The sequence below is a fragment of the Streptomyces sp. NPDC006529 genome, assembly GCF_040611795.1.
Taxonomy (GTDB): Bacteria; Actinomycetota; Actinomycetes; order Streptomycetales; family Streptomycetaceae; genus Streptomyces.
Map to the genome: position 1 here is coordinate 1 of NZ_JBEXPB010000009.1, position 208,151 is coordinate 208,151.

General features: G+C 73.1%; 156 protein-coding genes, 1 tRNA gene and 6 pseudogenes. 82 read left to right on the forward strand and 81 right to left on the reverse strand.

From position 1 onward, the window contains the following. A partial coding sequence (locus ABZY31_RS09795; protein ID WP_356406850.1) for a response regulator occupies positions 1-1,755 on the forward strand: 1,755 nt, incomplete at its 5' end. Beyond that, positions 1,752-4,160 (forward strand): SpoIIE family protein phosphatase, encoded by a 2,409-nt coding sequence (locus ABZY31_RS09800; protein WP_356406853.1) that lies wholly within the window; start codon positions 1,752-1,754, stop codon positions 4,158-4,160. The genes ABZY31_RS09795 and ABZY31_RS09800, both read left to right, overlap by 4 nt. A gap of 67 nt (positions 4,161-4,227) precedes the next feature. Here the strand turns inward: ABZY31_RS09800 and ABZY31_RS09805 are convergent, their stop codons facing one another. Further along, entirely contained in the window at positions 4,228-5,040 is an 813-nt protein-coding gene (locus ABZY31_RS09805; protein WP_356406856.1) for a DUF1206 domain-containing protein, read from the reverse strand. A gap of 17 nt (positions 5,041-5,057) precedes the next feature. Next, on the reverse strand, positions 5,058-5,507 hold the full coding sequence (locus ABZY31_RS09810) for an SRPBCC family protein (RefSeq protein ID WP_356407279.1): 450 nt from the start codon (positions 5,505-5,507) through the stop codon (positions 5,058-5,060). Between the two features lie 126 nt (positions 5,508-5,633). On the opposite strand from ABZY31_RS09810, the gene ABZY31_RS09815 reads away from it, so the two are divergent. Then, entirely contained in the window at positions 5,634-5,867 is a 234-nt protein-coding gene (locus ABZY31_RS09815; RefSeq protein WP_356406859.1) for a DUF6296 family protein, read from the forward strand. 27 nt (positions 5,868-5,894) lie between these two features. Here the strand turns inward: ABZY31_RS09815 and ABZY31_RS09820 are convergent, their stop codons facing one another. Further along, entirely contained in the window at positions 5,895-6,344 is a 450-nt protein-coding gene (locus tag ABZY31_RS09820; RefSeq protein WP_356406862.1) for an ATP-binding protein, read from the reverse strand. Between the two features lie 246 nt (positions 6,345-6,590). Between ABZY31_RS09820 and ABZY31_RS09825 the strand changes: the two genes are divergently transcribed. Together ABZY31_RS09825 and ABZY31_RS09830 are read left to right on the forward strand one after the other, a co-directional pair. Then, positions 6,591-7,961: a GH1 family beta-glucosidase gene (locus ABZY31_RS09825; protein ID WP_356406865.1), complete on the forward strand. Its 1,371-nt coding sequence runs from the start codon at positions 6,591-6,593 to the stop codon at positions 7,959-7,961. Next, positions 7,958-9,211 carry an MFS transporter gene (locus tag ABZY31_RS09830; RefSeq protein ID WP_356406867.1) on the forward strand — a complete coding sequence of 418 codons (1,254 nt, stop codon included), beginning with the start codon at positions 7,958-7,960 and terminating at the stop codon, positions 9,209-9,211. The genes ABZY31_RS09825 and ABZY31_RS09830 overlap by 4 nt, the downstream gene beginning before the upstream one ends. Positions 9,212-9,242: 31 nt before the next feature. Here the strand turns inward: ABZY31_RS09830 and ABZY31_RS09835 are convergent, their stop codons facing one another. After that, complete coding sequence (locus tag ABZY31_RS09835) at positions 9,243-9,893, reverse strand: hypothetical protein (RefSeq protein WP_356406870.1); 651 nt, start codon at positions 9,891-9,893, stop codon at positions 9,243-9,245. A gap of 377 nt (positions 9,894-10,270) precedes the next feature. Here ABZY31_RS09835 and ABZY31_RS09840 point away from each other — a divergent pair. The 4 genes and pseudogenes from ABZY31_RS09840 to ABZY31_RS09855 form a co-directional block, all read left to right on the forward strand. After that, a pseudogene (locus ABZY31_RS09840) lies at positions 10,271-11,044 on the forward strand (VanW family protein); the annotation flags it as partial. A gap of 381 nt (positions 11,045-11,425) precedes the next feature. After that, positions 11,426-12,463 (forward strand): terpene synthase family protein, encoded by a 1,038-nt coding sequence (locus tag ABZY31_RS09845; protein WP_356406873.1) that lies wholly within the window; start codon positions 11,426-11,428, stop codon positions 12,461-12,463. A 14-nt stretch (positions 12,464-12,477) separates the two neighbouring features. Beyond that, positions 12,478-13,830 carry a cytochrome P450 gene (locus ABZY31_RS09850; protein ID WP_356406876.1) on the forward strand — a complete coding sequence of 451 codons (1,353 nt, stop codon included), beginning with the start codon at positions 12,478-12,480 and terminating at the stop codon, positions 13,828-13,830. Positions 13,831-13,981: 151 nt separating this feature from the next. Continuing rightward, positions 13,982-16,891 (forward strand): AAA family ATPase, encoded by a 2,910-nt coding sequence (locus ABZY31_RS09855; protein WP_356406879.1) that lies wholly within the window; start codon positions 13,982-13,984, stop codon positions 16,889-16,891. A gap of 39 nt (positions 16,892-16,930) precedes the next feature. Here ABZY31_RS09855 and ABZY31_RS09860 read toward each other — a convergent pair whose 3' ends face one another. Beyond that, a complete protein-coding gene (locus tag ABZY31_RS09860; protein ID WP_356406882.1) occupies positions 16,931-18,442 on the reverse strand; it encodes a glutamate synthase subunit beta in 1,512 nt (503 codons plus the stop codon). A 238-nt stretch (positions 18,443-18,680) separates the two neighbouring features. Between ABZY31_RS09860 and ABZY31_RS09865 the strand changes: the two genes are divergently transcribed. The 8 genes from ABZY31_RS09865 to ABZY31_RS09900 all read left to right on the forward strand — a co-directional run bounded on the left by ABZY31_RS09865 (position 18,681) and on the right by ABZY31_RS09900 (position 32,877). Beyond that, positions 18,681-20,165: an aldehyde dehydrogenase family protein gene (locus ABZY31_RS09865; protein WP_356406885.1), complete on the forward strand. Its 1,485-nt coding sequence runs from the start codon at positions 18,681-18,683 to the stop codon at positions 20,163-20,165. A gap of 14 nt (positions 20,166-20,179) precedes the next feature. Continuing rightward, complete coding sequence (locus ABZY31_RS09870) at positions 20,180-21,760, forward strand: GMC oxidoreductase (RefSeq protein ID WP_356406888.1); 1,581 nt, start codon at positions 20,180-20,182, stop codon at positions 21,758-21,760. Continuing rightward, on the forward strand, positions 21,757-22,842 hold the full coding sequence (locus ABZY31_RS09875) for a glycine betaine/L-proline ABC transporter ATP-binding protein (protein ID WP_356406891.1): 1,086 nt from the start codon (positions 21,757-21,759) through the stop codon (positions 22,840-22,842). Before ABZY31_RS09870 ends, ABZY31_RS09875 begins: the two co-directional genes overlap by 4 nt. Positions 22,843-22,957: 115 nt before the next feature. Further along, entirely contained in the window at positions 22,958-25,033 is a 2,076-nt protein-coding gene (locus ABZY31_RS09880; protein ID WP_356406894.1) for an ABC transporter permease subunit, read from the forward strand. Then, positions 25,026-26,000, forward strand: a complete 975-nt coding sequence (locus tag ABZY31_RS09885) for an ABC transporter substrate-binding protein (RefSeq protein ID WP_356406897.1) — start codon at positions 25,026-25,028, stop codon at positions 25,998-26,000. The genes ABZY31_RS09880 and ABZY31_RS09885 overlap by 8 nt, the downstream gene beginning before the upstream one ends. 188 nt (positions 26,001-26,188) lie before the next feature. Next, complete coding sequence (gene lanKC / locus ABZY31_RS09890; RefSeq protein ID WP_356406900.1) at positions 26,189-28,885, forward strand: class III lanthionine synthetase LanKC; 2,697 nt, start codon at positions 26,189-26,191, stop codon at positions 28,883-28,885. Further along, a complete protein-coding gene (locus tag ABZY31_RS09895; protein ID WP_356406903.1) occupies positions 28,882-29,022 on the forward strand; it encodes a SapB/AmfS family lanthipeptide in 141 nt (46 codons plus the stop codon). The genes lanKC and ABZY31_RS09895 overlap by 4 nt, the downstream gene beginning before the upstream one ends. Before the next feature lie 78 nt (positions 29,023-29,100). Next, positions 29,101-32,877, forward strand: coding sequence for an ABC transporter ATP-binding protein (locus tag ABZY31_RS09900; RefSeq protein WP_356406905.1), 3,777 nt, complete (start codon positions 29,101-29,103; stop codon positions 32,875-32,877). A gap of 20 nt (positions 32,878-32,897) precedes the next feature. On the opposite strand, the gene ABZY31_RS09905 is transcribed toward ABZY31_RS09900, so the two are convergent. The 6 genes from ABZY31_RS09905 to ABZY31_RS09930 form a co-directional block, all read right to left on the reverse strand. Next, positions 32,898-33,506: a response regulator transcription factor gene (locus ABZY31_RS09905; protein ID WP_356406908.1), complete on the reverse strand. Its 609-nt coding sequence runs from the start codon at positions 33,504-33,506 to the stop codon at positions 32,898-32,900. 248 nt (positions 33,507-33,754) lie between these two features. Then, a complete protein-coding gene (locus tag ABZY31_RS09910; protein ID WP_356406911.1) occupies positions 33,755-34,912 on the reverse strand; it encodes a hypothetical protein in 1,158 nt (385 codons plus the stop codon). A gap of 100 nt (positions 34,913-35,012) precedes the next feature. Continuing rightward, on the reverse strand, positions 35,013-36,644 hold the full coding sequence (locus tag ABZY31_RS09915) for a PQQ-binding-like beta-propeller repeat protein (RefSeq protein WP_356406914.1): 1,632 nt from the start codon (positions 36,642-36,644) through the stop codon (positions 35,013-35,015). Between the two features lie 111 nt (positions 36,645-36,755). Beyond that, on the reverse strand, positions 36,756-38,855 hold the full coding sequence (locus ABZY31_RS09920; RefSeq protein WP_356406917.1) for an ABC transporter ATP-binding protein: 2,100 nt from the start codon (positions 38,853-38,855) through the stop codon (positions 36,756-36,758). Continuing rightward, the gene (locus ABZY31_RS09925; RefSeq protein WP_356406919.1) at positions 38,852-39,817 is read right to left on the reverse strand and encodes an ABC transporter permease; all 966 of its coding nucleotides are present in this window, start codon (positions 39,815-39,817) and stop codon (positions 38,852-38,854) included. Before ABZY31_RS09925 ends, ABZY31_RS09920 begins: the two co-directional genes overlap by 4 nt. Positions 39,818-39,842: 25 nt before the next feature. Next, on the reverse strand, positions 39,843-40,826 hold the full coding sequence (locus tag ABZY31_RS09930) for an ABC transporter permease (RefSeq protein ID WP_356406922.1): 984 nt from the start codon (positions 40,824-40,826) through the stop codon (positions 39,843-39,845). 265 nt (positions 40,827-41,091) lie between these two features. Between ABZY31_RS09930 and ABZY31_RS09935 the strand changes: the two genes are divergently transcribed. Beyond that, positions 41,092-42,783, forward strand: coding sequence for an ABC transporter family substrate-binding protein (locus ABZY31_RS09935; protein WP_356406925.1), 1,692 nt, complete (start codon positions 41,092-41,094; stop codon positions 42,781-42,783). Between the two features lie 25 nt (positions 42,784-42,808). Here ABZY31_RS09935 and ABZY31_RS09940 read toward each other — a convergent pair whose 3' ends face one another. After that, complete coding sequence (locus tag ABZY31_RS09940) at positions 42,809-43,660, reverse strand: SDR family oxidoreductase (protein WP_356406928.1); 852 nt, start codon at positions 43,658-43,660, stop codon at positions 42,809-42,811. Positions 43,661-43,958: 298 nt separating this feature from the next. Here ABZY31_RS09940 and ABZY31_RS09945 point away from each other — a divergent pair, with 298 nt between their 5' ends. The 4 genes from ABZY31_RS09945 to ABZY31_RS09960 all read left to right on the forward strand — a co-directional run bounded on the left by ABZY31_RS09945 (position 43,959) and on the right by ABZY31_RS09960 (position 51,091). Beyond that, positions 43,959-47,969 carry a Pls/PosA family non-ribosomal peptide synthetase gene (locus ABZY31_RS09945; protein ID WP_356406930.1) on the forward strand — a complete coding sequence of 1,337 codons (4,011 nt, stop codon included), beginning with the start codon at positions 43,959-43,961 and terminating at the stop codon, positions 47,967-47,969. A 36-nt stretch (positions 47,970-48,005) separates the two neighbouring features. Beyond that, a complete protein-coding gene (locus ABZY31_RS09950; protein WP_356406932.1) occupies positions 48,006-49,397 on the forward strand; it encodes a M1 family metallopeptidase in 1,392 nt (463 codons plus the stop codon). A gap of 93 nt (positions 49,398-49,490) precedes the next feature. After that, entirely contained in the window at positions 49,491-50,450 is a 960-nt protein-coding gene (gene bla / locus ABZY31_RS09955; RefSeq protein ID WP_356406935.1) for a class A beta-lactamase, read from the forward strand. A gap of 95 nt (positions 50,451-50,545) precedes the next feature. Beyond that, positions 50,546-51,091: a DUF4396 domain-containing protein gene (locus ABZY31_RS09960; RefSeq protein WP_356406938.1), complete on the forward strand. Its 546-nt coding sequence runs from the start codon at positions 50,546-50,548 to the stop codon at positions 51,089-51,091. Between the two features lie 59 nt (positions 51,092-51,150). Here ABZY31_RS09960 and ABZY31_RS09965 read toward each other — a convergent pair. Next, positions 51,151-51,225 (reverse strand) — tRNA-Trp (locus ABZY31_RS09965). Positions 51,226-51,408: 183 nt separating this feature from the next. On the opposite strand from ABZY31_RS09965, the gene ABZY31_RS09970 reads away from it, so the two are divergent. Further along, a complete protein-coding gene (locus tag ABZY31_RS09970; protein WP_356406941.1) occupies positions 51,409-52,032 on the forward strand; it encodes a GPP34 family phosphoprotein in 624 nt (207 codons plus the stop codon). A gap of 9 nt (positions 52,033-52,041) precedes the next feature. Here ABZY31_RS09970 and ABZY31_RS09975 read toward each other — a convergent pair. Next, positions 52,042-52,866 (reverse strand): annotated as a pseudogene (locus ABZY31_RS09975) (methyltransferase domain-containing protein). A gap of 151 nt (positions 52,867-53,017) precedes the next feature. Between ABZY31_RS09975 and ABZY31_RS09980 the strand changes: the two are divergent. Together ABZY31_RS09980 and ABZY31_RS09985 are read left to right on the forward strand one after the other, a co-directional pair. Then, a complete protein-coding gene (locus ABZY31_RS09980) occupies positions 53,018-53,752 on the forward strand; it encodes an aspartate/glutamate racemase family protein (RefSeq protein WP_356407282.1) in 735 nt (244 codons plus the stop codon). A 4-nt stretch (positions 53,753-53,756) separates the two neighbouring features. Beyond that, on the forward strand, positions 53,757-54,377 hold the full coding sequence (locus ABZY31_RS09985) for a nucleoside/nucleotide kinase family protein (protein WP_356406944.1): 621 nt from the start codon (positions 53,757-53,759) through the stop codon (positions 54,375-54,377). Positions 54,378-54,410: 33 nt separating this feature from the next. Here the strand turns inward: ABZY31_RS09985 and ABZY31_RS09990 are convergent, their stop codons facing one another. The 4 genes from ABZY31_RS09990 to araD all read right to left on the reverse strand — a co-directional run bounded on the left by ABZY31_RS09990 (position 54,411) and on the right by araD (position 57,912). Beyond that, positions 54,411-54,929: a hypothetical protein gene (locus ABZY31_RS09990; protein WP_356406947.1), complete on the reverse strand. Its 519-nt coding sequence runs from the start codon at positions 54,927-54,929 to the stop codon at positions 54,411-54,413. A gap of 104 nt (positions 54,930-55,033) precedes the next feature. Then, positions 55,034-56,227, reverse strand: coding sequence for a serine hydrolase domain-containing protein (locus tag ABZY31_RS09995; protein ID WP_356406950.1), 1,194 nt, complete (start codon positions 56,225-56,227; stop codon positions 55,034-55,036). Between the two features lie 185 nt (positions 56,228-56,412). After that, positions 56,413-57,045 carry a pyridoxamine 5'-phosphate oxidase family protein gene (locus tag ABZY31_RS10000; protein ID WP_356406953.1) on the reverse strand — a complete coding sequence of 211 codons (633 nt, stop codon included), beginning with the start codon at positions 57,043-57,045 and terminating at the stop codon, positions 56,413-56,415. 129 nt (positions 57,046-57,174) lie between these two features. Then, positions 57,175-57,912, reverse strand: coding sequence for an L-ribulose-5-phosphate 4-epimerase AraD (gene araD, locus ABZY31_RS10005; protein WP_356406956.1), 738 nt, complete (start codon positions 57,910-57,912; stop codon positions 57,175-57,177). Between the two features lie 351 nt (positions 57,913-58,263). On the opposite strand from araD, the gene ABZY31_RS10010 reads away from it, so the two are divergent. Next, positions 58,264-59,322, forward strand: coding sequence for a LacI family DNA-binding transcriptional regulator (locus ABZY31_RS10010; RefSeq protein WP_356406959.1), 1,059 nt, complete (start codon positions 58,264-58,266; stop codon positions 59,320-59,322). A gap of 100 nt (positions 59,323-59,422) precedes the next feature. On the opposite strand, the gene ABZY31_RS10015 is transcribed toward ABZY31_RS10010, so the two are convergent. From ABZY31_RS10015 to ABZY31_RS10035, 5 genes are all read right to left on the reverse strand, one after another. Next, positions 59,423-60,595 carry an aldose epimerase family protein gene (locus tag ABZY31_RS10015; RefSeq protein WP_356406962.1) on the reverse strand — a complete coding sequence of 391 codons (1,173 nt, stop codon included), beginning with the start codon at positions 60,593-60,595 and terminating at the stop codon, positions 59,423-59,425. 111 nt (positions 60,596-60,706) lie between these two features. Continuing rightward, positions 60,707-61,729, reverse strand: a complete 1,023-nt coding sequence (yjfF, locus tag ABZY31_RS10020) for a galactofuranose ABC transporter, permease protein YjfF (protein ID WP_356406965.1) — start codon at positions 61,727-61,729, stop codon at positions 60,707-60,709. After that, the gene (locus tag ABZY31_RS10025) at positions 61,726-62,826 is read right to left on the reverse strand and encodes an ABC transporter permease (RefSeq protein ID WP_356406968.1); all 1,101 of its coding nucleotides are present in this window, start codon (positions 62,824-62,826) and stop codon (positions 61,726-61,728) included. Before ABZY31_RS10025 ends, yjfF begins: the two co-directional genes overlap by 4 nt. Beyond that, positions 62,823-64,382: a sugar ABC transporter ATP-binding protein gene (locus tag ABZY31_RS10030; RefSeq protein WP_356406970.1), complete on the reverse strand. Its 1,560-nt coding sequence runs from the start codon at positions 64,380-64,382 to the stop codon at positions 62,823-62,825. The genes ABZY31_RS10025 and ABZY31_RS10030 overlap by 4 nt, the downstream gene beginning before the upstream one ends. A 94-nt stretch (positions 64,383-64,476) precedes the next feature. Beyond that, positions 64,477-65,475: an ABC transporter substrate-binding protein gene (locus tag ABZY31_RS10035; protein ID WP_356406973.1), complete on the reverse strand. Its 999-nt coding sequence runs from the start codon at positions 65,473-65,475 to the stop codon at positions 64,477-64,479. Between the two features lie 652 nt (positions 65,476-66,127). Here ABZY31_RS10035 and araB point away from each other — a divergent pair. After that, positions 66,128-67,822 (forward strand): ribulokinase, encoded by a 1,695-nt coding sequence (araB, locus tag ABZY31_RS10040; RefSeq protein ID WP_356406976.1) that lies wholly within the window; start codon positions 66,128-66,130, stop codon positions 67,820-67,822. An 81-nt stretch (positions 67,823-67,903) separates the two neighbouring features. Beyond that, complete coding sequence (araA, locus tag ABZY31_RS10045; RefSeq protein ID WP_356406979.1) at positions 67,904-69,415, forward strand: L-arabinose isomerase; 1,512 nt, start codon at positions 67,904-67,906, stop codon at positions 69,413-69,415. Between the two features lie 48 nt (positions 69,416-69,463). On the opposite strand, the gene ABZY31_RS10050 is transcribed toward araA, so the two are convergent. The 3 genes from ABZY31_RS10050 to ABZY31_RS10060 all read right to left on the reverse strand — a co-directional run bounded on the left by ABZY31_RS10050 (position 69,464) and on the right by ABZY31_RS10060 (position 75,637). Then, complete coding sequence (locus ABZY31_RS10050; RefSeq protein WP_356406982.1) at positions 69,464-72,199, reverse strand: beta-L-arabinofuranosidase domain-containing protein; 2,736 nt, start codon at positions 72,197-72,199, stop codon at positions 69,464-69,466. A gap of 112 nt (positions 72,200-72,311) precedes the next feature. Further along, on the reverse strand, positions 72,312-74,147 hold the full coding sequence (locus ABZY31_RS10055) for a family 43 glycosylhydrolase (protein WP_356406985.1): 1,836 nt from the start codon (positions 74,145-74,147) through the stop codon (positions 72,312-72,314). A gap of 17 nt (positions 74,148-74,164) precedes the next feature. After that, the gene (locus tag ABZY31_RS10060) at positions 74,165-75,637 is read right to left on the reverse strand and encodes an arabinofuranosidase catalytic domain-containing protein (RefSeq protein ID WP_356407285.1); all 1,473 of its coding nucleotides are present in this window, start codon (positions 75,635-75,637) and stop codon (positions 74,165-74,167) included. A 537-nt stretch (positions 75,638-76,174) separates the two neighbouring features. Here ABZY31_RS10060 and ABZY31_RS10065 point away from each other — a divergent pair. From ABZY31_RS10065 to ABZY31_RS10090, 6 genes and pseudogenes are all read left to right on the forward strand, one after another. Then, a pseudogene (locus tag ABZY31_RS10065) lies at positions 76,175-76,838 on the forward strand (beta-galactosidase); the annotation flags it as partial. A gap of 123 nt (positions 76,839-76,961) precedes the next feature. Continuing rightward, positions 76,962-77,339: a beta-galactosidase trimerization domain-containing protein gene (locus ABZY31_RS10070; RefSeq protein WP_356407288.1), complete on the forward strand. Its 378-nt coding sequence runs from the start codon at positions 76,962-76,964 to the stop codon at positions 77,337-77,339. Positions 77,340-77,377: 38 nt separating this feature from the next. After that, positions 77,378-77,581 (forward strand): hypothetical protein, encoded by a 204-nt coding sequence (locus tag ABZY31_RS10075; RefSeq protein ID WP_356406987.1) that lies wholly within the window; start codon positions 77,378-77,380, stop codon positions 77,579-77,581. 64 nt (positions 77,582-77,645) lie between these two features. Continuing rightward, entirely contained in the window at positions 77,646-79,163 is a 1,518-nt protein-coding gene (locus tag ABZY31_RS10080; RefSeq protein ID WP_356406990.1) for a glycoside hydrolase family 43 protein, read from the forward strand. A gap of 49 nt (positions 79,164-79,212) precedes the next feature. Next, entirely contained in the window at positions 79,213-80,967 is a 1,755-nt protein-coding gene (locus ABZY31_RS10085; protein ID WP_356406993.1) for a cellulase family glycosylhydrolase, read from the forward strand. 151 nt (positions 80,968-81,118) lie between these two features. Beyond that, positions 81,119-82,147, forward strand: coding sequence for a LacI family DNA-binding transcriptional regulator (locus tag ABZY31_RS10090; RefSeq protein WP_356406996.1), 1,029 nt, complete (start codon positions 81,119-81,121; stop codon positions 82,145-82,147). 71 nt (positions 82,148-82,218) lie between these two features. On the opposite strand, the gene ABZY31_RS10095 is transcribed toward ABZY31_RS10090, so the two are convergent. From ABZY31_RS10095 to xylB, 8 genes are all read right to left on the reverse strand, one after another. Beyond that, entirely contained in the window at positions 82,219-82,935 is a 717-nt protein-coding gene (locus tag ABZY31_RS10095; protein ID WP_356406999.1) for a hypothetical protein, read from the reverse strand. Positions 82,936-83,007: 72 nt separating this feature from the next. Next, positions 83,008-84,975 (reverse strand): beta-galactosidase, encoded by a 1,968-nt coding sequence (locus tag ABZY31_RS10100; protein WP_356407002.1) that lies wholly within the window; start codon positions 84,973-84,975, stop codon positions 83,008-83,010. Positions 84,976-85,039: 64 nt separating this feature from the next. Then, positions 85,040-85,966, reverse strand: coding sequence for a carbohydrate ABC transporter permease (locus ABZY31_RS10105; RefSeq protein WP_356407005.1), 927 nt, complete (start codon positions 85,964-85,966; stop codon positions 85,040-85,042). Beyond that, on the reverse strand, positions 85,963-87,015 hold the full coding sequence (locus ABZY31_RS10110) for an ABC transporter permease subunit (protein WP_356407008.1): 1,053 nt from the start codon (positions 87,013-87,015) through the stop codon (positions 85,963-85,965). The genes ABZY31_RS10105 and ABZY31_RS10110 overlap by 4 nt, the downstream gene beginning before the upstream one ends. Continuing rightward, positions 87,015-88,676: an extracellular solute-binding protein gene (locus ABZY31_RS10115; protein WP_356407010.1), complete on the reverse strand. Its 1,662-nt coding sequence runs from the start codon at positions 88,674-88,676 to the stop codon at positions 87,015-87,017. The genes ABZY31_RS10110 and ABZY31_RS10115 overlap by 1 nt, the downstream gene beginning before the upstream one ends. 266 nt (positions 88,677-88,942) lie before the next feature. Then, a complete protein-coding gene (locus ABZY31_RS10120; protein ID WP_356407013.1) occupies positions 88,943-90,736 on the reverse strand; it encodes an alpha-L-fucosidase in 1,794 nt (597 codons plus the stop codon). Between the two features lie 513 nt (positions 90,737-91,249). Continuing rightward, positions 91,250-92,464, reverse strand: coding sequence for an ROK family transcriptional regulator (locus tag ABZY31_RS10125; RefSeq protein ID WP_356407016.1), 1,215 nt, complete (start codon positions 92,462-92,464; stop codon positions 91,250-91,252). 33 nt (positions 92,465-92,497) lie between these two features. Continuing rightward, positions 92,498-93,925, reverse strand: coding sequence for a xylulokinase (xylB, locus tag ABZY31_RS10130; RefSeq protein WP_356407019.1), 1,428 nt, complete (start codon positions 93,923-93,925; stop codon positions 92,498-92,500). A 96-nt stretch (positions 93,926-94,021) separates the two neighbouring features. On the opposite strand from xylB, the gene xylA reads away from it, so the two are divergent. Next, the gene (gene xylA, locus ABZY31_RS10135) at positions 94,022-95,194 is read left to right on the forward strand and encodes a xylose isomerase (protein ID WP_356407021.1); all 1,173 of its coding nucleotides are present in this window, start codon (positions 94,022-94,024) and stop codon (positions 95,192-95,194) included. Positions 95,195-95,258: 64 nt separating this feature from the next. Here the strand turns inward: xylA and yicI are convergent, their stop codons facing one another. The 4 genes from yicI to ABZY31_RS10155 all read right to left on the reverse strand — a co-directional run bounded on the left by yicI (position 95,259) and on the right by ABZY31_RS10155 (position 102,980). Continuing rightward, complete coding sequence (gene yicI / locus ABZY31_RS10140; RefSeq protein WP_356407023.1) at positions 95,259-97,541, reverse strand: alpha-xylosidase; 2,283 nt, start codon at positions 97,539-97,541, stop codon at positions 95,259-95,261. Then, on the reverse strand, positions 97,538-98,548 hold the full coding sequence (locus tag ABZY31_RS10145; protein ID WP_356407026.1) for an acetylxylan esterase: 1,011 nt from the start codon (positions 98,546-98,548) through the stop codon (positions 97,538-97,540). Before ABZY31_RS10145 ends, yicI begins: the two co-directional genes overlap by 4 nt. Positions 98,549-98,752: 204 nt before the next feature. Next, a complete protein-coding gene (locus tag ABZY31_RS10150; RefSeq protein WP_356407029.1) occupies positions 98,753-101,608 on the reverse strand; it encodes a glycoside hydrolase family 3 C-terminal domain-containing protein in 2,856 nt (951 codons plus the stop codon). 340 nt (positions 101,609-101,948) lie between these two features. Further along, on the reverse strand, positions 101,949-102,980 hold the full coding sequence (locus ABZY31_RS10155; protein ID WP_356407032.1) for a LacI family DNA-binding transcriptional regulator: 1,032 nt from the start codon (positions 102,978-102,980) through the stop codon (positions 101,949-101,951). A gap of 373 nt (positions 102,981-103,353) precedes the next feature. On the opposite strand from ABZY31_RS10155, the gene chvE reads away from it, so the two are divergent. From chvE to ABZY31_RS10185, 6 genes are all read left to right on the forward strand, one after another. Continuing rightward, positions 103,354-104,466, forward strand: a complete 1,113-nt coding sequence (gene chvE, locus ABZY31_RS10160) for a multiple monosaccharide ABC transporter substrate-binding protein (protein ID WP_356407035.1) — start codon at positions 103,354-103,356, stop codon at positions 104,464-104,466. 102 nt (positions 104,467-104,568) lie between these two features. After that, on the forward strand, positions 104,569-106,116 hold the full coding sequence (gene mmsA, locus ABZY31_RS10165) for a multiple monosaccharide ABC transporter ATP-binding protein (protein WP_356407038.1): 1,548 nt from the start codon (positions 104,569-104,571) through the stop codon (positions 106,114-106,116). A gap of 3 nt (positions 106,117-106,119) precedes the next feature. Then, positions 106,120-107,355: a multiple monosaccharide ABC transporter permease gene (gene mmsB / locus ABZY31_RS10170; RefSeq protein ID WP_356407041.1), complete on the forward strand. Its 1,236-nt coding sequence runs from the start codon at positions 106,120-106,122 to the stop codon at positions 107,353-107,355. A gap of 119 nt (positions 107,356-107,474) precedes the next feature. Continuing rightward, the gene (locus ABZY31_RS10175; RefSeq protein ID WP_356407044.1) at positions 107,475-108,434 is read left to right on the forward strand and encodes an expansin EXLX1 family cellulose-binding protein; all 960 of its coding nucleotides are present in this window, start codon (positions 107,475-107,477) and stop codon (positions 108,432-108,434) included. Positions 108,435-108,548: 114 nt separating this feature from the next. After that, positions 108,549-109,082, forward strand: a complete 534-nt coding sequence (locus ABZY31_RS10180; protein ID WP_356407047.1) for a SigE family RNA polymerase sigma factor — start codon at positions 108,549-108,551, stop codon at positions 109,080-109,082. After that, positions 109,079-109,909 (forward strand): hypothetical protein, encoded by an 831-nt coding sequence (locus tag ABZY31_RS10185; protein WP_356407050.1) that lies wholly within the window; start codon positions 109,079-109,081, stop codon positions 109,907-109,909. Before ABZY31_RS10180 ends, ABZY31_RS10185 begins: the two co-directional genes overlap by 4 nt. A 26-nt stretch (positions 109,910-109,935) precedes the next feature. Here ABZY31_RS10185 and ABZY31_RS10190 read toward each other — a convergent pair whose 3' ends face one another. Next, positions 109,936-113,334 carry a BTAD domain-containing putative transcriptional regulator gene (locus tag ABZY31_RS10190; RefSeq protein ID WP_356407053.1) on the reverse strand — a complete coding sequence of 1,133 codons (3,399 nt, stop codon included), beginning with the start codon at positions 113,332-113,334 and terminating at the stop codon, positions 109,936-109,938. Between the two features lie 255 nt (positions 113,335-113,589). Here ABZY31_RS10190 and wrbA point away from each other — a divergent pair, with 255 nt between their 5' ends. The 6 genes from wrbA (at position 113,590) to ABZY31_RS10220 (ending at position 119,487) form a co-directional block, all read left to right on the forward strand. Next, on the forward strand, positions 113,590-114,210 hold the full coding sequence (wrbA, locus tag ABZY31_RS10195; RefSeq protein ID WP_356407056.1) for an NAD(P)H:quinone oxidoreductase: 621 nt from the start codon (positions 113,590-113,592) through the stop codon (positions 114,208-114,210). A 24-nt stretch (positions 114,211-114,234) separates the two neighbouring features. Beyond that, positions 114,235-115,758 carry a GMC family oxidoreductase N-terminal domain-containing protein gene (locus ABZY31_RS10200; protein WP_356407059.1) on the forward strand — a complete coding sequence of 508 codons (1,524 nt, stop codon included), beginning with the start codon at positions 114,235-114,237 and terminating at the stop codon, positions 115,756-115,758. 23 nt (positions 115,759-115,781) lie between these two features. Then, the gene (locus ABZY31_RS10205; RefSeq protein ID WP_356407062.1) at positions 115,782-116,894 is read left to right on the forward strand and encodes an NAD(P)-dependent alcohol dehydrogenase; all 1,113 of its coding nucleotides are present in this window, start codon (positions 115,782-115,784) and stop codon (positions 116,892-116,894) included. Between the two features lie 130 nt (positions 116,895-117,024). Then, complete coding sequence (locus ABZY31_RS10210; RefSeq protein ID WP_356407065.1) at positions 117,025-117,867, forward strand: alpha/beta hydrolase; 843 nt, start codon at positions 117,025-117,027, stop codon at positions 117,865-117,867. Between the two features lie 136 nt (positions 117,868-118,003). After that, positions 118,004-118,618 carry a peptide deformylase gene (def, locus tag ABZY31_RS10215; protein WP_356407068.1) on the forward strand — a complete coding sequence of 205 codons (615 nt, stop codon included), beginning with the start codon at positions 118,004-118,006 and terminating at the stop codon, positions 118,616-118,618. Beyond that, positions 118,615-119,487 (forward strand): phosphatase PAP2 family protein, encoded by an 873-nt coding sequence (locus ABZY31_RS10220; RefSeq protein WP_356407071.1) that lies wholly within the window; start codon positions 118,615-118,617, stop codon positions 119,485-119,487. Before def ends, ABZY31_RS10220 begins: the two co-directional genes overlap by 4 nt. Before the next feature lie 88 nt (positions 119,488-119,575). Here ABZY31_RS10220 and ABZY31_RS10225 read toward each other — a convergent pair whose 3' ends face one another. Further along, positions 119,576-120,451 (reverse strand): catalase, encoded by an 876-nt coding sequence (locus ABZY31_RS10225; RefSeq protein ID WP_356407074.1) that lies wholly within the window; start codon positions 120,449-120,451, stop codon positions 119,576-119,578. Between the two features lie 171 nt (positions 120,452-120,622). Here ABZY31_RS10225 and ABZY31_RS10230 point away from each other — a divergent pair, with 171 nt between their 5' ends. The 7 genes from ABZY31_RS10230 to ABZY31_RS10260 all read left to right on the forward strand — a co-directional run bounded on the left by ABZY31_RS10230 (position 120,623) and on the right by ABZY31_RS10260 (position 130,068). Continuing rightward, positions 120,623-123,361 carry an AAA family ATPase gene (locus tag ABZY31_RS10230; protein ID WP_356407077.1) on the forward strand — a complete coding sequence of 913 codons (2,739 nt, stop codon included), beginning with the start codon at positions 120,623-120,625 and terminating at the stop codon, positions 123,359-123,361. 89 nt (positions 123,362-123,450) lie between these two features. Then, positions 123,451-124,974, forward strand: coding sequence for a GMC oxidoreductase (locus ABZY31_RS10235; protein ID WP_356407080.1), 1,524 nt, complete (start codon positions 123,451-123,453; stop codon positions 124,972-124,974). A gap of 41 nt (positions 124,975-125,015) precedes the next feature. Further along, on the forward strand, positions 125,016-126,437 hold the full coding sequence (locus ABZY31_RS10240; RefSeq protein ID WP_356407083.1) for an aldehyde dehydrogenase family protein: 1,422 nt from the start codon (positions 125,016-125,018) through the stop codon (positions 126,435-126,437). After that, on the forward strand, positions 126,430-127,053 hold the full coding sequence (locus ABZY31_RS10245) for an antibiotic biosynthesis monooxygenase (RefSeq protein WP_356407085.1): 624 nt from the start codon (positions 126,430-126,432) through the stop codon (positions 127,051-127,053). The genes ABZY31_RS10240 and ABZY31_RS10245 overlap by 8 nt, the downstream gene beginning before the upstream one ends. Further along, positions 127,050-128,210, forward strand: coding sequence for an NAD(P)-binding domain-containing protein (locus tag ABZY31_RS10250; protein ID WP_356407088.1), 1,161 nt, complete (start codon positions 127,050-127,052; stop codon positions 128,208-128,210). Before ABZY31_RS10245 ends, ABZY31_RS10250 begins: the two co-directional genes overlap by 4 nt. Before the next feature lie 84 nt (positions 128,211-128,294). Further along, a complete protein-coding gene (locus tag ABZY31_RS10255; protein WP_356407091.1) occupies positions 128,295-129,389 on the forward strand; it encodes an LLM class flavin-dependent oxidoreductase in 1,095 nt (364 codons plus the stop codon). Between the two features lie 58 nt (positions 129,390-129,447). Then, positions 129,448-130,068 carry an FMN reductase gene (locus ABZY31_RS10260; RefSeq protein WP_356407094.1) on the forward strand — a complete coding sequence of 207 codons (621 nt, stop codon included), beginning with the start codon at positions 129,448-129,450 and terminating at the stop codon, positions 130,066-130,068. Here the strand turns inward: ABZY31_RS10260 and ABZY31_RS10265 are convergent. Beyond that, positions 130,025-131,314, reverse strand: a complete 1,290-nt coding sequence (locus tag ABZY31_RS10265) for an MFS transporter (RefSeq protein ID WP_356407097.1) — start codon at positions 131,312-131,314, stop codon at positions 130,025-130,027. The genes ABZY31_RS10260 and ABZY31_RS10265 overlap by 44 nt on opposite strands. A gap of 165 nt (positions 131,315-131,479) precedes the next feature. Here ABZY31_RS10265 and ABZY31_RS10270 point away from each other — a divergent pair, with 165 nt between their 5' ends. Beyond that, on the forward strand, positions 131,480-131,839 hold the full coding sequence (locus tag ABZY31_RS10270) for a metalloregulator ArsR/SmtB family transcription factor (protein WP_356407100.1): 360 nt from the start codon (positions 131,480-131,482) through the stop codon (positions 131,837-131,839). A 26-nt stretch (positions 131,840-131,865) separates the two neighbouring features. Here ABZY31_RS10270 and ABZY31_RS10275 read toward each other — a convergent pair whose 3' ends face one another. From ABZY31_RS10275 to ABZY31_RS10285, 3 genes are all read right to left on the reverse strand, one after another. Then, the gene (locus ABZY31_RS10275; protein ID WP_356407103.1) at positions 131,866-132,222 is read right to left on the reverse strand and encodes a hypothetical protein; all 357 of its coding nucleotides are present in this window, start codon (positions 132,220-132,222) and stop codon (positions 131,866-131,868) included. Between the two features lie 158 nt (positions 132,223-132,380). After that, positions 132,381-133,193 carry a CbtA family protein gene (locus tag ABZY31_RS10280; protein WP_356407106.1) on the reverse strand — a complete coding sequence of 271 codons (813 nt, stop codon included), beginning with the start codon at positions 133,191-133,193 and terminating at the stop codon, positions 132,381-132,383. Positions 133,194-133,212: 19 nt separating this feature from the next. Further along, on the reverse strand, positions 133,213-133,437 hold the full coding sequence (locus tag ABZY31_RS10285) for a CbtB-domain containing protein (RefSeq protein ID WP_356407108.1): 225 nt from the start codon (positions 133,435-133,437) through the stop codon (positions 133,213-133,215). 326 nt (positions 133,438-133,763) lie between these two features. Between ABZY31_RS10285 and ABZY31_RS10290 the strand changes: the two genes are divergently transcribed. Beyond that, a complete protein-coding gene (locus tag ABZY31_RS10290) occupies positions 133,764-134,453 on the forward strand; it encodes an AAA family ATPase (RefSeq protein ID WP_356407111.1) in 690 nt (229 codons plus the stop codon). Positions 134,454-134,506: 53 nt separating this feature from the next. Here ABZY31_RS10290 and ABZY31_RS10295 read toward each other — a convergent pair whose 3' ends face one another. Both ABZY31_RS10295 and ABZY31_RS10300 read right to left on the reverse strand, forming a co-directional pair. After that, positions 134,507-136,384 (reverse strand): PAS domain S-box protein, encoded by a 1,878-nt coding sequence (locus ABZY31_RS10295; RefSeq protein ID WP_356407114.1) that lies wholly within the window; start codon positions 136,382-136,384, stop codon positions 134,507-134,509. Between the two features lie 151 nt (positions 136,385-136,535). Then, entirely contained in the window at positions 136,536-137,462 is a 927-nt protein-coding gene (locus ABZY31_RS10300) for a LysR family transcriptional regulator (RefSeq protein ID WP_356407117.1), read from the reverse strand. A 116-nt stretch (positions 137,463-137,578) separates the two neighbouring features. Here ABZY31_RS10300 and ABZY31_RS10305 point away from each other — a divergent pair, with 116 nt between their 5' ends. From ABZY31_RS10305 to ABZY31_RS10315, 3 genes and pseudogenes are all read left to right on the forward strand, one after another. Next, a complete protein-coding gene (locus ABZY31_RS10305) occupies positions 137,579-138,391 on the forward strand; it encodes an inositol monophosphatase family protein (RefSeq protein ID WP_356407120.1) in 813 nt (270 codons plus the stop codon). 52 nt (positions 138,392-138,443) lie between these two features. After that, positions 138,444-139,091 (forward strand): annotated as a pseudogene (locus ABZY31_RS10310) (NAD(P)-binding domain-containing protein); the annotation flags it as partial. Between the two features lie 142 nt (positions 139,092-139,233). Continuing rightward, on the forward strand, positions 139,234-140,145 hold the full coding sequence (locus ABZY31_RS10315; RefSeq protein ID WP_356407123.1) for an ion transporter: 912 nt from the start codon (positions 139,234-139,236) through the stop codon (positions 140,143-140,145). Between the two features lie 18 nt (positions 140,146-140,163). Here the strand turns inward: ABZY31_RS10315 and ABZY31_RS10320 are convergent, their stop codons facing one another. Both ABZY31_RS10320 and ABZY31_RS10325 read right to left on the reverse strand, forming a co-directional pair. Continuing rightward, on the reverse strand, positions 140,164-140,454 hold the full coding sequence (locus ABZY31_RS10320; RefSeq protein ID WP_356407126.1) for a hypothetical protein: 291 nt from the start codon (positions 140,452-140,454) through the stop codon (positions 140,164-140,166). A 194-nt stretch (positions 140,455-140,648) separates the two neighbouring features. Beyond that, positions 140,649-141,890, reverse strand: coding sequence for a PP2C family protein-serine/threonine phosphatase (locus tag ABZY31_RS10325; protein ID WP_356407129.1), 1,242 nt, complete (start codon positions 141,888-141,890; stop codon positions 140,649-140,651). 212 nt (positions 141,891-142,102) lie between these two features. On the opposite strand from ABZY31_RS10325, the gene ABZY31_RS10330 reads away from it, so the two are divergent. Then, a complete protein-coding gene (locus tag ABZY31_RS10330; protein ID WP_356407131.1) occupies positions 142,103-142,450 on the forward strand; it encodes a VOC family protein in 348 nt (115 codons plus the stop codon). 293 nt (positions 142,451-142,743) lie between these two features. Beyond that, positions 142,744-142,983, forward strand: coding sequence for a hypothetical protein (locus ABZY31_RS10335; RefSeq protein ID WP_356407134.1), 240 nt, complete (start codon positions 142,744-142,746; stop codon positions 142,981-142,983). A gap of 79 nt (positions 142,984-143,062) precedes the next feature. Here ABZY31_RS10335 and ABZY31_RS10340 read toward each other — a convergent pair whose 3' ends face one another. From ABZY31_RS10340 to dhaK (ABZY31_RS10350), 3 genes are all read right to left on the reverse strand, one after another. After that, positions 143,063-144,190, reverse strand: a complete 1,128-nt coding sequence (locus tag ABZY31_RS10340; RefSeq protein WP_356407137.1) for a glutamate--cysteine ligase — start codon at positions 144,188-144,190, stop codon at positions 143,063-143,065. A 512-nt stretch (positions 144,191-144,702) separates the two neighbouring features. Further along, the gene (locus ABZY31_RS10345; RefSeq protein WP_356407140.1) at positions 144,703-145,353 is read right to left on the reverse strand and encodes a hypothetical protein; all 651 of its coding nucleotides are present in this window, start codon (positions 145,351-145,353) and stop codon (positions 144,703-144,705) included. A gap of 97 nt (positions 145,354-145,450) precedes the next feature. After that, on the reverse strand, positions 145,451-146,455 hold the full coding sequence (dhaK, locus tag ABZY31_RS10350; protein WP_356407143.1) for a dihydroxyacetone kinase subunit DhaK: 1,005 nt from the start codon (positions 146,453-146,455) through the stop codon (positions 145,451-145,453). A gap of 389 nt (positions 146,456-146,844) precedes the next feature. Here dhaK (ABZY31_RS10350) and ABZY31_RS10355 point away from each other — a divergent pair, with 389 nt between their 5' ends. From ABZY31_RS10355 to ABZY31_RS10385, 7 genes are all read left to right on the forward strand, one after another. Then, positions 146,845-147,693, forward strand: coding sequence for an MIP/aquaporin family protein (locus tag ABZY31_RS10355; RefSeq protein WP_356407145.1), 849 nt, complete (start codon positions 146,845-146,847; stop codon positions 147,691-147,693). 41 nt (positions 147,694-147,734) lie between these two features. Beyond that, positions 147,735-149,252 (forward strand): glycerol kinase GlpK, encoded by a 1,518-nt coding sequence (gene glpK / locus ABZY31_RS10360; RefSeq protein WP_356407148.1) that lies wholly within the window; start codon positions 147,735-147,737, stop codon positions 149,250-149,252. Between the two features lie 108 nt (positions 149,253-149,360). Further along, positions 149,361-151,382, forward strand: a complete 2,022-nt coding sequence (locus ABZY31_RS10365; protein WP_356407151.1) for a serine/threonine-protein kinase — start codon at positions 149,361-149,363, stop codon at positions 151,380-151,382. A 37-nt stretch (positions 151,383-151,419) separates the two neighbouring features. Beyond that, positions 151,420-153,795, forward strand: a complete 2,376-nt coding sequence (locus tag ABZY31_RS10370) for a PQQ-binding-like beta-propeller repeat protein (protein ID WP_356407154.1) — start codon at positions 151,420-151,422, stop codon at positions 153,793-153,795. Between the two features lie 109 nt (positions 153,796-153,904). Further along, entirely contained in the window at positions 153,905-156,112 is a 2,208-nt protein-coding gene (locus tag ABZY31_RS10375; RefSeq protein ID WP_356407157.1) for a PQQ-binding-like beta-propeller repeat protein, read from the forward strand. 72 nt (positions 156,113-156,184) lie between these two features. After that, the gene (locus ABZY31_RS10380; protein ID WP_356407160.1) at positions 156,185-156,430 is read left to right on the forward strand and encodes a hypothetical protein; all 246 of its coding nucleotides are present in this window, start codon (positions 156,185-156,187) and stop codon (positions 156,428-156,430) included. Beyond that, positions 156,427-156,852 (forward strand): NUDIX hydrolase, encoded by a 426-nt coding sequence (locus ABZY31_RS10385; RefSeq protein WP_356407163.1) that lies wholly within the window; start codon positions 156,427-156,429, stop codon positions 156,850-156,852. The genes ABZY31_RS10380 and ABZY31_RS10385 overlap by 4 nt, the downstream gene beginning before the upstream one ends. A 166-nt stretch (positions 156,853-157,018) precedes the next feature. On the opposite strand, the gene ABZY31_RS10390 is transcribed toward ABZY31_RS10385, so the two are convergent. The 4 genes from ABZY31_RS10390 to ABZY31_RS10405 form a co-directional block, all read right to left on the reverse strand. Further along, a complete protein-coding gene (locus ABZY31_RS10390) occupies positions 157,019-158,275 on the reverse strand; it encodes a chloride channel protein (protein WP_356407166.1) in 1,257 nt (418 codons plus the stop codon). 139 nt (positions 158,276-158,414) lie between these two features. Further along, entirely contained in the window at positions 158,415-158,981 is a 567-nt protein-coding gene (locus ABZY31_RS10395; RefSeq protein ID WP_356407169.1) for an ion channel, read from the reverse strand. A gap of 196 nt (positions 158,982-159,177) precedes the next feature. Beyond that, positions 159,178-159,852 (reverse strand): GAP family protein, encoded by a 675-nt coding sequence (locus tag ABZY31_RS10400; protein WP_356407172.1) that lies wholly within the window; start codon positions 159,850-159,852, stop codon positions 159,178-159,180. A 189-nt stretch (positions 159,853-160,041) separates the two neighbouring features. Next, on the reverse strand, positions 160,042-161,295 hold the full coding sequence (locus tag ABZY31_RS10405; protein ID WP_356407175.1) for a DUF2254 family protein: 1,254 nt from the start codon (positions 161,293-161,295) through the stop codon (positions 160,042-160,044). 161 nt (positions 161,296-161,456) lie between these two features. On the opposite strand from ABZY31_RS10405, the gene ABZY31_RS10410 reads away from it, so the two are divergent. Beyond that, entirely contained in the window at positions 161,457-162,308 is an 852-nt protein-coding gene (locus tag ABZY31_RS10410) for a YhjD/YihY/BrkB family envelope integrity protein (protein WP_356407178.1), read from the forward strand. A 17-nt stretch (positions 162,309-162,325) separates the two neighbouring features. On the opposite strand, the gene ABZY31_RS10415 is transcribed toward ABZY31_RS10410, so the two are convergent. From ABZY31_RS10415 to ABZY31_RS10495, 17 genes and pseudogenes are all read right to left on the reverse strand, one after another. Next, entirely contained in the window at positions 162,326-162,739 is a 414-nt protein-coding gene (locus ABZY31_RS10415) for an SHOCT domain-containing protein (RefSeq protein ID WP_356407180.1), read from the reverse strand. Positions 162,740-162,829: 90 nt separating this feature from the next. After that, positions 162,830-163,663, reverse strand: a complete 834-nt coding sequence (locus ABZY31_RS10420; RefSeq protein WP_356407183.1) for a class II glutamine amidotransferase — start codon at positions 163,661-163,663, stop codon at positions 162,830-162,832. 293 nt (positions 163,664-163,956) lie between these two features. Next, positions 163,957-164,328: pseudogene (locus ABZY31_RS10425) on the reverse strand (transposase); the annotation flags it as partial. A gap of 91 nt (positions 164,329-164,419) precedes the next feature. Then, positions 164,420-164,599, reverse strand: a complete 180-nt coding sequence (locus ABZY31_RS10430; protein WP_356407186.1) for a hypothetical protein — start codon at positions 164,597-164,599, stop codon at positions 164,420-164,422. Positions 164,600-165,767: 1,168 nt separating this feature from the next. Then, entirely contained in the window at positions 165,768-165,980 is a 213-nt protein-coding gene (locus ABZY31_RS10435; protein ID WP_356407189.1) for a hypothetical protein, read from the reverse strand. A 58-nt stretch (positions 165,981-166,038) separates the two neighbouring features. Then, complete coding sequence (locus tag ABZY31_RS10440; RefSeq protein ID WP_356407192.1) at positions 166,039-166,923, reverse strand: thiopeptide-type bacteriocin biosynthesis protein; 885 nt, start codon at positions 166,921-166,923, stop codon at positions 166,039-166,041. Next, entirely contained in the window at positions 166,920-169,538 is a 2,619-nt protein-coding gene (locus tag ABZY31_RS10445) for a lantibiotic dehydratase (protein WP_356407195.1), read from the reverse strand. Before ABZY31_RS10445 ends, ABZY31_RS10440 begins: the two co-directional genes overlap by 4 nt. Continuing rightward, entirely contained in the window at positions 169,535-170,707 is a 1,173-nt protein-coding gene (locus tag ABZY31_RS10450; RefSeq protein WP_356407198.1) for a PqqD family peptide modification chaperone, read from the reverse strand. The genes ABZY31_RS10445 and ABZY31_RS10450 overlap by 4 nt, the downstream gene beginning before the upstream one ends. Before the next feature lie 102 nt (positions 170,708-170,809). Further along, positions 170,810-170,989, reverse strand: a complete 180-nt coding sequence (locus tag ABZY31_RS10455) for a thiocillin family RiPP (protein WP_356407201.1) — start codon at positions 170,987-170,989, stop codon at positions 170,810-170,812. 62 nt (positions 170,990-171,051) lie between these two features. Next, complete coding sequence (locus ABZY31_RS10460; protein WP_266503949.1) at positions 171,052-171,228, reverse strand: thiocillin family RiPP; 177 nt, start codon at positions 171,226-171,228, stop codon at positions 171,052-171,054. Between the two features lie 38 nt (positions 171,229-171,266). Next, positions 171,267-171,440 carry a thiocillin family RiPP gene (locus ABZY31_RS10465; protein ID WP_356407204.1) on the reverse strand — a complete coding sequence of 58 codons (174 nt, stop codon included), beginning with the start codon at positions 171,438-171,440 and terminating at the stop codon, positions 171,267-171,269. Between the two features lie 120 nt (positions 171,441-171,560). Then, positions 171,561-172,310, reverse strand: a complete 750-nt coding sequence (locus ABZY31_RS10470) for a nitroreductase family protein (RefSeq protein ID WP_356407207.1) — start codon at positions 172,308-172,310, stop codon at positions 171,561-171,563. A 2-nt stretch (positions 172,311-172,312) separates the two neighbouring features. Then, positions 172,313-173,761: a hypothetical protein gene (locus tag ABZY31_RS10475; protein ID WP_356407210.1), complete on the reverse strand. Its 1,449-nt coding sequence runs from the start codon at positions 173,759-173,761 to the stop codon at positions 172,313-172,315. Between the two features lie 234 nt (positions 173,762-173,995). Continuing rightward, positions 173,996-174,721, reverse strand: coding sequence for a TOMM precursor leader peptide-binding protein (locus tag ABZY31_RS10480; RefSeq protein WP_356407213.1), 726 nt, complete (start codon positions 174,719-174,721; stop codon positions 173,996-173,998). Between the two features lie 25 nt (positions 174,722-174,746). Further along, complete coding sequence (locus ABZY31_RS10485) at positions 174,747-176,081, reverse strand: YcaO-like family protein (RefSeq protein WP_356407216.1); 1,335 nt, start codon at positions 176,079-176,081, stop codon at positions 174,747-174,749. After that, positions 176,078-177,118 carry an ABC transporter permease gene (locus tag ABZY31_RS10490; protein WP_356407219.1) on the reverse strand — a complete coding sequence of 347 codons (1,041 nt, stop codon included), beginning with the start codon at positions 177,116-177,118 and terminating at the stop codon, positions 176,078-176,080. Before ABZY31_RS10490 ends, ABZY31_RS10485 begins: the two co-directional genes overlap by 4 nt. Next, positions 177,115-178,092, reverse strand: a complete 978-nt coding sequence (locus ABZY31_RS10495) for an ABC transporter ATP-binding protein (RefSeq protein ID WP_356407222.1) — start codon at positions 178,090-178,092, stop codon at positions 177,115-177,117. Before ABZY31_RS10495 ends, ABZY31_RS10490 begins: the two co-directional genes overlap by 4 nt. 1,308 nt (positions 178,093-179,400) lie before the next feature. Between ABZY31_RS10495 and ABZY31_RS10500 the strand changes: the two genes are divergently transcribed. From ABZY31_RS10500 to ABZY31_RS10520, 5 genes and pseudogenes are all read left to right on the forward strand, one after another. Continuing rightward, positions 179,401-179,982, forward strand: coding sequence for a DUF5133 domain-containing protein (locus tag ABZY31_RS10500; protein ID WP_356407225.1), 582 nt, complete (start codon positions 179,401-179,403; stop codon positions 179,980-179,982). Between the two features lie 288 nt (positions 179,983-180,270). Beyond that, positions 180,271-180,504: pseudogene (locus ABZY31_RS10505) on the forward strand (MerR family transcriptional regulator); the annotation flags it as partial. Positions 180,505-180,557: 53 nt separating this feature from the next. Next, positions 180,558-180,713, forward strand: a complete 156-nt coding sequence (locus ABZY31_RS10510; RefSeq protein ID WP_356407228.1) for a hypothetical protein — start codon at positions 180,558-180,560, stop codon at positions 180,711-180,713. 686 nt (positions 180,714-181,399) lie between these two features. Beyond that, positions 181,400-182,806 (forward strand): MFS transporter, encoded by a 1,407-nt coding sequence (locus tag ABZY31_RS10515; protein ID WP_356407291.1) that lies wholly within the window; start codon positions 181,400-181,402, stop codon positions 182,804-182,806. 51 nt (positions 182,807-182,857) lie between these two features. Further along, positions 182,858-184,978: a GAF domain-containing protein gene (locus tag ABZY31_RS10520; RefSeq protein ID WP_356407231.1), complete on the forward strand. Its 2,121-nt coding sequence runs from the start codon at positions 182,858-182,860 to the stop codon at positions 184,976-184,978. A gap of 20 nt (positions 184,979-184,998) precedes the next feature. Here the strand turns inward: ABZY31_RS10520 and ABZY31_RS10525 are convergent, their stop codons facing one another. From ABZY31_RS10525 to ABZY31_RS10540, 4 genes are all read right to left on the reverse strand, one after another. Next, on the reverse strand, positions 184,999-185,457 hold the full coding sequence (locus ABZY31_RS10525) for an SRPBCC family protein (protein ID WP_356407234.1): 459 nt from the start codon (positions 185,455-185,457) through the stop codon (positions 184,999-185,001). 56 nt (positions 185,458-185,513) lie between these two features. Then, a complete protein-coding gene (locus ABZY31_RS10530; RefSeq protein WP_356407237.1) occupies positions 185,514-186,869 on the reverse strand; it encodes a carotenoid oxygenase family protein in 1,356 nt (451 codons plus the stop codon). A gap of 108 nt (positions 186,870-186,977) precedes the next feature. Further along, on the reverse strand, positions 186,978-187,544 hold the full coding sequence (locus tag ABZY31_RS10535) for a TetR/AcrR family transcriptional regulator (protein WP_356407240.1): 567 nt from the start codon (positions 187,542-187,544) through the stop codon (positions 186,978-186,980). Positions 187,545-187,626: 82 nt separating this feature from the next. Next, positions 187,627-188,079 (reverse strand): MarR family winged helix-turn-helix transcriptional regulator, encoded by a 453-nt coding sequence (locus ABZY31_RS10540; RefSeq protein ID WP_356407243.1) that lies wholly within the window; start codon positions 188,077-188,079, stop codon positions 187,627-187,629. Between the two features lie 108 nt (positions 188,080-188,187). Between ABZY31_RS10540 and ABZY31_RS10545 the strand changes: the two genes are divergently transcribed. Beyond that, complete coding sequence (locus ABZY31_RS10545) at positions 188,188-188,748, forward strand: quercetin 2,3-dioxygenase (protein ID WP_356407246.1); 561 nt, start codon at positions 188,188-188,190, stop codon at positions 188,746-188,748. Between the two features lie 24 nt (positions 188,749-188,772). On the opposite strand, the gene ABZY31_RS10550 is transcribed toward ABZY31_RS10545, so the two are convergent. Continuing rightward, positions 188,773-189,726 (reverse strand): helix-turn-helix domain-containing protein, encoded by a 954-nt coding sequence (locus tag ABZY31_RS10550; RefSeq protein WP_356407249.1) that lies wholly within the window; start codon positions 189,724-189,726, stop codon positions 188,773-188,775. A gap of 91 nt (positions 189,727-189,817) precedes the next feature. On the opposite strand from ABZY31_RS10550, the gene ABZY31_RS10555 reads away from it, so the two are divergent. The 4 genes from ABZY31_RS10555 to ABZY31_RS10570 all read left to right on the forward strand — a co-directional run bounded on the left by ABZY31_RS10555 (position 189,818) and on the right by ABZY31_RS10570 (position 196,472). Further along, positions 189,818-194,044 carry a S8 family serine peptidase gene (locus tag ABZY31_RS10555; RefSeq protein WP_356407252.1) on the forward strand — a complete coding sequence of 1,409 codons (4,227 nt, stop codon included), beginning with the start codon at positions 189,818-189,820 and terminating at the stop codon, positions 194,042-194,044. Between the two features lie 212 nt (positions 194,045-194,256). Next, positions 194,257-195,261 (forward strand): dihydroxyacetone kinase subunit DhaK, encoded by a 1,005-nt coding sequence (gene dhaK / locus ABZY31_RS10560; protein ID WP_356407254.1) that lies wholly within the window; start codon positions 194,257-194,259, stop codon positions 195,259-195,261. Between the two features lie 144 nt (positions 195,262-195,405). Beyond that, complete coding sequence (dhaL, locus tag ABZY31_RS10565) at positions 195,406-196,038, forward strand: dihydroxyacetone kinase subunit DhaL (protein ID WP_356407294.1); 633 nt, start codon at positions 195,406-195,408, stop codon at positions 196,036-196,038. After that, positions 196,035-196,472, forward strand: coding sequence for a PTS fructose transporter subunit IIA (locus ABZY31_RS10570; RefSeq protein WP_356407257.1), 438 nt, complete (start codon positions 196,035-196,037; stop codon positions 196,470-196,472). Before dhaL ends, ABZY31_RS10570 begins: the two co-directional genes overlap by 4 nt. Positions 196,473-196,502: 30 nt before the next feature. Here ABZY31_RS10570 and ABZY31_RS10575 read toward each other — a convergent pair whose 3' ends face one another. Continuing rightward, complete coding sequence (locus ABZY31_RS10575) at positions 196,503-196,892, reverse strand: RNA-binding S4 domain-containing protein (RefSeq protein WP_356407260.1); 390 nt, start codon at positions 196,890-196,892, stop codon at positions 196,503-196,505. Positions 196,893-197,135: 243 nt separating this feature from the next. Between ABZY31_RS10575 and modA the strand changes: the two genes are divergently transcribed. After that, entirely contained in the window at positions 197,136-197,957 is an 822-nt protein-coding gene (gene modA / locus ABZY31_RS10580) for a molybdate ABC transporter substrate-binding protein (protein WP_356407262.1), read from the forward strand. Between the two features lie 70 nt (positions 197,958-198,027). Continuing rightward, the gene (locus ABZY31_RS10585; RefSeq protein WP_356407265.1) at positions 198,028-199,983 is read left to right on the forward strand and encodes an ABC transporter permease; all 1,956 of its coding nucleotides are present in this window, start codon (positions 198,028-198,030) and stop codon (positions 199,981-199,983) included. Here ABZY31_RS10585 and ABZY31_RS10590 read toward each other — a convergent pair. Continuing rightward, entirely contained in the window at positions 199,970-202,933 is a 2,964-nt protein-coding gene (locus ABZY31_RS10590; RefSeq protein WP_356407268.1) for a phosphodiester glycosidase family protein, read from the reverse strand. The two genes, ABZY31_RS10585 and ABZY31_RS10590, sit on opposite strands and share 14 nt — an antisense overlap. Positions 202,934-203,149: 216 nt before the next feature. On the opposite strand from ABZY31_RS10590, the gene ABZY31_RS10595 reads away from it, so the two are divergent. After that, the gene (locus ABZY31_RS10595; protein WP_356407271.1) at positions 203,150-203,839 is read left to right on the forward strand and encodes a DUF4328 domain-containing protein; all 690 of its coding nucleotides are present in this window, start codon (positions 203,150-203,152) and stop codon (positions 203,837-203,839) included. Between the two features lie 94 nt (positions 203,840-203,933). Here the strand turns inward: ABZY31_RS10595 and ABZY31_RS10600 are convergent, their stop codons facing one another. Together ABZY31_RS10600 and ABZY31_RS10605 are read right to left on the reverse strand one after the other, a co-directional pair. After that, complete coding sequence (locus ABZY31_RS10600) at positions 203,934-206,027, reverse strand: SpoIIE family protein phosphatase (protein WP_356407274.1); 2,094 nt, start codon at positions 206,025-206,027, stop codon at positions 203,934-203,936. 218 nt (positions 206,028-206,245) lie between these two features. Continuing rightward, positions 206,246-207,820: an alpha/beta hydrolase gene (locus tag ABZY31_RS10605; protein WP_356407276.1), complete on the reverse strand. Its 1,575-nt coding sequence runs from the start codon at positions 207,818-207,820 to the stop codon at positions 206,246-206,248. Between the last annotated feature and the right edge of the window lie 331 nt (positions 207,821-208,151).

The window sequence follows — 208,151 nt, forward strand, 5'->3', positions numbered from 1 at the left end:
GAGATCGAGCAGGCACGGCAGGAACTGGAGGACCGCGCGCAGCAGTTGTCGCTGGCCTCGAAGTACAAGTCCGAGTTCCTGGCCAACATGAGCCATGAGCTGCGCACCCCGCTGAACAGCCTGCTCATCCTGGCCCAGCTCCTCGCCCAGAACCCGACGCGCAACCTCACGCCGAAGCAGGTCGAGTACGCGGGCATCATCCACTCCGCCGGCTCCGACCTGCTCCAGCTGATCAACGACATCCTCGACCTGTCCAAGGTCGAGGCCGGAAAGATGGACATCAACCCCGAGCGGGTCCAGCTGCCGCAGCTGCTGGAGTACGTCGAGGCGACCTTCCGCCCCATGACCACGCAGAAGAGCCTCGACTTCACGATCACCACCGCCCCCGACGCGCCCGCCGACCTGCTGACGGACGACTCCCGGCTGCGTCAGATCCTGCGCAACCTGCTCTCCAACGCGGTCAAGTTCACCGAGCGCGGCAGCGTCACCCTGCACATCGAGCGCGCCCCGGCCGCCTCGCTCCCCTCCGGTCTGCCCCGCCAGGTCGCGATGGTCGCCTTCCAGGTCCGGGACACCGGCATCGGCATCCCGCAGCAGCAGCTGGGGTCGGTCTTCGGGGCCTTCCAGCAGGCCGACGGGACCACGAGCCGCAAGTACGGCGGTACCGGCCTCGGGCTGTCGATCAGCCTTGAGATCGCCCACCTGCTCGGCGGCGCCGTCACCGCGCAGAGCACGCCCGGGCAGGGCAGCACCTTCACCCTCTACCTGCCCGTCAGCCGGCCGGACTTCGAGGAGCAGCCGGACGCGGACGGCACGCCCCGTTCCTTGGACGGCCCCCCGGCCGCGCTGCCCGAACCGCGCCGTGCGGAGCCGTCCCTCCCCGCGGCGCCGCGCCAGGCCCGCCGCCTCCTGGTCATCGAGGAGCGGCCCAACGGCCTGCTCTCCCTCGTCGCGGAGAGCGCCGCCCGTGAGCTGGCCCCGTCCCGCGAGCTGGCCGGGGACCGGGGAGGCATCCAGGTGGTCCACGCCGCGAACTCGCGGGAGGCGGCCGCGGCCCTGGCGTCGGAGCCCTTCCACTGCGTCGTCCTGGAAGTGGACCTGCCCGCGGGCGAAGCCCTGCGCTTCCTCGACGCGCTCGACGGGGACGCGGCGCTGACCTCGCTGCCGGTCCTCGCCCACGACAACCGCCGGCTCGATCCCGCCCGGGAGCGGGAACTGCGCGGCCGGGCCGACTCCCTGCACATGGAGCTGCTGTCCAGCCTGGACGAGCTGCGCGAGCGCATCGCGCTGCACCTGTCGGCCGAGCAGCCGGGGGACGTCCTGCCCCTGGTCCGGGCGGACGACCCGCGACCGCAGTCCGCACCCTGGGCCGGGGAGGGGCTGAAGGGGCGCACGGTGCTCGTGGTGGACGACGACGCGCGCAACCTGTACGCGCTGAGCGGGATCCTCGAACTGCACGGCATCCGCGTGCTGCACGCCGAGGACGGCCGCAAGGGCATCGAGATGCTGACCGCCCATCCCGAGGTCGACCTCATCCTGATGGACGTGATGATGCCGGAGCTGGACGGTTACGCCGCCACCGCGGAGATCCGGCGCATGTCCGGGTACGCCGACCTCCCCATCATCGCGGTGACCGCCAAGGCGATGCCCGGCGACCGGGAGAAGAGCCTCGCCTCCGGGGCGAGCGACTACGTGACCAAACCGGTCGACGCCAACGACCTGATCGGCCGGGTCCGCCACTGGATCGCACCGTGACCGTGCCCGAAACCCCGCGACAGGCCCCGGACGGGGCTTCCGGCGCCGCGGAGCCGCCTGCCCTCCCCCAGCAGGGTCCCTCCGCCCTGGGGCGGCTCGTCGCGACCGTCGGGCGGCTGCGCGAGGAGGTGCGGGCGGCGCAGGCGGCGGCCGACGGCCGGGCGCTGATCGAGCTGGCCAAGGGCATCCTCATCGGCCGCCTGCACTGCACGCCCGCGGCGGCGGCCCGCCAGCTCGACGAGCTGTGCCGTCAGTCCGGTCTCTCGGCGCTCGAACTGGCCGCCGACATCGTGAACCAGGCGGCCCGCGACCACGTCGGCGACGTCGCGGCCGCGTTCGTCGAACGGATCGGCGCGCCGGGCTCGGCCCCGGAGGATCCCGGCGCGGAGGTGCGGCTGCGGATGGCCGAGAGCGGCGCGCTGGCCGCCGGGGACACGCAGGCGGTCGCCGAATCGCTGCTGACCAACGCGCTCGCCCCGCTCGGAGCCGTGGCCGTCGCGGTGTGGACGGCGGTGCCCGACGGTTCGCTCACCCTCGCGGGACACGCCGGGTTCCCGGTCGAGGAGGCGGTGCGCTGGCGACACGTACCGCCGGGCGTCTCCACGGTCGCGCGGCTCGCGCTGCGGGAGCGCGGGCCGGTGTCCCTGCCCGGTCCGGGCCGGGACGGGCCGCCGTCGGTCGGCCGCCTGCAGTGGCCGGACGGCGGGCGGATGGCAGTACCCGCCGGGACGGGCGGGCGCATCCACGGCGTCCTGGAAGTGTGCTGGCCGCAGCCGCTGCCCCCGCAGCCGCCGCAGGTCGAGCGGCAGTTGGAGAGCCTCGCCGAACTGTGCGCGCACACCATGGAGATGTGGCCCCCGCACGGCGACGCCGGCCCGGACGTGGTCCTGCCGGACGTCGCGGAGCTGATCGACCTCGCCGAGGGTCTGCACGACCCGGCGATGGTGCTCACCCCGGTGCTCGACCACTCGGGGCGGCTCGACGACTTCCGCATCCGCCACGTCAGCAGCAAGTTCGTCGACCCCGCGGGCCGCCCGCGCGGCGACGTCAACGGCGCGCTGCTTCTGGAGGCCTACCCGATGGCCGCGGGCGACAGCGGGCTGTTCGACACCGTGGAGCGGGTCCACGCCACCGGGGAGCCCTTCCGCGCGCAGCGGATGAACCTCACCGCCCTGGTCGACCAGGTGCCGCTCACCACGGTCGCCGACATCAGCATCAGCCGCCACGGCGTCGCAGTCCTGCTGATCTGGCGGATCGAGGACGAGACGGCCCGGCTGGCGAGCCTCCTGCAGCACGCGCAGCGCCTCGGCCGCATCGGCGGTTTCGAGGAGAACCTCACCTCCGGCGCGATCACCTGGAACGCCCAGCTGTACGCCCTGCACGGGCTGCCGCCGACGGCGGATCCCGTCCCGCTGCGGGAACTGCCGGTCTACGCCCACCCGGACGACTCGGAGACCCTCGGCCGTTTCCTGCGGACGGTGCTGCGCTACCGGCGGCCCTCGTCCGTCGACTTCCGGCTCCAGCGGTCGGACGGCATCACCCGGCACATCCGGGTCATCGCCGAACCCGTGCTGGACGCCGACCAGCGGCTGCACGCGGTCCGCGGCGCCTACCAGGACATCTCCTCCCAGCACTGGACCGAGGTCGCGCTGGCCGCGACGCGCGACCAGCTCGCGCACACCGAAGCCGAGTCGGCCGAGCACAGCCGGCTCGCCCTCCAGCTCCAGCACGCGATCATGCCGGCGACCCCGCCGGCCATCGAGGCCCCCGGCCTGCGGGTGGCCGTGCGCTACCGGCCGGCCGAGACCGAGTCCCTGGTCGGCGGCGACTGGTACGACACGGTGGTCCTGCCGTCGGGGCTGGTGCTGCTGTCCGTCGGCGACATCGCGGGCCACGGCATCGAGGCGGCCACCGGCATGGTGGTCCTGCGCAACGCGCTGCGCGGCCTCGCCGTCACCGGCGCGGGACCCGCGCAGCTGCTGTCCTGGCTCAACATCGTCACCCACCACCTGACGAACCAGGTCACGGCCACGGCCGTGTGCGGCCTCTTCGACCCGCGCACCCGGGTCCTGCGCTGGGCGCGGGCCGGGCACCTGCCCCCGGTCCTGCTGCGCGGGGGCGAGGCCCACGCGTTCCCGCTGATCGGGGGCCTGCTGCTCGGGGCGCTCCCGGACGCCGTGTACGCGGAGCGGGAGGTCCGGCTCGAAGCGCGGGACACCCTGCTGATGTTCACCGATGGTCTGGTGGAGCGGCGGGACTCCTCGGTGAGCGACTCGCTCGGACGCCTGATGCGCACCGCGTCCGGCCGCTCCCCGGACCTCGACGCGCTGCTCGACCGGCTGCTCAAGGACAGCCGCTCGGACACGGACGACGACACCTGCCTCATCGGCATCCACGTCACCTGAAACGCCGGGGCCCGGGCGGCGACGGCCGCCCGGGCCCCGGCGCGGGCCGCCCCGCGGGGGCGGCGGCTCACACTTCGCGCCACCGGGCCATCGCCCAGGAGAAGACTCCGAACAGCACGAGGCCCACGGCCACCGCCACGAGCAGCCAGGGTCCGGCGGGGGTCTCGGTGAAGGAGCGCAGGGTGTCGTCGACGCCCTTGGCCTGGCCGGGGTCGTAGCGCCAGGCGGCGTAGCAGACGAAGCCGCCCGCCACCGCGAAGACCGCGCCGCGCGCGACGCCGCCGGTGACCCCGAGGAAGTCGACCGCCTTGCGCCACCGGGCGGAGGCTCCGCCCATGCGCAGGTGCTTCCGGAAGCGCCGCTGGGCCGCCCGGACGGCGATGGTCACGCCCGCGATGGCGATGCCGGCGCCGACGGCGCCCACCAGCCATTGCCCGGCGGGCAGTTGCAGTGCGCGCGCCGTCACGTCGCGGGACTGGTCGTCGCCGGATCCGCCACCACCGGAGCCGGCCGCGAAGGACAGGACGGAGGACGCGGCGGCCGTGTAGAAGACCGCGCGGCCCGCGGAGGCCAGCCGCTTCCCCGCCTTGCCGCCCTTGGGCCCGGCCGCGCCGAAGGCCACCTCCGCCAGGCGCCACAGCACCATGCACACGAGCCCGACCCCGACGGCCCACACCATGACGCCGCCGAACGGCTGCCCGGCCAGCGTCTGCAGGGCGCCCTTCCGGTCCGCCTCGCCGACGGGCTCACCGAAGGCGACCTGGGCGGCCAGCACTCCGGTCAGTACGTACAGCACTCCGCGCGCCGCCAGTCCGCAGCGCGCGACCACCGCCCGCCCCGTCCCGCCCTGGGACGCGGTGCGTATGCCTTCTCTCGCCACTCCCGCGCTCACCGGGCTCAGACCTCGCCGCGCCAGGCGCCGGTTTCGACCCCGCGGGATTCGATGAACGTCTTGAAACGCTTGAGGTCACCGCTGACCTGGCGCTTGACGAAGCCCAGCTTGTCCGCGGCGCTCTCGGCGATGCCGTCGGGGGCCCAGTTCAGGTGCAGCTCGATGCGGGTGGTAGTGGCGTCCACCGGCTGGAAGGTGACCAGCCCGGCCTGGCGGGCCTCGCCGCTCACGCTCATCCACGCGACGCGGCGGTCCGGGAGCTGCTCGGTGATCCGCGCGTCGAACTCGCGCTCCACGCCGTTGACGTTCGTCACCCAGTGCGTGAGGGTGTCGCCGCGCTGTTCCACCCGTTCGACGCCCTCCATGAAGGCGGGGAACTCCTCGAACTGGGTCCATTGGTTGTACGCCGTCCGCAGCGGGACGTTCACCTCGACGTGCTCTTCGACGTGCGACATCATGCGGCCCTTCCCTCGCGGCTGAACCTTGCGAAGCCCGTGTGCCCCCGACCCGTCGCTCCATGTGCCGCTTCCCCCGCCGAAGCCCGCCTCGCGGCGGCCGCGCACGCATTCCACAATGGAATGGTGAACCGGTACGAGCTGGTGTTCAAGAGCGCCGCGGGGACGGGAACGGCCTGGAGCACGGACGCCGTCGTGGTCACGCGCACCGCGCAGACGGGGCCCGGAGGGCACCCGGTGTACGCGGACGAGACCGGGATCCTGCGTGCGGAGATCAGCGACCAGGGCGAGGTGCGGATCCTCGCGACGGGCGCGCACCAGGACACCACGTCGCCGGTGCGGGCCCGGCCGCTGGACTGATCCGGGCGGTCGGCGGGACGCGGACGGCTACGCCCGTCCGTGCAGCCGCAGCCATACCCGGATGCGCTTGCCCCCGGCGGGCAGCGGGGCCACCGACACCCGATCGGCCAGGAGCCGGATCAGGGGCCAGCCGAAGCCGCCCTCGACCGGGCCGGCCGGCGGGCCGCCCCCCAGGAGGGCGCGACCGGGCACGGTGTGCGGGAGTTCGCTGCTGCGGTCGGTGACGGTGAGTTCCAGGGCGTCGGCGTCCGGGTCGATCTCGGCCTCGAAACCGGCGAGGCCGCCGCCGTGCCGGAAGGCGTTGGTGACCAGCTCGGAGGTGACCAGCAGCGCGTCCGCCAGGGTGGCCCCGCTCACGGCCGGAACGGACGCGCCCGGCCCGGCGTCTAGGAGCGCTGCCACGAGGGCGCGGGCATCGGCCGCGTCGGCCGGGGCCTGTGGCCCGGTCTTGCGCACCGCCCGCTCTTTCACAGCCATCGCACCCGACTCTCGTCTCTCTCGCTCTCCCCTGCCGTCTGCCCGCCCCTCCCCGGATGCACACGCCCGTGCGGCCGCCGGTCCGGGGCCCCGCCCCGGGGGTGCCACCCCGGGCAAGGGGAACCTGAGGATTGTTCACTTTCCATTGACACGGCGGGCCCCGGGACCCGAGAGTTCCGTCAGCGATCTCCGCACCCCGTGCGCCCCCCGCGCGCGCCCTCCGCACCCCGACCGAAGCGAGTCCGCATGACTGCGTCCGTACCCGGGTTCCCGGCCGGTTTCCTCTGGGGCGTCTCCGCCTCCGCCTTCCAGATCGAGGGCTCGCCGGCGGCCGACGGCCGGGGCCCCTCCACCTGGGACGCCTTCACCCGGGAGGAGGGCCGCATCAAGGACGGATCGCACGCCGACGTGGCCACCGACCACTACCGCCGCTACCGCGAGGACGTGGCCCTGATGGCCGGTCTCGGCGTCGGGGCCTACCGGTTCTCCGTCTCCTGGTCGCGCGTCCTGCCGGAGGGCGGTGGCCGGGTCAACGCCGAGGGGCTGGACTTCTACGACCGGCTCGTCGACGAGCTGTGCGCCGCGGGGATCGCCCCGGTGGCGACCCTCTTCCACTGGGACACCCCGCTCGCCCTGGAGCGTGGGGGCGGCTGGCTGAACCGCGACACCGCCGAGCACTTCGCGCGGTACGCCTCGGTGGTCGCCGAGCGGCTCGCCGACCGCGTGCCTCAGTGGATCACCCTCAACGAACCCGCCGAGGTCACGCTGCTCGGGTACGGGCTCGGCGAGCACGCCCCCGGCAGGCGACTCGTCTTCGACGCGCTGCCCGCGGCCCACCACCAGCTCCTGGCCCACGGCCTCGGCGTACGGGCCCTGCGCGCTGCGGGCGCCCGCGGGATCGGCATCGCGGCCTCCCACAGCCCCGTCTGGGCCGCCGGGGACGGCGAGGCCGACTGCGCCGCCGCCGAGCTGTACGACACGCTCACGAACCGGCTCTTCGCCGACCCCCTGCTGACCGGCCGCTACCCGGACGGCATCGCCGAGCTGCTCCCCGGGCCGGTCGCGCAGGACCTGGAGACGATCGCGGCCCCGCTGGACTGGTACGGCATCAACTACTACAACCCCATGCTCGTCGGAGCCCCCCGACCGGCTTCCGGAACGGGCGAGTTCGGGGGCATCGAGATCCCGGCGGACCTGCCCTTCTCCATCCGGCCGATCGAGGGCCACGAGCGGACCGACTTCGGCTGGCCGGTGGTCCCGGACGGCCTGCGCGAACTACTCGGGCTCATGCGGGAGCGCTACGGCGACCGGTTGCCGCCGCTGTACATCACCGAGAACGGCTGCTCCTACGGCGACGGACCCGACCCCGTCACGGGCCGGATCGACGACGCGCGCCGGATCGCCTACCACGAGGGCCACCTGCGGGCGCTGCACCGGGCGATGGAGGAAGGGGCCGACGTGCGGGGCTACTTCATCTGGTCGATCCTCGACAACTTCGAATGGGCGGAGGGGTACCGGCAGCGGTTCGGCCTCGTCCACGTCGACTACGAGACGCTGCGGCGCACGCCCAAGGAGTCGTACGCCTGGTACCGCGACCTGATCAAGGACGGCCGGTGACCTTCGGGCCGCCCGCAGCGGCGACCGGCGCGGCGGCGGGCGGCACCGCGGCGGACGGGCGCTGGGTGGGGGCCCTCTCGCTCGCCAACCTCGGCGTCTGGGTCGGCTGGTTCGGACCGCTCCAGCTGCTGCTGGCCCGCCAGGCGGAGCAGCTCACTCCCGGCCACAAGGCCGCCACCCTCGCCCTGGTGACCGGCCTGGGCGCGGCGGTCTCCATGGTCGCCAATCCGGTCTTCGGGGCGCTGTCCGACCGTACGACGGCGCGCGTGGGGCGGCGCGTCCCCTGGGTGGTCGCGGGGACGGCGGGCGGCGCCGCCGGGCTCGTCGTCCTGTCGCTGGCCCGCGGCGTTCCGGCCGTCATCGCGGGCTGGTGCCTGGTGCAGCTCGCCCTCAACGCGTCGTTCGCGGCCCTGACCGCGGCCGTGCCCGACCAGGTGCCGGTCCGCCGGCGCGGCCTGGTCGGGGGCTGGCTGGGCGTCTCGCAGGTCGTCGGCATCCTGGTCGGCACGGCGCTGGCCACGGTCGCGGGCGGTACCGGCGCGGGATACCTGGCCTGCGCTCTCTTCTCGGTGGTCGCGGTCGTGCCGTACGTCCTGATGCGCCGGGACACCGCCCTGTCCCCCGCGGCGCGGCCCGCCTTCCGCTGGCGGGCCTTCCTCGGCGGATTCTGGATCGACCCGCGGCGCCATCCGGACTTCGGGTGGGCCTGGCTGACCCGGTTCCTGATGAACCTGTCGTACTCCATCAGCACGATGTACCTGCTCTACTACCTGACCGACGCCGTGCACTACGCCGACGACGCGGACACGGGCGTGCTGATCCTCACCGCGCTGAACGCGCTCACCCTGCTCTGCACCGTGGTGATCAGCGGCGTGCGGTCGGACCGCAGCGGCCGCCGCAAGCCGTACGTGATCCGCTCGGGGCTGCTCATCGCCGCGGCCACCCTGCTGCTCGCGGTGTGGCAGACCTGGACGGGCGCGGTCGTCGCCTCGCTCGTCCTGGGCATCGGTTTCGGCGTGTACACGTCGGTGGATTTCGCACTGCTCACGGACGTGCTGCCGACGGCCGAGGACCGGGGCCGCGACCTGGGCGTCATCAACATCGCCAATGCGCTGCCGCAGGTCCTGGCTCCGGTGATCGCGGCTCCGGTGGTGACCCATCTCGGCGGGTACACCGCTCTGTACGCGCTGGCGGGCGCACTGGCCGTCGTCGGCTCGGTGCTCGTCCGCCGGATCCGGTCGGTGTCCTGAGCCGGCTCGGCCCCGCGTCGTCCCGATGCCGTTACGCCGGCGCCGGGACGGCCGCCGGGGCGGGCTCCGGATCGAGCGGCCGGAGGGCGAACACGCGCAGGAAGAACTGCGAGAGCGGGCCGATGGCCAGCGCGTACGCCACGGTGCCGACGCCGACGGAGCCGCCGAGCAGGAAGCCCGCGGCCAGGACGGTGCCCTCGATGGAGGTCCGCACCAGCCGCAGCGACCTGCCGGTGCGCCGGTGCAGGCCGGTCATCAGGCCGTCCCGGGGCCCCGGGCCGAAGGCGGCGGCGATGTAGAGGCCGGTGGCGACTCCGTTCAGGATGACGCCCGCCGCCAGCAGGGCCCCCTGGGCGACGGCTCCGCGCACGTCCGGGACCAGGGCCAGCGTGGCGTCCATGATCAGACCGACGGCGAACACGTTGGACACCGTGCCCAGCCCCGGGCGCTGCCGCAGCGGCACCCACAGCAGCAGGACCAGGGCGCCCACGGCCACGGACACGGCGCCGATGCTCCACCCCGTGCGCTCCGCGACGCCCTGGTGGAAGACGTCCCACGGATCCAGCCCGAGGCCCGCCCGGACCAGGAAGGCGGAGCTGGCGCCGTAGAGGGCCAGCCCGGCGTAGAGCTGGACGAGCCGACGGGTGAGGCGGCGCGGGGGGCGGGGCGAGGGCGAGGGCACGGGGAACCTTTCGGGGGGCCACGGGGCGGATCACGCCATCATGTGGCCCCCGCTCAACCAGCGGACAGGGCCAAAACGGACCCACTGGCCTGGCTTTCCGTGGTGAAAATCGCCACATTTTGCCCTATTTACCGGAAATCAAAGCACTCTGGGACGGTACCGACATCGTCAGAACCACCGGGAGAGAGATGCGACGCGCACACGGCCGGACGGACACCAGGCGGATCACCCTCACCACGGCGGGGGCGGCGGCCGCGCTCGCCCTCACCGCCCTGCTCCCCGGCCCGGCCACGGCGGCCGAGCGCCCGCCGGTCCCCGCAGCGGAGCGCCCCGCGGTGACCGCGGCCGAGCGCCCGTCGGGCCGGGTCGACGCGCAGGGCATGCGCCGGCTGTCGTCCTTCACCGTCTCCTTCCCCGCCGCGCCCTACCGCACGCACAACATCGCGCGCGCGGTGGAGCTGATCGACGGCGCCGTCGTGCGGCCCGGCGAGACGTGGAGCTTCAACCGGGCGGTCGGCGAGCGGACCGAGCAGAACGGCTTCGTCGACGGCGTCATGATCAACGACGGACGGTACGTGAAGGCTCCCGGCGGCGGCGTCTCGGCCGTCGCGACCACGATGTACAACGCCATGTTCTTCGCCGGCCTGGCGCCGGTCGAGCACGGCGCCCACTCCTTCTACATCGAGCGCTATCCCGCGGGCCGCGAGGCCACCGTCGCCTGGGGCACCCTCGACCTGCGCTGGCGCAACGACTCGGGCCACCCGGTGCGGATCCGGGCCGCCTCCACCGGCACCTCGGTCACCATCTCCCTGCACGGCACGCCGACGTACGACGAGATACGCGCGACCGAGGGCCCGCGCACCCACGTCACCCCGCCCGGCAAGCGCACCGCCACCGGCCCGGACTGCGAGGCGCAGACCCCCCTGGAGGGGTTCGACGTGGCGGTCGACCGCGTCTTCGTCCAGGGCGGCCACGAGGTCAAGCGCGAGACGTACCGCACCCGTTACACCCCGCGCGACGAGGTCACCTGCGTCCCGGACCCCTCGGCGAGCCCCACGGCCACACCGGCACCGACGCCCACCGGCGCTCCCGGCGACTCCCCCGCCCCCACGCCCGCGGCGCCGTCGGCGACTGCGGCGCCCGCGTCCTGACGCGGGGTCGGTCTTCGGCCACGCGCGGGCCCTCCCCTGCCCGCCGGGGCCGCCACCGGCCGAGCGCACGACCGATCGGGGCATGCCGCACGCATATTCAGGGATGAATATGCTTTCGACAACGGCGAAATGAATTCGACATTACCCCCCTCGTCCTACATTGACAGTGCGCTCCGCCCTGAGAGTTAATTACTTCTCAGGTGGCCTGATGTGGTCGCACATGGCGGGATCGGGTCAGTCCGTGACCGGTCCCACCCCCGCTGTTTGCAGCGAGCCGCCGTCATGGTGGTGCAGGAGTAGGGGGGTGTGCCGCGTGGGGACCGCCCTGGTGATCGTACATTGAGCGGGTATTGGCGAATCCGACTTTCCGTGGGGGGATCAATGACCCAGCTCGACTCTTTCTCCGTGCCCGATTTCCACCTTCCGTTCGGCAACTCCAAGCATCCGCAGGCCGCCCTGGCGAATAGCGAGGCCACCGCCTGGGCCGTGCACCACGAGCTGGTCAGCGAGGCCGTGGAGCAGTTCGCGGGCATCGGCTTCGGCCACCTCGCGGGGCGGGTCAGCGGCGAGGTGCCCTACGAGCGGGTCGTCCTGCTCGCCGAGTGGATGGCGTGGTCGTTCGTCCTCGACGACCAGCACGACCACCTCATCAGGACGGGTGAACTCGGGGCGTGGCAACCCGTCATCGACGCGATCACCGAACATCTGGAGACCGGTCGCAGCGATCTGGCCTCGGCCCTGGGCAATCCTCTGGTGAACGGCTTCATCGATCTGTGCGACCGGATCCTCGCCGGGATGACCGAGGGCACCGCCGCCCGCTACCGCGCCCATGTCCCGCTCATGCTGCACTCGTTGGACCAGGAGGCCGGAAACCGCCGTACCAGTGGCGACCCGACCGTGCAGGACTACATCCTCATGCGGCGGCACAGTTCCCAGATCCTGCCGATGATGGACATGGTCGAGGCGGGACTCGGCCTCGACCTGCCCCAACACGTCCACGACAGGCCCGAATTCCTGGACCTCACCGCGAGCGTCCTGGACGTCATCTCCTGGGGCAACGACGTCTTCTCGCTGCCGAAGGAGCACGCCTGCGGGGACAACAACAACCTGGTCTCCCTCGTCGCCGCCCGGGAGGGCTGCTCGCTCATGGACGCCGTCGAGGTGGTGGAGGGCCACATCCAGGTCCGCATCGAGGAGTACCTGGTCGCGCGCCGGCGGCTCACCGAGGCCATGCAGGCGGACCACGCCGGTGACCCGGCCCTGCTCGACGCGGTCGACCGGTGCGTGCGCAGCTACGAGGACTGGATGATCGGCGCGGATCTGTGGCAGCGTTACGAGTGCACGCGGTACAGCGACGAACGGTTCGCGGCCGGGATGGAGTCTGCGTACACCCGCCCGGACCTGGTCTCCGCGGCATGACAGGGAGTGGGCCCATGCCAGACGTCGAGCAGCGCGGCTCCGGGGCCCGGGCACCGGTGGTTCCGGGGCGGTTACCGCTCCTGGGCCACGCGCTGCAGCTGTGGCGGGAGCCGATCGCGTTCCTGGAGTCCTTGCGCACGCACGGCGCCATCGTGCGGATAGACATCGGCACCTGGCCCGTCCACGTGCTCACCGAACCCGACCACGTGCACGCCGTACTGGTCCAGCGCGCCCAGCAGTTCGGGCGTGGGCGGATCTTCGACCGGCTGCGGCCGATGTTCGGCAACGGCATCGTCACCACCGACGGAGAATTCCACCGCAAGCAGCGGCGGATGATGCAGCCGGCCTTCCACCGCAACCACATCGCCGACTACTCCGAGGTGATGTGCCGTCAGGCCGAGGAGATGGTCACCTCCTGGACGGCGGGCCGGGAAGTCTCCATGGTGACGGAGGCCCGGCGCTACGCCCTCTCCTCGGTCGCCGAGATGATCTTCTCGGGGGAGATGAGCCGGCCCGCCGTCGCGGAGGTGCACCGCTCGCTGCCGATCGTCCTGGAGGGCATGCTCGTCCGCGCGGTCATGCCCAAGTTCCTTGACGGAGTGCCCATTGCGTACAACCGGCGCTTCGACGCCGCCGCCGCGCGTCTGCGCCGGATCATCGACCAGGTGATCGCGCAGTACGACGGCGGGCAGGGGGACCACAAGGACCTGCTGGGCCTCCTGCTGTCCAGCGTGGACACCGAGACGGGCGAAGGGATGAGCCCCGAGCAGGTGCGGGACGAGGTGATCGCGATCATGTTCGCCGGTACCGAGACCTCGGCGACCACCCTCTCCTGGATGTTCCACGAACTCGGCCGCCACCCCGAGGTGGAGAAGCGCCTGCACGCCGAGGTCGACGCCGTGGTGGGCAACCGCCCGGTGCGCCCCGACGACCTGCCGCGCCTCACCTACACGCACAGCGTCTTCCAGGAGACACTGCGTCTGCATTCGCCCCTGCTCTTCACCCGGCGCGCGCTGGAGCCGCTGACGCTCGGCGGCGTCGCCATCCCGAAGGGGGCCGAACTCGCCTACAGCCCCCACGCGTTGCACCGCGACCCGGCGCTGTTCCGCGAGCCGGCGCGCTTCGATCCGGACCGCTGGCACGAGGACGCCGGTGAACGGCCGCGCGCCCACCGCTACCTGCCGTTCGGCGCGGGCCAGCACAAGTGCATCGGCGATTCGTTCGCCGTGGCGGAGATCCTGACGGCGGTGGCGAGCGTGGCGTCCCGGTGGCGGCTGGTCCCCGCTCCGGGGATCACCGTCCGCGAGGTCCCGGCGGGCATCCCGCAGCCCAGTGAACTCCCCATGATCCCGGCGGCGCGGCGCTGACGGCCGGTGCCGTGCCGCACCGGGCGCGAGGGCGGCCGAGAATACCCGGTTCTTCTCGTACGGGTGGCGAGATACCGCAAGAATGTGCTTAAGCAGGATGAACTCACCCCGTGCGCCGTACACTCGGGCGCACGCGCTGGAGGGGGCACGAGTGTCACATGTCACGGAACCACGAGGAGGGGCGGCCCAGCCCCTGCTCGAACGTGAATCCGAAATCCTGGCGATCCACCGCGCGGTGGACGACCTGTGCGGTGCCCCGGGCCACGGCCCGGGCCCGGCCGCCCGTCGCGGAGGCGTGCTGACCTTCGCCGGATCGGCCGGCATAGGCAAGACCACCCTGCTGGCGGAGGCCCGTCACCTGGCCGCCGAGCGCAACTGCACCGTGCTGTTCGCGCGCGGCGGCGAGCAGGAACGGCAGGTGCCGTTCCACGTGATGCGCCAGCTCATCCAGCCCACGTTCGCCGCCATGAGCGAGGACGAACGGCGCGAGGCGCTGGGCAGTTGGTACGGCATCGTCGCCCCGGCCCTCGGGCTCACCGCGGCGCCGAAGGGCCCGGCCGCGCCGGACCCGCAGGGCGTGCGGGACGGCCTGGACTGGGTAGTCACGCACCTGGCGGTCCGCAGCGCTCCCGTCGTGCTGGTCGTCGACGACGCACACTGGGCGGACGCGGAGTCACTGGCGTGGCTGACCGCCTTCACCGCCCGGGCGGAGGAGCTGGCCATGCTGATCATGGTGGCCTGCCGACCGGACGAGATCCCCGCCGACGCCCCTGCCTTACGCGCCCTCATGGGCCGCCAGGGCTCCCGTCCGCACGAGCTGGCGCCGCTGACCACGAGCGCGGTGGCACGCATCGTGCGCAACTCCCTCGGCGAGGACGCCGACGACGTCTTCTGCCGCGAGTGCTGGGCGATCACCGGCGGAAACCCCTTCGAAGTCGTCGAGTTGGCGATGAAGGGCCGCGACCGCGGGCTCAAGCCGCACCAGGACAGCATCCCGCAACTGCGCGACCTGGCCTCCGCCGTCAAGGGCAGCGGCCTCATCGACCGCCTCGAACAGCTCGGTCCCTCCACCGTCCGGCTCGCGTGGGCCGCCGCCGTCCTCGGCACCGCGGTCCCCACCGACATCGTCGCCGGTGTCGCCGCGCTCGGCGAGGCCCAGGCCGCGGAGGCGATCGCCCAGCTGCGCGACGCACGCATCCTGACCGTGCTCACCAGCGTACGGCGCAAGCAGGTGGTGGAGTTCTTCCACCCGCTCATCGCGACCGCCGTCTACCGGTCGATCCCGCCCGGTGTGCGCGTCGCCATGCACGGCATGGCCGCGACGGCGCTGGTCAACGACGGGCACGGAGCCGCGGCCGCCGCCCGGCACCTGCTGGAGATGCACCCGGACGGCGATCCCTGGGTGGTGCAGCAGCTGCGCCAGGCCGCGCGCGACAGCTTCTCCGCGGGCGCCCCCGACGCCGCTCGCCGCTACCTGGCCCGCGCCCTGCGCGAACCTCCGGAGGTCGAGGACCGGGCCGAGGTGCTCTTCGAACTCGGCTCCGCGAACCTGCTGCACGACCCCGGGACCACGATCAACCAGCTGCGCGCCGCGCTGGAGGAGCCCAGGACCGAACAGGCCCTGCGCGAGGCGATCACCTACCGACTCGCGCAGGCGCTCGGCCACACCGGTCAGCTGGCCGAGGCCTCCGCGCTCCTCGCGGATGAGGCCCGGCAGGCCACCAGCTCGCGCACCCGGCTGCGGATGCAGGCCGAGCAGTTCAAGTGGAACTCGGTCCGGGTCGACGAGGAGAACTCGCCCGCCCGCTCCCGGCTCCTCGCCCAGTTCGCCAAGCGGCTCACCGGCCGCGGCCTGCCCGAACGGCACATCCTGGGCCTGCGCGCCTGGGACGCCGTGCTGCGCGGCGAACCCGCCGCGACGGCGCTGTCCTACGCCGAACAGGCCCTCGACGGCGGCCTGAGCTGGACCGACCAGGACTTCGGTTTCGAGGTGCCCGCCGTCGTGGCGCTCACCCTGATGTACTGCGACCAGCCCGGCCGCGCCGAGGAACTCTTCAACACCGGCATCGTGGAGTTCGAGGCGAAGGGCTGGCGCGGCGCGCACCTGTCGTTCGTCTACACCCTGCTCGGCTACGTCCGCTACCGGCGCGGGCGGCTCGCCGAGGCCGAGGACTTCGTACGCAACGGCCTGCAGATCGCCGACCGGGTCGGCCAGGGCATCCCGGCGCAGTGGTACGCGATCGGCACCCTCATCGAAACCCTGCTGGCCCGCGGGAACACCGAGGAAGCCCAGCGGGTCGCCGACTCCTACAAGCTCGGGGACGGTTTCCCGCAGGCGGTGGTCTACCCCGACCCGCAGGCCGTGTGGGGCAAGCTCCTGCTGGCCCGGGGCCGGATCGACGAAGGCGAGCAGCACCTCCTCTCGGCGGGCAGGCGGCTCGACCTGCGCGGCGCGCGCAACCCGTCGTGGAGTCCCTGGCAGCTCGACCTGGCCCTGGGACAGATGGGCCGCAAGCCGGAGCAGGCGCGGGCCACCGCCTCCGAAGCGCTGGCGCGCGCCCGGGCGTTCGGCACGTCCAGCGCCCTCGGCCACGCGCTGCGGGTCGCCGCGGCGGTCACGGTGGATCCCGCCCGCGCGGCCACCCTGCTCCAGGAAGCGGTGGACCACCTCGAACAGTCCCCCGCCGCCTACGAACTCGCGTACGCGCTGATCGAGCACGGCACGGCCCTGCACACGATCGGCAGCCGCCACCACGCGGCCCAGCAGCTCTACCGCGGCATGGAGACCGCCGCCGCGTGCGGGGCCGAGGGGCTCGCGGGCCGCGCCCGAACCCAGCTCGCTTCGGCCGGACTGCGGCCGCGCCGGCTGCACACCTTCGAGCGGGACAGCCTGACGGTGGCGGAGCACGAGGCCGCGCGGCACGCCGCGCTGGGCCTCGACAACACGGCGATCGCCGCGGAGCTCAAGACGGACGCGCAGTCGGTCTCGGAGCTGCTCTCCGCGGCCTTCACGAAACTGGGCACCGACCGGCTCGGCCTGAACCGGGCGCTGGGCGACTGACGGCGGCCGGTCCGGACGGGCCGCGTAGTGCGCGACGGGTCACCAGGTGCGGTCGTCCAGGGGCTGGAGCAGGGGGCGGTCGCGGGGGCCGATCGGGGCGTGCAGGGTGGTGCGGCCGGTGAGGTAGCGGTCGGCGGCGGCCGCCGCGGAGCGGCCCTCGGCGATCGCCCACACGACCAGGGACTGGCCGCGTCCGGCGTCGCCGGCCACGAACACCCCGTCCGGGGAGCGGCCCGGGGCGCCGAGCGCCGCGAAGTCCGCGGTCCGCGCGAAGCCGCCCCGCTCGTCGCGGACCAGGCCCAGTTGCGCGCCCAGCGGGCAGGCGCGGTCGGGACCCGAGAACCCGAGGGCCAGCAGCACCAGGTCCGCATCGATCACCCGCTCGGTGCCGGGGACCGGACGGCGCCCGGCGGGTTCCACCGCGGTCAGGCGCAGGGCCCGTACCCTTCCCGCCGGGTCGCCCTCGAAGTGCAGGGTCGCGCTGGAGAACGCCCGCGGGTCGGCGCCGTCGCGGCCGCGCGCCTCCTCGTGGGCGTGGGAGATCCGGTAGACCTTCGGGTACAGGGGCCAGGGGTGGGCGTGGGGCCGGGTGGGGCCCGGCTCCGGGTTGATGTCGAGCTGGACCACCGAGCGGGCCCCCTGGCGCAGCGCGGTGCCCAGGCAGTCGGAGCCGGTGTCCCCGCCGCCGACGATCACCACGTGGCGCCCCTCGGCGCTCACCTCGGGCGCCGCGAGGTCGCCCTCGGCGACGCGGTTGGCGCCGGTGAGGTAGTCCATGGCCTGGTGGACGCCCCGTAGTCCGCGGCCCGGAACGGGCAGTTCCCGGCGCTCCGTCGCGCCGACCGCGACGATCACCGCGTCGTGGGTCTCCCGGATGCGGGCCGCGTCGGTGCCGCCGCCGATGTCCGCGCCCGTACGGAAGACGGTCCCCTCATCGCGCATCTGCCGGACGCGGCGGTCCAGGTGCGCCTTCTCCATCTTGAACGCCGGTATGCCGTAGCGCAGCAGTCCGCCGATCCGGTCGGCCCGCTCGAAGACGACGACGGTGTGCCCGGCGCGGGTCAGCTGCTGGGCGGCGGCGAGCCCGGCGGGGCCCGAGCCGATGACGGCGACGGCCTTGCCGCTGAGCCTGTCCGGCGGGACGGGCGCGGTGTATCCGTGCGCCCAGGCCTGGTCGGCGATGGTCTCCTCGACGTTCTTGATGGTCACCGGGTCGGCGTTGATCGCGAGGACGCAGGCCTCCTCGCAGGGCGCCGGACAGAGGCGGCCGGTGAACTCGGGGAAGTTGTTCGTCGCGTGCAGCCGGTCGGAGGCGGCCCGCCAGTCGCCGTGGGCGGCGTACGCGTTCCAGTCCGGGATGAGGTTCCCCAGCGGGCAGCCCGCGTGGCAGAAGGGGATGCCGCAGTCCATGCAGCGGTTCGCCTGCTCGGAGACCAGGGGGAGGCAGGCCTGACCGGCGTGGACCTCGCGCCAGTCGCCGAGCCGCTCGTCGGCGGGGCGCGCGGGCACGGAGCGCCGGGGCGTCCTAAGGAAGCCGAACGGGTCGGTCATGCGCCGCCTCCATGGTTCCGCCTCCCTGACGGGCACGGGTACGGCGGTCCGACCAGGTTACGCCCGGTTCGTCCTGCGGTCCCGGCGGAGAAAGCGGTCCGCTGGACCCTCACACCCGACGTGACACCAGTCACTTCCTGTGACGTGTGGGACATGGCTTCCGGGACCGGGGGCAGGCGGGCCCCACCGCAATCACCGCGGGCAGGCCGCGGTGCGAACTCCGGAGGTACAGCGCGTCGTGTCCGAGCAGCAGAGCATCCATACCGCCGGAAGGTGGCGCCCGTCCTCGACGGGCGCCACGCGCGAGATCCTCGACCCGGCCGACGCCACCGTCCTGGCGGTGGTCGCGGAGGGCACGGCCGCCGACGCGGACGCGGCCGTCGGCGCCGCGCGCGCCGCCTTCGACGGCGGGGAGTGGCCGGGCACCCCGGTGGCCGAGCGCGCCGCGCTGCTCCGGCGCACGGCCGACCTGCTCCAGCGCGACCGCGAGCGGATCGCGCTCCTGGAGAGCCGGGACGCGGGCAAGACCCTCGAAGAGGGCCGGGTGGACGTGGACTGCGTCAGCGACGCCTTCCGGTACTTCGCGGACCTCGTCATCGGCGAGGGCGGCGGCCGGGTCGTGGACGCCGGGTCCCCCGAGATCCACAGCGTGGTCGTCCACGAGCCGGTGGGCGTGTGCGCCCTGATCACCCCCTGGAACTATCCGCTGCTCCAGGCGAGCTGGAAGGTGGCCCCGGCGCTGGCCGCGGGCAACACCTTCGTCATCAAGCCGAGCGAACTGACCCCGCTGAGCACCGTGGCCCTGATCGAGCTGCTGGTGGAAGCCGGGCTGCCGGCCGGCGTCGCCAATCTGGTGACCGGCGCCGGGGATCCTGTCGGTGCGCGGCTCGCCGCCCACCCGGATGTCGACCTCGTCTCCTTCACGGGCGGTCTCGGCAGCGGTACGAAGGTCGCGCACGCGGCGGCCGACACGGTGAAGAAGGTCGCCCTCGAACTCGGCGGAAAGAACCCCAACGTCGTCTTCGCCGACGCCTGCGCCACCGCGGCGGGCTTCGACACCGCCGTGGACCAGGCGCTCAACGCCGCCTTCATGCACAGCGGCCAGGTCTGTTCGGCCGGCTCGCGGCTGATCATCGAGGCTTCGGTGCGCGACCGGTTCGTCAGCGAACTGGCCCGCCGCGCCGAGAAGATCCGGCTCGGCCGCGGCACCGAACCGGGCGTCGAGTGCGGCCCGCTGGTCTCCGCCGCGCAGCGGGAGCGCACGGAGTCGTACGTCGCCTCCGCCCTCGCCGCGGGCGCCGTGCTGCGCGCGGGCGGCGAACGCCCCGGGGGGCCCGGTTACTTCTACCGCCCGACGGTCCTGGACCGCTGCGACCGCACGATGCGCGTGGTGCGCGAGGAGGTCTTCGGGCCGGTGCTGACGGTGGAGACGTTCCTCACCGAGGACGAGGCGGTGGCCCTGGCCAACGACACCGAGTACGGGCTCGCGGGCGCCGTGTGGACGGCCGACCAGGGGCGTGCCCGTCGCGTGGCGGGCCGGCTGCGCCACGGCACGGTCTGGATCAACGACTTCCACCCCTACCTGCCGCAGGCCGAGTGGGGCGGCTTCGGGAAGTCCGGGATCGGCCGTGAACTCGGCCCGTCGGGGCTGGCCGAATACCGCGAGACCAAGCACGTCTACCAGAACCTCGCGCCCCGTCCCGTCCGCTGGTTCGCCGGCTGAGAGGAACCCACTCCATGACGACCACCCCCCACGACCCGAGCAAGCAGCCCCTGGACCCCGAACTCCCCCGGGACGTACGGGAGTACGACTACGTGATCGTCGGCGGCGGCACCGCGGGCTCCGTGATCGCCTCCCGCCTGACCGAGGACCCGGACGTCACCGTCGCCGTCATCGAGGGCGGCCCGAGCGACGTCGACCGCCCCGAAGTGCTGACGCTGCGCCGCTGGATGGGCCTCCTCGGCGGCGAACTCGACTACGACTACCCCACCACCGAGCAGCCGCGCGGCAATTCGCACATCCGGCACAGCCGCGCCCGCGTGCTCGGCGGCTGCTCCTCGCACAACACGCTGATCGCCTTCAAGCCGCTGCCGTCGGACTGGGACGAATGGTCGGACGCCGGAGCCGACGGCTGGCACGCCGCCGCCATGGACCCGTACTTCGACCGGCTCCTGAACCACATCGTCCCGGTCGCCGAGGCCGACCGCAACGCCATCGCGCGCGACTTCGTGAGCGCCGCGGAGCAGGCGCTGGGCGTCCCCCGCGTCGAGGGCTTCAACGCCAAGCCGTTCCACGAGGGCGTCGGGTTCTTCGACCTGGCCTACCACCCGGAGACCAACCAGCGCTCCTCCGCCTCGGTCGCCTACCTCCACCCGGTCATGGACGACCGGCCCAACCTGACGCTGCTGCTGGAGACCTGGGCGCACCGGCTGGAGCTGGACGGCAAGCGTGCGCGCGGGGTGCACGTGCGCACGGCGGACGGCGCGGACGCGCTGGTCCGCGCCCGCCGCGAGGTGGTCGTGTGCGCGGGCGCGGTCGACACCCCGCGGCTGCTGCTGCATTCGGGGATCGGCCCGCGCGAGGACCTCGCGGCGCTCGGCATACCCGCCGTGCACGATCTGCCCGGTGTCGGCGAGAACCTGCTCGACCACCCGGAGTCGGTGATCGTGTGGGAGACGGACGGTCCGATCCCGGAGAACTCGGCGATGGACAGCGACGCCGGACTGTTCGTGCGCCGCGACCCCCGGTCCGCGGGGCCGGACCTGATGTTCCACTTCTACCAGATCCCCTTCACCGACAATCCGGAGCGGATCGGCTACGAACGGCCCGCCCACGGCGTGTCGTTGACCCCGAACATCCCCAAGCCGCGCAGCCGCGGCCGCCTCTACCTCACCAGCGCCGACCCCGGGGTGAAGCCCGCCCTCGACTTCCGGTACTTCACCGATGCCGAGGACTACGACGCGCGCACCCTGGTCGACGGGATCCGGCTCGCCCGCGAGATCGCCGCGGCGCAGCCGCTGGCCGGCTGGCTGAAGCGCGAGGTGTGTCCCGGTCCCGAGGTCACCGGTGACGAGGAGCTGAGCGCGTACGCCCGCTCCGTCGCGCACACGGTCTACCACCCGGCGGGCACCTGCCGGATGGGCGCGGCGGACGACGCCGGGGCCGTGGTGGGACCGGACCTGAAGGTGCGGGGCCTGGACGGCATCCGGATCGCGGACGCCTCGGTGTTCCCGACGATGCCCGCGGTCAACCCGATGATCGGAGTGCTCATGGTCGGGGAGAAAGCCGCCGATCTGCTGGGAGGCGACGCACGATGAACACCACCACCGCTACTGCGACCACCACCGCGCCGCCCGTCTTCGCCGTCCGGGACCTCTGGAAGGTGTTCGGTCCCCGGGCCCGGGCCGCCAAGGTGCCCGGCTCGGCGGACGCCGCGCTGTCCGCGGCCGATCTGCGCGAGCGCACCGGCTGCACCGCCGCCGTCCGGGGCGTGAGCTTCGACGTCCGCAAGGGCGAGTCCTTCGTGGTGATGGGCCTGTCGGGTTCGGGCAAGTCCACGCTCGTGCGCTGCCTCACCCGGCTGATCGAGCCCACCGCCGGTTCCCTCGCCATCGACGGCGAGGACGTCCTCGCGATGGACCGCGCCCGGCTGCGCGAACTGCGCCGCCACCGCGCCGCCATGGTCTTCCAGCACTTCGGCCTGCTGCCCCACCGGTCGGTGCTCGACAACATCGCCTACGGCCTGGAGATCCAGGGGATGGGCCGGACCGAACGGCGCGCCAGGGCGGCCGAGATGACCGCCAAGGTCGGTCTCGACGGCCTGGAGGAACGCCGGCCCGGCCAGCTCTCCGGCGGTCAGCAGCAGCGCGTCGGTCTCGCCCGCGCCCTCGCCGCCGATCCCGAAGTCCTCCTCTTCGACGAGCCGTTCAGCGCCCTCGATCCGCTGATCCGGCGGGAGATGCAGGAGGAGGTGGCCCGGCTGCACCACGAGGAGGGCCGCACCATGGTCTTCATCACGCACGACCTGAACGAGGCGCTGCGCCTCGGCGACCGGATCGCCCTGATGCGCGACGGCCGCATCGTGCAGCTCGGCACCCCGGAGGAGATCGTCGGCTCCCCCGCCGACGATTACGTACGGGACTTCGTCCGCGACGTGCCGCGCGAGCAGGTGCTCACCGTGCGCAGCGCCATGCGCCCGGCGACGTCGGCCGAGGCGGAACACGGCGTGTCCCTGGCCCCGGCGACCACCGTCGCCCGCGCCATCGAGGCGGTCGCGCGCAGCGGCGCCCCGGCCCGGGTCGTCGACGCGGGCCGCTGCCTGGGCGTGGTCGACGACGCCGCGCTGCTCGCGGTCGTCGCCGGGATACCCGGTGCGGCGACCGGGGAGGCGGCCGCGTGAGGGACCGCACCGCGCGCCCGCGCAGCAGTACCGTTTCGTCCACGGCCGCTCCCACGGCCTCTCCGACCCCTTCGCCGGCCGTGTCCTGGACGGCCGGGGCGCGGGGGTGGCGGCGATGACCTCCGCGACCACGCCCGTACGCGATCCCGCGCCGCCGGGGTCCGGCTCCGCCCGCGATCCGCGCCCGCCCGCCGCGCCCTCCTCGGCCGCCGCCGCTTCCGGTGCTCGCGCCGGAGCACACGGCCGCCGTTCCGCCTCGCCCGGACTCCTCCGCGTCGGCCGCAGGGTCCTGCCCCTCGCCGTGGCCGCGGCCGTACTCGGCACGCTGGGCGTGCTGTACCCGGGAGCGGGAGGCTGGCCCGGCGCCCTGGGCGTCGACCTGTCGGGACCGCTCGACCGGGCCGGTGCCTGGATCATCGACCACCGGGACAGCCACCCGCTGTTCCTCTACTTCTTCGGGCACGTCAGCAATGCCGTCGTGGTGTCCGTGCGCGCCGTGTACACGGTGCTGCTCGCCGCCGGATGGACAGGCGTCACCGCGCTCGCCGGGCTCGTCGCCTGGCGCCTGGCCGGGGTTCGGCTCTCGCTGACGTCGATGGCCGCCTTCGTCGTGTGCGGCCTGCTGGGCATGTGGGTGCCGACGATGCAGACCCTGGCCCTGATGGCCGTGGCCGTCGCCGCCTCCGTCGTCGTGGGCGGCCTGCTCGGCCTCGCCGCCGGGCTGTCACCGCGCACCGAGCGCGTCCTGCGGCCCGTGCTCGACACCATGCAGATCCTGCCCGCCTTCGCGTACCTGCTGCCGATGGTGCTGGTCTTCGGCATCGGGGTGCCCGCCGCCGTGCTGGCCACCGTGGTCTACGCCGCCCCGCCCATGGCCCGCCTCACCGCCCTCGGACTGCGCGAGGCCGACGCCGGGGTCCTGGAGGCGGCGGCCTCGCTCGGCGCGACGGGGCGTCAGCGGCTGCTGACCGCCCGGCTGCCGCTGGCCCGCACGCGGATCCTGCTCGGCGTCAACCAGGCCATCATGACGGGCCTGTCCATGGCCGTCATCGCCTCGGTGATCGGCGCGGGCGGCCTCGGCGACCGGGTCTACCAGGCCCTGGCCTCCGTCGACGTCGGCGCGGCCCTCGCCGCGGGCATCCCGATCGTGCTGCTCGCCGTCGTCCTGGACCGCACGGCCGACGCGGCGGGCACCCGGCTCGGCGCGGCGCCGTCGCCTACCGCCGAACGGCACTTCCTGCGCCGCGTGTTCGCGGGCTGGTACGGGCGGCTGCTCTGCCTCCTGGCCGCGGTCGCCGTGGCGGTCCTGGGCCGGATGCTGGGCACCGCGCAGTGGCCGGCTTCCTGGACGGTGTCCCTGGCGGATCCCGTCAACCGGGCCGTCGCCTGGATGACCGGCCACCTCTATTCGGGGGTCCCCTTCGTCGGCGGCACCGCCGACTGGGCCGCCGGCTTCACCGGGCTGCTCCTGGACCCGCTGCGCAGCGGCCTCCAGGCGGCTCCGTGGTGGCTGCTCCTGCTGGTCGTCGCCGCCGTCGGCGTGGTGGTCGGCACCTGGCGCAGCGCCCTGACCGCCGTCCTCGCCCTGGCCGCCATCGGCGTGCTCGGCGTGTGGGATCCCGCGCTGGACACCCTCTCGCAGGTGCTCGCCGCGGTCGCGGTGACGCTCGTCCTGGGCTTCGCGGTCTCCGTCGGCGCGGCCCGCAGCGCGCGCGCCGAGCGGCTGCTGCGCCCCGTGCTCGACATCTGCCAGACCATGCCGCAGTTCGTGTACCTCATCCCGGTCGTCGCCCTGTTCGGGGTGGGCCGCGCCCCGGCGGCCGCCGCCGCGGTCGTCTACGCGCTGCCCGCCGTCGTCCGCATCACCACGCAGGGGCTGCGCGGCGTCGAGCCCGCGGCCCTGGAGTCCGCGCGCTCGCTGGGGGCCACCGGGTCCCAGCAGCTGCGCCAGGTCCAACTGCCGCTCGCGCGGCCCGCTCTGCTGCTGGCCGTGAACCAGGCCGTCGTCCTGGTCCTCGCCGTCGTCATCATCGGCGGCCTGGTCGGCGGGGGCGCCCTCGGGTACGACGTGGTCCTCGGCCTCGCCCAGGGCGACCTGGCCACCGGCCTCGTGGCGGGCGCGGCGATCGTCTGCCTCGGCATCGTGCTCGACCGCCTCACCCAGCCCGCGAAGGAGGCCCGGGATGCCTGAGCCGCGCCCGTCCCGCCGTACGACCGTCGCCGCGCTCGCCGCCGCGACCGCCCTCGCCCTGGTCACCGGATGCGGCGCCGCGGACATGACCCGGCAGTCGTCCCCGTACGCCGCCGCCCGCGGCGCGAAGACCGTCACGCTCTCGGTCCAGTCCTGGGTCGGCGCACAGGCCGACACGGCCGTGGCCGGCTACCTGCTCGAACACGAACTGGGCTACCGGGTGGACACCGTCCAGGTGGACGAGGTGCCCGCCTGGGACGCCCTCAGCCAGGGCCGGGTCGACGCGATCCTGGAGGACTGGGGCCACCCCGAGCAGCAGAAGCGCTACGTCGAGGAGAAGAAGACCATCGTCGACGGCGGCGAACTCGGGGTCACCGGCCACATCGGCTGGTTCGTCCCGACGTACTTCGCCGAGGAGCACCCGGACGTCACCGACTGGAAGAACCTCGGCAGGTACACCGACCGGCTCCGCACCGCGGAGAGCCGCGGCAAGGGGCAGCTGCTGGACGGCTCCCCCTCGTACGTCACGAACGACAAGGCGCTGGTGAAGAACCTGAAGCTGGACCTGGAGGTGGTCTTCGCCGGCTCCGAGGCGGCGCAGATCACCCAGATCAAGCAGTTCGCGAAGGAGAAGAAGCCCTTCCTGACGTACTGGTACCAGCCGCAGTGGCTCTTCGAACGGGTGCCGATGACCGAGGTCAGGCTGCCCGAGTACACCGAGGGCTGCGACGCCGACCCGGAGAAGGTGGCCTGCGCCTACCCGCACACGCCGCTGCGCAAGTACCTGAACGCGCGCTTCGCCGACGAGGGCGGGCGGGCCGCCGCCTTCTTGAAGAAGTTCCACTGGACCGTCGAGGCGCAGAACGAGGTCGCCCTGATGATCGCCGAGGACAAGCTGACGCCGCGGCAGGCGGCGCAGAAGTGGGTGGAGCGCCACGAGGACCTCTGGCGGCCCTGGGTCGGCTGATCCGGGGCGCCCGGTCCCGCCCGTCTCCGGTCTCCCCTCACGGTCGGGAGGCGGGCGGTCCGGGGCGCCAAGTGACCCGTGCGTACTGCACACCGCATCGGTGACAGCCGTGACTGTCGCGGCACCCGGCTCGGATGACACGGTGTTCCAGCCGGGTCACCGACCGGGCACCGACCGAGGGAGTACGGGTGAACAAGGGGTACGCCGCCTTCTGCGACGCAGACCGCTGGTTCTACGACGCGCCGTACCGGCGCGCCGAGGAGAACTACGCGGCCGCGCTCGCTCCCGTACCCGAAGGATGGCGCTCCCACCGCAGCGGCGACTGGTACGCCCTGCGTCCCGTCGGCTGCGAACTGCCCTCCCAGGGCTGGAAGATCCACGTGTCGGCCTGCCTGGACAACGCGGAATCGGTCCTGGAGCGCGTGTACGCCTACTGCCTGGCCCGGCGCATCGCCTTCAAGTTCGTGCCGAGCCGCTACCTGCTGCACCTGCGCAACGCCAAGTACGCCGACCGCGCGGCCAGCGGCAAGTTCCTCACGGTGTACCCCGCCGACGAGGAGCAGTGCCGCCGGATCGCCGAGGACCTCGACGGCCTGTTGCCGGGCGAGCCCGGACCGTACATCCTGAGCGATCTACGCTGGGGCGCGGGCCCCGTCCACCTGCGCTACGGCAGCTTCACCCTGCGGCACTGCTACGACGAGCGCGGCGAGCTGGTCCCGGCCGTCGAGGACCCGTCCGGGCGCCTGGTGCCCGACGCCCGCGGGCCGGTGTTCCAGCCCCCGGAGTGGGTGGACCTGCCGCCGTTCCTGAAGCCGCACCTGGACGCGCGTTCCTCCGTCACGCTGGCCGACATCCCCTACGCCGTCGAGCGGGCCCTGCACTTCTCCAACGGCGGCGGGGTCTACGCGGCCCGGGACACCCGGACCGGCCGGCCCCTCGTGCTCAAGGAGGCCCGGCCGTACGCGGGACTCGCCGCCGACGGCGCGGACGCGGTGGCCCGGCTGCACCGGGAGCGGACGGCGCTGGAACGGCTCGCGGGGCTGGACTGCGTCCCCTCCGTCCTCGGCTCCTTCACCGTGGGCGACCACCACTTCCTGGCGCTGGAGTACCTGGAGGGCAAGCCCCTCAACACCTACTTCGCCCGCAGGCACCCGCTGATCGAGGCCGATCCCGAGCCGGCGGAACTCGCCGCCTACACGGAGTGGGCGCTGAAGATCCACGAGCGCGTGAGCGCGGCGGTGGACGCCGTGCACGCCCGCGGGGTGGTCTTCAACGACCTGCACCTCTTCAACATCATGGTCAGCGAGGACGCCTCGGGCGAACCGGCCGTCGCGCTGCTGGACTTCGAGGCCGCCGCCCACGTCGACGAGGGGCTGCGGCAGACGGTGGCCAACCCCGCGTTCGTCGCCCCGGCGGAGCGGCGCGGCTTCGCGGTGGACCGCTACGCGCTCGCCTGTCTCCGGCTGGCCCTGTTCCTCCCGCTGACGAGCCTGTTCTCCCTGGACCGGGCGAAGGCGGCGCACCTGGCCGACATCGCCGCGGAGCAGTTCCCCGTACCGCGCCGGTTCCTGGACGAGGCCGTCGAGGAGATCCTTTCCGGGCCGGACCCGGATCCGGGCTCCGGGCCGGACTCCGGGCCCGGCCGGGAATCCGCGGCCGCTTCCCGCCGGGCGCCGAGCGGCCGGATACCGGCGCCGACGGGGCCGTACCTGCCCGTCGCGCCCGGGGACTGGCCCGCCGCCCGGGACTCGATGACCGCGGTCCTGCGCGCCTGCGCCACACCGGAGCGCGAGGACCGGCTCTTCCCCGGCGACATCGCCCAGTTCAGCAGCGAGGGCGGCGGAGTCGGCTTCGGGTACGGCGCCGCAGGCGTCCTCTACGCGTTGGCCGAGACCGGCGCCGAGCCCTGGCCGCAGGCCGAGGAATGGCTGCTGGCCAGGACGGCGCAGCCGGGCTCCGGCACCCCGCTCGGCTTCTACGACGGCCTCGCCGGCACCGCCTGGACCCTCGACCGGCTCGGCCACCGGGACCGCGCCCTCGGCCTCGCCGAACTGCTGCTGGAGCAGCCGTGGCAGGAGATCGGCCCCGACCTGCACAGTGGTCTGGCGGGCGTGGGCCTGGCCCTGGACGCGCTGGGCACGGCGACCGGCGAGGGCGCGCTGCACGCGGCGGCCGAGCGGTGCGCCGAACTGGCCTGCCGGGACGGCGCCGCCCCGCGCCGCGCCGGGCTGCTGTACGGCGGCTCCGGACCGGCCCTGCTGCTCCTGCGCCTCTACGAGCGCACCGGCGAGCGCGAACACCTCCTGCGGGCGGGCGAGTTCCTGCACCGCGACCTCGACCGGTGCGTGACCAGCGCCTTCGGCACCCTCCAGGTGGACGAGGGGTGGCGCACGATGCCCTACCTCGGCGAGGGCAGCGTGGGCATCGGGATGGTGCTGGACGACTGGCTGCGGCACGCCAGCGAACCGCGGTTCGAGCAAGCCCGGCTGGAGATCGTACGGGCCGCCCAGGCCACCTTCTACGCGCAGCCCGGGCTCTTCCGCGGCGCCGCCGGGATGGTGCTGTACCTGGCCCGGACCACCACCCCCGGACCGGGCACCCGCGCGCAGGACATCGCGCGCCAGATCGACGCCCTGGCCCGGCACGCCGTCCCCTACCAGGGCCATCTGGCCTTCCCCGGCGAGCAGTTGATGCGGCTGTCCATGGACCTGTCCACGGGCACCGCCGGAGCACTGCTCGCCCTCGGCAGCGCCGCGCCCGGCGGGCGCGCGCAGCTGCCGTTCCTCCCACCGCTGCGGCACGCCGCGGCGGTCCCAGAACCGGTCCCGCACCGCGGGGCCGTGACCCATCGGAATGATCCAGCGAAGAAGAGGAATCAGACATGACGCTTCTCGACCTGCAGTCGATGGAAACCACCAAGGAAGAGTCCACGGAGGCCACCTTCGGCGGTGGCGGTGGCGGCAGCCGCGCCAGCCTGCTGCTCTGCGGGGACAGCAGCCTGAGCATCACGACCTGTAACTAAGGTCCCTTCCGGGCCCGGGCGGTTCCACCGCCCGGGCCCGCACCCCTTTTCTCCCCCAGTGCCCGTGGAGCCGCGCGGATGACCTCGCCCGACGTGTCCGACGAGGCGGCGCTCGCGCGCGCCGGCGACCGCGCCCTGCTCGCGGCGGCCCGGCACAGCACCGGCCGCACCGCCGCCGTCGGCGCGTGCTCGACCGGCGCCGCCCTGGCGGCCCTCGCCGAACCGGCCGTCCTCGGCCACACCCTCGACCTGCTGCTGCGCGGCGATCCTGCGGGCCCCCTCTGGACCGTGTGGTGCACCGCGGTCATCGCCGCGGAAGTCCTGCTGGACGCCGCCGTGAGCGCCCTGACGGGTCGGGTGAACGGCCGCTCCACCGCCTGGCTGCGCCGCCTCGGCCTGACCCGGCTGCTGTCGACGGCCCCGCACCACGCCTGTCGGCACGCCCCCGGTGACGTCGCCGCGCGGCTGACGGCCCACGCCACCGAGGCCGGGACCACACCGGCGGCTGCCGCGGGCGGCCTCGCCTCCCTGCTGCCACCGCTCGGCGGGCTGATCGCCCTCTTCGTCATCGATGTCTGGACCGCCCTCGCCTTCGTGACCGGACTGCCGCTGCTGGCCGTCCTGTTGCGGTCGTTCAGCCGCGATTCGGCCGACAGCGTGAGCCGTTACCAGCAGGTCCAGCTGACGATGGCCGGGCTCCTCGTCGAAGCGCTCGCCGGGGCCCGGACCATCGCCGCGGCCGGCACCCTGCTCCGCGAACGGGCCCGGATCCTGCGCGGATTGCCCGCGCTCGGCGCCGAGGGGCGGCGGATGTGGCGGGTCTACGGAGGGACCAGCGCCCGCACCTCGGCCCTGATGCCGCTGCTGCTGTACGTGGTCCTCGGTGTGGGCGGGCTGCGGCTCGCGGCCGGGGCGCTGGGCGTGGGCGCCCTCCTCGCCGCCGTCCGCTACGCCGGGCTGGCCGCCGGGGTGGGCGCCGTGACCGGCCGGCTGGCCGCGGTGGTCCGCGGCCGGGCCGCCGCCCGGCGCACCGCCGCCCTCCTCGTGCTGCCCGAGCTGCCGTACGGGACCCGGGAGTTGTCCCCCGGCGGGCCGGGGACCCTGGAACTGCGCGGCGTCCGCGTCGTGCGCGGGGGCCGGGCCGTGCTGGACCGCGTCGACCTGCTGGTGCCGGGCGGTACGACGGTCGCCGTGGTGGGCCGCTCCGGCTCGGGGAAGACCCTGCTCGCGGCGGTGGCGGGGCGCCTCACCGACCCCGACGCCGGGCGGATCCTGCTCGACGGGGTCCCGCTGGCGCAGCTGTCCCACGACGCCCTGCGGCGCGATGTCGGGCACGCCTTCGACCGGCCCGTGCCGGCCGGGCGGACGGTCGCCGACGCGATCGCCTTCGGCGCGGGACCGCCGCCCGGGCGGGAAGCGGTCCGGGAGGCGGCGCGGGCGGCGGGCGCCGATCTCTTCGTACGGCGGCTGCCCCAGGGGTACGACACCCCGCTCGCGGACGCGCCGATGTCCGGGGGCGAGATCCAACGCCTGGGCCTCGCCCGGGCGTTCCTGCACGCCGGACGGCTGCTGGTGCTCGACGACGCGACCTCCAGCCTGGACACGCTCACCGCGCGCGAGGTAGAGCGGTCGCTGGCCGAGCGGATCCGCCCGGGCACCCGTCTGGTCGTCGCCCACCGCATCTCCTCGGCGGCCCGGGCCGACCAGGTGGTCTGGCTGGAGCACGGCCGCGTCCGGGCCACGGGCCCCCACGGCGACCTCTGGCACGACCCGGACTACCGCGCCGTCTTCGCCGCCCCGGCCCTGCGGGCGACCGGTCCCGGGGCCGCGCGGGCTACCGCTCCCGGGACCTCCCCGGCGCCGGGAGCGGAGCCGCGTCCGGTCCTTCCGGCCGCCGCTTGCGATGCCGGGCCGGGGGCGGGTGCGGCGCCCGCGGACCCTCCCTCCGGCCCCGGCGGGCCGGGCGGGCGAAAGCCGGGCGCGGAGGTCCGTAACGCCTCGGTCGAGGCCATCGGGGCGCAGCAGCGGGGGGACGGCGCGTCCGGGGCGCGGGGCGCCGGAGGGCCGCGCGGGGCGTGGCGGCGCGTGGGCGGGGAGGGGCGGCGGTTCCTGCGCGGGCGGGGGCGGGCGCTGGGCGCGCTGGCACTGTGGTCCCTGCTGGAGTCCGCGCACACCTTCCTCGGCGGGTACGGCGTGGCCCGCGCCCTCGACGACGGCTTCCTCGCCGGCCGGGTTGCCGCCGGCGTCGGCTGGCTCGCGGCGGCCGGAGCCGGGGCCCTGCTCGGCGGCGTCGCGCTGCGGGGGGTGTTCGCCGCCCTCGCGGAACTCGTCGAACCGCTGCGGGACGGACTCGTCCGCCGGGCGGTGCGCCGCGCCCTCGGCGCGGCGGTCGCCGACCCCGCGCGCGCCGTCGACGCGAGCGCGGTGTCCCGGCTGACCCAGCAGACCGAGATGGCCCGCGACTCCTTCGCCGGACTGGTCCTGACCGCCCGCTCGTTCGTCTTCACCGCCGCCGGAGCACTGCTCGGCATGGCGGCCCTGGCGCCCGTACTGCTGCTCGTCGCCGTGCCCCCGCTGCTGCTGGGGCTGGCCGCCTTCCTGGCCACGCTGCGCCCGATGGCGGCCGTGCAGCGGGAGGCCCTGGACACGGACGAGGCGCTGGCGGCGCGGGTCGGCGAGGTGGCCGCCGGGCTGCGCGACATCGTGGCCTGCGGGGGCGGCGGGGCCGCGGCAGCCCGGGTGGAGCCCCTGATCGCGGCCCAGGAGCGGCTGACGGGCCGGCTCGCCCGGTGGGGGTCCGTACGGACGGTGGCCCTCGGCGTGGCGGGCCGCGCGCCCGTGGTCGCCCTGCTCGCCGCCACGCCCTGGCTGCTGGGGCGCGGGATCACGGCGGGCGCGCTGGCGGGTGCTCTGACGTACCTGACGCAGTCGCTGCTGCCCGCCCTCGACACCCTGATGGCCGCGCTCGGTTCGGCGGGGACGCGGCTGCTGGTGGTCCTGGACCGTTTCTGCGGACCCGAGCCCGGCGGGAGCCTCCCCGCCGCCGGACCGAGTGCGCCGCCCGCGGCGCGCGAGCACGCCGCCGCCGCCGAACTCCACGGGGTGCGCTTCGCCTACGGGCCCCACGCGCACCCCGTGCTCGACGGGCTCGACCTGACCGTCCGGCCGGGCGAGCACCTGGCCGTCGTCGGACCCAGCGGCATCGGCAAGTCCACGCTCACGGCCCTGCTGGCAGGCCTGCTGCCGCCCGACCGGGGCACGGTCCTGGTGGCCGGAGCGCCCGCCCGGCCGCCCGGCTCCAGCCCGGCGGGCAGCATCCCGGACCCGCGGCGGACGCTGCTGCCGCAGCAGGCGTACGTCTTCACGGGGACCGTGCGCGAGAACCTGACCCACCTGTGCACGGGAACGGAAACGGGCGCGGGCAAGGGAACGGGCGGTGTGTCCACGGCCCGGCTGGAGGCGACCGTCGCCGCCCTGGGCCTGGAACCCCTCCTCGGGCGCCTCGGCGGCCTCGACGCGATCCTCGATCCTTCCGAACTGTCACAAGGTGAGCGGCAGTTGCTGGCACTCGCCGCGGCCCACCTCTCCCCCGCTCCGCTGCTCCTGCTCGACGAGGCGACGTGCCATCTCGACGCGGAGACGGAGGAGCGGGCCGAACGGGCCCTCGCAGCCCGCCCCGGCACCCTCGTGGTGGTGGCCCACCGGATCTCCTCGGCCACCCGGGCCGACCGCGTGCTCGTCCTGGACGGGACCCGCGCGGTGTGCGGGACGCACGCGGAACTCCCGGCACGGTCGGCCCTGTACCGGGACCTGGTGGGGATGTGGAGCGCGGACGGCGCGGTCGGTTCACGCTGAAGCCGCCCGGCTGCGGGGGGTTACACCCAGCCCGCGCTGCGCGATATGCGTATCGCGTCGATGCGGTTGCGGGCTCCGGTCTTGCGGGTGACGGCGGCCATGTAGTTGCGGACGGTGCCGCTGGCCAGGTGCAGGGCGCGGGCGATCTCGGCTATCGAGTCGCCTTCGGCCGCGCGGGCCAGGACGCTCAGTTCGCGCGGGCTGAGCGGCACCGGGTCGGCCTCCATGAAGGCGGAGGCGAGGGAGGCGTCGATGAACCGTTCGCCCGCCGCGACCTTGCGGACGGCGCGGACCAGCTGTGCGGGCGAGCCGTCCTTGTCGACGTAGCCCAGGGCCTTCGCCTGGAACGCGCGGCCGAGCGTACCGGGCGTGCCCGCCGTCGCCAGGACGAGCAGGGGGGTCGGGGGGTTCAGGAGCCTGCGGTTGACGCACCCCTCCCCCGCCAGGACGGCCGTGGCACCCGGACAGTCGATGTCGACGACCGCCACGTCTGGTCGTAACAACTCGGCCCGGCGCGCGGCCGTCCTCCACCCCGCCGACGTGACGTCGAACTGCCCCTCGGATCTCAACAGGGCGGCCAGGGCGGACCCGACGAGGCTGACGCTGTGCAGTACGAGGACCTTCGTCATGCGGAACTCTCCAGGGGACGGGAGGGAGCGGCGCGGATCGAGCAGCACCTTCCGGCTGCCCCGTGACCGCCCTGCCGGAACGTCTCCGCAGGGGGCGTGCGGGGGCGCGTGGCCATAAACGGCCGCCTCCCGGATGCTCCCTCACGCCTCGGTGCAGCCCGCTCACCTCCGTCCGCCCCGCACCGCTTCCCGGATACGGCCGAATTCCACCCCTTCCGCGGGTCAGCGACGGGCGGGAGCCGCTCTGCCTAGTCGGCCGGGGCGATCTCCGTCAGGCGGACCGTGCTCATGATCCGCATGATCAGCTCGTCCCCGACCGCACCCGGCACGCCGGTCCGCCCGTAGAAGTCCCAGGCGACGAAGTCGCCCTTGCCGTTCTTGAAGCCGAACACGACCGAACGGCCGTCGCCCGTGCACTTGTTGGGCTTCTTGGCACCCTCGGAATGCGCGGTGACGTAAGTGCCCTTGACCCCGGAGGCGGTCGTGTAGTCCACCGGCTTGTCCCACTTGACGAGGGACTTGTCCGGCTGGGTGTACGCGGCGAAGACCCAGGTCGGGGCCTCCTTCTCGGCGACGTCCCGGGTGTCCTTGGCGCCGTCGGCCCCCTTGGTCCCCGTCGTGGCGAGCCGGAAGTGGTCGATCCGGCCGTCGCCGTCGGAGTCGAGGCTGCACCACTGCGACTTGTAGAAGGCCGGCGCGGTGTGCCCGATCAGGATCTTCTCGTGGTCCGTGTCGTCCTCGTAGCCGCTGAACACGGAGGGCGCCGCCACCTCCCATTCGGGCGGCACGTCGAAGGCCGTGCCGTGCTGCGGGTTCACGACCGTCTTCCAGCCCGGGATCGTCGGCGGCACGGTGGTCGACGGCGAGGCGGAGGCCGACCCGGAGGCGGAGCCCGACGGCGAAGCGGGGGCGGAAGCGGACGACGACGGGTCGGCGTCCGCCCGATCGGCGGTCCGGTCGTCGTTCCCGAGCAGGAGCACGCCGCCGACCGCGGCGGCCGCGACCACCACGGCGGCCGCCGCGACGACGGCGACGAGGACGGTCGTCCGCCCGCGCTTGGCGGGGGGCGGCGGCTGCTGCCCCGGAGGCATCCCGTAGGGGCCGCCCACCGGGTACGGGGCGATGGGGGTGGTGACCGGCTCGGGCGCGGCGTGCGCGGGCGGCATCCCCGGGGGAGGCGGCGGCTGCCGGTATGGGTTGGGGAACTCCTCGCGGGGTTCCTGGGCGTAGGGCCCCTGGGCGTAGGGCCCCTGCGCGTACGGGCCCCGCCCGTGGGGTCCCGGCGCCTGCGTGCCCTGCTCGTGCGGGTCCTGCGCGTGCGAGCCCTGCTCGTGCGGTCGCTGCTCGTGCGGTCCCTGTTCGTGCGGGTCCCGCTCGCCCCCGGGCGTCTGCTGTCCTGGCCACATGGCGAGTAACGATAGGCGTGCGGTGTGGCACCCGCCACGGCCGGGTCCGGCCGCCGCCCGGCCGGACCCCCCGATCCGGCCAAGACGCCTACGGAGGCAGCTACTTGCCGAACGAGAGGAGCGCGTGGTCGACCTTCTCCGGCTCCGGTCCCTGCACCCGGCCGTTGAGCAGGAAGAGCCGGCCGCCGAGCCACGCCGGGTGCACGCCGTGCGGGTAGAAGACCGATTGGGGTCCCCGCGCGGCGGCCGGGCTCTGCAGGAACACCTGCGGTGCGCCGCCCGTCGGGGCGAGCGTCGCCATCGCGCCCGAATGTCCCGCGCCGTCCCCGATGTACACGACGACCTTGTGGTCCTCGACCGCCAGCGGCCACATGGAGCGTCCCTTGTCGGGCGCCGCCGCGTGCCACTTCTCCTGCCCGTTGGCCAGGTCGACGGCGATGACCTCGTCGGTGTCGTCGATACCGAGCGAGGTACCGGCCTTGCCGCCCGCGAGGTAGAGCGTGTCGCCGTCGACCACGGCGCCCGGGCAGTCCTGAAGGCCGTCGGAGCGCCCGTAGCCGTTGCACCGGCCGTTCACCCCGAACCGCGCCTCGCTCTGCGAGCGGACCGCGCCGTCGGCGGTGAAGGCCGTGATGCCCCAGACCTTCTTGTCGGAGTTGAGCGCGGCGACGACCAGCGGGTCCACGGACAGGACGCGGCCGACCCGCCAGCCCTTCTCGAAGGTGTAGCTCCACTTGGGTTCGCCGGTCACCGGGTCCACCTCCTCCAGCACCTCGGCGGGCTTCGGGTCGAAGCAGTTGCGCAGGCCGATCAGCCGGGAGCCCCCGGCGAACCCCGACGGGGAGCAGCCGGTCTTCGGCGTGCCGAAGAGCTTCCTGCCGTCGGTGACCGAGAAGCCGCTCCACACGGCCGACCGGGAGACCGCGACGGTGTCACCGGTGATCGCCATCTCGAAGGTGTTGGTGGTGTCGAATCCGTTCTCCTTCGGCACCTGCACCTTCCAGCCGAGCTTTCCGGTGGTGAGGTCGATCTGCTGGAGCTGGGTGCAGTGGGGTTTCTCCGCGTTGCTCTCGAAGAGGCCGACGACCAGCTTGCCGTTGGCCGCGGGGCCCTGCGGAACCCCGCAGATCGGAGTCTCCAGGTCGGCCTTCCACTTGTCCGTGCCGTCGGCCGCCGAGTAGCCGGTGATCTCCTTGTGCATGGCCTTGACCACGACGTCACCGACCCGCCAGGGGCCGAACTGCTCGGCTCCGGAACCGGCCAGCTGGGTCTGGTTCTCGCGCAGCCAGACCCGCCCCTCGCCCGGCTGGATGCCGGCGTTGGGGTCGTACGGTTCCGGTCCGCCCCCCGGGCCCTTGCCGTCACCCTTGTCGACCGTGGGGGTGCCGGACGGGGACGCCGAGTGCGCGTCGTCGGCGCGGGGGCCGGGCGAGGCGTCGTGGCCGCCGCCCGCGACGGCGTACACCACGCCGCCCACCACCAGCAGGGCCACCGCCAGCGCCGTGACCAGCACGGCGCGCCTGCCGGCGAAGGGGCCCCGCCCTCCGCCGCCGGGAGCGGGGGACGGGGATCCGCCCAACCACCCCGCGTCCGGCTGCTGTTGCGCCTGCGGCGAGGGCTGCGTCGGGGGCTCGGGCTGCGCGTACGGGTTCTGGGGACCAGGTCCGTACGGGGATCCGTGCGGAGGTCCGTACGGCGGTGGGGTGGGGCCGCCGGGCTCGTGACTGCTCATGGGAAGAGTGTGGCCCGTGCGGTTCACCCGAACCAGAGCCACCCCCACCCCCGGGGCCCGGCTCGCCGGTTCGGCGGCTCGGCGCCGCCCCGGGCGCCGGCGGTCCGTTCCTCAGAGCACCGCCCGTACCGCGGGGAAGTGGCACGACGCCACGTGGTCGGCGGCGTGGGCGGTCGGCTCGGGCACCTGCGTCGCGCAGCGCTCGCGCCGCTCGGGGTCCAGGCCCGCGTACACCGGGCACCGTCCCCTGAACCGACAGCCCGCGTAGCGCCGGGTTGGGCTCGGTGGGTCGCCCGGCAGCAGGATCCGGTCCCGCTGCCGGGCGCGCTCGCGCGCCGGGTCCGGCAGCGGCACCGCCGACAGGAGGGCTTGGGTGTACGGGTGCCGCGGGTTCTCGAAGACCTCCCGGACCGTCCCGGCCTCGACGGTGCGCCCGAGGTAGACGACGCTGACGCGGTCGGCGATGTACCGCACGACGGACAGGTCGTGCGAGACGAAGAGGTAGGCCAGGCCCAGCTCCGCCTTGAGCCTGAGCAGCAGGTTGAGGATCCCGGCCTGGACGGACACGTCGAGCGCGGAGACGGGTTCGTCGAGCACCAGCAGTTTCGGCCGGACCGACAGGGCCCGGGCGATCCCGATGCGCTGGCGCTGGCCGCCGGAGAACTCGTGCGGGAAGCGTTCGGCGGCGGCCCGGTCGAGCCCGACCTGGTCGAGCAGCTCGGGGATCCGGCGGGCGGCGCTCGCCCGGTCGGCGCCCTGCGCGCGCAGCGGCTCGGCGATGATGTCGCCGACGGGCATGCGGGGGTCGAGGCTCGCCATCGGGTCCTGGAAGACGATCTGCACCTGGCCGCGCAGGGCCCGTCGGTCGGCCTTGCCGAGGTCGGCGGGGGCCTTGCCGAACAGTTCGACGGAGCCGCCCTCGGGACGGGCCAGGTGGAGCAGTTCGAAGAGCGTGGTGGACTTCCCGGACCCGGACTCCCCCACCAGCGCGAGCGTTTCCCCGCCGCGGATCGCGAGGTCGACCCCGTCGACGGCGTGCACCGTGCCGATCCGCCGCTTGAAGGCGGCGCCCTTGAGCACGGGGAAGGTCTTGACGAGCCCGGTGACCTTCAACACCGTTTCTCCGGTGACCTGTTCGGGAGCCTCCGGGATCGCGGGCACGGGGTAGACGTCGAGCACCCCGAGCCCCTTCTCGGCGATCTCACCGGAACGGACACAGGCCGCGAGGTGACCTCCCCCGGCGCCCGCCGCGCCCCGCTCCCCCGGGTCCCGCACGTCCGCCCCCGGCGCCACCGCCGACAGCGGCGGGACGTCCGCCGTGCAGCGCTCCTGCGCCATCGGGCAGCGCGGGGCGAAGGCGCACCCGGCGCCCACCCGCCCCGCCGCGGGCGGCGAGCCGGGGATGGGGACGAGGGGGCCCCCGCCCCCGTCCAGCCGGGGCACCGCGCCGATCAGGCCCATCGTGTAGGGCATCGAGGGGCGCCCGAAGACCTCGGCCGCCGTCCCCGTCTCGACGATGCGCCCCGCGTACATCACCGCGACCCGGTCCGCCATGCCCGCGATCACCCCGAGGTCATGGCTGACGAGGACCAGCGCCGCGCGCGTCTCCCGCCGGGCCGTGCGCAGCACGTCGAGGATCTGGGCCTGGATGGTGACGTCCAGGGCCGTGGTCGGCTCGTCGGCGAGCAGCACGTCCGGGTCGTTGGCCATGGCCATGGCGATCATGGCGCGCTGCCGCATGCCGCCCGAGTACTCGTGGGGGAACGCCTGGGCGCGCAGGGCCGGTTCGGGGATTCCGACCAGGTCGAGCAGCTCCACCGCCCGGGCGCGGGCGCGGGCGCGCGAGACGTCCTGGTGGGCGCGGACCGCTTCCGCGATCTGGTCGCCGATCCGGTAGACCGGGGTGAAGGCGGACAGCGGGTCCTGGAACACCATCCCGATGCGCTTCCCGCGCACGGCGCTGAGCTCGGCGTCCGGGGCACCGACCAGCTCGGTCGGGCCCAGGCGGACGGATCCCCGTACGGCGGCATGGGCCGGCAGCAGGCCGAGGACGGCGAGCGCGGTCGCTGACTTGCCCGACCCCGACTCCCCGACCAGGCCCAGGACTTCGCCGCGGGCCAGCGAGAAGCCGACCCCGCGCACGGCGGGCACCCCGTCGAAGTCGACCTCCAGGTCCGTGACGGTCAGGACGGGTGGTGCGGGGGCGCTCATCGGCCGACTCCCTTGGCGGTGGCGGGTGATGGCCGGCCGGCTCCGGCGCGGGTGGTCCGGCGCGCGGCGCGCCGGGAGGTCGGGTCGAGAGCGTCCCGCAGTCCGTCCCCCACCAGGTTGACCGCGAGGACGAAGACGATCAGCAGCCCGGCGGCGAAGAAGAACATCCAGGGGTAGGTGACGGCGGCTCCCGTGGTGCTCGCGATCAGCGTGCCGAGCGAGACGTCCGGAGCCTGCACGCCGAAGCCGAAGTAGGAGAGGGCGGTCTCGCTCATGACGGCGCCGCCGACGGCGATCGTCGCGTCGATGATGAGGAACGAGGCGATGTTGGGCAGGACGTGGCGCCAGATGATCCGGAGCGGTCCGACGCCCATATACACGGCCGCCTTGACGAATTCCCGCTCCTTCAACGAGAGCGTCATCGACCGGACCACCCGCGCGGTGATCATCCAGCCGAACACGGCGAGCAGCCCGACGAAGGCGACCCAGCCGCCGCTGCGCAGCCTCGGCGAGACGATCGCGATGATCAGGAACGACGGGAAGACGAGCAGCAGGTCCACGAGGAACATCAGCAGCCGGTCCGTCCAGCCGCCGAAGTACCCGGCGCAGGCGCCCACCAGGGAGGCGAACACGGTGGAGAACAGGGCCACCAGCAACCCGATGACCAGGGACTTCTGGAGTCCGCGCACGGTCTGGGCGAAGACGTCCTGGCCGATCCGGTTGGTGCCCCACCAGTGCCGGGCGCTCGGGGCGGACCGCAGGGCGGTGTAGTCGATGTGGCTGTAGTCCCACGGGCTGAGGAGCGGTCCGGCGAAGGCGAGCAGGAAGAGCAGCAGCAGGGCGGCGGCGCCGGCCAGCGCGCTGCGGTTGCGCAGGAACCGGCGCAGGACGACGGTGGCGCGTCCGGCCGGGCGGGTGGCGGGCTCCGCGCCCCGGACGCTGCTCTCGATGACGGCGGTCATGGTCGGCGTTCTCCTGGATCCGGGGTCAGGCGGCGCGGATGCGCGGGTCGAGCGCGGCGTGCAGCAGGTCCGCGAGGAAGCCGGACACGAGCACGGTCACGGCGGCGAACACGTTCACGGCGACGACCGAGTTGACGTCGTTCTTGCCGATGGAGGCGATGAACCACTCGCCCATGCCGTGCCATCCGAAGATCGTCTCGGTGAAGGTGGCGCCGGTGAAGAGGGCGAGGAAGCCGTAGCTGAAATAGGTCGACATGGGGATCAGGGCGGTCCGCAGGCCGTGTCGGAGCAGCACCGCCCGGCGGCCGAGGCCCTTGGCCGCGGCGGTGCGCAGGTAGTCCGAGCCGAGCACGTCCAGCATCGTGGAGCGCTGGTAGCGGCTGTATCCGGCGATCGCGCCGAGCCCGATCGAGATCGTGGGCAGCAGCAGGTGGACGCCGCGGTCCTTGAGCACCGCCCAGAAGCCGGAGTCGACGCCGGGGGTCTTCTCGCCGGTGAACCGGACGACGTCGGTGCCGGTCCTGGTGTTGAACCAGATCGCGCCGATCTTCAGCAGAACGGCCAGCAGGAACACGGGGGTCGAGAGCAGCACGAAGGACGCCAGGGTCATCGCCCGGTCGGAGAACCGGTACTGGCGCACGGCCGTCCAGGCCCCGGCCAGTACGCCCAGCACGGTGCCGGCGACCGTGCCGAAGAGCAGCAGGCGCAGGCTGACCCCGATCCGCCGCCCGAACTCGGCTCCCACCGGGGTCCCGTCGATGGTCTGCCCGAGGTCGCCGCGCAGCGCGTGTCCGGCCCAGGCGGTGAAGCGGGCGAGCAGGGGGGTGTGGTCGTTGACGCCGAGGGCGGTCAGGTGGTGGTCCACGGAGCCGGGCGACAAGGGGGGCTGGCGGCCTTCGTAGTACGCCCGCGGATCCAGGGCGTACGAGGCGAGCAGGTAGGAGAGGCAGACGGCGGCCAGCAGCAGCACGGCGTAGTAGCCGAGCCGCTTGGCCAGGTAGGCGGCCACGGGTGGGGACCTCCGCAAGTGCTCGTGATCCGCGGGGGATCGTGGGAAGTGCGCGACGCCCGGGTCGTCCGGGAATCACGGCCGCGGCAGGTCAACCTGGCTAATTCGTCGGCTCGTTGACACAGCTTGACCGCTGTTTGTTGCGGACATGCTAAGAAAACATAGCGGGATTCCAGCAGGCCTCCCTGCGGAGCGCAAGATCTCCTACGGTCGGCCGGGGCTGTGGTCCCGCCCCACCACCCCCACAACCGGAGGAAGTGTCCCGATGCGCAGAACCACGGTCGTCGCCCTAGCCGCAGCCCTGTCGGCCACCCTGGCGGTCTCGGCCTGCGACTCCTCCGGCACGGACGGGGACGCGTCGGCGAAGAAGGAGGCGGCGCCCGCCGTCGACGGGCAGAACATCAACGCCCAGCCCGTGAGCGCCCTCAAGCGGGGCGGATCGCTGAAGATCGCCATCGACCAGTGGATCACGCAGTACAACATGAACCAGGTGGACGGCCAGCAGGGCGACGCCGCGGAGATCGACCGGGTCGTGCTGCCGCACCTCTTCTACGCGGACGCGAAGGGGGTCGGCCAGCCGAACCCGGCGTTCCTGACCTCGGCGAAGGTCGTCTCGGCCGATCCGCAGGTGGTGGAGTACCAGCTGAACCCGAAGGCGACGTGGTCCGACGGGAAGCCGCTGGGGTGGAAGGACTTCGAGGCCCAGTGGAAGGCGCTGAACGGCGCCGACAAGGCGTACGAGGCGGCCGACACCACCGGCTACGACCAGATCTCGAAGGTCGAGCAGGGCGCCGACGAGCACGGCGTGAAGATCACCTTCTCGACCCCGTACGCCGACTGGCCACGGCTCTTCGACCCGCTGTACCCGGCCGCGTACCTCGACACCCCGGAGAAGTTCAACAAGGGCTGGACGGAGAAGGCGCCGGTCACCGCGGGTGCCTTCACCATCGGCACCTACGACAAGACGGCCCAGACCATCACGCTGGTGCCCGACCCCCGGTGGTGGGGTGACAAGCCCCTGCTGGACTCGGTCGTCTTCCGCGTCCTGGACCGCTCGGCGCGCACCGAGGCCTTCCTCAACAAGGAGCTGGACGAGACGACGGCGCTGCAGCCCGAGGACTACAAGCGCCTGGTCAAGGACCCCACCGCGGACATCCGGCGCGGCGCCCGCTGGGACGAGGTGCACATCACCCTCAACGCCGCGCGCGGCCCGCTCCAGGACGTCAAGGTGCGCAACGCCCTCCAGTCGGCCATCGACCGCAAGGGCATCAACGCCAGCTTCGCCAAGGACCTTTCCTTCGAACTGAAGCCGCTCAACAACCACTTCTTCATGCCGAACCAGGCGGGCTACCAGGACAACTCCAGCGAGTTCGACGCCTACGACCCCGCGCGGGCGGCCAAGCTCCTGGACGAAGCGGGCTGGAAGGACGCCGGCCAGGGCAAGCCGCGCACCAAGGACGGCAAGGAACTGACCCTGGAGTACACGCTCAGCGCGGGCGGCTCCTCCGCGCAGGAGGACCAGGCGCAGCTGGTGCAGCAGCAGTTGAGCGCGGTGGGCGTGAAGGTCGACATCAAGAAGGTCCCGGCGAACGACTACTTCGGCAAGTTCGTGAACACCGGGAACTTCGACCTCGTCAGCTTCCGCAACGTCGACGAGGCCTACACCTCCAAGCTGATCCCGGTCTTCCAGCAGCCGCAGGGCGGCAACCTCTTCCAGAACTTCGGTTCCGTCGGCAGCCCTCGGATCGACGAACTCCTGAAGAAGGCGGGCCGGACCACCGACCGCGGCGAGGCGCTGAGGCTCTACAACCAGGCCGATGCCGAGATCTTCAAGCTCGGGCACTCGATCGAGCTGTACCAGCGCCCGGCCATCCTGGCGGACCGCAAGGGCCTCGCCAATTTCGGCGCCACCGGGCTCGCCGACGTCGACTACACGAAGGTCGGCTGGCAGAAGTGACGCCGGACCGGGCAGGTCAGGCAAGTCAGGCGGTCGTCGGCAGCCGGACCGCCTGAGCCGGCATGACGAGGGCGCGGGCCGCGGCGAACTCCGCGCGGGCCGCCTCCTCGGCCGCTTCCAGGTAGGCGTAGGCGTCCTCCCCGACGGGCACGCGCAGGGGGGTCGGCACGTCGGAGGCGACGAGCGCCAGCAGCGTCTCGGCGAAGTCCTCCGGTCTGCCGTACTCCGCGTTGTCCTCCATCCCGCGGAACCCGTCGCGCATCTCGCCGGTGGCCTCCGCGTAGACCGGGAGGCGGTGCGCGGCCTCCGCGAGGGAGGACCCGTAGCGGGTGGCGAAGACCCCGGGCTCGGCGACCGTCACCCGTACGCCGAAGGGCGCGACCTCGGCCGCCAGCGCCTGGCTCATGCCCTCCAGCGCGTACTTCCCCGCGACGTAGGACGCGAGGCCGGGGAAGGCCATCCGGCCGCCGAGCGAGGACACATTGACGATGTGGCCGCGGCCCTGCGCCCGCATCAGCGGCAGGACCAGCCGCGCGAGCCTCCAGGGACCGACGAGCAGGGTCTCCAGCTGGTCGCGCAGCTCGGCGTCGGCGACCTCCTCGACCGTGCCGAAGAGACCGCTGCCCGCGTTGTTGACCAGGACGTCGATGCCGCCCATGCGATCGACGGCGCCGCGCACGGCCCGTTCGCACTGGTCCGCGTCGCGCAGCTCCAGCGCGAGGGGCGTGATCCGGCCGGGCCAGGCCCGGACCAGCTCCTCCAGGGCCGCGGTCGTGCGCGCGGTCGCGGCCACCTGATCACCGGCGCGCGCCGCGGCCGCTGCCACGGCCCGGCCGAGCCCCGAGGAACACCCCGTCACCAGCCAACGACGCTCCACCGCATCCCCCTTCGCCCTGCGCCCTGCGCCCTGCGCACCGGCCGTCATGGTCGCCGTACCGCGCCGCGGGCGAACACCCCCGGGAGGCGGCGTGCGGGAGCGCGAGAGGCGCGCTTTCCGGCGCTCTCGCGCCCCCTCGGCCGTAGCCTCGCTTTTCCGCCGCCCGCCGGGCCCCAGCGGGAAATCCGCCGATGGCGCACTAGAATGACGGGTCGATTGGTGCTGGACCGGAACAACCCTGGCAAACCTGGGCTCCACCGGCGACCCGGGTGTTTCCGGGACCGAGACGCGAGGGCCGATGGCAGCCACACCTGAGCACGGTGAACTGACCCTGCTCGCGGGCGGGAACGGGAACGGGGACGCGCCCGCGGATGCCGCCGGCAACGCGCCCGCCGAAGTCACCGGCGACGCCCCCACCCACGCACCAGCGGACGTCAACGCCGACGGCGACGGCGCGCGGGAGGAACCCGGTAAGTCCGCCCTGTTCCGCGCCGGACCCGCCGCCCCGCCCCGCACCCTCCTCGACATCTTCGAGGCCTCCGTCCGCGCCCACCCCGACGAGCCGGCCCTCGACGACGGCAGCGCCCGGCTGACCTACCGCGCCCTGGCCGTCGAGGTCGAACGCCGGCGGCGCGCCCTGGTGGCCGCCGGGGTCGGCCCGGGCGACCGGATTGGCGTCCGTGTGCCGTCGGGGACCAACGAGCTGTACGTGTCGATCCTCGCCGTGCTCGCGGTCGGCGCCGCCTACGTACCGGTCGACGCCGAGGATCCGGACGAGCGGGCCGAGCTGGTCTTCGGCGAGGCCGGGGTGCGGGCGGTCCTCGGCGCCGGCCGGCGCATCGACGTCACCGGCCCCGCCGGTACTCCGAAGGCCGCCGCGCGGCCCGGTCCCGACCAGGACGCCTGGATCATCTTCACCTCCGGCTCCACCGGCAAGCCGAAGGGCGTGGCCGTCAGCCACCGCAGCGCCGCCGCCTTCGTGGACGCCGAGGCCGCCCTCTTCCTCGCCGAGGACCCCATCGGCCCCGGCGACCGCGTCATGGCGGGGCTGTCCGTCGCCTTCGACGCCTCCTGCGAGGAGATGTGGCTGGCCTGGCGGCACGGCGCCTGCCTCGTGCCGGTTCCCCGCTCGCAGGTGCGCAGCGGCGCCGACCTCGGCCCCTGGCTGATGGAGCAGGAGATCAGCGTGGTCTCCACCGTGCCGACCCTGGCCGCGCTGTGGGAGCCCGAAGCCCTCGACGAGGTCCGGCTGCTGATCTTCGGCGGTGAGGCCTGCCCGCCCGAGCTGACCCAGCGGCTGGTCACCGAGGGCCGCGAGGTGTGGAACACCTACGGCCCCACCGAGGCCACCGTGGTCGCCTGCGCCTCCCTGCTGAGCGGAGCGGAGCCGATCAGGATCGGGCTCCCGCTGAACGGCTGGGAACTGGCCGTGGTCGACGAGTCCGGCGAGCCCGTGCCGATGGGTGGCAGCGGCCAACTCGTCATCGGCGGCGTCGGCCTGGCGCGCTACCTCGACCCGGTGAAGGACGCCGAGAAGTACGCGCCGCTGGCGTCCCTGGGCTGGGAGCGCGCCTACCGCAGCGGCGACCTCGTCCGCGCCGAACCGGAAGGGCTGGTCTTCCTCGGCCGCGGTGACGAGCAGATCAAGCTCGGCGGCCGCCGGATCGAACTGGGCGAGGTCGACGCCGCGCTCCAGGCCCTGCCGGGGGTGGCCGGCGCGGCCGCCGCCGTGCGCACCGCGCGCAGCGGCAACCAGCTGCTCGTCGGCTACCTCGTCCCCCAGGAGGGCTGGGACCGCGCCGCGGCCGTCGAGCGGCTGCGGGCCGAGCTGCCCGCCGCCCTCGTACCGCTGCTCGCGCCGGTCGAGGAGTTGCCGACCCGGACCTCCGGCAAGGTCGACCGCGACGCGCTGCCCTGGCCGCTCCCCAACCTGGAGACCACCGGGCCGGTGGAGCAGCTGTACGGCACCGAGGCCTGGCTCGCCGAGCAGTGGAGCGAGACCCTCGGGGTGAGCGTCACCGGCGGCGCCGACGACTTCTTCGCGATCGGCGGCAACAGTCTCGCCGCCGCCCAGCTCACCACCCGGCTGCGCGTCCGCTACCCGCGGGCGGCCGTCCTCGACATCTATCAGCAGCCCACGCTGCGCAAACTGGCCCGGCGGCTGGAGAAGTCCGTACGGGAGGACGGCGCGGCCCGCGTCGTCTCGCCCGTCCCGCTCCGCTCCCAGGTCGTGCAGTCGCTGCTGCTGCTCCCGCTGTTCACCCTGGTCGGGCTGCGCTGGACGGTGGCGCTGCTGGCCCTGGGCAACGTACTGCACTGGTTCGGGCCCTATCCGTGGGCGCCCACCGCATCGTGGTGGCTGGTCGGGGCGGGGGCGGCGCTGCTGTTCAGCCCGCCGGGGCGGCTCGCGATCGCGGCCGGCGGCGCGCGCCTGCTGCTGCGCGGCGTGAAGGCCGGGCGCTACCCGCGCGGCGGCCGCGTGCACCTGCGGCTGTGGACGGCCGAGCGGCTGGCCGAGTGCGCCGGCGCGACCTCGCTCAGCGGGTCGTGGCTGGAGCGCTACGCCCGGGCGCTGGGCGCCAAGGTCGGACCCGAGGTGGACCTGCACTCCCTGCCCCCGGTGACGGGCATGCTCAAGCTCGGCCGGGGCTGCGCCGTCGAGTCCGAGGTGGACCTCTGCGGGCACTGGCTGGACGGGGACCAGCTCGTGATCGGCGCGGTCAAGGTCGGGGCGGGGGCCGTGGTGGGCACCCGCAGCCTGCTCTTCCCCGGGGCGCGCGTCGGCAAGCGGGCCGAGGTGGCCCCCGGTTCCGCGGTCGTCGGGCAGGTGCCCACCGGGCAGCGGTGGGCAGGGGCGCCCGCCGTCAAACTCGGCAGGGCCAAGCGCAACTGGCCCGGGGAGCGGCCGCCGCGGCCGGTCCGCTGGCGCGCCGCGTACGGGGCGGCCGGGTTCGGCCTCACCGCTCTGCCCGTGCTCGCGGCGCTGCCCGCGCTGCTCGTGGCGAGCCGCTTCGTGCCCGCCGGCGCAGGGGCGGGCGCGGCGCTGCGCGGCGCCCTGCTCGCCGTGGTGCCGGGGGCGCTCGCCTTCGGGTGCGCGTACGCGCTGCTGCTGCTCGTCTCCGTACGGCTGCTCAGCCTGGGTCTGCGCAGCGGCGTCCATCCCACGCACAGCAGGACCGGCTGGCAGGCCTGGACGGTCACCCAGCTGATGGACCTGTCCCGCGAGACGCTCTTCCCGCTGTACGCCGGGCTGATCACGCCGGTGTGGCTGCGGTTGCTCGGCATGAAGATCGGCCGGGGCGCGGAGGTGTCCACCGTGCTCGCGCTGCCGAGCCTCACCACCGTCGGCGAGGGCGCGTTCCTCGCCGACGACACCCTGACCGCGCCCTACGAACTGGGCGGCGGCTGGATGCGGATCGGGCACTCGGCGATCGGCCGCCGGGCGTTCCTCGGCAACTCGGGCATGACCGCGCCCGGGCGCACCGTGCCGGACGGCGGGCTGGTGGGCGTGCTGTCGGCGACGCCGAAGAAGGCCAAGAAGGGCAGTTCGTACCTGGGGCTGCCGCCGGTGCGGCTGCCGCGGTCCACGGCGGACGCCGACCAGAGCCGGACGTACGACCCGCCCGCGCGGCTGCTGTGGGCACGCGGCCTGGTCGAGCTGTGCCGGCTGGTCCCGGTGTTCTGCTCGGCCGCGCTGGCCGTGCTCACCGCGGCGGCGTTCTGCGCGCTGAGCGCCCCGGGGGCGGTGGGCGCCGCGGGCACGGCGCTGCTGTCGGGGGCGGTCCTGCTGGCGGCGGGCGCCGCCGGGTGCGCGGTCACGGTGGCCGCGAAGTGGCTGCTGGTGGGCCGCCACCGGGCCGGGGAGCACCCGCTGTGGAGCGGCTTCGTGTGGCGCAACGAACTGGCCGACACCTTCGTCGAGGTGCTGGCCGTGCCCTGGCTGGCCGGATCCGTACCCGGTACCGCGCTGCTGTCCCTGTGGCTGCGCGGGCTCGGGGCGCGGATCGGCCGGGGCGTGTGGTGCGAGAGCTACTGGCTGCCCGAGACGGACCTGGTGGAGCTGGGTGACGCGGTCAGCGTGAACCGGGGCTGCGTGCTCCAGACGCACCTCTTCCACGACCGGATCTTGAGGACGGATACTGTGGTCCTCCACGAGGGCGCCACCCTGGGCCCGGGCGGAATCGTCCTGCCCGGGAGCACCGTCGGCGCCCACAGCACACTGGGTCCCGCCTCGCTCGTGATGGCCGGGGAATCCGTACCCGCCGGCACCCGTTGGCTGGGCAATCCGATCGAGGCGTGGCGGTCCTGAGAGGGGCCGGGCACAGCGCAGGGAACGGAAGCGTCAATGAACGGCCAGACGACCACGGCGTCGGACCCGTACTTTCCGGCCAACGGTGACCCCCGCTACCGCGTGCACCGGTACGAACTCGCCCTGGAATACCGGCCCCGTCCCAACCGGCTGGCCGGGACGGCCCGGATCAGCGCGATCGCCGGGCGGGCGCCGCTCGCCGAGTTCCACCTGAACCTGGCCGAGTTCAAGACGGGGCGGGTCCTGGTGAACGGCCGGGCCGCGCACTCCACGCACCGGGGCGGCAAGCTCCTCGTCCGGCCCGCCAAGCCGCTGCCCGCCGGTACGGCCTTCACGGTGGAGGTGCACTGGGTGGGCAACCCCAAGCCGGTCCGCAGCCCGTGGGGCGGCATCGGCTGGGAGGAGCTGACCGACGGCGCCATGGTGGCCAGCCAGCCGGTGGGCGCGCCGTCCTGGTACCCCTGCAACGACCGGCCCGCCGACAAGGCCTCCTACCAGATCTCGGTGAACGTCCCCTCCGCCTACACCGTGGTGACCGTCGGCAGGCTGCTCACCCGGACGACCAGGGCTTCGACGACCACCTGGGTGTACGAGCAGTCCGCGCCCACCTCCAGCTACCTGGTCGGGCTGTCCATCGGCATGTACCAGACGGTGCTGCTCGGTGATCCGGGACTCGACGGGGTGCCGCAGAGCGCGCACGTACCGGCGCACCTGCTGCCCCGGTTCTCCCGTGACTTCGCGCGGCAGCCCGAGATGATGCGCCTGTTCGAGGAATTGTTCGGGCCGTATCCCCTCGGCGCGTACGCGGTGGTCGTCGCCGACGAGGAACTGGACGTGCCGGTGGAGGCGCAGGGCCTCTCCCTGTTCGGCGCCAACCACGTGGACGGCGCGCGGGGTTCGGAGCGGCTCGTCGCCCACGAGCTGGCGCACCAGTGGTTCGGCAACAGCGTGACCATCGCCGACTGGCGGCACATCTGGCTCAACGAGGGCTTCGCGAAGTACGCCGAATGGCTGTGGTCGGAGCGTTCGGGCGGCCGGACCGCGCATGAACTGGCCTCCGACGCGCACCGGTTGCTGGCGTCCCGGCCGCAGGACCTCACGCTGGCCGACCCCGGCCGCAAGCTGATGTTCGACGACCGGCTCTACCAGCGCGGCGGTCTCGCCGTGCACGCGCTGCGCTGCACCCTGGGGGACGCCGCCTTCTTCCGCATGCTGCGCGACTGGACCACCGTCCACCGCCACGGCGTGGTCAACACCGCCGGTTTCACCACCCACGCGGCCCGTTACGCGGCGGAGCCGGTGGACGAGCTGCTCACCGCCTGGCTGTACGAGCCGGCCCTCCCGCCGCTGCCCGTACGGTCCACGGCGCCGGCGCGGCCCGCGTACCCGCCCACGAACGGCGAACCCGCGAGCCGCGGCCGCGCCTGAGGGACGCCTCCTCCTTCCGCGTCCCGGTTGGAACCGTTTCCTCCCTTTATGCACTCCTCCCGAATGACGCCGCATTCATGAGGAGTGGACACATTGAGCCCTTCGATCCCCTTCAACCCTTCGAACGCCCCGAAACTCCGCGAGGCCAGGCCCCCGTCCCGGCGTACGGCCCTCGCGTGGGGAGCCGGAGCCGCGCTGGCCGTGGGCCTGCCCGCGAGCGGCAGCGCGTACGCTTCCACGCTCGACGGCGCCGGTGCGCTCTCCCACCGGCTGGAGGCGCTGGAGCGGCGGTACTCCGCCCGCCTCGGGGTCTACGCGTGCGACACCGCGACCGGCCGGAGCCTGCGGTACCGCGCGACCGAGCGCTTCCCCCTCTGCTCGGTCTTCAAGACCCTCGCGGTCGCCGCCGTCCTGCGCGACCTCGATCGCGACGGCGCCTTCCTGGCCCGGCGCATCCGGTACACGGAGCAGGACGTCACGAGCGCGGGCTACGCGCCGGTCACCGGCAAGCCGGAGAACCTCGCCGGTGGCATGACCGTGGAGGAACTGTGCTCCGTCGCCGTGCGTTACAGCGACAACGCGGCTGCGAACCTCCTCCTGCGCGAGCTGGGAGGACCGGGCGCGGTCACGCGTTTCTGCCGGTCGATCGGCGACGGGGTCACACGCCTCGACCGGTGGGAACCCGAACTGAATTCGGCCGAACCGTGGCGCACGACCGACACGACCACGCCGTACGCCATCGGCCAGAGTTACGCGCGCCTCACCCTGGGCACCGCGCTCGTGCACGGGGACCGCGAGCGGCTCACCGGCTGGCTGCTGGCCAACACCACGGGCAGCGCGAAACTGCGGGCCGGCCTGCCCGCCGACTGGGCCGTCGCCGAGAAGACCGGCGGCGGGAAGTACGGCACCAGCAACGACGTGGGCATCGCCTGGCCCCCGGACCGCGCACCCCTCGTCATCTCCGTCCTGACGACGCGCCAGGCGCCCGACGGCCCGGCCGACGACCGCCTGATCGCCGAAACCGCCACCCTGCTCGCGTCGCTCCTGGGCTGATCCGGCCTCTCGGAATACCCCCTGGGGGTATATCGTTATGGGGCAGGAGACCGCGGGAACGCGGCCACGGGACGGCACGTAACGAGAGGACGGGGATGACGATGACGGACCACAGCACACACCACACGGGTCACGGCGGGCCGGTTCACGAGGGGGTGGCCCGGGTGACCTGGGCGTCCGCCGCGCAGGCGACGCTGCACTGCCTCACCGGATGCGCCATCGGCGAGATCCTCGGCATGGCCGTCGGCACCGCGCTCGGGTGGGGCAACGCGTCCACCATGATCCTGGCGATCGTCCTGGCCTTCGTCTTCGGCTACTCCCTCACCCTGTTCGGGATCCGCAAGGCCGGGCTGGACTTCACGTCCGCGCTCAAGGTCGCGCTGGCCGCCGACACCGTCTCCATCATCGTGATGGAACTCGTCGACAACGGGATCATCGCCCTGGTGCCCGGCGCGATGGACGCGCATCTGGACGAGGTCCTGTTCTGGACCTCGCTGCTGGGCGGCTTCGTCGTCGCGTTCCTGCTCACGACCCCGGTCAACAAGTGGATGATCGCCCGCGGCAAGGGCCACGCCGTCGTCCACGCCCACCACACCGCCGGGCACGGCCACGGCCACGGCCACCCCGGCCCCGCCCACTGATCCAGCGACCGCGCCCCATTCGCCCCCCTCCCCAAGCCCGGCGAGGGGGGCGAGAGGGGCGGAACCGACCGGATTCGAACCGGCGTCCTCGCGGTTTTGGAGACCGCGCGCGACGACCTCTGCGCTACGGTCCCGCCCGGCGCATCCTACGCCGCACCGCGAAAGCCCCGCCGCGCCCGCGGGGCCCGGCGCCCCGTTCGCCCTCGGTCGGCCAATCATGACGAAATGCGAACGGTCGGCGGCGGGCGCTCGCTTCGTGGGTGTGCCGATCCATAATCGACCATGGAAACCGCCTGCGTGGCCGGAAGGGGCCCTTCGTGAGCACACCGCGGGACTTGCTGATCATCACCCTCGACAGCGAGACGAGCCGCCCGGTCGAACAGGGCGATCTGTCGCTCGCGCTCGCCGGGGCCGAGCTGATCGACCTGCTCGCCGCCGAGGCCGTACGGCTAGACGGCGACCAGCTCGTGCCGGGGCTCGCGCCCCCGGTGGCCGACCGGCTGCTGGGCGAGGCGGCCGGGGCGCTGGTGCGCGAGGCCCCCTACGAGTCGGTCGCCGACTGGCTGTGGCGCAGGGGCCGTGGCCTGGCCGCGGCCTACCGGGCCGAGCTGGAGGGCGAGGGCCAGCTCGTACGGCCGCCCCGGCGCGGCATCTCCTTCCGGGCCGGCCCGCCGGAGCTGGTGGACTCGTCGGTCCGCCGACAGGCCGCGGACCGCTGGGCGGCGGACGAGCCCGTCCTGGCCGGCCTGGCGCAGGCCCTGGGCGTCCGGCCCCGCCGCGCGGGGTCGGCGGACTCCGCCTCCCCGGAGGCGGCCGACGACACGGTGGCGACCGTGCTGGCCACCGTCAACGACGCTCTGGTGGAACTGGCTGCCGTCCGGCAGCGCCGGTCCATCGAGGACGCCGCCTTCGACAACATCTGGCGGGGCAGCGGCGGTTGACGCCCGGCATCACGGGCGGCGGCCCCATGCGGAGGTCATGGGGGCGGTGGCCAGGTCGAGGCGCCCGGCGGCGACGTTCGCCAGGTGCCGGTCGATCTCCTCGTCCGTGGCCAGCCCTCCGCCACCAGACGGCCGCGGATCTGCCGTACGGTCGCGGCCTCCAGGACGGCGCAGGCGGGCGAGGTGATCGGGAAGTACGCGTCGGCCCCCACCTCCGCCAGGCCCGCCTCCCGGGCAGCAGCCTCGGCAGCGTGCGCCCGTACGCGAGATCCGCGCCGCGCGCCGCCATCAGGGCCCGGAAGCCAGCGCGCAACCGGTTGGCGAGGCGCTGTTCGGGGCCTGACTCGTCCGGGCACAACAGCGGCCGTAGCCCCGGGTCGGATCGGCGTCCTCCAGGAGCAGCCGGCCGCCGGGGCGCAGGGCCGCCACCATCCTGCGCAGCGCCTCGGCACGGTCGGCCACGTGCACCAGGACCAGCCGGGCGTGCACGAGGTCGAAGCCGCCGGGCGGCGGCGGATCGGCTCCGACGTCGTGGCGCAGCACCTCGACCACGCCCCCGGCGATGTCCCGTTCCCCGGACGGCCCCGTCCAGGACACGTCGATGCCGGTGGCCACCACCGACCCGGTGGGACCGACCCGCTCGGCCAGCCCGAGGGGGACGGACGCCCCACCGGCCCCGACCTCCCAGCACCGCATGCCGCGGGTGATCCCGAGCCGGTCGACGTGCCGGAAGGTCACCGGATCGAACAGCTCACCGAGTGCGCCGAACCGGATCCCCGCCTCCGACTGCCGGTTGTCGAGGAGACAGCCGTGATCCGCGCCGCGCTCACCCATCCGGCCAGTCTGGCAGAGCTCCGCGCCCCGGCCGAGGAGCACATGACTCCCCAAAGGAAACCTTATAGTTTTCGCCCATACCCTCAGCCGGGCTTATGATCGGCGGTCACATCGCACGCGGGAGGAGCCGGACATGGAAACGCGCACGGGCATGAAGACGATCGGGCTGATCGGCGGGATGAGCTGGGAGTCCACCGCCGAGTACTACCGGATCCTGAACGAGCGGACGCGCGAGCGGCTCGGCGGGCTGCACTCCGCCCCGTGCCTGATCCACTCCATGGACTTCGTCGAGATCGAACGGTTGCAGACCCAGGGCCGCTGGGCCGAGGCCGGTGACCTACTGGCCGACGCGGCCCGGTCGTTGCGGGCGGCCGGCGCCGATCTGCTCCTCATCTGCACCAACACCATGCACAAGGTCGCGGACTCCGTCGAGGCCGCGACCCCGCTCCCCCTGCTCCACATCGCGGACGCGACCGCGGACGCCGTCCGCGCCGCCGGGCTCGGCCGGGTGGGGCTGCTCGGCACCGCCTTCACCATGGAGGAGGACTTCTACCGGGGCCGCCTCGCCGCCCGCGAACTCGACGTCCTCGTCCCCGACGCCGAGGGGCGCGCCCTCGTGCACCGGGTGATCTACGAGGAACTGTGCCGGGGCGTCGTGCGCGAAGCCTCGCGGGCCGCCTACCGCCGGGTCGTCGAAGACCTCGTCGCCCGCGGCGCCGAGGGCGTCGTCCTCGGATGCACCGAGATCGAACTCCTCATCGGCTCCGGCGACAGCTCCGTGCCGCTCTTCCCCACCGCCCGCCTGCACGCCGAGGCGGCCGTCGACGCGGCCCTCGCGGGAGTCCTGGCGGGGCCCGCCGCGCGGCCCGGAGGTGGGGCAGGATGACGGGATGTACACGATGACGGGCCTGGTGACGAGGGCGCGCCCGCTGGTCGCCGCGGGCCGGCGGCGGATCCTCGGGATCGCCGGGCCGCCGGGGGCCGGGAAGTCGACCCTGGCCGCCCGGCTCGCCGAGGCGCTCGGGCCGGACGCGGCCGTGGTCGTCCCGATGGACGGCTTCCACCTCGCCCAGGGCGAACTGGAGCGGCTCGGGCTCGCCGACCGCAAGGGCGCTCCGGACACCTTCGACGTCGCCGGGTACGTCGCCCTGCTGCGCCGACTGCGCGCACCCGGCGAAGCCACCGTGTACGCGCCCGCCTTCGACCGCGGCCTGGAGCAGCCGATCGCGGGCAGCGTGCCCGTCGCGGCGTCCGTACCGCTGGTGATCACCGAGGGAAACTACCTGCTGCACGACGCGGGCGGCTGGGGGTCCGTACGGCCCCTGCTGGACGAGGCCTGGTACCTGGCGCCCGACGAGGCGCTGCGCGTGGGGCGCCTGGTCGACCGGCACGTGCGACACGGCAGGGATCCGGCGCAGGCGCGTGCCTGGGTGCTCCGCTCGGACGAGGCGAACGCGCGGCTCGTCGCCCTTGGCCGCGACCGCGCGGATCTCGTACTGGACCCGGGCTGACGCTGCCCGGCCGACCGCACCGCGGCCACGGGCTCAGTACACGAGCTTGTAGCTCACGTCCTTCGGGACGGGGCCCGGTGAGGTGTCGGTGTAGAGGAGCCGGATCGTGGTGAAGCGCCGGATGTCGGGGTGGTCCGGCCAGGCCTGCGGATCGCTCAGGGTCACGGTGACGGGGTAGGCGCGGAAACGGCCGGCGGCGCAGTACGGGCGGCAGTCGTTCACCATGTCGGTGCCGGTGGCCGTCGCCGTCTTGGACCCCCAGCTGTCCCAGCGGAGCGAGACGAGGCGGTTGTTGCCGTCCCCGCAGGCCAGGAGGTACTCCTGGGGGCGCATCCGGGCCTGTGAGAAGCAGTCGACGACCACGACGGGGTCCGGGGGATCCAGGCGCGGGGCCGACAGCGTGCCGCCGGGGCGGGCCGACGGCGCTGCGCCGGGGTGGGCGGAGGCCGGGATCACCGCGGCCGTCACGGCCGCCGCCGTGCACAGCAGGGTGGCCGTCCACATCCCGTGCCGGGAGGCCCGTGCCGCGCGACCGACTGCGGAAACGTTCACGCCCACGCCCTCCTCGCCGCTCTGCTCAGCGCTCTGCTCAGCGCCCTGCTCACCGCTCACCTCAGCTTCCCCCATGGGCGCGGGCCGCGCACCCGCTGGCGGGGTCACGGGCGCAGCAGGGCGCAGACGAAGTCCTCCTGGACCTCCCGGACGCGGGCCAGCAGGCCGGGGCTGACGGTGAGGGAGGTCTGGGTGGTGATCGAGAAGGTGAGCGAGCGCCGGCCGTCCGCGGTGGCCGCGACCAGTTGCGTGTACCCGGCCGTGTTGCCGGTGTGCCCGTACACCGCTCCGCAGCGCGTGGTGTACCGGTAGATCGCCAGGCCCGCGTCGTTTCGGCCGGGGCCGGGGGGCTGGGACGCCGCGCCGGGGAGGAACGTGAACTGCCGGCGCCGGGTGGGCTCCGGGACGAGCGCGCCGCCCGCGTAGCCCCGGATGAACGCGGTCAGGTCCTTCGGCGTCGAGACGATGCCCCCGGCCGCCCAGGCGCCCGAGGCGCTCACGGCCTCGCTGACGTCGACGGGGCCTTCCTGCGGGTCGATCTGGTAACCGTGGAGGAAGGGCTCGGGCAGCCGGTAGCCCTGGGGCAGGCTCGTGGACTCCATGCCCAGCGGCGCGTAGACGAGTTCGCGCAGCAGCTCCTCGTACCGGCGGCCGGTGGCGGCCTCGGCCATGAGGGCGACGGCGATGTTGTCGGAGTTGGAGTACTGGTAGCGGCTGCCCGGCCGGAACGCGAGGTCCTGGTCGGAGACGAAGTCCAGCAGGTGCCGCGACTCGAAGTGGTGGCGCGGGTCCGCGGAGATGGTGCCGATGAACTCCGGGGACGCGGAGTAGTCGGGCAACCCGCTGGTGTGGTTCAGCAGTTGACGCAGGGTCACCTCGCGCCACGCGGCGGGCTGTCCGGGCAGTACCTCACCGATCGTGGTCTCCAGGCGCAGCCGTCCGCGGTCGACGAGCCGCAGGGCCACCGCTCCGGTGAACGCCTTGGCGACGCTCGCGATGCGCATGTGGTCCGTCGCCCTCGGCGGACGGCCGCTGTCGATGTCGGCCACGCCCGCCCGGTAGACCCGCGTACGGTCGCCGTCGCGCAGGACCGCGATGACCCCGGGGGGCCCGTCGGTCCTGTTCACCAGCTCCCGCAGCTCCTGGTGGAGGGAGGTGCCCGGCGGCGGGTTGCGGTCCGCTCCGGCCTGTGCGGACTGCACCGAGGTGGCGAGCACGGCGCCGCACACGGCGACGGCCGCGGCGAGGCGCAGCGACGAGCGGATCCGGCGTGCGGGGCCGTACGGGCGTCGGGACACGGAGGTACCTCCCGGGGAAGACGAGCGCGGTGGCCCACCATGGCAGCAGGCCCGCCGTCGCCGGCGGCGACACGTCCGCGCACCGCCCGGCCGTGGCCCGTCCGGCCCCCGGCGGCCGGCCCTGGCGGCCGTCCGTGGCGCACCGAGCCGCCGCGCTCCCCCGCACTCCCCCGCACTCCCCGCGATCAGATGTACATGTTCTTCTCGTCGTAGGAGGGCCCGTAGTAGCGCTCCAGCTCTTCCAGCGGCTCTTCCGCCCGCTCCAGGCTCTTCGAGATGCGGGCCCGGGAGGGGGCGGCGTCGGGGTTCCAGGTCTCCGGCTTCCACAGGGCGGAGCGCACGAAGGCCCGGGAGCAGTGGAAGTAGGCCTGCTCGACCTCGACGAGGAGGGCGAGCGAGGGGCGGTGGCCCTTGACGGTCAGGTCGTCGAAGAACGGCGCGTCGCGCAGCAGCCGCGCCCGGCCGTTGATCCGGAGGGTGTCGCCGCGGCCCGGGATCAGGAAGAGCAGACCGACGTGCGGGTTGGTGAGGACGTTGAGATAGCTGTCCGCGCGGCGGTTGCCGGGGCGGTCGGGGATCACGAGGGTGGTGTCGTCGAGGACCTTGGCGAAGCCGGCCGGGTCACCCTTGGGCGAGACGTCGCAGGTTCCGTCGGCGGCGGAGGTGGAGATCAGGCAGAGCGGGGACCGCGCGAGCCACTGCCTGTGGTGGTCGTGGAGGGTCTGGCGGTCCTTGGCGAGGGCGGTGGGGGTGGGTTCGCCGAGCAGTTCGCGCAGCTCCTCCTCGGTGCCGATCTCCTCGTACGCCTCTGTGTTCACTGCCCGCCCCCGTCTGGTCGCGCGGCCGGACCGCCGCCTCGCCGCGACTATGCCACGGACCTCCGGAGGGTGGCCCCGGATGGTGACGGCGATCACCCGGCGCGACGGCCGCCGGGGGCGGGCGGGGGCTCAGGCGCCCGCGGTACGGGGGGTGTTGCCGTAGTAGGCGTCCGGTCCGTGCTTGCGGGTGAAGTGGCGGTCCAGCAGGTGCTGCGGCGGTTCGGAGGCTTCCCCGAGGCGGGACCCGAGCGCCAGGGTGTGCAGCGCCATCTCCGCCACGGCCTCGCAGACGATGGCGTTCTCCAGCGCCGCCTTCGCGGTGGCGCCCCAGGTGAAGGGGCCGTGCCGGGAGACCAGCGCGCCGGGGACCTCGTCGGCCCGCCGGGGGTCGCCGTCGAGCCGGGCGACGATCACCTGACCGGTGTTGTACTCGTAGTCCCGCGCGCACTGTTCGGCGGTGAGGTCCGCCGTGACGGGGACGGGTCCGTTGAAGGTGTCGGCGTGCGTCGTGCCGAGCACCGGGATGGGCCGGCGCGCCTGGGCGAAGGCGACGGCGTGCGTCGAGTGCGTGTGGGTGACGCCGCCGATGGCGGGGAAGGCCCGGTAGAGGCACCGGTGGGTCTCGGTGTCGGTGGAGGGCCGCAGGTGCCCGTCGACCACCCGCCCGTCCTCCAGCGCCACGACCACCAGGTCCTCCTCGGTGAGGTCGGCGTAGGAGACCCCCGAGGGCTTGATGACGAAGACGCCCGCGTCCCGGTCGACTCCGCTGACGTTTCCCCAGGTGAGGGTGGCCAGGCCGGCCTCCGGGATGCGCAGGTTGGCCGCGAGGACCTCGCGCCGGAGGTCCTTGAGGTTGTACTCGCTCACTGCGCTCTCACCGTCTCTACGACGTGCGCGGCGGCTTCACGGGCCCTGCGTGCCGCAGGGCCCGCACTCGCGCACGAGTGGGCTGGACCGATCGGGTGGGGCCGTGCGGGCCCGGGGTGGGACGACCGCAGGCTGACCCCCAAGGAATTGTGAGCGTTAACAAGGACAGATCTCAAGAGCCAGACGAAATTTTTCGCCCACGAAAGCCGTGAGCCGCTGCATAATGTGAGCGCCCACATCATCCGTCCCGTCTCCGCCCGCAGCTGTTCCCCGGGCCGGTCCCGGGCGTGTCCGGGCGGCGGCCGGTTCGGTACCGTGAGGGAAGGCCGCCCGACGAGGAAAGGCAGAGAGTTGACCCAGCTCCCGGACGTCACGCGCGCGCCCACGATGACGGATGTCGCGCGCGTCGCCGGCGTGTCCCACCAGACCGTTTCACGGGTGCTCAGCGACCACCCGAACGTCAGCGCCAAGACCCGGGCCGCCGTGACGCAGGTCATCGAGCAACTGGGCTACCGGCGCAACTCGGCGGCCCGGGCCCTGGCCACGCGGCGTACCCACACGCTCGGCGTCATCGCGGTGAACACCACCCTCCACGGGCCCGCCAGCACCCTGACCGGGGTACAGGAGGCGGCCCGGAACCGCGGCTACCTGACCTCCGCCGTCACCCTGCGGACCGCCACCCGGACGGCCCTCGCCGAAGCCATGCAGCACCTCGCCGCGTGGGGCGTGGAGGGCATCGTCGCCGTCACCCCCCAGCGCGAGGCGGTACGGGCCCTGGCGGCGCTCGAAGCGCCGTGCCCGGTGGTCACCGTGGAGGGCGGCCACACCCTGGACCTGCCGGGGGTGTCACTGGACCAGGAGCTCGGCGCCCGCATGATCACGGACCACCTCCTCGCCTCGGGCCACGCCACCGTGTGGCACGTCGCGGGCCCTGCCGACTGGTTGGAGAGCGAGGGCCGCACCCGCGGGTGGGAGAACGCCCTGCGGGAGGCCGGCGCCGAGGTGCCGCCGCTGCTGCGCGGCGACTGGAGTCCGCTGTCGGGCTACCAGGCAGGTCAGCAGCTCGCGGGGCGGTTCCTGGCGTCGCGCGGGGCGGCCGCGGGCCTCACGGCGGTGTTCGTCGCCAACGACCAGATGGCCCTCGGTGTCCTGCGGGCCCTGCGGGAAGCGGGCCTGCGCACTCCGGAGGACGTGGCGGTCGCCGGTTTCGACGACATTCCCGAGGCGGAGTTCTTCCCGCCCCCGCTGACGACCATCCGTCAGGACTTCGCCTCGCTCGGCCGCGACAGCATCGGGCTGCTCCTGGACCACATCGAGGGCCGCACCGACGAAGCGACGCACCTGGTGGTGGCGCCCGAGCTGATCGTGCGCGCCAGCACGGCCCGCAGGAGCCTCCCCCGGGGCGAATGACCCTGCCCCGTCCGGCAAGCGCCGGCCCCGCCCGGCAAACGGGCGGGGCGCCGACCGCGCGTGCGGTCGGCGCCCCTGCGTCCCGGCCCTGGTGGATGCCCTACGCGGCCACCGTGCTGAAGCCGTGGATCGTGGTGGAGCGGTACACCTCGCCCGGGCGCAGGAGGACCGCCGGGTAGTCGGGGCGGTTCGGGGAGTCGGGGAAGTGCTGGGTCTCCAGCGCGACTCCCGCGTAGGCGCGGTACGCCCCGCCCCCCTTACCCGTGATGTCACCGGTCAGGCCCTGGGCGGTGTAGACCTGGAGGCCCGGCTCCGTGGTGTGCACCTCCATGCGGCGGCCGGAGGCGGGGGCGTACAGTACGGCGGCCTTGCGGGGGCGGATCCGCCGGGCTGCGTCGAGGACCCAGTTGTGGTCGAACCCGCCTCCGGCCAGCGCCAGTTGCGCGTCCGTCTCGGTCAGGACGTCGCTGAGCCGCCGGGGCCGGCGGAGGTCGAACGGGGTCCCGCTGACCGGGCGGTGGGCTCCGTCGGGGATCAACTCCGCGTCCACGGGGGTGTAGAGGGGCGCCTCCACCTGGAGCTGGTGGGACAGGACGTTGCCGCGCCCCTCCCCTTCGAGGTTCCAGTAGCTGTGGTGGGTGAGGTTGACGATCGTCGGCGCGTCGGCGACCGCCTGGTACGACAGCGTCAGGTTGTCCTGCCGGTCCAGCGTGTAGGTGACGCGGACGTTCAGGGCGCCGGGGAACCCCTGGTCGCCGTCGGGGCTGTGAAGGAACAGGCGGACACCGGTGCGGTGCGCGGAGTGGAAGGGCTCGCACCGCCAGAGGCGCTGGTCGAAGCCGTCGGGGCCGCCGTGCAGCGTGTGCCCGCTGCGCTGGGTGGCGAGCCGGTGGGTGACGCCGTCGATGACGAGCCGGCCGTGCGCGATGCGGTTGGCGTACCGGCCCACCGTCGCGCCGAAGTAGCGGGCGGGGCCCTCGAAGGCGGCAGGATCGCGGGGTGCGAGCACCACGTCGGCGGTGTGCCCCCAGCGGTCCGGCACGGTCAGGGAGAGGAGCCGGGCGCCGCGCGTGTGCACCTGCGCGCAGGCCCGGCCGGGGAAGCCGAACCGCCAGGTGTCCCCCGTCCCGTCCGCGACCGCGCGCGGGGCGCGGCCCGGCCGCGGACGGGTGGCGGTCTCCGCGGGCTCGGCGGGCTCCGCGGGCTCCGGTTCGGCGGGCTCCGCGGGCTCCGGCTCGGCGGCCCGGGCGGCGGGTTCGTGTACGTGGTCCATGGCGGTTTTTCCTGGAGGTAGGTCCACCGGAGGGCGTGCCCGGGGCGGGCTGGGGCGCGGCGGCACACGGACGCGGTGGTACGGGCTGACGGGCGCGGGAGGCCCCGGAGTTCAGTCGGCGGCGGGGCGGCGTCCGCTCATCAAGCGCTGGAGGACGATGAACACGAGCAGCAGGGCGCCGATGACGATCCGGGTCCACCAGGAGCTGAGCGTGCCCTGGAAGTTGACGACGGTCTGGATCGTGCCGAGGACGAGCACGCCGAGCGCCGTGCCCAGGACGAAGCCGGATCCGCCGGTCAGCAGGGTGCCGCCGATCACGGTGGCGGCGATCGCGTCGAGTTCCATGCCCATCGCGTGGAGGGCGTAGCCGGAGAGCATGTAGAAGGTCAGCAGCAGGCCGCCGAGTGCGGAGCACAGACCGCTGACGGCGTACACCGCGATCTTGGTGGAGCCCGCCGGGAGGCCCATCAGGCGCGCCGAGGATTCGTTGCCGCCCAGCGCGTACACGGTGCGGCCGAAGCGCGTGTGGTGCAGGACGACGAAGGCGGCCAGCAGCACGGCCAGGGCGATGACCACCGGGATGGAGACGAACAGTCCCCCGGGGCCGTACAACCGGGTCTGCGCGATGGCGGTCGTGGTGGGGTCGTTGATGGTGATGGATTCGGTGCTGATGGTGTAGCAGAGCCCGCGGGCCAGGAACATGCCGGCCAGGGTGACGATGAACGGCTGGATCTCGAAGGTGTGGATGATCCAGCCCATGAGCGCCCCGCTGGTGGCGCCGACCAGCAGGACCAGGGGGACGACCGTGACCAGGGGCCAGCCGTGCGACTCGACCAGCCAGGCCGTGATCATGGTCGACAGGGCCACCATGGAACCGACGGACAGGTCGATGCCGCCGGTGAGGATGACGAAGGTCGCGCCGACCGCGACGACCAGCAGGAAGCCGTTGTCGATCAGCAGGTTGAGGACGACCTGCGTGGAGAGGAAGCCCTCGTAGCGCACCGATCCGACGCCGAACATGACGACCAGCAGGACGGCGGTGACGATCAGGGGGATCCGGGTGCGGGTGCGCGGGGACACGGCCGCGAAGGGGCGCGTGAGATGCGCGGCGGCGCTCGCGATGCCGGTGCTCATGCGCGTACCTCCTGCTGCTGCGGGGCGGCGCCCGCCGTGGTGTGGGAACGGTCGGTGGTCGTCCGGCGGCGGCGCAGGGCCTTGGCCCGGAAGACCGGGGACTGTACGAGGCAGACGACGATGACGACGAAGGCCTTGAAGACGAGGGTGGTCTCGGGCGGGACGCCGAGGGTGTAGACCGTCGTGGACAGGGTCTGGATGATCAGGGCCCCGAGGACGGTGCCCCCGAGGGAGAAGCGGCCGCCGGTCAGGGCGGTGCCGCCGACGACGACGGCGAGGATGGCGTCGAGTTCGATCCACAGTCCCGCGTTGTTGCCGTCGGCGCTGGAGACGTTGGAGCTGATCATCAGCCCGGCGACGGCTGCGCACAGCGCGCTGAAGACGTAGACCAGGGCGAGCAGGCCGCCGGCGCGGATGCCGACGAGGCGGCTGGCGGCCGGGTTGCCGCCCACGGACTCGATCAGCATGCCGAGTGCGCTGCGGCGGGTGACGAAGGCGGTGAGCGCGACGAGGACGGCGGCCAGCAGGACGGCGAAGGGGAAGGTCAGCCAGTAGCCGCCGCCGATCATCTTGTAGGGGGCGCTGGTCACCGTGACGATCTGGCCGTCGGTGATCAGCTGGGCCACGCCGCGGCCCGCCACCATGAGGATCAGGGTGGCCACGATGGGCTGCACGCCGAGCCCCGACACCAGGAAGCCGTTGGCGAGCCCCAGGACGAGGGCGACGCCGAGCGCGAGGGCGACGGCCGTCATGACGGTGGTGACGCTGCCGGGGTGCGCGGCGGTGGAGAGGTGGCCGCAGGCGAGGGCGCCGGCGATGGCGACGGTGGAGCCCACCGAGAGGTCGATGCCCCGGGTGGCGATGACGAGGGTCATGCCGAGCGCCACCAGGGTCAGGGGCGCGCCGAACTGGAGGATGTCGACGAGGCTGCCGTAGAGGTGGCCGTCGCGTACGCGGACGGCGAAGAAGTCGTGGTGGAACGCGAGGTTGCCGAGGAGCAGGGCGAGCAGGATGAGCGCGGGCCACAGCAGGCGGTGGCCGGCCAGTCGCCTCCCGATTCCGCCGCGCGCCGTGGTCCTGGCGGGCTGGGTGGTCATGAGTCCGCTCCCGTGGCGATGGTCGTGAGGAGGCGTTCGGGGGTGACGCTGTCGTCATTGGTGAGGGTGGCCACCATGCGGTGGTCGCGGAGCACGGCGATGCGGTGGCTCAGCCGCAGGACCTCTTCGAGTTCCGCCGAGATGAACAGCACGGCGGTGCCCTCGGCGGCCAGCCGGGCCACGAGCTTCTGGATCTCCGCCTTGGCCCCGATGTCGATGCCGCGGGTGGGTTCGTCGAGGATCAGGAGCCGGGGCTCGGTCAGCAGCCACCGTGCGAGGAGCACCTTCTGCTGGTTGCCGCCGCTGAGGTGGCGCACCTGCGCCTCCGGGTCGGTGGGGCGGATGTCCAGCGCCTCGATCCAGTGCCGCGCCAGTTCGTCCTGGGTGGCGCGGGCCAGCGGCCGGGTCCAGCCGCGGGCGGCCTGGAGGGCGAGGACGATGTTCTCGCGGACCGTGAGCTCGCCCACCAGCCCCTCGGACTTGCGGTTCTCGGAGCAGAAGGCGATGCCCCGGGCGATGGCGTGCCGGGGGGTGCGCAGGAGGACTTTCCTGCCCTCGATGCTGATGTCTCCGGCGTCGGCGCTGTCCGCGCCGAACAGGAGGCGCGCGACTTCGGTGCGCCCCGATCCCAGCAGGCCGGCCAGTCCGATGACCTCGCCGGCGTGGATGTCGAGGTCGTACGGTTCGATCGAGCCGGTACGGGTCAGTTGGCGGGCCCGCAGGAACGGCTCGCCGTCCGCCCGTTCGACCGCGGTGGCGCGGGCGCGGTCCGACAGCTGGTCGAGGGTGGCCAGTTCACCGCCGATCATGCGCTGTACGAGCGTCACCGGCGTGAGTTCGCCGATGGGGTACTCGCCTTCCAGGCGGCCGTTGCGCAGGACGGTGACCCGGTCGCAAAGGTCGAACACCTGGTCCAGGAAGTGCGTGACGAAGAGGATGGCCACCCCGCGGTCGCGCAGGCGCCTCACCAGGGTGAAGAGCTGGGCGACCTCCTCGCGGTCCAGGCTGGAGGTGGGTTCGTCCAGTACGAGCACCTTCGCCGAGACGTCCACCGCCCGGACGATGGCGACCAGTTGCTGCACCGCGAGGGAGTGCGAGCCGAGCAGGCTGGTGACGTCCAGGTCGAGGTCGAGTTCCGTCAGCAGCTCCGCCGCCCGCCGCCGCGCGGCGGACCAGTGGACGAGGCCGAACCGGCGCGGTTCGCGTCCGATGAGGATGTTCTCCGCGACCGAGATGTTCGCGCAGAGGTTGACCTCCTGGTAGACGGTGCTGATGCCGGCCTGCTGCGCCTGGAGCGGGTCGGCGAAGGCCTGGGGCCGGCCGTCGACGAGGAGGGTGCCGCCGTCGGCGGGGTGGACGCCGGTGAGCACCTTGATCAAGGTGGACTTCCCGGCGCCGTTCTCGCCCATCAGGGCGTGCACCTCGCCGGGGAAGAGCCGCAGCGCGACTCCGTCGAGGGCGAGCACGCCCGGGAACTGCTTGCGGATGCCCTGGGCTTCCAGGACCGGCCGCGGGCCGTCGGCGTCCGCGGGCCGCGGGGTGGACGGGGATGCCATCCGCCCTCCTCTCGTGGGTGGGGTGGTGGAGCGGGCTCCGGAGGGCGGAGGGAGGCACCTGAGCGGGCCTCATCCGGCGCCGGAACCTGCCGTGTCAGTAGTTCCGGGTCGGCAGCGCGGCGGCGGCCTTGTCCTGGGTGAAGACGCCTTCCTGCGTCTCGACGCGGGCCGGCACGCTCTCCCCCGCCGCGACCTTCTTGGCCAGCTCCATGAGCTGGTCGCCGAGCAGCGGGTTGCACTCCACCACGACGTTGATCTTGCCCTCGGTCATCGCGACGAAGGCGTCCTTGACCCCGTCCACCGAGATCACCTTGATGTCCGTCCCGGGCTTCTTGCCGGACTCCTCGATGGCCTGGATGGCGCCGAGGGCCATGTCGTCGTTGTGGGCGTAGAGGACGTCGATGTCCTTCTGGGACTTCAGGAAGGCCTGCATGACCTCCTTGCCCTTGGCGCGGGTGAAGTCGCCCGTCTGCGAAGCGACGATCTTGAACTTGCCGTCGGCGCGGATGGCGTCGGCGAAGCCGGCCTTGCGGTCGTTCGCGGGGGCGGAGCCCGTGGTGCCCTGGAGCTCGACGATGTTGACCGGGCCCTGCTGGTTGGCGTAGGCGCCGGTCAGCCATTCGCCCGCGGACTTGCCCTCCTTGACGAAGTCGGAGCCCAGGAAGGACTTGTAGAGGGAGGTGTCCTTGGTGTCGACGGCGCGGTCGGTGAGGATGACCGGGATGCCCGCGTCCTTCGCCTCCTTCAGCACGGTGTCCCAGCCGGACTCCACGACCGGCGAGAAGGCGATGACGTCCACCTTCTGCTGGATGAAGGTGCGGATCGCCTTGATCTGGTTCTCCTGCTTCTGCTGCGCGTCGGAGAACTTGAGGGTGATCCCGGCCTTCTTCGCCGCGTCCTGGACGGACTTGGTGTTGGCGGTGCGCCAGCCGCTCTCCGCGCCGACCTGGGCGAAGCCCAGCGTGATCGGGCCGTGGCCGCCCGCCTTGGCCGACGGGGAGGAGCCGGAGGCGGGGCCCTCGGTCGAGCACGCGGTCAGCGCGGAGGAGGCGAGGAGGGTGGCGGTGAGGACGAGAACTGCTCTGCGAGCCATGTCGGGTGTCCTTTCGGGGTGTGTGGAAGGGGTGGTGGCGCGGGGCCCGGGTGCCGGGCGGTGTCACGCCCCGGCGTGGCGCGCCGGGGGGGGGTGCGGGGCGGCGCGGCGTGGCGTTCCACGGCGTGACGGGACGTGTCGCATCCCGTCGTGTCGCCGTGGTGTGCCGTGCCGCGCTGAGCCATGTCGTGCCGTGTCGTGCCGTGCCGTGCCGTGTCGCGTCGCCGCGGAGCCGCCGGAGTTCGGATGGGGATCCACGGGAGGTGGGTTTCGGTCCCCTGTGGAGGGGGCGCCGTCGCATTGTGAGCGCTAACAAGCCTGGTTCTCAACCCCCTTGCGCGCGTTACCTGTCTGTTACCGCGTCGAGCGTGGCCGGGGACGGGGCCCGGCCGCTCGCCGTTCGCCCACCCGCGCGCCCCGCCGGACCTCCCCCTGCGTCGCGCCGACCGGCACCCGACCCCGGTTGTGCGACGTATACGAAAGCCGCCGCGGGAGAGACGGCGGGAGGTGACCGGCCCGCACCCCTTGCCTCACGCCATTGTTAGCGCTCACAATACGGTGGACCCCCGGTCGGCCCCAGGATCACGGGGCGGCGACCGCCTCCGCCCGTCGGCCCGTCCGGCACCCCGCGGCTCCTTCGAAAGGCACTCCGTTGACGTCACCCCGCCCCCTCGCGCCCACCCCGCACTCCGAGCCCTCGGAGCAGTACACGGTCGGCGTCGACTTCGGCACGCTGTCGGGCCGCGCCGTGGTGGTGCGGGTGCGCGACGGTGAGGAACTGGCCGCGGCGGTCCACCCCTACCGGCACGGCGTCATCGACCGGCAGCTGCCCGGCAGCGGTGCGCAGCTGCCCCCGGACTGGGCCCTGCAGCACCCCGAGGACTGGCGGGACGTCCTGCGTCACGCCGTCCCGGACGCCGTGTCGGGGGCCGGGATCGATCCGGCCGACGTGATCGGCATCGCCACCGACTTCACCGCGTGCACCGTCCTGCCCGCGCTGGCCGACGGGACTCCCCTCGCCGAGACGGAGCTCGCCGGACGGCCGCACGCCTGGCCCAAGCTGTGGAAGCACCATGCGGCCCAGTCGCACGCCGACCGCATCAACGAACTCGCCCACGCGCGCGGCGAGAAGTGGATCGCCCGCTACGGCGGCCGGATCTCCGCCGAGTGGCAGTTCGCGAAGGCCCTCCAGGTACTGGAGGAGGACCCGCTCGTCTACGACACCTGCGCGCGGTGGATCGAGGCCGCCGACTGGATCGTGTGGCAGCTCACCGGCACCGAGTCCCGCAACGCCTGCACCGCCGGATACAAGGGCATCCACCAGGACGGCGCCTACCCGAGCGAGGAGTACCTGGCCGCGCTGAACCCGGCGTTCGCCGACTTCGCGCACACGCGCCTCGCGTTCCCGCTCTCCGCCCTGGGCTCGCGCGTGGGTTCGCTCACCGCCGAGGCGGCCGCCTGGACGGGGCTGCGCCCGGGCATCGCCGTGGCCGCGGGCAACGTCGACGCCCACGTCACCGCGGCGGCGGCCCAGGCCGTCGAGGACGGGCAGCTGCTCGCCATCATGGGCACCTCCACCTGCCACGTCGTGAACGCCCCGGTCCTCGCCGACGTTCCCGGCATCTGCGGCGTCGTGGCCGGCGGCATCGTCGAGGGAACCTACGGCTACGAGGCCGGCCAGAGCGCCGTCGGCGACATCTTCGCCTGGGTACTGGACCAGGGGGTTCCGGCGGACTACCTTGCCGAGGCCGCCGAGCACGGCGAGGACCTGCACGCCCTGTTGACCCGCAAGGCCGCCGGCCAGCCCGTCGGCGGACACGGGCTGGTCGCACTCGACTGGCTGAACGGCAACCGTTCGGTCCTCGTCGACCACCACCTCTCCGGGGTCGTCGTCGGCCTCACCCTCGCGACCCGCCCCGAGGACCTCTACCGCGCGCTGATCGAAGCCACCGCGTTCGGCACCCGCGTCATCGTGGAGACCCTGGAGAGCGGCGGGGTGCCGGTCCACGAGTTCATCGTGGCCGGCGGACTCGCCAAGAACGAGCTGCTGATGCAGATCTACGCCGACGTGCTGCGCCGCCCCGTCTTCCTCGCCGCGTCCGAACAGGGCCCCGCGCTCGGGTCGGCCATCCACGCCGCCGTAGCCGCCGGAGCCCACGCCGACGTCCGCACGGCCACCGCGTCCATGGGCCGCCGGGGCGCCGCCGTGTACCGGCCCGACGCCTCGCGGGCCGATGCGTACGACGCCCTCTTCGCCGAATACCGGCTCCTGCACGACCACTTCGCCGACGGCGGTCTGCTGCACCGCCTGCGCGCCGTGCGCGACGCGGCCCGCACCGCGGGCTGAACGCGCCCCGCCCTTCGTCCCCGCCGCCCCAACCGCCCGCCGCCTCACGGCCGTCGCGGGATCCGACCTTCAGGAGTCCATGTGTCCAGCCCCACCCTGCCCACCCGGGAGATCTGGTTCCTCACCGGCAGCCAAGGCCTCTACGGGGAGGAGACGCTGCAGCAGGTCGCCGACCAGTCGCGGCGGATCGCCGGCACGCTGGCCGAAGCCCCCGGGCTGCCCGCGCGCGTGGTGTGGAAGCCCGTACTGACCGAGGCCGACGCGATCCGCCGGATCTGCCTCGACGCGAACGCCGACGACCGGTGCGTCGGCGTCATCGCCTGGATGCACACCTTCTCCCCCGCCAAGATGTGGATCGCCGGACTCGACGCGCTGCGCAAGCCGTTGCTCCACCTCCACACCCAGTCGAACGTGGCCCTGCCCTGGGACACCATCGACATGGACTTCATGAACCTCAACCAAGCCGCCCACGGCGACCGGGAGTTCGGGCACATCCAGGCCCGGCTCGGCGTGCCCCGCAAGACCGTGGCGGGCCACGTCACCGATCCGGTGACGACCGCGCGCGTCGCGGTCTGGGCGCGGGCGGCCGCCGCACGGTCCGAACTGGCCGCCCTCAAGGTCGCCCGCTTCGGCGACAACATGCGCGACGTCGCCGTCACCGAGGGCGACAAGGTCGAGGCCCAGCTGCGGTTCGGCGTCTCCGTCAACACCTACGGCGTCAACGACCTCGTGGAGGTCGTCGACGGCGCGGACGAGACCGAGGTGACGGCCCTCGTCAAGGAGTACGAGGACTCCTACCGGCTGGCGCCGGAGCTGCGCGCCGGAGGCGAGCGGCACGACGCGCTGCGCTACGCGGCCCGCATCGAGGCCGGTCTGCGCACCTTCCTGGAGGCGGGCGGCTTCCGGGCCTTCACCACCAACTTCGAGGACCTGGGCGGCCTGCGCCAGCTCCCGGGCCTCGCGGTCCAGCGGCTCATGGCCCAGGGGTACGGTTTCGGCGGCGAGGGCGACTGGAAGACCGCCGTGCTGCTGCGCGCCCTCAAGGTCGCCGCGGCCGGCCTGCCCGGCGGCACCTCCTTCATGGAGGACTACACCTACGACCTGACGCCCGGCAGCGAACTGATCCTCGGCGCGCACATGCTGGAGGTCTGCCCCACCCTCGCGTCCGCCCGGCCCAGCTGCGAGATCCACCCCCTCGGCATCGGCGGCCGGGAGGACCCGGTGCGCCTGGTGTTCGACGCCGCCCCCGGCCCGGCCGTGGTGGTCGGCCTCGCCGACCTCGGCGACCGGTTCCGGCTGGTCGCCAACGACATCGACGTGGTGGCGCCCCCGCACCCGCTGCCCGCCCTGCCCGTCGCCCGCGCGGTCTGGCGGCCGCACCCCGACCTGCGGACGTCCACGGAGTCCTGGCTGACGGCGGGCGGGCCGCACCACACCGTCCTCAGCACGGCCCTCACCTCCGACCACCTCGACGACCTGGCGGAGATGCTGCGCCTGGAACTGCTCCTCATCGACGGGAGCACCACCCCGAAGCAGTTCCGGCGCGACCTGCGGTGGAACCAGGCGTACCACCGGCTGGCACAGGGCCTGTGATCCGGTGTCCGCGGTCGGTCCGTGCCCCTCAGGGGGCACGGCGCCCGGTCAGATGAAGCGCCAGAGGTGGTCGCCGGTGCCGTTGTCGTCCCACAGGACGCCCTGGGCTCCCGCGGCGGTGGAGGCACCGGCGACACCGAGGACGCGGCCGCCCTCGGCGCACTGGATCCTGAAGGTGTCGCCGCCGCCGTGACGCAGGCGCCACCGGTGGTCGGCGGCGCCGTTGTCCGCCCACTGCACGACGCGGGCGCCGTTGGTGGTGGCGCCGTTCTCCACGGCGAGGACCTTGCCGCTGTGGGAGTTGCGCAGGCGCAGCCACCCGCCGGTGTCGACCACCGCCGTCCAGAGGTGGTCGGCGGTGCCGTTGTCGTCCCACTGGACGGCGAGGCCTCCGTCGGCCGTGGACATGTCCCGCACGCCGAGGACCTTGCCGCTGGCGACGTTCTGGATGCGCCGGGCGCCGTCGGGGACGAACTGCCACTGGCCGGAGGCGGCGCCGGTGTCGGGGACCTGTACGGCGGCGGCGCCGTTCGCGGTGGAGCCGCCCGCGATGCCGAGCAGCTTGCCGGTGTGGACGTTGCGCAGGGCGTGGTAGCCGTTGCCCGCGTCGACGACGGTCCACCGGTGGTCGGCGGTGCCGGTGTCGGACCACTGGAGGACCGGCGCGTTGTCGGCGGTCGACATGTCCCGCACGCCGAGGACCTTGCCGCTGTTGAGGTTGCGCAGCCGCAGCGCGCCGCCGTCGGCGACCAGGACCCAGTTGTGGTCGGCGGTGCCGGAGTCGCTCCACTGGAGGGCGAGGGCCCCGTCGGCGGTGGACATGTCCCGGATGCCGAGGACGAGTCCGCTGGCCGCGTTGACGAGCCGGAAGCCGGCGCTGTCGGTCCGCCAGTACACGGTGTAGTTGAAGCCCTGGGCGTCGTGGAACGGGCCCAGATCGACCTTCGTGCCGTTGGCGGTGGCCGTGAAGGCGAGGGCGGTGCCACTGGTCCGGGTGACCGAGGACGGGTCCAGGGCCGGCAGGGCGGACAGCGCGGCGCTGCCGTAGTTGCCGGCGAGGACGGCGGGGCCGTAGGTGACCGCCGCGACGCCGGGGTTGTCGTTGGCGGGCTGGAGGGCCACGCGCATGGGGAGCTTCACGGTGACGGTGTCGCCCGAGGCCCAGGACCGGGTGAGGGTGGCGTAGGTGCCCGGGTCGGCCGTGACGCTCTGGGCGACGCCGTTGACGCTGACGACGGCGCGCGAGGTCCATCCGGGGATGCGGACGCGCAGGGACCAGGTCCCGCCGACGCTGCCGGTGACCTTGAGCGTCGTGGTGTCGTCGGCCGGGTACGCGGTGGTCTGGGTCACCGTGATGCCCCGCTGGGTCCAGTCCAGGACGGAGGGGAGGAAGAGGTTCACGGTGAGCGTGGTGCCGTCGTGGAAGTAGACGGAATCCATCAGCTTGGTGTGTGACTCGATGCCCGTCCCCTGGCAGCACCAGAACGTGCCGTAGTCGGTGCTCCAGGTGCCGCCGCCCCACGCCGGTCCCACGCCGCGGCGGCCGCCCGGGTTGAGGGGGGTGAAGTAGGTGACGTGGCCGTGCGGGTCGGCCGGGTTCTGGGCGCCGACGACATGGTTGATCAGCGTCTTCTCGTAGAAGTCGAAGTAGGCCGCCCGGTCGGGGGCGAGCTGCCACAACTCGCGGGTCAGCTTCAGCATGTTGTAGGAGTTGCAGAGCTCGCAGGTGTCCTGTACGAGGTGGCCGGCGAGGGCGTTCGGGGCCCGGAAGTGCTCCGCCTGGCTGTTGCCGCCGATGGCGTAGGTGTGGGCCGTGGTGGTGATCGTCCAGGCGTTGGCGGCGATGTCGCGGTAGCGGGTCGTCCCGGTGGCCTTGTACGTGCGGACGGCGCCGATCCACTTGGGCACCTGGGTGTTGGCGTGCAGGCCGTCCAGCCGGTCCTGGTTCGCGGCGAGCGGGTCGAAGACCGCGGCGTGGTCGAACCGCTGGGCGGTGGTCAGCCAGCGGGCGTCGCCGGTCTGCTGGTAGAGGTCCGCGAGCACCTCGTTCATGCCGCCGAACTCGACGCCCAGGCAGGCCTGCATGGTGGCGCGGCTGAGCGGTGCGGTGCGCCGGTCGACCCAGCCGGCGAGCGCGAGGAGCACGTCGCGCGCCTGGGTGCTGCCGATGAGGCGCCACACGTCGAGCAGACCGGCCATGGTCTTGTGGACGCAGTAGTAGGGAACGTTGCCGTTGTTCAGCGTCCCTGCTTCGAGAGCGGTGAAGTCCTTCTCGGGAAAGCCCGACAGGTAGCCGGCCGAGAAGCCCGCGGTGGCGTTGTTGGCCTGGCACTTGGCGAGCTCGGCCACCATGCGTTCGGCCTTGTCCCGGCAGCTGGTGTCCCCGACCGCGGCATAGGCCTGCGCCCATGCCGTGAGGAAGTGGCCCTGCACGTGGGTGCGGAAGGGGAACGCCGGGTCGTCCCAGCCTCCGGTCGGAGCCGCGGCGTTGGTGGAAAGTCGGTGGTTGGAGCGGAAGTTGTACAGGAGGCGGTCGACGTCGACGAAGCGGAGGTAGGCCAGGGTGCGGTTCTGATTGTCGAGCCACCGGCTGCCGGTGAGCCGGACCTGGCCCAGGTCGAACGGGAGCGTCGACACTCCGACGTCGGACCTGAGCGGGGGCGTCTGCGCCGCGGCGGCGGCGGAGGCCGGCGCGGAGCCGAGGGCGGGTCCGGCGGCAGCGGCCACGGCCGCGGCGCCGGTCGCCTTGATCACGGCGCGGCGGCTGAAGGGGTGGGTCGGCATGGCGGGCTCCATGGTCCGTGAGGGAGGACGGGTGCGGGGGAAGGAGGCGGTGGCCCGGGGGGCGGGCTGGGCAGGCGACAGGTTGCCTGCCCAGCCCGCCCCCCGGGGCGGTTCAGCTCTTGCCGGACAGGCGCCAGACCTGGTTCTTCTTGGTGGCCAGGGCACTGGCGGGGTCACAGGTCCACTGGTGGACCAGTGCTCCGGCGGCGGTGGAGATCCCGCTGACGTCCACGCACTTGCCGCTGTGCACCGCGACGAGCTGGTAGTCGTTGGCGGCGGCCTGCCGCAGCGTGAACTGCTGGCTCGTGCCGCCGTGGCAGGTCCACTGGTGGACCGCCGCGCCGTCGGCGGTGGAGACGCCGCGGACGTCAAGGCACTTGCCGCTGTGGCGGTTCACCAGGGAGTAGGTGTCCGCCACCCCTGTCACCGGGCGGAAGTCGAACCGCTGTTCCTCACCGGCGCCGCAGGTGTACTGCCGGTACTGGGCGCCGTCGGCGGTGCCCTGGTCCGGGTCGTCCAGGCAGTACCCGCTGTGCTGTGCGACGACGGTTGACGAGAAGGCGGGCCGACTGCCGGAGAACTGCCACCAGTCCACGTTGAACAGGAACCCGCTGCCACCGGCGAAGCGCAGGTACAGATCGTGCGTCCCGGTCGCGCCGGTGACGGGGCACGAGACCGTGCTCCAGGTCTGCCAGCCTCCGGTGCCCGCCGCAGTGCACGTCCCGACCGTCGGCCCGGTGGGACTGTCCAGGTGCAGCTCGATGCGGCCGCCGCTGGTGTTCGAGGCCGTCCTGGCCGTGAACGAGCCGGCCCCGGCGCCGAATGCCGCGCCCTTGACCTTGATGTAGTCGCCGTTCTCGATCCAGCTGACGTTCATCCCGCCCTCGCTGGAGGGTTCGGTTTCGATGCCGCTGCCCCAGGCGATGGTCTCGGCTTCCTGGCGGACGTAGGGATCGAGCGTGCCGGTCTGCGGCGCTCCGGCCGTCGTCATGTTGATCGTGGGAATGGTGCCGTCGGCGTTGTAGCTGAATTTCTCCACCGCGACCGACCGGGTGAATCCGCCGCCGCCCGGCAGCGCGCCGTTGTGGTAGAAGAAGTACGAGCCGCCGTTGAAGTCGACGACACCGGCGTGGTTGGTGAAACTGCCGCCCTGCGAGGGCATGATGGCGCCGCGATACGTCCACGGTCCGGTCGGGCCGGGCGAGGTGGAGTAGGCGATGAACTCGGAGCAGCATTTCGCCGCGAACACCATGTAGTACAGGCCGTTGCGCTTGTGGAACCACGGGCCTTCCTCGTACAGGGTGGGCCGGTTCGCGTCTCCCGTGCGGGTGCCGAACCCCGCGGTCGTCAGCGGGATCTGTGCCGGGCTGCCGGAGTACGAGATCATGTCGGCGTTGAGCCGCACGTACCACAGATTCGGATTGCCGTAATAGAGGTAGGCCTGGCCGTCGTCGTCGATGAAGACGGTGGGATCGATTTCGGAGTTCTGGATCAGTGGACCGCCGATCGCGTCGTGGAACGGCCCGATCGGGCTGTCCGAGACCCCGACTCCGATGGCCTGCGATCCGTTGGACATGCGCACCGGCACGTACCAGTAGAACTTTCCGTTGCGCTGGACGACCTGTCCCGCCCAGGCGTCCGAGCCGGCCCAGCTGAAGGTCGCCAGGCTCATCGGCGAGCCGTGATCGGTCCAGTTCACCATGTCCGACGAGGACGACACCCGCCAATCGCGCATGGTGAAGGACGTCGGCGCGGCATTGTCCTCATCGTGTCCGGTGTACAGGTAGACCCGGCCGTTGTAGACCAGCGGCGCCGGGTCGGCGGTGTAGATGTGCTGCACGACCGGGTTGTCCGCCCGGGCGGCGGCCGGAAGGAACGCCAGCATGCACAGAAGGCTCATCGCCAGGACGAGGACGCGTTTCGACGACCGCTGACGTGCGAATGTCACGGTGGGGGCCCTCATTCTCATCGGTAGCCGGCGGCGGCGATATTCGCCTGGACCGCGTTTTCGGTCGCGTCCGACGGGTAGCCCGCGACCATGGCGCCCTCGTAGAAGGTGCCCGCGCTGTCGTTGATGTTGCCGACCTCGGGTGAGCAGCAATCGCCGCCGCTCCCCAGGACGATGGCGCCCTGCTTCCGCATCGGGCTGTATACGTTGGGCTCGTTGGGAAGCGCGCCGTCCCAGAGGGTGGTCAGGCTTCGGGCCTGGGCATCGCTGCCCTTGAGCGCGAATCTCGACGTCCCGTTGTTCTTCAGTGTCGCCGTGACGAACTTGCCGGTGAATGCCTGCTGGTTGGGGTTCCACGTGCTGCCGCCACCGGGGAACAGGCCCCATTCGAGGTCGGCCTGCACCCAGGGTCCGGTTCCGGTGCAGCGGCCGAACCAGCAGTTCGTCCCGAAGTAGATGGCGTCCATGGCGCCCGGTCCGTCGGCCTTGCGGGTGGTTTCGCTGTTGCCGTAGTCGAAGCAGCAGCCGTTGTTGACGTGCGTACCGCTGGTGACCATGTACATCCCCTCGGGTGCGCTGCCCGTCGGGACACCCGTCAGGTGGCCGTCACGCCAGTAGCTGGTCCCGGGGTTGATGTAGAGCGAGTAGGCCTTGCTGCCGCCGACCGTCAGCGATTCGGTGGTCGCCACGGCCGGGCGGGTCTGCGGTGAGCCGGGGACCACGCTGGAGCCCTGGTACCACAGGTCGTTGCCACGCCCGGACTGGTCGAACACGGCCGTGATGACACACGTGGTGTTCGCGCAGAAGGAGTCCTGGGCCGCCGCGTTGGCGACGCCGCCAGGGGTCAGTACGCCGATGTTGCGGGTCGCGTTGTCCGAGCGCCTGACCTGGTACAGGTCTCCGTCGTAGGCGTTGTAGAGGGCGCGCGTCGTGCTGTGCGCCGCCACGCAGGGCGTACCCCCCGCGCCGTAGATGTCGCACGGGCCGGAGCCGGTGCTCCCGTCCACCCGGACGAGTTGCCACTGCTGGTTGGCGCCGCCCCAGTCGCTGTACTGCACGACCTTGCCGCCGTCGCCGGTCGCCGCGTTCTGGACCTCGACCGCCTTGTTGCTGTTGCGGTTGATCAGCCGGACGTAGCCGCTGTCGGAGTCGGCCAGCCGGAACTGCTGGTTGGCGCCGCCGTGGTCGCTCCATTGGTGGATGGCGGCGCCGTCGGCCGCCGACCAGCCGGACACGTCGATCATCTTGCCCGAGTGCCGCGCCTTGAGGCGGTAGTAGCCGTCGCCGGAATCCACGAACTGGAACTGCTGGTTGGGGGCGTTGGTACGGGTCCACTGGACGACGTCGGCGCCGTCGGCGGTGGAAGAGTTGTAGACGTCGAGGGCCTTGCCGCTGTTGTGGTTCACCAGGACGTACCAGCCGGTGGTGTCCACCGCGGCGGCCGCGGCCGGCGTCGTGGCCACGGTGAGCAGCCACCCCGCGATCGCCATGGCGGCCGCGGCGGCCACCCCCGACCGCCATCGCCGACGCCACCTTGTGGCGTGCGCAAACCCAACCGACATAGCGACTTCCTTCCATTCGGACGCCGAGGACACCCGCATACGGACAATGGCCCGGAAAAGCGGGCGTGTTAGCGCTAACAATTCTGCAGATAAGCGGTGCAGGAATGGGTGAGGTGCAGGTGCTGAGTAGCCAGCCGACGGTGCGGGGGCACACGCCACGTGTACTGTGAGCGCTCACATCCGCCGCGTCAAGATGTAACGAGAAGTTTTCACAGGAAGCCCCTTGGGGGCGGGCGTCGGCACCCTCTCCGCGCTCATTCCGCTCGGTTCGGCCTCGCCGCGCCTTGAAGTCGAAGCGCTTCGACCTATCCGGGTCTCCTGACATACCGCGCACAGGCCGTCCCAGGAGGCCTTCATGGCGCATGCGCCCTTGCCTCCCAGGAAACCGCCCCGTTACCTTGGCGACCGCAAGCGAAGCGCTTCGACACGCCACGACACGGCTCAGCCTCCTACCCGAGGAACGTCATGACGACTCGCAGCATCACCGACCGCCTCGGCGGTCTGGCCTTCGGCGGCGACTACGACCCCGAGCAGTGGGACGAGCCCGTCTGGAAGGAGGACGACGAGCTCGTGCGCCGGGCCGGGTTCAACCTCGCCCACCCCGACACACCGGCGGTCCGGGCTGGTGCGACCACGCGGCCGCCGCCTTCCGGGTTATGGCTGCGCGCCCGCCACGGCCTCCTCGATGCCCTCAACGAGGCCTGGGGCACGGCCTTCTGGAGCCAGCGCCACACCTCCTGGGAGCAGGTGCTGCCGCCGCGCGCGACGCGGTACCACCACAACCCCGGCCAGAGCGTGGACTTCCACCGCTTCTGGGGCGGCCTTCGCGCGGGAACTCGATGTCGTCAGCTCCGACCAGTACCCGCCCCTGCCGGGCCCGGACTCCTGCGCCCACGTCGCGTTCTACGCCGACCGGTCCCGCTCCCTGGCCGGCGGCCGGCCGTGGCTGCTGATGGAGCAGGGCACCAGCACCGTCTACGACGGCGACCGGGTGCTCGGCAAGGAGCCCGGCGAGATCCTGCGCCACACCCTCGGTCACATCGCGCGCGGTTCGGAGGGGGCGCTCTTCTTCCAGTGGCGCCAGTCCCGGGCCGGCGCGGAGACCTGGCATTCGGCCATGCTGCCGCACGCGGGTCCCGACAGCCGGATCTTCCGCCAGGTGACCCTGACCGGTCGAGCGGTCTCCCAGCTGGGCGAGTTGGCGGGATTCACGGTCAGCGCGCCGGTCGCCGTACTCGACGATCCGGACGCCATGTGGGCGCTGGAGGCGGACGGTCTGCCCTCCGCCCGGCTCGACTACCACGCACCGCTCGCGGCCGCGCACCGGGCGCTGTGGGACGCGGGCGTCACGGCCGACTTCGCCCGTCCCGAGCACGAGTTGGGCGGCTACCGGCTGGTCGTCGCGCCGTCCTTGTTCCTGCTGTCCGACCGGGGCGCCGAGAACCTGCGCCATTACGTCGAGGGCGGCGGCACCCTCCTCGTCCAGCACGCGAGCGGATACGTCGACGAGCGGGTGCACGCCCGGCTCGGCGGCTATCCGGCGGCCCCGCCCTCACCCGGCACCGCTGCGGCACCGGCCAGGGCTGGTACCTCTCCACCCGGCTGGACGACGGTGACCACGCCGCCCTGATCGGGCGTCTGCTGGCGCAGACGGGCGTCGAGCCGGAGGTGCCGGACCTGCCCGCCGGTGTCGAGGTCATCACCCGGCACGCACCCGACGGCCGCCACTGGCGGATCCTGCTCCATCACACCCCCGGGACCGTCCCCCTGCCGAGCCCGGCCCACGACCTGCTCACCGGCGCCCTCGCACACGAAGTGGCGCCGGGCGGCTGCGCGGGCACTGACCCCACCCGGCCGTCGCGGGCCCGATGACCCCGATGACCCGAAAGCAAGGCCCTTGCACACGCAGCCACGCATCGACGAGAGGACCCACCGGGTGCCCCCTCCGCCCCGGCCCGCCGGCCGCCCCGCCAACCCCGTGATCCCCGGCTTCCACCCCGACCCCAGCGTCTGCCGGGTGGGCGACGACTACTACCTGGCCTGCTCCAGCTTCGAGTACTTCCCCGGTGTGCCCCTCTTCCACAGCCGCGACCTGGTGCACTGGACCCAGATCGGCAACGTCCTGGACCGGCCGGAGCAACTGCGCCTCCCCGCCGCCACGCCCTCCTCCGCCGGGATCTACGCCCCCACCCTGCGCCACCACGACGGACGTTTCCACCTGATCGTCACCCACTGCGGCGAGGGCGGCGGGAACCTGATCGTCACGGCCACCGACCCCGCCGGACCGTGGTCGGACCCGGTCCGGGCGCCCGGGGTTCCCGGCATCGATCCCGACCTGGTCTGGGAGGAGGACGGCACCTGCTGGTGCACCGTCGCCGGCGTCGCGCAGGTCCGCATCGACGCGGGCACCGGGCAGACGTACGGTGCACCGCGGCCGCTCTGGTCCGGCCGGCCCGGCGCCAAGGCCCCGGAGGCACCGCACCTGTACCGGATCGGAGCGTACTGGTACCTGCTGATCGCCGAGGGCGGCACCGAGCGCGGCCACGCGGTGTCGATCGCCCGCAGCCGTACGCCCACCGGCCCGTTCGAGCCGTGCCCGGCGAACCCGGTCCTCACCCACCGCGGCACCGATCACCCCGTACAGAACACCGGGCACGCCGATCTGGTCCAGGGCCCCGACGGCTCCTGGTGGATGGTGCTGCTCGGCGTCCGGCCGGGCGGCGGCACGCCGGGCTGGCACGTGCTCGGCCGGGAGACCTTCCTCACGCCCGTCACGTGGGTGGACGACTGGCCGGTCGTCGGCGACGTCTCCCCCGACCTGCCCGAGCTCCCGTGGCCGCTCAGCCCGGGCCCGGTCGAAGCGCGGCGGGACGACTTCGAGTGCGCCGAGCTGCGGCCGTCCTGGATCTCCCTGCGCGACCGGCCCGCCGCCCACTGCACGACCGGGGAGCGCCCCGGCTGGCTCACCCTGCGCGCGCGGGGCGGTTCCCTCGACGCGCCCGACGTGGTGTTCACCGGCCGCCGCCAGCAGCACCTCGCCTGCCGGGCGCGGGTCCTGGCCGACCCGTCGCAGGGGCGCGGCGGCCTCGCCGTCCGGCTCGACGAGCGGCACCACTACGCGATCGAGGCGTCCGGCACGGAGGTCCGGGTCCTGGCACGCGTCGGCCCCCTGTCCACGGTGGTGGCCACGCGGCCCGTGCCCGCGGGGCCGTTGGTCCTCACCGTCACGATCACCCCGGCGCCGCCCGACGCCCAGGGTCCGTGCGCCGGCCCCGACGTGGTGTCCCTCGGTGTCGAGGACCCCGGGGGTGCGTTCACCGCACTGGCCGCACTGGACGGCCGCTACCTGTCGACCGAGGTCGCCGGTGGTTTCACCGGCCGTGTCATCGGCATGTACGCCGCGCACGGCGCCGTCCACTTCGACTGGTTCGACTACGAGCCCCTCGACGGCTGAACCGGGCATCCCTGCCTCCGCCCGACCCACCGACCGGAAGGAACGACAGATGAAGGACGTACGGCACGGCGCGCTGCGGCGCGGCGGGGGCCCGGGCCGCCTGGCCGCCCTCCTGTTGGCCCTGGTCGCCGTGGTGGGGCTCACCGGTGGCGCCGCACCGGCCGCGCCCCCCACGCACCGCGAGCCGTCGCGACCGGTGGTCCGGGTGCCCGACGACCCCATGGACGCCGTCGCGCGGATGCAGCCCGGCTGGAACCTGGGCAACACCCTGGACGCCTTCCCGGACGAGTCGTCCTGGGGCAATGGGCAGACCACCAAGGCGACTTTCGACAAGATCGCCGCACAGGGCTTCCGCAGCGTCCGCATGCCGGTGACCTGGGCGGACCACCAGTCCACCACGGCGCCGTACACCGTCGATCCCGCCTTCATGGCCCGGGTCGAGCAGCTCGTCGACTGGGCGCTGGCCGACGGCCTCTACGTGGTGCTCAACGTCCACCACGACTCGTGGAGGTGGGTCGAGAAGATCACGAGCGACCACGACCGGGTGCTGGCCCGCTTCGAATCCACCTGGTCCCAGATCTCCGCGGCCTTCCGCGACGCCCCGCGCACGCTGGTCTTCGAGGGCATCAACGAGCCGCGGTTCGCCGACGCGACGGACGCCCGGAAGATCTCCTACCTCAACGAGCTGCAGACCGCGTTCCACTCCGTGGTCCGCTCCTCGGGCGGCGGCAACGCGCGCCGCATGCTGTCCCTGACCACGCCGGACGGCGGCGGTGGTCCGGTCCACCTGGCCAACCTGTACGCCTCGATCACCGGCCTGAAGGACCGTCAGCTCATCGCACAGGTGCACTTCTACAGCTGGTACCCCTTCAGCGTGAACGTCGCGGGCGGCATCCTGTACGACGCCGTCGCGCAGAAGCACCTGGACGACCACTTCGCCACCCTGCACCGCACCTTCGTCGCCCGGGGCATCCCGCTGTACCTCGGCGAGTACGGCCTGCTCGCCTATCCCGACCACTTCCACCCCGCCCGCGTCGAGCGGGGCGAGGCGCTGAAGTACTTCGAGCACGTGGGCCACCGGGCGCGCACGTACGGCATCACCACCGCCCTGTGGGACCCGTTCGCCTATCTGGACCGCGACACCCTCCAGTGGCGCGACCCGGCGCTGTTCGCCGTGATCAAGTCGAGCTGGACCACGCGCTCGGGCACGGCCTCCTTCGACAAGGTCTTCGTCCCGAAGTCCGCCCCGGTCACGGCCGCCTCGCTCACCCTGCACCTCAACGGCACCTTCTTCCGCGGACTGTGGCAGGGCGGCACCAGGCTGATGGCCGGGCGGGACTACACGGTCTCCGGCGACCGGCTGACCCTCACCGCCAAGGCGCTGACCCGGCTGGCAGGCGACCGCGCCTACGGCGTCAACGCGACGCTCCAGGCCCGGTTCACCAGCGGCCTGCCCTGGAACATCGACATCGTCACCAACGACGTCCCGACGGTCTCGGACGCCACCGGCACCACCGGCGCGTTCGCGGTTCCCACCCGGTACCGGGGCAACGACCTGGCGACCATGCACGCCACCTACGCCGACGGCGGCACCGCGGGACCGACCGACTGGACCCCCTTCCAGGAGTTCAACAAGGCCTTCTCGCCCGACTACCCGAACGGCGCGATCACCCTGACCCCCGAGTTCCTGACGTCCCTGCGCGACGGGGAACCGGCGACGCTGGTCTTCCACTTCTACAGCGGCGCCACGGCCACCTACCGCGTGACGAGGTCCGGCAGCGCGGTCACCGGCACGGCCGCCTGAGAAGCCCGCAGCCCTGCTGTCGAAGCGCTTCGACAGGGAGATGGACACGTGCCCGTCATGACGTTAGGGTCAGCGTACATTTCACGCGCAGTCGATGCCTCCATCGAGACCTGCGCACTGTCGAAGCGTTTCGCAGAGCTGGGAGAACCGGATGGCAACCCTCGCCGAGGTGGCCCGGCACGCCGGAGTATCGGCGAGCACGGTGAGCTACGTCCTCAGCGGCAAGCGGTCCATCTCCACGACCACGCGGATGCGGGTGGAGCAGAGCATCCGCGAGCTGGGGTACCACCCGAACGCGGGCGCCCGGGCCCTGGCCAGCAGCAGGTCGAACATCATCGCGCTGATGGTCCCCCTGCGCACCGACATGTACGTGCCGGTGATGATGGAGATCGCCATCGCGGTCGCCACCACGGCCCGGACGCACGGGTACGACGTGCTGCTGCTGACCGGCGAGGAGGGCCCCGACGCCGTGCGCCGCGTCACCGGCAGCGGACTCGCCGACGCGATGATCCTGATGGACGTGGAACTCGACGACGGGCGACTGCCGTTGCTGCGCGGCACCGACCAGCCGTCCGTGCTGATCGGGATGCCCGCGGACACCTCGGGACTGACCTGCGTGGACCTCGACTTCAAGGCGACCGGCGCCCTGTGCGTCGAGCACCTGGCGGGACTCGGCCACCGCGACATCGCCGTCATCGGCGAGGCCCCCTCGGTCTACGAACGGCACACCGGTTTCGCCGAGCGCACGCTCGACGGACTCCGCGCGCAGGCCGCCGGATCGGGCCTGCGCATGCTGCACCGGCCGTGCGGGGGCGGCTACGACGCGATGGCCGTCACCCTCTCCCGCATCCTCGACGAGCGACCGGGCACCTCCGGGTTCGTCGTGCAGAACGAGCAGGCGGTCGAGCCGCTGCTCGCCCTGCTGCGCCGACAGGGCCGCGCCGTGCCGGAGGACGTGTCGGTGATCGCGATCTGTCCGGACCAGGTGGCCGTCCAGGCATCGGTGCGGCTGACCTCGGTCTCCATCCCCGCGCAGGAGATGGGCCGGCAGGCCGTGGAACGCCTGGTCGCCAAGCTCGACGGCCGGGGCGCCGATGAGGTGTTCCTGATCGCACCCGAACTGACCGTACGGGAAAGCACCGGACCGGCGCCGGTCCCGGCGCCCCGGGCCGGCTCCTGAACCGCCCCGGCGGGAACGGGGCCGGTCCGCGCCGGGGAGGACGCGGACCGGCCCCGCCCTCGGGCGTGCGGTCAGCCGGCGCTGATGGTCACATTGTTCGTGGTAAAGGCCAGGTTGCCGGACGACGAGGTGATCTCGTAGCCGAACTGGACGTCGCCGATGGTCTCGCTGCCGGGCATCCAGCCCTTGGTGTGCGCGATCCAGCCGAGGACCGGCTTGACGTCCACGGTGCCGGAGGAGGAGTCGGAGGTGCGCAGGAACGAGAACACCTGGTTCGACCCGTTGGTGCCCTTGTAGACGTTCCAGTTGTGGCCGCCGAGCGTGACGTTGGCCTGCCAGGTGCCGATCGGGCCGACGGCGCCGTTGTAGTTGACCCAGAGCATGATCTCGTACTGGTGACGGGTGTCCCAGATGTCGTACGACGTGTTGTACGCGCCGGACGACGGGACGCTCACGTTGTAGCTGCTGGTGAGCCGGCCGAGGCCGTCGATCGTCTTGTTGATCCTCTTCGTCGAGTTCGGGTAGGACTTGATGCCGCCGGTGTTGGGGTGATCGGCGCGGACGCCCCAGTTCGTACCGGAGTTGGCCCAGACGCACTGGCTGCTGGCGCCGGAGCCCCAGATGTTGTTGTAGAGCGTGTAGCCGTTCAGGGTGGTGCTGCTCCACCGGTCGCAGGAGTTCCAGACCGCCGCCGAAGCGGGGGCGGAGGCCAGGCCGACGGTGGCGCCGAGCGCCAGCGCCGGTGCCAGCACCGCCATGGTGATCTTGTGCATCGTGCTGTGGACCATGGTGTCCCTTCCATGAGTGGGGGGAATGGGGAATGCGGACCGCGCCGGGCGCCCGGTCCGCGCCCGGCGCGGTCACGGCCGGAGTGCCGCCACGCCGTAGCGGCCGAGGGTGACCCGGTCGGTGACGGACTTGCCTGTGAGAAGGTCGCGGTGGCGGCCCGGCACGTCGACGGTCACCGGCTCGCGGCCGTGGTTCAGCACGAACAGCACGTCACCGCGGCGGACGGCCTCGACCTGCTCGGGTAGGCCGTCGAGCACGGGCCGGACGCCGGCGCCGCAGGCGATCCGGGCCAGCAGGGCGCGCAGCGCGTCCGGCTCCGGGAGCGTGGAAACGTACCAGGCCCGGCCCTTGCGCAGGACGGCGGGCAGCCCGTCGAGTTCGCCGCCCTGGTACGGCACGCTCTCCTCGGCGGTGCCGTCGGCCTCCAGTTCCTCGGACCACAGGGACGCCCCGAAGCCTTCGCAGGCGACGCTCTCCCCCGCCTCCAGCGGCCACCACTCGTGCAGGGTCCGGATCCCGAACAGCGCGCGCAGCCGGACGTCCATGCCGCCGGGGCGGACCCGGTCGTCGCCGTCGGCGACGCCCGTCTGGAAGCCGCAGACGAGGGTGCCGCCCCGGCCGACGTGTGCGAGGAGGTTGTCGACCGCCGCGGCGGTGAGCGCGTACAGCTGCGGCACGACGACCACCGCGTACGGCGTCAGGTCGTGCTCCGGGTGGGCGAAGTCGGTGGTGAGGTGCGCCTGCCAGAGGGCGCGGTGCCAGGCGCGCAGGATGTCCGGGTAGTCGACGAGGGCGGAGGGGCGTCCGTCCTGGTCGCCGGCCCACCAGGAGTTCCAGTCGTGGAGGACCGCGATGTCGGCGGTGAGGGTCCGGCCGGACACCTCGGGGGCGATCCGCGCCAGCTCCGCGCCGAGCGCTTTGATCTCCTGGTGGGTCCGGCCGTCCTCCCCTGCGTGGCCGACCATGCCGGAGTGGAACTTCTCCGCGCCCTGCCGGGACTGCCTCCACTGGAAGTAGCAGACGGCGTCGGCGCCCCGGGCCACGGCTTGCAGGGACCAGAGCCGGCCCAGACCCCGGGGCTTGGGGTGGTTCACACCCCGCCAGTTGACGGGCCCCGCGGCCTGCTCCATGAGCATCCACGGCCCGCGCGCCTGGGAGCGGGTCATGTCCTGGACGAGCGCGCCGCTCTGGGCGCCCAGCGGGTCCCGCGGGTCCGGGTAGATGTCGACGGAGACGACGTCCTCCTCCGCGGCCCAGCGCCAGGCGTCCTGGCCGATCCACAGCGGCATGAAGTTGCTGGTGACCGGCAGGTGCGGGGTGTGGCGGCGCACGATGTCCCGCTCGGCGGCGAAGCACTCCAGGAGCATGTCGGAGGTGAAGCGCCGGAAGTCCAGAACCTGCGCGGGGTTGCGCAGGTAGTGGGGCAGGCGAGGCGGCAGGATGCCCTCCCAGGTGTCGTACCCCTGGCTCCAGAACGCGGTGCTCCAGGCCTCGTTGAGGGCGCCGAGGGTGGCGTACCTGGCGCGCAGCCAGCGGCGGAAGGCGGCCGCGGCCTCGTCGCCGTGGTCGACGGTGCAGTACTCGTTGTTGATGTGCCACATCGTCAGTGCCGGGTGGCCGCCGTAGCGGGCGGCGAGATCCTCGGTGATGGCGGCCGCGTGGCGCCGATAGGTGGCGCTGGAGTGGGAGAAGTGCTGTCGGCCGCCCCACCACTCGGTCCGGCCGTCCTCGGTGACGGGCAGGGTGTCGGGGTACAGCCGGCCCATCCAGGGCGGCGGCGAGGAGGTCGGAGTGGCCAGGACGACGCCGATGCCGTTCTCGTGCATCAGGTCCATCAGCGTGTCCAGCCAGCCGAACTCCCGCGCCCCCGGGCTCGGTTCCAGCGTCGACCAGGAGAAGACGCCGAGGGTGACGGAATTGACCCCGGCCGCCTTCATCAGCCGTACGTCCTCGTGCCAGGTCTCCTCGGGCCACTGCTCCGGGTTGTAGTCGCCGCCGAAGAGCAGACGGCCGCGTGTCGCATCGCTCAGGTCGGGCATCGGACGGGCTCCTCGGAGTGCGGGCGGCGCCGGTGGGCGGGGCGAGGCGGGCCGGAGCGGGGCTTCAGCCCTTGACCGCGCCGGTGAGCATGCCCTTCTTGAAGTGCCGCTGGACGAAGGGGGAGGCGATCGCGACGGGGACGAGCGCGAGGACCATGACGGCCATCTGCAGGCCGAGCGAGGAGAGTTGTCCCGTGCGGACCGCCTGCTGGAGTCCGGTCGGCGCCTCGGTGTTCTTCTGGACGAGCTGGATGAGCACGTTCTGCAGCGGCATCATCTCCTGGTCGGTGAGGTAGAGCGAGGCGTTGAACCAGGCGCTCCAGTAACCGACCGCGTAGAACAAGGAGATGACGGCCAGCACAGCACGCGACAGCGGCAGGACGATGGTCAGCAGGATGCGCAGGTCACCGGCCCCGTCGATGCGGGCCGACTCGGTGAGTTCGGGCGAGATCCCCATGAAGAAGGACCGCAGGACCAGGATGTTGAAGACGCTGACGGCGCTCGGCAGGACCAGCGACAGGTAGGTGTCGGTGAGGCCGAGTGACTGTACGAGCAGGTACGTCGGGATGAGGCCGGCCCCGAAGAACATGGTCGCCATCATGGTCATGAGGAAGAACCGGTGGCCCAGGCTGCCGGGGCGCGACAGCCCGTAGGCCGCCAGCACCGAGACCGTCATCGAGAACAGCGTGCCGCAGAGCGTGACCCCGACCGACACCATGATCGCCCGGCTGACCTGTCCTCCGCCGAGGAGTTCGGTGTAGTTGACGAAGGTGACGCCCCGGGGGACCACGACGAGGCCGCCGACCCGGTCGATCACGGACTTGGGCGAGAGGCTGGTGACGACCACGATCCAGAGCGGACCGAGCACCCCCAGGCAGCAGAGCGCCAGGAAGCCGCCCTTGGCGGCCAGTCCCGCTCCGCTCGGCCGTTCCTCCCACACGGGGCGGGCAGGCGCCCTGAGACTACGGACGAGTTGCGTGTTCAGGCTCATTTCTTGTACACCCCCTGCTCGCCCAGCAGATGAGCGAACTTGTTCGCGCCCAGGACGAGGCAGATGCCGATGGCCCCCTTGGCCAGGCCGACCGCGGCCGCGTAGCTGAAGTCGCCGTTCTGGATGCCCATGTTCCACACGTACGTGTCGAGGACCTCGCTCGCTCCCGCGCCGACCGCGTCCCGCTGGAGCAGGAACTGCTCGAAACCGACGCTCAGCGCGTCCCCCACGCGCAGGACCAGCAGGAGCGCGATCACCGGGCGCAGCGCGGGCAGCGTCACGTGCCACATGCGCCGCCAGCGCCCCGCGCCGTCCATGGCGGCCGCCTCGTACAGGTCGGTGCTGACGGCGGACAGCGCCGCGAGGAAGACGATGACGCCCCAGCCGGCGTCCTTCCAGACGGCCTGCGCGGTGACCAGGTAGGCGAAGAGGTCGGCGTCGGTCATCAGGTCGAAACCGCTCCGTCCGTGCTCCTCCAGGACCTGGGCGATGATGCCCGCGCCGCCGAAGATCTGCTGGAACACGGTGACGACGAGGACCCACGAGAAGAAGTGCGGGAGGTACATGATCGCCTGCGCGACGGCCCGCACCCGCGGCCGGACCACGCTGTTGATGAGCAGGGCGAGGGCGATGGGGACCGGGAAGAACAGCACCAGTTGGAGGGCGAACAGGACGAGGGTGTTCTGCGTGGCGCTCCGGAACAGGGGGTCTGCGGCCATGCGCGAGAACTGCCGGAGGCCCACCCAGGGACTGTGGAAGATCGCCGTGACGCCGTTGCCGGCGGCGTACGGGTCGTAGTCCTGGAAGGCGACGACGTTGCCCAGCAGCGGGACGTAGTTGAAGAGCAGCAGCAGGAGGATGACGGGCACCGTCATCAGGATGAGCGTGCGGTCGCGGCGCAGCCGGATCCGGAAGGGAACCTTGGCTCCCCCGCCCGTCCCGCGAGGTGCCCGGCGCGGGACCGCCGCGGTGGCGACGGCGGCCGTGGGCTCTTCGACGGCCGCGGGGGGACGGGTCCCGTCGGGCCTGCTCCCGGCCGTGAGCGTCATCAGTTGCCGCTGCCGTTCTTGTCGAGGAGCTCCTTGTACCAGTCGCGCAGCTCGTCCCCGCCGGAGGACCTCCAGGTGGAGATGGCGGCCTGCACGTCCGACAGCTTCTTGTGGCCGCGAACGTAGTCGATCTGCAGTTGCTCGAACTGGCTGGCGAGGTTGGCGTAGCGGGTGGGCTCGACGATGGTCATGCCGTAGGTGGACGTCTTCTTCATGAAGGCCCCCATCCGCTGCTGCCACTCGACCTGCTTGCGGGCGATGTCGGGGAGGTCGGGGTGGGCGTAGTAGGGGGCCGGCGTGGCCAGCATCGCCCAGGCGTTGACCACTTCCGTCGTGCCCAGGTCGTTCTTGACCGGGACGCCGTCCTCGACCGTGTAGTGGGTGCCCTCGACGCCGTAGTCGACGAGCATCCGCTCCTTGGTGCCGTAGGGCGCGGCCGCGAAGTCGGCGGCGGCCAGCGCGTTCTCCACGGTCTCCTTCGGGGCGCCCTTGCGGATCAGCGACCAGAGGGTGGCGGGCGCGGACGCGTAGAGCGTCGGGCTGCCGCCGCCCGCGCCGAAGATGTCCATGGCCTCGATCCGGAACCCGGGGTTGGCCCGGGCCTGTTCGGCGGCCTTCTGGTACCAGGTGGCGATGTCGGCGTTGAGGACCAGGATCTGCCCGGCGGTGAAACGCTGGCCCGCGTCGCCGGAGCGCGCGCTGTCGTCGGGATGGACCACGCCGGCGTCGAACAGCTTGCGGGTCCACTCCAGGGCTTCGAGGTACTCGGGCCGCTCGACGCCGTACCTGAGCTTGCCGTCGGCGTCGAGGTTCCAGCCGGGACAGGCGCCGAAGATGCTGGAGGAGACCCAGCTCAGGTCACCACAGGCGTACACCTTGGCCTTCGCGCTGGTGGCGTCCTTGGCCCAGGCGAGGAACTCGTCGGCGGAGGTGGGGACGGAGTAGCCCCGCTGGTCGAAGAGGTCCTTGCGGTAGTAGGGCACGATGATGTCCGCCGGGGCGGCCGACAGCGGGATGCCGCGCAGCGCGCCGCCGAAGACGCCCATGCGCCAGCCGTCGGACGGGATCGCGGCCAGGTTCGGGTACTTCTTGACCCTGTCGCCCGCTAAGTGGGGGCCGAGGTCCATGAACTTCGCGGTGAGGGCGTTCGCCGTCTTTCCGACGAGCTCCCAGCCGGGCACGACCACCATGTCGGGCAGGGAGCTGGAGGCGAGGACGGCGCCGAGCTTCTGCCCGTAGGTGTTGCCGTCCTGGTTCTGCCAGGTGATCCTGGTGCCCGCCGCCGCGTCGAGCGCCTTGTAGTACGCGCAGTCCCCCTTCGGCGGGGTGCCCCAGAAGGGCGACATGACCTTGAAGGGGGCGCCGGTGCCGAGCGGGCTGGGGACCGAGGTGGCCAGGGCCGCGAGGTCGGTCCTGGCCGTGTAGCCGGCGGCCGAGCCGTTCTTCGACGGGAGGTCCGGGGCGGCGATCGTGCCGGCCACGTACGTCGGGATCAGCTCGTCGGCGGCCCTGCCCGATGTGGTGCCCTCGCGCGGGCCGCCGTCCGAACCGCCGCAGGCGGTGAGGAGCGGCACTCCTCCGGCCACCGCTGCGGTGGCGACCGCCGTGGAGGCGAGGAAGCTTCTCCGGCTCGGTCCGGAGGAGGCGGCGTTCGGCATCATTGCGTCAACCCTTCATGGCTCGCCCGGACGCCCGGTGAGGGGGGCGTCGGCTGCGGCGTCGTGACCGGAACTGACGGAGCGTGAAGCGGACACCGGGCCCTGCGACGCGGTCCACAGTCGAAGCGCTTCGATGTTGCAGTGAGGTTAAGTGAACACCCATAGGCGCACAAGGGTCGCTGCCAAGATTCCCGCCTATCGAAGCGCTTCAACGTCTGGGTGTCGGGCCGCTGCGCGACGGCGCCGACGCGCACAGCCCCCGGAGGCCCTCAGCCGAGCCTGGTCATGTTCCAGTTCTGCGCGGGTCCGCCGTTCGCGGCCCGCTGGATGACCGGGCTGCCGTCCCCGCTCGCGCAGCCGTTGTCGAGCGCCTTGCCGCTGTGCCGGTTGGTGAGCCGGAAGGCGCCCTCGCCCACCGCGGTGACCGCCCACTGTTGGCTCCGGCCTCCGCCGTCGGCGCGCTGCACCAGGCCCGTACCGTCGGCGCCGGCGCCGTAGCCGTCGAGGGCCTTGCCGCTGCGGACGCAGACCAGGGTGTAGTACCCGTGGCCCGCGTCGGTGACCCTCCACTGCTGCGGCGGGCCCCCGTCGGGGGCCCGCTGGACGACCTGACCGCCCTCGGTCGCGGTGTCGTCGTTGTCCAGGGCCTTGCCGCTCTGCGCGCTGATCAGCCGGTAGACGCCGCCCGCGAGGACCGCCGGCATGCCGTCGACCTCCACGCAGACCGCGCAGCCGTACGCGTTCGGCGCAGCGGCCGGCATGCTGACGGTGATCTGGCCGCCGGCGACGGTGTGGTCGAGCGGCACGGAGGGGTCGTTCATCAGGTGGACGCGGCCGATCGTGTTGTGGACGGCGGGTATCCGCAGGGCGCCGTCCGTCGGCCGGCTGAAGACGTGGGCGAAGAGTGTGCCGCTCTTCTTCGTGATCCGGCCCCAGGGCGGCTCGACGGCGAAGGGGCTGCCGCTGGTGCCGTGGATGCTGTCCGCGTGGGTGCCCATCCAGGAGGCGAGCCCGCCCAGGACGGCGGCCGCTCCCGCGGGCACGGCGCCGTCGCCCTCGGGGCCGATGTTGAGCAGGTAGTTGCCGTCCCGGGAGACGACCGTGACCATCTCCTGGACGATGTCCTGCACGGACCGGTAGTCGTTCTCGGCCCAGTCGGTGTGGCCCCACTGGCCGTTCATGGTGGCGCAGGTCTCCCTCGGCCGGTCCAGCGGCCGCGCGGGCACCGTCTGTTCAGGGCAGGCGAAGTCGCCGAGGCCGAGGTCCCGCTTGACGCGCTCGTTGACGACGAGGCCGGGCTTGCGGGCCGTCAGCCAGTCGTAGAGGTCCTCGCCGTCGGCCCCGGTCCACCAGTCGGTGAGCGTGGGCGCGGCCGGGTTGCCGCACCAGTCGCCGTCGAACCACAGGACCGCCGGGTCGTAGCGGTCCAGCAGTTCCTGCAGCTGGGCCTTCATGTCGGTGACGTAGGCGGAACGCGCGTCCTGCGAGGACATGTCGGAGAAGAGGGTGGTCCGGTTGACGGTCTGGGAGTGGTGGCTCCAGTCCACGATCGAGTAGTAGAGACCGAACGTCACGCCCCGCTTCTCGCACTCGGTCTTCAGCTGGGCGAGCAGGTCGGGCCGGAAGCCGTTGTAGTCGTGCAGGTTGTACAGCTTGGCGCCGGTGGTGTCGGTGAAGCCCGCCACGTCGGAGTCCCACATCGCGTAGCCCTCGTGGTGCTTGGCCGTGATCACGAGGTACTTCATGCCGGCGTTCTTCGCCAGCTCCGCGATGGTCGCGGCATTGAAGGACGTCGGGGCGAACGGGGCGGTCACCCGGGTCTGGTAGTCGGTCTTGTCCCAGTCCTCGGTGCAGAACGCCCACTCGCCGTGGCCTCGGTGGGAGTAGGACCCGAAGTGGACGAACATGCCGAACCTGGCCCGGTACCACCAGTCCAGCTTCGGGGGGACGGCGTAGGCCCGGCCATCGGTGGGCGACGGGGCCTGCGGCAGGCCGGAGGGCGCGGCGCCGTCGGCGGGGGCCGTGGCCTTCGTCAGGGAACGCGGGCTGAGGGAGGAGGACATCGTTCGGCTCCTGGGGGGCGACGGATGGCGGGGGTTCCGGTGGGTGACGGGATGCGGCGCCGGGTTCTCCGTCCGGGGGCGGCGGCGTGACGGGCCGGGGAAGAGCGGGACGGGGTGGCGTACGCCGGTCCGGGGCGGGGTGCGTCGCCGGCCCGGCGCGGGGTGCGTACGGCGGTCCCGGGCGGACTGCGTACGCCGGTCCGGGCCGTCCGGCAGGCTCCGGCCCGCGCAGGGCCGAGCCGGTCATCGGATGCATGCCGGGCGCAGCGGCCACAAGGGCGGAGACCGCGACTGAACATGTGTCCCGCGAGCATCTTCCGCCGCTGCCCCTCCAGGCTGCCGGAGCTCCGCCCAGGCGCACAAGAGGGCCTCGCGCAGGGGCACATGTCCGGAGGGCGGCCACCGGGGGCCTGCGGCACGCGGTCCGCCACCTCATCGGGTACGGACCCGGGCGCCGGCCTCAGCGACAGTCTGCTGCGGACCGTCGACGGCCGACCGGCCCCGCGCGCCCGGCTACGGGGCCGGCAGCCGGGTGGGGTCGGCGAGGAGCTGCCGGACGGTCGACCAGGCCGCGCCCAGCACCGGTCCCCGGCGCCCCAGCGCGGAGGGGCGCACCGCCTCCGGGGACCAGGGCCGCACGGTGACCCGGGCGGCGAGTTCGGCCCGTACCGGCGGCAGCAGCCACTCGGCGAGTTCGGCGTAGGCGCCGCCCAGGACGACGGCGTCCGGGTCGATCAGGTTCACCGCCGAGGCGAGGGCGAGGCCGAGGGCCCGTCCGGCGCGGTCCAGGGCGCGCAGGGTCGCCGCGTCCCCGGCGCCCGCCCGTTCGGTCAGCAGCGCCACCGGATCGCCGGCCCCGCGCAGCCCGGCTTCGCGCAGGACGGCCGCCTCGCCCGCGTACTGCTCCAGGCAGCCGCGCGACCCGCAGGGGCACCCGGCCCCCTCCGGGTGGACGGGCACGTGGCCCAGCTCTCCCGCGAAGCCGCGGGCCCCCCGGAACAACCGGCCGCCGATGACCAGCGCGGCCCCGATTCCGGCTTCGGCGGAGACGTGGACGAACGTGTCGGCGGGCTGTCCCCGGTGCCACTGCTCGGCCAGCGCCCCGAGGTTGGCCTCGTTCTCCGGCTCGGGCACGGTGGCGGGGTCGGGCCAGTGGTCGGCGGGGCGGACCGCCTGCCAGCCGAGGTTGGGCGCGTTCGCGACGAGCCCGCCCGGCGCGTTCGGCACCACGCCCGGCACGGCGAGGACGCGGCCCTCGACGCGCAGCCCGAGGGCGGTGGCCTCCGCCTCGGCCTCGGCTCCGAGGGCGGCGGCCTCCGCCAGGACCCGCGCGGGCGGCCGGCCCGCGTTGGCCCGCTCCGCGCGGCGCCACACGCGGGGCTCCCCGCGCAGGTCCACGACGCAGGCGGCGAGGTGGGTGACGCCGATCTCCAGGCCGAGGCCCGCGGGGCCCCGGTCGTTGAGCGCGAGGGCCCGGCCGGGGCGGCCGACCCGTCCGCTGGGCGCGGTCTCCGTCTCGGTCAGCGCTCCGCGGCCGATGAGTTCGTCGACCAGGGAGGAAACCGCCGGCCGGGTCAGGCCGGTCTGTCCGGCGACGTCCGCCCGGGAGAGCGGGCCGTGCGCGGCGACCGCGCCGAGCACCACCGCGAGGTTCTGGCGGCGCATGTCCCGCTGCGAGGCGGGCGCGGCCTCCGTGCCGCCCTCGCCCGCCCTGCCGATCCCCGCCATCGCGCCGGTCCTCCTGTATCGCCTGGTCGGCTCTCACCTGGTCGGCGCGGCCTCCTGCAACGCCCGCGCCCGCCGCAGCGTACTGGTGATCCGTTCGAGCGTGTCGTCGTCACGGGCGACGGGCTCCCGTACCGGGCCCTCCGCGGTCCGCCAGCGGCGGGCCACGGCATCGGCCGGCTCCCCGGTGAGCAGTGCGGCGGCCTGGGCGGCGGCGCCGAGGGCGACCAGTTCCCGTGCTTCGGGCACCTGGACGGCGCGGCCGGAGAGCCGCAGGACGGTCCGCTGCCAGGCCGCGCCGCGGGCTCCGCCGCCGATCAGCACCAGGGGCTCGCCGGAGTCCGGGTTCTCGCCGCCGGCGCGCAGTACGCCGTCCAGCGCCGCCAGCAGGGCGTGGGCGGCGCCGTCGTAGGCGGCCTGGAGCACCTGTCCGGGGGTGGTGTCGTGGCGCAGGCCGTGGATCAGGCCGGAGGCGTGCGGGAGGTCCGGGGTGCGTTCGCCGTCCAGATGGGGCAGCACCACCACCGTGCCGCCCGCTTCGACGTCCTCGCGGTCGCGGCCGACGAGGGCGGCGAAACGGTCGACGGCGAGGGTGCAGTTGAGCGTGCAGGCCAGCGGCAGCCAGCCGCCGAGGGCGTCGGCGAAGCCGGCGACGGTGCCGCCGGGGTCGGCGGGGCGGGTCCGGCCGACGGCGTAGACGGTGCCGGAGGTGCCGAGGCTCAGCACCGGGCGCCCGGGCGTCAGGCCCAGCCCGAGGGCGGCGGCCATGTTGTCCCCCGTGCCGGTGGCCACCGGCGTGCCCTCGCGCAGGGGCGTTCCGGCCCGTACGACGCCTGCCCGGGCACCCGGCGCGAGGACCCGCGGGAGCAGCGCAGGGTCGAGGCCGATCCGGTCGAGGACGTCCCGGTCGTAGCCCTCGGGGCCCCACCAGCCGGTTCCGGAGGCGTCACCGCGGTCCGTCACCGCCTCGCCGGTCAGCCGCTCGGTCAGGAAGTCGTGGGGAAGCCGGACGGCCGCGACGCGCTCGGCGGCGGCGGGCTCGTTCGCCCGCAGCCAGGCCCACTTGGCGGCGGTGAAGGCGGCCGTCGGGACGCTTCCGGTGCGGCGGGCCAGCTCCGCCGGGCCGAAGGCGGCGGTGAGCGCGCCGGCCTGGGGGGCGGAGCGCACGTCGTTCCACAGGAGCGCCGGGCGCACCGCGCGGCCCGCCGCGTCGAGGGTGACCAGGCCGTGCTGCTGGCCGGCGATCGAGCAGGCCGCGGCGCGGTCCGCCCAGCCGGTGGCGGCCACGGCCGCACCGAGGGCCCGCCACCACTGCTCGGGGTCGCTCTCGCGGGCGGCGCCCCCGCTGACCGCGTGCTCGGCCCGTCCCTCGCCCACCACCGCGCCGCTGTCCAGGTCGACGGCGAGGGCCTTGGTGGACTGCGTCGAGCTGTCGACACCGATCACGACACGCTGTGCGGACATGCGTTCCTCCGGTGGGCTTCCTCTTCAGGTCCCCGCATATTAGTTTGTTTTCTGTCATTACAAATAGCCCCTCGGCACCTGACTCCGGAGCGCCCCATGACCAGCGACCCGCTCGTCCCCACTCCCGCGCACAGGTTCACCTTCGGCCTGTGGACCGTCGGCTGGCAGGGCCGGGACCCCTTCGGCGACGCCACCCGGCCCGCCCTCGACCCGGTCGAGAGCGTGCAGCGGCTGGCCGAGCTCGGCGCCTACGGCGTCACGTTCCACGACGACGACCTGATCCCCTTCGGCTCCGACGAGGCCGCGCGCGAGCGGGCGGTCAAGCGGTTCCGCAGCGCGCTCGACACGGCCGGGCTGAAGGTGCCCATGGCCACCACCAACCTGTTCACCCACCCGGTGTTCAAGGACGGCGCCTTCACCGCCAACGACCGGGACGTGCGCCGGTACGCGCTGCGCAAGACGATCCGCAACATCGACCTGGCCGTGGAACTCGGCGCCTCGGTCTACGTCGCCTGGGGCGGCCGGGAGGGCGCGGAATCGGGCGCCGCCAAGGACGTGCGCGCCGCCCTCGACCGGCTCAAGGAGGCCTTCGACCTGCTGGGCGAGTACGTCGAGGAGCAGGGCTACGACCTGCGCTTCGCGATCGAGCCCAAGCCCAACGAGCCGCGCGGCGACATCCTGCTGCCCACCATCGGCCACGCCCTGGCCTTCATCAACGAGCTGGAGCGCCCCGAGCGGGTCGGCCTCAACCCGGAGGTGGGCCACGAGCAGATGGCCGGGCTGAACTTCCCGCACGGCATCGCCCAGGCCCTGTGGCACGACAAGCTCTTCCACATCGACCTCAACGGCCAGACCGGCATCAAGTACGACCAGGACCTGCGCTTCGGCGCGGGCGACCTGCGCCAAGCCTTCTGGCTGGTCGACCTGCTGGAGTCGGCGGGCTACGACGGCCCCCGGCACTTCGATTTCAAGCCGCCGCGCACCGAGGACGCCGAGGGCGTCTGGGCCTCGGCGGCCGGCTGCATGCGCAACTACCTGCTGCTGGCGGAGCGTTCCCGGGCCTTCCGGGCCGATCCGGAGGTCCGCGACGCGCTCGCCGCCTCCCGGCTGCCGGACCTCGCGCTCCCCACCGCCGAGGACGGCCTGGCCGGGCTGCTGGCCGACCCGTCCGCCTTCGACACGTTCGACGTCGAGGGCGCCGCCCGTCGCGGCATGGCCTTCGAGCAGCTGGACCAGCTCGCCCTGGAACACCTCCTCGGCGCCCGCTGAGCCGGCCGCTCGGGCCCCGCGTCACGCGCGGGGCCCGGGGCGCGCCTTCGCCCGGCCGCCCGGTTCAGGACGGGTAGGCGAAGGCCGCCTCCGGGGTGCCGGCGGGCCGGGCGTGCAGGGCGCCCTGCGGCCCGCCGAAGCGGAGCCGCCAGGGGCGCGTGCTGTCGGTGGTGACGTCGAGGCGCCCGCCCCGGCGGCGCAGGGTGAAGCGGGCCGCCCCACCGGTGCCCTCGGGACGCGGGATCACGACCGTGCGTTCGGCGCCGTCCGCGAAGTCGTGCACCCGCAGTTCGACGTCATCGGCCCAGGCCGAGACGGGCCGCTGGTCGTCCGCGGCGAGCGGGACGACGGAGTCGGGGCGGGCCAGCAGCGGCAGGGTGTGGAACCCGTGCCGCTCCCGGACCCAGCGGGGACCGGTGATCCGGTCCCCGGTCAGCACGTTCGTCCAGGTCCCTTCGGGCACGTAGTACTCGACCGTGCCGTCGTCCGTGAAGACCGGGGCGACCAGCAGGTCGTCGCCCAGCATGTACTGCCGGTCCAGGGTGGCGGCGGCCGGGTCGTCGGGGAACTCCAGCACCATGGCGCGCATCACCGGGACACCGGTGGTGTGCGCCTGCTGCGCGGCGCGCTGGAGGTACGGGGCGAGGCGGTGCTTGAGCAGGGTGAACTCCCGGGTGACCTCGACGGCCTCCTCCCCGTAGTCCCACGGCACGCGGTAGGACGTGCTGCCGTGCAGCCGGCTGTGCGAGGAGAGCAGGCCGAACTGCACCCACCGCTTGAAGACGGCCGGCGTCGGGGTGCCCTCGAAGCCGCCGATGTCGTGGCTCCAGAAGCCGAAGCCCGACAGGCCGAGGGAGAGTCCGCCGCGCAGCGACTCGGCCATGGCGTTGAAGTGGGACTCGCAGTCGCCGCCCCAGTGCACGGGGTACTGCTGACCGCCCGCCGTGGCGGAGCGGGCGAAGAGCAGCGCCTCGCCCTCCCCGCGCACCTCGCGCAGCAGCTCGAAGACGGCCTGGTTGTAGAGGTGGGTGTAGTAGTTGTGCATCCGCTCGGGGTCCGAGCCGTCGTGCCACACCACGTCGGTGGGGACGCGTTCGCCGAAGTCGGTCTTGAAGCAGTCCACACCCATCTCCAGCAGCGCCCGGAGCTTGCCGGTGTACCAGGCGCGGGAGGCGGGACGGGTGAAGTCCACCAGGGCCATCCCGGGCTGCCACAGGTCCCACTGCCACACGCTGCCGTCGGGGCGCCGCACCAGGTGGCCCTCGCGCACGCCCTCCTCGAACATCGCCGACTTCTGCGCGATGTAGGGGTTGATCCAGGCGCTGATCCGCAGTCCCCGCCGCCGCAGCCGGTCGAGCATGCCCGCCGGGTCCGGGAAGGTGTCCGCGTGCCACTCGAAGTCGCACCACTGGTAGGCGCGCATCCAGAAGCAGTCGAGGTGGAAGACGCTCAGCGGGATGCCGCGCTCGGCCATGCCGTCGACGAAACGGTTGACGGTGGCCTCGTCGTAGTCGGTGGTGAACGAGGTGCTCAGCCACAGGCCCAGCGCCCAGGCCGGGGGCAGGGCGGGGCGGCCGGTGAGGTCGGTGTAGCGCCGCAGGACCTCCTTCGGGGTGGGGCCGTGGACGACGAAGTACTCCAGCGACTGGTCCTCGACGCTGAACTGGACCTGGCCGACCGCCTCGGACCCGACTTCGTAGCCGACCTTGCCGGGGTGGTTGACGAAGACCCCGTACCCCCGGTTCGTCAGGTGGAAGGGGATGTTCTTGTAGGCCTGTTCGCTGCTGGTGCCGCCGTCGGCCTGCCAGATGTCCACGCTCTGGCCGTTCTTGACGAACGGCGTGAACCGCTCCCCCAGCCCGTACACCGCCTCCCCCACCCCCAGGGCGAGTTGGCCCAGCATGAAGTGCCGGCCGTCGGCGTCGGTGGCGAAGCCGGTGCCGCGCTCGCCCACGGAGGTCAGTACCTCTCCGGCCGCGGTGAACTCCAGCCGCCACGGCCGGGACGTGTCGACCCGCAGGGTCAGTGCGCCCGCGCCGAGCTCGACCACCGGCCCGTCGCGGCGTACCTTTCCCGCGTCCTGCCGCGCACCGGGCAGGGCGAACTCCGGTCCGCGCCGCACCGTCCCGGCGTGGTGCGTGACGCGGACCCCGATCACGCCCTCGGCCGGCGACCAGCAGTCGACGGTCAGCAGCGCGCTGTTGAGCGTGCCACCGCGCCCGCGCACGTGTTTCACCGGCGCGTAGAGGGTCATCCGGTGCTCGTCCGCCCGGACGTCCGCCACCTCCGCGGCGTACTGCGCGGTGACGCCGGGACGCATGAGCCAGTAGCCGTCGGTGAACTTCATCGTGCGGGTCCCTCCGTCCGCGCGCGGTGCGGCTGCGGCGCCAGGCCGCGCTCGCGCAGCCAGGCCAGCTGGACAGGCGGGTTGCAGCCGCCGCCGGCGTGGTCGCCGAAGGGCCAGACGGTCATGGTGCGGTCCTCGGCGGCGTAGTGGTTGAAGGCGGCGTAGACCGTGGAGGGCGGGCAGACCGGGTCCATCAGGCCCACGCTGAAGAGCGTCGGCGCGGTGGCCCGCCGCGCGAAGTGGACGCCGTCGAAGTGGGCGAGGGTGGCGAAGGCGGGCTCCACGCGGTGCCGGCTGTGCCACCGCAGGTAGTGGGCGATCTCCTGGTACGGGCCCTCGCCGCAGATCCCGGCGGCACGGCGGAAGTGGCACAGGAACGGGACGTCCACGAGCGCCGCCGCCACCGCGTCCCCGGCGAGACCGGCCACGGCGAGCGCCAGGCCGCCGCCCTGGCTGCCCCCGGCCACCGCCACCCGGCGGGGGTCGAGTCCGGGCAGCTGTGCGACCGCGTCCACGGCCCGCACGCAGTCGGTGATCAGCCGCCGGTAGTAGTGGGTGTCGGGAGAGTCGATGCCGAGGGTCATGAAGCCCTCGACCCACTGCGTACCGTCGCCCTCGCCCCGGTCGGGGGTGTCGTGGCCCTGACCCCGGCTGTCGACGACGAGCTGGGCGTAGCCCGCTGCGGACCAGAACAGGTGGTCGGTGGGCAGGCCCCGGCCGCCGCTGTAGCCGATGTAGGTGACGACGACGGGCAGCGGTCCGGCCGCGTCGCGCGGGCGCAGCAGCCAGGCGGCCACCGGCTCGCCGTTCCAGCCGGGGAAGCGCACGTCGTCGACCTCGACCGTGCGCAGTCCGTGCCGCTCGGTGACCGGCTCGGCCTTCACCACCCCCTCGTGCGTGCGGGCCGCGGCGAGGGTCCGCCGCCAGAAGGCGTCGAATTCCGGCGGCTCGGGCAACTCGGGTCGGTAGTGGACGAGTTCGTCCTCGCCCAGGTCGGTCAGCGGCATGGGGTGTTCCTCCGGTCGGAGTGTGTGAGGACCTGACGTGGCGAGCCGGCGACGGGGAGAGGTTGCGAGGGACACCGGGTGCCGGAGCGCGGCGGCGGGCGCGCGGTCCTGCCCCGCGGTCCGTGCACCGGGGTGCGGGCCCCGTACGGGGAGACCGGCGGCCCGCCCCCCTGTGGCGGGCCGCCGGTCTCGTGGGCGTGGGCCTCAGTCGGTACCGCCGGACGCGGCGAAGCCGAAGGCGGCCAGCCGGAAGCCGCCGTGCAGCGTGAGCCGCAGGTCGTGGACCCCGTCCGGCGGCGGGGCGAGCGCGGCCGCCGTGGTCGTCCACGCGTAACGGTCACCGGTGACCGGGACCGCGATCTCGGCCAGCAGCCGGTCACCGGCCCGGACCTCCAGGCGGGCCGCCCCGCCGTCGGCGCTCTCCAGGGCCGTCTCCGCCTCCACCCGGACGGCCCCGGACAGGTCGACGTCGCGGAAGAGGAGCGTCGCGGGCCGCGCGGGGTCGGCCGGAGTCACGGCGTCCCCGTCGGCGCGGGTGGCGTCGACGAGGACGGTGTCCGCGTGGTCGTCGAAGTCGGCGGCCGGCGTGCGGCGACCGACGACCACGCGGGGCGCGGGGGCCTGCCCGGTCACGGTGAGCCGTGCGGTCAGGACGGGGTGCTCGGCGGAGCGGGCGACGGCGATCTCGTACGCGCCGGGGTCGACGGTGAAGGCGCCGGTCGCGACGTCCCAGTGGGCGAGCTGGTCGGCGGGCAGGGAGAACACCATCTCCCGGCTCTCGCCCGGCGCCAGGCGGACCTTCCGGAAGTCGGCCAGGCGCCGCCGGGGGGCCTCGTAGCGGGCGTCGAGCGCCCGGACGTAGAGCTGCACCACCTCGCTGCCGGTCCGCCGCCCCGTGTTGACCAGGGTCACCCTGACGTCGACCGAGGCGTCCTGGCCGATCGACGCCCTCGACAGGCGCAGGTCGCGGTGGGCGAAGTCGGTGTAGGACAGCCCGTGTCCGAAGGGATAGAGGGGCGCGGCCCGGTGGTACTGGTAGGTCCAGCCGGCCTTGATGATGTCGTAGTCGAGCGGATCCGGCAGTGGGTCCGCGCCCCGGTACCACGTCTGCGGCAGACGTCCGGCGGGCTCGGCCTCCCCGAGCAGCACCGCGGCCAGCGCGTGGCCCGTCTCCTGGCCGCCGTGCGAGGTCCACACCACGGCCGGCAGGTGTGCCTCGGCCCAGTCGACGGCGTACGGGTAGCTGCTCATCACCACCAGCGCCGTCTCGGGGCGGACGGCCGCGACCTCCCGCAGCAGTGCCTGCTGCGTCTCGGGAAGGTCGAGGCCCGTGCGGTCCTCGGTCTCGCGGCCATTGATCATCGGGTGGTTGCCGAGGACGACGACCGCCGCGTCGGCCGCCCCGGCGGCGGCCCGCGCCGCGGCCGCTCCGTCGCGCAGCAGTTCCCGGTGCCAGCGCTCGGCGGTGTCGGGGGTGGGGGCGGTGACGGTCACCCGGCCGTCACCGGGGTCGACGGCGGCGTAGCGGCGGGTGAGCACGGAACGCAGCAGTACGGCGCCGTCCCCGGCCGGTTCGAGCCGGAAGGTCTCACGGACGTCCCAGCTCTTGATCACGTCCCGCTCGGCGGCCAGCGTTTCGTCCGGCGTCAGGCTCAGGTAGCGGCCGGAGTCGGCGGCGCGCAGCGTCAGGACGCCGCGGCCCCAGTCGGTCACGTCGAAGGCGGTCCTGCCCAGCAGGTCCCCGGTGGTGGCGGAGCGCAGCGCGATCTGGTCGGCGCCCTCCTCGTGGACCACGTCGCCGCCGTGGACGCCGAGCGCCGCGGCGAGTCCGGCGGCGACGCCGACCTGGTAGGACATGGTGCCGCTGTACCAGTCCTCGCACAGCCTGTCGGCGAGCGGGCCGATGACGGCGACCCGCGCGGTGCGCGCCGGGTCGAGCGGCAGCAGGCCGTCGTTCTTGAGCAGCACCACCGACTCGGTCGCGGCGTGCCGCGCCAGCTCGCGGTGATCGGCGCAGCCGACGACATCGGGGCCGATGCCGGCGTAGGGGTCCAGTTCGGGGTCGAACTCCCCCAGACGAAAGCGCAGTTCCAGCTGCCGCCGGACGGCTCGGTGCACGTCGGCCCGGTCGATCAGGGCGCGCTCCAGGGCCTCGCGCAGACGGCCGACCGGCGTGGCGCTGTCCTCGCCGTGGTCGGTGAAACTGTCGATGCCGGCCTTGAGCGCGGCCGCGTGGGATGCGGCGTGGTCGTCGAAGTACCGCTCCGGGTCGACCAGGTTGGACGGGGCTTCGGCGTCGCTGACCACGAAGAGTTCGTGGCCGGTCGGCTCCGCCCAGCGGCGCAGTTCGCTCTCGATGAGCGGACTGACGTGACAGGGACGGCCGTTGACGAGGTTGTATGCGGCCATGACGCCGGTCGCGGCGCCGGAGGCGACCACGGGACGGAAGGCCGCCAGGTCGTACTCCCTCAGTACCCGGGGGCGCACGCCGGAGGACGTGGTGCACCGCTCGTCCTCGTTGTTGTAGGCGAGGAAGTGCTTGAGCACCGGGGCCACCCGCAGGTAGACGGGGTGGTCTCCGGACAGGCCCCGGCAGAACGCCTCCCCGAGACGCGCGGTGTGGGCGGGGTCCTCGGAGTACCCCTCCTCGTTGCGACCCCAGCGCGGGTCGCGCAGCAGGTTCAGTACGGGCGCCCAGGCCTGGAGGCTGTGGGGTGCGCCCCCGCTTGCGGCCGGGCGGTGGTGGTGGAAGGCGCGCAGTTCGGTCGCGACCGCCTCGGCGACCCGGTGCACCAGCGCCTCGTCCCAGGTGGCGCCGAGGCCGACGGCCTGCGGGAAGACGGTCGCCTCGCCCAGCCAGGAGACCCCGTGCAGTGCCTCGCTGCCGGTCCGGAAGGCGCGGAGGCCCAGACGCGGAACGGCCGGCACGTGCTGGTGCAGCATCGCGAGCCCCTCCTCCGTCGTGAGACGGGCGGCCAGGTCGTCGACGCGCTCGCGCAGCGGCAGCGCCGGATCGCGGAAGGGAAGGAGACCGACAACGGGCGGGGACAGGGAACTCACGTGGACAACCCCTCGGCAGGCTGAGCGTGGCGGCCATATGTCGAAGCGCTTCGACGCTGACACGAAGCAGTGCCGGTGTCAACTACTCTGCGCTCATCAGGCGTTGTATTTACGCGACGCCGTGGGCAGGCACCGGGGGCGCGAGGTGCACGGCATGCCAGTCCAAGCGCTTCGACGGTGTGGCGAACAGGCACCGAGGGCGATCGACCGTCGCATTGTGAACGTTAACAAAGGGCGTTGCGCGCGGTGAGCGGGTTCGTCACCGGAACCCGCGTCGTCACCGGAACCCGCGTAGCCGCCAGGACCCCACCGCAGCCGGGAGTCATACCCCCGCACCGCCTCAACGGCGCCCGGCGGGCCCCACGCTGCGGCGCAGCACCATTTCCGGCGTGATCCGCACGTGGGTGCGCGCATGCGCGCCGCCCGCCAGCTCCTCCACGAGCAGCTCCAGGGCCCGGCGGCCCAGCTCGCCGAAGTCCTGCCGCACCGTGGCCAGGGGCGGAGTGAAGTACGCGGCCTCGGGAATGTCGTCGAAGCCGACCACGCTGATGTCGCCCGGGATCGAGCGCCCGGCCTCGTGCAGGGCGCGCAGCAGGCCGAGCGCCATGTGGTCGTTGGCGCAGAAGACCGCGGATACGTCGTCCAGTTCGGCGATGCGCAAGCCCGCCTGGTAGCCGGCGCGCGCACTCCAGTCGCCGCGTTCGACGGGCGGTACGGGCGCCCCGGCCGCCTCCAGCGCACCGCGCCACCCCTCCTCGCGGTCCTGGCTCTCCAGCCAGCCCGCCGGTCCGGCCAGGTGGTGCACGGTGCGGTGGCCCAGGTCGAGCAGGTGCCGGGTGGCCCCTTCCGCGCCGGACCGGTTGTCCACCGAGACCATGGGAACCGGTGACTGGCTGCCCGATCCGACCGCGACGACCGGCACGGAGCTGGAGAGCCGGGCCACCGCGCTGACGGCGGAGATCTGCGGCGCGATCACGACCACGCCTTCCACGCCCTGGTCGCGCAGCCGGTCGACGGCCTCCTGGACGGAGCGGCCGTCCAGCGAGCGCAGGCTCGCCACGCTGACGAAGTACCCCGCGCTGCGGGCGGCGTGCTCGATGCCGTCCAGCATCGAGGCCGGACCGTAGAGCGTGGATTCGAAGCTGACCACCCCGAGGTTGCGGGAGCGGCGGGTGACCAGGGCGCGGGCGGCCGAGTTGGGCCGGTAGTCCAGCTCCCGGATGGCGGCGAGCACCCGCTCGCGGGTGCCGGGCCGCACGTGCGGGGCCCCGTTGAGCACCCGGGACACCGTCTGGTGGGAGACGCCGGCCAGTTTCGCCACGTCCGCCATCACAGGGTGGCGCTGCTCGGTCCCGGCACTGTCGGTTCCCACTCGCACGTCCCTCCTCGATTCCGGGCCACGGTACGCTACCGGCCCCCGCCGAAGGCTATGCGAGCACCGGCGGCCCGTGCGGCGCGCGGCGGAGTACGGGCCCGGCCGTGAGCAGGGACGACGGGGGCGGCCGCCTCGGCACGCCGCTGCCCGCAGCGGCCGATCGCTCGCCCGATTGTTGGCCCAACAGTGATCGAGCAGACCCTTGACGACTCACTTGTGAGCGTTAACACTCATGTAACGCCAGGCTGGAGCGGCTGTAACTCCAGCCCGGCGCAGCGCGGGAAACCGGCTCTCGGCCGCCCCGCTCGACCGCTTCCGGTCGCCCAACCGGGTCGCACTGTGCCGGTCGCGGAACATCACTGGAGGAACTGTGCGGAAGCTTTCAGCGGGCCTTGTCGCGGTGGGTCTGACCCTGTCTCTCGCGGCCTGCGGCCAGAGCGCCAACGGCGCGGGCGACGGCGGGGCCGGTGGGGCCGGCGCGACGGGCGGGGACAACAAGGGCGCCCTCGTCGGCATAGCGATGCCCACCAAGTCGTCGGAGCGCTGGATCAACGACGGCGCCAACATGGTCAAGGAGTTCCAGGCCAAGGGCTACAAGACCGACCTCCAGTACGGCAACAACGTGGTGGAGAACCAGGTCTCCCAGGTCGAGAACATGATCACCAAGGGTGCCAAGCTGCTGGTGATCGCCGCGATCGACGGTTCCTCGCTCACCAACGTGCTCCAGAAGGCCGCCGACGCGCACGTCCCCGTGATCTCCTACGACCGCCTGATCCGCGGCACCGGGAACGTCGACTACTACGCGACCTTCGACAACTACAAGGTCGGCGTCCTCCAGGGCAGCTACATCGTCGACAAGCTCGGCCTCAAGGACGGCAAGGGTCCGTTCAACGTCGAGCTCTTCGCCGGTTCGCCGGACGACAACAACGCCACCTTCTTCTTCAACGGTGCGATGAGCGTCCTCAAGCCGTACGTCGACGAGAAGAAGCTGGTCGTGCGCAGCGGCCAGACCTCCTTCAACCAGGTAGCCACGCTCCGCTGGGACGGCGGTCTCGCCCAGTCCCGGATGGACAACCTGCTGAGCAAGTCGTACACGGGCGCCCGCGTCGACGCCGTGCTCTCCCCCTACGACGGCATCTCGATCGGCATCATCTCCTCGCTCAAGGGCGTGGGCTACGGCTCCGGTCAGGCACTGCCCGTCGTCACGGGTCAGGACGCCGAGCTGGCCTCGGTGAAGTCGATCATCGCGGGCGAGCAGACCCAGACCGTCTACAAGGACACCCGCCAGCTCGCCAAGGCCACGGTCCAGATGGGCAACGCGCTGCTGACCGGCGGCAAGCCCGAGGTCAACGACACGAACCAGTACAACAACGGCGTCAAGACCGTGCCGGCGCAGCTGCTGCAGCCGGTCAGCGTCGACAAGGAGAACTACCAGAAGATCCTGGTGGAGAGCGGCCAGTACACCGCGGACCAGCTCAAGTAGCCCCCGGCGCCCGACCGACGGGTCCGGCGACGCCGAACCGGCGGTGCGACGCCCGCGAGAGCGCCCGGCGTCCCACCGCCCCGACGATACGGATGCACAACCATGGCCCGACCCGTGCTCGAAATGCGGTCGATCACCAAGACGTTCCCCGGCGTCAAGGCCCTTTCCGAGGTCAACCTCACCGTCGCCGCAGGTGAGGTGCACGCCATCTGCGGGGAGAACGGCGCCGGCAAGTCCACCCTGATGAAGGTGCTCAGCGGCGTGTACCCGCACGGCGGCTACGAGGGCGAGATCCGCTTCGAGGGCGAGCCCTGCCGGTTCCGGGACATCCGGGCCAGCGAGCAGCGCGGCATCGTGATCATCCACCAGGAACTCGCCCTGGTGCCGTACCTCTCCATCGCCGAGAACATCTTCCTCGGCAACGAGCACGCCACCCGGGGCGTGATCAGCTGGCACCGGACCCTGACCCACGCCGCCGCGCTGATGCGCCAGGTCGGGCTCGACGAGAGCCCGCACACCCGGATCGCCGATCTCGGCGTGGGCAAGCAGCAGCTGGTCGAGATCGCCAAGGCGCTCGCGAAAGAGGTCAAATTGCTCATCCTGGACGAGCCGACGGCCGCCCTGAACGACGAGGACAGCCGCAAGCTGCTCGACCTGATCCTCGACCTCAAGACGCAGGGCATCTCCTGCATCCTCATCTCGCACAAGCTGAACGAGATCGCCCGGGTCGCCGACGCCGTCACCATCCTGCGCGACGGGCGGACCATCGAGACCCTGGCCATCGGTTCCGAGGGCATCTCCGAGGACCGGATCATCCGGGGCATGGTCGGCCGCGACCTGGAACACCGCTATCCCGAGCGCACCCCGGAGATCGGCGAGATCGCCTTCGAGATCGAGGACTGGAGCGTCCAGCACCCGATCGACCACCGGCGCAACGTGGTCGACGGCGTCTCGCTGAACGTCCGCCGGGGCGAGATCGTCGGCGTGGCCGGCCTCATGGGCGCCGGCCGCACCGAGCTGGCGATGAGCGTCTTCGGCCGCTCGTACGGACGCTGGACCGGCGGCCGGGTGCGGATGCACGGCAAGGAGATCCGTACCCGGACCGTGCCGGAGGCGATCGGGCACGGCATCGCGTACGTGACCGAGGACCGCAAGCAGCTCGGCCTCGACCTGGGCGACGACATCAGCCGGAACATCTCGCTGAGCGCCCTCGGCAAGGTCTCCCGGCGCGGCTGGGTCGACCGGCACGAGGAGACGCGGGTCGCGGAATCGTTTCGGCGGTCCATGAACATCAAGGCCCCTTCGGTGTTCGCGCAGACCGGCAAGCTCAGCGGCGGCAACCAGCAGAAGGTCGTCCTCAGCAAGTGGATCTTCGCCGGTCCGGAGGTGCTGATCCTCGACGAGCCCACCCGCGGGATCGACATCGGCGCCAAGGCGGAGATCTACACCGTCATCGCCGACCTCGCCGCCGAGGGCAGGACGGTCCTCGTCATCTCCTCCGAACTCCCCGAACTCCTGGGCCTGTGCGACCGGATCTACACCATGGCCGAAGGCCGGATCACCGGTGAGGTGGCCCGTGCCGACGCCACCCAGGAATCCCTCATGCGGCTCATGACCATGAGCGCGGCATACCCCGACAAGCAGGTGTGAGGCATGGCCCAGATCCAGACCACCCCCAAGACAGAGCCCGGCGCACCGGACACCGGCCGACGACCGTCGGCCGGCGCCGTACTGGCCCGGGCCCTGCGCGGCAACCTGCGCCAGTACGGCATGCTGTTCGCGCTCGCGCTGATCGTGCTGCTGTTCCAGATCTGGACGGACGGCATCCTCCTCCAGCCGCTCAACATCACCAACCTGATCCAGCAGAACGGCTACATCCTCATCCTGGCGATCGGCATGATGATCGTCATCATCGCCGGTCACATCGACCTGTCGGTCGGGTCCCTCGCGGCCTTCGTCGGGGCGGCCGCGGCGGTGCTGATGGTCAAGCACGACGTGCCGTGGCCCGCCGCGGTGGCGGCCGCGCTGCTGATCGGGGCCCTCGCCGGCGCCTGGCAGGGGTTCTGGATCGCCTACCTCGGGATCCCCTCGTTCATCGTCACCCTGGCCGGCATGCTGCTGTTCCGCGGCGGGACCCAGATCCTGCTGCAGGGACAGTCGGTGGCACCGTTCCCCAAGGGCTTCCAGAACATCAGCAGCGGCTTCCTGCCCGCGGTCGGACCCCGCACCGACTACCACAACCTGACGCTGCTGCTGGGCTTCGCGGTGCTCGCCGTCGCGGTCCTGCAAGAGGTGCGCGGACGGCGGCGGGCCGTCTCCTACGGGCTGGAACCGCTCCCGATGAGCCTGTTCCTGGTGAAGCTCGGCGCGATCGCCGCAGCCGTGGTGGCCTTCACGCTGCTGCTGGCCAGCTACCACGGCGTGCCGATCGTCCTGCTGATCCTCGGCGTGCTGCTGGTGGGCTTCGGGTACGTGATGCGCAATTCGATCCTCGGCCGCCACACCTACGCCATCGGCGGCAACGAGGCGGCGGCGCGGTTGTCCGGCGTGAAGAGCAAGCGGGTCGTCTTCCTCGCCTTCGTGAACATGGGCGTCCTCGCGGCGCTGGCCGGACTGGTCTTCGCCGCGCGGCTCAACGCCGGTACGCCGCAGGCCGGCATCAACTTCGAGCTGGAGGCGATCGCCGCGGCCTTCATCGGCGGCGCCTCCGCGAGCGGCGGCGTGGGAACGGTCATCGGCGCCCTCACCGGTGGCCTGGTGCTCGGCGTACTGAACAACGGCATGTCGCTGGTGGGTGTGGGCACCGACTACCAGCAGGTCATCAAGGGCCTGGTGCTGCTCGCGGCCGTCGGCTTCGACGTCTACAACAAGCGCAAGGCCGGAGGCTGAGCCGGGCGGGGTCCTCTTCCCTCGTTCCTCTTTTCTCCTTCCTCCTTTCCTCGGCAACCTTTCCGCCTCCGGCGGCGACCGGGTAGTGCACCTCGACCCGGATCGTCGAACGGACAGACATGCACACGGCACGGCAGGCCGCGCGACAGCGCAGGCAGCGACAGAGACGGATATGGGCGACGGCGGTGACGGTGACCGCCGTCGCCGGCCTCGTCTGCCTGGTGACGACCCTGCTCCCCACCCACGGGACCCGGGCCGCAGCGGGCCGCGCGGCCGGGGCCGGGACGGAGGCGGCCGCCGCCACCCGGCCGGGCGCCACGCTCCCGGCCCCGACCGGCTCCGCGCCCCCGGCCACACCCTCGCCCACCGCGGCGACGGCGACCCCGACCGCCCCCGCGACCAGCGCCGCTGCGCAGCCGTCGGCCAGTGCCACCCCGCAGGCCGCGCCCCCGCCCGCGCCGTCGGCGGGGCGCATCAAGCCCGGCGCCACCTACCAGGGCGTAGCCACCGCCTACGCCGCGGGCGACGGCAACGGCGCCTGCCTGTTCGGCCCGACCGACGACGTCATGACGGCGGCGATGAACACCACCGACTACGAGACCTCCAGGGCGTGCGGTGCCTACGTGCGCGTCCACGCCGCGAGCGGCGCCTCGATCACGGTGCGCATCACCAACGAGTGCCCGCTGCCCTGCGCCCCCGGCCAACTGGACCTCAGCCAGCAGGCCTTCGCGAAGCTGGCCGAGCTCAAGGTCGGCCGCATACCGATCACCTGGACCCTGCTGAGCCCCGCGGACCCCGGCACGATCGCGCTGCGCTACAAGACCGGGTCCAGCGTGTACTGGTGCGCGCTCCAGGTCCTCCACCACCGCAATCCGGTGGCCCGGTTGGAGGTGCGCACCGCCGCGGGCTGGCGGAGACTGCCGCGCACCGGCTACAACCACTTCCTCTCCGCCGACGGCGGCGGGTGCGGCGGCGCGGTGCGGATCACCGACATCTACGGCGAGCAACTGACCGTCGAGGGGGCCGCGATACTGCCGGACGTCGCCCAGCCCACCCGCCTCCAGTTCGCCCCGCACTGAGACCGTGGGCCGGGAGCGGGCCGGAGCCGGGGGCGGGGAGTCCGGCCCGCCGCGCACTGGTACGCTGCCGTCCTTTGTTAACGCACACATTTTCGGAGGGGGCGACCGACGCACATGGTCCCCGATGACGCGTCGGCGGAGTTCCACGACTTCTTCGAACGCCACTACGCCGGACTCGCCCGGTTCGCCCACCTGTTGACGGGTGAAGCGGACGGCGCCGACGATCTGGCCGCGGACGCCCTGGTCGCCCTGTGGCAGCGCTGGGACCGGCTGCGCCGGGCCGAGCACCCCGTGGCCTACGCCCGCGGTGTGGTCGCCAACCTGGCCCGCTCGCGCATCCGCGGCGCGGTGCGCGAGCGCCGCCGGGTGGCCCTGTTCTGGTCCCGCGGCGTGGAGCCGTCGGACGGTCCGGACGTGGCCTCGGTGGTCGACGTGCGGAGCGCTCTGGCCCGGTTGCCGTTCCGCAAGCGCGCCTGCGTGGTGCTGCGGCACGCCTTCGACCTGTCGGAGAGGGACACCGCCGAGGCGCTCGGGATATCGGTCGGTACCGTGAAGAGCCAGACCTCGAAGGGAATGGCCGAACTGGAACGGATGCTGGGCGGCACACGAGCGGCCGGGGATCTGCTGGCGGGGAGGAGGAGCCGTTGAACGAGGAACTCGCCCGGCGGCTGCGCGCGGCCGCCGAGGCCCACGAGCCCGACCGCGCCCGGATCCTGGCACGTGTGGAACGCGGCATGTCCGGCGCACCCGCACGCCCCCACCGGGCGGCGGGCGCATGGCGCTGGCAGGGGATCGCGCTCGCCTCCGTCGCCGCGGCCGGGGTCCTGGCCGTCGGCGGAGTCGCCGTGGCCTCCCTCGTGCAGACGCCACCGGAGCGGCCGCGGATCTCGGCCACCCACGCGGCGCCGTCCGGTCCGGACGCATCCTCGGGGCCGTCCGCGCCCCCCTCGTCGGGAGGTCCCCGTACGACGCCCTCGGCGCCCGCCACCGGCGGCCCGACCGCGTCGGCGCACCCGTCCCCGACGGGCCCGGCCCCCGGGGCGTCGGGCGGCGCGGATTCCGCCCGGCCCGGCGCGCACGTCCAGGACGGGCCCCTGTGGTCGGCCGGTTCCCTGGCCGCGAACGGGAACGCCTACTGGACGCAGAGCAACATCACCCTCAGGACCACGCAGCCGCTCACCGCGCTCACCGTGGAGCTGCGCGTCGCGCAGACCGGTGACGTGCGCAGCACCGGGCACTGGCGGACGATGCCCGCCGACGACTTCAGCGTCACCGTGCGGTCCGAGGCCGGGGCCGTGGTCTACCGCTGGGTACTGAAGCCCGGCCGTACGGTCCCGACCGGGCAGCACGTTTTCGCGGGACAGTACAACCACGCCGCGGGCGCGCGCGAGCCGGCCCGGGACGGCTACCGCGTCGACGCCGCCGGCGCCCACGGCGCCTTCGCGGTGTGGGGCGGCTTCACCCCGGCGCCCTGACGGGGCCGCGGCCTCCCCGAAGGCCCTCAACGCCCCGCTCCCGCCGCGCCTTCCCGCTCGCGCTCCGGAGCCGACGCCTGCGCCTCCCCCGGGGCGTGGGCGGCGGACGCACGGCGCACGTCGCCGTCGATGCGCCGGACGAGCAGGACGGCCTCCGACTCCTCGGCCAGCCCGCGCGCCCGCCGCAGGAGGGTCCGGGCCCGGCCGGGGTCGCCGGCCGCACGGCAGACCTCGGCCAGGTCGGCCAGCGCCGCAGCCAGTTCGACCCTGGCCTCGCCCTGTTCCAGGAGACGCACGGCCCGCTCCAGCGGGGCCGCGCGCTGCCCGACCGGAAGGGCGGCGGCCATCGCCCGCCAGGCCATGCCGAGGGGCCGCGGCGCTCCCCAGCGGGTCGCCACGTCCACCGCTTCCTCGGCCGTCGCCCGCGCCCGGTCCCACTCACCGAGCGCGGCCAGCTCCAGGGCCGCCATGCTGCGCCACGGCTGGAAGCCCGGTGTCTCGATGTTCCAGGCGGCCAAACGGCGGCCGCAGTCCAGGAAGTGCGCGGCCGCCTCCCGCGGGTTCCCCTGCACGGAGCGCAGCAGGCCGCGTACGTACAGGACCGTGATCCACGGCCAGCTCTCCGTCTCCGCGTGGCGGTGGGCGCTGTCGAGCCACTGCTCGGCCTCGCCGGTGCGGCCGAGGCCGATGAGGGCGTGTGCGTGCAGGCCGACCAGCGCGGCGGGGCGCCGTACGTTCTGGTCGAGCGGTACCGACGTCAGCAGCCGGCATTCGTCCAGGGCCCGGCGGTAGTCGCCGCGGCGCAGGGCGATTTCCGCGCGGTTCATGACCCGGCTCAGGTCGACGGCCGCGAATTCCTGGTCGTTGGGCTGGTCGCACAGGTGTTCCACGAGGGTGTACTCGTCGCACCACACCGCGAGCGAGGCCCGCAAGCCGACCAGTGGGCGGGGCAGGTCCGCCGAGTCGGGGACGTCGAGACCGGTGGGGCAGCGCTCCATTGCCTCCTTGGCGCTGTAGCGCACGCTCATCACGTCACCGCAGAGGAGCAGCGCCGCCGTGACCGCCTCGTCGGCGGCGCAGGTGGGCGGGGTCGCGGAGAGTTTGCGGATCAGCTCGTGCCACGTTCCCGGCGTGAGGGAGAAGATCATCCAGCCGGAGGCGCGGACGGCCCGCGCCGCGCGCGGGTCGACGGCTTCGGTCTCGGCGACCACCGTCTCCATGAGCGAGACGGCGGCCCTCGCCCGCCCCTGGGACACCAGTACCCAGGCCAGGGGAACCACCGCGGTCGGCGGGAGCGAGAGGTCGCGCTGCATCTGCAGGGCTTCCTGGAGGTGGAGGCAGGCGGCGTCCGGGTTGGTCTGCATTTCGGCCTGCCCGAGCCGGAGCAGTACGGCCGCGCGCTCGCCCGGTTCGGTGACGCGCGAGGCGGCCTCCAGGAAGCCGATCGCGGGTGCGGCCGCTCCCTCGCGCAGGCACTCGTTGGCCGCGTCGATCAGGACGGTCGCCCACCCGGCCCACCGGGTACCGGTCAACTCACCGAGGTACGCGGCGACTTCGCGAGCGGGGCGTTGGCTCATCTGCGCCCGGCGGGCCGCCGCGACGGCTATGGAGGTCTTCTCCTCGGGTGAACAGGCGTCGAGGAGCGCCCTGGTGATGAGCGGGTGGCGCAGCCGCGGGGCTTCGGTCCCGGCCAGCACCCCCCGGCGGGTCAGGTCGCGGCAGCGCCGCACCGCCTTCGCGAGGGGCTCCTCGCAGACCGACGCCAGCAGTTCGGCCGTGGGGGCGTGTTCGGCGAGCACGGCCAGCGCCTTCACCAGCCGGGCGTCCGCGGGGTCGTGGCGGGTCAGCAGGCAGGAGAGCGCGCGCGTGAAGTGGTCGGGTATGAGGTCCGGTGGCAGACCGTCCGCGTGGGGGACCTGCTTGAGGTCCGCGAGCAGGGCGTGCACGAGCGCCGGGACGCCGCCCGTCACGTCCTGGACGGCAGCGGCCAGCGACTCGGATTCGGGGACGGCCAGGACCTGGCCCGCGAGCGTGGCGATGGACGCGACGTCGAGCGGCGCCAGGGTCAGGGCCAGGGCGGCGCGGGCCTCCAGGTCGGCGTGCCAGGACGCGGTGGAGGGGTCGGTGTGCGTGCCCGGTGCGACCAGGACCAGCAGGACCGGCAGGTGCCGCAGGCGCTGGCCCAGGATGACCAGGGCGTGGCGCGAGGCCTCGTCGGCGTCCCCCGCGTCATCGGCGAGCAGGACGAGCGGGCGGCCCGCCTCGGACAGTTCGCGGCACGCCCAGGCGGCCAGCGCGCGGCCGTCGGCCGTGGCCACCGGGGTGGCGGCGGGCCGCGCGAGGGATCCGAGCGCGGCGCGCAGGCCACCCACGAGGGCGGGTTCGCCGCCACCCGTCAGCGGCAGCCACCGGCCGGCGGGCAGCCGGCCCCCGACCTCGCGCAGCAGCAGGGACTTGCCGGTGCCGGGGGTCCCTGAGATCACCACGAGGCCGCCCTGGCCGGACGCCAGCTGGTCGGCGAGCGCCGTGATCCCCGTGAGCTCACGGTCCCGGCCGACCATCCGGAAACCGACGGTCTGGGCCGGGGCCGCGGCTTCGGGAGAGGGCGCCGCCGCGGCGGGGTCCGGTGAGCCGAGGGGACGCGGCGCGGGCTCGCCCGCGAGGATCCGGCCGTGCAGGGCGCGCAGCTCGCTGCCGGGTTCCACGCCGAGCCGGTCCACCAGGAGGTCCCGGGTACGGGCGTACGCCTGGAGCGCTTCGGACTGGCGGCCGCCGGCGTGCAGCGCCCGCATGAGCACCCCGTGCAGGCGCTCGCGCAGCGGGTGTTCGGCGGTCAGCATCCTGAGCCGGTCGATCACCTGCTCGGCGCGTCCGCCGAGGACCGCGGCCTCCAGGCCGTCCTCGACCACCACCATGCGGCGTTCGAGCAGGGCGGTGCGCTGGTGGTCGGCGTAGGGGCCGGGAACCCCGGCCAGGGGGTCGCCGGGGAACAGGTCGAGCGCCCGGGTGTACAGGGCGTCGGCCGCCTGCCAGTGCCGGCGCCCCCGGGCCCGTTCCGCCTTGCCGACCAGGCGGTCGAAACGGCCGAGGTCGAGCTGGGCGTCGGCGATGCGAAGCTGGTAGCCGCCGTGTCCGTACAGCAGGAGGACGGGCGGGGCTCCGGCGGGGCGGGGCGGTTCCAGCGCGCTGCGCAGCGCCGAGACGTGGGTCTGGATCACCTTGGTCGCGCCGGCCGGGGCGTCCTCCTCGTACAGCGCGTCCACCAGGCTGTTCACGGAGACCCACTGCCGGCGGCGCAGGGCCAGCGCGCACAGCAGGGCCCGGCGCTGGGGCGGGCCGAGCGCGAGCACCTGCTCCCCCCGCACGGCCGTCACACCGTTGAGCAGCGCCACCTGCACGTCCTGAAGCGAACTGTCCGCTGCCACCCTGTTCATCCCCGTATCGGCCTGCGATGCAGAACCCGACGCCTCTGCCCCGGCATGGTATGTCATGTGCGTTTACTCCCCGTTGCACGTTCGTTGAACGGGCCGACCAGAGTGGCCATCACGGACCGGCTCGTCTCAGCAGCCGGAACGGGCGCACCGTGCCACTTATTCCTGCCCGGAACCGCGCGGAAAGCGCGGCGTGCCCCGGCAGGCCATTTCGCCCCTCACGCCTTTTTTCATGTTCGTAGGAATCAAATGAGTCTTGATATCAATGTCGCGGTCATCTATTACTCGGCCACCGGCAGCGTGCACCGGCTCGCCGCCGCGGCCGCCGACACCGCCGAGCGGCTCGGGGCCCGGGTGAGGCTGCGCAAGGTGCGGGAGCTGGCGCCCCCGCAGGCGATCGCGTCCAACAGCCAGTGGTCGGCGCACCACGCCGACACCGGTCACGTCGCCGAGGCCGCCGTCGACGATCTGGCCTGGGCGGATGTGATCCTCCTGGGCAGCCCGACCCGATTCGGGCTGCCCGCCGCCCAGTTGAAGCAGTTCATCGACACCGCGGGCGGCCTGTGGGCGCGCGGGGGCCTGGTGAACAAGGTCACCTCGTCGTTCACGTCGACCGGCTCGGCCCACGGCGGCCAGGAGACCACGATCGTGGCGATGAACAACACCTTCTACCACTGGGGATCGATCATCGTCGCGCCCGGCTACGCCGACCCCGTGCAGCACGTCTCCGGAAATCCGTACGGCACCAGCCACGTCTCGGACAACGGGAAGAATCCGCCCGGTGAAACCCACCTCGCGGCCATGGCATTCCAGACCCGGCGCGCGGTCGAGATCGCGGCCGCCCTCAAAATCGGCCTCGCCGCTTCCTGACCGGCAATTCATCGGAGTGAACCTGTGGAAAACACGCATTATGACCACATCGTCGTCGGTGCCGGCTCGGCGGGCGCGGTGGTCGCCCGGCGGCTGGTCGACGCCGGGCGCAGCGTCCTGCTCCTGGAAGCGGGGCCGGCCGACGACACCGAAGCCATCCACGACCCCACGGGGTCCGTCCAGCTGTGGAACAGCCCCTGGGACTGGGCCTTCCAGACCGAGCCCCAGACGCACGCCGACGGTCGGCGCCTGCCGTGGCCGCGCGGCAAGACCCTCGGCGGTTCCAGTTCCTTCAACGGCATGATCTACGTGCGCGGGGCGGCGGCGGACTACGACTCCTGGGCCTACCAGGGGGCTGCGGGCTGGTCCTGGCAGGACGTCGAACCCTACTTCCGGCGGATGGAGGACTTCGACGGCGGCGCAGCGAGCGGTCGCGGCGTGGGCGGCCCCCTGCACGTCCAGCGCAACCCCGGCCCCGACCCCCTGGTCCGGGCATGGGTGAAGGCCGGGCAGGAGTACGGCCTCGCGTACAACGAGGACTACAACAGCGGCGACCAGCAGGGCGTGAGCTACACCCAGCACACCATCAGGAACCACCGCCGGCAGTCCTCGTGGGTGGCCTACGGGCGTGAGATCCAGGGCAACCCACTGCTCACCGTCGTCACCGGCGCCCTGGTCACCCGGATCGTCATGGAGGGCGAGCGCGCGGTCGGCGTCGCCTATCGGCTGGACGGGCGGGAGACCGTCGCCCGCAGCGCGGCCGACGTCGTGCTGTCCGGCGGCGTCTTCGGCACCCCGCAGCTGCTGCTCCTGTCGGGCATCGGCCCGGCCGACCACCTGCGCGCGCACGGCCTGCGCGTCCGCGCGGACCTGCCCGGCGTCGGGCAGAACCTGCAGGACCACTGGTCGGCGCCCCTGGTCTGGCGGTCCGCGCGACCGCTTCCCGCCTGGGCCGCGCAGGGGCTGGAGGCCCAGTACTTCGCCGCGAGCCGGCCGGGGCTGGCCGCCCCGGACGTCCAGCCGCTCTTCCTGTCCTTCGTCTATCCCGTGCCGGGCGCGGACCTCCCGGAGCACGGCTTCTCCGCCGTGGGCCAGCTGCTGCACCCCTTCAGCCGCGGCGAGGTCCGGCTGCGCTCCGCCGACCCGGCAGCGCCACTGCTCCTGGACCCCAAGGTGTTCTCCGACCCGCGCGACCTGGAAACCCTGGTCGACAACCTCGAAGCGCTGCGGGACATCGCCGGGCAGAGCGCCCTCAAGGAGTGGAACGACGGCGAGGTCCTGCCCGGCCCGGGCACCGCGACCCGCGCCGCCCTGCGCGACCACGTCCGCGCCACCGTGGTCTCGGGGCACCACCAGATCGGCACCGCCCGCATGGGCCTGGACGCCCTGGCCGTCGTCGACCCGGAGCTGCGGGTGCACGGCATCGGCAACCTGCGCGTCGCCGACGCCTCGGTCATGCCCCACGAGACCAGCGGCAACACCAACGCCCCGAGCATCATGATCGGCGAGAAGGCCGCCGACCTCCTGCTCGGCCGCGTCGCCGCGTAACCGCCCCGAACGGAAAGCACCGCATGCCCACCTCAGTCACCGCCGCCGTCTCCCGCGTGGCCGGCGGAGAGTTCCGCATCGAAGCGCTGGAACTCGACGATCCCCGCCCGGACGAGGTCCTGGTCCGCTACGCGGCCGTCGGACTGTGCCACACCGACCTGGAGGCGGCCGCCGGCCGCTTGCCCACCCCGCAACCCGTGGTCCTCGGCCACGAGGGCACCGGCACCGTCGAGGCGGTCGGCTCGGCGGTCGGCGGATTCGCGCCGGGCGACCGCGTCGTACTCAGCCTGGATTCCTGCGGCAGCTGCCGCGACTGCTTCGCCGGGCAGCCCGCTTACTGCCAGCACCACATCCCGCTCAACTTCGCCTCCGCCCGGGCGGACGGCTCGGTCGGCCTGCGGGACGCGGCCGGGCAGGAGGTCCACGACCACTTCTTCGGCCAGTCCTCCTTCGCCTCCCACGGCCTCGCACACCCCCGCGGCCTGGTCAAGGTCCCCGACGACCTGCCGCCGACCACACTGGCACCGCTCGGCTGCGGGCTCATCACCGGCGCGGGCGCCGTGTTCAATTCCCTCGCGGTGCGGGCGGGCAGCAGCGTCGCGGTCTTCGGCCTCGGCGCCGTGGGCCTGGCGGCCGTCATGGCCGCCGCCGCCTGCGGGGCGACGCGGATCGTCGCGGTCGACCGCCTGCCCGAACGCCTCTCCCTCGCCGCGGAACTGGGCGCCACCGACGTGGTGGACGCCTCGGCCGTCGACACCGCGCAGGCCGTGATGGAGCTGACGGGGGGACGCGGGGTGGACCACAGCGTCGAGTCCACCGGCGCCGTCCCCGTGATGGAGGCGGCCATCGCCGTCCTCGCCCCGCTCGGATCCGCGGCCGTGCTCGGCGTCGCCGCGCTCGACGCCACGCTGCGGGCCAACGCCTTCGAGCTGCTCAAGGGCCGCAGCGTCAGGGGATCCGTCATGGGCCACCAGGCCCCCGGCGTCCTCGTCCCGCGCCTGCTCGACCTGCACCGCCGGGGCCGCTTCCCGCTGGAACGCCTCGTCACCGGCTACCCGTTGGCCGACATCAACCGCGCCGTCGCCGACGTCACGGCCGGCCGCACCGTCAAGGCCGTCCTCACCCACGGCGCATGAGCGGCGGCTGCTCCGGCGGCCGCCCCACCCCACGATCTGCGGAACCCGGCGCTCCCACGCGGCCGGTCCCAGGGGTGTGCCCCGGCACACCCGCACCCGTCCCCTCTCAACACCCGTACGGAGCAGTTCCATGACCCACCCCAAGTCCCCCCGCCCCGCCGCCCTGCGCGCCACGGCGCTCGCCGCGGCGGCCACCCTGGGCGTCCTCGCCCCCTCCGCGGCGGCCGCGCCGCAGCAGGAGGCCGCGGCGCAGGCCGGCGCCAAGCCGACCGTCGTGCTCGTCCACGGCGCCTTCGCCGACGCCTCCGGCTGGAACGCCACCGTCACCCGCCTGCGCTGCGCCGGTTATCCGGTGGTGTCCCTCGCCAACCCGCTGCGCGGTCTCGACTACGACGCCGCCTACGTCGCCGGCCGGCTGAAGGCGGTCAAGGGCCCCAAGATCGTGGTCGGCCACTCCTACGGCGGCGCCGTCATCACCAACGCCGCCGCGGGCGTGCCCGACGTCAAGGCGCTCGTGTACATCGCCGCCTTCATCCCCGAGAAGGACGAGGCCCTCGGCGCGCTGATGGAGCAGCACCCCGACACCACCATCCCGCCCCTGCCGCGGCAGACTTTCTCCTACACCCGCCCCGACGCGAGCACCGGGACCGACGTCTTCCTCGACCCGGCGAAGTTCCGGTCGGCCTTCGCCGCCGACGTTCCGGCCGCGGAGGCCGATCTCATGGCCGCTTCCCAACGCCCCATCGCGGTCGAGGCCTTCGGCCAGCCCACCCGGCAGGCGGCGTGGAAGGACCTGCCGTCCTGGGCCCTGGTCGCCGGACAGGACCAGGCCATCGGCGCGAACCTGGAACGCTTCATGGCGAAGCGCGCGGGCGCCCGGATCACCGAGGTACGGGGTTCCCACGCCGTCATGGTGAGCAACCCGGAGGCCGTGAGCCGGATCATCAAGCAGGCGGATCTGGCCACCCGCTGAGCCCACGGCCGGGGCCGCCGCGCGGCGGCCCCGGCCACGGCACCACCGCCCCTCGCCCGGCGTCCCCCGCACCTGGCAGACGCCGGGCGAGGCGCGCCCGCACGCCCGGCAGACCACGCAGGAAAGGCCCCGCCCCATGTCACATCCACCGTCCCGGCACCCCGACGAGCGCTCCCTGCCCGCGGAGGCGGCGGGCGGGATCTGCCGCGAGATCACCGAGATCGGCGATCCGGTGCTGCACCGGCGCTGCCAGGACGTCACCGAGTTCGCCACGCCCGAACTGTCCCGGCTCATCAAGGACATGTTCTTCACGATGCACGTGGCCCACGGCGTCGGACTCGCCGCCGGCCAAGTCGGGGTAGACCTGAGGCTGTTCGTCTACGACTGCCCCGGCGCGCGCGGCGAGCGGCACATCGGGCACGTCCTCAACCCCGAACTCCAGGTCACCGGCGAGTACGCGATCACGCGCCGCGAAGGGTGCCTGTCCGTCCCCGGCGCCGCCCGGGAGCTGATCCGCCCGGCGAGCGTCACCGTACGCGGCGCGGACTGGCGGGGAAACCCGGTCACCGTGTCGGGCACCGGCCTCTTCGCCCGCTGCCTCCAGCACGAGACGGACCACACCGACGGCACCCTGTACGTGGACCGGCTCACGCCCGAGGAGAGGGGCCGGTCGCTGGCGCAGATGTACGACAACCGCGCCTCCGTCATGGCCGAACGCGCCGGGCGGGCCCGCTCGCTGGCCCGCCCGTGAGCCGGGCCGGCGGCGCGACCGACGACGCGCCGTACACCGCGGCCGGCGGCCGCCGCGCCCGCGGCGCGGCGCGGGTGCGCCGCTTCGACGGCGCCTCCCCCGCCGCGTTCCTCCTGGCGTGCGCCGTCCTCCACCTCCTCGCCGTCTGGACGCCGCTCGGCCAGGCGGCGGAGAACGCCCTGGTGCGCGGGTACGCCGACAACGCGAGGATCCTCGCGGTCGAGCCCTGGGGCCCGCCGCCGCTCACCGGCCCCTGGGCGACCCTGATCGCGGGCTCCGCCCTGATCGCGGTGGTCGCCGGGGTGCGCCGGAGGTGGCGGGAGGGCTGCGCGGCCCTCGCGACGGTGATCGGCACGCTCGGCACGACGGAGTTCCTCAGCACGTTCGTCCTCGTCCGTCCCGGCCTGGTCGGCGCGGCGCAGCCGCTGATCGCGCCGAGCTTTCCCAGCGGTCACGTCGCCATCGCGGCCGCGCTGGCCCTCGCCGGCGCCCTCGTGTCCCCCGCACGCGCCCGCCCCTGGGTGGTCGCCGTCGGCGCCGCGTGGACCGCGGTCATCGCGGGCGGCGTGCAGGCGCTCTACTGGCACCGGCCCAGCGACGTGCTCGGTGCCACCCTCCTGGCGTGCGCGTCCCACGGCTTCGCCGTCCGGCTCCTCGGGCCCGACCGCGGACGGGACGCCCCCCGGCCGCGTGCCGCGGTTCCGCTGGCCCTCGCCGCGCTCGGCGCGTTGTGGGCCTCTTCGCGCGACGACGCCTGGAGTCGCCCGCTGGTCTTCGCCGCGGCGGCCTTCGCCTGCGCGGTCCTGGTCCGGTTGAGCGCCTTCGGCGCCGCGGCCACCCCCCGCGCGTCGGGTCCGGGGCCGCGGTGAGCGGGCCTGGGGGCCCCGGTACGGCGAAGGCCGGTGGAGATCGATGAGATCTCCACCGGCCGCGGTGGACGTTCGGGGTCCGTCCGCCCTACTCGGCGGACCGGCGCCGACGCGCCTGCGCGTAGGCAGCGCTGCGGTCCTTGGACAGCCGGTCCTGCGGGGCCGTGATGCCCTGCGGCAGGCGCAGCGGGTCGAACTCCGCTTCCGTGGCCGGTTCCCGGGGACGGGTGAGGGTGAGGGTGCCGAGCGCGACCGTCTCCGTACCGGTCCACAGCCGGGTCGGGTCGTGCAGCTCGTCCGCCGGGTCCGGAAGGTGGGCCGTCAGCTCGAAGGCGGCCGGCAGGCGGTCGGTGAGGTCCCGTGCGAGGTAGTCGGCCGGCAGCGCCAGGGCCTGCTCACGGTCCAGGGAGGGCAGCGGGCGCAGGGGCCGCAGGCTCAGCCGTACCCAGCGGCCGGTGCCCGCCGCGTCCACCAGCCCGAAGGAGTGCACCGCGTGGTAGGTCACCCCGGTGAAGCTCGTGGCGGGCCGGGCCTTGCCCGCGAAGCCCAGCGCGGTGGCGGCCTCCGGGTGGGCGCGCAGGAAGGCCGGGAAGGCCGCCGGGTCGTCCGACCGGGTGGCCCGGAAGAAGTCGATCAGGTCCGCCCCGGTACGGACGAAGAAGACCGGGAGCGTGAAGGTGACGAGGTCCAGATCCCCCGCGCGGAGCGCGAGACCCTGGTCTCCGGGGTCCCCGTCGTGCCCGCCGGAGCCGCCCAGCGTCGTGGAGAAGCGGGCCGTCACCGGCGTGCGGGGGGCGGTGAAGACCGCGGCCGTGCTGAGGGCGGCGGCCGCGGGGGACGGGGCGAACTCCCCTTGCGCCCAGGCCCCCCGGGCGTGCAGCAGCCGCCTCCCGGGATCGGCGCCGGTGGCCGCGGCCAGTTGTTCCACGAGGTGAGCGCCCCGGGCCTGCGTATCGCTGTTCATGAGGACGACCGTAGGGACGGGCCCCGCCCGGCGCATCGGTCACCGTATCGGTCGCGAGGACGCCCACGCGCGTCACCCGCACGACGTACCGCACGCACGACGCACCAAGCACCAAGCACCAAGCACCAAGCACCAAGCACCACGGGAACGATGTTGCACGGATGGCGAGAAATGATTCTGTTCGGCCGGGACAAGCACAAGACGGAGCTCGACGGCGTCCTCCACGGAGCGCGCAAGGGCGCCGGTTCGGCCCTGATGCTCTGGGGCGACCCGGGCATCGGAAAGACCGCGCTGCTGGAGTACGCGACCACCGCGGCGGCCGACTTCACGGTACTGAGCTGCCGCGGCACCCGGATGGAATCCGGGCTGGCCTTCGCGGCACTGCACGAGCTGCTCTGGCCGGCCGCGGACCGGATCGACGCGCTGCCCCCGCCCCAGGCGGCCGCGCTGCACGGGGCCCTGGGGCACAGCGGGGACGCGGCGGACCGCTTCCTCATCGGGGTGGCCACCCTCACGCTGCTCTCCGAACTCGCCTGCGCGAAGCCGGTGCTCATCACCGTGGACAACGCGGACCTGCTCGACGAGCCGACTGCCGAGTGCCTGGCCTTCGTCGTCCGCAGACTGCGCACCGAACCGGTCGCTCTGCTGTTCACCGGCCACGGCGACCCCGCGGCCGACGGCCTCTGGGAGCTGCTGCCCGGCCTGGAGGTGACCCCGTTGCCCGACGGCGACGCGGGTGATCTCGTACGTCACGACCGGCCCGGGGCAGATGCGGAGAGCGTGCGCCGGACGGTCCGGATGGCCGCCGGGAATCCGCTGGCGCTCCGCGAGCTGCCCACCGTCGACGAGGGCGGCGCGGAGCCCGGAGAGAGCGGGGAGCGCATTCCCGTCGGCCCCCTGTTGCGGCGCGCCTTCGGCGCCCGCACCGCCCGGCTCTCCCCGCTCGCCCGGACCGTGCTCCTGGTCGCGGCGGCCGAGGACCTGGGGGACCCGCACGCGGTGCGCGAGGCGGCGGCCGCGCTCGGGGCGGGCACGGCTGCCTGGGACGAGGCCGTGCGTTCCGGGCTGCTCCTCGTCGCGGACGGGCGGATCCGGCTGCGCACCGCGCTGGTGGCCGCCGTCGTGTACGAGGAAGCCCCCTTCGCGCGGCGGCAATCGGCGCACCGTGCCCTGGCGCGGGCCCTGCACGGCGCGCAGGGCGGCGACCTGCGCGCCTGGCACCTGGCGGCCGCTGCCGACACGGCCGACGAGGAGGTGGCCGCCCTCCTCGAAGACAGCGCGCGCAGCGGCTGGACGCGAGGAGGGTACGCCTCGGCGGCGCGGGCGCTGCGCCGGGCGGCCGAGCTGTCGCCCGTACCGGCGGACGCCGCCCGGCGGCTCGCGCTCGGGGCGCTGGCCGCGTGGGGCGACGGGCAGGTGGCCACGGCGCGGGAGCTGCTGGACCGGGCGGACCGGCTGGCGGAGGGGGACGCGGTGATCCGCGCGAGCGAAGGGCTGCGGGGCGTCATCGAGTTCGCGCACGGGGACCAGGAGCGGGCGCACCGGCTGCTGCTGGACGCCACCCGTGCCGTGGCCGAGCCCGAGCAGGCCGTACGGCTTGCGTGCCTGGCGGTCCGGGCCGGCTGGTCCGGCGGGTCCGCCGAACGGCAGGCCGAGGCGCTGCGGCGGCTGGAGGAGCTGGGGGGCGACCCCGGCGACGGGGGCGCCGCGGCCGCGCTGCTGCCCCTGATCAAGCAGTGGTGGGGGAAGGGCCCCGGCACCGGTACGCCGCCCCGCGCGGACGAGGCCTTCGCCCTGCTCGGCAGTGCGTCCTGGCACCTGATCCCGCCCGCGCCCCTGGCCGTGGCCTGGGGAGTGGAGCAGCCGCTGGCCCGGGCGTACCAGCGCGAGCTGGAGACGCTGCGCCGGACGGGGGCGGTCAGCGCCCTGACGCTGACCGTGCCGCAGACGGCGACGATCGACATCGTGCGCGGGCGGTGGACACAGGCGGCGGCCAACGCCGCGGACACATTGCGCGTGGCCGAGGAGATCGGCGCCGGCCACGCGGCCTCGCAGTGCCGCAACACGCTCGCCTGGCTCGCCGCCCTGCGGGGGGACGAGCGGTCGGTCCGCGAACTGACCGCGCGGACAATGGAGTTGTCGGTGCCGCGCGGAGTGCGGGCGCTGACGGCCGCCGCCTACTGGAACCGGGGCATGGCGGCCCTGTTCGCGGGCCGCGCGCAGGAGGCCCTGGAGGTCCTGCTGCGGTTGGCCGAGCCCGGACACCGGGCGGCGCACGCGACGTTCGCGCTGCTCGCGGCGGCCGACACGGTGGAGGCGGCGAGCAGCGCGGGGCTCTGCGCGGCGGGAGCGGACGCGCTGCGGTGTCTCCAGGACTGGGCCCGGGACACCGGGGCGGTCTGGGCCGAGGCAGCGGCGCTGCGCAGCGCAGCGCTGCTCGCGCAGGACGGCGCGGAGGAGCTGTTCCTGGGCGCCCTGTCGGTGCCGGGTGCGGCGGATCATCCCTTCGCCCACGCCCGTACGCGACTGCTCTACGGCGAGTGGCTGCGGCGGGCCCGGCGCAGGACCGACGCCCGGGTGCAACTGGCCGAGGCGGCGGAGACCTTCCAGCGCCTGGGCGCCGCACCGTTGCTGGAGCGGAGCCTGCACGAGCAGGAGCTGACGGGCCAGCGACTGCGCCGCGCCGAGTCGTACGGGACCGGCGGGGAACCCCTGCTGACCCCGCAGGAGATGCGGGTGGCCCGGCTCGGCGCGGACGGGCTGACCAACCGCGAGATCGCCGTCCAGCTCCTGATCAGCCCCCGGACGGTGGGCCACCACCTCGCCAACGTCTTCCCGAAGCTGGGCATCGTGGCCCGCGCCGAACTGGCCCGGGTGGACTTCGACAACGGACTGCGGCTGACCGGATGACCCTCCGGGTGGCGCCGGGCCCCTGACCTGGGCGATGACCCATGCGGTGACCGATTCGCAGCGGGCCGCGGCTGCCTAGCGTCGTCCCCATGAACGACACACCGCACCCCGGCACCGCGTCCCTGCCCACCCTCGTCGTAGGGGGCGGTTCGGCCGGCGCCGTGCTCGCCGCCCGTCTCAGCGAGGACCCGGCCCGCCGCGTCCTGCTCCTGGAGGCCGGCCCGGCGTACGAGCCGGACGCCTACCCCGACGCAATCGCCGACAGCAGCCTCCTGGGCGGCTACACCGGCCACGACTGGGGGTACGCCACGGAGCCGGGGCACATCGGACACCCCGTCGCCGCCTACCGCGGCAAGGTCCTCGGCGGTAGCTCCGCCGTCAACGGTTCGGTCGCGGTCCGCGCCCTGCCCTCCGACTTCGCCCGCTGGTCCGGGCGCGGGCTCGAAGGGTGGTCGTACGAGGACCTCCTCCCCGCGTTCAAGGCGCTGGAGTCCACCGGGACGGGCGACGACGACCTGCACGGCCGCACCGGCCCGCTCCCCGTCGTCCAGCTCACCCGGGAGGACCTCAGCACCATGGAGCGCGCCTTCGTGGACGCGGCCCTCGCGGACGGCATCCGCGCCGTGGACGACTTCAACGGCGCCGACCCGGAGGGCGTCGGCCCGTATCCGATGAACGTGCGGGACGGCATCCGGGTGAACACCGGCATGGCCTACCTGACCGCGGCGGTCCGCGCCCGGCCCAACCTGACCGTCCGCGCCGACGTCCTGGTCGACCGGGTGTCCTTCGCGGGCGGGCGGACCGCGGGTGTGGTCCTCGCGGACGGCACCGAGATCCCCGCCGGTGAAGTGATCCTCAGCGCGGGCACCTACGGCAGCGCGGCGATCCTGCTGCGCTCGGGCATCGGCCCGGCCGAGGACCTCGAAGCCCTGGACATCCCGGTCGTCGCCGACCTGCCCGTCGGGCTGCGGCTCCAGGACCACCCCTTCTACTACAACGCGTACGCCGCCGTCCCCGACCGGGTGGGCGAGCAGACGCCGGTGATCGGGGCGAAGGTGTGGACCGCCGGTTCCGGGGCCGCCGAGGGTGAGCTGGACCTGCACATCACCGCCACGCACCTCTTCGACCACGCCACGAGCCCCACCGGGGTCGGCTTCGTCCTGGCGGTCGCCCTGGTGCGCCCCGAGTCACAGGGCACCCTGACCCTGGTCAGCCGTGACCCACAGGATCCGCCCCGCATCGACCTCAACCTGCTGGCCGAGCCGGGCGACCGCCGCCGGCTGGCCGAGGGCGTCAAGTTGGCCCGCCGGCTCGGCGCCACCCAGCCGCTGGCCTCTCTGATCGAGCGCGAGCTCAACCCGGGCCCGCAGGCGCGCACCGATGCCGAGATCGAGGCGTCGATGCCGGCGACCCTGGACACTTACCACCACCCCACCTCCACCGCGCCGATGGGCGCGGACGACGACCCGACGGCCGTGACCGACCGGCTCGGCGCGGTGCGTGGAGTCCCGGGACTGCGCGTGGTCGACGCCTCGATCTTCCCGGACGTCCCGTCGGCGGCCACCAACCTGACCGTCATCGCAGCGGCCGAGCACATAGCCCGCCAGATCTGACCCCCGTACCCCTTTCCGCTCCCGACCCGGAGGAATTCCGCATGCAGCACGCCCGCAACTACATCGACGGCCAGTGGGTCGACTCCCTGACGAGGACCGAATCGCTCAACCCGTCCACCGGCAAGGTCCTCGGCACCTTTGCCGACGCCGGAGCCGTGGAGGCGGCGGCCGCGATCGCCGCCGCCCGCCGCGCCTTCGACACCACCGACTGGGCGCGGGACCGCACCCTGCGCGCCCGGGCCCTGTTCGAGATGGCCGACCACCTGGAGGCGCGGCGCGACGAGTTCGTCACCCTGCTCGCCCGGGAGAACGGCAAGATCCTCGGCGAGGCGGCCTTCGAGATCGACCTCAGCGTTCCCAAGCTGCGCTACTACGCCGCCCTGGCCCTCAGTGACCACGGCAGCTCCGGCGAGGTCCGTCCCGGCCTCTACTCCATGACGCTGCGCGAGGGCGCGGGCGTCGCGGCGGTCATCGCTCCCTGGAACTCCCCCGTGGTCCTGGCCGTCCGGTCCTTCGCCCCGGCCCTGGCCGCCGGCTGTACCGTCGCCATGAAGCTGCCGGGGCAGACCGGCCTGGTCAACGGCCTGCTCGGCGAGCTGATCGCGCAGACGAAGAGCCTGCCGGCCGGCGTGATGAACGTCTTCACCGAGTCGGGCAACGACGGCGCCCCGCTGCTCATCACCTCCCCCGACGTGGACGTCATCAGCTACACGGGCTCGACCGCGGTCGGCCGGCTGATCGCGGCGAATGCCGCGCCGACGCTCAAGGGCCTCTCCCTGGAGCTGGGCGGCAAGAGCCCGATGATCGTCTTCGACGACGCGGACCTGGACCTCGCCGTGCCGGTCCTCACCAAGGCCATCACCACCTTCACCGGCCAGTTCTGCATGACCGGCAGCCGGCTCCTGGTTCAGAGCGGCGTGGCGGACGAGTTCCGCCGCCGGATGACCGCCGCGCTGGAGGCCGTGAAGGTCGGTCCCGGCGACGATCCGGCCAGCGAGATGGGACCGCTGATCGACGAGCGCAACGCCCGGCGCGTCGAGGGCGTCGTCGCGGACGCCGTCGCGTACGCGAAGGTGCTGGTCAGGGGCGAGCGCGACGGCGCGTTCCTGCGCCCCTCACTGGTCGAGGTCCAGGACGTCGACGCGCCGATCGTGCAGCGGGAGGTGTTCGGACCGGTCGCCACCTTCGAGGTCTTCGGGACCGAGGCCGAGGCGGTCGCCCGCGCCAACGCCACCGAATTCGGCCTGGCCGCCTCCGTCTGGACCCGGGACGTCGACCGACCGCTGCGCGTCGGGCGCGAGATCCAGGCCGGAACGGTGTGGACCAACACCTGGGCCGTGGTCCACGACATGTTCGAGGAGGGCGGCTTCAAGCAGTCCGGCATGGGCCGGCTGAACGGGATGCGCGGCCTGGAGGAGTTCCAGGAGACCAAGCACTACGTCCACGCCGCGCCGCGTGCCTGACCGGGCGCGTCCCGCACCTGCCGGCGCGCGCGGCACCGTCCTGGCCGGGCGCGCCGACGTGGCCCTGGTCGCCGCGCGGGTGGTCGAGCCGGGCCACGAGGAGTCCTTCCGCCGGTGGGCGCGCGAGGTTCTGGCCGCGGCGGCCGCCGCCCCCGGCAACCTCGGGGGCGGCCTCTTCCAGCCGCCCGGGGACGGCGGGGCGTGGATCTTCGTCCACCGCTTCCGCGACCACGGGTCGCTGCGGGCGTGGACCGGCTCCGCCGAGCGCTCCGCGCTCTTCACCCCCCGCGCCGGGCACCGCCACACCGAGGTCGCGCGGCGTGAACTGACAGGGATCGAAGGCTGGTTCGCCGAGCCGGGAAGCGCGGCCGCCACCCCGCCGCGCTGGAAGACGGCGGTCGGTTCCGCCCTCGGGATCTTCCCCGTCTCCCTGCTCGGCGGCGCGGTCCTGACCCCGCACCTGGCGGCGTGGCCCGCCCCGGCGCGGACGGCCGTCTTCGCGGTGCTGTTCAGCGTGCTGATGACGTACGCCGCGATGCCCGCCGTCACCCGCGTCCTGCGCCCCTGGCTCAGCCCCGGCGCCTCCACCACCCCCCGACAGAAGGAGACCCCATGACCGCGACCACCACCACGGCCACCACGACGACTGCCGGCGCTTCGGTCGCCACGGCCGTCATCGGAACCGGCAACATCGGCGGGCGCCTGGCCGCCGCCCTCGTCGCGGGCGGCGTGCCGGTGCTGCTCGCCGGCCGCGACCCGGGCGGCGCGCGGTCCCTCGCCGCCTCGCTGGGCTCTCTCGCCACGGCGGTGACCGTCGACGAGGCGGTCGAGAAGGCCGACGTGATCGTCCTCGCCGTCTGGCTGGACGCCGCGAAGGAGCTCCTCGCCCGGTACGGCGACGCGCTGTCGGGCAAGATCCTCGTCGACCCGTCCAACCCGATCGCCCCGGACGGCAGCGGCGGCTTCGTCAAGACGATCGGCGCCGAGGAGTCCTCGGGCCAGATCCTGGCCGCCCTCGCCCCGGCGGGCGCCGCTCTCGTCAAGGCCTTCGGCACGCTCTCCGCGGACACCCTGTCGGCCGCGTCCCGCAGGACCCCGGAGCCGGCGGTCGGGTTCTACGCCTCGGACGACGAGCCGGCCGGCGAGGTGGTCGCCGCCCTGATCAGCGCGGCCGGCTTCGACCCGGTCCGGGTCGGCGGCCTCGACCAGTCGATCCGCATCGAGGTCTTCGGTGACCTCCACGAGTTCGGCGCGCTGGGCAGGGCCGTGAGCCGGAGCGAGGCGCTCGCCGCCCTCTCCCCGCTCACCGCCCTCGACCGGTTCGAGATCTACGAGCAGCTCGTGCGCCACCAGCGCGCCATCGACAACGACGCGAGCCGCACCTCGGCCGACGCGTACACCGGCCTCTACTGGCCGGAAGCCGCCTTCACGGTGAACGACCTGCGGACGCAGACCTTCACCGGGCCCGACGGGCTCAAGAGCCTCTACGACTACGCGCACAGCGTGTTCCCGCTGGACAAGTGGTTCCACGACGTCGGCTGGTTCGAGATCGAGGGCGGGGGCGACACGGCCGTCGTGTCCTGGCGCTGGCTCGTCCACTGGAAGGAGGGCGGCCAGGGAGTGGTGTCGACGGGCACCTACCAGGACCGGTTCGAACGGCGCGCGGGGGTGTGGAAGGTGATCGAGCGGGTCTCGGACGTCGATCCCAACTGGCCCGCGGCGCTCTTCCAGCCGTACGTCGACCGGCAGGACGAGCTGTTCGTCTCTTCCTGATCACGGGAATTCAGCCGCGGGGTCCTCGGTTACAGGCCATATAGTTAAATAGTCAACAACATGGGAGTGGGAAGAATGAGCGGGATGCAGTTCGGCATCTTCACCGTGGGCGACCTGACCGAGGACCCCACCACCGGCACGACGGTCACCGAGCACGAGCGCATCAAGGCCATGACCACCATCGCCCTCCACGCGGAGCAGGCGGGCCTCGACGTCTTCGCCACCGGTGAGCACCACAACCCGCCGTTCGTCCCCTCCTCCCCCACCACGATGCTCGGTTGGATCGCCGCCAGGACCAGCACGCTGCTGCTGTCGACGTCCACGACGCTGATCACCACCAACGACCCGGTGAAGATCGCCGAGGACTACGCCATGCTCCAGCACCTGGCCGAGGGCCGGGTGGACCTGATGATGGGGCGCGGCAACACCGGCCCGGTCTACCCGTGGTTCGGCAAGGACATCCGCGACGGCATCGACCTGGCGCTGGAGAACTACGAGCTGCTGCACCAGCTGTGGCGCCGGGAATCGGTGGACTGGGAAGGCCGGTTCCGTACGCCGCTCCAGTCGTTCACGTCCACTCCCCGGCCGCTGGACGGCGTCGCGCCCTTCGTCTGGCACGGCTCGATCCGCTCCCCCGAGATCGCGGAACAGGCCGCCTTCTACGGTGACGGGTTCTTCCACAACAACATCTTCTGGCCCAAGGAGCACACCGAGAGGATGGTCCGGCTCTACCGGCGCCGTTACGCCCACTACGGCCACGGCACCGAGGAGCAGGCGATCGTGGGCCTGGGCGGTCACGTGTTCATGCGCGCCAACAGCCAGGACGCGGTCCGGGAGTTCCGCCCGTACTTCGACCGCGCGCCGGTCTACGGAAACGGCCCGTCACTGGAGGACTTCGCCCGCGAGACGCCGCTCACCGTCGGCTCGCCGCAACAGGTCATCGAGCGGACGCTGTCCTTCCGCGACTACGCGGGCGACTACCAGCGCCAGCTGTTCCTCGTGGACCACGCGGGCCTGCCGCTGAAGACCGTCCTGGAGCAGATCGACCTCCTCGGCGAGCACGTCGTCCCGGTCCTGCGCAAGGAGTTCGCGATCGGCCGGCCCGCCGGAGTGCCGGACGCGCCCACGCACGCCTCCCTCGTCGCGGCGCGCGACGCCCAGGCGCCCGCGACCACCTGACCCGCGGCCCCCGGCCCGGCCCCCGGAAACCACACCCCCACCCAGAAAGCGGACCACCATGAGCACCCTGCGACTGGTCGCGGTCACCGCCGGCCTGAGCCGGCCCTCCTCGACCCGCCTGCTGACCGACCGCCTCACCGGCGCGACCCACCGGCTCCTCGCGGAGCGCGGGGTGACGGTGGAGGTGGAGACGGTCGAACTGCGCGACCTCGCCGTCGACATCGCCACGGCCATGACCACCGGCTTCCCGGTCGGACGGCTGCGGGAGGCGCTGGACGCGGCCGCCCGGGCCGACGCCCTGATCGCCGTGACCCCGGTCTTCACCGCGTCCTACAGCGGGCTGTTCAAATCGTTCTTCGACGTCCTCGACAAGGACGCCCTGACGGGGACGCCGGTCCTCATCGCCGCGACCGGCGGCACGGCCCGGCACTCCCTCGCCCTGGAACACGGACTGCGCCCCCTGTTCGCGTACCTGCGCGCCCTGGTCCTGCCGACCGGCGTCTACGCCGCCTCCGAGGACTGGGGGACCACGGACGGCCTCGCGTCCCGGATCGAGCGCGCCGCCGGGGAGCTGGCCGACCAGCTCTCCGAGGGCCGCGGCCGCGCAGGGGCGACGGCCGACGCGTTCGAGGACGTCACGCCCTTCGCGCAGCGGCTGGCCGGCCTGTACGAGCGGTGACGGCGCGCCCGCCGCCGGGGACGGGGGGCGCGTCCGCGGCGTCGCGGGCGGGCCAGAGCCGCATCGCCGCCACGGCCGCGGCCAGACCGGTCACGCCGAGGACGACGACGGCGGCGAGCAGTCCGGCCGTGGCTCCGACCCAGCCCGCCAGCGGATAGGTGAGCAGCCAGGCGCCGTGGGAGAGGGAGAAGTGGGCGGCGAAGGCGGCCGTGCGCTCCCCCGGCGGGGCCGAGCGGTGGATGACCCGGCCCGTCGGGGTGAGGACCAGGGCGCACCCGGCTCCGAAGGCCGCCCACGCGCCGAGGAGCGCGGGCCAGCGCCAGGCGCCGCCGGGAGCCGCGGTGACCACGCCGACCGCGGCGAACACCGCGGTCAGCAGCGCGGCGCCGCGCAGCATGACGGCGCGGTCGGCGACCCGGTCGAGGAGCCGCGGCAGCAGCAGGGCGACCAGCATGGAGCCCGCACCGTAGGCGCCCAGGGCGAAGGCGACGTCGCCGCCGGAGCGGCCGAGGCGGTCGCGGACGTAGACGACGGTGTTGACGGTGACCAGGGCGCTCGCGGCCGCGGCCGCGAGGTCGAGGCACAGCAGGGCCCGCAGGCGCGGCACCCGGAAGAACAGCCGGCTCCCCGCGGTGGCCGCGGCGTAGGCCCCGCCCGCCCGCTCCGGCTGGGGCGCCCGCGCGGGCAGGACCGCGGAGACGACGAGTGCGGCGGAGGCGAGGAACCCGGCGACCGTGCCGAGGAAGAGCAGGCCGTAGCTCATGAAGGTCATGAGGGCGGCCGCGAGCGCCGGACTGAACAGGCTCTCCAGGTCGTAGGCGAGGCGGGAGAGGGACAGCGCCCGGGTGTAGTCGCGCTCCTCGGGCAGTACGTCGGGGATGACCGCCTGGAAGGTCGGCGTGAAGGCCGCGGAGGCTGCCTGGAGGGCGAAGATCAGGACGTAGACCTGCCACACCTGGTCGACGAAGGGCAGCGCCAGGGCCACCCCGGCGCGGACGAGGTCGGACCCGGCCATCAGGGCGCGGCGCGGGATCCGGTGCGCGACGACGCCGATCGCCGGCGCGATGGCGACGTAGGCGACCATCTTGATCGCGAGGGCCGTGCCGAGCACCGATCCGGCCCGGGGGCCCGCGATGTCGTAGGCGAGCAGGCCCAGGGCGACCGTGGCCAGGCCCGTACCGACCAGGGCGATCACCTGGGCGGTGAACAGGCGGCGGTAGGCGCGGTTGCGGAGCACGGAGAGCATGCGGGCGTCCTTCACGGGGTACGGCGCTGCGGGACGTCTCCACCCTAGCGTCATGTGCGCAACTGCGCACATGTACTCCCGATGCTGCCCGCGCACGCGGCGCGCGGGCGGGGGTGCGGGTGGAGGCGGCGGAGGCCGCGGGAACGGCCGACATACCCTGGTCGCATGCCCGTCAGCGAGCCAGCCCCCGTTGCCACCGCGTCACACCTGCGCGCCCCCGACGACGCCCGCCTGAGCGAGGCCGCGGCGGTCTTCGCGCTGCTCTCCGACGCCACCCGGCTGCACCTGCTGTGGCTCCTCGCCCAGCACGAAGCGGATGTCGGCTCGCTCGCCGAGCGGTGCTCGGCCTCGCGCACCGCGGTGAGCCAGCACCTGGCGAAGCTCCGGCTGGCGGGGCTCGTCGAGACCCGCCGGGAGGGGCGGCACGTCGTCTACCGGCTCGGCGACGGGCACCTGCGCCGCCTCGTCGTGGAGGCCCTCAGCCACGCCGACCACCGGGTGAGCGGCGAGGCCCCCCACGACTGACCCCGGGAGGGCGGGGGCCGGTGGCCCTATCCCTGGCCGCGGCGCCGGGAGCGGCGGACGGCGAAGACGATCAGCACGACGACCGCGATCACGATCAGCAGGACGACCACGACCGCGGCGGCGCCGAGCTTCTTGAAGAACCCGCTCTTTTTCTTCTTCTTGCTGCTCTTCTTTTTGTCCGCCTTCTTGTCCGCGACGGTGCTCCCGGCCGCGAGCTGCCGCTCGCCCGCGGTCGGTGCGACGGGCACCTGGCCCCCGACGCCGCCGCCGGCCACGGCGCTGACCGCGTGGGTCCGTACGGGGGCCGCCTGCGCGCTCGCCTGCGGCCCCGCCAAGAGCCCGGCCAGCACAAGTGCCGTGACCCATCCCGCTGTTCTGCCCATCCGCACTGCGTTCTCCCGTCATCGGTGGCCCGTCGCGGCTGCTCGCCGCCGGCCGTTGCTGCTGGAACCTGTACCCGCGAAAACCGTGGGCCACCAGGAATCATGAAAAGCGCGGGGGGCCGCCCACCCGCACGACGGCCCCCCGCACCACCCGGGGATCAGCCGGTGGCGGGCCGTACCGGCTCCGCCACGGCGTCACCGTCCCGGTGTGCGGGCCGGGGCGCAAGGAGACGCTCCGTCAGCGCGCCGAAGATCAGGCCGAATCCGGCCCACAGGACGGCCTGCATGCCCAGGGAGGCCATGCGGAAGTCCCACAGCAGGGCGGCCGGGAAGGTCTCCTTCACCGCGTCACCGTTGTCCGGCAGCACGAGGAAGAGGACCGCCATGACGACGGCGAAGCCGACCCCGGCGGCCACGGTGGCGTTCCAGTTGCCCAGGCGCGGCGCCAGCCTCCGTCCGATGACGACGGCCCCCACCGCGAGCAGCACGCTGAGCAGGATCATCAGGAAGAACAGCGTGGTGCGCTGACCGATGGTGTCCGGATTGCCGACCGCCGGCGGGGTCGCCGGGTACTTGAGGAACGGCACCAGGTAGACGGTGGTGAAGGTGCCGGCGGCGACGAGCGCCGCCGTCGCCTGCGGACCGAAGCGCCCGATGCGCCCGAAGGCGAAGCAGAACGCCAGGGAGGCGAGCCCGCCCAGCGCGACCCCGTAGACGAGCAGTCCGGTGGCCAGCCCGAAGGTCGACTGCACCGAGCGGCTGACGAGTTCCTCCTCCTCGTCCGCGGCGGGCGCCGCCCCGGCGTCGTGGTGGGCGTGGCCCGCCGGAGCGGACTGCGTCTGCTCCAGGGCGATGGAGTCGTTGATCGACGGCTCGCCGACCACGTAGGCGAAGGCGAAGGCGATCAGGCCGGCGAGCAGGCCCGCGACCATGCCGCGGACGAGGAGCCGTCTGACGGTTGCTGCGTGCATGAGTGGTGTCCCCCGCGTATCAGTGGCAGGGGAAACCGAGCAGGTGGCGGCCGTCGTGCACCCACTCGTGCACCTCCTTGCCCGCGAAGACCGACGTGGCGCCCTGCTCGGCGCCGACGAAGTAGAGGGCGACGAGCATGAGCGTCCCCACGAAGAGGGCCCAGGGCAGGACGGCGCGCAGCGGGAGCGGCGCGCCGGCCCCGATGGCGGGGGAAACGGCGGGGGCGACGGTGGACTGAGCCATGGCAGCAGAACCTCCTTGGGAACAGCGCGTCCCATTCGGTGGAGCAGGAACGACGGCTCTCGGGTCTGACTGACCGGCATCCGCTCCCTCGTGAGGTGGCGGATCCCGGCTACACAGTGGCGCGACCGTGCCGGAGTTGCACCGGGCTTCCGTCCTGCCGTCGTCGATATCGCTGCGACCGTACCGCGTACATGCCATACCGCCAAAGGGGCGGCCCGTCCGTGGACGGTCCCGGGGCGACGGCGGGCGTCCGGTCCCGGCCGCCGGCGCGGGGCCTCGCGTAGTCTCGGGCCCTTCCAGACCTCGTACCGGACGGCCCACCACCAGTGAGTGCACCCATCAGCGCCGAGCGCGCAACGGCGCGGAGCCGGGGCCCGGGGCCGGTCACCGGCCCCGGCACCCGATGCCCCGGCCACCGCATATCCCCGCGGGGAATAGTCGACCTCCGGGGGGACGCCGGCCGGGACGTCCTGCTGGCCTACCCCCGCGGCGCGGCGGTCGTCGTCGCCGGACTTCCGGGCAGCGGCAAGAGCACCCTGCTGCGCGCCTGGTCGGGGGCCGCCGCCGTGATCGACCCGCGCGCCACCCGCACCGCCTTCGCGTCCCGGATGCCCGGCTGGCTCCCGTACGCCGCGTACCGTCCGTGGGCCCGGCTGTGGCACATGGCGGGCACGCGGTCCGCGATGCGCCGGGGCGGCCCGCTCCTCGTCCACGACTGCGGCAGCAGGCCCTGGATGCGCCGCTGGCTCGTCCGCACCGCGCGCCGGGCCGGACGCCCCCTGCACCTGGTCGTCCTGGACGTCGGCCCGCGCGAGGCCCTCTCCGGCCAGCTCGCCCGTCGACGGGTGGCCTCGCGCCGGGTCTTCGGCGTCCACCGGCGCGGGCTGGCCCGGTTCCTGTCGCGCCTCGCACGCGACGGCGCGGCCGCCGCGCCGGGCATCGACTCCGTGGTCCTGCTCGACCGGGGCCAGCGCGACCGGGTCACCGCGGTGCGGTTCGGCCGTCCACCCGGCTGAGGGGGTCGGCGTGCACGGGCCCGGGTGCGGCGCGCGCCCGTGAACGCCCGCCGTCAGCCGCGTGGGCCGGGCAGCGGCAGGGAGAACCAGACGGCCTTGCCCTCCGCCGTCGGGAGGGTGCCCCAGGAGCTGGCGAGGGAGTCGACGAGGAGCAGGCCGCGGCCCGACTCCGCGTCCGGGGCGGCGAACCGGGCCTGGGGCAGGACGGGACTCCCGTCGCAGACCTCGACCCCCAGCTCGCGCCCCGCCTGGCGCAGTTTGAGCTTGAGCGGGCCGACTGCGTGCCGCACCGCGTTGGACAGGAGCTCGGACGCCAGCAGGCACGCCGTCTCCCGCAGGTGGTCGTCCTCCCTGCCCCACGCGGCCAGGGTGGCGCGCAGGAACCGGCGGCCCTCGCCCACGCTGCCCGGTTCGGCCGGCAGGACCACGGTCCGCGAGGTGGCCGGGGCCTCGGGGATGCGCACGAGCAGCAGGGTGACGTCGTCCGCGTTGTCGTCGGCGTCCGGCAGCAGCTCCGCCAGCAGCCGGTCCGCCGCGGTCTCCAGGCACTCGGTCGTCGCGAGGCCCTTCTCCAAGGCCACTGCCAGCCCGTCCACCTGGGATTCGATGTCGCTGCCCGGGGTCTCCACCAGTCCGTCCGTGTAGAGCGCCAGGACCGATCCGGGCGGTACCCGGTGCCGGCTCTCGTGGTGGGGGACCTCGCCGACGCCGAGCGGGACGCTCACGTCCGCCGGGAGCCGGGTCACCTCGCCGCCGGGACCGGCCAGCAGGACGGGCAGGTGTCCGGCCGAGCAGACGGTGACCTCGGCCGCGTCGGCGTCGACCACGAGGTAGCAGCAGGTGACGAACTGGTCCGGGAGTTCGCTCACCACCGCGTCCAGGGCGCGCATCAACTGCCAGGGCGGCATCCCGGTCTTGGCCAGGGCGTGGGAGGCCGACCGCAGCTGCCCCATGACGGCGGCGGCGTCCAGTCCGCGTCCCATCACGTCGCCGATCATCACGCCGACCCGGCCGCCGCCCAGCGGGATCAGGTCGAACCAGTCCCCGCCCACCCCGGCGCCCTGGCGCGCCGGGAAGTAGCGGCTGGCCGTCGGCATGCCCGGGACGTCGGGCGGCGAACCCATGAGGCTGCGCTGGAGGGTGAGGGCGACGTGGCGCTGCTGTTCGTAGAGCCGGGCGAGCATCTCCTCGGCGGCCTTGCGTTCGGTGACGTCGCGGATCGCGGCGGAGACGAGCGTGCCGTCGGGGGTCTCCAGGGGGCTGAGGCTGATCTCGACGGGGAACTCGGCGCCGTCGCGGCGCAATCCGTAGAGCTCCAGGCCCGCGCCCATCGGCCGGACCTGCCGGTTGACGAAGTAGCCCTCGCGGAAGGCGGAGTGGTGGCCCCCGAACCGGTCCGGTACGAGGAGCTCGACCGGCCGCCCCAGCAGGTCCTCGCGGGCGTATCCGAAGAGCGTCTCGGTCTGCGCGTTGACCAGTTGGACGGTGCCCCGCTCGTCGACGATCACCATCGCGTCGGGCGCCGCCTCCAGCAGGGCGCGGAAGCGCGCGTCGGCGGCCCGGCGCTCGCTGACGTCCCGCACGGCGGCCGAGATCAGCAGCCCTTCGGGGGTCTCCAGCGGGCTCAGGCTGATCTCCACGGGGAACTCGCGCCCGTCCCGGCGCAGGCCGTGGAGCTCCAGGCCCGCGCCCATCGGGCGCACCTGCCGGCTGGCCGCGTAGCCGCGGCGGTGACCGGGGTGCTGGCCCCGGAACCGCTCGGGCACCAGGACGTCGATGGACCGCCCCAGGAGTTCCTCGCGGGGGTAGCCGAAGAGCGCCTCGGTCTGGGCGTTCACCAGGCGGATCACTCCGGCGTCGTCCACGATCACCATCGCGTCCGGTGCCGCTTCCAGCAGGGCCCGGAAGGGTTCTTCGGTCGTCGCTGCCATGCCGTGCCTCGCACTCGCCGGATCCCGCAGAGGGGAACATCCGACCACGCGGCCGGAAACCGCGCCCTGTGATGACCGGGATCCCCCCACATTTGACCGAGTGTGAACACATCTACGCACCCACGCACGGGAGGCCCGGCGGGCCGGGGGCCTACGGGGAGGCGGTGGGCGCGGCGGGTGCGGTGAACAGGGTCTGGATGATCTCGGTGGCCCGTTCCCTCAGCCAGGCGTGGGCGCGGTCGTTCTCGTAGCGCTGGTGCCAGAGCAGGTGCAGGGGTACGTCGGGCAGCGCGAGCGGCGGGGGCAGTGCGGCGAGGCCCAGGTGCTCGCGCGCGGCGCGGGTGACCGCTTCGGGGAGGGTGACCACCAGGTCGGTGTCGCGGGCGAGGCCCAGCGCGAAGGCGGCGGTGGGGCCCGCGGCGACGACGCGTCGCGCGAGGCCGCGGGCGGTCAGGAGGTCGTCGATCGGGTCGCGCAGGTTGCCGCGCCGGGAAACGGTGAGGTGTTCGGCGGCCGCGTACCGCTCGACGGTCAACGGGCCTTCGGTGAGCGGGTGTCCGGGGCGGACCGCGACGACCAGCCGGTCCCTGCCGAGGAGGCGGTGGCGGATGTCGGGAAGGGCCGGAGCGCTGGAGCTCGATTCGAGGTCCACCTCACCGCGGCGCAACTCGGCGTCGTCCGCTCCGGGTTCGGCGGACAGGCGCAGCCGGACGCCGGGGGCCCCTTCACGGACGGCCGCGATCAGGTCCGTACCGCACGCGGCGGTCAGGGCGTCGTGCCAGCGCACGGTGAACACCCGGTCCAGGGCCGCCAGGTCGAGCTCCTGCTCCGCGGACAGGAGGTGGTGGGCCTGCTGCACGAGGGTGTGGACCTGAGCGCGCATGGCGAGGGCGCGGGTGGTGGGGACCATGCTGCGGCCGGTGCGGACCAGGATCGGGTCGCCGGTGGCCTTGCGGATGCGGCCCAGGGAGCGGCTCATCGCCGGCGCGGTGACGTGGAGGCGGGCCGCCGCCCCCGCCACGCTGCCCTCTTCCAGCAGGGCGTCCAGAGCCGTGAGCAGGTTCAGATCCAGTTGCATGGGAGTAACTCTACAAGTGACAAGCATGCACTTGTTGTTAACGATCGGGCGGCCTACTTTCGAAGTGCGAGGCGAGAACGACTGCCCCGCTCCACCGCATCCCCTGGGAGTCCACCATGAGCACCACCATGCCTTTCGCCGCCGGTACGACCCTCCTGTCCGAGGTGACGGAGGCGGTGCGGACCGCCGGTGTCACCCTGCGCGACCGCTACACCGTCCACGCCCGGGGCGTGAGTTCGGACGAGATCGTCGCCGAGATCCACGCCAACGACGACGCGGTGCTGGAGGTGCTGCGCGCACCGCTGCTGGCGGCCCGGCCGGGGTCGCTGTGGGCCGAGGACGAGCTGGCGGGCGGCGCGCTCCCGGCCGGGGAATGGTGGATCGTCGACCCCGCCGAGGGGAACATCAACCACGTCCACGGCATGGACGAGTGGGCCGTCACCGCCACCCTGGTCCGCGACAACCGGCCGGTCCTCACCGTCGTCCACCTCCCGCTGACCGGCGACACCTACACCGCGGTCGCCGGGGGCGGCGCCCACCTCAACGGCCGGCCCCTGAAGGTGTCCGCCAAGACGGACCTGGGCGCGGCGCTCATCGGTACCGGACAGGCCAAGCCGGGCGAGGACGAGCGCACCTTCCGGCGGATCGGCGACTCGGTCACCGCGATGCTCGTCAACGGCCTGGTCGTGCGCGTGTCCGTGCCCGCCACCCTGCAGCTCATCCACGTCGCCGCCGGACGCACGGACGCGTTCTGGCAGTTCTCCGACGTCCGCTCGGGCCTGGTCGCCGGCGCCCTGCTGGTCGCCGAGGCCGGAGGCACCGTCACCGACCTGGCCGGCACGCCCTGGAGCACCGCCGGCGGCGACTTCCTGGCTTCCGCCCCCGGGATCCACGGCGCCGCCCTCGGGGTCCTCTCCTCGATCGCCTGACCGGGTCCCTCCGCTCGTTTCCACCCCCGCGCCACCCCACCGAAGGAGCACCACCATGACCAGCATCGGAATCCTGGGCGCCGGCCGCGTCGGCACCTCTCTCGCCGCCAAGCTCGCCTCGGCCGGACACCAGGTCACCCTGGGCGGCCGCAGCCCCGAAGACAGCGCCGCCCGCACCGCCGGGGCCACACCGCCGGTCGGCTTCGCCGACCAGCGCACCACCGCCCGCACCGCGGACATCGTGATCAACGCGACCCCGGGCGACAGTTCTCTGGAGCGGTTGACCGACCTGCGCTCCGAACTCGCCGGCAAGATCCTCATCGACGTCTCCAACGCCACCCGCGACGCCGCCGACGGCCTGCCCGGCGATCTGTGCTACCCCGGCAGCAGCCTCGCCGAGAAGCTCCAGGCCGCGCTCCCCGACACCCGCGTGGTCAAGACCCTCAACACCATGCTCTTCATGGTCATGACCGCGCCCGAAACCCTGTCCACCCCACCGACCGCTTATCTCTCGGGCGATGACGACGCCGCGAAGGCCGCCGTCGCCGGCCTGCTCGGCGACCTCGGCTGGCAGCCCCCGCAGATCGAGGACCTCGGCGACATCACCACGGCCCGCGCCACCGAGGCCATGATCCTGGTCGTGCCCCACGTCCTGCGCCGGCGCGGCTTCGAGCCCTTCGCCGTCTCCCTCGCCCGCTGAGTCGGCGGCCCGTCGCCCCACCGGCTCGTCCGGCCGACGCCAGGGGTGAAACCCGATCCCGCGTGCGGCGTTAGAAGGGCGGACTCGTCGCGCCCCCGCCGGGCGCGCCGTCCTGGCGACGACACCGAACACGAGGAGCGAGATGACCATCCCGAAGCCGTCCGGACGCGGCCGCATGAAACTGGCAGCACGATGCCGGGTGGTCGCGGAAGCCCCCGCCTTCGGGATGACGGTCTTCTGCGTGATCCTGCTCAACGCAGCACTGATGGGCGCGGAGACCTACAGCGGGCTCGCCCATGACTACCAGCGGCTGCTCCAGGGCGCGGAGGACGCCTGCCTGGTGGTGTTCACCCTGGAGATGCTGCTCCGCATGGGGGCCCACGCCGACCAGCCGAAAGCATTCTTCCGGGATCCGTGGAACCTCTTCGACCTGGCGATCGTGCTCTCCGCCTTCGTGCCGTTCGTCCGCGAGAACACCACCGTGCTGCGGCTGCTGCGGCTCGCCCGGGTCCTGCGGACGGCGCGCTTCCTGCCCCACCTGCGGATCCTGCTGATCGCCGTCGGCCGGAGCCTGCCGGGGACGGTGAGCTTCATGTTCGTCGGGGCGCTGGTGATCTACGTGTACGCCATGGTCGGCTGGGTCTGCTTCGCCGGCTCCGACCCCCAGCACTACGGTTCGGTGGGCCGGGCGGCGCTGACGCTGTTCCTGCTCACCACGCTCGACGGTCTGACCGACGCCGTGCGCGCGGGGCTGGCGATCTCCCGCCTGAGCATCTTCTACTACGCCTCCTACGCCCTGCTCGCTTCGTTCGTGCTGGTCAACGTGCTGATCGGAGTCGTGCTGAACTCCCTGGACGAGGCGCGCGAGATCGAGGCCGAGGCCCGTCGGGCTCCCGCGCCCACGCCCGGGGGTCCCGGCGCCGAGGGCGGCGACGTCAGGGCGCGGCTCGCCACGGCCCGCCACGCGCTCGACGAGATCGAGGCCTCCCTGGCCGCAGCCGAGCGGTCCGCCCCCGCCGCACGCGAGCTGGAGACCTCCCGGGCTGGGTCCTGAACCCCCTGAAGCGACCCCTCAGCCCGACACGGGTGCGGGGGCGGGGACGGTCGCGGCGTTGCCGCGGCGCACGGCTTCGACGACGGCGTCGTGAAGACCGCGACTGGCCTCTTCGGAAGGGCAGGGCGCCGGGCTCCCGGCCATCACCAGCCATTCGGAACCGCCGCGGTACTGGACCGCCACGTCGGCATGCCCTTCGGCCCAGGTGGTGTGGATGTCCAGTTCACCGCCCAGCGTCACACCCTCCTGGGTGAGGACGCCTCCGCGTCCGGCGAACACTGCGACCGTCGTCCAAGAAGCCCAGCCCATAGTCGACCATCCGATCACAAGGAGAAGTGATAGTCGGCCAACGCCGACCGATCTGCCCCATACCCGACTTTTCGCCGGTAAACACCTCTTCGGCGGCACGGCCGGGGAATGCACCCGAGGGGGTGACGCGGTGCGCCCGCGGGGTGACCCGGGGCTGCGGGCGGCTCACGGCGCTGCGGGCGGCTCGCGGCGGCTCACGTGCCGGGGACCGGAATGGTCAGACGTGCGCCGTCCGGGCCGCCCTCGGCGGAGGCCCGGTGGCCGTGCCACTGGCAGAGCAGGACCGTGGCGTCGTCGCCGAGCTGTCCGTCGTGGTGGCGCAGTACGGCGTGGACCAGGCGGCGCAGGGTTTCCGGCACGGGAAGGGCGTCGGCCTGCTGGCGGATGACGAAGTCGACGAAGCGCTCCAGGCCGAATTCACGGCCCGCACGGTCGCGGGCTTCGGTGATGCCGTCGGTGTAGAGGACCAGGCGGTCCCCCGGTTCGAGCTGTTCGCGGTGGACGTGGGCGGGCAGGCCGAGGTCGGTGCCCAGCGGGTGGGTGGGAGTACGGGTGAGCGTGGTGATCCAGCGGCCGTCGCGGATGAGGAGCGGCGGCGGATGGCCGCAGTTGATCCAGGACAGCAGTCCGGTGTTCAGATCGAGGTCGGCGAGGACGGCGGTAGCGTACCGGTCGCGGGTGAACTGCTCGATGAGCGTCGCTTCGATGGTGTCGCGCGCCTGGTTCAGGCTCGCGCCCTGCCGCCGCTGGTTGCGGCAGGTGGCCATGGCGAGGTTGGCGGTCAGGCCGGCGGCGGTGTCGTGCCCCATGGCGTCGAAGATCGCGAGGTGGGCGATGTCGGCGGCCAGGGCGTAGTCGAAGGCGTCCCCGGCCGTGGTGTACGCCGGTTCCATCGCGGCCGCGACCGTCACCCGGGGCCCGGTGAAGGTGCGCGGCGGCATCAGCGTCCACTGCATCTCGGCGGACACCGACATGGCTTCCAGGCGGATCAGGCGGGCGTAGGAGTCGCTGTGCGCCCGCGCCGCGACCAGCATCATGCCGACCACGGAGGCGAGGTCCCCCATGGCCTGCCGGGCCTCCGCGTCCGGCTCCCCCGCCGTGGTGACGGCGATGACGCCGAGGCGCTCCGTGCCGTCGAGCAGGGGCAGCCAGTACTGCGGGGCCCCGGTGGTGCCGGCCTGCGGCCGCATGCTCTGGAAGGCCCGCCCGGCCAGGGTGGCGTCGATCCGCAGCTCTTCGCCGCCCTCTCCGGCGTCCAGGCCCTTTCCGGTGACCTCCCGCAGCATGTCCTCCCGCAGGTCGCAGACGTAGAGGTGGACCGGCGCGAATCCGGCGCCGGCGGCATGTTCCGCGACCAGCGCGGGCAGCTGCTCGAAGGTCGTCAGGTGACTGGCCCGCAGCAGCCCGGTGAGCATGTCGCTGTACCTGTCCGGCATGGCAATCCCTCCGGCCTCTGATGACGCCACGGCTCGCCTACCCCGTGACAACCCTCCCAGACGAAAGCGGACGCAGCACCTCCGCTGGGGCCTCGGGTGCTGTCCCCGGGCGATGCCGTGCACCGGGCCGGGGCATGTGGAAGGGTGCGCGTACCGGCGTGCTCCCGGAGCACCCGCACCACTGGTCCGCTGGAAGTGACTCGGAGTCGTCGATGGCCGTGCGTCGTGTCGTGCCCAACCTCTCGTCCGCAGCCCGGGAGGAGAACCGGGACTTCTACGGCCTGCTGGGCTTCGAGGAGGTGATGGACCACGGCTGGATCTTCACGCTCGCCGACCCGGCCGCTCCGGCCGCGCAGATCAGCTTCATGACCGCCGACGCGACGGCGCCGGTCAACCCCGACCTGAGCATCGAGGTGGACGACGTGGACGCGGCCTACGCGGCCGTCCTCAAGGCCGGCGCGGAGGTCGTCCACCCGCTCCAGGACGAGGACTGGGGCGTACGGCGCTTCTTCGTCCGCGACCCCGCCGGCCGGGTCGTGAACGTACTGGGCCACCGCTGACAGGTAAGGAGCGGGTCGCCCCGACGGAAAAGGTGTGAGGCCCCGCGTCGGGGGGGATGACGCGGGGCCTCACACCTGGACCATAGCGCGCCCGCAGCGCGTACGACGGCACCCCGCCCGTGTCGGGCGCGGCGCAGGTTCCGCAGAACGCCCCGGCGGACCCCCGGCCGCCCGGTACGGTATGCGACGGTATTCGAACGCGGAGGCCGTTCCCCCGGCCGCTGCCGGTGCGCGTCCTGGTGAGAGCGCGAGCCGGGGCCGTTCGCTCCGTGCGGCGGGTGTGGGGGTTAGGAGTGTCCGGAGGCGACTGGGTCCTCGTGGCGCTGGCCACGGCTCCGCTGGCCGTCTTCGCGGCGGCGCTCACCCTGGACACGGTGTTCAGCGGGCGCAAGGTTCCGTGCGCCGCCTGCGGCCATGCCCGTGAACGCCACGCCCCGGACGGCTGCGATGCCGTCACCGGGACGTGCGACTGCCGACGCTTCGTCGAACCGGCCCGCGAAGACCCCGACGGCCGCTACGCCTGCGGGGGCTGAGTGGCCCCGCCACCATGGCGCACGGGGTGGCCGCGGGGCCGCGGCCTGCTCGGCGCTGCCCGGGGGACGCGTCCGCGGTTCAGGCGGTCACGGCGGACGCGGTGGTGATCTCCGTGCAGCGGGTGACGACCGCAGCCAGGTCGCCCCGGGTGCGCATGAGTTCGCGCTGGACGCGCGCGCCGTTCCCGTCCCGCAGGAGGGCCGCGAGGCCGTCCCGGACCAGGTCGTCGTCGCCGTGGTCGCGTACCGCGTCGCGCACATGGCGGTGGAGGGCGTCCACCACTTCCTCCGGCGAGGCCTCCCGCATGGTCTCGGGGTGGAGCAGGGAGCCCTCCAGCCCTGACCGGCCGGCCTGCCACGACGCCAGCCGCAGCAGGCTCGTACTGACCGGCGCGGGCGGTTCCCCCGCACGCCAGGCGCGCGCGGCCGTTTCGACCAGGCCGCGAACGAGCGCGGCGAGCAGGACCGGCGTCGAGGCGTCCAGACACACGTCCGCGACCCTGATCTCCACCGTGGGATAGGCGGCGGACAGCCGGGCGTCGAACCAGATCATCCCCTCGTCACGGAGCACACCGCTGTCGACCATGGCCCGGACCTGGTCGTGGTAGCCCTTCGGAGACCCGAAGAGGTCCACGGGCCCGGCCGACGGCAGCCGGTTCCAGACCCGGCTCCGGTAGCTCCCGTATCCCGTGTCCTGCCCCTGCCAGAAGGGCGAATTCGCGCTGAGGGCGGTCAGGACCGCCAGCCAGGGCCGGATCCGGTCCAGGACCGCGACCCCCTCCTCGTCCGACTCCACCGACACGTGGATGTGGCAACCGCACGTCAACTGCTCCTGCGCGGTCAGCCCGAACTGCTCGGCCACCCACTGGTAGCGGCGCCCGGTGTTCAGCGAGGGCTCCACGGGCAGCGGGGAGGTGCCGAGGGCGGCCACGACCGCGCCGACGCCCTCCGCGTGGCGCGCGGCCTCGGTCCGCCAGCGGCCGATCTCGCGCGCCAGCTCGCCCAGGTCCGTGACCGGCTTCGTCGCGAACTCGACCTGCTCCTTGGCGAGTTCGCGCTCGAAGTTGTGGCCCTGCTCCCAGCCGTCACCCGAACCCGGCCCGTCGGACCGGTCCGCGGCCTCCAGCACGTGCCCCGACAGGGCCACCGGCACGCCACTGGCAGGATCCACCAGGAGCAGTTCCTCTTCCACGCCCACACTTCGCATGCCTGCACCCATCACATCGACGATCGAACAGGTCCCGCCTGCCCGGGACAGCCCCGGGCCATGCGGTCCATCCCGAACGACATATTTCGGACACGTGCAGGCGACCCGAGCCGTACCGTGGCGGCGTGCTGCCAAGGGAGGGCGGAACGTGACCACCTCAGCCAGGATCCGGAAACGGGGAAGAAACGGCCGGCACCCTCCTCTGGGCGCCGGCCGGCAGCCTCCGGGTGGAATCGCTCGTCCTCGGCGCTCACGAAGGCCTCCCCCTTCTGAGCACGGACGGCCCCGGGTGGTACCGGGTCGAGGTCACGGCGCGCGGTCGCCATCCGGAGCGAGACGGGTGCAACCTCGAATCCACCGAGTCGTACCTGATCTCCGTCCGCCCCTCCCCCGGCCCCCGGGTGGCCCCCGGCGCCACGCCTCTCCCCTTGCAGGAGGCTCCCGCCGAGGCCGACACGCCGAGGCAGCGCCTGATCCGCCGTGCGCTCGAAGCGTCGGCAGCGAGCAGGGGCTCAGCGGGTGAACGGGCCGTGGTGGCCGGGCGGCTGGTGTTCCGGGCGGTGGAAGCGCTGGGCGCCCTGGGGGTCGTGGATCACGAGGAAGCCGGCGGCCGTCAGCCGCCGCGTGATCCTCTCGCGGCGGATCGCGCCCACCCTGAACGCCACGGCAACGAGCAGGGCGACCGCGGCGCCGGAGGCGACTGCTTCGACCGGTGACTTTTCGATGAGCATGAGCAGGGTCAGGACCGCGCAGGTGAGGTACACCAGCACCTGCTGGCCGCGGGAGGCGACGTACTGGGCCATGACGTCGTAGGTGACGAGGTCCTTCATCACGGCCACGGCGCCGATCGCCTCGGAAAGCGGCGTCAGCGAGCCCTGCTTCAGCCCGGGCACCGTCCCGCCGTTGCCCGCCTGCGGATGGGCGCTGACGGCGGCCGCCTCGCGGGCACGCGCGCCGGGTCGTGGGTCCCGGTACATCCGGACCTGGACGAGCGAGTTCTTGTACCCGGTGCGGTACGCCATGCCGTACGTGTAGCCGTACCGCTCCGCCACGTGCGCCAGCGCGGCCGCCTTCCGCGGGGTGCCCTGGGGGGCGATGTCGACGACGTCCTGACGACGGGCGATCTGCCGGAGCATCCCCGCTATGTGACGTTCTGCGCGCATCCTGTGCCCCGCCCCCCGGGCCCCGCGCCCGGGGCCGCCCGGCGCACAGCCTAGGGGTGCGCCGACGTCCGGAACCCCGCGGGCCCCCGCGCTGCGGTCAGCGCCCCCAGCGCAGCGCCGCCGTCTGTACGGGCGCGTCCCACAGCCGCAGCAGTTCCTCGTCGGCCCGGCACAGCGTCACCGAGCAGCCGGCCATGTCCAGCGAGGTGACGTAGTTGCCCACCAGCGTCCGGGCCACCGGCACTCCCCTGGCCGCCAGCACCCGCGCCACCTCGGCGTGGAACCCGTACAGCTCCAGCAGCGGCGTCGCGCCCATCCCGTTGACCAGGGCCAGCACCGGACCGTCGCCCGGGGCCCCCGCCGCCATGTCGTCCAGTACGGCCCCGACCGCGAATTCCGCGATCTCCCGCGCCGTCATCATGGCGCGACGCTCCCGGCCGGGCTCGCCGTGGATGCCGATCCCCAGCTCCAGCTCTCCGTCCGGGAGGTCGAAGGTCGGACTGCCCTTGGCGGGCGTCGTGCAGGCGGCCAGGGCCACGCCGAAGCTGCGCGACGCCTCGTTGACCTGCCGCGCGAGCGCGGCGACCCGCTCCAGAGGGGCGCCCTCCTCGGCCGCCGCCCCGGCGATCTTCTCGACGAAGAGGGTGGCTCCCGTACCGCGCCGGCCGGCCGTGTAGAGGCTGTCGGTGACCGCGACGTCGTCGTTGACCAGGACGCGCTCGATCCGGATCCCGTCCTCCTCGGCGAGCTCGGCGGCCATGTCGAAGTTGAGGACGTCCCCGGTGTAGTTCTTGACCACGAACAGCACACCCTGCTCGGAGGCGACGGCTTGCGCCGCCCGCAGCATCTGGTCGGGGACGGGAGAGGTGAACACCTCGCCGGGGCAGGCAGCCGACAGCATCCCGTACCCCACGAATCCGGCGTGCAGCGGTTCGTGCCCGGAGCCTCCGCCGGAGACCAGGCCGACCCGGCCGCCCTCGCGCGCGTCCCGCCGTACGACGACCCGCGCCTCGACGTCCACGTCGAGGTCGGGATGGGCGGCGGCCAGCCCGCGCAAGGCATCGGCGACGACCGTCTGCGGACTGTTGATCAGCATGTTCATCGGGTGCCTCCCGGTGGCGACAGGCGGAATAGCGGACCAGCGACCGAGCGCCCGGACGGCGCTGCCCCGGCGCGGCGGCGGGCGGGCCTTCCCCGGAGTGCACGCCCCCGGCACCCGGCACGTCCTGTACCCCCAGTGTGCCGCCCTTCCGCGCTCGCGCGCGCGCCCGGTCCGCCGAGTCCTTCCCGCCGGTCACCCAGACGTCACGGTGGTCCGCCCGGATCTCCGTCCACCCGCGGAATGGCCGGTGGCGTAGAGAAGCGGTGCAATGGGAAGGAGACCCATTGCTGGACGGGCGTCGCGCCCGGTGCGCCCCGCCCCGTCCAACGTCGCACCAGTGGACTCGGGGGAGTCGAAGCCGGCCCGCGGGCCGACGGGAAGCGGTTCCCATGACTGCGCGACTCAAGACATCGGGGCTGGTCGGCGAACTCTCCGCCGAATTCGCCGGCACCATGGTCCTCATCCTCTTCGGTTGTGGTGTGGTGGCCCAAGTGGTCGCCGGCGGCGCCCTGACCAATCCCCCGGGCGGCCTCGGAAACCACGACAGCATCGCCTGGGCCTGGGGCCTCGGCGTGACCCTGGGCGTCTACGTCGCGGCCCGGCTCAGCGGCGCCCACCTCAACCCGGCGGTCACCCTCGCACTGGCGGCCTTCAAGGGCTTCCCGTGGAGCAAGGTGGCCCCGTACGCGCTGGCCCAGACGGCCGGCGCGTTCGTCGCCGCCTTGATCATCCGGTGGAACTACAGCGAGGCACTGAGCAAGGCGGACCCCGGGCACACCATCAAGACCCAGGGCGTGTTCTCCACGCTCCCGGCCAACGGCAACACGAACCTGCCGGTCACCGAGTGGGGCGCCCTGCGCGACCAGGTCATCGGCACGGCACTCCTGCTCCTGCTGATCCTCGCGGTCACCGACCTCCTGAACACGCCCCCCGGCGCCAACCTCGGCCCCTTCATCGTCGGTCTGATCGTCGTGGCCATCGGCATGGCCTTCGGCACCAACGCCGGGTACGCGATCAACCCCGCCCGTGACTTCGGACCGCGCCTGGCGAGCTTCCTCACCGGGTACGGCGGGGCGTGGCGAGATCAGTACGGGCACTTCTACTTCTGGGTGCCCCTCATCGGCCCGGTCGTCGGCGGCCTGCTCGGCGCGGCCGTCTACAAGTTCTTCATCGGCAGGTTCCTGCCCACCGCCGAACCGGAACCCCCGGGACGCGTCCCCACCCCGGACGAGAGCTGACCGCACCCGCCCGGGCGCAATCCCCAAGAGAGGCGCACGCCATGGCTGACTTCGTCGGCGCGGTGGACCAGGGGACCACCAGCACCCGATTCATGATCTTCGACCACGCGGGCAACGAGGTGGCACGGCACCAGCTGGAGCACTCCCAGATCATGCCCCGCTCGGGGTGGGTCGAGCACGACCCCGTGGAGATCTGGGAACGCACCAACTCGGTGATGCAGAACGCGCTCCGGCACGGCAACCTGTCCGCCGCCGACCTGGCCGCCATCGGCATCACCAACCAGCGCGAGACCACCGTCGTATGGGACCCGCGCACCGGTCGCCCCTACTACAACGCCATCGTCTGGCAGGACACCCGTACCGACTCCATCGCCGCGGCCCTGGAGCGCTCCGGACAGGGCGACGTCATCCGCCGGAAGGCCGGCCTGCCCCCGGCCACCTACTTCTCCGGCGGCAAGATCCAGTGGATCCTGGAGAACGTCGACGGAGTCCGCGAGGCGGCCGAACAGGGCCACGCCCTCTTCGGGAACACCGACTGCTGGGTGCTCTGGAACCTCACCGGCGGACCGGACGGCGGGGTCCACGCCACCGACGTGACCAACGCCAGCCGCACCATGCTCATGGACCTGGAGACCCTCGACTGGGACGAGGAGCTCCTGGGCTTCTTCGGCGTCCCCCGGTCCATGCTGCCCACCATCAACCCGTCCTCCCATCCGACGGCGTTCGGGCAGAGCCGCACCTCCCGCCCGTTGCGGGAGGCCATCCCCATCACCGGAGTACTCGGCGACCAGCAGGCGGCCACGGTCGGGCAGGTCTGCTACGCGCCCGGCGAGGCCAAGAACACCTACGGCACCGGCAACTTCCTCGTGCTCAACACCGGCACCGAACTGGTCCGCTCCCAGCACGGCCTCCTGACGACGGTCGCCTACCAGTTCGGGGACAGCCCGGCCATTTACGCGCTGGAGGGATCCATCGCCGTCACCGGCTCGGCGATCCAGTGGCTGCGCGACCAGCTCAAGATCATCAAGGACGCGGCCGAGAGCGAACGCCTCGCCCGCACCGTGGAGGACAGCGGAGGCATCTACTTCGTCCCCGCCTTCTCCGGCCTCTTCGCCCCCTACTGGCGCTCCGACGCCCGCGGCGCGATCGTCGGACTCGCCCGCTACCACGACAACGGCCACCTGGCACGGGCCGCCCTGGAAGCGATCTGCTACCAGAGCCGCGACGTGGTGGACGCCATGGAGAAGGACTCGGGCGTCCACCTCGACGTCCTCAAGGTGGACGGCGGCGTGACCGCCAACGACCTGTGCATGCAGATTCAGGCCGACGTCCTCGGCGTACCGGTCAGCCGCCCGGTGGTCGCCGAGACGACCGCGCTCGGCGCCGCGTACGCCGCCGGGCTGGCCACCGGCTTCTGGCGCGACACGGACGAACTGCGCACGCACTGGCAGGAGTCCAAGCGCTGGCAGCCCGCGTGGTCCGAAGAACAGCGCGAGGAGGGGTACGCGGGCTGGAAGAAGGCCGTGGAACGCACGCTCAACTGGGCCACGGTCGAATAGGTCGCGGGCGAGTAGGTCACGGTCGGACAGGCCTGCCGCCCGGTCGGCGGCCGTCAACTTTCCCGATCCCAGGGACCGTTGTCCGACCGCACGCATACGATCAACGGCATGACACCAGTGATCGCCCCGCTGCCGGGCGGTACGCCCGCGCAGCTCGGAGGTCACCGGATCCTGGGGGTGCTCGGGGCCGGCGGCATGGGCACGGTCTACCTCGCCCGCCGCCGGGGGCGTCCGGTCGCCCTCAAGACCATCCGGCCCGAACTCTTCCGCGACGCGGACCTGCGCGAGCGGTTCACCCGCGAGGCCGCCGCCGCGGCAGCGGTCCGCAGCCCCTTCGTCGCCAACGTTCTCGGCTCCTCGACCGCCGCGCACGTGCCCTGGATCGCGGCCGAGTTCGTCCCGGGCGCGACCCTCGCCGCCGCCGTGCTGCGGCACGGGCCCCTGCCCGCGGCCGCCGTGCGGGTCCTCGCCGGGGCGCTCGGCCGCGCCCTGACGGCCCTGGGCGCGGCCGGGGTCGTCCACCGCGATCTGAAACCGTCGAACGTCATCCTCGGCGCCGACCGCCCCCGTGTCGTCGACTTCGGCATCGCCCGGGTGACCGGCGACGCCACCCTGACCGCGACCGGCCAGCGCCCCGGAACGCCCGGCTACATGTCGCCCGAGCAGGTGGTGAAGGGGCCTCTGGGGCCACCCAGCGACGTCTTCTGCCTCGGCGCGCTGCTCGCCTTCGCGGTGACCGGCCGGCACGCCTTCTACGACGGCGACCCGGTCCGCTCGGATTTCCGCATCGCCTACGAGGAACCCGACCTCACCGGAGTACCGGACGAGTTGCTGCCCGTGATCCGCGGCTGCCTCGAAAAGCGCCCGCAGGACCGGCCCGCCGCCCCGGAGGTGGCCGCGGAGCTGGACCCGCAGAGCGCCGCCCCGCGCCCCGCCACCCGCTGGCTGCCGCCCGCGGTGCTCGCCGACGCCGCCGGGATAGCCCGGGCGGCGGCCGCCCTGGGCGCCGGCCCGCGGCGGCCGACCCGGCGCGGGGTGCTCAAGGGCGTCGGCGCGGCCGTGCTCCTCGCGGCGACCGGCGCCACCGCCCTGCACGTCCTCCAGGAGGACGGCGGCCCCGCCCGCACCCCCGCCCCCCGCTGGACCGGGCCGCCCGGCACGGTGCCGGAGCCCCTCTGGTCGTACGACGGCGCAGCGGCGCAGCCGGCCTTCGGGCCGGTCGACGTCGACGGCCGGGTGTGCTTCGCGGACGGCGGCGGCGAGCTCCTCCTCCACGATCCGGTCACCGGCGAACGGCGCTGGCGCGGCCCGGTGGTGCGCGGCCTCGTCGGCGGCCGTCGGCCCGTGGCCCTGGATCCGGACGGCGCCCTGCTGTTCCTGGACCCCGGCAGCGGTACGGTCCGCCACCGCACGCGCGACCGGGTGACCGGGCTGCTCGGCGCCGACGAGGACCAGGTGTACGCGCTCGACGCCGACGGCCGCGTGGCCGCGCTCGGACGGGCCGACGGCGGCGTGCGCTGGCGCGTGCCGCTCCCCGTGCCGGGCACGGCGCTCTCGGCGGCCGCCGGGTACGGGCGGCTGCTCCTGGCGTCCGCCGCCGGCGGGGTGGTGGCCCTGTCCGCTTCCGACGGCGGCCTCGTGTGGCGGCGGGCCGCCGGCGGCTCGCGGACGGCCCTGTTCGCGGGCGGCGTGCTGCTGGGCGGGGCCGGGGACCGGAAGCTGGCCTGCCTGGACCGGGGGCGCGGCGAACAGCTGTGGACCGTGCCCGCGGACGACAGCGCGGGCTTCGGCGTGCCCACCCCGGCCGGCGACAGCGTGTACGTCGCCGACGGCCGCCAGCTCCGGAGCATCGACGCGAAGACCGCAGGCTGCGCCTGGACCGTACTGGCCGCCGAGGAACTGGCCCAGGATCAGGCGCCGTTGGTGGCGGGGTCCGGGGTCTTCGCGCCGCTGCGGAGGCCCGAGCTGGGCATCCTCGTGGTGCACCGCGAGCGGGCGGCCGAACAGTACGTGTTCGCACCGGCCCTTGCCGGGGAGGGCCGGGCCGACGTTTCCTGGCGGGGAGCGGTCGCCGGAGGCAGTGTCATCTGGCAGCGCGGCGGCGCGGTCCGCGCCCTGCCGGGCATGTGAACGGCCCCGGGCGGGGCCACGAGGTGGGGGGTAACGCATGGGGGGCGGACGTCTGGGGGAGGGCCCCGGTCCCGGGGATCCGCAGTGGGCCGGGCGGTACCGGCTGCTGGCCCGTTGGCCCGGCCCCCGGCCGGCGCCGCCCCGGGGCGGCATGTACGTCGGCCGCGACCGGAGCCACGGGCACGCCGTGGTGTGCCTGCTGCCCCCGTCCGCGTACCGGGCGGCCGAGGCGCTGAGCCGCGGGCCCGTGGCGGGAGTGCCGGCCGTACTGGACCTGGACACCGGGACCGAACCCGCATGGGTGGCTCTCGTCCACACCCCGGCCGTGTCCCTTTCCGACGTGGGGCAGCGGGCCGGAGCGGAGTCCGGAATTCTGCCCCTGGAGCAGTCGGTGCTGCTCGCGGCGGAGATCGCCGACACCCTGGCCGCCCTGCACGCCCGGGGCGTCAGCTACGCCGCGGTGGCGCCCGACGGCGTCTGGCTCACCACGGGCCGCCCGCTGCTGATGGCGCTGCACGCCTGCCGCACGCCGTCCCGTCCCTCGCCTCACGAACCGGGCCAGGGACAGGGGCAGAGGCACGAACAGGGCCAGGGGGCACGGCCCGAGGCAGGCCCTGGGCGGCCCGAACCGTTCAGCCGGGTGTCGACCGTGCCCGCCGCCTTCATGGCCCCGGAAGTGGCCGCGGGCCGGCCCTCCTCCCCCGCCGCCGACGTGTACTCCCTGGGGGTGCTGCTGCTCCACACGGCCACCGGCCGGCTCCCCTTCGGGGACGGCCCGCCGCCCGTGCTGGCCTACCGCGCCCTCCACGACCGGCCCGAACTCAGCGACTTACCGGGAGAGTTGGGCGAGGCGGTGACCGCGGCGCTGTCCCCCTCCCCGGCGGACCGCCCCACCGCGGCAGAGCTGTCCCGGACGCTGGCCCCCGAAGGGCACGACGCGCAGCGTACGCGGGACCCGCTGCCCGGCCGGGTCGTCGCCGCACTGGCCGTGCGCACGCAGGCGATCGCCGACCTGGAGATCGCCGACGCGGATGCGGACGGAGAAGGGGCGAGTGCCGGGGGTGGTCATGCGGACGACCGGTCCCCGGCGGACGCCGATGCGCACGAGCCCCCGCACTCCGCCACCCGGGCGGCGACGCCCCTGGCCCCCGTACCGGCCCCGGGCCCGACCACCCCGGGTGGGCAGACCCCGCCCACCCGCCGCCGGGTGCTGTCCGGCCTGCTGACCGGTGCGGCGGGCGCGGCCCTGGGCGTCTCCGGGACCCTCGCCTGGTCCGCGCTGACGCGCGCGGACGACCGCACCGGGCCGTCCGCGGCGGCCGGCGCCTCCGCTACGGGCTCCCGCGTGCCCGGCATGCCGCCCGCCGCTCTGTGGCGCCTGGACGACCCGACGGCCCGGACCCGGCTCCTGCCGGTGAGCAGCGCCGACCGTTGCCTGATGACGCGTGGCGACGCGCTGTACGGGCACGATCTGCGCACCGGCAAGGAGGTGTGGCAGCTGCCCACGAGCGCCAGCACCCCACCCGTCGCCGTGTCCGGCGACCGCTTCCTGACGGCCACGCGCGAAGGGCTGTCGCTCTGCTCGATGCGTGACGGCCGTACCCAGTGGCTCCAGCGCAACGATCGGCTCGCGAGGGTGCTCGCCGCGGACGGCGCCACCGCGTGGCTGCTCGTGGGGGACGGGAATCCGACGGGCGGATACCTGCTGGCGGCCTTCGACCTGGACCAGCGCAAGGAGGCGTGGCGCACCCCGCTGCCGGGCGGCTTCGCCGACGCGCAACTCACCGCCACCGTCGGCCCCGAGACGGTCGTCGTGGAGGTGCAGGTCCCCCGGCAGGCGTTCCGGGACGTCACGGCCGTCCGGACCCACTCGACCGCGGGCTTCGAGCGGAGCGGCGGACGCATGCTCTGGAACCGCTCCTATCCCGACGTGCACGCCGGCCCGGCGTCCGTGGTGGACCCGGCCGGTGGCGGACGCCTGTTCCTGCTCTCCCGCGGTCGCGCCCACGCCTACGACCTGAGGACCGGCACCCGGCTGTGGGAGTCGCAGGCGGTGGTCGCCGGGACCAACGCCCCGCCCCTCTTCCGCGACGGCACCCTGTACCTGTGCGACGACGGCACGGGCCCCGTCGTCGCCGTCGACCCGGACACCGGCCGCACGCGGTGGGAGCAGTCGCTCGACGAGAACCTGGAGTGGAACATGCTCGGGAGCATGACCGCGAGCACCTCCGGGCGCACCCTCTACCTCGCCACCCTGCACCAGGTCACCGCGACCGGGCTCCCCTCGGGCAAACGGATGTGGCAGACCGGGCTCGCGGGCGTGGAAGCCCGGGAACCGTTCCAGCTCGCCGCGGTCCCCGGGACCCTGCTCGTCGCCCGGCCGTCCGCCGTCGTCGCCCTCCCGGCGGACTGACCCCGCGCCCTCTCCCCCGCAGCTGCACATGCCGGCACGCGGCACACAGCAGACAGCACGCAGCACGCAGCACGCCCAGGTTCGACCGCCCCGAAGGAGTCCACCGGTCATGTCCACGCTCCTGCCCCTGCTGCCCGACGATCCCGAACGGCTCGGGGAGTACACCCTCCTGGGCCGGCTGGGCGGCGGCGGCATGGGGACCGTCTTCCTGGCCCGTACCGCCGGTGGCCGGCTCGCCGCGGTCAAGACCGTCCGGTCCGACCTGCGCGACGAGCCCGGCTACCGTCAGCGGCTGGCCCTGGAGGCCGAAGCCTCCCGGGCCCTCGGAAGGGAGCACACCGCGCCCTTCCTCGGCGCCGACCCCGACACCGCGCGACCCTGGCTGGCCACGGGGTACCTCATCGGGCCGTCGCTGACCGAGGCGGTGGCAGCCGCGGGGCCACTGCCCGAACCGGTCGTCCGCGGACTCGGCTCGGCGCTCGCCGCCGCCCTCGCCGCCCTGCACCGTGCCGGTCTCGTCCACCGCGACGTCAAACCGTCGAACGTACTGGTCACCGCGCAGGGCCCGCGCCTCATCGACTTCGGGCTCGCCCAGGCCCCGGGCAGCCCCCGCCTCACGGAGGCCGCGGGGCTCGCGGGCACCCCGGCGTACATGTCACCGGAGCAGGCGCGCGGCGGGCCGCCCGGCCCGGAAGGCGACGTCTTCGCCCTGGCGGCGGTCCTGGTGTTCGCCTCGACCGGTCACGGCCCCTACGAAGCCCGCGGCAGGCAGAGCACCCTCGAACTGCTGCGGGACGGCGCCGACCCCGACCTGACGGGTCTGCCGGACGGGCTGCGCGAGACGCTCACCGCCTGCCTGGCACCGGAGCCGGGTGACCGGCCCGCCCCCGGCCGGCTGCGGGACGAGTGGGGGCCGTTCGACCCCGGGGAGTTCGCTGAGCTGCTGCCGCAGGCGCTGCTCTCCGACCTGTCCCGCCGGATCGGGGAGGTCGCCACCGTCGCCACCGCCCCGCTGCGCGCTCCGGCCCCGCGCCGAGCCCTCTCCCGGCGCACCCTGATCGCGGGCACGGCGGCCGCCGCGCTCACCGCCGTGGGGGGCGCCTCGGCGCTCTGGGCCACCGGGAACCTCCCGGGCTCGGGTTCCCGCTCCGGTTCGGGCTCGGGCTCGGGCTCGGGCTCGGGCTCGGGCTCGGGCTCGGGGAACCGTACGGCGTCGCCCGGCCCCGGCCGCAGGTCCCGCCCGCCCGGCACCCCACCAGCGCCGCTGTGGTCGGTCCCGTCCCCGTTCTCCGCCGCCCCGGCCGTCGCGTCCGACGAGGTGCTGATCCACACGAGCGACGTCCTGCGCGGCATCTCGACGGCCGACGGCCGGATCCTGTGGGAGACCCGGACCGCCACGGTCGGTGTCGTCGTGGCGGGAGACCGCCTCGCGGGCCTCGTCTTCGACGACGAGGGCATCGCGAGCGCGGGATACCTGGACCCGCGCACCGGCCGCCTCCCCGCCGACGCGGCCGACCCGGCCGTGCTGGGCGGCCTCGCCCACACCACCCAGCTGCTCGCCGCGGACGCCCAATGCCTGTACCTGAAGGCGTACTTCCGCTCCGACGACCAGCGGCAGCAGGAGGAGGCCTGGCTGCTCTCCTACGATCCGGGCGCCCGGAAACTGCGCTGGCGCACCCGGGTCGAGGGCGCCGTCCTGAACGCGGACGGTTCGCTCATGATGTCGGCCGTCCTCTCCGGCGGCCGGCTGATCTGCTCGGACCCCGCGCGCGTCTTCGCCGTCGACCTGCGCGACGGCCCCGTGCTGTGGGCCTGCCGGGTCCGCACCGACCAGGAGGCGACGTCACCCCACCAGTCGGGCGGCATCAATCCCCCGGTCGCCTCGGAGCGCCACGTCTTCGACTTCGAGGAGCGGATCACCGCGGTGGACCTGGTGACGGGCGCGGTCGCCTGGAAGCTGGAGCCGGAGGGGACCAAGCTGCTGAGCGCGCCCGTCTGCGTGAACGGCACGGTGTACGTCGCGGACGGGGCGCTCCAGGCCTTCGACGAGTCGACCGGCAAGAAGGTGTGGACCCACGACCCGGGTGCGTACGTCTCCATGCTGGCGGCTCCCGCCCCGTTCCGCGGCGAGCTCTACGCGGCGGTCGGCGGCGCGGGCCAGGCAGTCGTCGCGGTGGACGTCGCCACCCGCCGCGTCGCGTGGACCCTCTCCGCGGGCGCCGTGAACATGCCCGACGGCCCCACCATGATCGTCCAGCGCGGCACCCGCCTCTACCCCCAGACCACCGACCGCTTGGCAGCCGTCCCCCTCGACTGAGAGCATCCGCGGCCTCCGAGCGCTCCATGCGCTCCCTCCCGCGCCGGGGCTGTTTGGGTCATCCTGGTGGACATGGCGACCCTCCCGAAGGCTCCATGCCCGTCCTGCTCCGTTCCGCACGCCCTACTGCCCACCAAACGCATCGGGTACGGATCGGTCAAGGACCACAAGACCGAACCCCGGGCACTGGTGCTGTGCCCGGGCAGCATGGTCCACGTCGCCTACGCCGAAGCGCGAGCGTGGCAGCTCGAGTTCGAGCGTGCACAGCAGGAGGCAGCGGCGCCGGCCGCGATGGAAGAAATGCTCTTCGAGGGATGAACGGGACATCCCTGAACGGCGATGCGCAAACCGAGTTCCGGATCGCCGGGGCCGTCGTGGTTCATGAGGATCGAGTACTGCTCGTACGGCGACGAATCGCAGAGGGCCGACTCTCCTGGCAGTTCCCCGCGGGCAAGGTCGAACTGGGCGAGTCCTGCGAGGAAGCCGCCGTCCGCGAGACCAAGGAGGAGACCGGACTGGACGTGATCCCCGCTGCTTCGCTGGGCGAGCGGGTCCATCCGATCACCGGTCGGCACGTTTCGTACACGGCCTGCGAGATGGTCGCCGGCACCGCGCACGCGGCCGACCCTGATGAAGTCGCCGAGGTCGCCTGGGTGACCCTGTCTGAGCTCCCGCAATACGTCCCGTACGGACTCTTCGAGCCGGTCCAGCGATACCTGGACGCGGCCCTGCGAACTTGATCACGGGGTCGGTTCACCTTGTCGGCCGCCGACTTGTTCGCGTCCTTCTGAGCGGCATTGAACTGCGCGGTGGACTCGGCGACGGTCTTCCAGTCGGGACGGCTCGCGCCCGCGCCCGGATCGTCCGACGCGACCGGTGGGCCGTGCCCCGGGGGCGGAAGACGGGTCAGGACGCCGCGGGTCCGGCAGGCAGCAGCTCGGCGATGACGAAGGCGACCACGGCCGCCAGGATCACGACGGGCATCATGGCGGCGCTGCCGAGGAGGAGGACCACGAGCACCACGCTGCTCACCGGCAGCCGCAGGGTGACGGCGGAAGCTGCCGCCATGCCCGCCGCCATCGCCGGTACGACGCCCAGGCCCGGCAGGGGCGAGAGCAGGACGCCGACCGCAGCACCGAGGAAGAGCGCCGGGAACACGGGGCCGCCTCGCAGACTGCCCAGGCACAGTGCGTAGGCGGCGCCTTTGAACAGCAGGACGGCGAGCAGTGCGCCAACTCCCCACGCGTGCGGGTCGGAAGCCAGTGCGGCGAGGGTGGACTGACCGGACGAAACGACCTGCACGGGTGAGCGGCCGGTGATCAGCGAGTAGAGATCGGCGCAGGCCGCGGCGCCCAGCGCGCACAGGACGGTCCGTACCAGCGGCCTCGCCGTGACGTACGAGGCGATCAGCCGGGCTCCGGCCAGCAGCGGGTGCAGGACCACGGCGAGGGCCACGGCCAGCGCCAGCGCCCAGAGCACGTCCGCCACGTCCAGGCGGGGCAGCGGGGTCGACAGCTTCAGGGAGAGTTCGCCCGTCTCCAGCCCCACCCAGCGGCCGAGTCCGGTGAACACCAGGGATCCGACCCCGCTGGAGAGCAGGGCGGGGAGCATGACCGCGAACAGCTGCGGCCCGCCCACCCCCGCGACCTCGATGAGGAGCACCGCGGCGATGAGCGGGTTGCCGAAGATCGCCGATATGGCGGCCGCCGCTCCGGCCGCGCCCAGGAGGGCGACGCTCTGGGGGGTCGCCGGTGCCTTCGCGAGGTCCCGGAACACGAGGGCCAGGCCGCCGCCCAGGGCGATCAGCGGGGCCTCCGGTCCCAGCACGGCGCCGAACGGCAGACTGGCCACCGCCGCGAGGAGCACGCCGGGCAGGGCGGCCGACGACGAGCCCCCGGTGTGCAGTCCGGAGGCGGGGACGTGGCCGCCCCCGCCGGGCAGGTGCGTGGCGACCAGGCCGACCACGGTTCCGGCGACGAGCAGCAAGGGGAACGGCCACCACCAAGGTGGAGCGTCCAGGCCCATGGCGTGGGGAAGGTCTGCCCACAGCACGTGTTCCAGTTCGTGCAGCATGACGAGGAACCAGTAGGCCGCGAGCGACACCGGAATGCCGATGAGGGCGCAGAAGGCGAGCGTCTTGAGGTAGCCGGGGTTGCGGAGCATGTGCCGTAGGACGTCAGCCTCCTGCGGTTGCGTCCCGCTGACCGGTGCGTCGGATCGTGCACGCGCCTCCGTCATGGGCTTCCTCCTTCCTGGGCCGCGGCGGGAGGGCCGGGGCGGGGCGGCTGTCGGGCCGGGCCGGTCATGACTCGTCCTGCGGAGCCCGCGGCACCTCCCCTCGCCTGCCCACCCCGATCCTGACGGCGCCGAAGAGGACCTTGGCGATCACTCCCACCACGATCAGATCGATGGCCATCTGTACGGTGGTCAGCGCACGGGCGGTCTGGCTGACGGGTGCGATGTCTCCGAAGCCCACGGTCGCGAACACGGTGACCGTGAAGTACAGCGCGTCGGTCCGGTTCAACGGTTCCGCGAACGATCGCGGCAGCTCCTGCGAGAGCAGGAAGTACGACGCGGAGAACAGCACGAGGAAGAGCGGTACCGCGGTGGCCAGGGCTTCGATGGCGCGCAGCCGCGGATGCTCCGCATGGGTGATGGCAGCGATCTGCCAGGCGATCAGGCCGCCGAAGAGGGCCAGGCCGCACACGAGCAGTACGACGGTCAGGACGCCGAACCCGCTGTCCAGCGGGGCCAGGTAGTACAGCGCCGTGAGGAGGACCACCGAGGCGGCTGCGCGGAGCAGGTGCCCGGCCAGCAGGCGGACGGACCAACGGCGCGGCTCAGGCAGCAGCCGTGGGCGGCCTGCCACTCTCACCGGCCTCCCGGATCGCCGATCGGCCCGGTATCGGCCTGCCCCGTGTCCTCGAACTCGTCACTCATGACTACTCCTCGCACGCCACTGGGCGACTCCCGCGCCTCCCTTGGCGGGCAGGGTCCTCCCGCCATTGCAGCACCCGTGCGATCGACCCGCACTTCTGGACTCCTGGGCGCTCCGGGCCTCCGGCTCAGCGCGTGAGGTCGTAGAGGCTCCGGCTCACGAGCCACAGTCCGAGGAGGAGGCAGGCGATCACAATGGCCTGGTCCTTGCGTCTTGACAGCCACGCACGGAGGTCCGTCAGCGCGAGCGCGGCCTTTTCGGGCGCGAACACCATGTACAGCTCCATGGCCAGGAGGCTGGACGTCGCGAGTACGCAGAAGGCCAGCAGAGCCAGGTACGCACCACGATGGGAGAGGTCCGCCTCGATGACCGTGGCGGCTCCGGCACCGACCATGCCCCAGGGCTGAAGGAGCACGGCGAGCGTGGCCGCCGACCAGCCGGAGACCGGGTCCATCCGGGATGTCAGCGACGTCCCGGCGGAATCCGACCCCGCAGATGACGGGGTGGCAGCTGCGATGCGCCGTCGGCGGCGCCGGTGCTCGCCGTACAGGACCAGCCCGGTGCCGATGGCCAGCTTGGCCGCCAGTGCGGCGGTGGAAGGCGGCGAACGGGGCTCGGGCGGCTCCCCGCCCGTGAGCAGGAGCACGATGGCGATCACGACGACGAGGCAGGCGAGCCAGGCGGTGATGAAGACCAGTCCCTTGCGCACGCCCCCGGGCGCGGCGAGCACCAGTACGAACGCCGTGATGGGCAGCGGGTAGAGCGTGATGACCAGGCCGATGACGAACAGGTCGAGCACCATGGCCACGCACCCCGAATCGCAAGGACCTCGCGGCGGGCATAGCGGCGGCGAGGCTCGTCGGTCCATCGTTGCGCGCCCCTGTGGCCGACGCAAAACGTGGGGTTTCGCCCTCGCATGCGGACGGCCCGCACCGGAGCCGCGAGCGACTCGTGACCGGCTCCCGGGCGGGGCCCGTTCCGTACCGGGCGCCTATACGGCGTCAGGGGCTGCCCAGATCAACGGATAGGTGTCGCACCCCGTGCGTTGGACCCACTCCAGCCGGTCCCGCAGGACTCCGTGACGGTCGCCCGGACTCCGTTCCACCAGCCTGGTCAGCAGCGTGCGCATGCCGCGCAGTGCCATCGGGGAGGAGACCGCGGCGAAGACGAGGTCGTCGACGGCCGTTCGGACGTATTGATCCCAGTCGGGCACCGGGACCGACACCCGCAACTCGCCTTCCTCGTCCGGGAAGTACCCGATGTCCAGGTCCCGGCCGGCGAGGCGTGCCAGCAGGTCTTCCAGGCGGTCCATGCAGTCCACCGCCGTGGCCGGGTCGTTGACGGCTGGGGAGAGGGCCCGTAGCGCGATGTCGACCAGCAGCCGGAACGGCAGCTGCGGGTCCTGGTCGAAGGTGCGCTCCACGCCCGTCACCATGGAATCCCGCAGCATCTGTTCGGAGAGGGCACCACCCGACACTTCGGCGAGCACCGTGCCCGGCGACACGGTGAGTCCCGGGGCGACGCGGAAGGCGATGGAGCAGTGGCGTGCCTTCGCCATGTCGGCCAGTGCGCCCACGTCCATCTGCTGGACCACCGCCGCCGGTCCCGACCAGCGGACGGTGGTGCCGCCGATCGTCGCCGGAGGTACCGCGGGGGCCCTGCCCGGATCGTACGGCCGTACGTACAGCGCATCGAACAGCTGGTGCGCGCGGGTGGCGATCGCGGTCAGCGAATGGGCGAGCTGGATGGAGCTGAACGCCCTCATCTGGAGCGTCCGCATGAAGGCGAGCGCGACCAGTGTGAGCAGCATGGCAAGGAAGGGGACGAGGGCCGAGGCGTTCTTCCTCGTGCCGATCGCCAGCCCCGCGGTGATGCTGAAGACGAACACCCCGACGGTGAAGGCGAACGCGCGCCAGACGATGGGCTCGTCCCGGAAGAGGCCGAGGCGGGGGGTGAAGGTGCCGGCGGAGAACTGCACGACCAGGAAGAGCATCGAGTAGATGATGCTCACCAGGCCGATGACACCGAACCCGATGCTGAACAGGAGGGTCGTCACGCGTCCGGCTTCCACCTGCGGACCCACCGACAGCATCGGGACCAGCAGCCCCAGCGCCAGTCCGACGACCGCGCAGAGGAGCTGGGACAGGTCCCTGCGCACGGCGCGCGCGGGCCGGGGGAACAGCGCACCCCGCTGACGCCGTGCGGCGGCTCCGGAGCGTGCGGGAACACCGGTCGAGCCGGTCATCCAGCCTCCTCAACGGTCCCTGCGGATGCAACGCCGGTTCACGATGCAATCACGGGAGCGGTGAGACCGGGTGGCGAAATGCCGGATACGGGCAATTCCGTCATTGTTCTCGGGGAAGGGCCGTCGTGGCGGCCGGACACCGCGCCCCGAGGAGTCTCACCGTGCCTGGACCGGAGGCGGGACCCCGCCTGCGCACCGTCCCCCGCTGGATGCGCAAGCACACCCCGCTCCTGAGCCGGCTCCTTGAGCAGTTCGGAGCCGTGAGGGTCCTGGATTGCGCGACCAGGCTGGCCGCCCAGGCCTTTCTCGGCGCGGTTCCGGCCGTCTTCGTCATCGCGGCGCTCGCTCCCGACTGGCTCCAGGATCATCTCGTCTCGTCCATCCGGACGACGTTGGGGCTCCATGACGCCGCGCTGGACCAGGTGCGTTCGGTGTACGCAGCCGACGATCTCACCGCTGCCGCGAGCACGGGCGGGGTGGGAGTCGTGGTGACGCTGCTGTCGGCGACCGCATGCAGCCGCGCCCTGCAGAAGACGTGCGAGCGCTCCTGGCACCTGCCCAAGTCCAAGGCCCGGGTCGCCGCCTGGCGGTGGCTGGCCTGGCTCGCCGTCTGGCTGGTCGCCCTGCTGTTCCAGGGGCTGGTGCAGACGGCCTTCGGCACCGGCCGCGCCACCGGGTTCACCCTCGCCGCGGTCAGCGGAACACTGCTGTGGTGGTGGACGCAGCACCTGCTGCTCGGCGCCCGCATCCCCTGGCTGCCGCTGCTGCCGGGTGCGGCTATGGCCGGCGTCGGGGAGCAACTGCTGACGATCGCGTCGAGGGTGTACATGCCCCATGCCGTCGACCGCAGCATGCAGCAGTTCGGCAGCCTGGGTTCGGTGTTCGTCCTGCTGTCCTGGCTCATCATGTTCTTCGTCGTCGTCACCCTCGCCATCGCCGTGGGGTACGTGGTGGCCCACGAACCGCTCCCCGCGCGCTGGCTCCGCACGCCTGCGGATCCCTCGACCCTGTGACGTTGCGCGCCTACTGCTCACGAGACGAGGACCTTGGTCTTGGCGTGCTCGTACTCGGCTGCCGTGAGGTCGCCGCGGTCCTTGAGCTCCGCCAGCCGGGACAGCTCGTCGGCGGCGCTCCTGACGCCGGCACTCTCCTGCACGTAGGAGCGGAACGCCTGCTCGTGCTGCCGGGCCCTCTTCAGCTCGCGTTCGCCCATGCCCCGGCCCCGCGCGATCAGGTACACGAACACGCCCAGGTAGGGCAGCAGGATGACGAAGGCGGTCCATCCCGCCTTTCCCCAGCCGTTCATTTCGTCGTCCCGGAAGATGTCGCCGACGACGCGGAAGAGGAGCATGAACCACAGCACCCAGAGGAAGCACAGCATCATGGTCCAGAACATGTTCAGGAGCGGGTAGTCCACTGCCAGATCGAGCATCGCGCCGTTCATAGCCGGTCTCCTGTCGGTGGGGGTCGTGCCTGGTCTGAAGAATTTCGACGGACCCGGGCCGTCACCGGCCCGTGCGCACCGGTCGCCGGGTCACGCCGGTTGCGGAGCGAAGGGATACAGCTCGTCCGCCCCGGGCTGCACCACGCCGTAGCTGCTCTCCGGTACTTCGTTCCACGCGCCGGGCAGGTCGCCCAGGGGTTCGGAGACGACGAGGCGGGTCTCCTCCGAGACGTCCCGCAGGAACGCGACATCGGGGTGCAGTCTGCGCAGCGCGTCCACCCGGCTGCTGTAGAACAGCGACCGGGACGTGTGCCCGCTGGAGTAACGGAAGGCCCACAGGCGCTCGCCGTCGGTGATGGCGAGCGTCATCTGGAGCGGGGCCTCGACCCCGTGATCGCCGGCCGCGCGCTCCACCACTCCCGCCATCCTGGCCACGGCGGTCGGCGGGTCCTGTTCCAGACCGAAGGTGAGGGCCAGGAAGAACATCACCTCGGAGTCCGTGGTTCCCTCGATGTCGGCGTACAGGGCGGGGTCGACGAGCAGGGTGAGGTCCCGGCGCAGGAGGTGGAAGCCGGCGATGGCGCCGTTGTGCATGAACATCCACCGGCCGTGACGGAACGGGTGGCAGTTCGACTGCTGCACCGCCGTGCCGGTCGACGCACGGATGTGGGCGAAGAACAGCGGGGAGCGGACATGGTCGGCCATCTCCCGCAGGTTGCGGTTGTTCCAGGCGGGGCCGACGTCCCGCAGGAGCGCCGGAGAATCGTTGTCCTGCGTGTACCAGCCGATGCCGAAGCCGTCGCCGTTCGTCGTTTCCACACCGAGCTTGGAGTGCAGGCTCTGATCGATCAGCGAGTGGGCCGGTTTGTACAGGATGGTGTCGAGCAGCATGGGGGTCCCCGAGTACGCGAGCCATCGGCACATCTGCGATCACCTGAGTTCCCACTGCCACCCGTTGCCACGGACGGTATGTCCGGCTCGGGGTCCCCGCTCAGCCTCGTTGCCTGCGCGGTCGTCGGCAGTCCCTTCATTCTCCTGGCCCTCTCCGATGATCGCCACGCAGGCAGGACCGTGAGCACCGTGGGGTGGCACCCCAGGGCGGACGCGAGGGCGAGGAGGAGCAGCACGCCGGCGGCGAGCCGGCGCCCATGGGCCTGTACCCGTTCCGGTGGTGTGGTGGTAGGACACACCCTGCGGGGCCCGATTGTGATGACGCGCCGGTCGACGGGCGAGGGGCCGACGTGATCCCCCCCTTGAGAGCCCGGACATGCGATCACGGAGCAGTCGTCCAGGTCCAGCAGGTCGGCCCGGCGAAGCTCGGCCAGCAGGGCGGCGTGCAGGCGTGGCCAGACGCCGGCCTCGGTCCAGTCCCGCAGCCGACGCCAGGCCGTCACTCCGGAGCAGCCCACGGTCTCTGCCGGGACATCGCGCCACGCGACACCAGTCCGCAGCACGTACATGACACCGGCCAGTGCCGCCCGGCCGGGAACTCGCAGCCGCCCGGGGTAGCGGCGGCGGCGTTCGGGCGCAGGCGGCAGCAGCGGGGCCACCCGCTCCCACAGGTCGTCACGAACAAGATCAGCACGCACTCTGGACACCCTGCCGGCAAGATCACCCAGCACGAGCCCGCAACTCAACTCATTCTGAAACGATCAGTAAGAGGTCGCTTCGTCCGATGTTTTAGGCGTCGAGCTGGGCCATCGCGGCCGCGACGTTCGGCCAGGCCGGGGAGGCCAGGATCGCGTCACGCAGCAGGCCCGGCGGCATCGTCGCCTTCAGCAGATCGGCCCACTGGTCGGTGCCCTCCGCCTTCGTGTGGGCCGCGTCGGCCACGACGGCCTGGTGGACTGTGGCGGTCATGCGGCCCATCTGCGGCGTTACGTGCCGAGGTCGAATCCGTCCTGCTGGAAGCGACGAGCTGGCGGGCCATCACCGACCAGTCCGCACCCGCACCAGTTCGGCGAGGATGTCGCCGCCGAGGACGCCGCGCAGCTGGTCATCCCACCACCCGGGCCATGCCGACGGCCCTCGGCACCCGGGTGCTGGTCGCATACGCTGAGGCGCACTGATGTCCCCCTCAGGCGGCCGCCCGACAGCTCGCCGCAGCAGAGCCCCGCACCCCGGAGGTCCGGGGCCCTTCCGTTTCGGGCTGGGCGCGGGGCGTGATGCTTTAGCGCGGGTTCGATTCCCGTCATCCGCTCTCGAGAAAAGGCCCAGGCCGGCGGCCTGGGCCTTCTCTTTTTCTGCAGACGAATTTGCGTGACGCGCCCCGCCTTCGCATCCCGTGGCAGCCTCGTCCCGTACGCGAGGCCGGAGCGCCGACAGATCAGCGGCACCTTCTCGGACCGCTGGCCAGCATGGATGATCGCGCCCTTCGCGTGCCTTATCTCAAGGGAACGCCCTGCACAGGAAGCGTCGCGTGCTCTCCAGGTGGGCGGCCGGATGCCGACATGACCTTGGGGCCAGAGCAGGCTCTCTGTCACCCCAGCCAGGACCACTAGCCTCCGGCGTAGGCTGACACAGCAGGTCCGGCCTTCGTCAGCGCATCGGGAGCGCGCTGACGGGGAACTCTCGCGCCGAGAACTGCGGACCGCAATCCTGGGTTCCCTCGCCCCTGCAGAGGAAGAGTGTTCCGTTAGGACTCATGCTCGGCACCGAGCGCAGACTGAAAGCCGTCGTGCCCGGACCGCACTGGGTGGCGTCCCTCGCGGCCGGCGCACTGCCGATGTCGAGCTTCGCCCAGAGGGAATAGCACTCGTTACCAGTGTTCTTCAGCTCGCCCTTGATCACGAGCGCGGTAAGCACAGAGAGCGGAAGTTCACGTTCCGTATGATGATTCCCCGTGACCAATGCGCTTCCGTAGGCCTTGGACCAGCTGCCCTCCGTCGCTGATGCCGGGCTCATGGCGAACGAAGAGACAGCTAACGCTATGGCGGCGACGGCCACCCTGGAGCGCATGGCGCATCCTTTCGATGTCTGAAACTGACACTACTTCTCATGCGGGTCAGAAGGTGAGCGCCGGCAAGCATCAGCTCTCACCCCGCGAGGGTGCGCTGTGGGCACGGCGAACCGCGGGGCCGATCCCGGCGGCACTGCCGATCCCGATACCGAGGCCCAAGCCCATGCCGATGTTGTCGAAGACGAAAAGCCCGAGCAGGAGCCCTACGGCAACGCCGAGCGACATACCCACGGCCAACCCGATGGCTATGGAACGGGTACCGGATTTACCATCATGTGTCATACACGCATTGTGCCATGTGCGACCCCGTCTGCGTCTTCTGATGGCTCGCCATAAGTACTCAAGACAAGCCAGATTGCTCGGTTGCCAGGATTCCGAGTAGCGCCTCTTCCCGCGGGAGCACTCCCAGCCGGTTGCACATCATGTGGGCCTGGTGGAAAACCAGGTGCCCCGCACTATAGGGAACACGGCTGGCCTCGGCCCTGCCGAGGTATGCGGATAGAACCTCCTCCCAGCCCCGTACCCGGACCCGCACCTCAGGATCGAGTGCCATCTCGGCAGATCTGCCGCGGATTCCCGCCTCGTCGGCCTCTGCGGCGTTCCGCAGACGCGTGCGGAGCTCTTTGGCCTCTCGTCCGCCGTCATGGGTCCACCAGGCGAGGTGGCGCTCCCAGAACCACGCGGTGTCGGTGCCTTTGCCGTGGTTCCGCAGGGCAGCTGCCGAGGCGCGCAGCAACAGTGTTGCGAGGGCGGCGCGGTCGGGGTGGCGCGGCAGGTTTCCGGCCCACAGGGCGAGGTCGCTGGAGTGCTGGAAGACCTCTTCCGCGAGTTCGGTCCCCAGGGGCCCTCCGTACTTCCCCTCCTCGGGTTCGTAGAGAGCCGTTTCGACTCCGGCGTGGCTCCCGCTGAACGGGCGCAACTCGAACGGGACCAGGGCTCCGCGGTTCGGGACGGGCTCGCGGCCGAGTGCTTCGAGGTCGCGGGTGATCTGCGGGAGCATGCGATGGAGCCGGTCCACCGTGTCGCGCTCACCGTGGATCCGGAGCCTGAGATGCGGTCCTTTCCAGTCGGTGTACTGGATGAAGAACCATTGGTCCGCTCCGAGTTCCCGCGCGAGATCGACAAGTGGCGGCAGGCACCGGACGACGGCCTGGTCCAAGTGGTCGAGTCCGCCGGGGTAGAGGCGTGCGTACCACCAGTCCGCCTGCAGGAGAGGGTTCTTCACGAGCTCGCCTCCGCGCTGTGGGTCCCGGGCTCATCGTCGGGCTGGGCGTGGCGCGAGGGGCGGTGCCAGCGCAACAGGGAAACGTGTTCTGCCGCCCTGTGGCTCCCGCTGTCGTCCCGCAACCAGTACGCGGAGCGGTCCGGGCACGTTTCGGCGAGCCGGACGGCCGTCGCGTCCTTCGCCCTTCCGATGTGGTTTGCCGCCGCCCAGATCGCGTGCGGGCTCAGGAAGGAGAGCCAGAAGGGCTTTCCCCGGGAGGAGGCCACTTCCGCCGCCGTGAAGGGGCATTCGACGGACACGAACACCTCGTCCGGGAGACCCAGGCCGATACGCCACCGGTGCACCCGCCGGAAGTAGGCCGACGGCTGCTCACCCTTGGCCGGCTGGGGCAGGGCTTCGGGAGCGATCCGCCAGGTACGGCGTCCGAGGACCAGGCGGTCATGGACCCTGCGCGGGATCACTTCCATGTCCTCGCCGGTGACGGGTGGAGATCCGTCCACCGGGTTCGGCGTACAGCACAAGCGGGATCCGTTGATCCACGGGTCGGCGAGGCACAGCAGCAGCCGTGCGACGCCGGGGATGAGGTGCTGCGGCACGACACCAAGGTAGACGGGCGCGAGGGTACGACCGGTGCAGTCGGCGAACTCCAAGGTGTCCGTGACCGGGCAGTGGCTCATGGTCGCGGGTGCCTCTGCATGCACGGCTCCACCGGCGTGGGAGGGTTCCCCCGGCCAGCGGAACGCGGTCAGCACGCCGTCGGCCGCACGGTGCATCCCGTTCACGTCACCGGACAGGGTGAGCTGGTGCGGTGCGGCGTGCGGGAACAGGTCGGCGATCCAGTCCTGCAGATGCCGGGTGAGCCCGGCGCGGTCGGCTGCCGGGCTGTCCAGCTGGTGGCGGAAGCGCGCGAGCAGCCCGCCCACTCCCGAGTTGTACTGGTTCACCACGATCCGGTAGTCACCACGCCGGATGGCGTCGGCGGATCGCGCCGCGACCTGGTACAGCACGGCTGCCGTCGGCGGCGCGCTGGACGCGGACACGGGCAGCCACGCGCGGTCGGTGGGGCGTCCCGACTCGCCGTGGTCCTTCTGCAGCGCTCGGTAGAGGTTCCCCTCGAACCCGGGGGATGCTGCGACGGCCCAGAGGAACTCGAATAGGTCGGGGCAGTGCCCGCCGGCGCCGTACCGGGCCACGAATTCGTCCCGGAGCCAGTCATAGACGTGCGAGCGGAAGACGTAGGGGCGCAGGAGACGACCCAGTTCGGCGAGATCCTCCCGGACGGCTTCGGCCGGCAGGCCCGCCGGGACGTCGGACAGGGCGTCCTCGTACACGGCGTATGGGACGGCGGGCCGCGGATCGTCCGCGGCGTCGGAGCCGATGCGCGCGGCGAGCCGGTTGACCGACCGGGCACGTTCGCTCCCGGACAGCAGGTGCAGTCCCGCTGCCTCCTCCCCGAGGTCCTCCAACAGCACACGGGTGCGCCGCGCGACTGGGTCGGAAAGGCACTCCAGGCTCTGTGCGAGGGCACGGACGGGGTGGGGGTCCGTCGCCGTCCAGGGGAGCACGAGCTGCAGCAGCCCGGTGTCGAGCAGTCTGAGGAAGCCTCCGAACGGGTCACTGCCCCCGATGCGTACGAGCGCCTGGGTGATCGTCATGCGGGGCCAGGAGGCCAGTGCTCCGATCAGCTCGACGTAGCGGGAGGCGTCGGCGATCGAATCCGTGCGCCAGGCTGACTCGCCCGAGCCGGGATAGGCGGGAGTCAGCAGGTACGCGCGTCCCCCCGGTCGGCGCACCGACCTGTTGGGCTCCACCTGGAAAGCGGCGGCGAAGCGCTCGTCGCGAGCCAGGGTGTCGAGCCAGGCGCGGACGTGCTGCTGATCCACGTAGCTGTGGCCGGTTCCGTCCGCTTCCCCGCCCTCCAGGGCCAGTGCCGTCAGCCGGGAGAACGGACTGGTCTTCGCGGCGGCCCTGGAGACGTAACCGAGCACCGAACGGGCCGCTTTGCCGTGCGGTTCGAGCGGTTTGGCCGTCACGTGATCGAGCAGGTGGGGGCTTGCCTGGGCGAGCCCCTGGGCGAAGACCGGCTCGGAGAGGACGTCCCGCAGGCGTTCGGTGGCCCGCGTGGTCTCCTCTTCGTACAGGGCGTCGGTCCGGGTGCGAAGTGAGGAGAGGTCCCGCATGGCGTCGAGCCACTCGGTCAGCGCGCGGGCCGCCGGGCCGCCCAGCGTTTCGCGCAGCCCTGCCATGACGTCCTCCGGCAGCTGCACCGGACGGCCGTTGTGCACGCAGCGGCGCAGCTTGAGGAGCGCACGGCGCAGGTGCGGGGAGTCGTCGAGTGTCGGGACGGCGGCGTACAGGGCATCGGAGAGGAAGCCGGCCCCATCGGCGAGCTGCTTCTCGTACGCCGCCTCCTGGCGCAGGGAGTCCGAGGTGCAGGGCAGGGCGAGATCCAGCGACTCCACGGGCAGCCGGTTGATGCGGTGCACCGCCCATGCGGACACCACGGGGCTCAGCCCGCCAGGAGCGCGGCCCTCGGGCTGCGCAGGCCGCGCGGCCGCCACTGGCGTGGCGTCCGGCAGCGTCAGGGGCTGGGGTGCGGTCGGGAGGACAGTCATCCGAGGAGCCCTTCGATGAGGTGCCACCACCACGTCAGGACGACCCCGACCATGAACACTCCGTAGCAAGCACACAGGACGCCGAAGGCGCAGTAGCCGGCACGCTTGAGCTTGCCGCTCACGAGCAGATGACTCGGCAGCGGAGCCCTTGTGACCATGTGGACGAGAAAGGCGAAGGACCGGCCGCGGAGGTTGACGGAGCCCATGGCGGACTCCAGTGCGTGGTATCCGTCCGAAGGAAGCAACGGATTCAGGTTCACGATCATGAGCAGTACTTGCAGTTGGAGGAGCGCGCCGGCGATATCGTGTACGGCTCCGCTGGTGTGCAGCAGGACCAGAGCGGTGGCTCCCGCCCAGATGGCGTCACTCATGGGTCCGGCGAGCGCGATGAGGGCGCGCGGTGCGCGTCCCCGCACGCGGTAGGCGTCCGTACGGTCCACGTACGCCACGGGCATCACGTAGAGCATGAGGGTGATGCCTGCCTCCCGGACCGGCACCCGCAGGGACTGGCACACGAGGGCGTGCGCCAGCTCGTGTACGGCGATCTGGAGCATCAGCAGGAGCGCCGCGATCCCGGACCAGACCGTGTAGTCCGGCAGGCTCCGGGTCGCAAGGGCGTACCCCGCCGTGGACAGACCCGCGACCGTCAGCACGATCCACATACCGACCACCGCGGGTACGGGCAGCTTCTGCAGTACCTTGGCCACGGGTTCGAGCAGTATGTGGACGGAGCGGGTCAGCGGCTTGCGCGGCATCCTCTGCCGCAGCGAGTACTTGAGGACCCGTTCCCGGCGCGTCTCGTCCTGTGGTTCGAGGGTGAGGACCCCGGCCTGGCGGAGCTCCGTCAGGAACCGGACGACAGCGGTCTCGGCGCGAGCCGGGTCGGCGGACGGTGAGGCCACCCGGCGTACCACGTCACGGGCGGTGGTCTGTCCGTCGAGGAGCGTCAGGATGACGGTGCCCGCCTTGGACACCGCCACGTACTTGCCTGTGTCGGAGTCGAAGAGGAGGGGGCGGCCGTCGAGGCCGTCCGTGAGTTCGATGGTGTCTTTCACGGCCAGCAGCTCGGTCTCGAGCCATGCAGTGTCCGCGCTGCTCGTTTCCCTGGTCGCCGCTTCGCTGCTTTCGGGCACGGCGTGCTGCTGGTGCTCGGCGGCGGGTGATCGCATGAATGGCTCCTGAGGGGATAATGCTGGGGCCGCTGTCCGGCCGGCACTCTGAGCCAGTGCCGGCCGGACAGCGTCTTCATCCGGATGTCAGTGGTTCGGTGATCAGCCGGCCGAGGAGGCGGAGCTGGCGGTACCGAAGCACGCCGCCGGGCAGCTGGCCGATGCAGCGGTGCCGAAGGAGGCGGCGGTGCCAAGCAGGGCGCTGTCGCCGAGCGTCTCGACCGTCATGTCCTCGACGGCCAGGTCGATGATCATCGCGTCCTGGATTTCGAACGTGTTCATCATGATGTTCCTTTCAATGGGATTTCAGTGGTACCGCGGTCGCTGGTGCGGTCGGGGGGTGATCAGCCCGACGAAGACGCGCTGCCGCCGGTCGAGGCGGTGGAGGCCGGGCAGGTGGCACTGCCGAACGTGCCGATCGAGCCCCAGGTGCCCAGCAGGGCCGCGTTGTCGAGGACCTCGGCGGTCAGCTCGCTGGTGATGTCCTCGGCGAAGAGGTCGAGGTTGATGGTCTCTCCCACTGGAATTTCCTTTCGTGAAGGCGGGTTGGAGGCGGGGCTCAGCCTTGGGAGCTGGCCGTGCCGGCGGTGGCGACGGTGGAACCGAGCAGGCAGCCGAAGGTGCCGGCCGTCGAGACCGAGGCCAGCGACGAGTCGTTGGGCAGCTCGTCGACCGTCAGGGCATTGGTGTCCTCAGCAAAGAGGTCGATGACGAGGTCGGAGTGGTTGGGCATGACGCCCTCCGTTCTTGTGTTGTTGATGACCGGCGGCTGTAGATGCGAAAACCGCCGTATGGAGCCGCACCCCTTGTCGGAGGGCGGAGTCTGGGGTGGTGCGCCTCTGGTACCGAGGCGTCACTCGGCGTCCGCAGCGTGGCCGCAGGCGAACGCCAGCAGCTGTGCGCTGCGGTAGCCGTCGACCGGCAGGAGGGGCTTAAGGGCCGAGGAGAGGAATCCGGCGAAGATGCTGCCGACCAATCCCCGGTCCAGAGCAGTGAGCCAGGCAGTGTGAGCGGCGGCTCCAGCCCGAGTGAGCAGTAGCCGGTGGCCATGCTCACCGTGGCGGTCCAAAGACGCGGCCAGCGGGCCGCACACCATGACGATCGCGGGTGCGTGTGCGAACTCCAGCTGGAGGACGAGTTCCGCGGCCGCGTCGCCGGCAGGGAGATCGGCGAGCCGGACGAACCCGTCTCCCGCCGGCGAGTAGAGGTACAGTCCCGCGGGCAGTCCGGCCACGTCGCGTGCCGCCACGAGGAATTCCAGGCCGGCACCCGCGTCGTGGTCGGGCCATGCCTCCCGGTCGAAGGCCGCGGCGCGCTCGATGACGGCGGCGAGCACGTCGTCCGCGACAGGCTGCGGCGCGTAGGTACGTACGGATGCCCGGCGGCGCAGTAGGGTTTCCAGCGGTTCCTCGCCTGCGGGCGCGATCCCTGCGTGGATCCGTTGCTTCCCCTCACCGGCGGACTGCAGGGTTCCGCGCAGTCCGGTATCCGGTTTGGCGGGTTCCGTGCTCAGGGCTGCCGGGTCCAGTCGTGAACGCAGCTGGAGTTGCCGCATCAGCTCGTTGTGGTCCAGCAGCGCGGGGAGCGGTGGCGTCGTCTGCATGGTCAGGCCTCGTCTGCGATGAGGGGGCGGAGTTCCACGACCCCGGTGATGGGCTCGGCGTCCAGGTCGAGGTCGAACGCGGCGGCCAAGGTCACGTCGTCCCACCGGTCCAGCGGGCGGGCCATGAGCCCGAAGGAGCGGGCCGCGTGCACCAGCTGGGCGACCGCCACTCCGGCATCGAGGTGCACGATGCGCCAGGCGAAGGTGGAGTACTTCGATGCGACCCGTGCCAGGGAACCGGTGAGGACGAGCGTGGCTGCGGCGTCCGCACCGGGCAGCCGGGCGGGGTCCACGGCATCGGGCAGTCGCGCCAGTCGGTGGGCCGCCTGGTCGTAACCCCAGTAGCCCGCCGGAACACCCTCGACGTCCCTGATCACGGCGTGCAGGTTGGGGGAGCCGAGGTTGCCGCCGGTGGGCGCCCAGCGGGGGACACTGGGGCGGCCCGGCGCCGATTCCTCCTGCCGCCCGACGGCGAGGAGGAGCAGGGACGCGAGATGTGTCAGGTCTGCCTGCCCGGCCGCCGTCGTCTCGGACGGCTCCAACGGAGTCTGAGGGTGGATCCCCGTTCGGGGAAGTGTGAGCGTGCGGGCGCTCGGCCACCGCTTGCTCTCGTGCTGCAGAGCGATGTTGCCGGGCTTGTAGTGCATCTGATGATCACGGGGATTCAGTAGCTTGCGCGGCGGGAACGCGACCGAGCTCTCGAAGGCCAAGGCGAGCGGCACGTCCGCCGCGGTAAGGGAGGACCGGGAGTCCGTACGGTCCGGCACTGGCGCCGTGACGTACATGTCCTGGCGCCACGACTCCAGGTCGGTCCGGACCATGCCGCGCAGCACGGACACCGCGCCTACCCGGCTGGTGATGGCTGTCACCTGACCTGCAATGAGGGCGGTGGCCATGGTGTGCACGGCAGCGTCGCCTGCGGGGTCGTGATGGTCCTCCGGGGGCTGTGACCTGCGCTGCCGGTCGGCTTCGCCAAAGGAGACGGTGAACTCCGGATCGATGTAGGGGCCGAGGTCCAAGGTCGCGCCGTGTAGGTGAGCGGGAAGCATCGGTATGCCGCGGGTGGCGCACCACTGTGCGGTTTCGCCCAGATCCGCGCGGCCGCCCTCATCGACGGCCACGAGAAGGTTGGGGACACCGTGCAGCGCGGCGGCCGACGCGACGAGTTCCACCTCGCCGAAGCCGTTGTCCAGCAGAGCGTCTCGGAGTCGTACGCCGGTCTCTCCGTTGGCCACCACAGCCACACGAGTGGTGCTCAGCCGATCCATCGCCTCGGCCGCGTTGCGGTTGACGCGGGTGGAGTCCAGGCTGCGGGACCAGAACACGGCGGCGGGGCCGTCGGCCACGGCTGCGCCGGAACCTTCCTCCAGGAGTCCACAGGTGTACAAGAGCGCGACGACCTGCTCGATGTGCTGCACCGGCACGTTCGCCTGCTCGGCGAGTTGTGCCACGTTCCGCGTTCCGTCCAGGAGTGGCAGCACCCGCGGTGTCAGATCACGGGCTGCAGCTCCCCGAAGGACCTGCCGAGTGGGAGCGCCCTCGATAAGGATCCCGTCGGAGAAGGGTACGACGACCAGGCCACGGCACAGGGACGGTCGTTCGGGGGCGCTGAACTGGGGGTCTTGCGCAACTGCGCGGCGCATCTCCTCTGCGGAGATCAGCTTGTTGTCGGCCACGGCACTACCTCACTGATGAGCGGAAGTCGACGACGCGGCCTGGGGCGCGTCAGAGTGGGTGACCGCGCCCTCGTCGAGGGGGGCCAGCAGGGGTGTCAGATCCCGGGCGAGGTCCGCCCAGGTGGACTCGGCCGGAACCGTCCCTGGCCGGCGACATCGGGCACATGCGTGCACGGCGACGACGCGTCCGCCGGAAAGGTGCTGTTCCAGAAGGTGCCAGTGCCGGACGGTGCCGGCGAAGCGGTCGGTCTCGCCGGCATCGAACCGCCGCAGCACGTCCAGGGCCATCCCGGCGGCCATGTCCACGTGGTGGGGCAGGAAACCGTCGGGGCCGGACCCGGGGGAGTCGTCGTAGTGTGCGTGCAGGGTCGCGAGGTGGGTCGCGTCCCGCTCGTGCTGCGCCCTGCGCTTGCGGAAGCAGCGGTAACAGGCACCGGCCCCAGGGACGACCAGGGGGCCCACCCGCAGCCGGGGGTGCTCGGCGAGCACGGGGAACCACGGGGTGCCCCAGTCGGCCGAACGGGCGTCGAGGATCTCGACCAGTCTCGGCGTTTCCCGCCAGGAGGCGAGAACACGCAGGTCCGCGTTGGGCCAGCTCGCGGACAGCTCCAGCGAACCGTCCCGGTCAGTGGAGATCTCGAGGTCGTTGCGTTCACGGCCCAGCCGGTCGGCGACGGCCTCACCGAACCCGCCTACGGCGAGCACGTGCACCTTGGTCATTGGCTTCCCGTTCATGTAAATGGACCTGATCGTCGGCTCGTCAGGCGAAGGGCTGGGGATGCGGATTGATGTCCGCCTCCCCGTGCACGGGGAGGCCCATCCGGGCCGGCGCCTCGTACAACCGGGGGTGCGCGAGGTAGCGGGCACGATGGGTGAAGGACAGCGGCATGAGCTGCGGAATGATGACGCGCACCACACGGAAGCCCACGTCGCGGGCTTCGTCCGTCGTGCACTCCACGGCGATCACGTCGCATCCGGCCTGCTTCAACCGCTGCACGAGGAAGGCCAGGTCCTGCCCGCTGTCGCCAGTGGTGAGCACGGGCAGTTCACTGAAGGGCCGGCGGGCGCCGCCTTCGAGCAGGAAGTCGAAGTCCTCTCTCCGCTCCGGTCGTCCCATGTACGCGGCCCCGTGGAAGACGTGCAGGAACTCGTCCACGGACGGTGGCATCTCGCGCGGCACCTGCATGGCGATGCGCGAGGACGCCGACTCCCGGACGATCTTGGCCACACTGTCGACCGGGTCCAGGCTCGTGTTGCACATGACCATCTGGCCGAGCACCTCGTTGTGCGGCGAGAGGTCGACCGAGTACACCGTCGGGATCCCAAGGTCGGTCGTCGCGTCGAAGAAAACGGTCTCCACGAGGCTGTTGCGTGACTTCTCCAGGAATGGCGCCAGGTTCTCCGGCACCACGTCGAAGTCGATCCGCGGCAGCGCCAGGCGCTGGTACCAGGTCAGCGCAATGGCGTCCCGCTCCACGACCTCGCACACCGCGTTCACGAGGGCCTGCGCCAGATCGGTGTGCGTGGCACAGCCCGTGGAGATGGGATTCGCGTACCGCTCGGCCCGAGACAGGGGCGGGATGTGCATCCACACCCCCACGGCGGGCACCCACTGGGTCTTCTGCGCGGTCAGGGACCAGCCGCGTACCCAGCGCATCGGCGTCTTGGTGTCGACATCGACGGTGATGGCTCTGGGGTGGGCCAGTTCCGCGGGAGAGCAACGAGGCATCGTCGTCAGGTCGAGTGCCTCCTCGCCAAGTTCCTCGGCCGTCGCCCATACCACTCCGTCCGGCTGGACCACGGATGTGGCGTAGCGCTCCAGTGCCTCGGCGACGCTGAGGCGGGCAGCCCGCTCGGGATCGACGGCGCCGCCGGCGCCGTCCATTTCCCCGCGGGCGCTGCGGCCACGGGTGGAGTCGGCGATGTTGTCGACCGCCTTGGCGAGGTCGCCGAGGGATGCGGAGAAGATCGGGAACCGCGGGTCCCCGGGGTGGTTGGGCAGCCGGTGGGTCCGTTCCACCAGACCGTAGGGACCTACGAGGGCGTCGAGGTCTGTGAGCCGGCCGAGGCCGGCCTGCAGGGCGGGTGCGTTCATCGGGCTTCTCCCTGGTCCCATCGGAACAGACGGGCGGCGAGCCCACCGAAGACGGCTGTCGCGGCGAGGAGGACCAACCAGTCGGTGGTGAGGCTGTGCACGGAGGCGGCCTCGTTGAGGTCGTGGTTGAAGGCGTCCACCAGATACGTGGTGGGCAGCACGTCGGAGACCGTCGTGATGACGGACGGCAGCATGCTCAAGGGCAGGAACAGCCCGCTGAAGAAGAGCAACACCGGCATCAACAAGCCCAACAGCCCGTTAACCACCTCTGCGTTGCGCAGGCGGGCCGCCATCAGATAGCCGAAGGCGAACAGCATGAGGGCGCCGAGTAGACCTGTGCCCATCAGCCGCAGGGTGTCGGCGAAGGACATGAACTCCATGACGACGGCAACCATGCCAAGGACGATCAGCTGGACGACGACGAGGGCCAGCCGGACCGGGGCCTGGGCCAGTACGAAGGTCAAGCGGCCCAGCGGCGTGGTCCCCAGCAGCCGCAGCGTTCCACGCGTCCTCAGAGCTATCAGGGGGGTTGCCGTGCCGAAGAAGGCCGTCGACATGAGGGCCATCAGCAGACCGGTCGGCAATGCCGCCTTGAGGGGGTCGAAGGGCACACCGCCGTCCGGGGTACGGAAGTCGCTGCGGGAGTCGTCGATGCCACTGTCGGCGAGCGCGGACCGCAAACCCTTCAGTGCGCCGAACCTCGAAGCGTCGACCACCACCGAAGCCTGTCCGCCGGAGACGGTGACGACCGCGTCGTAACCACCCAGATCGCCGGCCGGGAGCGGTTCCGCCCCCTTCCAGGGCTCTGCGTGGAACCCGTCGATCTGCGCCAACTCATCTACGACCGCGTGCTGTTCGGGGGAATCCACCACGGCGATTCGATAGGAGCCGCCCGCTGTGAGCGCGCCCAGGCCCAGGAACATCGCGAGGAAGAGGAGAGGGAAGAGCACGGTGAAGAAGGCGGTCTTGCCGTCGCGGAACAGCTCCCGCGCGTTGGTCTTGACCATCTCCCGCAGTGCGGAAGGTGACCCGTTCATTCATTCACCTCCTTCTTGGTTCGGGCTGCTTCCTGGCGGCCTGGGCCGTCCGTGGCAAGGCTGCGAAACACCGAGTCGAGCCCGCCCCTGCTGATGTCGAGGTCCGAGGCAACCAACTGCTCGTCCGCCGCTATGCGGCGCAGCGTCAGGTCGCCGTCGGTCGTGCGCAGCTGGACGGACCGGCGCCCTTCCGCTTCCTGAGTGACCTCGACAGCGGTCACTCCGGGCAAGGAGTCGAGCGACCCGAGGTCGGTTCCTGTCGGCGTCGTGAAGGTGACCGTGCTGCTGGACGCCAGCGCCGACACGAGTCGAGCAGGCGTGTCGCACGCTGCGATGCGCCCGCCGACCAGAACCGCCACCCGATCGCACAGCTCCGTGGCCTCGTTCATGTCATGTGTCGTGAGGAGTACGGTGCCGCCGGCCTCGCGCTGCTTCCGGATGACGTCCCACAGGTGTTCCTTGGCCTGCGGGTCGAGTCCGGCAGCCGGTTCATCCAGCACGAGAAGGCGCGGCCGGCCAATCACGGTGACGGCCAGGAGCAGACGGCGAGCCTGCCCGCCGGACAGTGCCTTGACGCGCTGGAACGCCTCACCTGCCAGGCCGACGCGGTCCAGGACTTCGTCGACTCGATCGTGATCCCCGTAGAAGGAAGCCCAGAGCTCGACGGTCTCTCGAACGGACAGCTGCGGAAACAGCGCGGCCTCCTGCGGCTGCACTGCCATGAGTCTTCTCAGCTCGGGCGCGCGAGAACCAGGGTCGTGACCCAGGACTCTCACAGAGCCCGACGTCGGGCGGCGCAGACCCGTCAGGCACTCCAGGAGCGTGGTCTTTCCGGCTCCATTCGGACCGAGCAGCCCGAACACTTCTCCATTACATACGTCGAAGCTGACCGCGTCCAGCGCTTTGCGACTGCTGTAGTATTTCGAGAGTTCAACAAGCGATGCGACTATACCGTCGCGCTTTTCGGCTTCCATAGACTTTCCGACTCTTCAAAAGGCGGTCTCTGCACTCGGTTGCCCCCGCCACCACCCCCGGGCGCGCCAAGAGCAGCCCGGTCTCTGATTTCGCGGGTGATGTTCGCCGAAACCCATTGGCCTACGCCTGACAGCAACACGGCGATAGCAGGGCAGGGCGGGGCCGGGGCTTATAAGCAACGTGACGTCGGCGCAGAACGCACGTAACCGCACGTCAAACCAAGGACGCAGAGCGTACCGACGAAAGGGCGCCAAGAGGCCTTCGCCTTCCACCTGTCCGGTGGAACCATTAACTACCGGCTAGCAGGGAGCTAATTACACTGAGGCTCGACCCGTCGCGAAACCACATGCCGCGATACCGGTGATGCAAATTTGGACACACTGGTAGTACATTCTTAAATCTCCCCCGTGCACATTTTTGGCGAGCCTTTAGGCCCAACCGGGAGCGCGTTGGTCTTCGCGCCGGAAAAGAATCTTTCACACGACACCGATCCAACGCAAGCGATCTTGGCGTGAGGTGGCCGAAAGTTTTCTCTTCCTTACCTGATTGCATGTCTTTCGTGCCACTTCCCCCCCCGATGACAGGGGGGTGCGGCGCCTGAGTGCATCTGCGGCCGTTCAAGACTGTGGCTCATTCACATCGATCCCGCACCAGAGTCGGTCCGGCTCAGGTCGGCTGCGGCGGGCCCCGGCGGGCGGCCCCCGCAACACTGGCAACTCGCCGTCGAGCTTGCGGGTCTGTGAATGACGGGTTGCCGCGGCCCCGCAGTCAGGCTGGCGCTACACCGCCTCGTCTGCGGCGTGCTTGCGGGAACACCCGAGTGCGTCACCCGACGGTTGCGGACTCGCAGAAGTGCAGCGAGCGACCATCCAGGGCACGTTCCAGCAACCGTTGCCGCGCAACGCCGCTTGCGAGATGGCGCAGCCGACCGGGGTTCGGTGCGTCCGCCCTCCCATGACCATCGGATCCTCGTGGTTCGCCGACCATCACGGCCGGATCGGTGACGGATCCGGCCCACACGCTGAGGTGCGAGCGGGCCGGGACCACCATGAAGAAAGACCCCTTGACCCCGCCTGACGACCACCCACGACAGGTGCTCGATCCGCCTTGACTACCCCTGAACCGGGCCGATTTGTCCGTGACCTACGCGCCGGGCTGTTGGGCGGCCCGGGCAGCGCGCGACCGGGCGTCAACTAGCGGGTCATGAGCGTGGCCCGGAGCGGCGCCTGTCCGGGGATGGCCGTGGTAGACAGCCCGGGGTGTCCGGCGCGTGGTGTCGGTGGTCTACGCGAGCGAGGCGGTCAGTGATGAACGACAAAGGAGTACCAGAGTCCGGTGGCCGGGACCGGGCGGAAGTGGTTGCCGAGCGGGCGCTGGTCGGGCAGGCGACGGGGATGCTGATGGCGGTGGTGCCGTGCAGCACCGATACCGCCCGCAGGCTCCTGGCCGTATCCGCACAGGCGGCGGGGGCCTCACTGGTGGATGCCGCGCACGCGGCGCTGCGCCTGTGCACCGGTGACGGGCCGCTCTACGATCCGGTAGCAGATGCCTTGGCCGACGCTATCGACCGCCTTCTGGAAGCCGATCCTCCCGAGGATCCAGTCGGGTGCGCGAGCAGTGTGCAAGGCCTGGGCGAGTACGTTAACCACTACCTGGCCGCCCGCCGCCGCGCCCTCGCTGCGCCGGGCGATGCCACGGCCCGCAGCTTCCTGGACGACGCCGGGTATGCGCTGTGCGTCCTGACCGGCCACCCCGCCACTCACACCGCACTCCCGGCCGCGGAACGCCTCAGCAAGGCCGGCCGGCGCGCCACCCTAGCCGCGCCCAACTTCAGTGCCCCGCAGCCCCGCGCCCGGATGACGGCCGCCCGAGGGACGCCGCGCCGGTAAGGGGTGGTGTGGATTTGCGGGCGGCTACAGGCGGCGGCCGCTGCCCGCAGGTGCTGGCCCGGTCGTCCGCCACGGCATCGCGTTCCCCTTCAGGCTGCCCGCCGTCCCTGGATCCCCTTCATGCCAGGGACGCCACCGCGGTTGTGGTCTCTGCTCACGCACCCCGGGGCCCGCGCACGCAAGCCCAAGGTCTCCACCAGGTCCCGCCTTTGATCAGGGGGTGTCGCCGTCCCACTGGAACGCCCCCGCGGGATCGGCCTCGGCAGACCCGTACAAGGCCCGCCCGCCCCGCTCGGTTTCACCCTCGACCAGATGCGCGACCTCCTTGACGCCACCGACCGCCTCGACGCCGGACCCGGCCTCGATGACGGCGAACGAGAGGCCCTGCTGAACCGCGTGCGCGAGTACGAGCAGGCTGCCGCCGAGCAGGTCGACAAACTCCGCGTCCAGCTCACGCGCGCCGAGGACTTCGCCGAAACGCTCCGCACGCGCCTGCGCCAGAGCGCGACTACTGGATCCTGACCCGCGGTGACGCTGTCGCACCGCCCTGCTGTCCGGCGTCTCCCCTGCCGGTGATGGGCGTGATCCTCACGCTGGCGGGCGCCGCCCTCTGCACAATGCCCGGCGAGCAGACTGTGCTGTACGCGGCCGCCGCCGTGCGCTCGCCGCCGCTGCTGCTGCCTGGTGGTGCGCCTCCCGCCAGGGCTGATCACAACCTGACACCGATGTGATCTTGCACAGGCATACGCTGCGGCGTAGTCGATGGCGCTGGTCATCCCGCAGTAAACGGTGGGCGCAGGGGTCAGGTACGTCTTCCGTGCGAGGCGGCGAGCCGCCTTCGCAGCATCTGCTGCGCTGTTACCCGCCGCTGGCCTTCAGCTCTCCATAGGGGAGGACACGGTGCGCCGGGCTGACCTGTAGGACCGGACGAGGCAGGCCATGGCAGCGAGGCCGCACAGTGGCCCGGCTCCGGTGATCGGCGTTGTTGCATCAGTCGGCCGGACGGGCCGTGTAGTCGCCGTCCTGCTCCACAGTCGCGACGAGTACGGCCATGTCCACCCTGACGCCTTCCTCCAAGCGCAGGGCTGGCCCTGCCTCGACCCGCTCAACGCAGCGTAACCAGCACCGAACCAGCACGGGACGGGTTGCGAGGGGTGCTGACGTGGGGTTTCAGGTCAGCACCAAACCAGCACGGGAGCGAGTACCACCGCGCCAAAATCGGGCGAACTATGCAATTCCGGCAGGGTCTCGCGACCCCGTTCCGGAGGGGTCCCGGGGCCGATGGTCGGGCCATGTAGTGCGCGGGCACATCAGTCCCAGCCGGATTGTGATGACAGGCCACATATGCCGGTGAGCTGGGGACTTCTACGTTGTGGCCACCCCCGACGTCCCCGCAGACACCCTGGAAGTGGTGCACATGGTCTCCCCCGGAACCGTCCCGCAGGCTCCCCCGCAGGCCCCCTCCGGCATCCGGCGGATCGTCGCCGCCAGCCTCGTCGGGACCACCATCGAGTGGTACGACTTCTTTCTCTACGGCACCGCCGCGGCGCTCGTGTTCAACAAGCTGTTCTTTCCCACGGCCGATCCGCTGACGGGGACGCTGATCGCCTTCCTCACCTACGCGATCGGGTTCCTGGCGCGGCCGCTGGGCGGGGTGGTGTTCGGGCACTTCGGTGACAAGGTCGGGCGCAAGAAGCTGCTGGTGCTCAGTCTGCTCATGATGGGCGGGGCGACGTTCGCCATGGGGCTGCTGCCGACGCACGCGAGCATCGGGGTCGGTGCGCCGGTGCTGCTCACGCTGCTGCGGCTGGTGCAGGGGTTCGCGCTCGGCGGGGAGTGGGGCGGCGCCGTGCTGATCGTCTCCGAGCACGGCGGGGCGGAGCACCGGGGCTTCTGGGCCTCCTGGCCGCAGTCCGGGGCGCCGGGCGGGAACCTGCTGGCCACCGGGGTCCTCGCGCTGCTCGCCTCCCTCCAGTCGGACGCCGCGTTCCTGGCGTGGGGGTGGCGGATCCCGTTCCTGCTCTCCGGCGTCCTGGTGGCAGTCGGGCTGTGGATCCGGCTCTCGGTCTCCGAGTCCCCCGTCTTCCTCGCCGCCCGCGCCAAGGCCGATGCGGAGGCGGCCGCGGGGGCCCGGGAACAGGCCCCCGTCATCCAGGTGTTCCGCCGGGACTGGCGCCAGGTGCTGACCGCCATCGGAACCCGCTTCGGCGAGAACATCTCGTACTACGTCCTGACCTCCTTCCTCCTCGTGTACGTCACCGCGCACCTCGGTCTGCCCAAGACCACCGCACTGGACGCGGTCCTGATCGGCTCCGCCGTCCACTTCGTCACCATCCCCGCCTGGGGCGCGCTCTCCGACCGCATCGGGCGGCGCCCGGTGACCCTGATCGGGTCCGTGGGCATGGCCCTGTGGGCCTTCGGGTTCTTCGCCCTGCTCGACACGGAGTCGTTCCCCGTGATCGCCGCGGCCGTCACCGCCGGACTGCTGCTGCACGGCGCGATGTACGGGCCGCAGGCGGCGTTCATCTCCGAGATGTTCGACACCAAGGTCCGCTATTCCGGCGCCTCGATGGGTTCGCAGCTCGCCTCGATCGTCGCCGGTGCGCTGGCGCCGATCATCGCCGTCGAACTGCTCAAGGACTACGGTTCCTCCGTCCCGGTGTCGCTCTACCTCTGCGCGGCCGCCGTGGTGACCACCCTCACGGTCGCCTTCGCCAAGGAGACCCGCGGCCGCGACCTGGCGCGTACCGTGAGCGACACCTCGGCGCCCGGGGCGTCCGGACGGGCCGGGCGCAAGGCGGCGCAGGCCCAGCGGGCCGCCTGACCGGGCCCGGGCCGCGTCCGCCGACCGGGTCCCAGGGGAAGGGACTCCCGTATGACCTCGGTGGGAAGAGCCGGCGGCGCCGCCCCGACGGAGGAGGCGCCGCCCACGGCTGCGGCCCCGGCCGCGGCCGCGCTGCGGGAGCTCCTCGGCCTGCTCGACCGCAGCGCTCCGCTCGAACACTTCGCCCGGCCCGCGGCGGACGCCCGCGCCGCCGGGGCCGGAGCCGCGGAGCAGGCGCTCGTGGAGGAGGCGACCCGGGTCGCCCTGGACATCCGCCACACGCTCGACCAGCACCGGCGCCGCGAGGCGGAACTCACCGCCCTGTTCGACACCGCGGGCGACCTGGCCGCCCTGCGCGATCTGGACGCGGTCCTGCGGGCCATCGTGCACCGGGCCAGGCTGCTGCTGGGGACGGACGTCACCTACCTCACCCTCAACGACCCGGCCGCCGGGGACACGTACATGCGGGTCACCGACGGCTCCGTCTCGGCCGCCTTCCAGCAGCTGCGCCTGGGCATGGGCGAGGGGCTCGGCGGTCTGGTCGCGCAGAGCGCACGGCCGTACGCCTCCGCCGACTACCGCGTGGACGGCCGTTTCCGACACACCCCCGCCATCGACAGCGGGGTGCGCGAGGAGGGGCTGCGCGGGATCCTCGGGGTGCCCCTGCGGGTCGGCCACCGGGTCATCGGGGTGCTGTACGCCGCCGACCGCGCGGTCCGCGACTTCGCGCCCGAGGCCGTCGCGCTGCTCTCCTCGCTCGCCGACCACGCGGCCGTGGCCATCGACAGCGCCCGGCTGCTGGAGGAGACCCGCGCGGCCCTCGTCGACCTCGGCGTGGCGAACGACACCGTACGCGCGCACAGCGAGGCGATGCGGCTGGCGGCCGAGACCCACGACCGGCTGACCGAACTGGTGCTGCGCGGCGCCGACACGGCCGACCTGGCCCGCGAGGTCGCGGCCCTGCTGGGCGGCGGCCTGGTGGTCCACGACTCCGACGGCAGCGAGCTCGCCCGGGTCGCCGCGGCGCCCATCCCCGGCGGCCCGGACGCCGGTGCCCCCGACACCGGTGCGCGGGACCCCGACACGCGGGACGCCCACGATCCGTCCGTCGCCTTCCCGCCCCGCACCGGAGGGCCCGGCGCCGCGCGGGAGCAGGGGATCGCGGCCTCCCGGTCCGGCGGCCGGGCGGTGCGGGTGGGCGGTACATGGGTCTGCGCGGTCCTGGCCGGGCCCGAACTGCTCGGCAGCATCAGCCTGACCGACCGCCCGGACCTGCCGGACTCTGACCGCCGCCTCTTCGAACGCAGCGCGCTCGTCACGGCGTTGCTCCTGCTGCTGCGCCGGTCGCTGGCGCAGGCCGAGGACCGGGTGCGCGGCGAACTGCTCGGCGATCTGCTGTCCGCCGGGCCGGACGGCCAGGTCCGGGATCCCGACGGCCGGGCCCTGCGGGCCCGCAAGCTCGGCGTCGACCTGAGCCGGCCGCACGCCGTGCTGGTGCTGCACTGCGACGCGGCGCCGCGGGCCCGGCTGGCCGTGGAGGGTGCCCGCCGGGCCCGGGCCCTGGAGGGCCTCGCCGCCGTGCACGAGGGCCGGGTGGTGCTCCTCGCGCAGGCCGCGGCGCCGGGTCCGCTGGCCCGGTCGCTGGCCGAGGACCTGGGGCAGGTGCTGGGAAGCCCGGTCACCGTGGGGTCCGCCGGCCCGGCGACCGGGCCCGCCGCCCTGCCCGCCGCGTACGCGGAGGCGTCGCGCTGCCTGGAGGCCCTGCACGCCCTGGGCCGCACCGGGCACGGCGCGGCCCTGCCCGATCTGGGCTTCCTCGGTGTCCTGCTGGGCGAACGCGCCGACGTGGGCGGTTACGTGGAGGACGTGCTCGGCCCCGTCCTGGACTACGACCGCCGGCGCGGGACCGAGCTGATCCGGACCCTGGAGGCGTACTTCGCCCACGGCGCCAGCCTGGCCAAGGCGAAGGACGCGCTGCACGTCCACGTCAACACCGTCGTGCAGCGCCTGGACCGGATCCGCCGGCTCCTGGGCGAGAGCTGGAACACCCCCTCCCGCGCCCTGGAGATCCAGCTCGCCCTGCGCGTCCACCGGATCACGGGCACCGCGCTGCCCGCGCCGGCGGAGGGCGGCCCGAACCCCCCGGGCGCCGCGGACCACGGGGGACGGTGACCGGACCGCGTCGCCGGTGGTCAGCCCCGCGGCGCCGCGCCCGCGCGCCCGGCCACCCGCGCCGCCCGCGCTTCGGCCGTGGCCTTCAGATCGGCCAGCCAGGCGGTCAAGGAGGCGTCGAGGCCCGTCAGCAGGGCGTCCGGGTCGGCGTCCACGGGCGGGCCCGCCCAGGACTCCTCGGTGGTGACCAGGGTCCCACCGCCCGGGGCGGGGTCGAAGGTCCAGTGGTGGATCCCGTCGATCCCCGCGGCGGGACCGCTCCAGCCGATGCTCCGGCCGGGGTCGACGGCGGTGATCGTGGAGGTGATGTCGAGGCCGTGCGTGAGCCAGCGGAAGGTGGCTCCCACGCGGGGCTCCCCCTCGATGACGGCCGTGTCGATGCCCTGGTTCCACTCGGGCCAGGCGGCGATGGCGAGGTGCAGGGACCACACCGCCTCGACGGGGGCGTCGATCGTGACCGTGTGCCGGGTGGTGATCATGAGGTCTCCTCGGGGGTGCTGGCGCTGGTACTGGTGGGAAGGGTCGGAGGCACGGCTCAGTGCCCGGGGGCGTCGGGGATCCAGGAGCCGTGGATGCCGGAGGGCACCCGGCGCGGGAGTTCCACGGTGGCGAGCGGTCCGGCGCCGGGTGCGGAGGCGTCCAGGACGAGCAGCTGCGAGGCGTCCGCGACCAGGTCGCTGATGACCGCGAGCAGGTAGCCGTCGTCCTCGCGGGTGGCCCCGGCCGCCGGTACGAAGACGGCCTCGCCCGGCATCCGGTCGCGGCCCGTCGGCACCACCTCCCGGCGCCCGGTGACGTGGTCGTACTTGACGAGGGCGTGCTCGGTCAGCCCCGCCCCGGGGAAGGCGACGGAGTAGCCGAAGCGGTGGGGCAGGCCGGTGCGCTCCTCGCTGATCGTGGGGAACTCGGCCACCAGGTCGTCGAGGGCCTCCTCGCGCGCCGTGCCGGTCGCGGGGTCCAGGACCCACCGGTGGGCGGTGGCGCCGACGATCGGCGTGGGCGCGTGGCCCGGGCTCCCCGTCCACCACTTCCAGGTCTGGCCCCAGGCGGAGCGGTCGTAGCGCGGGCCGGACAGGACGATCCGGCCGCGCTCGTCCTCGTACGCGTTGGCGACGTGCAGCAGGGCACCGGGTTCGACCTCGAACCAGGTGACCTCGGGCGCTCCGGAGCGCGGCATGACGCCGATGCGCGGGGTGTAGGTGTCGCTCCAGCGGTAGGGGATGCCGGAGTGCTCGGCGGGGTCGAAGACGACGGGCAGGTCGAGCCAGATCACGTGGTGGGCGGTGAGTCCGAAGTCGTGCATGAGGGACGGTCCGGCTCCGTCGACGGTCTGGGCGCGGACGATCGTGCCGGTGGCGTCGGCGACGTAGTGGGTGAGGTGGGGCGGGAAGGGTCCGTAGCCGAAGAAGTGCAGTTCGCCGGTGACCGGGTCGGTCTTGGGGTGGGCGGTCATCGCGCTGGTGAGGCGGCCGCCGAAGTCGTAGGCGCCGATGGTGTCGAGTTCCGGGGTGAGTTCGTAGGGCAGGTTCGCCTCCTGGAGGGCGAGGATCCGGCCGGCGTGCTCGATGACGTGGGTGGCCGCGTCACTGACGCGCAGGTCGGGCACGCCGTCGGCGCCGATGTACGGGGCGCCGTCCAGGGCGGGGGTGTGCACCCAGCGGTTGCGGTACCACTCGGCCCGGCCGTCCTGGAGCCGCAGGCCATGGATCATGCCGCTGCCCTTGAACCAGTGGGTGGGGGTGACGCCGGGCTTGGGGTTGTGGCCGTTGCGGAAGTAGCGGCCGTTCAGCTCGGGCGGGAGCGTGCCGTGGACGGTCAGTCCGCGGGCGGTGATCTCGTCGGCGACCGGCGCGTAGTGCCCGGTCAGGTAGGGCTTGGCCGTTTCGTTCATGACGCGACTCCACAGGAGAGGAAGAAGGATAAAGGAGAGAGTGATTGACCACTCCCTCTTTGGACCAAAGAGAGGGCCGCGCGTCGGCGCGGCCGTCCTCCGGGTGGGTCAGTAGTGCCGGATGCCCGTCAGCAGCGTCCGCGTCCACGGCGCGTCCGTTTCGGTGGCGCCGATCGAGACGGCGACGTTGCAGAGGAAACCGGTGGCGAAGAACCCCTGGATCAACGCATCCGGAGCCCCGGAGGCCGAGCGGGCGTACTCCACCAGGCGCGCGTACATGCCCTGGACGGCCTCCCGGATGGCCGGCTCGCTCGCCGCGCAGTTCGCGTGCATCAGCACCCTGAGCAGGTCGTCCCGATCCGCGATGAGGTGGGCGTACGCGTCCCCCATCGCGTCCAGCACGGCGGCGGGCTCGGCGCTGGCCACCTCGGCGACCGCCTCGGCCAGCCGCTCGCGGATCAGCCGGGAGCAGTTCTCGACGACGGCGACGAACAGCGCCTCCTTGTCCGGGAAGAGCCGGTAGAGGTACGACTGCGAGATCCCGGCCCCTTTGGCGACCTCGGTGGTCGAGGTGCCGTAGTAGCCGCGCCCGGCGAAGACGCGGGCGGCGGTGGCGAGCACCTCGCCGCGTCGGGCGTCGGCCGTGGACAGCTGTCGGGTCTTGGTCGCACTCATGTGAGTAATAGACCACTCACTCCCGTCCTGCGTCAACCCCCGACGGCAAAGACGGCAAAGACTGCACGGCCCCGCCCACCGCTCAGGGCACCTCGACCAAGGGTGGCTCCCCCAGGGGAAGCGTCAACGCCTCCCGCAGGGCGCCGACGGCATCGGCTCCGATGCGCTCCGCCAGGACGCCTTCGATGACGGCGAGGGCGCCCTGGGCGCGCCGGTGCACGCGGGCCCCCTCGGGGGTGGGGCGGATGAGGCGGCTGCGGGCGGAGGCGGGGTCGGGCACCTGCTCCAGCAGGCCCATGCCGATGAGGGCGTGCACGGCCTGATGGGCGGTCTGCCGGGTGACGCCCATCCGGCGGGCCAGCGCCGAGACCGTGGTGCCCCCGTCGTCGAGGGCGGCGAAGACGGCCGCCTGCCCGGCGGTGACGGGCCGTTCACCGGCGGCACGCATGCTGGCCAGCAACGCGTCGTCGAACCAGCGCCTGGCCTCGGTGAGCAGCTGGGGCAGGTGGGGCACGTGGGGCGCGGGGGTGGTCATGGCTCCTCGCGGGACGGGGCGGCGTGGACAGAGACCGTACGGGGGCGCGCCCGGGCCTGCATGTCAGGTAACCTGACACTCATCGTTGCCGTCGTGCCGGAGGTCCCCATGACCATGGAGCTCGCCCGTCCCAGCCGCTCGCGCTCGCTCATCCCGGCCGAGCCCGGGAAGCCGTACTTCATCGAGAAGGGCATGGGCGACCGCGCCCACCTGTTCACCGACCTGGTCACCGTCTACGCGGGCGGCGAGCAGACCGAGAACGCCTTCAACTTCTTCACCGTGGAGGGTCCCAAGGGCGACGTGATCCCCGCGCACGTCCACTCCGACACCTACGAGGTCTTCTACATCACCGACGGCGCGGTCCGGCTGTTCGTCGAGGACCTGGCGGGCGAGCAGCAGGAACGCCTGCTCACGGCGGGCGACTTCGGCTTCGTACCGAAGAACTGCCCGCACGCCTACCGCATCGAGCGCCACCACAGCCGTGTCGTCGGCGTGGCCGCGGGACCCGGCGGCACCTTCGAGCGGTTCTTCGAGAACCTCGGCGTCCCGACCGAGGAACTCGGCCTGCCGACGGAGCCGTACGTACCGGAACCGCACAAGTTCGCCACCGTGCCGCAGCGGTACGACGTGCGCTTCCTGCCCGGTCACCAGTGGCGCACCGAGGCCTGATCCCCCGGCCCCGGCGAGGGTCGCTCAGATCCAGCCGCGGCGGACCGCGACGACGCCGGCCTGGAAGCGGTTCACCGCGCCCAGGAGTTCGTGGAGGCGGCTCATGCGCCGCCGCATCGTGCGGACCGACCAGCCGAGCTGGCGGGCTATGGCCTCGTCCTTGAGGCCGCTCACCAGCAGGGTGAGCACCAGGCGGTCCTCCTCGTCGAGCGGGTCCTCGGCGGGGACGTCCAGCGGCAGGGCCTGCTTCCAGCACAGCTCCCAGTAGTCGGTGAGGGCGTCCAGCAGCGCCGAGGGGCGGATGACCGCGGCGCGCACCCCGTCGAGGTCCAGGGAGAGCGGCATCAGGGCCAACCGGCGGTCCGCGATGGCCAGTTTGATCCGCAGGCCCGGCATGACCCGGGCCTGCTCACCGCGGCGCACGAGTCCGCGGATGTCGTCGAGCACCCCCGGCCACTCCAGCGCCTCGGGGGCGTAGACCGCGCGGTAGCGCACGCCGCGGCCCAGCGCCGTGCTCTCCACCGGGTTGGAGGTGGTCAGCGCGTACGGCGGCCGGTCCAGCGTCATGACGTCCTCGCGCGCCTCCTGCTGGAGGCGGACGAACCAGCGGCCGAGCGCCTCGCGGCCGGTGGTGATCTCCACTTCCTCTTCCCCCGCGGTGCCCGCCTGGGCCGCCGCGAACAGCCGCGACAGTTCGGCCGCCGCCGAGCGGACCCGGTCCAACTCCGCGGCCCTGTTGCGCACGAGGGACTCGACCGCGGCTCCCGGCTCGATCGCCGCGTACCGGCGGCGCACCCCCGCGAGCCGCCCGACCAGACCGTGGTCGTGCAGCCGGTCCAGCGCCCTGGCGGCGCGCACGGGGGAGCAGCCGAGGTCGGCGGCGAGCTCGGTCGGGGCCGCCGTACGCCGGGTCAGGACGGCCCGGTAGACGCTCTCGTCGAACGGATCGATGCCTGCCGCGGTGAGATCGTTCGTCATATCCGGATACTGGCCCACTTGTGCCACCGGCAGCAATGGGCCGCCGGGATCCGTTGTACGGAGAGTGACTTCGGCACTAGGACTTCTCTCCATGGCCAAGAACGCACGAAGAAGCCGACGCCTGGTGGCCCTCACCGTCACCACGGTCGCCCTGGCCGGGACGCTGACCGCGATACCCGGCACCGCCAGCGCGCAGTCACCCGACCCGAACCAGCGGGTCATCGTCGAACTGTCCGGGGACGCCGCCGTCGCCGCCGCACCCGGCGGCTCGCTCACCTCCCTGGCCGCGGGTCCCGCGTCCACCGTGGCCGACGCCCGGCGGGCCCTCGCGGTACGCCAGGACGCCTTCGTGGAGACCGTGCGCAGAGCCGGCCTGCACCCCGCCTCCCCCCGCAAACTCGGCCTGCTGGTCAACGCGGTGGCGATGACGGTGCCGGGCTCCGAGACGGCGCGGCTGGCCGCGCAGCCCGGTGTCCTCGGCGTCCGGCCCGACACCCGGGTCCAGGTGCAGACGGACGCCAGCGTGCCGCTGACCGGCGCGCCCGAGGTCTGGAAGCGCGCGGACCCGTCCGGGGTGAAGGCCACCGGCAAGGGCACCGTCGTGGCGGTCCTGGACAGCGGCGTGGACTACGGCCACCCGGACCTCGGCGGCGGCTTCGGCAAGGGCCACAAGGTCGTCGGCGGCTACGACTTCGCCAATGGCGACGACGACCCGATGGACGACAACGGCCACGGCACCCACGTCGCGGGCATCATCGCGGGCAAGGCGGCCGCGAAGGGGGGCGTCACCGGCATGGCGCCCGACGCGAGCCTGCTGGCCTACAAGGTCATCGGCGCCGACGGCAGCGGCTACACCTCCGACATCATCGCCGGCATCGAGGCGGCGGCCGACCCGGCGGGCCCCCACCCGGCCGACGTCATCAACATGAGCCTCGGCGGTCCCGGTGACGGCACCGACCCGCTGGGCCGCGCGGCGACCGCCGCCGTGCGGGCCGGAGTGGTCGTCGTCGCGGCGGCGGGCAACTCCGGGCCGGGCAAGGGCACCGTCAGCTCCCCGGCATCCGCCGACGGGGTCATCGCCGTCGGCGCCTCCACCAGCGGGGTGCGGATGCCCAGCGCGTACCTGGCGGGCAGGAAGCCCGAACTGATCCAGACGTACCGCGGCATCCTGTCCGCGAACCCGCCCCGGGAGCCGGTCACCGCCCCGCTCGTCGACGTCGGCGCGGGCACCCCCGAGGACTGGAAGCGGGTCGGTGACGTCCGCGGCAAGATCCTGCGGGCCGACATCCTCGTCCCGCCCAGTACGGAGGTGCTGAGCGGGAGCGACATCGACTGGGCGCGCGAGGCCGAGAAGCGCGGCGCGCTCGCCGTGCTCGGCGGCCTGGCGTCCCACGACGGGCCCGTGCTCGCCGCCGCCACCCCGGGCACGGTCGAGGTCCCGGCGACCCCGGCCCGCCCCGGCCTCGGCCGGACCACCGCGTCCGGCGACTCGCTGCGCATGGACCGCCTGGTCGTCATGGGCATCGACGCCACCCAGTACGCCCAGCTGAGCCGTGAACTGGCCGCCGGGAAGGTGTCCGTCACCCTGCGCGGCACCGACTCCACCGACGAGATCGCCTCGTTCTCCTCGCGCGGACCGGGCACCGGCTTCGGCCTCAAGCCCGACCTGGTCGCCCCCGGCGTGGAGATCCGCTCCACGATCCCCACCGCCATGTACGCACCCGGCGTCTACCGCATGTCCGGCACCTCGATGGCGAGCCCGCACGTGGCCGGAGCCGCCGCCCTGCTGCGCCAACTGCGCCCGGACCAGGCCCCGGACGCCGTCAAGTCCGCCCTGGTCGGCAGCGCGAAGCCGCTGGCCGGCACCGGACCCACCGTCCAGGGCAGCGGCCGGCTCGACGTGGCCGCCGCGGCCTCGGCCGCCCTCACCTCCTCCCCGACGGCCGTGTCCTTCGGCCTCGCCGACCTGGCGGACAAGAGCGTCGGCGCCTCCGCGCAGGTGCGCCTGGCCAACCCCGGCAAGACGCCGCTGACCGTCACCCTCACCGGCAGCGGGCCCACGACCGTCTCCCCGGCGCGGGTCACCCTCCCCGCCGGAGGGTCCGCGACCGTCACCGCCACCCTGCGCGCCGACCGTCCGGCCACCGACACCGAGATCAGCGGCCGGATCACGGCCACCCCCGATCGCGGCCCGGCCCTCCAGGTGCCCTACCTGCTCGTCGTCCGGCACCTGGTCGTCCAGGCCTCCCCCGACCCGAGCGACGGCCGCTCCACCGTGCACATCGCCGCGCCGGCCGCCCTCAACGCGCCGCCGGAGATCAAGGTCACGCCGCCGCACGGCAAGGCGTTCACCCTGCCCACCACCATGAACGGCGCCGGCTACTACCAGGCCGACGTGACCGGGAAGGCGGCCGGCGCCTACCTGGTGGCCGTCCAGGCCACGACCACCGACGGCCGCCGGATCACCGGGTCCAGCGCCTTCGAGGTGACCCCCGCCAACAGCCGCGGCGAGCGCTGGGAGCCCATCGGTCCGAACAGCGAGGCCGGCTACGTCGCGCTCTCGCCCGCTCGGCCGAAGCAGGCCGTCGTGACCCAGTACCGCAAGGCCGCTCCCTGGCTGACCACCGACGGCGGCGCCCACTGGCGCCAGGTCGGCAGGCTGCCGATCGCCGACGGCAACGGCACCGGAGCGGTCGTGGTCGACGCCCGCCGCCCCGATCGCTGGTGGTACGCCGTGAACACGGCCGCCGACCCCACCCGCCGGGGCACCATCCTGCGCACCGACGACAACGGCCGCACCTGGCGCAAGCTCGACGTGCCCGACGCCCACATCGACGAACTCGTCGCGGACGAGCAGACCCGTACCCTCGCCGCGATGGTCGACGGCTCGCTGCTGGTCAGCACCGACGCCGGCGACAGCTGGGCGACGTACCCCACCGGCATCACCGGAGGCATCCGCGAGGCCGCCCTCGTCGGCGACACCCTGTACCTGGCGACCTTCGACGGCGTCTGGCGGATCGACGGCATCGGCAAGGGCGACCCCGGGACGGCGCACCGCATCCTCGACGAGCCGGTCAACACCATCCGCGGCCTGGCCGCCGACTCCACCGTGGTCGCGGCCTACGTCCCCGGTACGGGCATCCGCGGCTCCTACGACAAGGGCCGCACCTGGTCCACCCTGCTGACCCTGCCGGAGGGCGGCAACGGGCTGACCGCCTCCGGCGGCGACCTGTACCTGCGCGCGCTGTTCGGCGCCGGGCAGGTGAGCCGCGACCACGGCAGGACCTGGAAGCCCGTGGCCGCGCCCTCGAAGGCGGCCATCGCGATGGACTACGACCGCTGGGCCGACGGCTCGGTGACCGTGTCCAGCGAACAGGACGGCCTGTACCGCGGCTCGGCCGACGGCGCCGGCTACCGCAGGATCGGCGTCCAGGGCCTGACCACCCTCGCCCTCGCAGCCAGCGGCGACCAGCTGCTCGCCGGCACGGTGAGCGGCACCTACCGCACCGCCATCCCCGTCGCCGGACCCGAGTGGGGCCAGTCCGGCTCGGAGGGCATGACCGGTCGCCTCACCTCGCACATCGCCGTCTCGCCGAAGGATTCCAAGGTGGCGTGGCAGGTGCGGCGCACCGCGACCGGCCTCTTCGAGGTCTCCCGCAGCGGCGACGCCGGCCGGACCTGGCAGGTGAAGGGCACGTCCTCCGAGATACCGACCTCCATCCTGGTCCACCCCGCCGACCCGGACCGGGTGGCGATCAGCTTCCGGAGCATCTTCGGCGACGGGCTGTTCTCGACGGCCGACGGAGGCAGGACGTGGAAGAACCTCTTCCACGAAAGGTCGTTCGACGCCATGGCCGGTGACCCGCGCGACCCGCGGCGCCTGTGGCTCGGCAACGCCTCGGGCCTCTACCGCTCGGACGACGGCGGCGTCACCAAGACCAAGGTCGCCGACGGCCCGGTGACCGCGCTCACGATGGACGGCCGACGCCTGATCGTCGGCGGCTCCTCCGTCCGGATCACCGCCGATGACGGCAAGACGTTCCGCACCGCCGACACCGGCCCGCTCGCGGTCCACGTGTCGGACCTGCTGCGGGTCGGCGGGGCGCTGTACGCGGCCACCACCCGCTCCACCGAGTCCGGCCTCGTGCAGGGCGGCCGGGGCGTCCTGCGCAGCACCGACAACGGCCTCACCTGGGAGAACGTCTCCGGCGGCCTGCAGAACACCGACACCACCAAGCTGGCCGCCGCCCCAGACGGCCGCACGCTGTACGTCGGCACGGTCGACGGCGGGGTGCACCGCCTGAAGCTGCACCGCTGACCCACCCGGCGCCGACGCGCGCGCCCGCGTGACTGCCGTGGCCGACGGGACCCGTTCCCGCCGGCCACGGCAGTCGTGCGTGGTCCCGCGGCACGCCGGGAGCACCCCCACCTGTCGCGGCGGGGCCGGCTCCCCTACGGTCGGGGTGAGCGATGCGCCCCGGGCCTGCGGCTGACGGCGCATCACCCGCCCACCCCCACCGGGAGACGCGCATGAGGATGCTGATCAACAGTCCGGAGACGGTCGTCGCGGACGCGCTGCGGGGGATGGCCGCCGCGCATCCGGAGCTGGACGTGGACGTGGAACGGCGGATCGTGCTGCGGCGGGACGTGCGCGGGAGCGGGCGGGTCGGGATCGTGTCCGGCGGCGGGTCCGGTCACGAGCCGCTGCACGCCGGGTTCGTGGGGTACGGCATGCTGTCGGCGGCCTGCCCCGGCGAGGTGTTCACCTCCCCCGTGCCCGATCAGATGCTGCGGGCCGCGGCCGCCGTGGACAGCGGGGAGGGGGTGCTGTTCGTCGTCAAGAACTACACGGGGGACGTCCTCAACTTCGAGATGGCCGCCGAACTCGCCGACGAGGACGGCATCCGGGTCGAGCGGGTGCTGGTGGACGACGACGTGGCCGTCACCGACAGCCTCCACACCGCCGGACGGCGCGGCACCGGCGCCACCCTCTTCGTCGAGAAGATCGCGGGAGCCGCCGCCGAGGAGGGAGCGCCTCTGGAGCGGGTCGCGGCACTGGCCCGGCGCGTGAACGGGGCCTCCCGCAGTTTCGGCGTCGCGCTGAGCCCCTGCACCACCCCGGCCAAGGGAAGCCCGACCTTCGCCCTGCCGGACGGCGAACTGGAGCTGGGCATCGGCATCCACGGCGAGCCCGGCCGCGAGCGGCGACCGATGACGAGCGCCCGGGAGATCGCGGAGATCGCGGTCGAGGCCGTCCTCCCGGAGCTGGACGAGGTGGGACCGGTGGGCGGTCCGGTGCTCGCACTGGTCAACGGGATGGGCGCGACCCCGCTGCTGGAGCTGTACGGGTTCCACGCCGAGGTGGCGCGGGTGCTGGCGGAGCGGGGCGTGCCCGTGGCCCGCGTCCTGGTCGGCAACTACGTCACGGCGCTGGACATGGCGGGGTGTTCGCTGACCCTGTGCCGCGCCGACGACGAACTGCTGCGGCTGTGGGACGCGCCGGTGCAGACCACCGCCCTGCGCTGGGGCCGCTGACACGGGCAGCGCGGCTCCGGTAACGCGGGCTCCGGGACCGTAGGCTGGGAGCGGTCACAACGGAGCGGGCAGGATGACGTCGATCGGCTGCGAGGAGATCCGGTGCGGGACGCGGAGCAGGATCCGGACGAGGGGCGGAACACGGTGCGGGACGCGGAGTTCTTCGTACGCTGGCTGGCCGCCGTGGCCGTGTCGGTGGAGCGCGAAGCGGACCGGCTGACGGAGCTGGACTCCCCCATCGGCGACGCCGACCACGGCGGCAATCTGCTGCGCGGTGTCCTGGCGGTACGGTCCGCACTCGGCGACCAGCCGCCGCAGTCCCCCGGCGCGGTGCTCCAACTGGCCGGGCGGACCCTGATCAGCACGGTGGGCGGGGCCTCCGGCCCGCTGTACGGAACCCTGCTGCGGCGCACCGGCAAGGAACTCGGCGACGCCGCGCGGGTCTCCGACGAGGAGCTGCGCCAGGCCCTGTACGCGGGGGTGGGCGCGGTCGCGCAGCTGGGCGGGGCCGCGCCGGGCGACAAGACGATGCTGGACGCGCTGGTTCCCGGGATCGCGGCGCTGAGCACGTCGTACCGCGCGGCGGCGCTGGCGGCGCAGGACGGGGCGCTGGCGACCGTACCGCTCCAGGCCCGCAAGGGACGTGCGAGCTATCTGGGCGAGCGGAGCATCGGGCACCAGGATCCGGGGGCCACCTCGGCGGCGCTGCTGCTGCGGGCGCTCGCCGACACGGCCGATGCCGACGACGCCGCAGGACCCGCGGAGGCCGGGCAGTGAGCGCGACGGCGAACGGCGAAGCCGGGACCGGGGACGGAGCCCTCGTCGGGATCGTGCTGGTGTCGCACAGCGCGGCGGTGGCCCGGTCCGTGGCGGAGCTGGCCGGGGACCTGGTGGCGGGCGGGCCCGCCGTCCCGGTGGCCGCCGCGGGCGGCACGCCCGACGGCGCGCTGGGCACGAGCGCCGAGCTGATCGCGGCGGCGGCCCGGTCGGTGGACCGGGGCGCCGGGGTGGCGCTGATCGCCGACCTCGGCAGCTCGGTGCTGACCGTCAAGGCGCTGCTGCTGGACGAGGAACTGCCGGCGGGGTCGCGGCTGCTGGACGCGCCGTTCCTGGAGGGCGCGGTGGCGGCCGTGGTGACCGCTGCGACCGGCGCCCCGCTGGACGCCGTGGCTGCGGCGGCGGGCGAGGCCTACGCGTACCGGAAGGTCTGACCCGCCCCCCGCGCGGTCCGGACCGCCGTCTCAGCGGCCCCGCAGGTTCTCGATCTCGCGCCGTTCGCGCTTGGTGGGGCGGCCCGCGCCCCGGTCGCGGATGCCCACGACCGCCGCCTCGACGGGGGTCGGCGGGGGCGGGCTGTTGTCGGTCAGGCACTCGGCGGCCACGGGCGCGCCGACCCGCTTCGTCACGGCCCGGCGGACCACGACGATGCGCTCGCGCCCGGCGTGGAAGAGCCGCACCTCGTCGCCCGGGCCGACCGCCTGGGCCGGTTTGGCGCGTTCGCCGTTGACCCGCACGTGCCCCGCCCGGCAGGCGGCGGCCGCGATCGAGCGGGTCTTGGTCAGCCGGACCGACCAGATCCAGACGTCCACCCGCGCCGTTCCCGTTCCCGCTGCGGTTCCCTCTTCAGCCATGCCCCGACTCTATCCACCGGGCCGGGCCGCGCGGGATCCGCCGGGACCGCCGTCCCCGGGCGGCCCGGCGCGGCATCCTTGGCGGATGCGCCAACTCGCATGGCAGGTGCCAGGTAGATTGCCCGAAGGTGATTGCACATGCGGCAGAAGTGGCCCTAACGTGTGGCACCTGCGGTCCCACCGCCCCCACCCGCTCCGCCCGTCCCCGGCGCGGGTCCTTGCCAGACCCGAGGAGCCGAAACCGTGTTCTCCACGAGTACCCACCGCCGCCGCGCGGCCGCCGCCGTCCTCGGCGCCGCCCTGCTCGTCCCGCTGACCGCCTGCGGCAAGGACGACCCGAAGGAGCCCGCCGCCGACAGCGCGAGCGCGTCCGGCTCCGCGTCGGCCGCCGGGCCGAAGCCGGCCCGGCTGACCGTCCTCGCCGCCTCCTCGCTCACCGACGTCTTCAAGACGGCCGGCGCCGCGTACGAGAAGTCCCACCCCGGCATGAAGATCACCTTCTCCTTCGCCGGGTCCCAGGAGCTGGCCGCCCAGGTCCGGCAGGGCGCCCCGGCCGACGCACTGGTCACCGCCGACACCAAGACCATGGACGGACTCGCCACCGAGACCACCGCCTCGAAGGTCATCGCGAAGAACCGCCTGGTCATCGCCGCGGGCAAGGGCAACCCCTTCAAGATCGCCGCGCTGAAGGACCTCGCGGATCCCAAGATCAAGGTGGTCCTGGCAGCGCCCGAGGTCCCGGTCGGCCGGTACGGCAAGCAGATCCTCGACGCCCAGAAGATCGAGGTGAAGCCGGTCTCTCAGGAGCCCAACGTGCGCGCGGTGCTCTCCAAGATCGAGCTGGGTGAGGCCGACGCCGGCCTGGTCTACAAGACGGACTCCGACAAGTCCAAGGACAAGGTCACGGCCATCGACATCCCGGACGGGCAGAACGCCGTCGCCTCCTACCCCGCCGCCGCCCTCAAGGGCTCCGGGAACGCCGAGGCCGCCACCGCGTTCGTGGCGTGGCTGAGCACCCCCGAGGCGCAGCGGATCCTGCAGGACGCCGGCTTCCAGCCGGCCTGACCGCCGTCCGGTAGAACAGGCACAGGACGCGGCGTCCGAGGCAGTGGCAGAAGCAGAAGAGGCAGCGCAGATGGCCAGATCCCGTACGCGGACGCAGACCCGGATCCGTCCGCCGCTCGCCCTCGCGCTGCCCGCCCTGCTGGCCGTCGCCTTCCTGCTCCTGCCCCTCCTCGGCATCCTCGCGCGCACCCCGTGGAGCCGGCTGGGCACGCACCTCACCACCCCGGGCGTGGTCGAGGCGCTGCGGCTCTCGCTCCTCGTCTCGTTCTGGGCGCTCGGGCTCTCCCTGCTGCTCGGGGTGCCGCTGGCCTGGCTCCTGGCGCGGGTGCGGTTCCCGGGCAAGCCCCTCGTGCGCTCGCTCGTCCTGCTGCCGATGGTGCTCCCGCCGACCGTGGGCGGCGTCGCCCTGCTGCTCGGCTTCGGGCGGCGCGGACTGCTCGGGCCCTGGCTGGAGGACACCTTCGGGGTCACCCTTCCCTTCCACACCTCGGGCGCGGTCATCGCTGCCACCTTCGTCGCGATGCCGTTCCTGGTGATCAGCCTGGAGGGGGCGCTCGGCGGACTCCGGCAGAGTTACGAGGAGACCGCGTCCTCCCTCGGAGCCTCGCCGGTCCGGGTGTTCTTCACGGTGACCCTGCCCATGGTGGCCCCGGGTCTGATCGCCGGAGCCGCGCTGACCTGGGCGCGCGCGCTGGGCGAGTTCGGCGCCACCATCACCTTCGCCGGGAACCTGCCCGGCACCACGCAGACCCTGCCGCTCCAGGTGTACCTGCTCCTCCAGGACCAGCCCGAGGCCGCGACCTCGCTGTCGCTGCTGCTGCTCGCGATCGCCATGGCCGTCCTGATCGGGCTGCGCGGCCGGTGGACCGGGGCACCGCCGGCCGCCGGTCGTACGGAGACCACCGGCGCCGACGCCCCTCCCGAGCCCGCGGCCGGGCCCCCGGTCGACGGCGCGGCGGCGCCCGGCGGCTCCGCCGCTGCGGCGGGCGGGAGCTGGCCGCTGCACGCGACCGTCACCGGCTTCAACGAACTGACCCTGGACGCGGAGCCCGGCACCACCATCGCCGTCGTCGGGGAGAACGGCGCCGGCAAGACCACCCTGCTCCGGGCCCTCCTCGGACTGACCCCGCGCGCCCACGCCGCACTGACCCTCGGCGACCTCGACGTCAGCGCCCTGCCCCCGCACAAGCGGCAGGTCGCCTGGGTCCCCCAGGACGGCGCCCTCTTCCCGCACCTGAACGCCCTCGCCAACACGGCGTACGGACTCCGCGCCCGGGGCGTTCCGCGCGCCGAGGCCCGCGCCGAGGCGCAGACGTGGCTCGACCGGCTCGGCGTCGGCCACCTCGCCCGCCGCAAGCCCGCCCAGCTCTCGGGCGGTCAGGCCCAGCGCGTGGCCCTGGCCCGTGCGCTGGCGGCCAGGCCCCGGCTGCTGCTCCTCGACGAGCCCCTGGCGGCCCTCGACCAGACGACGCGGGCGCACGTACGGCACACCCTGCGCACCCATCTCGCGGGCTTCGGCGGGGTCTGCCTGATCGTCACCCACGACCCCGTCGAGGCCGTGTCCCTGGCCGACCGGGTGCTCGTGCTCGCCGACGGCCGCGCCCTCCAGGACGCCCCGCCCGCCGAGGTCACCCGCCATCCGCGGTCCCCGTGGGTGGCCCGCATGCTCGGCCGCAACGCATGGCCCGGCACGGCGACCGGAGAGGGCCTGGCGTTGGCGGGCGGCGGCCGGCTGGTGCTCGCGGACACCCTGCCGGACGGCGCCGCGGCGCTGGCGATCATCGCCCCCGAGGCGGTCTCGGTCCACCGCGACCGGCCGGGCGGCAGCCCCCGCAACGTGTGGCCCGGCACCGTCCGCGAGATCACGGCGATCGGCAGCAGGCTCCGGATCCTGGTCTCCTCGCCCGAGGCCCCCGACCTGGTCGCCGAGATCACCCCGCAGGCCGCCGCCGAACTCGGCCTGGCGGACGGCGCCGAGGTCTGGACGAGCGTGAAGGCGACCGAGGTCACCCTCATCGCCCTCTGACCCCGGCGGCCGGTACGGGAACGGCAGCAGCCGGCGCGGGGCGGGGCGTCGGCGCAAGGACCGGCCGCGGCAGCACGGAAAGCCACTCGCCGCCGCCCTCTCCGCCGGGGCCCCTGCCCGCCCCGTCCACCCCCACCAGCACCCAGCCGGGGCCTCCCGCCGTCACCGACACGACCCCCTCGCTCCGGCCCACCTCGGGCGCGCCGCCGCCGAGGACGACCACCGCCGCGCCCTTGCCGGTCGCCCACCGGAACTCCGCCAGCAGCCGGTCCCGCAGCGCCGCCTCCTTCCGGTCCACCGGCGACCGTCCTGCCGTCCCGTCGTCCTGTACGACGACCAGCGCCCCGGTGGCGGCCTCCCGGGCCGCCGCGGCGATCCCCTCGCGCAGTGCCCGCAGGCGCTCCAGCCCGCCCCCGTCGAGGGTGCGGCGGGTCCCGTCGAAGCGCAGGAACCGTACGCCCCGGTGGACCAGCGAACCGGGCGCGTCACCGGAGGCCAGCACCACCTCGGGCCGCTCCGCCCCGATCTCCTCCCGGGCCCGCCGCAGGTCGGCCGCCGACTGGCCGCCGGGCAGGAGCGCGAACCGCCACGGCCGCGCACCGACCTCGGCGGGTGTCGCGGCCAGCGCCGGGTCCCGGACGACCGGGTTCCGCGGCGCCGCACCGGCCTGCGGACCCACCGTCGTCAGGGTGTCCAGCACCACCGTGCCCGGCCGCGTACCGGAGCTCGCCGAGAGCCGGTCGAGCGCCAACGGCCGCTCCGCCGACGCAGGTACGGGCAGGCTGACCCGGCGCCAGCCGGTCCAGTCGACGGCGGGCCCGCGCAGGACCACCTCCGCCCCGTCCCCCTGGCGCAGCCGCGCCGCGATCCGGCTCCCCGACCCGTCGCCCTCGACCCAGAGGGCCAGGGAACGCGCGAGGTCCGGCAGCGGTACGGGACGCGGCGGCTCCGCCGCGGCCGAGCCGCCCTGCCGCCGGGCCGGGGACGCGGGGCGGCGCCGCTCCCGCCGCGGCGCCGCTCCGGCGGCCTCCGCGGTGAGGTCGAGGCGCAGTCCGGTCCCCGGGTGCCCGGGGGCCGCGCCCGCGCCCGGCCCCTTCCACCGCTCCGCGTCGCTCAGGTCCGCCAGGTCCTCTTCCACCAGCCCCACCCCCACGGCCAGTTCGGTGGTCACCGCGGGCGCTCCGGGCGCCGCCACGGTGGCCCGGAGCAGGCCGGTGGCCCGCGGCTGGAGGGCGGTCACCGTGAAGCCGCCGCGTCCGTCCTCGCCGATCCGCCAGCGCGTACGGTCGTACTCCCAGCGCACGTCGCGGCCCTCCACCGGGGCCGCCCGGCCCTGCGCGTCGCGTCCGGTAAGCGCGAAGGTGCCCGTCTCGGCCCGGTCCGCGAGGCCCAGCCGCGGTGTGCTCGGGCGCAGGCCCGTGAGCGGGCCGAGGACGTCCAGGCGCAGCGCTCCGCCGGCCGCCGCGGCGCGGGCCCGCACCGACGCGCCACCGGGCCGCCGGGCGTGGAAGATGCCCTCGACATCCACCCGGCCGGAGCCGCCCGGGTCCACCGACCAGCGGGGCCCTGGCGCGCCGGGGGCGGCCGGCACCGGGCCGAGCACGGCGTCGTAGCCGGTGGCGGTGAGGGTGCGGGTCAGGCCGGGGAAGACCCGGGTGGCGCCGCCGAGGGCCTCGACGCGGTAGCCGGTGAACCGTCCCGGGCCGCTGGGGACGGTGAGGACCAGCCCGTTGGCGACCTTGCGGGCCGCACCGTCCGAGGGGGAGTTCTCCAGGTCGAGCCGGGAGGTCCCGCTGCGTGCGGCGAGCAGGGTGGTGGAACCGCCGCCGTCGAGGTTCAGCGCGTCGTGGGCCCCGAGGCCGTGCATCAGCCGGCCGAGCCCCGTGAGCGTGAGGCCTGCGCTGTCCCGCTGGCGGCCGTCGACGGTGACGAGGCGGAGCGTGCGGCCGTCCCGGGAGAGGCCGACCGCGGTGCGCGGGGCGGAGGCGTCGTTCGGCCCGCCGTCGTGGTTCTGCGGTACGCCGCCCACCACCAGGGCCGCGCGCCCGCCGAGGGCGGACACCAGGGGCCCGCGCCCGCCGTCGTCGCGCCGGAGCGCCGCCGAGAGGGTGACGGGGTCTCCCGGGCGCAGCGCGGCGACCCGGGCCGCCGCCCCGCCCCGGCCGACCAGCACGGTGACGCCGGGTAGGGGCGGGATGCCGCGCGCGGGCGAACGTACCGACGTGACCCGCCCGTTGGCGACGTCTGCCTCGGCGGTCGCCCCCGGACCGGCGGCGGGGAGCGTTCCCCCGGCCCAGTCGGCGGTGTAGGCGAGGTACCCCTCGGCGGGCGGCCGGGCGGTGTTGTACCCGGCGAGCGGGTGCGTGGTGGCGGGGGTTCGCGCGCTGCCGGGACCGCCCGGGCTGCCCGGGCTGCGAGGGCCGGTGGGACCGTCCGCACCGTCCGGACCATTGGGCAGGGTGACGCCGCCGGTGAGTCCGAGGGTGAGGATGCGTCCGGCGCCGTCCGCGCCGAAGCCGATGGCCGCGCCGGCGCCCGGGGCGGGGGCGTGCAGCAGCCGGCCGCCGCGAATGCCGGGGCCGAGCGGGGCTCCCGTGCCCCCGATGTCGAAGAAGTCGCCGTTCACGGCCGCGACCACCCGGCGGCCCGGTCCGGCCGGGTGGCGGGCCGCGGAATCGGCGACGGTCGCCGGGCCGCCCCCGCCCAGGTACTCGGCCCGTACGCCCGGGGCCCCGAGGTCCACGGCGAGTTCGTCGATCCGCAGCCAGCGGTCGCGCTCCAGGCGGTCGTAGGACTCCAACCGGACGCCGGGGGCGAGGGGACGGCCGGTCCGGGCGGTCTCGGTGCCGGTGGCCGCGACCGGGCCCGGGTCGGCGGCCGCGGTGCGGGCGGGGCCCGCGAGCGCGGCCGTGGCGAGGAGCAGGACCAGCAACGGACGGAGTGGGGACACCACGGCAGAATGATCTGTCCGCTCAGCACACAAGCGGATGAACCCGCGGCTGCGAGGCCGGTTCAGCCATTCGCCGGGCGGACCCTTCGCGCATCGTCAGAACGCTGGCCGGAAAGCTTTGGACAGAGGACGATCCTCTGTCATATGTTCGCGCGGGACCCGCCCTCGGCGGGTTTCTTCATGCGCACCACATGTACCCGTGGGGGGTCCTCCGTCATGTCCTACGACGCCACCAGTGCGCCCGGTCCGTCCGGCGCACCCGGTCCCTACGATCCGCCCGTACCGGGCTCCGGCCCCGTCGCCCCCGCCCCGGCGCTCCGCTCTCCCAGCGGACTGGGCCTCGCGGTCACGATCCTGCTGGGCGTCGCGGGCGTCGTCGACCTGGCGGCTGCCCTGATCGGGCTGGGCAAGGGCGCCGGAGTCAGCGACATCGCCGTCGGCGACGGCACGGAGGCGCTGAGCGGCGACGCGCTGCTGTCCGGCTCCGTCGCGCTGGTCCAGCTCGTCCTCCTGCTGGGCACCGGGATCGTCTTCATCATCTGGTTCCACCGGGTCCGCGTGAACGGCGGAGTGTTCCGGCCCGACCTCTTCGGCAACGGGCCCGGCTGGGCCATCGGATCCTGGTTCATCCCGATCGGCAACCTCTTCCTGCCCTTTCGGATCGCCAAGCAGACCTGGCAGGCCAGCGTCCAGTACGGGCCGGACGGCTCCGCCCGCGCCCTCGGCGTCACGCCCGTCACCGTTTGGTGGTTCACCTTCATCGGGTCGAACCTGGTCGGCCGCGCCAGCGAAGCGGGCGGCGACCTGCTGTCGGCCGTCTCGGCGGTGTTCGCGGTCCTCTTCGTCCGCAAGCTGACCGCCCTGCAGGTCACGAAGGCGACCGAAGGACCCAACGCCCTCGCCTGACGCTCCTTCACGGCCACCTGTCACCCGACAACGGGCACCGGGCACCGGGCACCGGGCACCGGGCACGGTCACGCGCTACGGGGCGCGCCCGCGTTCACCCGGCGGGCACGGGCGCCGCGGCGGCGGGGGCCGCGGCGACGGGGACGGCGAACTCGCACCAGACGCATTTGCCCGCGCCCTTCGGCTCGACGCCCCAGTCGTCGGCCAGCCGGTCCACCAGCATCAGCCCGCGCCCCGAGACCGCCCAGTCGCCCGCCTCGCGCCGCCGGGGCAGGGCGCTGGACGAGTCCTCGACCTCGATCCTGATCCGGCCCTCGACCGTGAGCCGCAGGTTCACCTGGCCGCCGCCGTCGGTGTGCACCAGGGCGTTGGTCATCAGCTCGTCGGCGGCCAGCTCGATCTCGTCCGCCATGTCCCGGGCGCCCCAGGCGGCCACCGCCGCGCGGATCAGGTGCCGGGCCAGCGTCGGGCCCTCCTGGTCGCCGGGCAGGAGCCGCTGCCGGAGCGGGCCGCCGCCGCGCGGGGTGGGGGTGCCCCGGCGGCGCAGCAGCAGGAGGGCCATGTCGTCGCCCGTACCGGAGTCGCCGACCAAATCGCAGAGCACGTCGGCCAGCTCCTCCACGTCCACCGGTCCGTCGCACACCGCGTCCATGAACTCCCGCATGCCGGTGTCCGCGTCGGCCCCGGGCCGCTCGATCAGCCCGTCCGTGCAGAGCAGCAGGGTGTCTCCCGGATGCAGCTCCATGGTGGTCACCGGGTAACCGGAATCCGCCCCGGACCGGTCGCGCGGCGGCAGCCCCAGCGGCATGCCGCCGGCCGCGGACACCCGGTGGCAGCTGCCGTCGCCGCGCCGCACGACGGGGTCCAGGTGACCGGCCCGGACGATCTGGAGCATCCCGGTGGTCAGGTCGATCTCCGCGTACGTGCAGGTCGCGAAGCGCTCCGTCTCCAGCTCGCGCAGGAAGGCCGAGGCCCGTGCCATCGCGGTGCCCGGGGTGTGCCCCTCCGCGATGTAGGCGCGCAGGACGATCCTGAGCTGCCCCATGACCGCCGCCGCGTCGGTGTCGTGACCCTCCACGTCGCCGATCATCACGCCGACCCGGCCCTCGCCGAGCGGGATCACGTCGTACCAGTCCCCGCCGATGTCCCGCCCCATCCGGGCCGATCGGTAGCGCACGGCGATCAGCGCGCCCGGCACCTCCGGGATGCTGCGCGGCAGCATGGCCCGCTGGAGCCCTTCGGCGAGGTCGTGCTCCTGCTCGAAGAGGATGGCCCGCTGGAGGCTCTGCGCGATGCCGCTGCCGAGGGCGACCAGGAGGTTGCTCTCCTCCGCGGTGAAGTCGCCCTCCCGCGCGTACAGCAGTCCGAGCGCTCCGATCGGGCGGCCCTGCGCGATCAGCGGGAGATAGACCCCGCTGCGCACGTTGAGCGGCTGGATGTACCGCCACAGGAGGGGGAAGCGGCGCTGGAACTCGTCCCGGGAGGTGACGTACACCGGCTGCAGCGTGCGTACGGCTTCGCTCATCGGGAGGTCGGCTTCGATCCGGGTGTACTCGATCTCCGGGACGTACGTGCCCAGCTGCCCCTCCGCCACCAGGTGGACCCGGCCCCCGTCGACCACGCCGAGCATGATGCTGACCGCTCCGAGGTGGCCGAGCGCGGCGGGGTCCTTGAGGATGTCGGTGACGTCGTTGACGGTCCGGGCATGCGCGAGGATGGCGGTGGTGCGCTCCACGACGCCCGTCATCCGGCGCCGCCCCTCGTCCCGCTCGCTGCCGGCCCCCGGCTCGCCTGGATCGAGGTCCGCGTCCCGGACGATACCGATGATCCGGTACGGACGTCCGGTCGGGTCGCGCAGGATGTGGCCCTGGATGTGGGTCCAGCTGGCCGAGCCGTCACGGCGGCGGATGCGGAAGTAGGCGCCGTAATGGTTGCGCCCGTCCTTGAGAGCCTGGGCGACCCGGGCGTCGAGCCGCGCCTCTTCGCCGGCGGGTATCCGGGCCCGGAGCCCGCCGGGGGTGCCCGTGAACTCCTCCGGGCGCAGTTCGAACACCTCGAGAGCGGTCGGGTCCAGATGCATCTGCCCGCTGTCGAGGTCCCAGTCGAAGGTGCCCATCCGATTCAGCGCGAGGCTCAGGTCCGGACGGGCAGGCCAGTCGACCGCGAGGGATTCGCCCCTTTCGGCCATGCAGTCAGGATCTCACCCATCCGCCCGGCGCGCGGGGCGAGCGGCGCACCGACCGGGATCCGGCCACCCGGCGCTGCGGCCCCTCGCCCTGCGACCGGCCGGTCCTGCGGCCCGGCAGCCGCACCGGAGGCGGAGGCCTCGGCGGCCCGGGCCGCCGAGGACGGTGCCGCCGTGGACGGGGCACGTTGTGGCCAGGCTCGCCGTGGCCGGGGCCGCCGTCAGCCGCCGTGGCCCTGCCCCGGCTCCGTGCTGGGCGGCGGGTTCTGGCAGCTCACGTCCTGGGCGGGAAGCCGACCCGTGGTGAGGTACGCGTTGACGGGTATGTTGGCGCAGGCCGTGGGGGTCGCGAGATACGCGCCGTGCCCCTCGGCGCCCAGAGCCGTCACCATCCGCGACCCGCGCAGTGCCGCGTGCAGCCCCTGGCCGCTGGTCAGCGGCGTCTGGGGATCCCACTCGTTCTGCACGGTCAGCACGGCGGCCCGGGTCTTCATGGGCGTCGCGGCCTCCAGCGGCCGCTGCCAGAACGCGCAGGGCTTGATGTTCGAGGCGAAGTCCCCGTACAGCGGGTGCTTCACCTTGTCCTGCGCCGCGTCCCGCGCGTACTGGCCGGGATCGCGCGGCCAGCTGTCCGTGTCCCCGCACACGACGGACCAGTACGCGGCCATCGCGTTGTCGTCGGGAGCATCGTCCGAAGCGGTGGTGGGCTCCGGCCGGCCGACACTCGGGCCCCCGGCGCGCGGCGTGCCGAGCGGCGCCTTGCCGGCCGGGTCGTTCGTGCCGCCCGGCGGCTGGGCGGCCTTGTCGGCGGCAGCCTTGAGGCCCTTGATGCCGACCGAGGCCTCATGCGGGGAGAAGTAGAGCGAGGGTTCCTCCCGGATGGTGTCGCCCGTCATCCTCTGCCCGTTGTAGAGGAACGGCTCGCGGTCGGCCCGGGCCACCAGCGCCCAGAAGGTGTCGGCCACCGCCTGGGGCGTCGCGCCGAGCTTGTAGTAGTCGTCGCGCTCCGCGGCCCACCGGGTCCACCGCTCGAAGGCCGGCTCGGCTCCCGTTCCCCACACCTGGATCATCCCGCGCCAGACGCGCTGCGGATCTATGCCGCTGTCCAGGACGAACCGGTCGGTGCGCTGCGGAAACATCTGGGAGTAGACCGCGCCGAGGTAGGTCCCGTACGAGTAGCCGAGGTAGGAGATCGTGCGCTCCCCGAGCGCGGCGCGGATGACGTCGATGTCGCGCGCCGTGTTGCGGGTGGTGATGTGCGGGAGCACGTCGCCGGACTTCTCCCGGCACTTGTCGGCGATTCCGCGCGCCCAGGCCACGTCCGAGGCGAAGGTCTCCGGCCGGTAGGCGCCCCCGATGCCGCGCTCGTCGCGGTTCAGCCCACAGGTGACGGGGCTGCTCTCACCGACGCCGCGCGGGTCGAAGCCGATGAGGTCGTAGTGGTCCCGCACGTCCTTGGGCATCTCCCTGTCCGTCCGTATCGTGCGGTAGAGCCCGCCGGCGCCGGGGCCTCCCGGGTTGACGAGCAGTACCCCGCGCCGCTTGGCCGGGTCCCCGCTCTTCATCCGGGATATGGCGAGGTCCAGCATGCGCCCCTCGGGATGCTGGTAGTCGAGCGGCACCTTCAAGGTCGCGCACTCCACCACCTCCGGTTTGTCCGGGCTGCACCGCTGCCACGTCGGCTTCTGGCGCAGGTATTCGGGGGTCTGGGCGGCGGACGCCTGGGAAGACGCCGCCCAGGGCAGGGCGGTGGCCATGAGGCCGGCGGCGGCGAGCAGCGGGACGAGACGTTTCATGCGCGGAGGACCGTGCTTTCTTCCGATGAAATCCCTTGCGCCTCCACTGTGTTGGACGGACCACTTCGGACGAATCCCCCACAAGAGCCGACCTTTCGTCCCTCTCGCGTACTACGCGATATCCGGACAGACGGCCGAGATTCGGCCGCTCGATCGGGGCGTTCCCCTGCACCGCCCGGCCCGCGCCCGCACAACGGCGCGTAGTCCCCTCCCCCTTGGGTACGACGGCAGGCGGACAGGACCGGGCCGGCCCGCCCCCCCGGGGGGCGGCCGGCCCCCGGCGGGGGGCGCGGGGACCGGGCGGACGCCCGGGGCCGGGGGGGCGGGGCCC

Coding starts and splice junctions, on each gene's coding strand:
- ABZY31_RS09810 (WP_356407279.1), bottom strand. CDS start 5,507: ATGTCGCACGTCGAAGAGCACGTCGAGGTGAACGTCCCGCTGCGGACG.
- ABZY31_RS09820 (WP_356406862.1), bottom strand. CDS start 6,344: ATGGCTGTGAAAGAGCGGGCGGTGCGCAAGACCGGGCCACAGGCCCCG.
- ABZY31_RS09825 (WP_356406865.1), top strand. CDS start 6,591: ATGACTGCGTCCGTACCCGGGTTCCCGGCCGGTTTCCTCTGGGGCGTC.
- ABZY31_RS09845 (WP_356406873.1), top strand. CDS start 11,426: ATGACCCAGCTCGACTCTTTCTCCGTGCCCGATTTCCACCTTCCGTTC.
- ABZY31_RS09850 (WP_356406876.1), top strand. CDS start 12,478: ATGCCAGACGTCGAGCAGCGCGGCTCCGGGGCCCGGGCACCGGTGGTT.
- ABZY31_RS09860 (WP_356406882.1), bottom strand. CDS start 18,442: ATGACCGACCCGTTCGGCTTCCTTAGGACGCCCCGGCGCTCCGTGCCC.
- ABZY31_RS09870 (WP_356406888.1), top strand. CDS start 20,180: ATGACGACCACCCCCCACGACCCGAGCAAGCAGCCCCTGGACCCCGAA.
- ABZY31_RS09875 (WP_356406891.1), top strand. CDS start 21,757: ATGAACACCACCACCGCTACTGCGACCACCACCGCGCCGCCCGTCTTC.
- ABZY31_RS09880 (WP_356406894.1), top strand. CDS start 22,958: ATGACCTCCGCGACCACGCCCGTACGCGATCCCGCGCCGCCGGGGTCC.
- ABZY31_RS09885 (WP_356406897.1), top strand. CDS start 25,026: ATGCCTGAGCCGCGCCCGTCCCGCCGTACGACCGTCGCCGCGCTCGCC.
- ABZY31_RS09895 (WP_356406903.1), top strand. CDS start 28,882: ATGACGCTTCTCGACCTGCAGTCGATGGAAACCACCAAGGAAGAGTCC.
- ABZY31_RS09900 (WP_356406905.1), top strand. CDS start 29,101: ATGACCTCGCCCGACGTGTCCGACGAGGCGGCGCTCGCGCGCGCCGGC.
- ABZY31_RS09905 (WP_356406908.1), bottom strand. CDS start 33,506: ATGACGAAGGTCCTCGTACTGCACAGCGTCAGCCTCGTCGGGTCCGCC.
- ABZY31_RS09910 (WP_356406911.1), bottom strand. CDS start 34,912: ATGTGGCCAGGACAGCAGACGCCCGGGGGCGAGCGGGACCCGCACGAA.
- ABZY31_RS09915 (WP_356406914.1), bottom strand. CDS start 36,644: ATGAGCAGTCACGAGCCCGGCGGCCCCACCCCACCGCCGTACGGACCT.
- ABZY31_RS09920 (WP_356406917.1), bottom strand. CDS start 38,855: ATGAGCGCCCCCGCACCACCCGTCCTGACCGTCACGGACCTGGAGGTC.
- ABZY31_RS09925 (WP_356406919.1), bottom strand. CDS start 39,817: ATGACCGCCGTCATCGAGAGCAGCGTCCGGGGCGCGGAGCCCGCCACC.
- ABZY31_RS09935 (WP_356406925.1), top strand. CDS start 41,092: ATGCGCAGAACCACGGTCGTCGCCCTAGCCGCAGCCCTGTCGGCCACC.
- ABZY31_RS09945 (WP_356406930.1), top strand. CDS start 43,959: ATGGCAGCCACACCTGAGCACGGTGAACTGACCCTGCTCGCGGGCGGG.
- ABZY31_RS09950 (WP_356406932.1), top strand. CDS start 48,006: ATGAACGGCCAGACGACCACGGCGTCGGACCCGTACTTTCCGGCCAAC.
- ABZY31_RS09960 (WP_356406938.1), top strand. CDS start 50,546: ATGACGATGACGGACCACAGCACACACCACACGGGTCACGGCGGGCCG.
- ABZY31_RS09980 (WP_356407282.1), top strand. CDS start 53,018: ATGAAGACGATCGGGCTGATCGGCGGGATGAGCTGGGAGTCCACCGCC.
- ABZY31_RS09985 (WP_356406944.1), top strand. CDS start 53,757: ATGTACACGATGACGGGCCTGGTGACGAGGGCGCGCCCGCTGGTCGCC.
- ABZY31_RS10015 (WP_356406962.1), bottom strand. CDS start 60,595: ATGGACCACGTACACGAACCCGCCGCCCGGGCCGCCGAGCCGGAGCCC.
- yjfF (WP_356406965.1), bottom strand. CDS start 61,729: ATGAGCACCGGCATCGCGAGCGCCGCCGCGCATCTCACGCGCCCCTTC.
- ABZY31_RS10025 (WP_356406968.1), bottom strand. CDS start 62,826: ATGACCACCCAGCCCGCCAGGACCACGGCGCGCGGCGGAATCGGGAGG.
- ABZY31_RS10030 (WP_356406970.1), bottom strand. CDS start 64,382: ATGGCATCCCCGTCCACCCCGCGGCCCGCGGACGCCGACGGCCCGCGG.
- ABZY31_RS10035 (WP_356406973.1), bottom strand. CDS start 65,475: ATGGCTCGCAGAGCAGTTCTCGTCCTCACCGCCACCCTCCTCGCCTCC.
- ABZY31_RS10050 (WP_356406982.1), bottom strand. CDS start 72,199: ATGCCGACCCACCCCTTCAGCCGCCGCGCCGTGATCAAGGCGACCGGC.
- ABZY31_RS10060 (WP_356407285.1), bottom strand. CDS start 75,637: ATGGCGATCGCGGGGTGGCTGCTCACCGTGGCCACGACGCCGGCCGCG.
- ABZY31_RS10070 (WP_356407288.1), top strand. CDS start 76,962: ATGTGGGCGCTGGAGGCGGACGGTCTGCCCTCCGCCCGGCTCGACTAC.
- ABZY31_RS10085 (WP_356406993.1), top strand. CDS start 79,213: ATGAAGGACGTACGGCACGGCGCGCTGCGGCGCGGCGGGGGCCCGGGC.
- ABZY31_RS10090 (WP_356406996.1), top strand. CDS start 81,119: ATGGCAACCCTCGCCGAGGTGGCCCGGCACGCCGGAGTATCGGCGAGC.
- ABZY31_RS10095 (WP_356406999.1), bottom strand. CDS start 82,935: ATGGTCCACAGCACGATGCACAAGATCACCATGGCGGTGCTGGCACCG.
- ABZY31_RS10100 (WP_356407002.1), bottom strand. CDS start 84,975: ATGCCCGACCTGAGCGATGCGACACGCGGCCGTCTGCTCTTCGGCGGC.
- ABZY31_RS10105 (WP_356407005.1), bottom strand. CDS start 85,966: ATGAGCCTGAACACGCAACTCGTCCGTAGTCTCAGGGCGCCTGCCCGC.
- ABZY31_RS10110 (WP_356407008.1), bottom strand. CDS start 87,015: ATGACGCTCACGGCCGGGAGCAGGCCCGACGGGACCCGTCCCCCCGCG.
- ABZY31_RS10115 (WP_356407010.1), bottom strand. CDS start 88,676: ATGATGCCGAACGCCGCCTCCTCCGGACCGAGCCGGAGAAGCTTCCTC.
- ABZY31_RS10120 (WP_356407013.1), bottom strand. CDS start 90,736: ATGTCCTCCTCCCTCAGCCCGCGTTCCCTGACGAAGGCCACGGCCCCC.
- ABZY31_RS10125 (WP_356407016.1), bottom strand. CDS start 92,464: ATGGCGGGGATCGGCAGGGCGGGCGAGGGCGGCACGGAGGCCGCGCCC.
- xylB (WP_356407019.1), bottom strand. CDS start 93,925: ATGTCCGCACAGCGTGTCGTGATCGGTGTCGACAGCTCGACGCAGTCC.
- xylA (WP_356407021.1), top strand. CDS start 94,022: ATGACCAGCGACCCGCTCGTCCCCACTCCCGCGCACAGGTTCACCTTC.
- yicI (WP_356407023.1), bottom strand. CDS start 97,541: ATGAAGTTCACCGACGGCTACTGGCTCATGCGTCCCGGCGTCACCGCG.
- ABZY31_RS10145 (WP_356407026.1), bottom strand. CDS start 98,548: ATGCCGCTGACCGACCTGGGCGAGGACGAACTCGTCCACTACCGACCC.
- mmsA (WP_356407038.1), top strand. CDS start 104,569: ATGGCCCGACCCGTGCTCGAAATGCGGTCGATCACCAAGACGTTCCCC.
- mmsB (WP_356407041.1), top strand. CDS start 106,120: ATGGCCCAGATCCAGACCACCCCCAAGACAGAGCCCGGCGCACCGGAC.
- ABZY31_RS10175 (WP_356407044.1), top strand. CDS start 107,475: ATGCACACGGCACGGCAGGCCGCGCGACAGCGCAGGCAGCGACAGAGA.
- ABZY31_RS10180 (WP_356407047.1), top strand. CDS start 108,549: ATGGTCCCCGATGACGCGTCGGCGGAGTTCCACGACTTCTTCGAACGC.
- wrbA (WP_356407056.1), top strand. CDS start 113,590: ATGAGTCTTGATATCAATGTCGCGGTCATCTATTACTCGGCCACCGGC.
- ABZY31_RS10205 (WP_356407062.1), top strand. CDS start 115,782: ATGCCCACCTCAGTCACCGCCGCCGTCTCCCGCGTGGCCGGCGGAGAG.
- ABZY31_RS10210 (WP_356407065.1), top strand. CDS start 117,025: ATGACCCACCCCAAGTCCCCCCGCCCCGCCGCCCTGCGCGCCACGGCG.
- def (WP_356407068.1), top strand. CDS start 118,004: ATGTCACATCCACCGTCCCGGCACCCCGACGAGCGCTCCCTGCCCGCG.
- ABZY31_RS10225 (WP_356407074.1), bottom strand. CDS start 120,451: ATGAACAGCGATACGCAGGCCCGGGGCGCTCACCTCGTGGAACAACTG.
- ABZY31_RS10230 (WP_356407077.1), top strand. CDS start 120,623: ATGATTCTGTTCGGCCGGGACAAGCACAAGACGGAGCTCGACGGCGTC.
- ABZY31_RS10235 (WP_356407080.1), top strand. CDS start 123,451: ATGAACGACACACCGCACCCCGGCACCGCGTCCCTGCCCACCCTCGTC.
- ABZY31_RS10240 (WP_356407083.1), top strand. CDS start 125,016: ATGCAGCACGCCCGCAACTACATCGACGGCCAGTGGGTCGACTCCCTG.
- ABZY31_RS10250 (WP_356407088.1), top strand. CDS start 127,050: ATGACCGCGACCACCACCACGGCCACCACGACGACTGCCGGCGCTTCG.
- ABZY31_RS10255 (WP_356407091.1), top strand. CDS start 128,295: ATGCAGTTCGGCATCTTCACCGTGGGCGACCTGACCGAGGACCCCACC.
- ABZY31_RS10260 (WP_356407094.1), top strand. CDS start 129,448: ATGAGCACCCTGCGACTGGTCGCGGTCACCGCCGGCCTGAGCCGGCCC.
- ABZY31_RS10265 (WP_356407097.1), bottom strand. CDS start 131,314: ATGCTCTCCGTGCTCCGCAACCGCGCCTACCGCCGCCTGTTCACCGCC.
- ABZY31_RS10270 (WP_356407100.1), top strand. CDS start 131,480: ATGCCCGTCAGCGAGCCAGCCCCCGTTGCCACCGCGTCACACCTGCGC.
- ABZY31_RS10275 (WP_356407103.1), bottom strand. CDS start 132,222: ATGGGCAGAACAGCGGGATGGGTCACGGCACTTGTGCTGGCCGGGCTC.
- ABZY31_RS10280 (WP_356407106.1), bottom strand. CDS start 133,193: ATGCACGCAGCAACCGTCAGACGGCTCCTCGTCCGCGGCATGGTCGCG.
- ABZY31_RS10285 (WP_356407108.1), bottom strand. CDS start 133,437: ATGGCTCAGTCCACCGTCGCCCCCGCCGTTTCCCCCGCCATCGGGGCC.
- ABZY31_RS10295 (WP_356407114.1), bottom strand. CDS start 136,384: ATGGCAGCGACGACCGAAGAACCCTTCCGGGCCCTGCTGGAAGCGGCA.
- ABZY31_RS10300 (WP_356407117.1), bottom strand. CDS start 137,462: ATGCAACTGGATCTGAACCTGCTCACGGCTCTGGACGCCCTGCTGGAA.
- ABZY31_RS10305 (WP_356407120.1), top strand. CDS start 137,579: ATGAGCACCACCATGCCTTTCGCCGCCGGTACGACCCTCCTGTCCGAG.
- ABZY31_RS10315 (WP_356407123.1), top strand. CDS start 139,234: ATGACCATCCCGAAGCCGTCCGGACGCGGCCGCATGAAACTGGCAGCA.
- ABZY31_RS10320 (WP_356407126.1), bottom strand. CDS start 140,454: ATGGGCTGGGCTTCTTGGACGACGGTCGCAGTGTTCGCCGGACGCGGA.
- ABZY31_RS10325 (WP_356407129.1), bottom strand. CDS start 141,890: ATGCCGGACAGGTACAGCGACATGCTCACCGGGCTGCTGCGGGCCAGT.
- ABZY31_RS10330 (WP_356407131.1), top strand. CDS start 142,103: ATGGCCGTGCGTCGTGTCGTGCCCAACCTCTCGTCCGCAGCCCGGGAG.
- ABZY31_RS10340 (WP_356407137.1), bottom strand. CDS start 144,190: ATGCGAAGTGTGGGCGTGGAAGAGGAACTGCTCCTGGTGGATCCTGCC.
- ABZY31_RS10345 (WP_356407140.1), bottom strand. CDS start 145,353: ATGCGCGCAGAACGTCACATAGCGGGGATGCTCCGGCAGATCGCCCGT.
- dhaK (WP_356407143.1), bottom strand. CDS start 146,455: ATGAACATGCTGATCAACAGTCCGCAGACGGTCGTCGCCGATGCCTTG.
- ABZY31_RS10355 (WP_356407145.1), top strand. CDS start 146,845: ATGACTGCGCGACTCAAGACATCGGGGCTGGTCGGCGAACTCTCCGCC.
- glpK (WP_356407148.1), top strand. CDS start 147,735: ATGGCTGACTTCGTCGGCGCGGTGGACCAGGGGACCACCAGCACCCGA.
- ABZY31_RS10365 (WP_356407151.1), top strand. CDS start 149,361: ATGACACCAGTGATCGCCCCGCTGCCGGGCGGTACGCCCGCGCAGCTC.
- ABZY31_RS10370 (WP_356407154.1), top strand. CDS start 151,420: ATGGGGGGCGGACGTCTGGGGGAGGGCCCCGGTCCCGGGGATCCGCAG.
- ABZY31_RS10375 (WP_356407157.1), top strand. CDS start 153,905: ATGTCCACGCTCCTGCCCCTGCTGCCCGACGATCCCGAACGGCTCGGG.
- ABZY31_RS10380 (WP_356407160.1), top strand. CDS start 156,185: ATGGCGACCCTCCCGAAGGCTCCATGCCCGTCCTGCTCCGTTCCGCAC.
- ABZY31_RS10385 (WP_356407163.1), top strand. CDS start 156,427: ATGAACGGGACATCCCTGAACGGCGATGCGCAAACCGAGTTCCGGATC.
- ABZY31_RS10390 (WP_356407166.1), bottom strand. CDS start 158,275: ATGCTCCGCAACCCCGGCTACCTCAAGACGCTCGCCTTCTGCGCCCTC.
- ABZY31_RS10400 (WP_356407172.1), bottom strand. CDS start 159,852: ATGGTGCTCGACCTGTTCGTCATCGGCCTGGTCATCACGCTCTACCCG.
- ABZY31_RS10405 (WP_356407175.1), bottom strand. CDS start 161,295: ATGACCGGCTCGACCGGTGTTCCCGCACGCTCCGGAGCCGCCGCACGG.
- ABZY31_RS10415 (WP_356407180.1), bottom strand. CDS start 162,739: ATGAACGGCGCGATGCTCGATCTGGCAGTGGACTACCCGCTCCTGAAC.
- ABZY31_RS10420 (WP_356407183.1), bottom strand. CDS start 163,663: ATGTGCCGATGGCTCGCGTACTCGGGGACCCCCATGCTGCTCGACACC.
- ABZY31_RS10430 (WP_356407186.1), bottom strand. CDS start 164,599: ATGACCGCCACAGTCCACCAGGCCGTCGTGGCCGACGCGGCCCACACG.
- ABZY31_RS10435 (WP_356407189.1), bottom strand. CDS start 165,980: ATGACACATGATGGTAAATCCGGTACCCGTTCCATAGCCATCGGGTTG.
- ABZY31_RS10445 (WP_356407195.1), bottom strand. CDS start 169,538: ATGACTGTCCTCCCGACCGCACCCCAGCCCCTGACGCTGCCGGACGCC.
- ABZY31_RS10450 (WP_356407198.1), bottom strand. CDS start 170,707: ATGCGATCACCCGCCGCCGAGCACCAGCAGCACGCCGTGCCCGAAAGC.
- ABZY31_RS10455 (WP_356407201.1), bottom strand. CDS start 170,989: ATGAACACGTTCGAAATCCAGGACGCGATGATCATCGACCTGGCCGTC.
- ABZY31_RS10465 (WP_356407204.1), bottom strand. CDS start 171,440: ATGCCCAACCACTCCGACCTCGTCATCGACCTCTTTGCTGAGGACACC.
- ABZY31_RS10470 (WP_356407207.1), bottom strand. CDS start 172,310: ATGCAGACGACGCCACCGCTCCCCGCGCTGCTGGACCACAACGAGCTG.
- ABZY31_RS10480 (WP_356407213.1), bottom strand. CDS start 174,721: ATGAACGGGAAGCCAATGACCAAGGTGCACGTGCTCGCCGTAGGCGGG.
- ABZY31_RS10485 (WP_356407216.1), bottom strand. CDS start 176,081: ATGAACGCACCCGCCCTGCAGGCCGGCCTCGGCCGGCTCACAGACCTC.
- ABZY31_RS10490 (WP_356407219.1), bottom strand. CDS start 177,118: ATGAACGGGTCACCTTCCGCACTGCGGGAGATGGTCAAGACCAACGCG.
- ABZY31_RS10495 (WP_356407222.1), bottom strand. CDS start 178,092: ATGGAAGCCGAAAAGCGCGACGGTATAGTCGCATCGCTTGTTGAACTC.
- ABZY31_RS10500 (WP_356407225.1), top strand. CDS start 179,401: ATGAACGACAAAGGAGTACCAGAGTCCGGTGGCCGGGACCGGGCGGAA.
- ABZY31_RS10510 (WP_356407228.1), top strand. CDS start 180,558: ATGGGCGTGATCCTCACGCTGGCGGGCGCCGCCCTCTGCACAATGCCC.
- ABZY31_RS10515 (WP_356407291.1), top strand. CDS start 181,400: ATGGTCTCCCCCGGAACCGTCCCGCAGGCTCCCCCGCAGGCCCCCTCC.
- ABZY31_RS10520 (WP_356407231.1), top strand. CDS start 182,858: ATGACCTCGGTGGGAAGAGCCGGCGGCGCCGCCCCGACGGAGGAGGCG.
- ABZY31_RS10525 (WP_356407234.1), bottom strand. CDS start 185,457: ATGATCACCACCCGGCACACGGTCACGATCGACGCCCCCGTCGAGGCG.
- ABZY31_RS10530 (WP_356407237.1), bottom strand. CDS start 186,869: ATGAACGAAACGGCCAAGCCCTACCTGACCGGGCACTACGCGCCGGTC.
- ABZY31_RS10535 (WP_356407240.1), bottom strand. CDS start 187,544: ATGAGTGCGACCAAGACCCGACAGCTGTCCACGGCCGACGCCCGACGC.
- ABZY31_RS10540 (WP_356407243.1), bottom strand. CDS start 188,079: ATGACCACCCCCGCGCCCCACGTGCCCCACCTGCCCCAGCTGCTCACC.
- ABZY31_RS10545 (WP_356407246.1), top strand. CDS start 188,188: ATGACCATGGAGCTCGCCCGTCCCAGCCGCTCGCGCTCGCTCATCCCG.
- ABZY31_RS10550 (WP_356407249.1), bottom strand. CDS start 189,726: ATGACGAACGATCTCACCGCGGCAGGCATCGATCCGTTCGACGAGAGC.
- ABZY31_RS10555 (WP_356407252.1), top strand. CDS start 189,818: ATGGCCAAGAACGCACGAAGAAGCCGACGCCTGGTGGCCCTCACCGTC.
- dhaK (WP_356407254.1), top strand. CDS start 194,257: ATGAGGATGCTGATCAACAGTCCGGAGACGGTCGTCGCGGACGCGCTG.
- ABZY31_RS10575 (WP_356407260.1), bottom strand. CDS start 196,892: ATGGCTGAAGAGGGAACCGCAGCGGGAACGGGAACGGCGCGGGTGGAC.
- ABZY31_RS10585 (WP_356407265.1), top strand. CDS start 198,028: ATGGCCAGATCCCGTACGCGGACGCAGACCCGGATCCGTCCGCCGCTC.
- ABZY31_RS10595 (WP_356407271.1), top strand. CDS start 203,150: ATGTCCTACGACGCCACCAGTGCGCCCGGTCCGTCCGGCGCACCCGGT.
- ABZY31_RS10600 (WP_356407274.1), bottom strand. CDS start 206,027: ATGGCCGAAAGGGGCGAATCCCTCGCGGTCGACTGGCCTGCCCGTCCG.
- ABZY31_RS10605 (WP_356407276.1), bottom strand. CDS start 207,820: ATGAAACGTCTCGTCCCGCTGCTCGCCGCCGCCGGCCTCATGGCCACC.